The sequence below is a fragment of the Acinetobacter sp. H1(2024) genome, assembly GCF_046557555.1.
Lineage (GTDB): Bacteria > Pseudomonadota > Gammaproteobacteria > Pseudomonadales > Moraxellaceae > Acinetobacter > Acinetobacter seifertii.
Genome location: NZ_JBKGFO010000005.1, coordinates 1 through 230,686, shown reverse-complemented (window position 1 = coordinate 230,686; position 230,686 = coordinate 1). Strand labels below are relative to the sequence as shown.

Below are 230,686 nucleotides of genomic sequence, written 5' to 3'. Positions count from 1 at the left end.
TAAAGCTATTACTTATTATGTTAAACAGTTGGAGTTAAAAAATAATATTCAACCAATTGATATTTTTTATCCTGTTCACTATCAGTGTATAAGTCAGCTTTGTGATCCTGAGCTTACTATAGATGATATTACAACTTCTCGTACTACTTGTATTCATCTATATAATGAGATGTTAAAGGGTATAAAATTAGATGAATTAGATGACTGTACTATTATGTCACGTCTTTTAAAATGTGATATTTAATTATTTATTAAGATAAGTAAAGAAATTTTTAATTATACTTTTTATTGATATATTGAGAGTTTTTAATGAGTGGATCTAATAGACCAATTAGAGTTGGTTTAATTATTGATGAGTTTTTTGGTGGTGCTAATACTGCTTTTGGCGGTTACGGATTTTTAGCGCGAAATCATATAGCTAAATATATTCCAAATGCGGATATCCAAATTGATGTATTATTGGGTAAAGGAAGTAAAAAGCTTTTTGCGGAAGAGTATTCGGTAGATAATGTGAAATTATATCGATTGCCACGTAGGAAATGGTTTGCTCGTCGCTGGCTTAAGAAAAAAAATTATGACATTTATTTAAGTGTCGAATTAACATTTAATTATGTATTAGAAAATGAATTAGATAAAACAAAAAAATTAGTTTTATGGATACAAGATCCAAGGCCAACCTATGAATGGGAAGAAATTAATACAGTTAAATTATTTCCTGAAACTAATTATTATAATCAAAAAATATATGATCTAGTACATAATTGGTATGTTAATGACCGTGTGAAATTTATTTCGCAAGGACATTTTCTTAATCAGAAAGCTATAGATTTATATCAATTAGAAAATAGCGCACCTATAGAATATGTGCCTAATCCTATTGATATTGACTTCAATTTTGATGTTAGTACTTATGTTAAAAAAAATATAATCATTTTTTTAGGTCGTTTAGAATCTGTAAAAAGGGGGTGGTTATTTTGTGAAATCGCAAAAAGAATGCCACAATATGAATTCTATGTATTAGGACAAACATTTAGAGAGGAAAGTAAAAATAATGAAATTATGAAAGGTTATCAAAATATTGCTAACTTACATTTTGCAGGCCATGTTGAAGGTGGTGAAAAAGAAAAATTTTTAAAAGATGCTAAGTTACTTATCAATACTTCTATTCATGAAGCATTGCCTATTTCATTTTTAGAAGCCCTCTCTTTTGGAACTTTATTAGTAAGTAACCGGAATCCTGAAGAATTAACAAGTAAATTTGGAATTCATGTAGGGGATGTATTAGGAGATGGCTTTGAAAAAGTTCATTTATATATTGAGGCTATTGAATCTTTAATGGAAAATGAAGAACAGAGACATCTTTTAGCAATACAAGCTAGAAAATATATTGAGAAATATCATAACGTAGCAGATTTTACTAAAAAATTAAGAAATATTTTGCTCAAAGAAGTAAAGTCTTAAGAATAAGATCCCGTATTTATAAATACGGGTAATTTTCTTACTCTTTATCCGCATTTCCTTTAAGTACCATATAAATTAGTGCAACAAAAATCAGTAAAGCACCAACCAAGCTACTTACACAGAAAAATAAAATACGTTGATTTGTAGTCAAATTAAATAATTCATTTGCAAGAATATAGCGCATGAAAAACCATTGTGCCAGGGAGAATACAATTACGACCAAAGCATGTCGACGTACATCAGGGCGCATAGCCATAAAGCTGACCTCTAAATTAAAAGCTCCTTATTATGCCATTGACCTGCCTATTCGCAAAGCATAGCTTAGGTAAGCCGAATATATAGCTGAAATTTGAAATTAAAAAACCCTGCTTAAGCAGGGTTTTTTATTTAAAAAATCTAAAAATTATTTAGATTCTTCAGCTTTTGGCTTTTCACGTAAACGAATGCCCAAGTCACGAAGCTGGTTAGCTTCAACTGGAGCAGGTGCTTGAGTAAGTGGACATTCAGCAGTTTTCGTTTTAGGGAATGCAATAACGTCACGAATAGACGTCGCGCCAGTCATTAACATTACTAAACGGTCAAGACCAAATGCCAGACCACCGTGAGGAGGAGCACCGTAACGAAGTGCATTAAGCAAGAAGCTGAATTTCTCTTCCGCTTCTTCATCAGAAATACCAAGCGCTTCAAAAATCGCTTTTTGCATTTCTAATGTATAAATACGTAGAGAACCACCACCAACTTCAGTACCGTTCAATACCATGTCATAAGCAACTGAAAGTGCTTCACCTGGATTGTTCTTCACTTCTTCTACGCTTGATTTTGGTAGAGTGAATGGATGGTGAACAGAAGTCCATTTGCCATCGTCAGTTTCTTCAAACATTGGGAAGTCAACAACCCAAAGTGGAGCCCACTCACAAGTTGCAAGATTCAAGTCGTGACCAATCTTGACACGAAGTGCGCCCATTGCATCATTTACAACTTTAGCTTTATCAGCACCGAAGAATACGATATCGCCATCTTGAGCACCAACACGTTCCAACAATTCAAGTACGATTGGTTCAATGAATTTCACGATTGGAGATTGAAGACCTTCAATTCCTTTAGCGAGTTCATTAACTTTGATGTAAGCCAAACCTTTTGCACCATAGATGCCAACGAATTTGGTGTATTCATCAATTGCGCTACGTGGCAATGAAGCTGCACCAGGAACGCGTAAAGCAACAATACGACCTTTAGGATCTTTTGCAGGTCCAGCAAATACTTTGAACTCTACTTCTTGCATTAAGTCTGCAACGTCAACGAGTTTCAACGGAATACGCATATCAGGTTTATCTGATGCATAGTCACGCATTGCATCTGCGTAAGTCATACGTTGGAATTTATCGAATTTAACGCCAAGAAGTTCATCGAACATCTTCACAGTAAGGACTTCCATTAAGTCCATGATCTCATCGTCACTCATGAACGATGTTTCAACGTCGATTTGAGTAAATTCTGGCTGACGGTCAGCACGCAAGTCTTCATCACGGAAACATTTCGCGATTTGGTAGTAACGATCAATACCACCTACCATCAACAATTGTTTGAATAATTGTGGTGATTGTGGAAGTGCATAGAAACTACCATTTTGTACACGACTTGGTACTAAGTAGTCACGTGCACCTTCAGGAGTTGCACGTGTCAAAATAGGTGTTTCAACGTCTAAGAAACCATTATCTTCGAAATAGTTGCGAATAAGGTTAGTCAATTTAGAACGGAAGCGTAAACGATCCAACATTTCAGGACGACGAATATCTAAGAAACGATATTTCAAACGAATTTCTTCAGAAATATTGGTATTTTCATCATTTAAAGGGAATGGAGGTGTTTCTGAAGTGGCAAGAACTTCGATGTCTTTACCCAAAACTTCAATTTGACCACTTACCATGTTGGCATTTTCAGTACCTTCATAACGGCGACGAACACGACCTGTAATTTTTAATACATATTCAGAACGTGCTTTATCTGCTGTTGCAAATGCTTCTGGAGTATCTGGGTCAATAACCACTTGAACGAGACCGTCACGGTCACGCATATCAAGGAAAATAACACCGCCATGGTCACGGCGACGATGTACCCAACCGCATAATGTAACGGTTTGGTCGATTTGGGCTTCAGTTAAAGAGCCGCAGTAATGAGTTCGCATCATGATGAAGATTATCCAAACTATATTGGCTGAAAAGACGGATGCGTAAACCGCGCACCGTCAAAAAAGTAAGTTTTCGATTATGCCCTTTTGAGTGGCATGCGACAAGAACTAGATCAAAAAACAGCTATAATTTAGCTAAAAATGAGCAATTTGGCAGCAAGTTTACCTATTCATCCCATTCTTTGTTGTCTATCTAAAAACAAGAATAATAAGCATCCTAAACTAAAGGTACTTAACCAACCCTGCATGAACTCATTGATGGATCGACCCGTGAAATAATAGGTATCGGTATGCCAAACCTCGTGAGGAATGTAACGGGCATAATCCCAAAGAGAAAATAGGCCTAAAAGTGTAGATAAAGTAAACAGGAACCAAGCAAAAATTTTAACTTTACGGCTTATTTTCCAGTGCTGTTTATATTTGTGATAGTAATGAATACTCATCCAACCTAAAAAAGGTAGTGCCAGTGCAGAAGAACCGAGCTGAAGAAGGCGATGCAAAGGATACGGGCGGCCAAAGAAGTGAACCGTTTGGGATAAAAAATCTTGAAAGATAAACGTTCTAAAGTCAGAGTGGGTAAGACCATCCCAAATGAGATGAGTGGCAATACCGATAATGAGCGCGAATACAACTCCAATAAAAAAGTATATAAAACGTTTAATAGAGTCTAATTTCAAATCATGTTGAATGCCAAAAAAACGGTAAACCGCAGGCCTATATAAAACATACCAAATTGTGCAGAACGATAAACCTAATGCAAGGTTTGGATAGAGTAAACCTTTCCATTGATGCGTCAGCATGCTGGATTGAACTGTAAATAGGCGATAAAGATCAGGTGTCATACTGCCAATCGCTAAGGCGGCAATAGGTAGTGTATTTCTGCTTAATTTGGCAATTGGTGGGGCGATAACAGCATGAGAGATTGTAAAAGGCATTGGAAAAGGAAGCTTCTCACATCATCAAAACAATGAGTCTAACGAAACATAACTTCGACTAATGTTTTTTATTGCAAAACGTTTGGAATGTTATAATATAACAAAAAAATACGGGTCATTCATTATGCAGCTCAAAACACAGCTTTTTGTTCTCTCATTATTATCATTTTCTATTCAGCAAGTGATGGCAGCAGATGAGACAAATACTAAGGAAGAGAAACCTGCCGAATTGGCAACAATTACGGTTAAAGCAGAATCTACAACACCACCTAACAATACGTCTTTGGCAGAAGGAGCAACCAGTATTGGTAATGCCTTAAATGGTCAGGCAGGGGTTTATTCAGCTCAATATACGGGAGGGGCGAGTCGTCCTGTCATTCGTGGTCAAGATGGTACACGCGTCAAGATCGTACAAAATGGTGGCGATGTGATGGATGTTTCATCTGTATCGCCAGACCATGCTGTTACGGTTGATCCAAACTCAGCCCAAGATATTCAGATATTAAATGGCGCTGAAGCATTACTATATGGTGCAGGCTCAGTCGGGGGACTGGTGAATGTTGTTGATGAAAAAATTCCAACCAGCATGCCAGATAAGGGCTATCAAGGAAAAGCCGGTGTTCGCTACAACTCAGGTAGTGATGAGCTACTTTACTCAGGGCAAGCGACAGTCGGTTTAGGTGATCATGTTGCGCTACGTGTTGGTGGTTTAAAGCGCGATGCCAATGACTATATCTTGCCTAAAGATTTACAAACAGATGAGCGTCGTCAGGACAGCACTTTTGCCGAATCTAAAAACTATAATGCTGGACTGTCTTGGATTGGTGACCGTGGGTTTATCGGGGCATCATTTAGCCAGCGCCACGATCAATATGGTATTCCTGCTGATAATGAGCTTTTTGGTTCTTGTGAACGTGATGGTTTGCATCTCGTGTGCGGAGCAGGTGATTCAACCGATCATGAGCATGATCACGAACATGATGCTTCATGGATTAATCTCAAAGAAAAGCGTTATGACTTAAAAGGTGAGTTAAAAGACCCGTTTGCAGGTTTTGCTAAAGTTGCAGCGCAAGCAAGCTATACAGATTATCAACATGAAGAAATGCATAATACTGATGTCGGGACAACCTTTAAAAGCAAAGGGATTGATAGCCGAGTTACATTAGAAAATAATGCTTGGGCTGGTTGGACAGGGCAAATTGGCGCGCAATATACCCAACAAAAACTAAATATTGTTGGTGATGAATCCATTATGGACCCAAGCAAAACCCAGCGTTATAGCGTGTTTGGTTTGCAACAAAAACAAATCAATAACGTCAATCTTGCAGTTTCTTCTCGTGTTGACCATCAAACTATCGACATTGAGTCAGATCAAAAGAATTACACGGGTACAGGATATTCGGTTGCTGGTACAGCAAGCTGGGAATTTATTCCGCAATACAAATTGTCCCTCACAACATCACACCAAGAGCGTTTGCCATTTGCTCAAGAGTTGTATTCGGATGGTATTCATATGGCGACCAATACCTATGAATTGGGTAATGATGACCTCAAGAAAGAGCGCTCAAATAATGTTGAGTTAGGTTTGCATTTTAATAATGACCTCTTGAAATACAATGTAAGTGTCTTCCATAACCGTTTTGATAATTTCATTTATGCCAATACTTTGGATGAGTTCCAAGGCTTCCGTCTTATTCAATATAGTCAAGATGCAGCGAAGTTCTATGGTGTCGATGCTGACCTAAGCTACCAAATTTCACCTGTATATAATTTAGGATTATTTGGCGATTATGTTCGCGGCAAAATTGATAATGAAAATGCACCACGTATTCCTGGTGGACGTTTAGGTACTAAAGTCAAAGCAGATTTTGGTGATGGTTGGGATGGTTCTGCCGAGTATTATCATGTATTTAAACAAGATGATATTGCTAATTATGAAACCAAAGGGCAGAGCTATAACATGCTGAACTTGGGCGTTGGATATAATGGTAAATATAGCAACATTGGTGATTACCGAGTGTTCTTGAATGCCAATAACTTGTTAGATAGTAAAATTTATCAGCATGAGTCTTTCCTCGCAAATGTTCCACAAGTCGGACGTAATTTTACTGTAGGTGTAAACTTTAGTTTCTAATGCTAACACGAAACTAAACTTGAAAAATCAACCTAAAAGACCTAATTTGAAATGATCAAGTTAGGTCTTTTTTATGCGTATTTTTCAGCGAATTCATCAAAAAATAAATTGGTCAGGGCGTCGTTATATGGCGGTATTACTTTGCGTTGTTGCTATTGCATATGTTGCATCGGCAATTTACCACACAGTAAAACCATTACCACAGGGTATTAACTTTAGTGGCAAGCTTAGACATGCCGATGTCAAATTTTTAGCAGATAAAACTTATCTGGATGCCAATGGTCAGCAGAAGCTTGATCAGCATATTTTTGATGAAATCTTAAAAATGATTGATGAGGCAAAGACTACTATTGTGGTCGATATGTTCTTATTCAATTCAGAGGTGGGAGATTCAAAAATAAAGCAAAGACCATTGATGCAAGAGTTAACCGATGCATTAGTGAGTAAGAAAAGACAAAACCGTCAAATTCAAATTGTACTAATTACTGACTCCATTAACTCGGTTTATGGCGGTTTAAGCCCTGAGCATTATCGTCAGTTACGTCAAGCTGGGGTTGATGTTATCGAAACGAATCTGATCCCTTTACGTGCATCTAATCCACTTTGGTCAGGGTTTTGGTATATCTGTTGTCAGAGTGTTGGAAATAACCCTGAAAAGGGCTGGTTACCTAACCCATTTGGTAATGAAAAAATTACGTTACGAAGTTATCTGAACTTATTTAATTTTAAAGCCAATCATCGTAAAACATTAGTTGTTGATACCGATGCTGGCTGGAAATCATTGGTTACGTCAGCAAATCCACACGATGGTAGTTCGAGACATTCTAATGTGGCGTTGGTTGTAACAGGAGCCACTGCTTCTGATGTTCTCCAAACAGAGGCTGCTGTTGCACAAATGTCTGGAAGTAGTTCACCCTCACTGATTTTAGGTGACTTTGAAAAAGATATAACCAAACCTCAAGTTCAAGTGTTAACGGAAGGTGCGATCTATGAATCTGTGCTGAAATTAATTAACTCGGCTAAACCGAAAGAGCATATTGATTTAAGTATGTTTTATTTGTCTGAACGTAAGATTATTCAAGCTCTAAAAAATGCACAAGCACGAGGTGTGATTGTTCGTGTTTTACTTGATCCAAATAAAGATGCATTTGGAAGACAAAAGAATGGTATTCCAAACCGTCAGGTTGCTTCAGAGTTACATGCTGCGGGCATTCCAATCCGTTGGTGTGACACGCATGGTGAGCAGAACCATAGCAAAATGATTGTGAAATATAACGACCAGCAAGCTGAGTTGATTGTAGGTTCTGCCAATTTCACTGCTCGTAATTTAAAAAATTACAACCTTGAAACGGATATGCTGGTTATCGGCAAAGTTCAAGATCAGGTCTTTAAAGATGCTCAGGATTACTTCAATACTTCATGGTCAAACTTGCAGGGGAAACAGATGAGTGTCGATTACGCGAAGTATGCCGACGAGTCTAAAGCGAAATATTGGATTTATCGCTTTATGGAATGGTCAGGGTTATCGACTTTCTAATTCTATTTTTTTATATAAACGTTGAGGTGATATGTTCACCACGGAGTCTTGCTTAGTTTGGTTCTAAACTTGGAATTTATTCGTTGCCGTGATTTTGTACAAAATTGGCAAGGTGATTGGCGACATGGATATCGCCGTTCCACCGTGTTGCAGGGAAGCAACATCAGTGAAACAAAGGTTTTTGTCACTTTTGACCTTTCAAAAGTGAGGCATTAGCCTATACAAAAGATATTAGAACATCACTGTAAGTAAAGGCTGTGCCATAAGTCCGATTTAAGGCGTTGGCGGAATCAATTGATCCAAAGCCTTATCATCTAACTTTTCTATTTCACTCAAATCAGTCTTAATTTTCCACTGCGACTCATCATCTACCGGATTTGGTAAACGCGCTTCAAGCCAATCACAAACCACGTCAGGATTAAACTCAGGGTGATTACACTGAATAATCCACGATAAAAAATCTTTGGCTTCGCCATTCATATAAGGTGGTGGTGACACTGGAAAAAATAGTGTTGGTAGGCGTTCATTTGTCGAGAGATAATTTAAAACATGACCAAGTTCTTGTACGGTTTGCCATGCAAGTGGATGTTCTACATCAATACTGAACTTAAACCACCAAGCGTGTTCGCCATCTGCTCCATGAGCCATAATACGGGCTTCTTGTACACTTGGAACTTTGCAGAAAAATTGATGAAGACGTTCAAAACTGATTTCAGACACAGCAATTGACCTAGCTTGGAAAATGCTAATGGTAGCATAGATACAGATTCTTCATATTTTCTTTATAGTCATTACAAACAATATCAATCAAGCCTGTTTTATTCATGGTTTCTCCTTGACTCTCTTTTAATCTAGCTCCATATCAAGACAAAAGGGATGCACCATGAAAAAGCCAATCGTTCTTGTACTTTCAACTTTAATGTTGGGTATATCTGCTACTGCGATGGCGGATTCAAATAATCGCTGGGATAATTATCACGGCAACGATAATCGACATTATGATCAGCGTTATGACCACCGCGATGAACATAGAGGACCGGGTTGGATCAAAGCAAACCGTGGTGGTGAATATGTCGTAGTCAAGCGAGGGGAGCGTATTCCTGTAGAATACCGTGATCACCGTTACTTTGTTTCAGACTGGCGCGCACATCGTTTATATGAGCCACCACGTGGGTATCACTGGGTGAAAACGCCGAATCAATATTTATTAGTTGATTCACATCACCAAGTTTATCGTGTGCGCTAAGTGTAAAATATAGAATATTAAAAAGGCCTCAGTATCGAGGCCTTTTTTTATGCTAATTCATCATCTTGTGGCTGAGGAGTTTTGAGTGAGACTGGGGTCTTTGAATGCTTTTCTTTCATGACCGATGGATAATTCCATGAAGCAAAACGAACTACTAAAATTGAAATCGCTAAAATTAAAATTGAACCAGTAATAATGACTTGATCGATATTCGCTTTATGGTCATGTTGAATATCGGAAATGAGTAGGCGGGTTAAGGCTGTAATTGCGACATAAATAAGAAAGCGTACAGGCATGTGATTGGTTTTAAAATAAATTCCAACCATTGCGCCAAGTTCTAGGTAGATAAATAATAGTAAAATATCATCAATTGATGCATATTTTTTGATAGTTAAAATTTCAAAAACAGTATGTGCCGCTGACCATGCCACCATACAGCCGATAATGAATAAAGCCAAATAATGAAAAGCTTCAACAGCATAGTGTCCAAATCGATCGAGTGTTCTTTCAAACTTTTTAGGATCAGGCATAGTAAAATCTTTTTTGATATGTGTATGCCTAGAAAATAAACAAATTTTATGCCAATAGAAATAGTAAATACAAAATAAAAAACGCCTGAGTAATCAGGCGTTTTTTATGAAAAATTTAATTATGCTTGGTTGGTAAAGTAATCTTCACTAAAGCCCATAATTAAGTCAGCACCCGCTTTAATTTTAGCAATACGTGCATCAATATCTGGCAAGATACGTTCAACAAAGTATTGAGCCAAAGCAAGTTTGTTTTGGTAGAAATCACCAGACTTATCTTTAGCTGCAGCAGAAATTTTTGCAAACATATAAGCGAAGCTGAGTAAGCCCACTGCATGTAAATAATCAACAGCAGCAGCATTTGGGAAGTCTACGTTTTCAGCAGCTTGCTCAATAATAAACTGAGTAATCGCTTCAATTTCAGTTGCAGCATCTAATGTTGCATCTTTAATGAAATTCAAATCTGTGTCTAGATCATTTGCAAAGTCACGAATCTCAGTGATGTATTCAGCAATGAATGCGCCGCCACATTTAATAGTTTTACGACCAATTAAATCTTGAGATTGAACGCCGTTGGTACCTTCGTAGATTTGAGCAATACGAAGATCACGAATACATTGTTCCATACCCCATTCACGAATATAACCGTGACCACCAAATACCATCTGAGCATCTAAAGTTGCTTGGAATGCTGTATCTGTGAGGTAAGCTTTTGCAATTGGTGTTAAAAGCGCAACGCGATTATTGGCTTTTTTCACCGCTTCTGCATCAGTTGAGAACTTAGTGATATCGAGCTGTTGGCCTACATAAACAGCAAATGCGCGAGAAGCTTCGTTGTTGGCACGTACGTTAAGTAGCATACGACGTACATCACCATGTACTAAAATGCTGTCAGCAGGTTTATTTGGTGATTGAACGCCCGCAGCACTACGACCTTGTAAACGGTCAGTCGCATATTGAGCAGCATTTTGATAAGCAAATTCAGAAGCACCTAAGCCTTGAATACCCATTGATAAACGTTCGTAGTTCATCATCACGAACATTGCAGCAAGGCCTTCGTTTTCTTTACCAACGAGGTAACCTTTTGCGCCATCAAAGTTCATCACACAAGTAGCAGATGCTTTGATACCCATTTTATGTTCAATAGAACCTGGGCCAACATGATTACGGTCGCCTAACGAGCCATCTTCATTTACTAGGTATTTCGGAACAATAAATAGTGAGATACCACGTGAACCCGCAGGAGCATCTGGAGTTTTAGCAAGTACCAAGTGAATGATATTTTCTGCTAAATCGTTGTCACCGCCAGTAATAAAGATTTTAGTACCAGTAATGTTATAAGTGCCGTCTTCATTACGTTCTGCTTTAGTTTTAATAATACCTAAGTCAGTACCGGCATGTGGTTCGGTTAAGCACATGGTACCTGACCATTCACCTGAATAAATCTTAGGTAAATACGTTTCTTTTTGCTCTTGAGATGCATAGCTACTTAAAGCCATACCTGCACCCACTGAAAGAAGCGGGTAGAGCATGAAAGATGGGTTTGTCGCAAATAACATTTCATCGGCAAGAACGGTCAGCATTTTTGGCATGCCTTGACCGCCCCATTCTTCATCTGCGCCTAAGCCAATCCAGCCACCTTCTGCATATTGACGAAATGCATCTTTAAAGCCAGCAGGAGTAAAGACTTCGCCGTTTTCGTAGCGAGCGCCTTCTTCATCACCAGTACGGTTTAATGGATGAGTCACGTTCTGAGCAAATTTAGCCATTTCTTCTAAAATTGCTTCAGCAGTTGCAGCATCTACATGAGCGAGTTTCTCATTAGACTGCCAAAATTGTTCTGCTTTAAATACATCATTTAAGATGAATTTCATATCAGCTAAAGGAGCATTGTAAATTGGCATAATCGTTCACCTTTTTTATGCACATCGACCTGTGCTAGATATCCTGTAAAACGAAATGGATATTGAATTTAAAGTCTAAATTTATCACTGATTTTATAAAAAAAGGACCGTCAAAACTGAGCAGTCCTTTTTTAGTTTTTAACATTGCATATCGCAACTAACTATGGTTAGAAAGCGAAATGTTCAGCATCTAATGACATCAATGGGTCTAGACCACCAGCAATCACGTCTACATGAGAACGTACGCGTGGCAAGATTTTCTTGAAGTAGAAGCGAGCAGTGGTAACTTTCGCGTTGTAGAAATCAACGTCAGTTGTACCTTCTGCCAATTTCTCTTGTGCTACAAGCGCCATACGAGCCCATAGATAACCTAAAGTCACGTAACCAGCGAAGTATAGGTAATCTACAGCAGCAGCACCCACTTCATCCGGATTTTGCATTGCACGCATACCGATTTGCATAGTGAGATCGCCCCATTCTTTGTTAAGCGCAGCAAGTGGCTCAACAAATTCTTTCATGGCAGCATTGTCTTTATTTGCTTCTACAAACTTATGAACAATCTTGGTGAAATCACGAAGCATTGCACCTTGAGTTTGTAAAACTTTACGGCCTAACAAGTCTAGTGCTTGAATTTCAGTTGTCCCTTCATACAAGCAGGCAATACGTGTATCACGTACGATTTGCTCCATGCCATGCTCAGAAATAAAGCCATGACCACCGAAGACTTGAACACCATGCTTAGCAGACTCAGAACCTGTTTCAGTTAAGAAAGCTTTTGCAATTGGAGTTAATAAAGACAAGATGTTGTCAGCAAACTTACGCTCTTCTTCAGTTTCGCCTTTTTCAACGATATCTGCATATTGAGCGAGTAAGTAAACAAGTGCACGACCGCCTTCAGCAAATGCTTTTTGAGTTAAAAGCATGTTGCGAACAGCAGGGTGAACAATAATTGGATCTGCTTCTTTTTCTGGAGCTTTAGGACCAGAAAGTGAACGCATTGCTAAACGTTCTTTCGCGTAAGTTAAGGCACCTTGGAAAGATGACTCAGATGCTGCTAAACCTTGAACAGCAGTACCAATACGTGCTGTGTTCATGAAGGTGAACATACAGTTCAAACCACGGTTTTCAGGTCCAATCAAGTAACCTTTAGCTTGGTCGAAGTTGATGACACAAGTCGCGTTACCATGGATACCCATTTTGTGTTCGATAGAACCACAACGTACCGCATTACGCTCGCCCACAGTTCCATCTGCATTTACATGGAATTTAGGAACGATGAATAACGAAATACCTTTAGTACCTTTAGGTGCACCCGGAAGACGAGCAAGAACGATATGGATGATGTTTTCAGCCATGTCGTGTTCACCAGCAGAGATAAAGATTTTCTCGCCAGAGATTGCATAGCTACCATCTGCATTTGGTTCTGCTTTAGTACGGATAATACCTAAGTCTGAACCTGCATGAGATTCAGTTAAGCACATCGTACCTGTCCAAACACCAGAAACAAGGTTAGGCAAGTAAGTATTTTTTTGTTCATCAGAACCATGATGTTCTAATGTACGTACTGCTCCGTGAGATAAGCCTGGGTACATACCCCATGCCCAGTTAGAGCTACCAACCATTTCTGAAATTGCGATACCTAAAGAGTTAGGTAGGCCTTGACCGCCGTATTGTTCTTCTGCTGATAAAGACGGGAAGCCAAGTTCAATATATTTTTGATAAGCTTCTTTAAATCCTGTTGGAGTAGTGACTACACCATCATTCCAAGTACAACCTTCGCGGTCGCCAACTTGGTTTAAAGGAGAAAGTTCATTTTCACAGAAGTCTGCCGCAGCTTCTAAATATTGATCAACCAATTCACGGCTTACGTTACCTTGGAAATCAGGTAATTTTGCATAGTGCTCTTCTGCATTTAATAATTCATGCAAAACGAATTGCATATCACGTAAGGGCGCTTTGTATTGTGGCATATCGGGTTCCTCAATACTGGTGAAACCAGAGTTATAATCCTAATCTACGATAATGTGCCATAAGAGGCACCTTGAACCATTACATCGTGCAACAACTTGCATAACTGTACAAGCACCTCAGGGCCTTTACTTTGTGACTGCAAAGTCAAGAAAAAAATACTTGAACTATGTAAGTGCTTTGAGTGTAAACACTTTTAGTGAAGTTTAGATGAGACAAAATAGTCAAAATCGTAAGTAGTTATGTACATAAAAAAAGGCGCTTAGAAGCGCCTTTTACTTTATTGCTTTAAGCTTTATTTTGCTTGAACTGCTGCTGGAGCAGGGGCATTAACTGGTGGTTGAGGGCGCTTTGGTTCAAAACGTAAGTTACACGTACCTTCAAGTGTTCTATCTCCAACTTGAACGTTTACAGCTTGACCATTTGCTTTGCCTTCACATGCTTTTTGAATCTGTTCAAAACGAGCTTGACGCTCTGCGCGGTGCTGCTCCCACGCTGCTTTTTGTTCAGGGGTAAATTCACGGTGCTTCATACGGTGATGGCCATCTCGTGGACCATCTTGCATCATGCCATGTTCTGGTTTAGGAGGTTGATTCATTGATTGACACGCAGCCAAACTACCCATAGTTACAATTGCTGCACTGAATAATGCGATTTTAGCAGTCATTTTCATATCTAAAGCCCTTTTAATGTTAGTTTCCACATAACTTAAAGATTAGATAATAAAGATGAAGAAACAATGGAGAGTTTTTCTTTTGGTTGTTAGTTACAATGAAAAATATAGGGTAAAAATGAGAGAGTACTTTTGAACGTACTACGTGTTCCAATTGCATTGCGGCTATTTTTAACAGTCTTACTGACTACATTGTTAATTGCAACCGCAAGTTTGAGTGTTCTGCACTGGACGATGCAAAAGAACTTTGCCAAATATGTGGCCGATGTTGAAATGCAAAAGCTAGATCGGCTCATGACCAATCTTGGTAATGTATATAGCGTTTATCATGATTGGGGAAATGCAATTCAGGCGCAAATCTTACAAATTGAAGGAACCGCAGCGCCAGACGATTATGACCGTCTTTCGCAGTGGTGGTTAAGACGCCAATATGATATTGCGATTCAGCAGCATTCGTTCGATGAACACACGCTCATTAATGTTTCTCCAGATGGAGCGACAGCAAATAAAAATTCTATTTTTAGTGATGAAGAGCTACGTACACTTGAAAAGAATTTACCTTCAGAATATCAACCATTTGAAGGCTTAAAATTTCCATTAAGCGCAAACCAATTCCGTCCGCGTGATGATAAAAAAGGTAACTCAAAAAAAGGAAGTCTTAAAGATATTGAGACACAAAATGGCAAAAAGCGCTTTATTGCCTTACCTGACCGTCTAGGCTTAAGTTCTCGTTTATCTTTATATGATGCCAAACATCAATTTGTAGTTGGTGAACCTCCATCTTCAGATCAAATGTCTTATCGTCCCATTATCGTCAACAATGAGGTGGTCGGTTATTTAGGACTAAAACCAGTTCTAGATAAAGAAGATGCTTTAAGTATTAATTTCTTTAGTAATCAAAAGCGTTATTTACTTTTAATTTATGCTTTAACTTTACTATCGAGTTTAGTTGCAGCACTTTTAATGGCAACTTATTTTAAAAAGCCAATTCAACGTTTATTAAATGCAACAAAGGAGTTAACGAAAGGTAATTACCAACATCAAGTAGTGATTAAACGAAATGATGAACTTGGTGATTTATCAACTCAATTGAACCATTTAGCCGAGATTTTACATCAACATGAAGAATCACGCCGTCAATGGGTTGCAGATACATCTCACGAGTTGAAAACACCGTTGGCTGTATTGCAAGCGCAAATCGAAGCAATGCAAGATGGTATTCGAAAGGCAACTCCTGAACATCTCGATGCTATGATGAGACAAGTTTCAAGCTTAAAGAAACTTACTCAAGACCTAGCAGATCTAGCACAGGCTGATGCTCAGCAACTTAAATGTTACTTAGGTTCAGTGAATCCGTGGGATGTTGTATTACAAGAAGTTGAAAACTTTAGACCTAAACTTGAGCAAGCAAATCTGGAAATTAAGGTTGAAGGTGAAGGGGTATCTTTACTGTTAGATCGTGATCGCTTTAAACAAATTATTGTTAATTTAATTAGTAATAGTATTCGTTACACAGAAACAGGTGGCAAAATTCATATTCATACAAGTCAAACTGCTCAAGAGTGGACTTTGTATGTTGATGATAGCCCGTTTGGTTTAAGTGATGAGCAACTATTACGTTTAGGTGAGCGTTTTTATCGAGTAGATGATTCGCGTACGCGTAGTACAGGTGGAACAGGATTAGGCTTGGCTTTATCTTGTAAAATTGCGCAAGCGCTTGGTGGTACACTAAGTTTTGAACACTCTCCGTTGGGTGGTTTACGTTGTGTACTTACCTTTAAAAAGCAGAGTTAAATAAAAGGAAAAATGGCCCATGAAGCATGTAATGTTGGTTGAGGATGAAGTTGAGTTAGCGCATCTGGTACGTGATTATCTTGAAGCTGCTGGTTTTGAAGTAAGTATGTTTCATGATGGTCAAGATGCTTACACGAGCTTTCAGCAACGGAAACCTAATTTAATGATTCTGGACTTAATGGTTCCAAGAATGGATGGTTTAACGATTTGCCGTAAAGTACGTGAACAGTCAGATTTACCGATTATTATGGTGACTGCACGTACTGAAGAAATTGATCGAGTTTTAGGTCTCAATATGGGTGCTGATGATTACGTTTGTAAGCCATTTAGTCCAAAAGAGTTAGTTGCACGTGTACAGGCCGTTTTACGTCGTTTAGAGCGTAAGGCCGAGCCAGAGCAAAATGATTCGTTCCGTATTGATAAAGCTCAGCAAAGAATTTGGTATCAACAAAAGTCGTTAAGTTTAACGCCGACAGAATTTCGCCTACTTGAGCTATTTTTAGAACATGTCGGACAAGTTTATTCACGTGCTCAATTATTAGACCATATTAATCCAGACAGCTTTGATGTTGCTGACCGAGTTATTGACAGCCATATCAAAAACTTGCGCCGAAAAATTAGTGAAGCAGCTGAAACTGGTAACCGTCATGAATGGATTCAAGCTGTTTATGGCGTTGGTTACCGCTTCGAGTATCCAGAAGAGTAAACTGTTCAGAAAAGTTATTCTGTGGATAACCACAATGTTATCCACAGAAAATGTGGATAGTTTTCAAAGATTATGGATAAATTATAATCTTGGTATGATTAGGGACTAATTGCCAAATTTCATCTATATCTACATTTCTAACTGCGATACATCCTAAAGTCCAATCTTTGTGTGGCATATAACTTGAACTAAAAGGTATCCATAAAAAGGACTTTGGGGCAGATCCATGGATCATGATATTCCCACCTGCCGGCTGATTATGCTGTTTAGCATAGGCAACATCTTGTGTATTAGGATAGGAAATATGCAATGATTTATAGAAAGCGCTTTGTGAGTTGCGCCAATCTATAGAATAAACACCTTCAGGTGTTTTACCGTCATTTTCAAAGTTTTTATGGCCTTCAGGGTTGAAGCCTAAACGAATAGGGTAACGACGAATTACTTCCTGATCACTTTTAAGTAGAAGTATGCGTTGATTTTTAAACACTTCAATTGAGGTTATAGGTTTTGTCTTTATAAGGTGAGATATCTCATTACTTGTGAGTTCTTCATGAGAAGAGACAAAAGTAGGTAAATATTTTTCATACTTATAAAAAGCAATTCCAAGTGGAATGAATAGAAGTGTACAAATAATGATAGGTCTAATTTTCATATATTATTCTTTGATGTTTAAGAAACTCTCTTAAGTGACTTAAGAGAGTTTTAGTTTTTTAATATTAAGACGAACAGCTCACCGCTACATCAGGCACATCACTTGGTAAAGGGCCTAAATCTTCTGGTTTTTCCAAATCTGGCTGTCTTATATAAGGATGATTGAGTAGCTTAAACAAACGGTCTACCTCACTAAAATCATCTCGCTCCGCTGCTTCAATAGCACGCTGTGCCATATGATTACGTAAAATATAAACTGGATTTGCTTGTTGCATGTTTGCATCAAGTTCATCTGTATCTTGATGTTCACGGATATTTTCATATTGGCTAAGGAACTCGTCAAACTGTCGAATATCGAGGCAATCATCACGTAGAGCCTTATACTCTTTATTTTGCAGTCGAATAAAACTTTGAGTGTAATCTAGCTGCTCGGTTTGTAAGATTCTTAAAAAAGCAAAACTACAATCAAGGCTATCTTTATGGAAATGAGGAAGGCCCATTTTTTGACACAATCCAGTGGTGTAGTGCTCAATAAAGGTAGGCTCAAACCCTTCTAAGCAAGTAGCTAACTCTTCTTTGAATTGCTCTTTTTGTTCAGGTTCAGCAAGTGGAACTAGATTATTTAACCAAGTCCATAGGTTCCAGTGTGCAATACTTGGCTGGTTTTGGTAGGTATAGCGCCCTTGATAATCGGAATGGTTGTTAATCCAGTTCGGGCGGAAACGTTCCATAAAACCATATGGACCAAAATCGAGTGTAGAGCCTGTAATATTTAAGTTGTCAGTATTCATTACGCCATGAGCAAAACCGACCAGCTGCCATTTGGCAATCATGATGGCTGTATTTCTAATCACAGCTTTAGCAAAAGCTAAAATAGGTTGTGCTTCTTGCTGGCATTCTGAATAGTGCCATTCAATACATTTTTGAGTGAATTCTGGGAGTAAGTCAGGCGCATATTGATTGATCCATTCAAAATGACCTAGACGAATATGACATTCAGAAGTTCTGAGCAGCATTGCGCCCGGTTCTAGTTTTTCACGCTGTACACCTTGAGCAGAGCTTGTAAAACCTACTGCATGACTCGAAGCGACTCCTAGAGCATTTAATGCATGACCTGCTAAATATTCACGAATAACAGAGCGTAAAACTGCTCGACCATCTCCCATACGTGAATAGGGGGTAGGGCCAGCACCCTTTAAATGTAAATCGATGGTTTGGCCATTTTTATTCAGAATTTGTCCAATGAGTAAACCACGTCCGTCGCCTAGCTGACCTGCCCATTGCCCAAATTGATGGCCTGCATAAACCATTGCTAAAGGTGGAAACTCTGAGAAAGTCCGTTGACCACTGCAAATTTCTACCCATGCCTCTTTTTCTTCATCCGTCCATTGTAGTTCTTCGGCTAAAGCTAAATTGAAGTGTCCAGCTTTCGCACCACGAAGAGGAGTGGGCTGCTGTATATGAAAAAGCTTAGGATTGAGTGATGAATAAAGCGGATTAAAGTGCATAGACTGGACTAAATATTTGAGGCGAACTTCACTATACCATAGTTAAAAACCAGCCAAAAAAATAGCGCCTGCAAAGCATGGCTTTTACAGGCGCTATTTCGAACTAGAGTCGTATTAGTCTGGTACGACGTTTGTGCTCTTTTTAATGTTGCGCATTAAAGTTTCTAAACACTCACGGTGATGACTCAAACGATGTTCAAGCAATTGGAAATCAACCTTTAACTTATGATCCATTTTATGAATCTTTTCAGCCATAGCTGCTTTCTTCGCTTGTAACTCTTGTTCTTTGAGTTTCGCCCAGTCATTTAAAGTGTGGGTAAATGCTTCATATTCTTGAGCAATACGTTGCTTCATTTGGCTCATGTCAGCATTTACATCATGGCCATAAATAGCAAGGTCTTGTTCAGCATATTTAAACTTCATTGCCAATTCTGCTTTTTTAATATTAAAGCTTGGAATACGACGTAAGTTCTTTGCTAAACCGACTTTAGAACATGTCCAAATTAACCATTTAGTTGGGTCATATTGCCACCACTTCACACCATTACGATAATCGTATTGGAAAATATGGTGATAGTTATGATAACCCTCGCCCCATGTTGCAATCGCTAACCAGAAGTTATCGCGTGCTGAGTTTTCATCGGTATAAGGGCGTTTACCAAACATATGGCAAAGTGAGTTAATGAAGAATGTTACTTGATGGCTAATGATTAAACGCAATAAACCACCGAGAAGTACAACTCCCCATAAGTCGCCAGTTGCCCAGCCAACTAAACCTAAAATACCAACATGAACTGCTACAACCATTAGACCGTAGTATTTATGTTGGAACATCACCAGTTTGTCATTGAGCAAATCAGGTGCGTTTTTAAAGTCTGGCTTAGATGGAGAATGATCGCGGATCATCCAACCCATATGGGCATACCAAAAACCACGTTCAATTGAGTATGGATCTTCATCCACATGGTCAACATGACGATGGTGAGTACGGTGACCAGATGCCCAAAACAGAATACTGTTTTGTACAGCAAATGTGCCTGCAATCATTAAAAGAATTTTAAGTGGTAATGACGCTTCATAAGCACGGTGTGCCCAAAGACGATGGTAACCAGCAGTAATCCCCATGCTACTTAAAGCTAAAAGAAAAAATAAGCTTACCCATGCGCTTACACTAAAATCATAATAATACGCATAAATCGGGATTATGATTGCAGCAAGAATTGGTAAACCAATTAAGGTAATGCTAGCGGTCCAGTTAATTGGGGCCTTGAGTGGGGCGGAAGTCATATCCGTCAGCGCTCCTAGAAACCTTGTTAAACAAGGTAAAAAGACAAAACGACATAGCAAAACCAATCATCAAGATTTATTGCTATTTTGAACATTATATTAGCATGTGCTTAGTGAGAATCACTAATATTATTGTACAGATGTACTGAAAGAACCGTAACAGAATTAAACCATGCTTGGCAACATTTCAGATAGGAGAAGTTGTGTAATGAAAATACAGCGATTGAGAAAAATGAATAGCATTGATATTGCAAAGAAATTGCCATTGAAATGTCTTTTCATCACAATCAGCCTTGTATTGGCAGCATGTCAAAGCACGCCGCAACAAAATATTCAAAAAGGCCATGTAAAACCCACACACCATGTACAAACCCAAGTAGTCAAGAAGAAAGTGAGCCCAGAAGGTGTTCAAGACATTGACTGGCAAATTACTCAGATCAACGGGCATAAGGCAAAATTCTTTAACCAATGGCCGACTCTTTCATTGAACTCAGCAGTCAAAACTGTATCTGGTCATACTGGGTGCAATCGCATTTTTGGTCGATATACTTTCGACTTCAACCAAAAGAAACTAGATATGGAAGTTAATGCTGGTCATTCGAGTTGTGATGGCGCTTTGGCTCAAGAAGCAGAATTAGTTGATTCCTTACAACGTATTCAACGCTTCCAGTTGGTAGGTAATACCTTGTATTTACTTGATCAAAACGGACAACGCCTGATTCAGGCAGAGAAAAAATAAAAGGTGGTTAATACCACCTTTTTTCTATTTAAAGTGCTTCGAGTATTGTTGTAGGAATATCCGTAATTAAACCTTGAATATCTAAATCACGGAGCCTTTTCGCTCTTTCTACATCATTTACTGTCCATACACTAATGTTTAAACCTGCTTGATGAGATAGTTGAATCATTTCATCTGTAGCAAGTTGGTCGTGCCAACCAATATGACCGCAACCATATTGATGAGCGAGTTCAATTGCTGCGCCTCCCACTGGAATTTCAACTAACAAGCCGCGTTTAAATTGTGAGTCGATGTCACGTAAGGCAGTTAAAATTTGAAGATCGAAACTTGTGATAGTCACGACTTTTTCATAACCCTGTAACTCAGTCTCAAGCTTTTGAACTAACTTTTCTGCAAATGCCATATCTCTTACTGCTTTAACTTCAACCTCAATATGCTCGAAGTTATTAAGTAAGTTTAAAATACGTGTAAGAGTTGGTGTCGGCTCTGGATGTGGCCAATTGGGCCAGTTTTGACGATGATCAAATGTTAAAGCTTGAGCTAAAGTAGATTGCTCAACAATTTGATCGACTCCAGCTGTACGTAAAAAATTATCGTCATGAATAACGATCAGCTCTTGGTCTTGAAGCTGACGAATATCAAATTCGACACCACGAATACCTAAGTTTTTTATGTGCTGAAAGCCACCTAATGTATTTTCAGGAGCTTCTCGGCGTGCACCACGATGACCAATAATGCGCATAATTTTCTTCTATTCAGTTATTGTTGGTTATGGTCTCTTCAAAAGCAGAGACCATACTTAAATTAGTCTATTTTTAAATAATCTCATTAATATTTTTTTGCCAAAGGACTTCTTGTCCACCTTCGGCACGTTGTAAAGCACGAGATGCGACAAATAACCAGTCAGATAGACGGTTTAAAAGTTGGAGCGCTGTGGCTTGAATATTTTGATCACGAGTTTGTACCGACAGCAGAGATCGTTCTGCACGACGACAAACAGCACGCGCTTGATGAGCGTAACTGCAAGATAAAGAGCCAGATGGCAGAATAAACTCTTTCAGCATAGGCAAATCTTCATTCATACGGTCAATTTCTTTTTCCAGAAAATCAATACAAACGGGTTGAAGTAAATTGTAGTTTGGAATACAAACTTCGCCACCTAAGTCGAAAAGCCAATGTTGGATCAAGCTCAGGCTTTTGTCCCAATCAGCTTTATTAGTCACTTGGCTGGCTGTGATTTGTGCGCGTAGTACACCAATAATGGCATTGAGTTCATCGACATCACCAAGCGCCGCAATTCGTAAATCATCTTTGGCAACACGAGAGCCATCGCCTAAACCTGTTGTACCTGAGTCGCCTGTGCGTGTATAGATTTTACTTAAACGGTGTCCCATGATGGATATCCTGAACATAAAAAAGGGGATAATGTCGGTCAAAACATTACCCCGAAACTGGAGTTAAGAAAATATTTTTATAATAAAGATTTGCTTAGTAGCTTAATGTCACACCAGCTGACGCAAGGCGGCCACCATTTACATAGTAGTATCCTTGGTCTTGATAAGCTGTTTTATAATTCACATCTCCAATATTTTGAATATTAGTAAACAATTTAATATTCGGATTCATATTCCAGTAAGCATTGATATCTACAGTTGCGTAACCCGGATTTTTGTAATTGCTATCCCAGTCTTTTGACTTTGATTTTGCAACGAGCGAAGCACTAATGCCGTAAACTTCATTTTGCAGACCTGTTGATAAGGTTAATCCTTGGCGAGGGCGACGATTTAAATCCTGATGAGTCTCTTCATTTTCAGGTTTAACATAGCTATAAGTTGCTTTTGCAAATAGATCATCTTTCTGCCAACCAACATAAAATTCACCCCCTTGGTAAGTTGCTTTATTAATATTAGTTAATTTACCAAAGTTCACTGAGCCGATAAGATCTTCAACTTCAGTATAGTAAGCAGATAAACCTGTTTTAAAACCTAATGGTAGAGTTTGATCTATACCAATTTCATAAGATGTACTTTCTTCTGGTTTTAAATCTGGGTTGCCGTTCCACGAGTTGTAAAGTTCATTAAGCGTTGGTGATTTAAAAGCAGTACCAATATTTGTATAGATACTTGTTTTATCTAGAAGTTGATAACGTGCAGCAATTTGACCAACAGTATGTGAGCCGTATTTCTCATTATCTTCCACACGAACACCAACTTGAGTATTTAATTTGTCGCCATTGAATTGATGTTGAAGATAATACCCTGTTGAGTCTACGTTCTCATTGTATGGTGTTCCATAAGACAGAATATCTCCATTCAATGTACGATGAGTGGCACCAATTAAGAGCGTTTGCTGCGGAAAAAACTTCCATTTGCTATATAGCTCTACTTCCTGAGTTTTACTATGAACAAAATCAGTAGAATCTTTTTGATTAACGTCATCTTTGAATTGTGATAAACGAGTATTTAATTCTAAGTTATCTGTTACATTTAAACGGCTACGTAAATTGATAATCTCATTTTCAAAATCTTGTTTAAGCAATGCACCATTAAATGTATAAGCATCATAAAGGGTTGAACCTTCATTATGACTATAATCAATAGAAATACCGTAATCTTTCTGCTCAACACCAAACTTTGTACTAAAACCTTTCTGATCAAACGATGCTGTATTCGATGTATTGGTTTTTTGATTAGTTACTTTTGTTGCATCAGATTCTAAGCGTTGTCCACGAATTTGAGCATAAAAACCATCTTCATATAAATCAGCACCAATAACGGACTTATAAGTTTTATTCTCACCGAATTCACCTGTGATAAAAGCTCTATTCTTTTCAGGTGTTTTTGAAACAAGCTGTATTACGCCACCAATTGCATCTGTACCATAAAGGACAGAGGCAGGCCCTTTTAATACTTCAATTTGTTTAATATCTGTTGTATCAATAAATGCGAGATTTGCTGTTCCAGAAGATGCATTATTTAGTCGAATACCATCTCGTAGTACGAGAGTATGATCAGATTCGGTGCCTCGTAAATAAATCTCAGCAAGTTGTCCCATACCTCCACTTTGCACCATATTGATGGACGCATCTGTTTGTAATAATTGTGGTAAAGATGCGATAGGTGATTGTTCAAGGACTTTTGGCTCAATAATATTAATACGCGCCGGAACTTCACTCGCTTTTTCTGCGCTTTTTGAAGCAGTCACTACAATTGGATCGAGCTGAGTTGTGGTAGTTGTATCTTCAGCAAAAATAACAGGTGAACACCCCATCGCAATAGCGATAGCCCCCACCAGACGGGTAGGTTGAAAAGACTTAGACATAACATGCTCCATACATTCACCCCACGTGAATGATCGGGTAGATAGATGAAACAAGCAGGTCTCCGGACTTCAGCGCCATAAATCATTTATGGACATATTCACCTTCCCACATCACTGCAGTGGTGTAAGTCGATCTCGACTTAAAAAATATGCTTTACATTGTTACCGTTGCGGGGGCAGTGCCGGACTTTCACCAGCTTCCCTAAAGCATCAATTGCTTACACTTGCTTCCATTTGAACGCAGTATAAAGTGCTGAATTACTTCCGACAATGTCATTTCGACCAATTCCCAGAGAACTTTTACGCAAGGGACAAAAATTGCATTACAATGGCGTTTATTTTAAAAAATGGTTGTAGTTTAGGCAGATCATGAGCCAATCAAACCAAAAACGTACACGAGCAAAAATCTGTGGAATTACTCGTAAGCAAGATGTTCAAGCAGTAGTTACAGCTGGAGCAGATGCGATAGGTTTTGTTTTTTTCCCGCCAAGTCCAAGAAATGTAACAGTTGAACAAGCACAAGAATTAGCAAAACACGTTCCGCCTTATGTACAAATGGTGGGTTTGTTTGTAAATGCGAGTGCCACTGAAATTCAGGATGTACTTGATTGTGTTCCCCTAGATGTATTACAACTACATGGCGATGAAACTCCAGAACAATGCCAAGATATTGCTCGCCATTGTAAGCGTCGCTGGTATAAGGCGATTCAGGTCAAACCTGATCTGGATGTAGTTGCTGAAATTCAAAAATATCAGGCAGCTGGTGCCAGTGCTGTATTGCTCGATGCGTGGCACCCTGAGCTTAAAGGGGGCACAGGACATCAGTTTGACTGGTCTAAATTCCCGAAACTTGATATTCCATTAATTTTGGCAGGTGGTTTAACCCCTGACAATGTCATTGACGCTATTCATACTACCGGTGCTTTTGCAGTAGATGTGAGCGGAGGCGTAGAGTCCGCAAAAGGTATAAAAGACCAACAACTCATTGAACGATTTATGCAAGGAGTCCAACGTGGATCAGCAAAATAATGTGATTGACTATACCCAATTCCCAGATGCAAATGGGCATTTCGGTATCCATGGCGGACGTTTTGTGTCAGAAACATTAATGGCGGCATTAGAAGATTTAGAAAATCTCTATTCCCGCATGAAAAATGATGAACAGTTTCTGGCAGAATTCGACCGTGACCTCGCCTACTATGTAGGTCGTCCTAGTCCACTTTATTATGCTGAGCGATGGTCAAAAGAGTTAGGTGGTGCGCAAATTTATCTTAAACGTGAAGATTTGAACCATACAGGCTCACACAAGGTAAATAACACGATTGGTCAGGCATTATTAGCAAAGCTTTCTGGCAAAAAACGTATTATTGCTGAGACTGGTGCAGGGCAACATGGTGTAGCAACAGCAACAATTGCAGCACGTTTAGGTCTTGAATGTGTTGTGTATATGGGTGCTGAAGACGTTAAGCGTCAAGCTATGAACGTTTATCGTATGCGTTTGTTGGGTGCTACAGTTGTACCTGTGCAAAGCGGTTCAAAAACATTAAAAGATGCCATGAACGAAGCAATGCGTGACTGGGTAACCAATGTTGATAGTACTTACTATGTGATTGGTACAGTTGCAGGTCCACATCCATACCCTCAATTGGTTCGTGACTTCCAATCTATTATTGGCCGTGAAGCACGTAAACAGATCCTGGAGCAAGCAGGTCGTTTACCAGATGCATTAGTTGCATGTGTGGGTGGTGGTTCAAATGCAATGGGCTTGTTCTATCCATTCTTAAATGATGCCAACGTGAAAATGTATGGCGTTGAAGCTGCTGGTTTTGGCATTGAAACTGGAAAACACTCTGCACCATTAAATGCAGGTCATGTTGGCGTGTTACACGGTAACCGTACTTACCTCATGAGTGATGCACAAGGCCAAATTATCGAGACACATAGTATCTCGGCAGGTTTGGACTATCCGGGTGTTGGTCCTGAACATAGCTTCTTGAAAGATATGAAGCGCGTAGAATACGTGCCAATTAACGATACAGAGGCTCTTCAAGGTTTCCGTGATTTAACCAAGATTGAAGGGATTATTCCTGCGCTTGAAAGCTCACATGCAATGGCGTATGTCTCTAAGCTTGCACCAACCATGTCTAAAGATCAGATTATTATTGCCACTGTTTCAGGCCGTGGTGATAAAGATTTAATGACAGTTGCACGCATTGATGGCGTAGAAATGGTTGAGATGTAAGAGAAAAAAATGCCAAGCTTGTTTATGGTGATGTTAGGTGGCCGTCATGCACGTGCCAATACAGAAGTCCATGACGTTGTTATGGCTGTAGGGGATACTTTGGAAGAAGTTTACCCTCAACTTAAACAGGCTTGGTTTGGTGAGGCTCAAGGGTTACATATCGATGCTTGGGCCAAGCTCTCTGGTGTTAACTCTCAAGGGCAGAACTATCAAATCCAGTTTTCTGATGCAGCGCCGTCAGCTTCAGATCTAAAGTTGTATTTGATTAATCTGGGTGGCTATACACCTAATGCTTTTGGTGAGTTACATAGTTATCATTTGGTAGTTGCACCTAATGCGGTAAGTGCAAAGCAATTAGGTAAACAGTTTATTGATCAAGAGTGGTATAAGCCACATACCGACCGTGTAGTGGATATTGATGATTGCATTCCGATTGACCATATTGCAGGTCGTTATATCCAACTAGTACAAGGTGAGTTCAATCCAACGCGTTGGGAAAACACTTATTTACTTCTCTAAGTGTTCTTAAAAAAGGCTTAAAGGCAAAAATAAAATATAAAAAATTGCCGATCTCATGTATAGCTCTCTCAAATCGCAACTTTTTTGTAGCACTATTTACAATTCATCTGCTTAGACTAGAAGCTCAACATAAGCTCTTTGGAGTAATCAAAATGGGTCTTCTAGATGAAGTAGGTAAAATTGCTGGTGCAATTATCGCAGAACAAGGCGTCGATAAATTAGATCCAGATGCAGGTTTTCTAGAAAAAGCAGCAGGTGCCTTTGCTGGTTATGAAGCAGCAAAAATCGCTGAGAAAAAATTGGAAAATCAGGACAGTAACGAGCAAGAGTCAGAACAAGCAAGTGATGATGACGCTTAACTTTTAGAAATTGAATTGCACTTAAATCATGAGTTGAATTTGATTTTGTTGATGGATTGGGTCATAGCTACTGCAATAGACCCTCAAAGAGTTTAAGTTAACGTATATCGATTTAAGTGAATAATAGAAAAAAGAGCATATTAATATGCTCTTTTTTTATGGCTCAACAAAACTTATTTGAAGATCAAAACAGATAAGTAGCCAATTGGTTAGTGATCAGTCTATTATTAGTCAATAGATGAGCAGGAAATCAACGGATAATAAATAATGGATTTAATTCAAGAAAATGGACAGCCTCGTTATGGGCGTTTTGAATCTGTACCGTCGACCATTCATGTACAACGTTATATTTATAAAACACCTTATGGTAAAGCCTTAAAGGGCTGGCGAAAACAATTAAAGTATAAAAAATTTAAATTCTGCGGCATTCAGCATAAGCACTACAGTATTGGTTTAGCAATTGCAGATATTGGTTGGGTTGGACATGGGTTTTTCTATATCTATGATCATGAAACAAAACAAGTCATTGAGTGGAATGCGATTCAGCCCTTAGGTCATAAAACTCATCTTGATGAACAGCCGTTATTTAATCAAAGCTATTTTTCTAAATCGCCTTATCAGATCGATATTCAGCATGCCAATGGTGTGCGATACATTCGGGTGACTAAATATGGTGAAATTTGTTTGAGTGCCCGTATTTTTTGTGCGGGGACAGATATCTTAAGTTTGTGTACCCCAACAGGTATTAATGGTTGGACGTATACCCAAAAGCAGACCACTTTGGCTGTTGAAGGTATGTTCATGAGTAAACAAAAACAACTTGTGCAATTTGATGAAAAGACATTTGCATCCTTAGATGATACCTGTGGTTTTTTACGTCCTGAAACAGCATGGTTTTGGCTTTCATGTAATTTTTGGGATGAGCAGGGACGACGTATTGGGTTGAATTTGGCTTCTGGGGTTAATGAAAGTTTTGGTAATGAAAACTGTTTATGGGTGAATGGCGTTTTATTTCCACTTACAGATGTTTTATTTGAAAAAATAAATGATGAGACATGGAAAATTAGCTCTTTAGATCAAAAGCTTAATCTGCACGTCCATATTGGTTGGTGTCGATACGAAAATATAAATTTAAGAATGATTGGAAGTCAGTTCAATCAATGGCAAGCTAAAATTAGCGGCAGTATTGAACATGAGGCAATTGATACAATCACTTGCAATGAGCAATACGGTCTATTAGAACAACATTATGCAAAATGGTAACAAGCAGGTTATAAACCTGCTTGCCAAAATGCTTCACCCGCTGCGATTGGGTCATTTGTTTTTTCTAAAGTTTCAATCCAAACAGGATACTGACGAATAACTGGATGTTGGCTTGGATGAAAATCTTTTTTAAACCAGTCCAGATATTGTTTTTTCATGGCGGTTAATGTGCCATTTTTTCCAAAGAACCAAGGTAAACCTTTGAGTGTCATCGATAACCTTTCCTTAGGGCTAAAGCCATCACATTTCAACATAATGTTGGTTCTATAGAGTGTAAAGCCAAACATGAGCACAGTTGTTAAAACAAGTACAAAGCGACGTGTTGACTCTGGAACGTCACCTACTTGTCTCATGACATCAAATGCAACATCTCGATGTTCCATTTCTTCAATGGCATGCCATGCAAATAATGCACGAACATAAGGATGTGCATTTTCTAAAGTTTTTTTATTGCTATAAAAAGTTTCCGCCATTAATGCTGTTAAATGTTCAGCTGCTGCTGTCATGGCAATATTGTATTGCGGTGAACGTTGGGTGAGCTCAAAACGGAAAATCCTTTTAAGTGTGCTTGTGAACTCATCTACAGGCATACCTTGCTCTTTCATGAGATGATTCATTTTGTCATGGGCAATACCATGTTGAGCTTCTTGTTTAATAAAATCGGCAACTCGCTTTTGTAGTTCCGGGTCATCAATTTTGTCACGGAACATTCGTACACATTCTATGAAGTAACGCTCTCCGTCTGGAAAGGTTAAGCTGAGTGCATCAAACATACGAGTCAAAAAGGGATCGTTATTAAACCAAAATCGTGGTGCTTCGTTTAAATGAAAATCTAGATCTTTGCGAACCACTGGCTCGACCTGATAAGAAACATGTGCGTTCATCTTTGTATTTCTCGCAACTAAGCTTTTCCTTAGTATGTCGTGAATGGTCGGCTTTGTTTTGACAGTTATCGCCAATTTTTATACAGTTTGCGACAAGATGGCAGTAAAAAAAGGAAACGCCATGCAAGAATTTACGATCTCTAACGGGTACTTTTATCTTTGGAATACGTATTTAAAAGAAAAGGGAGTCGCTTGGCAGACACTTAATTTAAATGACACTCAAACTCGCCAAGTTCAAAATATTTTGTCTGCCTCTATTGATGCTCAATCTTCTTTGCATCTTTTCATTGAGCTTTTAGAATTGACTGAATCTCGATTACAAGTGACCAATTTGGCTTTAGAAATGGCAGCCTGTATTACACCTGCCAACTTTGGGGTGTTGGGTTACATGGCATCTAGAAGTGATACTTTGGGGCAAGTGGTTCAGTATATTGCTAAGTTTCACCGCTTAGTCATAGATGGCGAGCAAGTTGTACCTATACAAATTGAGCAAGATGCTTCCAAAATTCGATTGTATTGGCCTTTGGTTGATGCCAGTAATATTGTACTTAGTGAGTTAACTTTAGCAGCAATGGTACAGCTCGCTAAAGAGATTGCTCCCTTACATGATTTTCTTTTACAGCATATTGAGTTTGTACATCGACCTCGAGGTGCGCTGGTTCATTATCAACGGTTCTTTCAGTGTAAATTGTCATTTGACCGACCTTACTATGCATTAACTTTTGCAAGTGAAAGTTTAAATGTTCGTCCCCAGCATGCAGACCCAACTTTAGTACAGCTTTTAGTAAAACAAGCCGAAGAAGCTTTGGTTCAAAGAAAAGTACATACCGATTTAGTTCAGCAAATACATTGGATCGTACAAGAATATTTCAAGCATAAACAGCAAGCACCCCAAATAGAAGATATTGCCATCGAGCTCAATGTTTCAGTGAGGAGCTTGCAACGCCAACTACAGGCATTAAACACTTCATTTAAATTAATTTTAGATGCTGAGCGTATGAAGCGCTGCGAGATATTGTTAAGTCAAAATGAAAGTCTTACTGCAATTGCTGACCAGTTGGGTTATTCCGATCAGTCTGCACTTGCAAGAGCACATAAAAACTTAACAGGACAAACGTTACTCACTCGTAAAAAGCAATTGCTACTCGCCCATAAAAATACAGAGCAATAGAGTTTTTGGTGCTTTTTTGCTCAAATTGCAAATAAATAATGACTCAAAAATAGGAAGCTTTGATCATTGAGAAAAGTTTCAAAATATTGATAAATGTACGCCATGGGTTGTATGAATCATACAATCGAATATCGCCATAACGTTAGACCTGTTCAATGAACAAAAAATAGCGTTAAAATGCGATGTTCTTGTATTTCTACAAACAACTCCTCAATTTTAAATAATTCAAGGAAAGCACAACCCTATGTCACGTCTTGCCACCCGTTTTGAAAAGTTGCAGTCCCAACAGCGTAAAGCACTTGTATCTTACGTCATGGCGGGTGATCCACAGCCACAAGTAACGGTACCGTTACTTCATAAAATGGTTGAGGCAGGAGTAGACGTCATTGAGCTTGGTTTACCATTTTCAGATCCAATGGCTGATGGGCCAGTAATTGCGCTTGCGGCTGAACGTGCACTTGCAGCAGGGACTAATACCTTAGATGCATTGAACATGGTAAAAGAGTTTCGTGAACAGGATCAAGAAACACCTGTAGTTTTGATGGGTTATCTCAATCCTGTTGAAGTAATTGGTTATGAAAAATTTGTTTCTTATGCGAAACAATGTGGTGTAGATGGCTTATTACTTGTGGACTTACCACCAGAAGAGTCAAAAGAATTTGGTGCAATCTTAAAACAGCATGATATGGACCAAATCTTCTTACTTGCACCAACTTCAACCGATCAACGTATTCAACACGTAGCGAATCAGGCAAGTGGGTTTATCTACTATGTTTCACTTAAGGGTGTAACAGGTGCAGCGACTTTAGATACTTCTGAAGCGGCTGCGCGTATTGAAAAAATCAAGAGTATGACTAACGTTCCAGTTGGCGTTGGTTTTGGTATTAGTGATGCTGCTTCCGCGAAAGCGATGGGTAGTGCTGCAGATGCTGTGATTGTAGGTAGTGCTTTCGTTAAATCTTTTGCAACGTTGACAGCTGAAGAAGCTGTTGAACAGACGGTGAATAAAGTCAAGGAGCTTCGAGCAGCGCTCGATGAGTTAGTATGAATCAAGAAGTGAAATCAGGGAAAGTTCTTAGCCCTTCGACACCATGGACACAACGACCAGTTCCAGGTATTGAAGTTGCAGATGAGCAACAGACTCTCAAAGCAACATTTACTGAGCCGACTATTGAGTGCCCTGAATGTCATGCTTTAGTGACACGTACAGCTATATCTTTTAACGCGTATGTATGTCCACAGTGTGACGAACACTTAAAAATGAAAGCTCGCGATCGCTTAAACTGGTTCTTCGACAATGTTGTGACTGAATTAGGTCAAGAGTTTAGCGCGAAAGATCCATTAAAGTTTGTTGATAGCAAACCGTATCCAGAACGTATGCGTGAAGCGCAAACTAAAACTGGTGAAACGGAAGCGTTAATTGCCATGCAAGGTAACTTAAATGGCGTAGACATGATTGCATGTGCTTTTGAGTTCGACTTTATGGGCGGCTCAATGGGTACTGTAGTAGGTGACCGTTTCGTTCAGGCGGCTGAGCTTGCAATTGAAAAACGCCAACCATTAATCTGCTTTGCAGCTTCTGGTGGTGCGCGTATGCAAGAAGGTATGTTGTCGCTTATGCAAATGGCGCGTACTTCTGCTGCGATTCAAAAATTAAAAGATGCTGGTTTACCTTATATCGTGGTGTTAACACATCCAGTTTATGGTGGTGTAACAGCTTCTTTAGCAATGTTGGGTGATATCCATATTGCAGAACCTAAAGCAATGATTGGCTTTGCTGGTAAACGTGTAATTGAGCAAACTGTACGTGAAACATTGGAAGAACCGTTCCAACGTGCTGAATATTTGCTTGATCATGGTGTAATCGATCAGATTGTTCATCGTCATGCTTTACGTGATACTGTATCTCGACTTGTATCGAAATTGATGAACTTACCTTGAAACAACAAGCTCCACTTTCAACAGACTCTTTAGATACATGGCTCAATTATTGGAGCCATGTTCACGTTACAGGGATCGATCTTGGTCTGGAACGTGTTATTCCGGTAGCAGAAAAATTAGGAGTGACTAAACCCACTGCTAAAGTTTTTACTGTTGCCGGAACGAACGGGAAAGGTTCAACTACAACAACACTTGCATCTATATTAAAAGCGCAAGGTTACAAAGTTGGGTTGTATCAATCACCGCATATCTATCGTTTTAATGAACGAGTCAAGTTAGGTGGAGTCGAGGTTGATGATCAAAGCCTGATTGATGCTTTTGTGCAAGTTGATCAGGCTCGTCGTGATTGCGATTTAAGCTTATCTTTTTTTGAAGCAACCACTTTGGCTGCTTTTGTCATTTTTAAGCAACAACAATGCGATGTATGGGTGCTTGAAGTCGGTTTAGGCGGGCGTCTTGATGTCGTCAACGTCATTGATCCTAATATTGCTGTAATCACCAATATCGGTCTTGATCATACTGACTGGTTAGGCGATACCATTGAGAAAATTGCTTTTGAAAAAGCAGGTATTATTCGCCCTGATATTCCAGTGATTTTTGCAGGTGAACAATCTTTACCTCAGGCTATTCAAGATAAAGCCAATTCTTCACAAGCGAAACTATACGCGATCAATAGAGACTATTTTTATAAACTCGCAAATGATGGAAAACACTGGTATTTTGCAAGTGAAGGAACTACTTTAAAATTACCACTAGGGTCGCTTGCAATTGAAAATATTGCAGGGGCAGTTGCTACTGTATTAAATAGCGGACTTGAAATCTCGCAACTCGCGCTAGAGCAGGGTATTGAAAATGCACGCTTAGCAGGTCGTTTTGAAGTGCGCCAAGTTAATGGAAAAACCATAATTTTTGATGCCGGACATAATCCACATGGTGTTGAATTTTTGTTAAAGCAATTGCGAAATTTCTTAGAATACAATAAACAGTACACAGAAGTTGTCGCAGTATTTTCAATGCTGGCAGATAAAGATATAAAATCAGTAGTGGATTTATTGAAACCTACTGTTTTACATTGGAAAATTGCTGAGTTGAATGTGCCGCGTGCTGCACCGATTCAGCAGTTGAATGACGCCCTACAAGGCCAGACAATACAACAATTTGGCAATATCAAAGAGGCTTTTAAATCAGCGCTTGAGCAAACAAATAACAATCAGCTGATTTTAGCCTGTGGTTCGTTTCATACTTTAGAAGCGATTTGGGAGTATTTGGAAGAATGTCAATGAATAACAAACAACGCTGGATGGGTGGCGTTGTTTTATTAGGTGGTGGTGTTTTATTGGCAGCATTACTTCTAAAAGGAAATGAAGAAATAAAACATGTGGGCGCTGAACCACAGACCTCAACATCACCGAAATTACACGCTAAACCAAAGCCATCAGCACAAGAAGGACAGATGGTACAGCTACAACCGCTTGCAGTGGATGTAGAAACAGAAAAACGTCTTCTTGAAGAACAACGCCGTTCTCGTGAAAAAGCGGTTGCTGAGCAAGAGGCTCGTGCTGCCGAATTCTTGGCAATGCAACAACAGGCCGAAGCAGATGCAGCCCGTAAAGCTGCTGCCGAATATGCTGCAATTAATGCTCGCCGAGCTGCTGCTCAAGAAAGCTCAGATAACATTCCTCCTGAAGTTGCAGGTTCTGATGGAAAGACAAAAGGACAGCAAACTGATACAAAAAAGTCAGTAGATACAGCTAAAGCAGAAGCCGATAAAAAAGCGGCTGAAGCCAAGAAGCAAGCAGAAGCCGACAAAAAAGCCGCTGAGGCAAAGCGTCAGGTAGAAGCAGATAAAAAAGCTGCAGAAGCCAAGAAGCAAGCAGAAGCTGATAAGAAAGCTGCTGAAGCTAAGCATAAAGCTGAAGCCGAGAAAAAAGCGGCAGAAGCTAAACATCAAGCCGAGGCAGACAAAAAAGCTGAAGCTAAGAAGCATGCTGAAGCAGAAAAGAAAACAGCAGAAGCTAAGCACAAAGCTGACGCTGAGAAAAAAGCTGAAGCAGAGAAAGCGCGTGAGCTGCTTGAAAATGGCGATAAAAAGTGGATGGTACAAGTTGCATTGGCTGCCAATCAGGCAAATGCAGATGCTGTTGTCTCTAAACTACGTGCTAAAGGTTATAAGGTCACGACAAGTCCGACCAGTAAAGGTATCCGTATTATGGTTGGACCTGCGAAAGACCGTGATACCGCAGATGCAGCTCGTAAGAAAATTACCTCTGACTCCAGTTTAAACATGAAGTCAGCTTGGGTCATTGATTGGGTGCCATTAGATCAGCGCTAATCTGATCTAAGGTTTATTCAAGATCTAGTTAAGATGGGTTCGACAATTGTTGTTGAATCCATTTTACATTTTCAGGGGTAAATAAACGGTCAATATTTTTCCAAATAATATGATAACCATATCCGCCTTCCTTCATTTCTTTAACTGCATCATCAATTGCCCAATGCTCAAAAATAATTCGATACATCGCTACGCTAGCACCAGTACGGTCTGAACCGTGGTAGCAGTGTAATAAAACACGTTGATTATTTTGTTTAGCAATTTTAATTTGCTGCATGACTTCTAACAGGTCTTGTCTGTTAATTGCCCATGTATCGATAGGAATGTGAACAAGATTAAAATTCTCATTTTTAAATACTAATTCGTCTGAGTCTTTTGCTCTTAAATTAATGATAGTTCCGATTTCATGACGTTTTAATTCGGGAATCATTGCAGCATTTGGTTGTTCGCTACGAAAAACATCATTGCTCACTTGATAGAAATTATGTGTTTGAGAAACTAAAGTTCCCCAATCTTTGGGTCTATGCTCATGTGCAATGCTTTCATGTTGCATACATCCCTGTAGGTTTAGACACAGAACAAGGGCGATGAGGGAGATTTTTTTCATGTTTGATACCGTCGAAGCTCATGAGGGTCATGGGCACAAATAATTTCAATCGTTGGCTCATGTTGAGCCAAATGCTGTAATTTTTTAAGGTTAATAAGACGCTTTTCATTATCTTCTGCAAACGTTTTTTCCAGAAGGGTTAGCGATCTTAATTTATTTGCTGGATTTAACTCTAGATGTGAGTAATAAGCATCTCCGCAGAACAACAACCACTGATTTTGTTGTTTGATGGCAATACCACAATGTCCAGCGGAGTGGCCTAATAATGGCACCATTAAAATTTCATCTTGGAATAACGGAAAACCTTTTACTTTTTCAAGATTAAACCATTTTTCACCTTGCTGATATTCAACGAAATTCCAGTATCGATGCTGATTATATTGATTGGTTCTATAGCGAAGTTTACCTTTAAAATTAGGTAATTGCGCAGCATTATATTCAGTGGCTAAGACATGAACTGTGGCATGAGGAAAGTCAGAAATGCCACCTGCATGGTCAAAGTCGAGGTGAGTCACAAAGATGTGCTGTACATCTTTAGGATGAAAACCTAGTTTTTGTATTTGCTGGATTGCACTGAATTCAAGATTCGTCTCAATTTTCCCCAAACGTTTAACTAACGAGCCAAGGCGTTGTTGCATGTGTAAATAGTCTTGTAGACCAAATCCTGTATCAATGAGTACAAGCCCACGGTCCGTCTCTACTAAAAGACAATGGCATACCACTTCAGCTTTCCAGCCTTTCTGCCCAAATAAAGGCGCGCAGACAGGACACATACTGCCGCATTTTAAATGATGAATTTTATGGATCATGATTGTTGTTTTTTGAACAAACTCCTTGGAAGTTATAACTGATCTCGACACTAAAAACCATGTGTATTCAATAATGAAAAAAAGCCATCGGGTGAGATGGCTTGGAGATGGAAACATTTGGTTCTATGTTTGGGCTAGTTTTCTTTATGCTTTTTTTATAATTGGTTACGCAGTTTGCTTGTCTTGAAAATAAGCATTTCAGATGCTTGCCTACGCACTACGTTTGTCTTGCGCTTCGATTAAAGCCTTTTTAAAGGCTTTAATCTAACTCACAGCATAGCTGCTCGTCTTGCGTTCAGAGCGAGCGATGCTCGCTTTATCCTCACTCATCAGGTTGGGGTGTGAGGCGCAAATAAGGTTTTACTGCGGTATAGCCTTTAGGGAAGCGCTGTTTAATTTCTTCTTCATCTTTTAAAGAAGGAACAATCACAACATCTTCACCTTGTTTCCAGTTCGCAGGCGTAGCCACTTTATGCTTATCTGTTAATTGTAATGAATCCACGACACGTAAGACTTCGTTGAAGTTACGACCAGTTGAAGCAGGGTAGGTAATAATTAAACGAACTTTCTTGTTTGGATCAATAATGACTAAAGAACGAACTGTAAGTGTTTCACTCGCATTTGGATGAATGAAATCGTAAAGTTCAGACACTTTACGGTCTTTGTCAGCAATGATTGGAAAATTAACCGTAGTATTTTGAGTTTCGTTAATGTCGTTAATCCAGCCTTTATGTGATTCAACATCATCTACAGATAGGGCAATCGCTTTAACATTACGTTTTTCAAATTCGTCTTTTAATTTTGCTGTATAACCTAACTCTGTTGTACATACAGGTGTATAGTCAGCGGGATGTGAAAATAAAATGCCCCAACTATCACCTAAAAAATTATAAAAATGAATTGTGCCTTCGCTTGATTCTTGTTGAAAATCAGGGGCAGTGTCTCCTAATCGTAATGTCATGATCTTTCCTCAGTTGCTTAAAATTTGTTATGTGTTGAAATGAATATGACGCAATTTATTTATTATTAAAATTATTGTTTTTTTATTTTATTATGAATTTTTTATATAAGTGTAAATATATATGACTAAAACTCACTAATTTAAGAACTGAATCAATGTAACTTTAAGATAAATTTGCTAAATTAGATTTCTCGGAAGTTGTGTTCAATAGATGAGCGTTAATATTGAGTTTTTAGGTGCCGGACATATTCAGCGGCCTTAGAGAAAGGTTGAAACCGTTTGTCTAACTATCAGATTTTTTTTATGGGTTTTGTGCAAAACCCTTGTACTTCAAATTTCTGGCACCATAATAAACGACTGAGAAAAAATTTATTCATTTGACCAAGCAAGATTTAGAGAGTTTATCCATGTTGGCAAGTCTGATCGGAGGTATCTTCGGTACAAAAAATGAGCGTGAACTCAAACGCATGCGCAAAATTGTTGAGCAAATCAATGCGCTCGAGCCGACGATATCAGCTTTAAGCGATGCAGACTTATCTGCAAAAACTCCAGAATTCAAACAACGTTATAACAATGGCGAAAGTTTAGATAAGTTACTCCCTGAAGCGTTTGCAGTTTGTCGTGAGGCAGCAAAACGTGTAATGGGCATGCGTCACTATGATGTGCAATTGATTGGTGGTATTACTCTACACGAAGGCAAAATTGCCGAAATGCGTACCGGTGAAGGTAAAACCCTTATGGGTACTTTAGCGTGTTATTTAAACGCATTAAGTGGTCAAGGCGTTCATGTGATTACTGTGAACGATTACTTGGCACAACGTGATGCTGAGTTAAACCGTCCATTATTTGAATTTCTAGGTTTAAGCATTGGTACAATTTATTCAATGCAAGAACCGTCAGAAAAAGCAGCTGCTTACCTTGCTGACATTACCTATGGTACCAACAACGAATTTGGTTTTGACTACTTACGTGACAACATGGTGTTTTCTTTAGCAGAAAAGAAACAACGTGGTTTGCACTATGCCATTATCGATGAAGTTGACTCAATCTTAATTGATGAGGCGCGTACGCCATTAATTATTTCTGGTCAAAGTGAAGACTCTTCACACCTCTATACTGCAATCAATACGATTCCACCAAAATTACACCCGCAAAAAGAAGAAAAAGTTGCCGATGGTGGACATTTCTGGATTGATGAAAAGCAGCGTTCAGTTGAAATGACCGAAATTGGTTATGAAACTGTAGAACAAGAACTCATTCAAATGGGCTTGTTGGCTGAAGGCGAAAGCTTATATTCAGCAACAAACTTAAACCTTGTTCACCACGTGTCTGCTGCTATTCGTGCGCACTTCTTATTCCAACGTGATGTTCACTATATTATTCATGATGGTGAAGTGATCATTGTTGATGAGCACACTGGTCGTACAATGCCGGGTCGTCGTTGGTCAGAAGGTTTGCACCAAGCAGTTGAAGCAAAAGAAGGCTTGGAAATTCAGCCTGAAAACCAAACTTTAGCAACAACTACATTCCAGAACTATTTCCGTCTTTATAAAAAGCTTTCAGGTATGACAGGTACTGCTGATACTGAAGCTGCGGAAATGAAAGAGATTTACGGTCTTGATGTTGTCATTATTCCGACTCACCGACCAATGATTCGTAATGACCAAAACGATTTAATTTATTTAAACCGTAATGGTAAATATAATGCGATTATTCAAGAAATTATGAATATTCGTGAACAAGGTGTTGCACCGATTCTAATTGGTACAGCAACCATTGAAGCCAGTGAAATTCTATCTTCTAAGTTGATGCAAGCTGGTATTCACCACGAAGTGTTGAACGCTAAACAGCACGAGCGTGAAGCAGACATTATTGCTCAGGCGGGTAGCCCAAATGCAGTAACAATTGCAACCAACATGGCTGGTCGTGGTACAGATATTATCTTAGGTGGTAACTGGAAGGCGAAACTTACCAAGCTTGAAAACCCGACAGCAGAAGATGAAGCTCATCTGAAAGCACAATGGGAACAAGACCACGAAGATGTATTGCAAGCAGGTGGTTTGCATATTATTGGTTCTGAGCGCCATGAATCACGCCGTATTGACAACCAGTTACGTGGTCGTGCGGGTCGTCAAGGTGACCCTGGTGTTTCTCGCTTCTATTTATCTCTTGAAGATGACCTCATGCGTATTTTCGCAGGTGACCGTGTTGTTGCCATGATGCGTGCAATGGGCTTACAGGAAAATGAAGCGATTGAACACAAAATGGTAAGCCGTTCTATCGAAAATGCACAACGTAAAGTTGAAGCACGTAACTTCGATATTCGTAAGAACCTATTGAAATACGATGACGTGAATAATGAACAACGTAAGATCATTTATTCACAACGTGATGAAGTGTTAGCTGAAAATACTTTACAAGATTACGTTGAAGAAATGCATCGTGAAGTTATGCAAGCTATGATTGCCAACTTTATTCCACCTGAGTCAATTCATGACCAATGGGATATTGAAGGTCTAGAAAATGCTTTACGTATTGATTTAGGTATTGAGCTTCCAGTTCAAGAATGGTTAGAACAAGATCGTCGTCTTGATGAAGAAGGTCTGGTTGAGCGTATTAGTGACGAAGTGCTTGAGCGTTATCGTCAACGCCGTGCGCAAATGGGTGATGAGTCAGCAGCAATGCTTGAGCGTCATTTCGTTCTAAATTCTCTTGATCGCCACTGGAAAGATCATTTGGCTGCAATGGATTATTTGCGTCAAGGTATCCACTTACGTGGCTATGCGCAAAAGAACCCAGAACAGGAATACAAAAAAGAAGCATTTAACTTGTTTGTGAACATGTTAGGCGTCATTAAAACTGATGTTGTGACTGATTTGTCTCGTGTACATATTCCAACACCAGAAGAACTTGCAGAAATGGAAGCTCAACAGCAGCAGCAAGCTGAGTCGATGAAGCTTTCCTTTGAACATGATGATGTGGATGGCTTAACAGGTGCAGTGACTGCCTCTCAAGAAGCTCTCAATGAATCGGTTGATGAACAACAAATGTTCCCAGTACCAGAAAGCCGTAATGCACCATGTCCATGTGGTTCTGGTTTAAAATATAAGCAGTGTCACGGCAAAATTTAATTTGCTTGATAAAAAAAGCAGAACAATTGTTCTGCTTTTTTTATGTTTGTAGTAAGCCTGTGAATAATGTTTGCAGTTTTAAGTATTAAATGCTATTTACTTCTCATCCAGAGTGTATGTTGGAAAGACAATGAAAAAAGTATTACAACCTTTATTTTTAACTGTTCTTGCTGTACCAAGTTTTGTTTTCGCAGCAGAAACAGCTTCAGCCCCTCAAACCACAACGGTTGATAAGGTTCTTGCAGCAAAAGGCCCAACTTCGGCTCAGGCTGTAGTGAAACAAGAGAATACGACGGTAATTAGCCCTCGTACAGGTATTCGTTATACATTGGGTAATACAGGTAATCGCCCAATCATTTTACAAACTGCTGCGATTGCTCCAGCAAACTCTGCAAACATTAATCGTATTGTGGCAACTAACCCAGCTCTATCTGCAAAAAGCCAAGAAAAAGCAAAAATTGCTTTAATTGGTGAAGCAGCAGTTGCGGGTGCAGCAGCTGTAGCAGCAAGTAATGTAACTACTCCAGCGCCAACAAACAGTGTTGTGCCAGCAAACCCTGCATCAATGAATTAATTTTCATATATAAAAAAAGCCGGTCAATTTTGAACCGGCTTTTTTTATATGAGGGTGTTTGAAAATAGTTAAATCTGATTATTCACATCTACGTTCTTTGTTTCACGTATCAATAAAAATGCGACTAATGATAAAAGTGATGCAGCTGTCAGATAATATCCAACCGCATATAAACCATAAGTTTCAGCAAGTTTTGTAGCAATGAGTGGGGCAAACGATGCGCCAAAAATACCAGCCAAGTTAAAGGTTAATGCTGAACCTGTATAGCGCACTGAAGTTGGGAAAATCTCAGAAAGAACTGTACCAATCGGGCCATAGGTTAAACCCATAATTGATAGGCCAGTACATAAGAAAAGAAAGACGATGAGCGTATTTCCAGACTCTAACATGCTAGAGAAGAATAATCCGAAGATCGCAGCAGCGATACATACGCCAACTGATGTTGCTTTACGTCCAAATTTTTCTGCAAAAATAGCAGATAAAGGAATGAAAGCTGCAAAACAAAGTGTCGCAAAAAGTTGAAGTTCTAAAAACTCACCACGCGCATAACCCAGTTTTGTCGTTCCCCAGTTAAGTGCAAACACTGTAGTCAGATAAAACACAACGAAGGTACAGATTGCGGCAATCGTGCCAAGAATAAGTTTACCTGTGTGTTTGGTAACGACTTCTTTAAATGGAATATTAACTTCTTTTTGTTTATCTAAAACTTTCTGGAAAGCTGGAGTTTCATGGAGTTTTAAACGGATATATAAACCCACAATGACCAAAATTGCACTCGCAATAAATGGAATACGCCAGCCCCATTGCATGAATGCTTGTTCAGGAATAGCCGCACTTAAAAGTAAGAATGATCCCGTTGCTAAAATAAAACCAATAGGCGCGCCAAGCTGTGGGAACATGCCATACCATGCACGCTTACCTTCTGGTGCATTTTCGGTTGCAAGTAGTACAGCGCCACTCCATTCACCCCCTAGACCTAAGCCTTGTCCTAGACGGCAGGCTGCTAATAATAATGGAGCCACAATCCCGATTTGAGCATAAGTCGGAAGTAAGCCAATACATACCGTTGATATACCCATAGTCAGCAAAGCTGCCACTAGTGTTGCTTTACGACCGATTCGATCCCCTAAGTGACCAAATAGTGCTGCACCAATAGGGCGGGCAATAAAGGCAATTGCGAATGTTGCGAGTGATTGTAAAACGGCAGCACTGCCACTGCTGGCAGGGAAAAATAGGTGAGGAAAAATAATCACGGCAGCAGTTGCATAGATGTAAAAGTCGAAGAACTCAATGGTTGTACCGACTAAGCTTGCAAATAAAACTCGTGTTTTCGAATTGGTGGCTACTACAGGAGCAGCTGTCGTAGAGGTTGACTCCATATAAGTCCTTATATAAGTTAAAATTTATTTTTAGTTTACTATTCTCTTTAAAGGCATATTTTTCTCAAAAGAATAGTGTGAAAGAACATCATCCATGACTCTTTCAGGATCACTGAATATGAGTGAAAAATGGATTAAACAACGTACCAATAGATTGCAAGAAAGTGTGCACCTGCACCTAAAAGTACAAAAATATGCCATATCGCATGGGTATATCTTACCTTTTTTAATGCGTAAAACAATGCTCCAACAGTGTAAGCTAAACCTCCAGTAATCAATAACATCAAAGCGTCTTTACTTAAATAGGTACGCATATCATCCATTACAAAAACGGCAAGCCACCCCATAAGAACATAAGCAAGTAATGAAATTTTCTGAAAACGGTGAATAAAAACTAACTTGAAAAGTGTACCAATTGCAGCAATGCTCCAGAGTGCAATAAGTAAAACATGGGCTTTTTGTGTAGGTATCGCAATGCTCAAAAATGGGGTATATGTACCAGCAATTAAATAATAAATAGCCGTGTGGTCGAGTTTTTTATACCAGTAACGTAAGTTTTGGGTCTGGGCAAAATGATAGAGCGTCGAACTGGTAAAAACGAGAATGAGGCTAAATGAATATACCCATAAACCGATCCACTGTCCGGTGGAAAGATAAGATCCTTTCATAATTAAAAGGATAGAGGCAACCACGGCCATAACAACGCCAGCACCATGACTGTAGGCATTAAAAAGTTCTTCTTTTGGATCGTAAGTTTCTAACACCGATTTGCTCATAAGTTTATTTTTTAATTAAAAATACAAATGTATAGAAATACAAAACAGTCGTAAAGTTATTTTATTTTTAATCCTATACCCTTTAAACTTTCAGTTTATATGAGTCACCATTCTTTAGGTATATCTGTGTCGGTTTTCTCCTTTGAGCAAGAACAGCAATTCTTTCATGAAATCAAACAAATGCTTGATGAGCAGAGTTTTGAGCGTTTGATTTTGAGCCAATATAAAGGAGAGTTGGCACAGCTAGAAAAAATTACTTTCCGCATTGTAGAGTTAAATGGGAAAAAGCAGCTTTCAGCTTTATATCATTACACTACTCAAGATGTGACCAAAAACTATACCTTTGAAGAGGGTTTAGAACAGATCACAACACTGATTGTTCAATGCAAACAAGCAAATTTATTTTCAACTCTGCAAGAAATTCAGCTTAAAAAAAATAAGAAAAAAGCCATGCTTAACATGGGTAAAAAGCAAAGTACGAATACAGCTCCAACTGTACAAGCGCATGATCGTGAGAAACAGCGTTATGTACAGCAGAGTAGTGCATTTTTAAAAGAGCTTGGCATTACCGATGAGAAAGCTCAAATCATTCCAAGCATGGCTCGTAAATGGAAGCAGATTAATAAATTTATCGAAATTTTTGCGAGTGCGTATGAGCAGATCGATGCAGAGCAAAAAGAGTTACGCATCGTCGATTTTGGTTCAGGAAAAGGTTATTTAACTTTTGCTTTGTATGATTATTTACAAGAACAACAAAAGATTCCTTTAATTACGGGTGTAGAACTTCGCAGCAATTTGGTGGAGTTTTGCCAGAATGTGGCAGACAAAGTGCATTTTAATCATTTGAACTTTTTTGAAGGCGATGTTCGTAGTTATCAGCCAGAAAAACTGGACGTTATGATTGCTTTGCATGCGTGTGATATTGCGACTGATTTTGCCATTCATACCGGAATTCGTTTGAACGCTTCAATGATTATGTGCGCGCCGTGTTGTCACAAAGAGTTACGCCCACAATTACATAGTCCAGAAGTTTTACAACCAATGCTACAGTTTGGTATTCATGCAGGGCAACAAGCTGAGATGCTGACCGATACTTTGCGTGCGTTACTTTTAAAAGCATATGGTTATGAAACCAAAGTTTTTGAGTTTGTATCGCTTGAGCATACCAGCAAAAATAAAATGATTTTGGCGACAAAACGCAAAGACGTTTCTCAACCTGATGCGAAGATTATGGCTCAAATCCAAGCATTGAAAGAAATGTACGGAATTAAAAAACAGACCTTGGAATTGTTATTACAAGATCAGTTGTCGATCGAAAATATTGGCTGCAAATGCTAGGAAGGTGAGTAGGATGTATGAAGTTATAGCGGGTGGTTGGGAACAGCTTGAGAAAGATGCTAAATACATCCGTGAGCAAGTCTTTATTCAAGAGCAAGGTATTGCATCGGAAGATGAATGGGATGATTTTGATGCCACTGCTGTGCATTTTATGGTGTATGTCAAAGAGCAGCCTATTGCTACAGCACGTTTGTTACCGCAGCATAGTGTAGGACGTGTTGCTGTTTTAATGCCTTATCGAAAGCAGGGTATTGGTAAAATTTTAATGCAGCATATTATCGAATATGCGCGTAACCAAAAACTGCCTTATTTAAAGCTTTCTGCGCAAACCTATGTGACGGCTTTTTACGAAGCTTTAGGCTTTAAAGTGCAGGGTGAGGTTTACCAAGATTGTGGTATTCCCCATATCGATATGACTTTAGCATTAAGTTGAGATTCCTTTTAGAAATCTCAACTTTGAATTACTTCATCGCATTCCAGTTTTCGATGGCTTGTAAGCCAGTCTCCAAACCAACTTCGTAACTATAACGAAGCTTTTTCGGATTTGTGGTTAAGCGGCCAGCCATATTTTTAAGAGGCGGTGGACACACTTCTAAAATTTGCTGGTCTGGGTTTTGACCACGAACAAAATCGATGGAAGCGTTATAGCGGGCGCAGCGATTACGCAAACTACTTGCAAAACCATAGTGGTGTTTAAACGCATATTTCGCGAGGAATTGATCCCCTCGGCTACTGCCCTTAAAGTAATTTTTAGGACGAGTGCGTAAAACTAATAGTTTTTTAACGCCACTTTGCTGTGCTGTCCAGCGAACGGGTAGGGCATCTGCAACGCCACCATCAAAGTATGGTTCACCCATAATATCGACGGGATGACGTGTTAAAACCGGAATTGAGCTAGAAGCACGCAGTGCATTTAGTAAATTATCTTTACCCGCACGAAGATATTCTGCATGACCTGTTTTGGCATGCGTTAATACCATATAAAAATCTGGATTTTTGGCAAAAAGACTCTGTTGATCAAGTGGATGTTCTTTTTCACCAATTTCCCACATCCATTTTAAATCAAGTAAATCGCCACCTTTAAAGAAGCGCTTATAATCGATAAATTCAGGACGTAATGAATGGTCAACATAGAATGTTAAAGTTCGGCCTTGTTGACCTGCCAAGTAGTTAGCCACATTGGTCGAACCAGAAGATACACCAACATATAAGTCAAAAGGATTGAACTGCTGTTGTAGAAAAGCATCAAGTACACCACTGGTAAAGGCACCACGCATGCCTCCACCTTCTACAACCAGTGCGTTGCGGGAAAAATCTGTCATTTGAAAAATATCTGATTACTGATGTGAATGCTGATGTTCTTGCATGTCCATTCCAGGCATGTTGTCATGCTGACTTTGTTGATCTGTCGATTTTTCAGCTTTTTGCTGCATTTCATGCTGTTGAGCTTTGCGCTGAGCACCTGGCATATAGTCAGGTTCGTTACTCATTGCTAAATAGAAAAAGCCAAGGAAAATCGCACTTAAAACACCAACGATCAGAACAAATTTCCAGCCTAAAACTGCTGATTCGGAAGAATTTTTATCGGACATAAGGATTTCTCGAATGTGCTGTAGAAGCACAAAAATGAAGTCTATTTATAGCATATTTAGGCTGTAGGCAGAAATCTTAAAGGTCATAAAGAAAAACCCATATAAATAAAATATATTTATATGGGTAAGGTTTATGCAGTTTTTAAATATTCATTACATCTAAGTTATTGAATATTTTGTTTCTGCTCTGTTTTGTTTTTTAGTAATGCTGGTGGTGTGAATCGCTCACCATATTTGGTAGCTAACTCTTCGGCGCGTTTTTCTGCTTTCTCAATACCATATTGATTGAGGAATTGAATCGCTCCGCCAGTCCAAGGGGCATAACCAATTCCAAAAATAGAACCGACATTAGCATCAATAACCGACTCCAACACACCTTCTTCGTAACAACGTAAGGTATCTAAGGCTTGTACAAACAAAATGCGATCAATCATATCTTGCTCAGAAATATCATGATCTTTCTCCCAACGGTTTAAGCCTTCCCAAAGGTGCTTTTTACCATTTTCAGGATAGTCATAGAAACCTGCGCCAGCAGCTTTACCTTTACGGTTTAATTCATGAATCATGGTATGAATCACTTCATCTACTGGTGTTTTCGGTAACTCTTTGCCTTCAGCTAGTAGGGCTTTACGTGCTTCACTGGCAACGTGCTCGGTTAAGGTTAGAGACACTTCATCTTGAATCGCAAGTGGTCCCACAGGCATGCCTGCTTTCAGTGCTGCCATTTCAATACGTGCTGGGTGGACACCTTCGGCAAGCAAGCGCATACCTTCTTGAATAAAAGTACCAAATACACGACTGGTAAAGAAGCCACGGCTGTCATTGACAACAATTGGTGTTTTTCCAATTTGCTGTACAAAGTCGTAGGCTTTAGCAAGTGTCTCTGCGGAGGTGTTTTTACCTTTAATAATCTCAACCAACTGCATTTTGTCGACAGGGCTAAAGAAATGCAGACCGATAAAAGCTTTATCATCTTTACTTGCTTGAGCTAAACCTGTAATTGGTAGGGTTGATGTATTTGACGCCATTACGCCATTAGACGTTAAGTATTGTTCGGCTTCTTGAGTGACTTTCGCTTTGAGTTCTTGATTTTCAAATACCGCTTCAATAATTAAATCACAGCCTTGTAAGTCTTCAGCAGAAGCTGTAGCCGTAATCAGAGATAAAACTTGATCACGTTTTTCTGCCGTCATGCGGCCTTGTGAAACACGTTTATCTAGAAGTTTTTGTGAGTAAGCTTTGCCTTTCTCAGCATTCTCAACAGATACATCTTTAAGGACAACAGGAATGCCTTTAATGGCTGTTGAATAAGCAATGCCAGCACCCATCATGCCTGCACCCAACACTCCAACTTTAGTGGCTTGCCATTTTGCAACGTCGGCAGGGCGGCTCGCACCAGACTTAATTGCATTTAGAGCATGCCAGAAAGTGCCGATCATATTTTTAGAAATTTGGCCTGTTGTAAGCTGAGTAAAGTAGCGAGACTCGATACGCAGTGCAGTATCTACATCGACTTGAGCGCCTTCAACTGCGGCAGCCATAATCGCTTCAGGGGCAGGGTAGCAACCTTTGGTCTTGTCTCTTAACATGGCTGGTGCAATTGCAAGAACTTGTGCAACTGCTGGCGTTTTTGGATCACCACCCGGGATTTTGTAGCCTTTTACATCAAAAGGTTGTTGAGATTTCGGATTTGCCTTTATCCAAGCAATTGCTTTATCTAAAAGTTCTTGTTCATTTTCAGCTGTGTCATGAATTAAACCTAAAGATTTGGCTTTATCGACACCGAACTGTTTGCCTTCCATTAAAAATGGAAATGCATTTTGAAGCCCAAGCATACGTACCATGCGCACAATTCCACCGCCGCCCGGTAATAAACCTAAAGTAACTTCTGGTAGGCCAAATTTGCTTTTCGAGTCATTGATTGCAATACGGTGATGGCAACTTAATGCAATTTCCCATCCACCGCCCAGTGCCGTTCCATTCAATGCTGCAACGACTGGAATGCCTAGCGTTTCAATTGTGCGTAAATGACCTTTTAGCTTTTCAACCATATTAAAAAAGTCAGTCGCATGTTCCGGCTGAACTTGAATTAGCTCATCTAAATCACCGCCTGCAAAGAACGTTTTCTTAGCCGAACGGAAAATAACGCCTGAAAGTTCTGTTTCTGCTTTAAGTTTCTGAGTCGCTTCATCGAGCGAGTCACGAAACTCAGCATTCATGGTGTTCGCAGATTGACCTGTTGAATCAAGCGTTAAAATGACAATATTGTCGGCATTTTTTTCGTATTGAATTGCACTCATTTTTTATATCCCTAATTTTTATACGCGTTCAATAATGGTGGCAATACCCATACCACCGCCAACACAGAGCGTCGCTAAACCACGCTTTTTATCTTGTCGTTCAAGCTCATCAAGTAGTGTGCCCAAAATCATGGCACCTGTTGCGCCTAAAGGATGGCCTAAAGCAATCGCACCGCCATTTACGTTGACTTTTTCAGCGGGGACGTTGAGCTCATTAATAAAACGCATAACAACTGCCGCGAATGCTTCATTGACTTCAAATAGGTCAATATCATCAATTGTTAGACCAGCTTTTTCCAAGGCTTTACGTGCGGCTGGCGCAGGGCCAGTCAGCATAATGGTTGGGTCAGTACCAACTAATGCAGTCGCCAAAACTTTAGCGCGTGGTTTTAAATTTTGTTCTTTTACTGCTTTTTCTGAAGCTAATAAAACGACAGCTGCTCCATCGACAATACCTGATGAGTTACCTGCGTGATGAACATGATTGATTTTTTGTGCTTCTGGATATTTTTGTAAAGCGACTGCATCAAAGCCCATTTGCCCCATCATTTCAAAACTTGGGTTGAGCTTTGCAATACCTTCTAGTGTGGTATGGCCTTTAATAAATTCATCTTTTTCTAAAATCACTACACCTGAATGATCTTTGACTGGCACAACTGATTGGTCAAAATAACCATTTGCTTGAGCTGCCGCTGCTTTTTGTTGTGACTTCACTGCAAAGTTATCGACATCTTCACGGTTATAGCCATCTAAAGTTGCAATAAGGTCGGCCCCAATACCTTGTGGAACAAATGATGACTTAAGATTTGTTTCTGGGTCTAAAGCCCAAGGTCCACCATCAGAACCCATTGGAATGCGTGACATTGATTCAACACCGCCAGCAACCACTAAATCTTCCCAACCAGAGCGGACTTTCATGGCTGCCATGTTGACTGCTTCTAAACCTGATGCACAAAAACGATTGATTTGAACTCCAGCAACATCATCATTCCAACCTGCTGCAATTGCTGCTGTTTTGGCAATGTCCCCACCTTGATCACCAATTGGTGTTACACAGCCCAAAACAATGTCATCCACTTTTGATGTATCAAGCTGATGGCGCTGCTGTAATTCATTTAATAAAGTGGTGAGTAAGGTAATTGGTTTTACTTCATAAAGAGAGCCGTCTTTTTTTCCTTTTCCGCGTGGGGTGCGAATGGCATCAATAATATAAGCCTCGCTCATAACAGTTCCTTTTTTATTGCTTAAAATTTATTTGTGTTTTGAGTGTACTGGTTTTAAGAGCGAGTGCAATGACGATAAGCGCACCAGTCAGGTGATGATTTTTGCCAATAGAGATATAAAAAAAGCCCAAGTTGAACTTGGGCTAGATGTGAATACAAAGAGATTTAAGAATTAGTGGTAACCGTGTAGTTGGCGATATAAGCCAGGCGTTACACCAGTCCACTTTTTAAATGCACGGTGGAATGTACTGGTTTCACTAAAGCCTACCTGTTGAGCAACATCTTCAAGTGTTAATTCAGGGTTGAGCAACAAGTGAATCGCAGCATCTCGACGTAGAGCATCTTTTACGCCTTGATAGCTTTTACCTTCAGCAGCTAAGCGGCGGCGTAAAGTTTGCGGAGATAAATACAGCATTGATGCAACGTCGTTAAGCGTTGGCATTTCTTCACCAATTTGACTCTTAAGTACGTCACGAATACGAGAAGTCAACGAGTTGGTGTTTTTGAATTTTACTAAAAGCTGAGCAGGAGCTGCTTTTAGGAACTCTTCTAGCGTTTTTTCATCTTGGCGGATTGGTAAATCAAGATAATCAGCTGCAAAAGTTATTTCGGTGCGAGGTGCATCAAACTGCATGACTGGCGCAAAGAATAACGCATCATATTCATCTGCATGCGCAGGACGTGGGTAGCTAAAATGAACACGCTCTAATGGCAAACGACGTTCAATGAGCCATGATGCTAGACCGTGCCAAATCATAAGCATACTTTCAGTAATGAAATGATCTGGATCTAATGTTTTTGGAATGAGAGGTACTAAACGCGCTTCGTGTTTGTCACGTTCAAGTGTTACCGACCATTCATCACCAAATAACTTGTAAAATTGAGATGAAAGTTCGAGAGCTTGTCCCAAAGTTTTTGCATGAATAATCAACTGACACATAATGGCAAAAGTGCCCAAACGACGCGGTTGTACATCAAAACCGACGTGTTCGTCTTGGGTGACCATCCATAGCATTTTTATAAAACGGGTATATTGTTCTGGTGAGATTCGAGCTTTAGGTTGACGTAATAGTTCCGCTTCGATACCCACATGTGAAAGTAACGTCTCGACATCCATGCCAAGGCGTTTTACGCCTGTCAAAGCCGCATTCACGAAGTGGATGCTAATCGTATCGCGACTCATATTGAATCCTTCAGTCTCTTTGATGTTCACTTTAAATTGACCTAAATGACCGTCTAAAAAAATAAATTGGCGATTTACAACAGTGTAAAAGCACTTTTTACATGTTAAATTGCCGAAATGATCAAGGTAAATGGCTGAACATGACATTGTTTTAGAATATTTGCTTAACTAATATAAAAGAAAATTCAAATAATAGTGGTTAAAAATACGATGACGACAGCATTAAACGGACTTAAAGTTCTCGATTTCTCGACGCTCTTACCTGGACCTTTTGCCACAATGTACTTAGCCGATATGGGCGCAGAAGTTATCCATATCGAATCTCCATCACGTCCAGATCTCATTCGGATAATGCCGCCATATGCGAATGGACAGGCGACTGCACATAGTTATCTAAACCGAAATAAACAGTCGATTGTTCTCGACTTAAAAGATGCTGCCAGTATTGATCTGATAAAAGCCAAGATTTCCGAGTTTGATATTGTCATAGAACAATTTCGACCAGATGTTATGCGCCGTTTAGGATTGGACTATGCAACGCTTGCAGAAATTAACCCACGTTTAATTTATTGCTCAATTACAGGTTATGGACAAACAGGAAACTACAAAGATCGAGCTGGACACGACATTAATTACTTAGCTTTAGCAGGTATTGCTGGATATAGTGGCCGACAAGATAGTGGTCCACCACCGCTTGGCATTCAGGTTGCCGATATTGCAGGCGGATCATTACATGCAGTTATTGCGATTTTGGCTGCGGTCGTCGAACGCAGTCGTAGTGGTATGGGACAATATATTGATATTTCCATGACCGATTGTGTGGCGAGTTTAAATAGCATGGCAGCATCAGCTACGCTTGCAGGACAAGTTGAACAGGCACCAGAGCAGGGTATGCTCAATGGCGGTATTTTCTATGACTATTATATGACTCAAGATGGTCGTTATCTTTCTATTGGTAGTCTTGAGCCACAATTTATGGCTGGGTTGTCTGCTGCATTAGATTTACCCGTGCTGTTGCAAAAAGGCGCGTCATTAGATGTCCAAGATCGACAGGACGTTAAGCAAGCTATTCAAGAAAAAATTAAAGCCAAAACGTTTAAAGAATGGCATGAAATTTTTGCAAATTTGGATGTTTGTGTAGAGCCAGTATTGAGTTTGAGTGAGGCTTTAAACTCGCCATTAGCACAACAACGTGGATGGATTGTGGATGTTCCTTTGCAAAATAATACGACAGATACAGAACCACAGATCGCATGCCCAATTAAGTTTTCACGTTCACAAATGCGATATTCCTTTGTAGGTCAAAAGCTTGGCGAGGGACAGTGGTAATGTCTTAGGGCTATTTCTTATACAGTATGTATTAAGATTATTATCTGATTAATCAATTGATTAACATTTTGAATAATTTCTTTACATAAAATTAGCGTAACCTTTATAAACAAAGACATAAAAGGTACGTAAACATGAAAACGCATAAATCTTTGATGGTTTCCTGTTTATCCGTTTTATCAATTACTCTTTTTGTTCAGCATGCACAAGCTGCTGCTGCATTTGACCCAAATGGTTCTTGGATGTTGGGTGATTGGAACGGGCAACGCACAGCGTTACAAGCACAAGGTTATGATTTTTCTTTTGGATATACCGGTGAATATGCCGGTATTTTAGATTCAAAGAATACTTCTTCGCATGGCAGTGCTTATACAGGGCAACTCGCTTTAGGTTCGCATTTGGACCTAGGTAAAATTTTAGGGTGGCAAGATACAGAAGCTCAAATCACGTTAACTTATCGTGATGGGCAATCACTTTCTGAACATTCTCCTGCTTTAGCTGGACACATTAGTTCTGCACAAGAAGTGTGGGGGCGTGAGCAAACTTGGCGTTTAACTGATTTATGGATTAAGAAAAAATTCCTTGATCAAAAGTTAGATGTGAAAGTTGGTCGTTTTGGTGAAGGCGAAGACTTTAATAGTTTTGACTGTGACTTCCAGAACTTGGCACTTTGTGGTTCACAAGTGGGTAACTGGGTTGGCGACCAATGGTATAACTGGCCAGTGAGCCAATGGGCAATGCGTGTTAAATATAACGTGCAACCTGATCTATATACGCAAGTCGGTGTATATGAATATAACCCAGAGAACTTGGAACGAGGCAAAGGCTTTAACCTGAGCACAGATGGTTCTCATGGTGCAATTATTCCAGCAGAGGTCGTTTGGTCACCTAAATTAGGTGTGCAAAGCATGCCTGGTGAATACCGTTTAGGTTATTACTACAGCACTGCTGATGCAGAGGAAATTACCAATCCAACCAAAACATCGCATAAACAAGGTGTTTGGGTAACTGCAAAACAAAAACTATTCCAGCCAGCTGACCAAACTGATCGTGGTTTAACAGGTTTTGTGAATCTGACTTTCCATGACTCAGATACCAATAAAGTCGACAACATGCAAAATGTAGGTCTGGTCTACAAAGGTTTACTCAATCAACGTCCTCAAGATGAATTAGCACTTGGTGTTGCTCGTATTCATATCAATGATGACTGGAGCGATATTCAAGCCAAAGAATATGACACTGAATACAATACCGAGCTTTATTACGGTATTCATGCCACTAATTGGCTAACTATTCGTCCAAATGTGCAATATGTTCGTCATGTTGGTGCATTAAAAAATGGTGATAACACTTGGGTAGGCGGTATTAAATTCTCAACCGTATTCTAAGTAACTATTCCGAAAAACGGATTGTCGATGGCTAAATCATTAATTGAAGTATCCAGACCTTCCGTTTTTTTCTTTATGCCTGAATTTTGTTTTAGATGTATTGGTGATGTCATTTCTCTCTAAGATTTTTGACACATCTTTCCGATAAAAATGATGATTAATAAGAGGTGGTTTATGAATCAACCTTCTTCAAGATCAGGTTTAACGACTTTTACCGTAATTATTATTGGGTTATTGGCGTTATTCCTGCTAATTGGAGGTATTTGGCTCGCTACACTAGGCGGTTCAATTTACTACATTGTAGCTGGAGTCTTACTTCTCATTGTTACATGGCAACTCTACAAGCGTGCTTCAACTGCTTTGTGGGTTTATGCCGCATTAATGCTAGGTACCATTATCTGGAGTGTCTGGGAAGTTGGAACAGACTTTTGGGCGCTTGCACCACGTTTAGATATTTTAGGTATTCTTGGTTTATGGTTATTGGTTCCGGCTGTGACTCGTGGAATCAACAACCTTGGATCAAGTAAAGTTGCCTTATCTTCAACTTTAGCGATTGCAATCGTATTGATGGTTTATTCTATCTTTAACGATCCGCAAGAAATTAATGGTGAGATTAAAACACCACAACCAGAAACTGCTCAAGCCGTTCCAGGTGTAGCAGAGAGTGACTGGCCGGCTTATGGCCGTACTCAAGCTGGTGAGCGTTATTCTCCACTCAAACAGATTAATGACCAAAATGTCAAAGATTTGAAAGTGGCTTGGACACTACGTACTGGCGATTTCAAGACAGATAATGATTCGGGTGAAACAACCAATCAGGTTACGCCAATTAAAATTGGCAATAACATGTTTATCTGTACAGCTCACCAACAGTTAATTGCGATTGATCCAGCGACTGGTAAAGAAAAATGGCGTTTTGATCCGAAGCTTAAAACGGATAAATCGTTCCAGCATTTAACTTGCCGTGGTGTAATGTACTACGATGCAAACAACACAACTGAGTTTGCGACAAGCTTGCAAACTAAGAAGTCGACTTCAACTCAATGTCCTCGTAAAGTCTTTGTTCCAGTCAATGATGGACGTTTAGTTGCTGTAAATGCTGATACTGGTAAAGCATGTACTGACTTTGGTCAAAATGGTGAAGTGAACTTACAAGAGTTTATGCCATATGCTTATCCGGGTGGTTATAACCCAACATCTCCGGGTGTTGTGACAGGTTCAACTGTCGTAATTGCGGGTTCTGTAACAGATAACTACTCAAATAAAGAGCCATCAGGTGTTATTCGTGGTTATGACGTAAATACTGGTAAGCTTCTTTGGGTATTTGACACTGGTGCAGCAGATCCAAATGCTATGCCTGGACAAGGTACAACATTTGTTCATAACTCTCCAAATGCTTGGGCACCTTTAGCATACGATGCCAAACTTGATATCGTTTATGTTCCAACAGGCGTAGGTACTCCAGATATCTGGGGTGGTGACCGTACTGAGTTGAAAGAACGTTATGCGAACTCAATGTTAGCGATTAATGCTTCAACTGGTAAATTGATATGGAACTTCCAGACCACTCATCATGACTTGTGGGATATGGACGTGCCATCTCAGCCATCTTTGGCAGATATTAAAGACAAAGCAGGTAAAACTGTTCCAGCAATCTATGTATTGACTAAAACAGGTAATGCTTTTGTTCTTGACCGTCGTAATGGACAGCCGATTGTTCCTGTAACTGAAAAACCAGTTCCACAAACAGTTAAGCGCGGTCCACAAACCAAAGGCGAGCACTATTCAAAAACTCAGCCATTCTCTGACTTGAACTTGGCACCACAAGACAAATTGACTGATAAAGATATGTGGGGTGCCACAATGCTTGATCAGCTTATGTGTCGTGTATCTTTCAAACGTCTAAATTACGATGGTATTTATACACCACCATCAGAAAACGGTACTTTAGTTTTCCCTGGTAACCTAGGCGTGTTTGAATGGGGCGGTATGTCAGTTAACCCTGATCGTCAGGTTGCTGTAATGAACCCGATTGGTCTGCCATTCGTAAGCCGTTTAATTCCTGAAGATCCAAACCGTGCACAAACTGCAAAAGGTGCAGGAACTGAGCAGGGTATTCAGCCAATGTATGGCGTACCTTATGGTGTCGAAATCAGCGCATTCTTATCTCCACTTGGTTTACCTTGTAAACAACCAGCTTGGGGTTATGTAGCTGGTGTAGACTTGAAAACGCATCAGGTTGTATGGAAAAAACGTATTGGTACTATCCGAGATAGCTTGCCAAAACTATTCCAATTACCAGCTGTGAAAATTGGTGTTCCTGGTTTAGGTGGTTCAATTTCTACCGCAGGTAATGTCATGTTCGTTGGTGCAACTCAAGATAACTACATCCGTGCCTTTAACGTTACGAATGGTAAGAAACTTTGGGAAGCGCGTTTACCAGCAGGTGGACAAGCAACACCAATGACTTACGAAATTAATGGTAAGCAATATGTTGTGATCATGGCCGGTGGTCATGGTTCATTTGGTACAAAAATGGGCGACTATTTAGTAGCTTATGCATTGCCAGATAACAAATAAACCTTTGCTCTAAAAAAAGCCCAGATTGATCTGGGCTTTTTTTATATTGATTTATATTAAAGCTTATCAATAAAACCGTTATTAAATATGCAAAAAAAGCATTTTATTGATGAATAAAAGCTCGCTATGCTATCCGCCTTAATAATGAATCTACTAGCCATACGCCATGTATTTATATACCGATTTCGACCAGCAGCTGGTTAATGAACGAGTTGCTCAGTTCCGTGATCAGACTGAACGCTATTTAGCTGGCAAACTTTCTGAAGATGAATATCGTCCATTACGTTTGCAAAATGGTTTATATGTGCAACGTTATGCGCCTATGCTGCGTATTGCTGTGCCGTATGGCTTAATGAATTCTAAACAATTACGTAAAGTTGCTGAAGTTTCAACTGCTTATGACCGTGGCTATGCGCATGTATCTACGCGTCAAAACATTCAGTTAAACTGGCCTGCACTTGAAGACGTACCAGATATTTTGGCTGAACTTGCAACTGTACAAATGCATGCCATTCAAACGAGTGGTAACTGTATTCGTAACACAACAACTGACCAATATGCTGGTGTGGTTGCTGGTGAAATTGCAGACCCACGTCCAACATGTGAATTGATTCGTCAGTGGAGTACATTCCACCCTGAATTTGCATTCTTGCCACGTAAGTTCAAAATTGCCGTTTCTGCACTTGAAGAAAAAGATCGTGCAGCAACGGCATTCCACGATATTGGTGTTTACATCGTGCGTAATGAAGTGGGTGAAATTGGCTATAAAATTATGGCTGGTGGTGGTTTAGGCCGTACTCCAATTATTGGTAGCGTTATTCGCGAGTTTTTACCACGTGAAGATTTAATTGCTTACTTAGAAGCAGTTCTACGTGTTTATAACTTGCATGGCCGTCGTGATAATAAATATAAAGCACGTATTAAAATTCTAGTTAAGGCATTAACGCCTGAAGTATTTGCTCAGAAAGTTGAAGCTGAATTTGAACATACACGTGAAGCATTGAAAATTCAGCCAGAAATTTTGAAAAAACTGGATGAAGAATTCACCCCGTTTGATTATCAAGATTTGGCAGATGAAGACTTTACCGCTTTATTTGCTGAGCATCCAAAATTCAAACAGTGGTTCAACATCAACACGCATGCGCATAAAGTGAAGGGCTATCGTATTGTTACGATTTCTCTAAAACGTGCAGGTATTGCACCGGGCGATATGACTACTGAAGAAATGAACTTTATTGCAGATCTTGCTGATAAATATACTTTCGGTGAACTTCGCACCACTCACGAACAAAATATTGCTTTGGCAGATGTACCTCAAAAAGACTTGTTCGATGTATGGCAAGCGCTTGAACAACAAAATATGGCACGTGCACATATTGGCTTTATTACCGATATTATTAGTTGCCCGGGCGGTGATTTCTGTTCACTTGCAAATGCGAAATCAATTCCAATTGCTGAAGCAATTACACGTCGTTTTGATGACTTAGACAAAGTTTATGATCTTGGTCATTTAGATCTAAATATTTCTGGTTGTATGAATGCTTGTGGTCACCACCACGTTGGTAACATCGGTATTTTAGGTGTAGATAAAAAAGGTGCTGAGTTCTATCAAATTACATTAGGTGGTAATTCGGACCATGATGCCTCAATCGGTGACATCTTAGGGCCATCATTTGCAGCAGATGCTGTGCCTGACGTAATTGAAGAAGTACTAAATACATATCTTGATTTACGTACAGAAGGTGAGCGTTTTGTAGATACATATCGCCGTGTAGGAATTCAACCATTTAAGGAGCGTGCATATGCTTAATACAGCTCTACCAGTGCTTTCTAAAGATGGCACGATTGCAGACAATACTTATCAAATCATTGCTGAAGATAGTGTCGTTCCTCAAGGTGATGTAGTTGTAACAACAGCTCAACTAGACCAGTTAGCTAACGTTCAAGGTAAAAAAGCTTTGTATGTAACGGTAAGTGATTCACCTGAAGATCATACATTTCCATTAAATGAACTTGATGCAATCTTTATTGAGTTTGCTGGCTTTGGTGATGGTCGTGGATATTCATTTGCAGCGCTATTACGTCGTCAAGGTTTCCAAGGTGAACTGCGCGCAACTGGCGATGTGTTTAAGGATGTCTTAAACTACTTAAAGCGCTCAGGTTTTGATAGTTTTGTAATTAAGGAAGGTAAAGATGTGCAAGAGGCGGCAGCTGGTTTGCAAGACTTTACCAACCCGTACCAAGCTTCAACAGCCGTACCGCAAGCAAGTTATCAAACTGGTGCTTAAATAATTTTAAATGAAGAAGCTGAACTTAGGTTCAGCTTTTTTTATAATTACTTTTTAATAAATGAATGAAGAATAAGAATGTTAGGCTTAATTTCAAAAATAAATCCCGGTGCTTGGTGGTTAATATTTGCTATTGCGACAGATGTGCTCTCAACATTTTATTCGGCTAAAGGCAATGGATTAGTTAATAAAACTGCTCAAGGAATTGCTCTAGTTTTATATATTGGGTCTTTTGCATGTGCAGCTATTGCTTTGAAATATATGCAGGCGGGAATTTTATATGTGCTTTGGTCTGGAATAGGTGTATTAGCAACTGCTTTTCTTGCAAAGATTTTTCTTGGGCAGAATATTGATGTAGCTGGATGGGTAGGTATAGGTTTTATTACCGTTGGTTTAATGATTATTGCGCAGTATTCTAATATTAATGTTTAAGACCCTTATAGAAATAGTAAGTGTCTCTATAAGGGGCTGATCTTAAAAAATATTATGTATCAAGCTGACAGTTAACCATCCACTTTATGCCAAACTGATCGGTAAATGCACCGTATAATGCACCCCAGAAAGTTTTTTCTAATGGCATTTCAACTTGTCCATTTACAGATAGAGCATCGAACAGCTGTTTTGCTTTTTCTTGCTCATCTTTTTCAAGGTTGATTGCGATGTAATGATTATTACCTTTAGTAAATACACTATTCGGGGTACAGAATTGATCGATAGTGTCTGATGCCATGAGTACTGTGTACTCATTAATCGGTAGAGAAACGTGCAGCACTAAATTTTTTTCGGCTTCAGATAATGTTACACCCTCGTTAGGTGGCATATCGCTATAACGGCTCAGCATAGCAAATTCACCACCAAAGACCGATTTATAAAAATTAAAGGCTTGTTCTGCTTGACCTTGGAAATTGAGATAGTGATTGAGTTGCATTGTTATTGTCCATTGTTGTTTTCGTTTAAAGGAATAAGTTAAAACTTAAAAGTGATTTTGTGGGTCTTTTTTTGTAAATTTTTCATAAAAAATCCCACCGAAGTGGGATTTTAAACAGATTTTAATTAAAGAATTTCGATGGCAACAGCTGTTGCTTCACCACCACCAATACAAAGTGCGGCAATACCTTTTTTACCGCCAGTGCGTTTAAGCGCATGAATAAGTGTAAGAATAATGCGAGAACCTGTAGAACCCACCGGATGACCTAGGGCACAAGCCCCCCCATTGATATTTACTTTCTCTGCATCAAGTTTGAAATCATCAATTGGGCACATGGTAACCATAGCAAATGCTTCATTAATTTCCCAAAGGTCAACGTCCTGAGCATTCCACCCAGCTTTTTTAAGAACTTTCTCGATAGCACCCACAGGAGCGATGGTAAATTCTGAAGGATGCTGAGAATTTGAAGCCGTTGCAATAATTTTTGCCAGTGGCTGTAAACCACGTTGAGTAGCAACCTCACCTGAAGTTAATACTAATGCAGATGCGCCATCCGAAATAGAGCTTGCGTTTGCTGCGGTAATTGTACCGTCTTTTGCAAAAGCTGGTTTAAGAGAAGGAATTTTGTCAATCTTTGCATTTAAAGGTTGTTCATCTTGATCAACAACGACATCACCTTTGCGGCTAGATACGGTAACAGGAACGATTTCATCTTTGAAATAGCCTTCAGTAATTGCAGTTTGAGCACGTTTTAATGAGCGAATTGCAAAGTCATCCATTTGCTCACGTGTATAGCCACGAGTATTTGCCATATCTTGAGCAAAAGAACCCATTAAACGACCTGTTTCAGCATCTTCTAAACCATCAAAGAACATATGGTCTTTAATTTCGCCATGACCCATACGGTAGCCAGCTCGTGCTTTAGGTAAAACATAAGGGGCATTTGTCATCGACTCCATACCACCAGCAACCACAATTTCAGCACTGCCTGCTTTGATCATATCGGCTGCTTGCATTACGGCTTTCATGCCTGAACCACAAAGTTTATTAATCGTCACTGCACCTGTAGAGTCTGGTAAACCAGCTTTACGCATCGCTTGACGAGCAGGGCCTTGTTTTAAACCAGCAGGAAGAACACATCCCATAATGACTTCTTCAACATCAGTAGGCTGCAAACCTGCTCGTGCGATTGCTTCTTTAATTGTTACTGCACCTAGTTCGGGAGCAGTTAGACCAGACAGTGATCCTTGAAAACCACCCATAGCAGTACGAGCACCATTAACAATTACGATGTCAGTCATTGTTGTAATCTCCGATTGTTCTTTATCTCAAATTAAGAAAACATTAAAACTTAAGCAGTATATTGCAAAATGGGGATGCTATTGGGTTCTGCATTAGACTGTAGAGTTCTAACAATTTTGAGATTCTTCTAAGCGGACGTGCCCCATTTTACTGAGAATTAACTTAAAATTTTTAAGCTGATCATAAGAACAATAAATAAAACTGCCATTAGACTCGATTGGAAGTCCGGAATTGCCCTGAAAAACAATACTATTTTGTTTTTTTCCAAAACGTTGTAATTTCATAGAACCATAATGATGGTTAAGATCTACGGAAGTTAATAACTCTTCATTTAAATCATGTTGTAGATTACGATTATTGTCTACAAAGCTAATGAGTTGACTATTCCAGTTCGTATTACAAATGAATTGATCGGAACTGGGACACAGAACAATGTTTGTATGCCTAACAATCGCGTCATATTTGGCTTTTTGTATATGAATTGTGAGTACACGAGGAGTATTTTTTAATTCTGCAGATGCCATAAATTGATGGTATAAAGGAATGGCTATAACTGACATAATTACAATAATTACGAGGGTTATAGAGAGCTCAACTATAGTAAAACCGGGAGATTTAAACATTAAGAAACCTTAATATATGTATAAATAGAGCAATTTTATGTTTTCTGACAATGATTTATATTATTTTTTATAATAAGGAAACACAAAATTAAATAAGGGTTATCAGTTGACTAGAATACTGGTAAAATCACCGCAAGCGAAACAAAGAAGTTATTCATTTTTGCTAGTTGAGTAAAAAATTACCGAATTACAACGGAAATTGTAAGTAATTTTGTCAATAATTTACTTGATTAAAATTATCAAGCACTTGGAAAGTTTATCAAGTGTTTGTATGATTCAAATGTGAATAGCTTAAAAATAATACTGGGGTAAAAATATCTCAGGGGCCAATAAATTTAGGCTGAGCTTGAACAACAATTGTTATCTCTGGAGGATATCCATGAAATTGAGTCGTATTGCACTTGCTACTATGCTTGTTGCTGCTCCATTAGCTGCTGCTAATGCTGGCGTAACAGTTACTCCATTATTGCTTGGTTACACATTCCAAGACAGCCAACACAATAACGGTGGTGACAAAGGTAGTTTAACAAATGGTCCTGAGTTACAGGACGATTTATTCGTTGGTGCAGCTCTTGGTGTTGAATTAACACCATGGTTAGGTTTTGAAGCTGAATATAACCAAGTTAAAGGTGATGTAAACGGCGCTTCTGCTGGTGCTGAATACAAACAAAAGCAAATCAACGGTAACTTCTATGCTACTTCTGATTTAATCACTAAAAACTACGACAGCAAATTTAAGCCGTATGTATTGTTAGGTGCTGGTCACTACAAATACGACTTTGATGGCGTAGATCGTGGTGCACGTGGTAACTCTGAAGAAGGTACTTTAGGTAATGCAGGTATCGGTGCGTTCTATCGCATCAACGATGCTTTATCTCTTCGTACAGAAGCTCGTGGTACTTATAACTTTGACGAACAATTCTGGAACTATACAGCTCTTGCTGGTTTAAACGTAGTTCTTGGTGGTCACTTGAAGCCTGCTGCTCCTGTAGTAGAAGTTGCTCCAGTTGAACCAACTCCAGTTGCTCCACAACCACAAGAGTTAACTGAAGACCTTAACATGGAACTTCGTGTGTTCTTTGATACTAACAAGTCAAACATCAAAGACCAATACAAGCCAGAAATCGCTAAAGTTGCTGAGAAGTTAACTGAATACCCTAACGCTACTGCACGTATCGAAGGTCACACAGATAACACTGGTCCACGTAAGTTGAACGAACGTTTATCTTTAGCTCGTGCTAACTCTGTTAAATCAGCTCTTGTAAACGAATACAATGTTGACGCTTCTCGTTTGTCTACTCAAGGTTTCGCTTGGGATCAACCGATTGCTGACAACAAAACTAAAGAAGGTCGTGCTATGAACCGTCGTGTATTCGCGACAATCACTGGTAGCCGTACTGTAGTAGTTCAACCTGGTCAACAAGCTCAATAATTTGAGTTTCTGAACAGTAAAAAAGCGACTCGTTAGAGTCGCTTTTTTTATTGCGATTTTTAAAATATTTTTTCATTTTATATCTCCTCAATAATACCTATTCAGTTAATTGTTTATAGATAAGTTTTTACCAAACACCTTTTTTTAATTGCTGTTTAGTATCTTGTCTATCTCGACGATGCTGTGCACGAGGTTTTTCTGTCTCATGCATACCACCTTTTTGAAGTAAAGGGGACAGAGCTACGTGGTTACGGACCTTAATTTTTGGCATTTCTTTAATTTTCATGTTTTAACCTTTAATACATAAAACTTGTTTAAGTGTATGAACCACTTCAATAAGATCTGATTGGTTCGCCATGACTTCATCAATATCCTTGTAAGCACTTGGGATCTCATCGACAACGCCACTATCTTTACGGCACTCAATACCTTTAGTTTGCTCAATTAAGTCTTGTTGATTAAAAAGAATTTTTGCCTTGCTACGACTCATTTTACGCCCAGCGCCGTGAGAACATGAACAAAAAGACTCAGGATTAGCTTTTCCTCTAACAATATAAGAGCGTGCTCCCATAGAGCCAGGAATAATTCCTAACTCATCTAAACCTGCTCTAATCGCCCCTTTCCTGGTAACTAAAAGATTTTCACCAAAATGGGTTTCTCGACTTACATAATTATGATGACAATTAATTGCTTCTTTTGTCATTTGAAACGAGGGTAGAATAGGTCGGATTGCTTCTAAGACTAATCGCATCATTTCTTTACGATTTTCAAAAGCATATTCTTGGGCCCACTCCACAGCTTCTACATAATCATTAAAACTGTTTGAACCTTCAGCAAAATAACTTAAGTCTTTATCAGGTACGTGTCCAAAGCGATGTTGTGCTTCTTTCTTGGCGAGCTCAATAAAATAAGTACCAATGACGTTACCAAGTCCTCGGCTACCTGAATGTAGCATTACCCATACATCTTGATTTTCATCAATACATAACTCTATAAAGTGATTGCCACCACCTAATGTGCCTAATTGTTTTTGCCAAGTCGCATCGAACTGCCGAAGCATTCGAATTAAACCAGGATGCTTTTTTACAATTGGTTGTAAACGCTTTTCGAGTGGAATAATACTCGATGCTTTAGCTTTGATCTGCTTGTGTAAAGCAAATCCAACTGGTACTTTACGTTCAATTGCATCACGCAATCGACTCAAGTTATCAGGAAGCTGTGAAGCCTTTAGACTTAAACGAATTGCATTCATTCCACAGCCAATATCTACACCGACTGCAGCTGGGATAATGGCATGTTTGGTTGGAATAACACTGCCTACAGTCGCGCCTTTTCCTACGTGAACATCTGGCATAACTGCAATATGTGAATAGATAAATTGCAGTTGAGCCATTTTCTTGAGTTGTTCGATACTTTCACTATCTATATCTTGAGTGAAAATTTTAACGGGAACACCGAAAAGTGCTTCCTCATTTAATATTTTTTGTATGCCCATAATTTTTCTCTTATTTTTCTGTCCGAATAGGCGTAAAAAAACCTAGCGAATGCTAGGTCTTAAATTTGAGCATTCGGACAAGTGAAGTGAATTTGTACACTTGTCCGTGAGCTGACATCGTGCCAAATTATTTAATCTGTTTTACCTTGTAGTGTTGGCATGATGTCCTCCTTATTTAAAAGCGCCGTTGAAAATCTGAACGGCATTTTACCTGTTTTTAACTAAAGATCAAGCTTTGGATCTTCAGCTTACTTTAATTAACGACTTAAACTTACTGTTAATCTTGCTCTGGCTTTACATTCATTTTGTCGTAACTAATTAATTTAGTTTTATATTTCCATTTATATCCGAGCCAAATTACTAAGAATAAAGGCAAACTAATATAAGTAGAAAGTAAGCCGATCCAATCAATTTTTCCACCCAAAATAGCTTGATAATTTTGGCCTAAGATAATGATTGAACACAGAATGAATGCGAACCAAGGTGCAAATGGGAAAAACTTGGCACGATATGCTAAATCTTCAAGTTTATACCCTTGAGCAATATAACCTTTGCGGAAACGATAGTGTGAAATTGCAATACCTAACCAGACAATAAAACCACACATCCCTGACATGTTAAGTAACCAGTTAAAGACTTGTTTTTCACCAATAAAAGTCGTTAAGAAACAGAATGCAGCAATAAATGTCGTTGCATATAGCGCATTCATTGGAACACCGCGATTATCTAGTTTTGCAAACCATTTTGGTGCACGGCCTTGTTGAGCCATATCAAATAACATACGGGTAGAAGAATACATGCCCGAGTTACCTGCCGACAAAATAGCAGTCAAAATAACCGCGTTCATTAAGCTCGCAGCGAAAGCAAAGCCTACCTTTTCATAAAGCAAGGTAAAAGGAGAAAGGGCAACATTTTCTGTTGTTGCAGCTTGTAATAAATTTGGATCATCATAGGCGATAAGTGTGCCGATAATGAAAATACACAAGATATAGAATAATAAAATTCGCCAGAAAATCTGTTTAATTGCAAGTGGAATAGTTTTCTTTGGATCTTTCGATTCACCCGCAGCAACACCCACCATCTCGGTTCCCTGAAATGAGAACCCTGCAATCATGGCAACCCCAATCATAGCCTGCAAACCACCCACAAAAGGTGCGTCTTTGTAAGTCCAGTTGCCAAAAGTAGCTACGCCCGGTGTCAACATGAGCTTAATTATCATGGCGATACCGATGATAATGAAGGCAATAATTGCAATAACTTTAACCATTGAGAACCAGAATTCGCTTTCACCGAAACCTTTTACACTCATTGCGTTAATCATGAAAATGATAACGAGGAAAAGGGCACTCCAGTAAAATCCGGGAATATCTGGAAACCAGAATTTCATAATAAACTGTACAGCAACAAGTTCAAATGCAACCGTAATTGCCCAGTTGTACCAATAATTCCAGCCTAGAGCGAAACCAAAGCCATCTTCAACATAGCGACTGCCATAGGTAAAAAATGCACCAGATGTTGGGGTATGAGTCGCAAGCTCACCTAAACTGGTCATTAAGAAGTAAATCATAATACCAATAAGAGAGTAAGCGAGTAGAGCCCCACCAGGGCCTGCGTTTGCAATGGTTGATCCAGAAGCAAGGAAGAGACCTGTACCAATGGAACCACCAATGGCGATCATATTCAGATGACGAGCTCCAAGCTTTCGCTGGAGTTTTTCAGGAGCATGTGTTTCGCTCATGGAGATTCCTTACATAGTTTGTTATGCACAGGCATATAACACCTTAAAGCCTTGAAGATCAGTTTTAATCTCACACTGACCAAAGTGCTTCTCAATTAAGATCGGATAGTTTAAAAAACGGTTTGCTACAATCCATAGCTCACCCGATGCCTTTAAATGTTTTTTAGCGTTCTGGCAGAGTCCTTCACTTGCATCATAGTTGGTATGAATACCTTGATGGAAGGGAGGGTTACTGACAATGGCATCAAGTTCTGTTGGGGCGTCTGCAATTCCTATAACAGGTTGCAATCTCAACTGGTCTGAACCTATTCCATTTCGACTAAAAGTCATTTCCGTTGACCGTAAAGCGAAAGCATCAATATCTAAGGCATGAATAATATTACTTGAATTTATTTTTGCCAAATAACAACTGATAATTCCTGCACCACACCCGAAGTCGGCAATTCTACCTGATTTCACGTCATTAAGATAAGGGAGTAAAACAGCAGTTCCCACATCTAGATGATTTTGACTGAAAACGCCAGGGAGGGCACAAATGGTAAGTTCATGTCCATTTGCTTGAACAGTATAAGTTTTTAACCAGCTTTCAAGAGGTTTGAGCTTTTCAGTTTTCTCAATTTTTAAATGCCATAACTGACAATGTCGAGCGCTATCAAGTTTAAGAATTTTGCCAAAACTTTGTAGTTGTTTAGCAGCTCTTTCAACACCACCTTTTTTTTCACCTACTAAAAAAACTGATTGGTCAGTTTTTAGATGGCTCATCACCACATGCAATATATAGTTTAAAAGCTCTTTTGATTTTGGAACAAAAATTATAGCCTGATCAAATTCTTGTGATGGAAACTCAACCGAGAAATGTGCTGTCGTGCCTGCATTAACAAAGCCTTGATAATCCGCATAATTCCATGTCCAGATTGATGCATCAACCTCAGTAGGTAATTGACTTACCAAAGCGTCATTGGGTGCATTAATCAACAAGAGTCTACCTTTTAAATAGTCTTGTTGTCTTAATACCACTTCACTTCTAGGATCCATGTACATCTCTCATGAAGAAGAATGCCCAGTGGAAACTGGGCAGTAATCAAAAAATTAAAAAAGGGTTATTTATGTATTTCAGGCAGCACAACATTTAAAATTAATGCTGCAATACCGCCTGTTGCTACACCAGAACTAAAAATATTTTTAAATAACTCTGGTAAGTGTTCCAAAATTTGTGGAACTTGAGCAACACCTAAACCTAGTGCAAGTGAAATCGCGATAATTAAAAGGGCACGACGGTCTAAGTGAATAGATGAAAGAATATTAATGCCTGAGGCAGCAACCGCACCAAACATTACCATAACTGCTCCGCCTAATACCGCCTGTGGTACAGCTTGTATCACACCCGCTACCGCAGGGAATAGACCTAATAGAATGAGTAAAGCAGCAATCCAGATCCCTACGTAACGACTCGCCACACCAGTGAGTTGAATAACACCATTATTTTGGGCAAAAACAGAACTAGGGAAAGTATTAAATAATCCTGCAAGTAAGGAGTTTGCGCCATTCACTAACACGCCACCTTTAATGCGTTGCATCCACTGAGGACCATCTACAGGTTGGTTTGAAAGTTTACTGGTTGCTGTGACATCACCAATTGCTTCTAATGAGGTCACCAAATAAATGAATGCCATTGGAATAAATAAGCCCCATGAGAAGCTTAAGCCAAAGTGCATTGGTGTTGGAATTTGAATAACTGGCGCATCTTTTAGACCAGAAAAATCTAAATAGCCCATGAAGCCGGCAAGAATGTAGCCAATGACCAAAGCAATTAAAATAGCTGAGCTTTTAATCCACACTACGCGTATGCGATTTAAAACAATAATAATAGCTAGAACTGTACAAGACATTATAAGGTTATCAGAACTTGCAAAAGTATGATCTTGCATAGCTTGGTAACCACCACCCATACTAATGAGGCCTTCTTTAATAAGCGTTAAACCAATCAGCAGTACAACTATACCTGTCACAAGCGGAGTAATAAGTCTTTTTACCCATGGCAGGATTTGTGACACACCCATTTCAATAAATGAACCAGCGATCACCACTCCAAAAATAGCAGCCATAACCTGATTTACTGGTGTACCTGCGGCAACCATTGCACTCCCAATACCAATAATTGGGCCAATAAAGTTAAAACTAGTACCCTGAACAATGAGTAGACCTGCACCGAAAGGACCAACTTTTTTGCATTGTAAGAAAGTTGCAATTCCTGAAATGACCAAAGACATGGATAAAATCATGTTGGTTTCGGTACGTGAAACACCCAAAGCTAAACAAATAAGAAGCCCAGGTGTAATAATTGGGACAATAATTGCAAGCAAATGTTGAAAAGCAGCTAGAAAAGCCACGAAGGGTTTTGGTCGGTCATCTAGTCCATAAACAAGGTCAAGATGGTCTGGTGATGGTTGATTGGACATGGGAGTAAATACGCCACAATTTCGCAAATTGGCGCTATTCTAATCGAGATACCTATCTTTACAAAACGAAATACAGGCTATTGGGAAATTTTTTTGTCAATGTCAATAAACTGTCACTACTCAAGAGTAGTGTTTTTCTGTATAATTTGCCCTCAAATTTCAGGCGTTTCTAATTTTCATGTCAGATATCAAAAATCTCCGTAATATCGCAATTATTGCGCACGTCGACCACGGGAAAACCACACTTGTCGATAAACTACTTCAGCAATCAGGTGCTCTCGGTGACCGAGCAGGCGAGATTGAGCGTGTCATGGACTCGAATGCGCTTGAAAGTGAACGTGGTATTACCATTTTAGCGAAAAATACTTCTATTACTTGGTTGGATAAGCGTACTGATACAACTTACCGTATCAACATCGTGGACACCCCGGGACACGCCGACTTCGGTGGTGAAGTAGAACGTGTTATGTCGATGGTTGACTGCGTATTACTTCTTGTTGACTCTCAAGAAGGCCCAATGCCACAAACTCGTTTTGTAACGCAAAAAGCCTTTGCTCGTGGTTTGAAGCCAATCGTTATTATCAACAAAGTTGATAAACCAAGTGCACGTCCAGACTGGGTAATCGATCAAGTATTTGATTTATTTGATAACCTTGGTGCAACTGATGAGCAATTAGATTTCCCAATCGTGTATGCATCAGGTTTACGTGGTGTAGCGGGTCCAGCTCCTGAAGAACTTGCAGAAGACATGACTCCGTTGTTCGAAACGATTGTAGACATCGTTGAGCCACCAGCAGTTGACGTTGATGGTCCATTCCAAATGCAGATTTCATCACTTGACTATAACAGCTTCGTAGGCGTTATCGGTGTTGGTCGTATTCAACGTGGTTCAGTAAAATTAAACACTCCTGTTACTGTAATTGACAAAGATGGCAATACACGTAACGGTCGTATTTTAAAAATCATGGGTTACCACGGTTTAGAACGTATTGATGTAGATTCAGCATCTGCTGGTGACATCGTATGTATTACTGGTATTGATGCACTTAACATTTCTGACACGATCTGTGATCCGAAAAATGTTGAAGCATTACCAGCTTTATCTGTAGATGAACCTACAGTATCTATGACTTTCCAAGTAAATAACTCTCCGTTTGCTGGTAAAGAAGGTAAATTCGTAACTTCACGTAATATCCGTGAACGTCTTGATCGCGAATTAATCCATAACGTAGCTTTACGTGTTGAAGACACTGACAGTCCAGACCGCTTCAAAGTATCTGGTCGTGGTGAACTTCACCTTTCAGTTTTAATTGAAAACATGCGTCGTGAAGGCTTCGAAATGGGCGTATCACGTCCACAAGTAATCATCAAAGAAATTGATGGTGAAAGACAAGAGCCTTACGAAAACGTAACGTTTGACGTTGAAGAACAGCATCAAGGTGCTGTAATGGAACAAATGGGTCACCGTAAAGGCGAAATGACTAATATGGAAGTTGACGGTAAAGGCCGTATCCGTATTGAAGCGACTGTGCCTTCACGTGGTCTAATCGGTTTCCGTTCTGAATTCTTGACCATGACTTCTGGTACAGGGATCATGACTTCAAGCTTCTCGCATTATGGTCCTGTTAAACAAGGTACTGTTGCGAAGCGTCAAAATGGTGTGTTGATTTCTATGGTTCAAGGTACTTGCTTGGGCTATGCATTGTTCAGCTTACAAGACCGTGGTCGTTTATTTGCTAAGCCACAGTTAGAAGTTTACGAAGGTATGATCGTGGGTATTAACTCTCGTTCAGACGATATGGTTGTAAACCCAACTAAAGCGAAACAATTAACTAACGTTCGTGCATCTGGTACAGATGATGCTTTAACTTTAGTACCTGCAATTGAATATACGCTTGAACAAGCGCTTGAATTCATTGAAGATGACGAGTTAGTAGAAGTAACACCTAAATCAATCCGTATCCGTAAACGTTACTTGACTGAAAACGAACGTAAACGTAACCGTGATAAATAATTTTTCTTAATTGAAAAAGAAAAAACCGCTAAATTAATTTAGCGGTTTTTTTAATTGTTATATTTGAAATTAAATTAACCTTAAATTCATATTTTTCTTATAAACGAATATGTTGTTAAAGTGTGAGATAGTTTTCTTTTTTTTGATAAAAATATTAAATTATCAATATCATGGCGAGTACTATCTAATTCGATAAGATGCCAATGAAAAAGAAAAATATGACGTGTTTCGGCCCCCGACATCTGGAGATGTTTAGATGAGTATTATTCAAGAATTTAAAGAATTTGCTATTAAAGGCAATATGATGGATTTAGCCATTGGTGTGATTATTGGTGGTGCTTTTGGCAAAATCGTGGACTCTTTGGTGAAAGATATTATTATGCCAATTATCAGTGTAATTACTGGTGGTGGCGTTGATTTTACACAAAAATTCATTGTGTTAGGTGCAAACCCTAACAATTTACAATCTTTGGATGCCTTACAAAAGGCAGGTGTCAATGTATTAACTTATGGTAACTTCCTGACCATTTTAATTAACTTCCTTATTTTGGCTTGGGTTGTATTCTTAATGGTGAAATTATTAAATAGACTTCGCCGTGATAAGAATGAGCCAGAAGCTCCAGCTGCAACGCCTGAAGACGTGCAATTACTGCGCGAAATTCGTGATGAGTTGAAAAAGAAAGCTTAAGCAGATTTAAAATAAAAAACGGTACCTAGTGTACCGTTTTTTATAGTTATTTTAGCGAACTTCTCCAATTAAGAATCTTTCAGTAATTTCATAGCAATTAGAAATAATATCTTGAGTAGTTTGATTATCTGTACAATTCTGTAAGTAATATTCAATTAGAATAGAATTAGAAGGCTCATCGTTATGATATTTAGAAACATTTATGCCAAGTTTTGAAAAATCTTTTTGAGCCTGAAACTCTAAAATTCTGTGTACTCGATCAGACTGTTGTTCAGTTACTGTAGGGATATAAATTTTAAGGGTTTTATCATTTTGTTTAATAATTAAATTTTCTTTAATTTCTTTAATATTATTAAAGAGAGTAAAATTTTTGTTAAATAAATCTTCGACATAATAGTCAAAATCAATGAAATCTAATAAATAAAAATATTGATCGTATTGGTAACTATTACCTTGGAAGTAAGTATTAAAATTATAACTACCTTCAAACTCTCCAGTTCCTTCCTCTTGTACAATAAAACTGTATTCAGGATATTTCTGGCTAAAATTAAGCATATCTTTTTCAAGGCTATACCATTTTACTTCATTTTCAGAGTTACCATCTAAATTAAAGGCATATTCAGCTTCATGATGTGAATTTGATTGTGCATCATCATATAACGCTTGAATGATCTTACGTGTTTCATCACGATTAGCTGGGCGTTTTTCTTCATGCACCCAAACTCGTAAAGATACATATGTGTACATCCCCATTTAAAATTCCTTAGATAAGTAAAATATTTATTAAAGTTAAAAATAAATTCATTAAACTAAAACTACTTATAATTCATTTTATTAGCTTGTAAAATACAATTTATTTTATGCTTAAAGAATACCAAAATGAGAGTATTCTTAATAGTCTTTTTGCATTTAAGTTATCTTAGAAGACTAATTTTTAAAGGATATTAAACTTATATTAGTAAAGGTAAGTTATTATGAATCAGCTATTTGTATATGGCACTTTATGTCCGAATCAAGTTAATGCTCATATTTTAGAACAAATCGATGGTCACTGGATAAAAGCCAGTGTAAGAGGCGTGATTCATATTTTAGATTGGGGTCCAGACAAGGGTTTAAAAGCACTTGAGTTAGATTCGCAAGCCGATTGGATAGATGGTTATGTGTTTAGCACAGAAAAACTTGCTGAAAACTGGCAGATGCTGGATGATTTTGAAGGTTTTCAATACCAGCGTGTCATCGCAGATGTAAAACTAGAGTCGGGTGAATATATTAAAGCCTGGACATATCAAATGAATGCACAGGCTCAATCTACTGAAAACCATAATTAAATTAATGGAATCAGCGTAAGCTGCCCATTCGGAATTTAACTTCTAAAAGATGATAGCCAAACTGGCTCTTAATAGGACCTTGCAACACGCGTTCAGCAGCTGTAAAGACAACTTTGTCGATAACAGGTACTAATTGACCTTTTTTAACTTCGCCAAGTTCACCGCCACGTTTAGCTGAATTGCAGGTGGAATATTGCTTGGCAACTTTGGCAAAGTCTGCACCACTTTGTAGCTTCTTTTTTAGCTGTTCAGCTAAGTCTTTATCTTTGACTAAAATATGTCGGACAATTGCTGTTTGCATGTTGTCTTCCTCCAAAAAATTAAGGCTTTCTCAGCTTTTTAAGTGGTTGGCACTGTGGGCAAAATACACTGGCACGCTGACCGAGTTTTAAATTTTCTAATGGGGTTTCACAGTTAACACACATTTCTCCAGCACGACCATAAGCAAGAAGTGTTTGCTGGAAATAACCATTTTCACCCATAGCATTACTGTAATCGCGTAAAGTTGAGCCACCTAAATCAATTGCCGATTTCAAAATTCGTTTAATCTCGACAACGAGTTTTTCAATTTGTTGTATAGTCAAATCGCCAGCAGGCTGAGCTGGGTGAATGCCTACATTAAATAAGCTTTCAGTTGCATAGATATTGCCTACACCAACCACTACATGATTATCCATGAGTGCAATTTTTATGCCGACAGATTTATTCTTTAGCTTAGAAGCTAAATATTCTGCATGAAAGTCAGTACTTAAAGGCTCTGGCCCCAAAGTATCTATGAGTTTGCCTTGAGTTTCCGAATTAAGCCAAAGGATGCAACCGAAACGGCGTGGGTCATGGTAACGTAACTGCTGATCTTCAAATTGAATAATCAGGTGGTCATGTTTTCTTAGTTCATCATTTGGTTCGGTGAGACGAAAACTTCCTGACATGCCTAAATGCCAGAGCATTTGATCTTGTTCAAACTCTGCCAAAATATATTTTGAACGTCGATTTAACCCAATGAGACGTTGACCAACAAGTTTTTGAATATCATCTGGTATAGGCCAGCGTAAGCTAGAGTTGCGGACTTCTACACTTTGAACTTTTTGATTCAATAAGGGAAATAAACTGGTTTTGGTGGTTTCGACTTCGGGTAACTCAGGCATGCCAACTCGCAGAATTAACAGATATACTGGATTAATCAAGTATAACGTGTGGTATGTAATATTTCAGAGAATACTATGTCAGATATTTTACCATTAAGCTGGTTTCAACGAGAAACTTCAGAAGTGGCTTATGATTTGATTGGCTGTGTATTATGTAAGCGACAGCCCGATGGTCAAATCATCCGTTGCACAATTAGTGAAACAGAAGCTTATTTGGGCGTTCGAGATAAAGCTTGCCATAGTTACAATGATAAACGAACAGCTCGAACTGAGGTAATGTATGGCCATGGTGGTAGTATTTACGTCTACCTAATTTATGGCATGTATGAAATGCTTAATATTATTACTCAAACAGAAGGTGTGCCTGAAGGAGTAATGATTCGGGCTGTATTTTTAAGTAATGCTTCAACCAAAAAAGAATATAAGCTTTTAGCTGGGCCGGGCAAACTGACGCGTTATTTGGGCATTGACCGTAGTTTAAAAGGTCAGACTTTAGGTGAAGAATCTGGACTATGGATTGAAGCAGCCACTAAACAACCAGAAGTTGTTTTAACACCACGTATTGGAATTGACTATGCTGAAGAGGCAAAAGACTGGCCTGAACGGTATTGCTGGAAAGATCATCCATCTTTGAGCCGATAATCCAAATTTAGAAATTAATTTTTAAATAACGATATAGTGTTCTAGATTTACAACAATGCAGATTGAATTCAATATCCAGACAAGACACTGCTTTTTGTTATCATAACTACAATATAAATAAAGGAAATAAGCATGTCCTTATTACGCTTAGACCGACTTCATTACTGTATTTTGATGAGTATGGGCTGTATTTCTAGTCCAATTGTATGGGCAGAAGACCTAAATTCAGACGTTGCCAAATTGCCTACTTTACATGTGGAAGCAACGCGTACCGATACCACTTACTTACAAACACCTGCTTCAGTTTTTCGAATAGATGCACCTCAAGCTGATAGCTCTTCACAAGTGAATTTAACTGAAGTTGTGAAAGGTATACCGAGCTTACAGATTCGTAATCGTGAAAATTATGCGCAAGATTTGCAGCTATCTATGCGTGGTTTTGGTGCACGTTCTACTTTTGGTGTCCGAGGTATTCGTTTATATGTGGATGGTATTCCCGCAACAATGCCAGATGGGCAAGGCCAAACGTCTAATATTGATTTAACTAGTCTCGATCATGTTGAAGTTCTAACAGGTCCTTTTTCCTCGCTATATGGAAACTCATCGGGCGGGACAATTTTAACGTCTACTAAAGAAGGGCAAGGGAAAGATTCAATTGAGCTGAGCTATTCGGGTGGTAGTCACGATAAAAGCCGAGCAGGATTAGTGCTACAAGGTGGAGCAAAGGGTGCTAATGAGCCAAGTTATATTATTAGTTCATCGTACTTCGATACTGATGGTTATCGAGAACATAGCGGTGCAGATAAAATCTTAAATAACGCCAAGCTCAGTTGGAACCTTGATGATGGTAGCAAAATCAACTGGGTGACTAACTATGTCAAAATCAATGCAGATGATCCACAGGGTTTAACACATGACCAGTGGAATGCGAACCCAAAGCAACAAGTGCCTTTTTTAAAGCAATTTAATGTCCGTAAAGACATTGAGCAAACCCAAACAGGGGTGACATGGTCTAAGCCAATTAATGATAAAAATGAACTCTATGCCATGGCATATTTAGGTAATCGACAAGTCACTCAGTATCAATCTATACCTAAATCGACACAAGATGCCAGTATCAATCATGCTGGTGGAGTGATTGATTTTGAACGTAATTATTATGGTGCTGATTTCCGTTGGACAGGTAAAGAACTATTGCCAAATACAACGGTGAGTTTGGGGGTTGCACTCGATGCGATGGATGAGGATCGTAAAGGCTTTGAAAACTTTAATTTAGTAAATGGTCAACCTTCTTATGGCGTCAAAGGTAAATTACGCCGTGATGAAGACAATACTTTGTGGAATATCGACCCATATTTACAAGCTTCATGGCAGTTCTTACCAACATGGCGTTTGGATACGGGTGTGCGCTATAGCAATGTGCATTACAAATCTAAAGATAACTATTTAAGTAATGGCGACGATAGTGGGAAGACCGATTACGATAAAGTTTTACCTTCTGCTGCTTTAAGCTGGCAAATTTTACCTGAACTCATGGCCTATGTAAGTTATGCCAAAGGGTTTGAAACACCAACCTTTACTGAAATGGCATATCAAACTGATACGACAAAAGCAGGTTTTAATTTTGACTTAAAACCATCGACCAGTGATACCTATGAAGCTGGTTTAAAATCACAAAACCAATTAGGTGATTTTACTTTGGCAGTTTTTCAAACTAAAACCAAAAATGACATTGTTTCAGCAGGAAGCTCAAACGGACGTTCTACCTTCCGTAACGCAGACAAAACTTTACGTGAAGGGGTAGAGTTTGCGTGGAACAAAAAGTTGTGGCGAGATTTAACAGCGACTGCAAGCTATGCCTATTTAGATGCAACTTTTGATGCTGATATTCCAGCTTTAGGAAATATTGCTCAAATTCCATCAGGAAATGCGATTCCAGGTATTGCTAAAAACCAAGCTTATGCCTCTTTGGCATGGCAGCCATCGCACGGTTTATATGGTGGTGTAGAAGTACAGTATATGGACAAAGTATACGTGAATGATACCAACAGTGACGCAGCACCGAGCTACAGTGTAACTTCAGCAAATATTGGTTATGCATGGGATTTAGGCGATTGGAAAGTCAAAAGCTTTGCTCGTGTAGATAACCTATTTGATAAAAACTATGCGGGTTCAGTGATTGTAAATGATGGTAATGATCGTTACTTTGAGCCTGCGGATGGGCGTAACTGGAGTGCAGGTTTACGTGTAATTAAACAATTCTAGGAATTTAAAATGGCAAAATTATTTGAAACGGTTAATTTTGATTCACTACAACTAATCAATAGAATTGTAATAGCCCCAATGTGCCAATATTCGGCAACCGATGAAGGAGAAATTACTTATTGGCATGAGCAGCAATGGGCAAATTACGCATTGTCAGGAGCTGGGCTATGTATTGTGGAAGCTACGGCTGTACAAGCGGAAGGTCGAATTAGTTATGCAGATCTTGGACTGTGGAATGACCAACAACGTGACCAGATCAAAACTTTATTGGGGAAAGTTAAAACACTTTCTCCTATGCCATTTGGAATTCAGTTAGCGCATGCTGGACGTAAAGCATCGACTGAAAAGCCTTGGTTGGGTAAAGGCCAAATTGCAAAAAATCAGCCACATGGTTGGCAAACGGTTGCCCCAAGTACAAGTACTTTTTCGGTTCATGATGCGGCGCCACATGCATTAACAATCGATGAAATTAAACAAGTTCAACAAGACTTTGCTGCTGCTGCAAAACGTGCAGTAGAAGCCGGCTTTGAGCTAATCGAAGTACATGCAGCACATGGTTACTTATTGCATCAGTTTTTATCGCCTATAGCGAATCAACGCACAGATGAATATGGTGGTTCTTTAGAAAACCGTATGCGTATGGCGCTTGAAGTACTTCAGGCAATTAAACTCGCGGTGCCTGAAGGCTATCCAGTAGGAGTACGTCTATCTGCAACTGACTGGATGGATGGTAATGAGCAGTGGGATATTGAATCTACAGTTGGTTTATCAAAAGCTTTAGAGCAGCTAGGAGCCGCTTATATTCATGTGTCTAGCGGTGGTTTACATGAACATCAAAATATTACCATTGGAGCGGGCTACCAAGTTCCGTTTGCCGAACAGGTTAAGAAGCATGTGTCTATTCCTGTGATTGCAGTAGGACTGATTACCGAGCCAGAACATGCTGAACAAATTTTAGAAACTCAGCAAGCTGATGCAATTGGCCTTGCTCGTGCTATGTTATATGACCCGCGTTGGCCGTGGCATGCAGCAGCTACATTGGGAGCAAAAGTTAAAATTGCACCTCAGTATTTGCGTTGTCAACCACATGGATTAAAACAGCTTTTTGATTCTTTTTAGTTGATCAGCGGGCAAATTAAGATTTGCCCGTTTTTATTTTCAGATGAGTGAGGGAACATTCTGTGGTTTTTCAGGTAATTTTACCAATTTTGATTTTATTGTTGATGGGGTACTGTAGTGTCCTCATTAAATTGGTAACAGCTGAGCAGATTAGGGCCCTGAGCGCATTTGTTATTAAAATTGCTCTTCCTGCATTTTTAATTCAGTCTTTAGCCAATAAAAACTTACAAGAGATTTGGCACCCATCTTATTTTATTGCTTATGGTGGCGGCTCTTTAATCTTGTTTTTTCTTGCTTTTATTATTTATCGAAAGCTTTTTAAAAATAGCCTAACCCATAGTGCAGTCATATCGATGGGTGCTTCTATGTCAAATACAGGATTTATGGGTACCGCTATTTTGACCATGCTCATGGGTAGTCATGCTGCAATCTATATATCTTTAACTTTAATTATTGAAAATTTATTAATCGTCGCTTTAATGCTCATTTTGGCTGAAGCAGGATTACATCAACAGCAACAGCTTTTTCCTTTGCTGAAAAAGACATTTATTAATTTACTTAAAAACCCTGTAATTATTGCAATTTTGGTTGGCATGAGCTGTATTTTACTCGGCATTCATCTGCCTTCAAAACTTGGGCAAGCTTTAGAACTGTTAGGAAAGACAGCCTCACCTTTAGCATTATTTGCTATTGGCGGCAGTTTGGTTGGTATAGGAATTACCGCCGTGAATTTACAAAGTATATTGTTAGCTGGGTTTAATGTCATTCTTATGCCAGCTGTGATTTTTGGATTGTTTCTTTTATTGCCAAATGTAAGTCGTGAAATGCTTTATGCAGGAACATTAATTGCAGCGCTGCCGATGCCAATTGCTTTTGGTATTTTTGGGCAAGCATACGGTTTAAATGAAAGGGCATTAACACCTTTAATGATAAGTACCATTATTGGTTTTATTGGAGTAAGTGGACTTATCGCTTTGTGGTGGTAAAAGAAAAGCCCCATACGGGGCTATTGTTTCTTTGCTATTTTTTAGGTGCAGGCTGTGTAGGGGCGGCTGCAGCTTGTTTATTCTTCTCAGCAATAATCTTTTCGACTGAAGCTAAAGATTCTCTAGCATTAGGAACATTTTGGTTAGCAAGTTCAGTAAAAATCTGTTTTGCTTGAGGCAAGTTCTGAGGAATAATATTGCCATTTGCCATCATAGTCGCTAAAGCCATAGATGCTGGTGCATAACCTTTTTGTGCAATTGCTTGTAAAGCTTCAATGCCTTGGCGTTTCATGAGAGGGTTTTTATTTTCAACTCCTTGGCTAATATCATAAAGTGCTTTGACTTGAATAGCAGGGTAGTTTCCTTTTCGAATTAAAGGCGCTAGCTTTTGTAAAGCAATTTGATGAGATTGTGGCTTTTTCTGAGCAAATAAAATGGTCGCAATTTTTACCGTTGCATCATCAGAGCCTTGAGCTGATGCTTTTTGCACATATTGGCTAAATTTATTACTATCTTTTGCAACTCCTAATTCACCATTTTCATAAATCTGTGCAAGTCTATAACTGGCCTGAGCATAACCTTTGTTTGAAGCGTCTTCATAATATTTTAGAGCTTTGGCATTATCTTTAGGGGTGCCTTGTCCCATTTGCGTCATATAGCCTAAGTTATAGATCGCTTGAGCATTGCCTGTCTGCGCAAGGCGCTGCACTTCTTGGAAAGCAGCAGGATAATTTTTTGCCGCATACAATTGTTCAGCCTGTTTAAAGACATCATTTTTTGCCACAGATGCTGTAGTGTCTGCCGCAAAGATTGATGAACTTGAAATGGCGATTAGGCTGGCGATGAGTAATTTTTTCATTTCTTTTTAACCTTTTACTTCGTAGCTACATCATTCCGTTGATGTATTGAATCAACTCAACTTCTCATCATAAATAGTGATGCATGAAAGTAAACAGCCGATTTGTATATAAAACGATGTCTATAAAGCAAACTGTGGAGAAAAATGATATGCCACTCTAGCTAAGAGAGTGGCATATAGACTTATTTAACTGACTTAAGTAATGCTTCAATTTGTTTTGCATCACTTGGTACACCTGAGATTCTTTGTCCATCTTGCAAGAACAGGGTTGGTGTTCCATCGATATTTAATTTTTGGCCTAAAGCGATATTCTTTTGAATTGGGCTTGAGCAACTTTTGCTATTCGTCGGCAATTTGCGATTAAGCATATAGTTGGTCCAAGCTTCAGACGGATTCTTTGAACACCAGATTTGATTTGCAACTTTCTCAGCATTTGGGTGCAAACTGGTCAGCGGATATAAGAATACATATACCGTTACGTTATCCACCCCAACCATGTTTTGTTCTAAGCGCTGACAGTAAGGGCAATCTGGGTCACTGAAAATATAAAGAGTACGCTCACCTTTACCTTTTACATATTTTATCGCCTGATTTAGGGGGAGGCTTTTGACATCAATTTTACCCAATTCGGCAATTCGTTCTTCTGTCATATTTTTTTGTTGTTTGATATCAACTAAATTGCCTACAAAAAAGTATTTAGCATCTTGATTGGTATAAACAATACGACCGCTTGTATACACTTCATAAATACCTTGCACAGGTGATTGATAAACACCTTTTACAGGTAAGTCTGGATAATTTGTCTTCAGATTTTGTTCAAGTGTTTTCACATCAGCATGAGCAGAACCGAAAAAAGCCAAACTCAACATGAGTGTAGCAAGTTTAGTTTTCATATTTTTTCTCTTAGATTTCAACCTAGATTATGATGGCATAGAAAAATTAAAAAATTGATGCCCTAATTAAATGAATTTATTAGAATTTTGTATCTATAAAAAAGCCCATAGAGTCTCCACGGGCTTTTTATTTACTAAATATAATTACTGTGGTCTAGCAACATCACCACTTAATGCTTCTGGCAAATCGAGGACTTGAAGACCGAGTTCAGCTAGAGCGGCTGGTTTCGCAACTACTAACGCAATATATCCGTCAGTGGTTTGAGTACTATTTACTACTTCAATATCGTTATTTAATTGAGTAGCTGGAGTAGGGGCTTCACCTGTACCTTGAACTAGATGCAACCAGTGTTTGGGTTTTGCTTTAAACCAAAGGCGCGCCACAATTTCTTGACCTAAGTAACAGCCTTTATCGTAATTGACGCCTTCACGTTGATGTAAACGTAATTCTTGTGGTTGGAACTCATGTTCGGTCGCTTGAGCAATCCATGCTTGCCCCGTCATGATGGCTTGTTTTTGCCATTCGGAAACATCAGTTTCTGTAGAGCTGAACTCAGTGTGACCATTTACAACTTTTGGAAACACAGCGCCTTGTTCACTTAAAGTCATTTTTGAAAATGCGCCATATTTTTTAATATGCTTGGCGAACTCTTCAGCTTGATCTTGAGTAACAACAATCTCAAAACTTTCAGCATTCAGCTTTTTCAGCCACAGGCCAAAGTGAATACGGCCTTTAAGATCACAAATGGCTGTATAGCGTGTTTCATTTTCAGCTAAACGCTCAGTATCGACAGTCACTTGACCTTGTAAAAACTTCTGTGCATCTACACCGTTTAATGCATAAGAGGAGAAAGCGAGCAGACTCATGATTAATCTCAAATTCAATATGTTTCATTATGATTGCTGACTATTTTGCTCCATTTTTACTAAAAAATCAGCCTTAGTTTTCGTAATTTAGTTTTTGTTTAAAATAAGCTAACTAGGTTAAAAAAACACCAAAAATATACGTTAAAACATTTTCTAAAGTTTAAGCTAGTAAACATTATTTCTATAACTTAAATGGAATTAAAAATAAGGAGAAGATCATGGCAACAGGTACAGTAAAATTACATCGCGTATTTAAAGCACCCGCTGAACGTGTTTATCGTGCATTTCTAGACCCAGATGCTTTAGTTAAGTGGATGGCTCCTCACGGTTTTACTGCGAAAGTTCATAGTTTTGATTCAAATGTAGGTGGATCATACAAAATGAGTTTTACTAACTTTTCGACAGGATCAACACATTCATTTGGCGGAACTTATGTTGAACTCATTCCAAATGAATTAATTCGTTATAACGACCAATTTGATGATGCAAATTTACCTGGTACGATGCAGGTGACTATTACATTAAAAAGTGTATTAGTAGGTACAGAGGTGCATATTACCCAAGAAGGAATACCGGAAGTTATTCCTGTAGAGGCATGTTATTTAGGATGGCAGGAGTCTTTGTCGTTATTAACACTGTTAGTAGAAGCCGAAATCCCAGATCAGTAATCGTCTTTTTAAATTTGGGCACCCTAAAGAAAAAAGTGAGTAGAGAACTACTCACTTTTTTCTTTTTAATTACGATTAAAAGAGAACAAAATATTAAATGTGTTGATGAGGCCTAAACAATAAGGCTGTCTAGTGAGAAAAAGAGATGGAAATACACATTAAAAGAATTTATGAACATGTAAGTGCCAATGATGGAAAACGAATATTAGTTGATCGGCTATGGAGTCGAGGGATAAGTAAAGAAAATGCCCATTTAGATTTATGGTTAAAAGAAATAGCCCCCTCAACTGAACTGCGTAAGTGGTTTCATGTAGAGTCCTTAGAGCATTGGAGTGAGTTCAAACAGCGCTATTTAAAAGAACTAGAATCAAACCCAGCAGTTAAAGAGTTACAAGACATTGTGTCCAAGCATAAAGTTACTCTTTTATATTCGGCAAAAGATGTGGAGCATAACCATGCGATTATTTTAAGAGACTATTTATTAGAGGAAGAGAAGAAATGAATATATAAATTTTTTTTTGGTAAAAGCCTTTTATTTAAAACTTTAAAAAATGAATCATATCTCGCATAATATACTTTTTGAGATTTTTTATGTCTTTACCAAATTGCCCAAAATGCCAATCAGAATATACCTATCAAGACGGCGACTTATTAATTTGTCCTGAATGCTCACATGAGTGGAAGGAAGGGGAAGCTTCAATTGCTGATGAACAAGAAGTGATTAAAGATGCAAATGGTAATGTCTTGGCAGATGGTGATAGTGTCACTGTGATTAAAGATTTAAAAATTAAAGGTTCATCTTCGGTTGTAAAAGTAGGAACAAAAGTAAAAACAATTCGTTTAGTTCCAGATGCAAGTGATGGCCATAATATTGATTGCAAAATTGATGGTATTGGTCAGATGAAATTAAAATCTGAATTTGTAAAAAAAGCTTAATTTGTTAATTTTAATTACATTTTGGTAGAGGTACTCATGTAGCCTCTACCATTTTAACTTTCAACATCCTTATAATTTTATTACGATAATGTATAAAAAGTAGTCTATTCAAAGTTACACACCTCATTTATATTGTCATCAATAACAAATAACTTTCGTCCAGAATAATAACGAAAGTCATACCCACATCAACAAAAAAACGAGGTTCATATGGCAGGATGGTACAAGATTTCTCAAGCGAGTGATGGACAATATCGCTTTGTACTTAAGGCTGGTAATGGCGAAATTATTTTAAATAGTGAGCTATATAAAGCAAAAGCGTCGGCAGTCAATGGTATTGAGTCAGTTCAAAAAAATAGTGGTGACGATGGGCGATATGACCGTTTAACTGCAAAAAATGGAAAACCTTACTTCAATTTAAAAGCAGCCAATCATCAAATTATTGGTACGAGTCAGTTCTACGCGAGCGAAGCATCACGCGACAAAGGGATTGAATCGGTTAAAACCAATGGATCTTCGACAACCATTAAAGATTTAACAGTTTAAATTAGACGTAAATTTTATAAGATAATAAAAAAACTGCTTCTTTTTAGAAGCAGTTTTTTTATTTGAGGAAGATAGTACAAAATTTAATATTATGGGGACGGCATGGATACCGCCCGTATGGCTGCGGTAACATGGACGTACCGTCAGTCACACAAATGGTTTTGTTACTTTTGCCGAAACAAAAGTAAGGTATTGCCTATATAAATAACATTTGTATGCCACTACCATTGGAGGCAATGACATACATGTAATTAACGCGCTAACTTAGCTACAAGTTCTTCTTTAGTTAAATTGCTCGCTTCAGCATCGCGGCGACCTTTATATTCAAACGTACCAGCATCAAGACCTTTTTCACCGATCACGATACGGTGTGGAATACCCATTAACTCAAGGTCAGAGAATTTAACGCCTGGACGTTCGTTACGGTCATCAAGTAATACATCAAAACCTTGAGCTTGAAGTTCTGCATAAAGTGCTTCAGCTGCTTCAAGAGTACGAGGTGATTTGTGTGCATTCATTGGAACAATTGCGATTTCAAAAGGAGCAATCGCTTGTGGCCAAATAATACCTTTGTCATCGTAGTTTTGTTCAATTGCAGCTGCAACTACACGTGTCACACCAATACCGTAACAACCCATTGTTACTGTAAATGGCTTACCATCTTCACCTAAAACTTTACAACCTAAAGCTTCAGAATACTTAGTACCAAGCTGGAAAATATGACCTACTTCAATACCGCGTTTAATTTGGATCGTGCCTTTACCATCTGGAGATGGGTCGCCTTCAACCACATTACGTAAATCAAAGACTTCAGTGATTTGCGCATCACGTTCCCAGTTTACGCCCACAGCGTGTTTGTCAGCTTCATTTGCACCAGCAACGAAGTCAGAAAGAACAGATGCAGCGCGATCAACAATAACAGTTAAGCCTTTTTCAACTAAACCTTGTGGACCTGTAAAGCCAGCTGTTAAACCAAATGCTTGAAGTTGCTCTTCAGTTGCAAATGTAAGAGGGGCAGCAACTAAAGGATGTTTCTCAGCTTTAATTTCATTCAGTTCGTGATCGCCACGTAAGAATAGGGCAACCACAGGAACATTGCCTTTTTCATCAGCAATACCTTGAACCAATAATGCTTTTACTGATTGTTTAGGATCAGCATTTAAGAACTGGCAAACATCATCAATTGTTTTTTGGTTTGGTGTTTCAACCAATTTAAATTCTTGTGCAGGTGCTGCACGCTCACCAACTAAAACTGCCTCAGCCATTTCAACGTTTGCTGCATAATCAGATTCAGTTGAAAATGCGATGTCATCTTCACCACTTGAAGCCAATACATGGAATTCATGTGAAGCTGAACCACCAATCGAGCCTGTGTCAGCTTGAACTGGACGGAAGTCTAAACCTAAGCGAGTAAAGATACGGCTATAAGTGTCGTACATCACGTCATAAGTTTCTTGTAATGATTCTTGAGTTGCATGGAAAGAATAAGCATCTTTCATAATGAACTCGCGTGAACGCATTACACCAAAACGTGGACGAATTTCATCACGGAATTTGGTTTGAATTTGATAGAAATTTACAGGAAGTTGTTTATAACTTTTTAGCTCGTTACGTGCTAAATCGGTAATTACTTCTTCATGTGTAGGACCAAGCACAAACGGGTTGTCGTGACGATCTTTGAAGCGTAATAATTCAGGGCCGTATTGTTCATAACGACCTGATTCTTCCCACAAGCTTGCGGGTTGGGTCACGGGCATGAACACTTCCATAGCACCTGAACGATTCATTTCTTCACGAACAATCGCATCAACTTTTTTAAGCACACGTGTTCCCATCGGCAGCCATGTATATAAACCAGATGCCAATTTACGAATCATCCCCGCACGTAACATGAGCTGATGTGAAATCACTTCAGCATCGTTTGGGGTTTCTCTCAACGTTGCAAATAAAAAGCGGCTTGCGCGCATGGAAAAAGTCCTAAAAAGTTAAGCGTTATAAAAACGCAGATTATACGATAGTCGCTGCATTATGACATGAATCGTCGAGTTTGACGCAGCAGAAAGTTTTTCAAGTCATCCAGATAAGTGAAAATGACGGGTACAACTACTAGTGTCAACAGGGTAGAGGTGATTACTCCACCAATAACAGCATGAGCCATTGGTGCACTTTGCTCTCCACCTTCACCCAAGCCTAGAGCTAATGGAACCATACCCATGACCATAGCACTTGTAGTCATTAAGATTGGGCGTAAACGGGTTTTACCCGCTTGTAAAATAGCATCATAACGACTTTCCCCATGTTCCATGGACTTTTTAATAAAGTCGATAAGTAAAATCGCGTTTTTGGTTACCAGCCCCATAAGCATAATGATGCCAATAATCGAAAATAGATTTAGGGTACTTCTAAACAAGAAGAGGGCAAGAAATACCCCAATCAATGACAGCGGCAAAGATGCCATAATCGCAGCTGGGTGAATAAAACTATTAAACTGAGAACCCAAAACAATATAAATAAATACAATGGAAAGCGTAATAGCAGTTAATGCATAACCTGCAGACTCGGCCATGTCGGCATTAGCTCCTTGGGTATTGAAGATATAACCAGCAGGCAACTTAAATGCTTTTTGCATTTTATCAATATCTTTACCGATATCTCCACTTGGGCGTCCAGATGTATTAGCTTGAATGAGTACTTCACGTTCAAGATCGCGTCGATTAATTTGTGACGCGCCGAGTTTTTCCTCAGTTGTTGCTACCGCACTCAATGGAACTAATATTGGTTGTCCATTTGCACCAGTTTTGTTTGAGTTGAGATATAGATTTTGGACGTCCTGAGGAAGCATGCGTTTGTCTTCATTTAACCGAATATTAACGTCATAGGTTTCGCCGTCACGGTCTTCCCACGTTGTGACATTATCGCCCGCAATTAAGGGACGAATCGCATTGGCAACTTGGGAAACAGACAAGCCTAAGTCACTTGCCAGTACACGATTAATATGAACACCTAAAGTTGGTTTTGGTTCTTTTAAAGAGCTTTCTAAATCGACTACACCTTTAATTTTGCCCATTTCAGTCATAAACCGATTTGAAATTTTTTGCAGCTCATTCAGGTCAGTTCCCTTAATGGAAATCATGATAGGTTTTTGACCACCAGAAACTGAATCTTGAGCAGCAGCAACGGAAGTAACATGAATGCCCGCTACGGTTTGCAAACGATCGCGGAACTCATTGTTGAGCGTTATTAAGTCTGAACTACGTTCTTGTTTTGGTTTTAAAGTCACTCCTAAGCCAGCATGGTTTTTCCCAGAGTTTATTGTGCTATTTGCAACCCCGTAAGTAGAAACAACATCGGGGAATTGCCTAATAATTTGATCGACTTGATGTAGTTTGGCTTGGGTATATTCCAAAGAGGAATCGACAGGAGTCTCGAACTGAATACGAATTTCGCCTTTATCAGGGACTGGTACAAATTCGGTTCCAATAAGCTTTGATAAACCTAAGGCCGCGACCAGTGAAGCAATCGCAATAATGATTGTAATAAAACGAAAGCGCAGAGCAAGCTTCAAAAGCTTTTCATAAATATGGGTAAGGCCATCTAATAATTTAGAAATACGATTAAAAAAACGTTGTAGTCGACTTTCTTTTTTCTTTACTGGGTCTTTCCAATGTGCTGAAAGCATTGGGTCGAGTGTAAAACTGATAAACATGGAAATAAGAACAGCTGTACTTACAGTTACCCCAAACTGGTAAAAGAAACGGCCAATTAAACCGCCCATGAAGGCAACAGGTAAAAATACTGCCACAATGGTAAGTGTGGTTGCGAGTACGGCTAAACCAATTTCTTTGGTGCCATCTAAAGCCGCGGTAACATGGTCTTTGCCAAGCTCTGTATGTCTAACTATGTTTTCTCGAACTACAATCGCGTCATCAATTAACAGACCAATACTCAGTGACAGGGCTAACAGCGTCATCATGTTAATACTGAAACCAAAAGCCCAAATGAAGGTTAATGTTCCCAGCAGGGTAATCGGTAAAGTTAAACCTGTAATGACTGTAGAACGGAAAGAACCTAAAAAGAGTAAAACAATTAAAACTGCTAAGCCTGCCCCTTCAAGAATGGTACGAACAACGTCTTTAATTGAAGCGCGAATACCTTTGGAGCTGTCTGCCACGACTTTATAATTTAAACCCGCAGGCATTTGAGCTTTTAGCTTCTCTAACGTTTGGTAAGTTTTATCGACGACTTGAATTACATTGGCATCTGAACTTTTTAAAATGTCGACTGAGACAGCCGTTCTTCCATTATAAAAAGCACTGGATTGCAGTTCGGCTTGAGTATCTTCAACAGTTGCTACTTGTTTTAAAAAAATAGGGGAACCATTTTTATTGGCAATAACCAAATCACCAAAACCAAAAGGATGAATAACTTTTGATTGAATCTGTACAACGAGTTCAGAATTCTTTTGCTGTAAAGTTCCCGCAGGGACTTCTATATTTTCATTTTTCAGTGTGTTAATAACCTGATCAATGCCAATACCGTAGCTTTGCAATTGTTCAGGATGGATTTTTATACGAATTTGACGTTTAGCATCGCCAAGTAGATTGACATTACCTACACCAGAAACGGTTTTAAGCTGAGGCACAATTTTTTTGTCTACGTATGAACTTAATTGAGCCAAGCTCATCGTATTCGACTCAAACAACACCGACATAATTGGGCTAGATGAAGGATCGTATCGTTGCACAATCGGCGTATCAATTTCATCACGAAATTGAGCGATAACTGGAGCAATTTTGTCGCGCACATCTTGTGCTGCAATTGCAGAAGAGGTATCAAGATTAAACTCGGCAATCACCATCGAAGACCCTTCACTTGAACGTGAAGTAATTTGTTTAATGCCTGAAATCGTGTTGATTTGGTCTTCGAGTTTTTTGGTAATATCTGACTCAACCGCTTCAGGTGAGGCACCAGCATATTGCGTGGTAACGACTACGAATGGGAAATCTATATTAGGAAACTCTTCAACCGTCATGCGTTTCCAAGAGGCTAACCCGAGTACCATTAAGCACAGCATCATCATAATGGTAAAAACGGGGTACTTCACACTGATTCGGGTAAACCACATAAGCTATTTGCTACCTTATTTATTTTTTTCGGCTGTAAGCGTTACTTTTTTATTAATGTCTGAGTCTTCAAACTGGATACGACTTACCTGATCTGTACTTTGTAAACCTTGTACCAACGCGATGTTTTCGTTGTAACGTTGCTCAACTACTCGAATTTTGACCTTTTGAATGGTTTGATTACGTATTACCCATACAAAAGGATCTTGTTGCAGATTTTGAATACTATCTAAAGGAATGGTTTGTCCTTGATTGCGATCATTTTGCAAAATAATGCCATTAATAAATGCGCCGATACTGAGTGAATCAATCGCTTCTTTAGGAGCTGCAAAGAATTCAATTTGTCGACTATCTTGGTCTGCTACAGGTGAGACCCGAGTCAGTATGGCATGTAATTGTTTTGAATTTCCCTGAATCTGATATTGAATAGAGCTACCCACTTTTAGTGCAGATTGTTGCTCAATAGGTAGCTTCGCTTGTATTTCTAATTCATCAGGATTAACGATTTCAAATAATGTTTGTCCAACCGATACAGTTTGTCCCGGTTCAACTTGTCGTTTAGTAATAACACCTGAAATAGGGCTCGTAATAATGCCATCTCGGTTAGCTTTTTTAGCAATATCAACATTCGCTTGCTGGGCTCTAACACTTTCAAGTTGACCCTTATAATCTACTTGACTCTGTTCAAACTCTACACGGGCAATAAAGCCTTGATTGAGTAATCTTTGTTTTCGATTCATCAAATTACGTGCAAGCTCTGCTTGTGCCTGAGCAGAAGCAAGATTAGCCTCAGCTTGAGCTAAACGTGCAGCATTATCTTGATTATTTAATCTGACTAATACTTGGCCTTTTTGTACTTTTTGACCTACATTTGCATTAACGGATGTTGCTGTCGCACTGACTTGAGCTTGAATAGAACTTTGTTGTACTGCACGAATAGTTCCTGTAAAAGAGGTCTGAGTAGCTACGGAGCCTTCTTTTATGGAAATTAAATCTTGAGGGATAAGTTCAATTTTTTTAGGTTCAGATGCTGTTGTTTTTGGTGCTTCTTGCTGATGACATGCAGCTAAAATCAAACTCAGGCTAATTAAGCTTAATTTAAAAAAAGTAGAAGGGGTAAGATGCGTTGTGCGCATACAGCATCATCCTGTAGTTCAAATTTTATTTTGCCCCTATTCTTGATAAAGCTGTGCGCTTATTCAAGCTTTTTTAAACGTTCGATAATATTTTCATACTCATTGTTGGTGTGATTATAATTTTTTGAAAGTAATTCAAGTGTTTGTTTAACCTTGAGAATATTGGTTAGATTGTTTTCAATCAATGCTTTAAGCCTCTCAGGAACTTTTTCACCTTTACGAAAATATTCCATTTCCTGACGTTTAAATAAAATTTTATCTTGTTGCAAGTGGTTGAGTTGTTCTTGCTGATAATTCATTTGTTTTTTAATTGCTAATAGAGCTTGGTCCCTTTTAATCACAGCAGTTTTACTATTGCTATATGCCTTTTTTAATTTGTTATCTTCTTCTCTGTATCGGGCTGATAATGCGCGTTGTGACGATTGATTTAGATCAGTCTCTGAATTATAGGGATGACTTCTTTTTATCACCTGCATATTTTGGTCGAGTGCTTCATAACCATGACGGATATGTGCAGGCGTTACGGATGTACTGATATTAGCAATCCCATGTTGGTCATAATAGCGATACCAAACAGCTTTAGGGGCATCATTTGCGGCAAACGTTGGGGAAGAGAAAAACAGTGCTCCACAAGAAGCAATGCCTATAAATATAGACAAGCAGTTCCTATAAAAGGCGTATTTCACCCGCTTATTCATAAAATTCCCCAAAAAAAGAAAGCTAAGCCACTTATTTTTAAATAGTTAATCTTAAATATATTAGTTATTATTTAACTGAATAAAAATATTAATATTATAAAAAAAATGATAATTTTTTCGAAAGTGTGATGAGGTTAAAAGTTATTGTTTATAAATGAGAAAGTAGACAAAAACCTTTCATTGAAAATAGAAGTATAGATATGTTAAAAATGCGTATAAATCTGTAAAAACAAATTTAAGTTAAATTGCATTTATATTTTATGTTATGGGGATGGAAGATTAAATGGAAGATGCGTTCCAAAATCTGAAAGTAATGGTTATTGATGACTCAAAAACTATTCGCCGTACAGCAGAAACATTATTGCAACGAGAAGGTTGTGAAGTGATTACTGCTGTCGATGGATTTGAAGCTTTATCTAAAATTGCTGAAGCGAATCCGGATATCGTTTTTGTAGATATCATGATGCCTCGTTTAGACGGTTATCAAACTTGTGCTCTGATTAAGAACTCTCAAAATTATCAGAACATTCCCGTTATCATGCTCTCAAGTAAAGATGGTCTATTTGATCAGGCAAAAGGGCGTGTGGTAGGTTCAGATGAATACTTGACGAAACCATTTAGCAAAGATGAATTGCTAAATGCGATTCGTAATCATGTAAGTTCATAATTAAGTAATTTAAGGGCAAAGAAATGGCACGTATTCTTATTGTTGATGACTCACCAACAGAAACTTATCGTTTTAGAGAGATCTTAACCAAGCATGGTTATGATGTACTTGAAGCATCTAATGGTGCGGATGGTGTAACTTTGGCAAAAGCAGAACAGCCTGATTTAGTGTTAATGGATGTTGTAATGCCTGGTGTAAATGGCTTTCAAGCAACACGTCAGATTACTCGTGATGAAGACACTAAGCATATTCCGGTGGTTATTGTGAGTACTAAAGATCAGGCAACTGACCGAGTATGGGGCAAACGTCAAGGCGCGCTTGATTACTTAATTAAGCCGATTGAAGAAAAGCAATTGATTGATGTAATTAAACAATTTCTAAATTAACTCATCCATCCATAAAAACATAAACGGCGGGTCTAAGCCCGTCTTATAGGATCGAGTATGGCCGCGAACGGATTTATCGAGTTACTTCGTTTATCTAAACGAGGTAATAAGAATTACGCTTCAGTCCAAAATGAAGCAGAGCGATGGTCAGGAATTGCTTTTGAAATGAGAGGGCAATACTTCGTCGCACCACTTGGGGAAGTGTCAGAAGTTATCTATCCACCAAAATATACACCTGTTCCAAATACCCAAAGTTGGGTAAAAGGATTGGCAAACATTCGGGGAAGGTTACTTTCGGTTTCAGACTTGGCACATTTTATTTCAGGGCAACGAAGTGCATTTTCGGCTGCCCAAAAAGTGTTATGTATTAGCCATCAAGATCAGTATGTGGGGCTGGTTGTTGATCAGGTTTTGGGGATCCAACACTTTAATAAAAAAAGCTTTTTTTCTCAAAGTTTAAACTTGGAGGAAAATTTAAAAGAATATTGTCAGGGGTATTTTCACCAGCATAATCAGCACTGGCACGTCTTTTTATTTAGTCGACTATTGCAAAACCCACATTACATGAATGCATCGACAAAATTTATAAACTAATTTTTATGCTGTTAATAAACAGTATATTTTTCTGGGGAGAAGCTGTATGGGCTTTAAACTTAAAAAGAAAAGTGGCAATCGTAGTGTAAACGAAAAATCGAATGTCAACTTTGTTGCGAAAATCCAGTCACAAATTGAGCAATATGCCAGTTTATTTGGGGAAAGTAAAAAGTCCAAGCCTATCCTTTATGTAGCATCTGTATGTTTAGTAGTAGCTTCAACTTCGCTTGCTTATTTATTCTATAGTGTACCTCGCCATAACGAATTAACACGTAGTATGGGTGAGCTGCGCTTATTATCACAAACCATTTCTAGACAGGCTACGGAAGCAACAGCTTCTGGATCACCTGAAGCGATGAAAGAGTTGGTTGCATCGCGTCAACTTTTTGCCAAAAATATAAAAAATGTCGAAGACATTTATGGTACATCTTCAAAAGAATACAAAAAAGTAGCTAGCCTGTGGAAATCTTTGGCTTATGACATTGATTTGATCTCGTCACAACAGGACGTAATTAACCAGTTATATAATATGAATATCTCGATTAGTGACTCTATTCCTGAGATTCAAGCTGAATATAACTTGATGGTTGATAAGATGGTTCGTGAAAAAGTATCAAGTAATCAGGTCGTGGTTGCTAAAAACCAGGTATTTATTGCGGAACGTATTCTACGATCTATTAACTCCGTTTTCGTTGGTACAGAGAACTCTGAGAACTCAGCGCATGACTTTAGTGTCGATATCGAGACTTTTGGTGTGTACTTAGATGCGCAGCTAAACGGAAATGCTGAATTAGGCGTAGCTAAAGTTGATTCTCCTGAAGTGCGTGAATCTTTGGAAGGTATTAAAACTGAGTACGATAAAGTTTTAAAATCTGCCGCGACATCAGTTCTTAAACATACCAACCAGATCGTAAACGTTCGTCAATCATCTAGTGAGATCTTCTCTCAATCTGATGCAATGTTAAACGCATTAGGCGATCTTTCAGATCAAACACAATACGGTTGGCAGGCTTTTGCATTAGTTGCATTGCTTACATTATCGCTTCTTGGCTTAATTGGTTCTGTCTTAAAACTTTTATCACTTCGTAGTAAAGCAGATAAGCAGCGTGTAGCGACATTACAAGAAGAATATGATCGTAACCAGAATGCGATTTTACGTTTACTCGATGAAATTGCCGATCTTGCAGATGGTGACTTGCGTTCATATGCAACGGTATCTGAAGACTTTACTGGTGCGATTGCCGATTCGATTAACTTTGCGATTGACCAATTACGTGACCTCGTATCTCGAATTCACGAAACTTCTCAAGAAGTTGCTCGTTATACACAAGATACTCAGAGCATTACTAACCAGTTAGCAGAAGCATCTGAGCACCAAGCACAAGAAATTGCGGGTGCATCAACTGCAATGAACGAAATGGCATTGTCTATTGACCAAGTATCTGCCAACGCTTCTGAATCTGCCAATGTAGCACAACGTTCGGTATCTATTGCATCTAATGGTGCACAAGTCGTAAACCGTTCTATTGAGGGTATGGATACCATTCGTGAACAGATTCAGGAAACTTCAAAACGTATTAAACGTTTGGGTGAGTCTTCACAAGAAATTGGTAACATCGTATCGCTTATTAACGATATTGCAGACCAAACAAACATTCTTGCATTAAATGCAGCAATTCAAGCATCTATGGCTGGTGAAGCAGGTCGTGGTTTCGCCGTGGTTGCCGATGAAGTCCAACGTCTTGCAGAACGTTCTGCTTCAGCAACTAAACAGATTGAAACGCTTGTTAAAACGATTCAAACGGATACCAACGAAGCCGTAATCTCGATGGAACAAACGACAACTGAGGTTGTACGTGGTGCTAACTTGGCGAAAGATGCGGGTATTGCACTTGATGAAATTCAAAAAGTATCGGGTGACTTGGCAAACTTAATTGCTAGCATTTCTGATGCTGCAAAACTTCAGTCAGCATCTGCGAGTCATATTGCCGCAACCATGACAGTCGTACAAGAAATTACTTCACAAACAACAACAGCAACCTTCGATACTGCTCGTTCTGTATCTGAATTGGCGAACATGTCAGAGTCATTACGTGAGTCAGTAACGGACTTTAAATTACCTGACTAAATTGGGGGATGAGAATAGCTATTCTTATAATAGCTATTCTTTTAAAAGTATGAGCAGCGCCAGACAAATATTGGGGAAATAGCTATTTTTCTGGTGTTGACTCTGTAGTTTTCCCCACTCAGGGGGTAAGCAAAAGAAGCCTTTGCTATGAAAGAAATATTAAAAACTTTAACTGAAGCAATGATGCTACCTGAAGATAGCTATTCTGAACAAGATGCTGAGTTTCTTGAGATTTTTGTCGAAGAAATTGATGAAATTTTTGTTGATTTGCAGCCATTGTTGAATGAATGGATGCAGTCTGCAAATACTGCTACGCTCACTGAAATTCGCCGCCATTTTCATACCTTAAAAGGTTCTGGAAGAATGATTGGTGCTAAATCTTCAGCTGAGCTTGCTTGGACAGTTGAAGATACGCTCAATCGAGTAATCAATCAAAGCCTTAAGCTGACTCCAGCTATTCAGGGCTATGTTCAGTTAGTGTTTAAGTTCTATTTCCTTAAATTAGTAGATAACTTTAAGCAAAAACGAGCACATGCAGTAGATTTTAGACCGCTTATTTTATTAGGCCAACAACTACAACAACAGCAAAGTTTAGAACCTGCTTTAGAAGAGCTTTTACAACTTTCAAATACGCTTACTGCCGAAACAATCACTGGGCTTGAGCTAGACTATATTGAGCAAGATTTATTGGCTGAGCCAATTGTTGAAGATGTACATACTGAAATTGAAATAAATCTAAATGAAACTTTAGCCTTGTTTATGGAAGAGGCGGAAGAGCATTTAGCTACAATTCACCAGTTCTTAGATCAAGAGCTACACCAGTATGAGAGCTATAATGCTTTAATACGCGCGCTGCATACTTTACGTGGTAGTTCTGCAATGGCACAGGTCGAAACAATTTTTGACGCCAGTACCAAAGTTGAGCACTTATTTAAAATACTATTGCAAGAAGAGCTTTCTTCTAACTCAGATGAGATTTTATTATTACAAGAATATCGTGAGTTTATTGGCGAGAGCTTAGAACTGCTATCTAGCAATAGTTCAAGTGAACAGCTTGAAGCGAGATTGGCGCAGTTTAATCAGTCATGGGATGTCTACGTGGAGCAACATGGTGATCGAACTGATCCATTAATGCCTTCACATGGTTTGGTGTCGCAATTATTGCTGCTAGATGTTTCTGAGTTACTAGATGCAGAATTAGATTTTGAGAAAGGAATTCGTAACGAGTTTCCTGGTTATCTTGAACGTCTAAGTGAACAGGCTGATCTGTTGCTACAGCATACTCACTCTCAAGCAATGCTTGGTTTGCATGAATATACGAGCCAATTGAAAGACAGCTATAATGTATTGCTTGATAAACCTGTCTTGTTGCAATCAGACTATATTTTTGAAATTTATCAGAAAGCGCATCAACAACTTATTCAATTGTTCGATGCTTTAGCTGCTGGTCAGCGAGTCGGTATTGTTAAGCAACATCAAAGTATTCTAGAAGAATTAAAACTTTATACGTTACATACGCCGAGTATTCAAAACGATTTACCTCAGCAGAATTTTACTTTTGATGAGCCACTATTCAATACTGAACTAGAACCAGAAGTTATTACGGTAGAGAATTTATCAGATTCCGCCGACTGGACCGTATTAAGCCAGAGTGTACAGCAAGATCGTCAGTATATTTCATCTGTACAGGTAAATCGAAACTTTGATCCTGACCTTTTGGACATTTTCCTTGAAGAAGCTGATGAGCTACTTGAGGGGATTGATACTGATCTCAATATATGGGTAGGTGAGCAAGAAAACTTTGCAGCTTTGAACAACTTAATGCGCTATTTGCATACCTTGAAAGGGGGAGCAAATATGGTTCAGGCGACTTATATCGGTTCGATTACCCATGAATTAGAAAGCATATATGAACGTTTAATTCAAAAGCAGTTAATTGCAACCTCACCTCTAATTGATTTTATTCGTTTGATTCAAGATGACTTGGCCGATCGTCTACAAATCATGCGTGAAAAACAGCTAGATTATGCGGCTCCTTACACAATTAATGCGTTAAAACAAGCGGGTAAAAACTCTAACTTCCAACCTGTGCCTGAGGTTGAAGTATTTGATACTGAAAGTGAGATATTCTCTGAACAAGAGGTGGTGTCTCAAGTATTAATAAATGAGATACCAGCGGAAACAGAAGTTGTTGTTGACGAATTAGAAGCTCATCACGATCAAGTATTTGATACCGTTGTTACTGAATTGGCTACGCCAGTTGAACTAATAACATCAGTTGAATCTTTGCAACAGAATGAAGCTGTAGTTGACGAAGAAGATATTACCGTTGTTGTTGAGCAGACATTCCTCGAAGAAGCTGCTGAATTGTTAGAAATGGCTGATGTGCTATTGAAACAATGGTTTGATCAGCGTACGAACCGTAGTATCTTGCTTCAGTTACAAAGAGCCGTGCACAGTTTGAAGGGGGGTGCACGCATGGTCGGTTTAGAGGCCGTGTATGCAATTGCTTATCAACTGGAAAATACTTTTGAACAGTTTGCACTGCATCACTTCAACTCGAATATTTATGACCATCTGCTCGAAAGTGCAATTGCATGGCTAAAAGATGCAATTTTCAAGCACAACTATCAGCATTTCGATGGACTACAACAAAGTTTAGAAAATATTCAATTCTTTGAAACGAATATCCAAATTCCAGCGAAGTTAACGAAAGCTGATTTGTTTAGCTCAGAACCTGTGATGACCTTTATACAAGGTGATGGTACCGAACCACCACCAATGATGGGAGTATGGGAGCAGACAGAACGTCTGGATCAAAATAATGAAATGATCCGAGTTTCAGCAGACTTAATCGAGAAGATGATTGATTTATCTGGTGAAAATTCGATTAACCGTTCGCGAATTGAAATGGATCTAAGTCAGTTTGGTCATACATTGGTTGAAATGGAATTGGCTATTCAACGACTTGCCGATCAGTTACGTCGAATGGAAGGCGAATTAGAAACACAAATTATTGCCAAACATGGTATTGAGCATTCTCGTTATACCGACTTTGACCCTTTAGAGATGGACCAATATTCATCTTTAAATCAGTTATCGAAATCTCTTGCTGAATCTGCATCGGACTTAGTCGACTTTAAAAATACGTTGTCTCACAAGATCAGAGATACAGAAAGTCTGCTTTTACAACAGTCACGAATTCAGGCAGAAATTCAAGAAGGTTTGATGCGAACACGATTAGTTCCATTTTCACGGTTACTACCACGTTTACAGCGAATTGTTCGTCAGACCTCTACTGCATTAAACAGACCTGCTGAGCTTTTTGTAAATAATACTGAAGGTGAACTAGACCGTAATATTTTAGAGCGCTTGGTAACACCGCTTGAGCATATGCTCAGAAACGCAATTGACCATGGCTTAGAAGACAGAACACAACGTCAGCAAGCTAATAAACCTGAAGCTGGACGTATTGAACTCAATATTCAACGTCAAGGTACAGATGTGGTCGTTGTCTTTAGCGATGATGGACAAGGTATTGATGTAGAAAAAGTACGTCAAAAAGCACTGCTTGCGGGTCTGATCAAACCGGAACAGCACTTGGAACACCAAGATATTTTACAACTGATTTTCCATCCAGGTTTAAGTACCGCAGATCAGATTACTCAAATCTCTGGGCGTGGTGTTGGACTCGATGTTGTACAAAGCGACATTAAGGCTCTAGGTGGACATGTTAGCGTAGACTCTGTTTATGGTAAGGGAACGACATTTACTATTCGTGTACCGACTACGGTAGCTGTAAGTGATGCCTTAATGGTGAAAGTGGCAGATCAGCAATTTGCGATTCCACTTGCTCAAATCGATCGAATTGTTCGAGTTTCGCCAGCTTCTTTAGAGCAGTATTTTGAAAGCCCTAAAGAACTATTCGAGTATGAAAATAAACGTTATCCATTACGTTATCTTTCAGAATTTGTGGGTAATCAACCAATGCCGCGTCTAAATGGCATGATGTATTCATTACCTGTCTTAATGATTAAAGCCAACAACGGTCAAACTGTAGCTTTACTTGTTGACCAGTTAATTGGTTCTCGAGCACAAATTGTAGTGAAACCAATTGGCCAACAGTTCGCTAGCATTGGAGCAATTGCAGGTGCGACTATTTTAGGTGATGGACAAGTTTGCTTAATTTTAGACGGACAAAATATTGCGCGACAAATTCAGTCTACTCCGCGTCACAAACAGCTTAGTGAAGCAGTATATAGACAACGAGAATCTGACGAGCGCCGTCTCGTTATGATTGTCGATGACTCGGTAACTGTACGTAAGGTAACGTCTCGATTACTTGAACGCCAAGGCTACGATGTTGTTACGGCTAAAGATGGTGTGGATGCCATAGAGCAGCTAGAAAATATTAAGCCAGATCTAATGCTACTTGATATTGAAATGCCGCGTATGGATGGTTTCGAAGTACTGAATCTTGTACGACATCATGATATGCATCAATACATGCCAATTATTATGATTACGTCCCGAACAGGTGAAAAACATCGAGAACGAGCATTCTCATTAGGCGTAAGTCAATATATGGGTAAACCTTTCCAAGAGGAAGAATTACTAGAGAATATCGATGCTTTACTTGTAGCGTTTGAAAGTGAGGTCAAATCATGAAAGGTAGTGTAAATACATCTCTGATTGGTAATATGGACCAGCAAGAGCTACAGCATCTTATTACGGTTTCAACTGGTTTTATTGATGCCTATATCATTGAATGTAATGATCAGGTACCTATGCTGTTGCCACAAAATATTGTCTTATCGGCCATGGACGTAAGAAATGGCGTAAAACATATTGAGTGGCATGATGTAAAGCTACCTATCTACTCAGTTCATAACACAACCGATCAATATGCTGTAGCCTTGGTAATTGAAGGGGAAGATATCAGCCAACGGTTTGCATTAATGTGTAAAACTATGCCTCTTTCTGTTCGTTTACGTATTTCAGAAATTGTCGATGAAATAGATGAACACCAAGAAGCTAAACAGCATCCAACAGTATTTAAATATGTGCGAATGCAAGATCGACGCTACCATATTCCGAACCTAGAATATATTGAAAAAACTTTAGGTTTATAAAGTAAAAAGGAACTCAAATGAGTTCCTTTTTTTATGATGACTCAGTTAGCTTGTAAGTTCATAAAATACAGCTAAAGATTTTAAGCTTTAACTAACTTTGCAAATAAGTGATGAATGTAAAAAATAAGCTAAATCAATTGCATGAAATATTATATTTAAATACAATATATTTTTTAATATAAAATGATAAATATATTGACTATGGATATTGCTGCAATTAAAACCTTCATACAAAAAAATAAAGTACGACATCTATCAAATAAGGTTCTACATACTCATCCTTCACCTAAAATGTGGAAAACAGATTTAAATGAAGAAGAAAATAATCACTTACTACTACATACAGATGCTCAATATAAGTCCATAAATTTATACTTAGGTATTCCATATTGTATTCCTACTGATCCTCCCCATTGTGGATTTTGTCTTTTCCCTACACAAGATTATAAAGGTAAGAGGGAGATGGACTATTATCTGGATTTTTTAAGCAAGGAAGCGCATTTATATAAAGAGTTTTATCAGGGAGCTAAGCTTGAAAGTTTATATGTAGGAGGAGGCACACCTAATTTACTTCAGCCTAATGATTATATGAAACTGACTAAAGTTGTATCTTCTCTTTTTCCAGATGTTGGAATAACTAAACCTATAGAAATGACATTAGAAGGTATTCCTCAACTTTTCAATGAAGATAAAATAAGAGCAATTAAGGATGCTGGTTTTAATCGTGTCAGTATGGGAGTGCAACAGGTTAATGATGAACTAATTGCTACAAGTGGCAGAAAACAAACAAGAAAACAGGTTTTTGATGCAATTGAGCTATTTCATAAATACTCTTTATCTTGTAACGTCGATTTGACCTATGGTTGGCCAAATCAAACAGTTGAGGCAATGCTAGGAGACTTGGAAAGTATTGTTCAATCAGGAATAAAACATATTACTCATTATGAGCTTAATATCGCTGGCCGTTCTGACTTTGCGACAAAACAAAAGCAAAATACGCCATCTATTGAGAAGAAAATTGAAATGTATAACATTGCAAAACAATTTTTAATTAGCAGAGGCTATAAACAAAAAACAGTATATGATTGGGAAAAAGAAGATAATAACCTATTAATTTCAGAGAAATATTTATATGAAGATAATCTCAGAGATTGTTTAGATGCAAACGGCCAAAGTAAAATGACCACAATGAGTGGGATAGGTTATGCAGCCGTTAATATGAGATTGCAACCAAACTCATCAAGCATTAAATCTGTCTCAGCAATGAACCATCGAAATCTAACCGAATACTACAATGCAATATCATTGAATAAACTTCCTGTTGAACGCATGTTTATTCATGATACTGAAGACGTAAAGTTAATTTGGATATTTCAAGCATTGCAAGAAATGAAAATTAGCACTAAAAAGTACGAGAAAATTTTTAACAGTGATATTAAACTTGATTATAAGCTTATTTGGGATGCATTAGTTGAAGAAGGCTGGGTAGAGTACGGTGATGAATATATTAAACTGATTAATGAGGGAGAGTTTTATACTCCGCTTATTCAGTCATTATTAAGTCAACCGAGAATAAAATCATTGCAACAGTAGAAAAATAAATGTCAATTCATAAAGAGCTGCATATTTTAAAAACGGATGATGATTGTGAATTTGCCTTATGGGAAATTTATAAAAAAGATAATCCTATGTTGAAGAAGCAAGCCATTTTTTTATCTCATGGGGCATTTTCAGATAAAACTGTTTGTATGGGTATTGCAGATTATTTGGCAAGAGAAGGCTATATCTGCTTTATTTTAGAATGGCGGGGGCATGGTACTAGTCCCAAAACAGATCTTCCCTTCAATTTTGAAACCGTTGCATTATATGAATACAAGGCAGCATTTCACTATATTCATGATCATTTTAATATAACTTCTTTACACTGCGTAACGCATAGTGGTGGAGGTTTATGCTTAACAATGTTCTTGATTAACTATCCAGAATATTTGAAAAATATTAAAAGTATTACTTTGGTTGCTTGCCAAGCATTTGGCGCTATAAATAACTCATTTGATTTTATTAGATTGTTTTCTGCAAAACTAGTAACTAAAGGTCTAGGTCAGATTCCTGCTAATAAATTTAAGCTAGGTCGTTTAAATGAAACCTATTATACGATGCGGCCTTGGTTTAATTGGAATTTAAAGCAAAATTTTATTAGTGAATTTAAAAATATTGATTATAAAGAATTTATGAGTTCTATTAGAGTTCCAATATACTCTATCTCTGGGAGTGGTGATAAATTTATTGCCCCTGTTAAAGGTTGTTATAAATATTTAAAAGCCTTTGAAAATGAAAACAATGTATTCTGTGAGTTTGGCTATGCTAATAATAACTTGGAAAATTATTCTCATAGTCGAATTGCACTGAGTCAAAATGCGGCTAAGGAGGTTTGGCCAACTATATTGCAGTGGATAGATAAGCATTCAAAAGAGGTTCTATAACAATTCTAAAATCATCTCTCTGATTTAACAAATAAAAATCTTATTTCATTATCTTTCAAACAGAATAATGAAAACTGCAAATAATAAAAAGCACCCTAATATAGGTGCTTTTTATATAGATCACTTTTTTAATATTTTAAGCTAGTAAATTTTCTAAAATTTGCTCATAAATATCTGTTAAAGGATCAAGATCGTGTACATCTACATGTTCATTAATTTGATGAATAGTAGCGTTAAGAACACCCAGTTCTAAAACTTGTGCGCCTGTTGGAGCAATGAAACGCCCGTCAGATGTACCACCACTAGTAGATAGCTCAGTCTCAGTACCAGTTACATTTAAAATAGCAGTTTGAGCAGCGTTAACTAATTCACCTACTGGAGTTAAAAATGGTAGGCCAGATAAATTCCAGTCAATCTCATATTGCAAACCATGCTTATCTAAAATTTCATGCACACGTTGCTTAAGCTGTTCAGCTGTAACTTCTGTTGAGTAACGGAAGTTGAAAGTCACTTCTAAAGTACCCGGAATAACGTTAGTTGCACCAGTGCCTGAGTGAATATTTGAAATTTGGAATGAAGTTGCAGGAAAGTATTCATTTCCATTGTCCCAAACAGTTTGGCATAACTCTGCTAAGGGCGCTGAAGCTTCATGAATTGGGTTACGCGCTAGGTGAGGATACGCCACATGACCTTGTTTACCATGAACGTGCAATACGCCATTTAAGGAACCTCGGCGGCCGTTCTTAACAATATCACCTAATTTACTTGTACTTGATGGCTCACCAACCAAACACCAAGTAATTTTTTCATCGCGCTTTTCAAGCGTTTCAATAACTTTAACTGTACCGTTAACAGCAGGGCCTTCTTCATCTGAAGTAATTAAAAAAGCAATTGAACCTTTATGGTCTGGATGCTTTGCTACAAACCGTTCAGATGCAACCACCATTGCAGCCAAGGCAGTTTTCATATCAGCTGAACCACGGCCATATAATTTGCCATCACGAATTTCTGGTGCAAATGGGTCTGAATTCCATGCTTCTAAACGACCTGTTGGAACAACATCGGTATGTCCAGCAAAACAAAATACAGGGCCTTCAGTTCCACGACGAGCCCATAAATTATCAACATCCCCAAAACGCATTGGTTCAATATGAAAGCCAGCTTTCGCTAGGCGATCAGCCATAATGGTTTGGCAAGTATGGTCAATAGGAGTAACAGAAGGCTGTTGTAAAAGTTCTAAGCTAAGCGAGAGAGTGTCTGAGTGGTTCATACCGGAAATTGCATGCTGAGTAGGGGAAATATAGTCCGATATAATAGGCGAATCTCTGAAGGTTGGGTATTTAAAAATAAAAAAACCTTATCGAAGCGATAAGGTTTTTCGAAGCTGTGCATAACTTACATTTTATTCTCAGTTTTTTGTGCGGTATTACTTACAGCATCACCAGCTTTAGAGACATCTTTACCAAAACCCTTGAACGTATTACAGCCAGTTAATACAAATGCAATCATTACAGACGCGACTAAAACTTTTTTCATCATTTTCTCCGTTTAAATTTAATAATGAAGTAAATTTAGATTAAAAAACAAACGTAAAAAGAAACATGACTATTTAATAGTAAAAACGTTATAAATTGTTTCTAGAAGTCTATACCTACTTGTAAAGTGGCATTTTTTCGTTGCCAACATGGCCTAGGCTTAATAGTGAAGGATGTCTGAACATATAAAACTGGGTGACTTCGTTATTTTTGCAATATAAGCCATCAGTCCACCAATAAGCCGTATTTGAGCTTACCTGTTTATTAGGGCAAAGCCATTCATGTCTTTCTAGACGATAAAATTTAGAGTCAGGAATATTTGTGCCCCAATATCCGAGACGACGGTTTGAATTGATCCAGTCCGGAATAGGTTGCTCTTGAGCTAAATTTAGGGGTAGATAAAGCTGACCTTTAAGAACAGCAAACCGTTGTTGAATGTTAAAATCTAAAGCTTCTGAAAATTGAAATTGCTTATCAGTGAAGTGATAAAGCTTTGTACTCAAAGTATCTTCTCTATTTAGGCCAATCCATTGTTCCAAATTTAATTGTCCTTCGCCCAAATAATATTTTAGAGCAACTTCCCAATGCTCAATTTGTTGAGTTTCTTTATTTAAAACCAAAAAATCGAGTTCACCTAACGTCTTAGCCCCCTCAATTTTTTGAATACTATGGCCTAATAATTGATAGGAATGATATTGGTCTTCCTGTAACCAAAACCAAAGTAAGTTCTCAAAACGTAAACCTAAACGCGTGCTTTTAAGGCGAGACATAAACAGGAGTAAAGGTTCAGGAGACTCATCTAGTTGTTGCAAACGTGGTAGATAGTTTTGAAAATGCTGTCTCCAAGTCAGATCAGAATGAAGTTGAAAGCTATGCTGAATAGCGAGACTTTGAGGAAGATGGCAAAGTAAATTAGGGCTAGCAATGGTAAATGCTAATTGTCTTACCATTGGGTGATTAAACTGTAACCATGGTTCAAAATAGGATGTTTTAACTGAGGCAATATTCATACGTTGAGTACTCGAAATAATTCATCCCAATTTCATGGTTGATCAACAAAACAATACCAGAAAAACACTTTATACTACGATCAACAATAGCTTAAGGTTTATATATGCGAACATTGTTTTGGCGAACTCTGGTCGTGATTTTTATCACGCTTGGTATTATTGGAGCAATTTTACCGGGCATGCCGACAACAGTGTTTCTTATTCTGGCTGCTTGGGCTGCCTCAAAAGGATGGCCTCAAATGGATGTATGGTTGTTAAATCACCCGAAATATGGGCCAACTCTACGTGACTGGCGAGCAAATGGCACAGTACCACGTAAAGCGAAATGGATTGCCAGTATTATGATGACCTTAAGCGGTATTTTAATGCTGTTTACCACTGCACCATTTTGGGTGAAAGTTTTCACTGATACTACCATGCTCGTTGTTGCAATTTGGTTATGGCTACGCCCTGAGCCAAAATTAAAAGATTGATAATCTTTTAATTTTGGCGCAAGACAAGCAGTGAAACTGCGCGTAGATAAAAGAAGATTGATAATCTTTTAATTTTGGCTCAAGACAAGCAGTGAAACTGCGCGTAGATAAAAGAAGATTGATAATCTTTTATTCATGACACCCGACAAATTTCCCATTTCATTTTATTAAAGCTCAAAATAGAGTTGAGTTCACATAAGAGAAGAAATTCCATGCCCCAATTTAAACTTGAAGATGCAGATATTCTTATCGATTTAGCAAACCAAACCTTAAACCTTCCTAAGCATAATAAGTTTTATATAGTTTCTACAGGTAAGAATGGAATAGGGGAACAAGAAAATACTGGGAAAACTCCACGTGGATGGCATCGGGTTGCCAAAAAATTTGGTATGCAAGCGCCTAAGAATGCAGTTTTTATTGCACGTAACCCAACAGGTGAAGTTTATAGCAGTGAACTTGCCGCACAATTCCCAGAGCGAGATTGGATACTGTCACGTATTCTTTGGTTAGATGGTTTAGAAGAAGGCTTTAATAAAGGGGAAGGCCACGACACCATGCAACGTTATATTTATATTCATGGGACACCGGATAAAGAACCAATGGGTATTCCAATGTCGCATGGATGTATTCGAATGCGTAATGAAGAAATCATTGAATTGTTTGATTTAGTCCCTGAAGATGCTCTTGTTTATTTGTCTGAACAATCTTTAACCTAAATTATGATTTTAAATATTCGTGTTTTATTCGTCGAATGATCAAAATATTAAAATAAGTGCTTAAATAAAATACAAAAAATTGTTTTTTACTTAATAATGACTTATTTTTAATCATTCATTCGCATTTTTTTGAAAAGTTGTCGAAAAGCGTTTGACACCTGTTAAAGATTCTCTATAATGCACCTCACAAACGATGAAGACGTTAAGGGCGCTTAGCTCAGTTGGTAGAGCGTCTGCCTTACAAGCAGAATGTCGGCGGTTCGATCCCGTCAGCGCCCACCAAGCCTTTACGTTAAGCTCTCAAGTGCAGCGGTAGTTCAGTTGGTTAGAATACCGGCCTGTCACGCCGGGGGTCGCGGGTTCGAGCCCCGTCCGCTGCGCCACTTAAGACTTAACATCGTTTACCCCACAATTGCGATATTGTGAAAGTGCAGCGGTAGTTCAGTTGGTTAGAATACCGGCCTGTCACGCCGGGGGTCGCGGGTTCGAGCCCCGTCCGCTGCGCCACTTTTATAAAACGCTTTTGCAGGGCGCTTAGCTCAGTTGGTAGAGCGTCTGCCTTACAAGCAGAATGTCGGCGGTTCGATCCCGTCAGCGCCCACCATAATTTGTGACCATACTTTATTTATTTAAAGTATTGCAAGTGCAGCGGTAGTTCAGTTGGTTAGAATACCGGCCTGTCACGCCGGGGGTCGCGGGTTCGAGCCCCGTCCGCTGCGCCATTCTCTTGATTCCCTGATCTAGAGGATGTAATCTAAAAAGGCTACATTGGTTGTCTTTTTAATCAGGGCGCTTAGCTCAGTTGGTAGAGCGTCTGCCTTACAAGCAGAATGTCGGCGGTTCGATCCCGTCAGCGCCCACCATATTTTTTTAAAGTTAAAAAATATATACACTAATTTATTTAGTGTTTTTTTGTTTTTATTATTCTAGTTTTTATTTCCCTACTTTATTTTTAGTCAAATTTCTCCTTTCTAAGCTCTGAATTTAACCATTAAATCAAAATAGTATCTTTAATTTGTTTAAAGCTGCTATATCTTAAAGAACTAGCAGCTTTTTTTTTCAATATTAATACTCGTTTAGAATCCAACCACTCGCATACGCAAAGTATTCACGTAGCCAAGCATTATAGCGAGTGACCAACGGAGTTTCGGCAGCAACTGTATAAACATGGGTGTAGCCTTGTTTCTTTGCAATAGCTGCAGCTCGTGGGGTGTGGAAGTCACTTGTAACAATGGCAATTGGTTGATCAATACTAATATGAGCTTGCTCAAGTAGTGGTTTGCTGTTTCTAAGGTTAAGCTCAGTACTTGTACTTTTGTCTTCAAGAATCATTCGTTCTTTTGCTATATGAAAACGTTGTTCCAAGTAGCGAGACATGACTAATGCTTCGGTTTCTTTTTCTGAAAAATCTAAACCACCTGTTAAAACAACTTTTGCTTGAGGTTGTGAAAGGGCGACAGGGGCTGCTGTATCGAGGCGTTTTGCAAGTATGGCAGAAGGCTGTCCATTTTCGACACCACTTCCTAAAACAATAATTGCTTTCACCGCTGGAATGTTTTGGCCTGTATCTTTATTGTTTTTAATAAAATTAAAGAAATAGCCTAAGCCAATGAGCCAGATCCAGAAGCATAACCACCCAAAACGCCAAACTGAATGCAGGCGATAGTGGTAAAAGAAAAAACGTTCCAGATGATAATAAAATAATGCATAGAGGCAAAAAAATGCCCCTAAGACTAAAGGAACAATGGTGCCTACATGAATTTTATTTAGAAAAGCTAGAAATAAGCCGTCTAAAAATAAAATCGAACCAATGATGGCTAAGAAAATTCGAATCCACTTACTGACTTGCATTGTGTTTAAAGCTGCAATTTAAATTGCAGACAGTGTATGCAAAATCATTCTGAATTCAATGCTGATTGCAATAAAAAGCCGAGTAAAGCATTTTAGCTATTACTCGGCTTTATTATTTATCAATATTTAATAAACATCGCGGCGATAACGCCCTTGTTGTCTTAGCTCATCGACTTTTTCTTCACCCAAAATATCAATAAGTGCTTGATCGACTCCGCTAGCCATTCCTTCAATACTTCCGCATACATAAAGAACGGCACCTCGTTGAACCCAGTTGACCAATTCTTCTGCATTTTGTCTTATTAAGTCTTGAACGTACACACGTTGTTCTTGATCACGTGAAAAGGCTAAATCAAGTCGTTTTAACATACCCATTGTTTGCCAAGCTTCAATGGTTGATGCGTAGAAGAAATCATGAGCACGTTGGCGTTCACCGAAAATTAGCCAGTTTTCAGTATAGTTATGACGAGTTCGCGTATGAAGTAAACTCATTAAACCTGCGATTCCTGTTCCATTACCAATACAGATAATTGGACGGTTGTCATCAATTAAATGGAAAGATTCATTGGTACGAATACGCAGTGCAATACTCTGATTAATTTCTGTGTGTCGAGTTAGCCAGCCAGATCCTAAGCCTAAATCGCCAGATTCATCGGACTGCTGGCGAACAACTAAACGAAGGACTTGTTGAGAAGGAATGCTAGCAATCGAGTACTCTCGCGTTGGTAGAGTAGGGAGCTGTTCTAATAAATGCTCCAGATTAGCAAATGGTTCAATTTCACCGGTTAAGTCTTTATTCCAAAGTGCTTTCTCAATAGAGATTTGTAGTGAGTCTACAAGTACATTTTTAAGTATATGATGCTCCTGTAAGAATGCATTAATACGTTCAGGACTATTTCCCGGTTGTATTTCAGCAATATCTCCTGCTTGCCATACAGCTTCATGTTTGGCAGTAAGCTCAATATTATAAGCAGGCTGCCCCACACTATTTGGATTAAGCAAGTCACGTTGCTGTAATGTCCAACTATCAAATACTTTTTCAAGATTAACAGCATGCAAATCTAGTTTAGTTGCTTTTGCAAGAGCCTGATTCCAGTTTTGAATATGTGTAGGATTTGCATTATCTACTTCGATCGTCTCAAAATAGGCTTTTGCTCCACTATTTTTAAGCCATATAGCTACTGTGTGACCAAAACTACAATAAGTGTCGGGGTATTCTTTCGAGCCTAAAGCTAAAACGGCATAGTTAAGATGTTGAAGTTCTAATTTTGTTTTTAATAGCTTTTTAGCAAAACTAGAAGCTAAGTCTGGTGCTTCTCCAGTACCATAAGTGCTAATCACAAAAAGAATCTGTTCATACTGTTGTAAATCAGCTTCAGTTAACTCTTGTATAGATTTAACCTGCACAGGTTGATGTGCTTCTTGTAAGCTAGTTGCGGTACTCCACGCGAGTTGTTCTGCCACACCAGTTTGGCTAGCATAAGTAATTAACCAAGGTTTAGCATTTTGGTCGATGTAATGGCCAGCTAATGATTGGCGCGCTGCTTGGGTTAGTTTTTTCTGTTTACGGCGCTTTAGATAAAGCATCCATCCAGTAATAAAGAACAAAGGCATTGCTAAAGACGCAAGCATTACTACAAATTGATAAACTGGCCCAAAGAAGCTGCCACGATGTACAGGTAACATGCTGCTCATGATTTTTTGATTAAGCTTTTTATCTTCATAAAGCTCCATCTTTTCAATATTGGCAGTTTTATAGTTATAGACAGCTTGGTTGCGTGCACGCTCGTGTTGTGGTGTTGCATCTACAAAACTTAATTCAACTTTTCCATCGTCTTTTTTCGGTAGGTTCAGTGTTAGAGTTGAATAGTCGCGCCCAATTTTATTATTAAAACCGCTCCAGGTCTGGTTGAGGGCAGTAATCAGTTGAGCGTTATCTAATTTAGCTTCAGAAGAGGATTTGTCTTTATTGCGTCCAGCTCCACCATGTCCTTGCATTTTTGGTTGTTCTACACCTAATACTTTGAACATACCGCTACGCCACCAGTCATATGACCAATATAAACCTGTACAAGCAAAAAGAAGATAAAAAACAATTACCCATGTGCCTACAACAGCATGTAAATCCCAAATAAAATTTCGACCTTTAAGTTTGGGTTTAACAGCAAGCCATTGACGTGCAGAGTGTTTCTTTGGCCAACGTAAATATAATCCGCTCAAGACAAAATAAATGAGCATGAGGGCACAAGCACCGGTAATTTGTTTACCGAATTCTCCAGCAGTTAAGTTGCGGTGAATTTGTTGTATGAATAAAAGTAACTCACGACCTTTAACATCAGGCAGTACTTGTGCTGTGTAAGGGTTGACCATCATATTATAGCCACGACGTTCGCCTTCTTTTTCAATGTTTACAACAGATGAGGCGGTAGGGTCTTTGGCTATGGTAATGCTATTAATTTTAATTTCAGGCTGAGTTGTATTGAAATGTTGATATAGCTGAGCCGGGGTTAACTTTGGAGTGTTTTCAGCTTGAACAACATAACTATCAGAATTCACCCATTTTAAAATTTGTTGATCATAAGAATAAATTGCGCCTGTAACCCCCATAATTGATAAGATGAGGCCAGCACTAATACCCAGAAACCAATGAATTTGAAATAAAAACTTTTTAAACATGGTCGAAAAATGTAAACATGATGGAGATCTTGTAACCAATTATAGCCGAAGATTGAGTAGATAATATGGATTTTCTAGGTAATATTAATTTTCATTATCATTTATTTTTCGAATAATAAAAAAGCCTCCGAGGTAGGAGGCTTCTTATTGAGAAGAAATTAGAGAGTTTTTGGCTCACCTACAGTTTCTTTCAAATGCTTACGAATTGTATTAAAAGAAAAGTTTTTAGTATCCATACGTTTAGGCAAGATATATGCACCTTGTTGTTCTTGGCCTTTAGGATCTTTCACTTTAAAGTTAACTAAAATGAAGTCAGGAGTGTTGTACCATTCATAGATGTTTTTCCATCCAATCGTTCCAACACCTTCTTGTAAGCCCATTTGCTGGCGCATTACGATACCGTGCGGTTGTACACCTAAACGAATGCCCTTGATTTCCTGTACAGGAAACTCATTCATCTTACGCTTAACATACCATTCCAAGCCATATTTACGGCCAAGGTAATAAAGTACTACACCAACAATGGCAACCCAGCAAATCACTGTAGAGTAGTTCTTAATAAAAATAAGACCTAAAATCGCAAGGGCTAAAATTACGCCCATAATTGCCCAGATTTTTGTGCTGATTTTATTGGTGCTGCGCCAGATAAGAAGCTGTGCATTACGTTGTTCAGCTTCTGTTACCTCGTAAGGAACTGGCTGAAGCGTATAAGCATATAAAGTTTTCGCGGTCATAGTGCAAATAACAAATTGTAAACTGTTTTAAGTTTAGCATTAATTGGCATAAGTCAGGAAAGGATATTATGCCAATTTCATACTAAATTCCGACTCAAATTTATAATGAGGCAAGTTCGCTGGCATCATTATCTTGATCATGACTTAGTCGTTGTTTCAACATACTAAATCGATTTAAAACACTGAGCATCAGTGATAACTGCTGTAAAATAATGAGTGATTTCTGGTCATCTTCATCATTTTGGCTTAGACGCTGACGTATTGTTTTAAGCATATTCTGTGCTGTTAGGTCAGGCATTTCATCTCTTAATAGCGCACCTTGTATGTCGTCTAACGCTTGATCTAGAACTTTAAGAACCGCTTGATCTTGAATCTTTTCCCGATGTGCTCCAAGTGCTGCGATATAACTTAAAAATGTATGATTGAGACATAGAAATTCAAATATATCTGACTTGCGGGTAGGGTCAAAATCTGGCTCAGTGGCTAAAGTTGAAATGAGTGAAGCGACCTCAGCATCGGTGTTATGGGCGGCACGGCGAACAATACGATAATTAAGCGCATGGTTATGTCCTTCATGGTATTGCTTTACCACTTCCGCTAAATAATTACATTGTGCTTGTAAGGAGCGTCGAATACTGCGCGGTAGGCGGCGGAACTTCCAGTCAGGCCAAATAAAGGTGACACCAAACCATGCTAAAGCGCATCCAATTAAGGTATCTACAAATCTAGGAATAGCCGCAGCGACTGCCGAGCCATCTAAGTTGAAGTTAATTAATGCCAAAATTGTGATGAAAGCAGTTGCTTGGGCATATTGCTTACTACGTAACTCAAAAAATAGTACGCCGCTTAAGATCAGCATAACTAATTGCCCTTCCACAGAAGGGACTAGAAACACCACACTAAGACCGACAATAATGCCGACTAATGTGCCAACTATACGCAAACGTAAGCGGCGCTTGGTCGCGTTAAAGTTAGGTTGGCTAACAAATAGTGCAGTCAGCATAATCCAGTAGCCATATTCGATTCGAGTGGTTTGAATAAATACATATCCAATGAAAAGAACAATCGATACTCGAATGGCATGACGAAACAGCACAGATTCAGGTGTTAGATTTTGTTTAATTCGAACAACAATATCATTCCAACCTTTTAAATCATCATCTTTGAGTTGATTCTCAGCCTGCTTCACTTTGTCAGACTGAATATGTTGTTCCGTTTCTAAGTTCAGTAGTTGTGAGTCAATTGACTTTAAATTTCGGTATAAGGCAAAAAGTGCGTTGACCCAGAGTAAGTCATATTGTTGATCATTTCTTAGTTTTACTAAAGATAAGCGTAAGTTCTCAAAACTCTGCTTAAAGCGTTTGTTATGAATATATGGTTTACGTTGTAAAATACATTCATTTAATTCTTGGCAAGCTTTACCCTGAATTGCCAAAATGCGCTGAAATCTAAATAAAATATCACTGTGCTCAAAAATCTTTGCTAACTTTTGATAGTCGATATGGGCAGAGTCCGCTCGTTCATGAATGTCTTGTGCGACAAAGTAATAATGTAGGCTACGACGAGTATCTTTTTGTCCACGGTCACCCTTTAAACGGGTTAAAAGGGCAGTTTTGAGATCATTAAAAATTGTTATCAATTTGCCATTTTCTAATGACAGATCAATCATGCTCTGCTGATAACTCGCAGGAGTCATATCAACATCAAACAAATTGGACTTAGCAAATAGAAAATCGCCTAGTGAGCCATAAGAGGCTGCCAGTTTGTCTTGAAGCTGTCGCACTGGAAACAATAAAAAGCTAATTGTTGCAATAAGACCGTACCATGCTGCACCTACGACCAAAAGCGCTGGCTGTATATACCACTGGTCAAATAAATGGACTCCTAGCATGGTATAAACCGAAACAACCAGACATCCGTAAGAAATTGTTGCGTAGCGACGGCCTAATGAGCCAAGTAAAATCCAGCCAATACAAGAGGCAATCAGTCCTAATGCAAAAAGCATTGGATAAGGGAAAAGTAATTGTACGGAAGCTGCGGTAATGAAGAAACCAATATAGGTATAAATCAAATTCATGATACGCACTGAAAAGCGATCATCAATATCGCTTAAACCAGCTGCGACCACACCTAATGTGAGAGGAATAGTTGCTAGTTGATGGCCTAGAAAATAAGGCACGAACGCAGTTCCTGAAAAGGCAATCAGCATCCGCACGTTATACATAAATGATGTGTTATAAGTCGCTCTTTTTAGGCGTTTAAACCAAGATTTCAAATGAAGTCCTTGCTGATCAACCTGAGTGATAAAGGATTTGTGTATTTCTACATCAATGTTGCACAAATCATACGATAGACAGTGTAAGCTTGTCTGTATGCAAATGAGTGAAAAATGAAATATCGTTATGTCTGAACAAACAGCCCAGCGTCAATATTCTATTGGCTGGATTATGTTGCTCGCGTTACTTACGGCCTTAGGGCCTTTATCTATTGATATGTACTTACCTGCGTTGCCTCAAATGGCTCACGACTTTGGAGTAAGTACGCAAATGGTGGCAAATACACTACCAGCTTATTTTTTTGGTCTAGCCATTGGACAGCTGGTGTATGGTCCATTAAGCGACCGTATTGGAAGAAAGAAGCCGCTTTATTTTGGTCTCGCACTTTATGCTGTTGCAAGTTTATTGTGCGTGCTTGCTAAAAATGAATGGGGTCTGATTGCAGCGCGTATTTTACAAGCTTTAGGTGGTTGTGTTGGTGTGGTCATGGCTCGCGCCGCTATACGTGATAGATTGGATGTTCAAGGCTCGGCTCAAGCTTTTTCTAGCATGATGATCGTGATGGGTTTAGCACCTATTTTGGCACCTATGATTGGAGCTTGGATTTTAATCTGGTTTCCGTGGCAAGCGATTTTCATTACGCTTTCAATTGTGGGCGCGATATGTTGGCTATGTGTACATTTCTTTTTCAAAGAAACTTTGGCAATTGATAAAAGACTTAAACTATCTTTATATCAAGTGGCTACCTTATATGGTGCTATTTTCAAAGATGCGAGTTTCCGTTTACCTATGTTCGCAGGATGCTTAACAGGTGCAGCGTTATTCTGTTATATCAGTTCTGCTCCAGCTGTTTTTATGGACCAATATGGCCTAAATCAGCAAGAGTTTGCTTATGTATTTGGTCTCAATGCTTTTGGTATTATGCTGATGTCATCGTTAAACAAGCATTTAACAACACGTGTTGAAATTACCAAGCGTTTAAAAGCAGGTTCAATGGTACAAGTAACTGGGGCAAGCATTGTATTAATTTCTGGTTTAATCCCTATGGCACCTTTATGGCTTGTAATGTTAGGACTATTTTTAGCGATTTCAGGAATTGGATTAACAGGTCCAAATGCTATGGCACTTGCAATGTCTAAGCAAGGTGCTCGTGCTGGAACAGCAAGTGCAATTATGGGCAGTATGCAATTTGCTTGTGGATTATTAGGTGGCTTACTTCTTAACTTTCTTGTTTGGTCTGCATCACTCAATATGGGGATAATGATGGTGCTATTTACTTTAAGTGGCTTCATTGTTGTTTTAAAAGCGACGCAGCAGGCAAAAAGCAAACCTCTCTCATAATTTAAGAGAGGTTTACATAAACTTTTAATCTAGAAAGACTGCGAAATTCTCTACAGGTTCTCTGGGAGTAATAAAGGTATTTACAATATGTGCGGGATCTGCATGACCTAATGCAATCGCACATACTAGATCTTCATCATCTGCTGCCCCTAAAATATCTAAAACTATCGGGTGGAAATGGTTCCAAGCTGCCTGTGGACATGTATCTAAACCGCGGGCCTTAGCAGCCACCATGACATTCTGGATCATCATTGCGATATCCATTTTTGAACCAATTCCCATAGCTTTATTGACTGTAAAGAAAAGTCCAACTGGTGCATCAAACAGTTTGAAATTACGTAACTGTTGAGCCGCCATTTTTTCTCTTTCTCCCTTTTTAATGTCCAATAGACCGTAGAGTCCCCAACCATTTTCACGGCGACGGTCAATAAAAGGTGAAACCCATTTTTCAGGGTAATAGGCAAAAGTTTCTTTATATTGTTCTGCAAGTTCAGGATTTTTAGAAACCTCAATCTGTGCTGCACAGATACGCTCTACCATTTCATCACGTTTTTGCCCCGTCACAACATAGACTTTCCACGGTTGAGTATTTGTTCCGGAAGGAGCACGACTTGCGACTCTTAAAATATCTTTAATGATTTGCTGTGGTACTGGAGTGTCTAAAAAGGCACGTACAGAATGTCGAGAGGTGATAGCCTCGTCAACAAGATGGACTTGTTCCAAACTCATGATTACTCCTGATCTTATTCTCTAAAATCCAATACGTTTTGATGCTTCATTTCACATCTTGAAGTTGCTGCATTTATAAGCAAAAAATATTAGAAAAGAGATATCCTTACATGTATGATGATGCGATTCGTTTAGACATAATGGCTGATTAATTATAATTCGAATATGCCACTTTTGACTTAAATGCACAAAATAGTGCGAGTTTGTCGATTATAAAAAAACAAAGATTAAGCTTGGGTGAGCGAAAAATATTCAATTAGAAAAAAGGTAGAATATGTTTAAAAACAGTACAAAACGGATGACTTTATATAAAAAATAACCAATTTTCATATAAAGTTTTAATGAAAAACATACACAAAAGTTTAAATTTCTGCATAATACCGACTTTTTTACGCAGGTATGATTTCTCCATACTCACGTTAGGAAAAGTAGTGGCTGCATAATAAATACTTTTACAAAAAGATTTTTATGCAGAAGTGGAGAAATACACGAGGTATAAGGAGCTTTACATGAGTTTACCGCTCATCAACAAGCAGTTCATGAAACAAGGATTGGCGATTACCATTGCGACCATGAAAATGAACTTAACTCACGCAACGACTAGGCTAAAAAAAATACAACAGCTTGGTACGCATCTCAACGCACGCTTCTTGAGTAGCAAGGATCGGGGCGCAGATAGTCGCGTTATAGCGCTGGCTTGTTACAGTCTTTGAAATTTATATGCAGTTTAGACATTCGCTCAAAAGTATATGTAAATATGCTTATGGCTTAAATCCAGATTTTTTATAACTCGATTAATTGATGTGAATCATTAAGCGAGCTGATTTAGCGGTGGTCATTTGTTAGTTTCCAAGTTTGTAGCCGAGTCGATGCATGCTGTTCATCCCAATGGGAGTATGTTCAGTAATGCGATGAATTCATTTTATTTGAAGAGTGCTTTCTCTCATGCAACCTTCAAAGGCTTAGTGCTGGGCATCATGTTGCTTAAACTTGTGACGATAATTGCTATTCAATTGACATTAAAAGTTTTTTCTTAAATGTACTGAAAAAGTCCCAATTTTGAGGGGCTTTTTTGTTTATTGCAGTATTTTGGCTTGTGCTAATAGCGCATTAGCAAGAACGTAAGCGGACCGAGTATGAATGAACAACTCAATGCGACATTGATGTCGTGGGTAAAATTTTTTAATGACCCTTTATGGGATTTCCTAGTTATTTTCTTGCTGGCTGTCGGTATTTTTTATACGGTCTTAACTGGAGCAGTGCAAATTCGCATGTTCTTGCAAAGTATTCGTGTTATGAAAAGCAGTCGTACTGAAGGCGAAGACGAGCATGGTCTTACACCCTTTCAGGCATTTGTAACAGGTCTTGCGAGCCGTGTTGGGGTAGGTAACATTGCTGGTGTAGCAATCGCGATCGCAATTGGTGGTCCTGGTGCAGTGTTCTGGATGTGGGTAACAGCTGTTCTTGGTATGAGCTCGGCTTTTATTGAGTCTACACTTGCTCAGTTATTTAAAGTTCGAGATAGCAAGAGCAAACAGTTCCGTGGTGGACCGGCTTACTATATTACTCAAGGTTTACGTAGTAAAACCTTCGGTGTAGTTTTCGCACTGGCATTAATCTTTACTTACGGTTTCGTATTTAACTCAGTTCAAATCAATGCAATTGCTAATGCATCTTCACATGCATGGGGTTGGGACAAGGCCAATCTTATTGCTCATTTAGGTGGTGTTGATTTAGAAATCTCTTGGGTTGGTATTGCGCTTGTCGTTATGGTTGCATTGGCAATTTTTGGTGGTATCAAACGTATCGCTAAATTTGCAGAAATGTTCGTACCTTTAAAAGCAGGTCTTTACCTATCTGTTGCGTTATATATTGCATTAAGCAACTATGCAATTTTGCCTGATATTTTAAAGCTGATTGTGACTGAGGCTTTCCATTTTAAGTCTGCAGCAGGTGGTTTCTTTGGTGCTGCCGTGTCAATGGCAATGATGCAAGGTATTAAGCGTGGTTTGTTCTCAAACGAAGCGGGTATGGGTTCTGCACCGAATGCTGCTGCTGCGTCTGATGTAAAACATCCTGTAAACCAAGGCTTAGTACAAATGCTTGGTGTATTTGTAGATACTTTCATTGTATGTACAAGTACTGCAATTATCATTTTGGTTTCTGGTGTTTACCATGACGCGGGCTTCGTTGGTGTTGAATTAACTCAACGTGCTTTAGAAACTCAAGTTGGGCATTGGGGATCGGACTTCCTTGCTGTTCTATTATTCTTGTTCTGTTATTCAGCTGTACTAGGTAACTATGCCTACGCTGAAGGTAATGTGCAGTTTATTAATAACAATCCGAAAGTTATGTTCATCTTCCGTATTTTTGTATTGGTAATGGTGTATTTCGGTGCAATTGGTAGTGTTCCATTAGTTTGGTCAATGGCTGACTTGTTTATGGGTATCATGGCGACGATTAACTTAATCGCAATTTTACTATTAACACCAGTGGCACGTACTTTGTTGAAAGACTACCGTGAGCAATTAAAACAAGGTATTAAAGAACCAGAGTTTAAAATTAATAAATATCCAGAGCTGAAGAAAAAAGTCGATTCAGATATTTGGTAATTTTCAAAAAAGCCTCTTAGAAATAAGGGGCTTTTTTTTATACACCATAAAAACACTTGAGTATAAATTTTAAACATGACAAATTAAATAAATTCAATACAGCTTTTCACAGAACGAGCAACTAAACTTGCAGTTCAAAATTTAACGTCATAGTGCAAAGATGGGTCATGAAACAGCTTAAATTGTGGATTATCGGACTTTCTATGGTGTTGGCTGGCTGCCAGACCACCTCACACTTATCTGCCTTAAAACCACAGACGGCAGAGGCATACTCTCGTTTTGTTGACCAGCCCTTTGCAAAAATTAAGAAACAGCAGAAAAAGCCAGTTGTCGCGCTAGTGTTAGGTAGTGGTGGTGCACGTGGATATGCGCACATTGGCGTGATTGAAGTTTTAGAACAGCATGGTATTCGTCCTGATTTTATTGTAGGAACCAGTGCAGGCAGTATTGTTGGGGCAATTTATGCTAGTGGAAAAACACCTGATGAATTGCGTGATACTGCATTGAAAATGAAAGCAGGCGACGTGCGTGATATTAGTATCGGTTTAAAAGGTTTTTTTGACGGTAAAAAAGTTGAAGACTACGTAAATCAACAAGTAAATAACTTACCGCTCGAAAAAATGAAAATACCGATGTATGTGGTTGCAACAGAGCTCAAGCATGGCACAAAAACCGTATTTAACTATGGCAATACTGGGCAAGCTGTTAGAGCATCTGCTTCAATTCCAAGTATGTTTATACCCACTAAAATTGGTAAATCTGAATATGTAGATGGCGGTTTAGTCAGTCCGGTACCTGTTGAAGTAGCCCGTGACTTAGGTGCTGATGTGATTATTGCTGTCGATATTTTGGCCCAACCGATTTATACGGAAACTTCGAATGTATGGGGGCTCTTTAACCAGAATATTAATATTATGCAAGGGCGTTTAGCTGCTGAAGAACTTCAATATGCAGATGTCGTGATTCAACCAGATTTAAGAGAAAAAGCACATATTTTTGATGTGAAAGGCCGTGAAGCTACCATGAAAGCAGGTATAGATGCGGCAAATGCAAAACTGTCTGATATTCAGTTTGCAATTGATGAAAAAATAGCTGAACAGAATCTTTCCACTGACGGTTTAAGTGCCCAGTCCAAATAAATCAAAAGCAAGTATATGAAAATTAAATAAAAGCCCTTCTCGGGCTTTTTTGTTGAAAAATAAAAGATTTGTATGTGCTGATAAAAATTTTTGTATAGTGGAGCTATGCTGAAAACTCCTCATGACACATATGAGAAATTCATGCTATTTTTCAAAAAAATAATTGATTTGTAACATATTGAGGCCGACTAATTAGATGATTCAGCAACAGGTAAAACAAGAGTTTCCAACATTAGAAGATATACATGCCGCTGCAGAGCGTTTAGATGGTTTAGTGGTTAAAACACCCTTTGTTTTTTCAGAAACCATTTCTAAAACCCTAGGGGCAGAAATGTGGCTGAAATTTGAAAATCTACAATTTACGGCTTCTTTTAAAGAAAGAGGCGCATTGAATAAACTTTTGAGTTTATCCGAACAAGAAAAGCAACATGGTGTAATCGCTGCTTCAGCAGGTAATCATGCACAAGGGGTTGCTTATCATGCTCAGCGTACAGGTGTAACAGCAACTATTGTCATGCCTAAATCGACGCCTAATGTGAAGGTACAACGAGTACGTGAATACGGCGCACGCGTTATTTTGCATGGACAAGACTTTTCTGAAGCTGCTGCTGAAATGCACCGTGTTGCTCAAGAAGAATCTTTAACCATCATTCATCCTTTTGACGATGCTGAAATTATTGCTGGTCAGGGAACCATTGCGCTCGAAATGCTTGCAGCTGTTCCTGAACTAGACATTTTAGTAGTGCCAATTGGCGGTGGTGGTCTCATTTCTGGTATTGCGATTGCAGCAAAATCGATAAACCCTAAAATTAAGGTCATCGGGGTTCAATCGGTTGTATACCCAAGCATGGCGAAATTGCTTTGTAACTATCAAATTGCAGTTTCCTTAGGTTCAACCGTAGCTGAGGGTATTGCGGTTAAAACTCCGGGTGAGCTTACGACCCAAGTCGCTAAAGAATACGTTGATGACATTGTTGTTGTCACTGAAGACATGATTGAAGAAGCAATTGCGCTGTTACTTAACATTGAGAAAACAGTATGTGAAGGAGCAGGGGCGACAGGTATCGCTGCAATTATGTCTCGACCAGATCTATTTTTAGGTCATAAAGTCGGGGTTGTTTTATCTGGAGGCAATATTGATACACGAGTGATGGTTTCCGTATTACAGCGTCACTTGACGCGTACGGGGCGTATGGTTCGTATTCGTGTCGAATTACCAGATAATCCAGGTGCTTTAGCACGTTTAACAGCAATTATTGCTGAGCAAGGCGGTAACATTTACGAACTGCGCCATGAACGCTTTGCTGCTACAAGTCGTGCCAAAGAAAGTGCGGTTAGTGTTGATGTCGAGTTAAAAAGTGCTCCAGATCTGGAACCTTTAATTCAGGCTATGCAGCTTGAAGGTTATATTGTTCGTAAAGAAGAGATTTAAACACAGATATCACTATGATATAAAAGCCGTATATGGCTCTCAAGGGAGTCATATACGAAGCAATTTAAATGGATTAAATTGCAAAAAGGATGAATTTACAAAAAAACGATCAAATCCTTCAATGAAATGGGAAAAACTGACAATTCTCTAAACTTTGCCCTTCACAATTTTAAGGTTTAGGTTTTAGTATTCTCTTCATTGCAAATTTGAAGAAATATAGGGATAACAACACTCAATGTTCAAATCATTTTTTCCGTCTCCACGGTATTTTTTTATATCTGTAGTTATTTGGCTCGCGCTAAATATGGTGCTCTGGTATACAGGGGGAGAACACTGGGGACAGTATGTAGGCTTTCCCCATGGTTATGCAGATGCTGAATTGCCTGTTGGTGTAAGTCGCTTCTGGTCACCTGCTTTCTTATGGTTTTATCTCTGGTTTTTAGTCTCCACAGCAATTTTTGCCGGTTTTTGGAAAATTGTTTCTAATAATCCGTGGCAGCGTTGGTCTATCTGGGGATCAGCATTTATTCTATTTAATATCTGGTTTGCTGTTCAGTCCAGTGTTGCGATTAATGCATGGTATGTACCATTTTGGGACTTAATTCAAAAAATGCTTTCTAGTGGAGGGGGGGATCTCTCTGCACTATATAGTGAAACCCTAGTTTTTCTTTATATTGCAATGGTCGCTGTGACTTTAGCTGTCATTAATGCTTTTTTCACAAGTCATTATGTATTCCGTTGGCGTACGGCAATGAATGAATATTATACGGAACATTGGGAAAAGCTTCGCCATATTGAAGGTGCTTCGCAGCGTGTACAAGAAGATACCATGCGTTTTGCAACCATTTTGGAAGATTTAGGGGTAGAGTTGGTAAAAGCTGTTATTACATTGATTGCTTTCTTACCTATTTTATTTCAACTTTCTAAACACGTTACTGTTTTACCAATTGTTGGTGAGTTAGATCACTCTTTGGTATGGGCTGCAATAGTATGGTCAATTTTTGGTACCATTTTATTAATGGTTGTTGGTATTAAATTACCTGGTTTACAATTTAACAATCAAAAAGTAGAAGCAGCTTACCGTAAAGAATTGGTTTATGGTGAAGATCATGCTGATCGTGCAAAACCTGCTACTTTACGTGAGTTATTTAGTAATGTACGTAAAAATTATTTTAGACTTTACTTTCATTATGCCTATTTCAATATGACGGCGATTTGGTATGGACAACTTGATATTTTGTATAACTTGGTTGTTCTTTTCCCATCTATAGCTGCTGGTAAACTCACATTAGGTTTAATTCAACAAATTGCAAATGTGTTTGGTCGCGTAAGAGATTCATTCCAATATTTAATTAGTTCATGGAAAACCATTATTGAGTTACTTTCGATTTACAAGCGTTTAAAAGCTTTTGAATCGATATTGCATAAATAAATAAAAACCCGCGAAAGCGGGTTTTTTTATAGGTACAAATATTTAATGAGTTGCATTATAAAAATTAAGAATAGGACCAACTAATGATTGCTGAGATTTATCTAAGGTGACTTGAATCTCTTTGTAGTTGAACGTGTCCTCATCATCATATTTGGCAATACCATGCGTTTTATTGTTCACTTGTGGAATTTGATAACTAAAAAAAGCCACTTTTTTAGAGGGATGAACGATGGTAATGAGTTTTTTGGGGTCTTTTAATCCGCCAAAATCATCTTCAACACTTTCTTTTAACAGTTCAGGAAAATAAAGCGTTGCATTTGGTAATCCACACCCAACGCAAAAAGAAGAGTCATAAAGCTCTATCGCTTGTTTTTGATCTGGACTCATTGCTAAAGCAAAACCAGTTCCATTCGCACCTGCATTTGCTTGTACATCTTGCCAGTTACGTGGAACAAGCACCAATCCTGTTTCAGGTAATGCAAGAAGCTTGAGTTGTTTTGCATGTTGAGCATCGAGTTTAAAATTAAAATGGCAGCTTTTAGGCGTACAGGTTTCAAAACTTTTAAGTAAACCATCTTCTATAGGGTTTTGTGCCGTTACTCCATAAAAAGGGACTGTAACGCCGTTTAAAAAATTTGCTTCTCCAAGCTTATAGAACTGATTATCTGCTTTGCGTGTTGCAGCAGAGCTATAAAACTTTGGAAAATGAGGAGTAAAGCTTTTTACTTCTGCATAAGCAGTTGAAGTGAGACTTACCAATACTGTGCATAATAAAAAATTTAATTTTTTCATTTTTAGAAAGTAATCAATTTAAAATCTTATATAAATCTAACATATTCTTTTAAACTATAAGGTAATTCAAAATTGAAAACTGTTTTTAATTTCATAATAAAAACAGATTTATAGAGATATGGAAAAATGAAAAATATACTTTCAATTTGCTGTTTAGCAGCAATAAGTTCTTATAGTTTTGCTCAAGACATTAAAGGCATTTCATTTTCTCATCAAGAGTGGGAAATCTATTGTAGTAATACCGGTACTTGTAAGGCTGCTGGCTATCAAAATGAAGACAATGGTGATAATCCAGCTTCAATTTTAATAACGCGTAAAGCAGGGCCAAAACAACCTGTGCAAGTTGAGTTTGCATTGTCTGACTATGAACAAAGCATGCCTGCAAATCAGCTTAAAAATATCCATTTTTATATCAATGACAAAGATTTAGGGCTTGTGGCTGTAGATGGCACTGAGCTGCCAATTATGGGTAAACTAAGTAGCTTACAAACCAATGCTCTACTACAGCAATCTAAGCAAAAAACTGAAATTACATTTAAAAATGCGCAACATGAATGGAAAATTTCCGATGAAGGAATGACTGCTGTGTTATTAAAAATGGATGATATTCAGAAGCGTATTGGGACTGTTGGTGCTTTAGTCAAAAAGGGGAGTGCCAATGAAAATCAAGTGCTGATGCCTGAACCAAAACTAGTTGTAAAACGTATTAAGACGGCAACCAAACCTTACTTAACTTTACAGCCAAAAAATAAACAGTACCAAGCAATATACCGTAGTCTGATGGCAGCTAAACCGAATCCGAAAGAAGACGGCTTTTGTGAAGGCGTTTATGGCGGTAATAGTGATGGAGCTGAACCACAAGAAATTGACCTATATAAATTAACCAATCAAAAAGTTCTAGCGACTACATTGTGTTGGAGAGGGGCTTATAACGAAGGGTATGGGGCTTGGGTGTTAGATGAGTCTTTAAATGGTAAGGCAACGTTTGTGACCGAGTCTGCTTCAGATTTCGATAGCGGTATGATCAGCAGTTCTCAAAAGGGACGAGGCATAGGAGACTGCTGGGCAAGTGAAGAATGGGTGTGGGATGGCAAGAGCTTTGTGCATACTAAGGATATGTGGACAGGGATGTGTAAAGGCTTGGCAGCAGGTGGGGTGTGGGAGCTTGATCGAATAGAGTCTGTGGTGAAATAACTACTTTGCGGTTACAGAGTCATAACAGGTAACTTTGGTGACTCTGTGATAAAAAGAACAGATTGTTTATTGGAGCTAGACCTATGTCACGTCATCTTTACGCTATTGCTCGCCATAAGTTTTCACATCTGAGTCGTTCAATATGTGTGGCGGCGGCTGTACTAGGCACAACACAAATTGCAATGGCTGGCCCAACGGTCAATCAGCTTAGTGATTGTTTAGTTAAAGCAACCACAGCCTCGGATAAAACCACGGTGCTTCAATGGACATTTACGGCTTTAGCGGCTCATCCAGATTTAAAAGCATTTAGTAATGTAACTCCTGAGCAAAAAGACCAGTTAGACCAAAAACTGGCTCAGGTTTTACAACGTGTGATTGTAGAGCAATGTTCTACCCAAACTAAAGCTGTAATTCAGGCAGAAGGCATAAAAGCTGTAGGGGAAAGTTTCCAGCAGTTAGGCCAAAGTGCTGGTGAAGATATTATTAACGATCCCTCAGTTAAACAGCAGTTGCAAGGTACATTGCGCTATATCGATTTAAATAAATTGGTAACGACGTTTTTAACCCCAGAGATTTGGAATAAGTTGGGAATTACAAGATAAAAATCTAGTTTTCTACCTTAGAAATAAAGCCTGCTATTTAATAGCAGGCTTTATTTTAATTGGTATGAATAGATCTATTTAGATAGTAATCTTAGCACCTAAGACTTTTACAAACTGAGCTAACCAAGCAGGATGTGCAGGCCAAGCAGGTGCAGTTACTAAATGCCCATCTGTAATAGCATCAGTTACAGCAATATCAGCATATTGACCACCTGCGAGTTTTACTTCGGCGGCACATGCTGGATAAGCCGAGCAGAGGCGGCCTTTTAAAATGTCAGCCGCTGCGAGTAACTGAGCGCCATGGCATACGGCTGCAATTGGTTTTTTCAATCGATCGAACTCACGTACAATTTCGACAACGCGATCATTCATACGTAAATATTCTGGTGCACGACCACCCGGAATGACTAGGCCTACATAGTCTTCGGTATTAACGGCTTTAAAATCATAGTTAATAGCAAAGTTGTGACCACGTTTTTCGCTATATGTTTGCTCACCTTCAAAATCATGAATAGCAGTTGCAATATGGTCACCGTTCTTTTTATTTGGACATACTGCATGTACGGTATAACCTAAACCAGTTAAGAACTGAAAAGGAACCATAGTTTCATAATCTTCAGCATAGTCACCGACTAACATTAAAATCTTTTTAGACATGTTTATCCCTCTTTTTAAAATGTAAGTGATTTCAATTTTTAATTTAAATTAGCATAATGAAAGTATGATTTTTAGAAAATAGCACTTTCTTTAGTCGAAGGATATTTCGTAAGGGGTGTAAAAAAGCCTCGATTGATCGAGGCTTTTAAATTTATGGGGTCTGCTTTTTATAATTCACAAGCTTTACCTTCATATTCACGACGGTTAACGATGTATTCCTTACCATTCCATCGATAAATAGGAAAACAGAAGCCTGGCCCACCATTTTCAATATCAGGCCAGCCATCTTTGCCTTTAGTTTTCAAAAAGGTGGGAATGCCAGAGTCGCTAAATAGTTTTTTCCATTGACCATCTTTTTGCTGTGAAACTATATAATAGCCAACACCCGTATTGCCATAACACATAGTGCTACTATCTTGAATAACCGCATCTTTATAGCCATCGCCATTTAAATCTTTATAAATGATAATTTCACCAGTATCACAGTTACCTTTCCAGCCATGTTTTGTTTTTTTGAAATTTGCAGCTTTAAAAATAGATGTTACTTCACTCTTTGGGACTTGAACCGTTTGAGCAAAAAGTGTCGAGTTTATTAACAATAAAGAGGTCGTAATAAGTAATTTATTTATCATGAGTAACCTGTTCAGCATAGTTTTAGCTTAAAAATTATTGTGGATTTATTGCACTTTAAAATAGATAAAAACCCGCTCTAAAGCGGGTTTTTCTAAAAAATAGATTAGTTTAACCAATCAATTTTTTCATTAATTCATTTACTTGAGCAGGGTTAGCTTTACCCTTAGAAGCTTTCATGACTTGACCTACAAGACCGTTAAAGGCTTTCTCTTTACCAGACTTGTACTCTTCAACCATTTTTTCATTGGCTGCAAGTACTTCTTTAATGATTGCTTCAATTGCACCAGTGTCAGTTTCTTGCTTTAAACCTTTTTCCGCAATAATGTCATCGGCAGATTTACCTTCCGATTCCCACATAAAGCCAAAGACTTGTTTAGCAATCTTACCGCTAATGGTGTTGTCAATAATGCGTGCAATCATGCCGCCAAGTTGTTCAGCAGAAACAGGAGAGTCTGCTAAGTCTAGGCCTGCTTTGTTTAAAGCACCTGAGAATTCGCCCATTACCCAGTTTGCAGATACTTTACCTTGCTTCGCACCGCCAGCAGCAGCCACAACAGCTTCATAGAAGTCTGCCATTTCGCGTGAGAGCGTAAGTACATGTGCATCGTACTCAGTTACACCAAAGTCTGCGATAAAGCGTGCACGGCGTGCAGCAGGAAGCTCTGGAAGCGCAGCACGAGCAGCTTCGATTTGCTCATCTGCAATAATCACGGGTAACAAATCTGGATCTGGGAAGTAGCGGTAATCGTTCGCTTCTTCTTTAGAACGCATTGAACGCGTTTCCATTTTGTTTGGATCGAACAAACGAGTTTCTTGGTCGATACTTCCGCCGTATTCCAAAATTTCCATTTGGCGTTCAATTTCAACATTGATCGCTTGCTCAATGAAACGGAATGAGTTGAGGTTTTTAAGCTCACAGCGCGTACCAAAAGGTTGGCCCGGACGGCGTAAAGACACGTTACAGTCCGCACGGAATGAACCTTCTGCCATGTTGCCGTCAGAAATACCTAACCAACGTACTAATGTGTGAATTGCTTTGATATAAGCAACCGCTTCTTCAACTGAACGCATGTCTGGTTCAGAAACGATTTCAAGCAAAGGTGTACCAGCACGGTTTAAGTCAATGCCAGACATACCTTCAAATTGATCATGAACAGATTTACCAGCATCTTCTTCAAGGTGGGCACGAGTTACGCCAATACGTTTAGTCGTACCATCTTCAAGTTGAATGTCGATGTGACCCAAGCCCACAATCGGATTGTCCATCTGGCTAATTTGATAGCCTTTTGGTGAGTCAGGGTAGAAGTAGTTCTTACGTGCAAACACAGATGCTTGGTCGATGTAAGCATCGATACCCAAACCAAAGCGAATTGCAAGATCAACTACTTTTTCATTTAAAACAGGCAATACACCCGGCATAGCCAAGTCTACCAGGCTCGCTTGAGTATTTGGGTCTTGACCAAATTCAGTCGATGAACCTGAGAAAATTTTAGAATTGGTTGCAAGCTGAGTGTGAATCTCGATACCAATAACGACTTCCCAACCGTCAATCAGTTTCAACTTTTGAGCTTCAGCCATTATGCATTCTCCTCAGCAATTGCCGCACGTTGAGTATGGAAATCGGTGTTTTGTTGGTATTGATGAACAATCGACAACAATTGTGATTCTGACCAGTAGTTACCAATTAATTGTAAGCCTACAGGTAAGCTGTCTTTATCAAAACCAACAGGGGCATTAATCGCTGGTAAGCCTGCTAAGTTCACTGCAAGTGTATAGATATCGCCTAAATACATTTCAGTTGGACTTAAGTTCGCACCAATTTTATAAGCAGTTGTTGGAGCAGCAGGGGCCGCAATCACATCTACATTTTCAAATGCTTTTAAGAAGTCTTGTTGAATTAAACGACGTACTTTTTGTGCTTTTACATAGTAAGCATCGTAATAACCCGCAGAAAGCGCGTATGTACCAATCAAAATACGACGTTGTACTTCTGGACCAAAGCCTTCTGAACGAGAGCGTTTGTAAAGATCCATCAGGTCTGCTGGGTTTTCACAGCGGTAGCCGTAACGAACGCCATCGTAACGAGATAAGTTAGATGATGCTTCTGCTGGCGCAATCAGGTAATACGTTGGTACATAAGCTTCAGTCATGTTGAGATCGATCTCAACAAGCGTAGCACCCATTTCTTCAAGCTTTTTCAAAGACTCTTCTACACGTGCTTTTACGTCTGCATCTAAGCCTGCAACGTTAAAGTACTGTTTAGGAATACCAATGCGTAAACCTTTTACAGATGTGTCATTTAAATTTGCAACGTAGTCATCAACTTCCTTTTTAACCGAAGTTGAGTCTTTTGCATCGTGACCTGCCATTACGTTCATCAAGTAAGCACAGTCTTCAGCAGAGCGTGCCATTGGACCCGCTTGGTCTAAAGATGATGCATAAGCAATGATCCCGAAACGAGATACACGACCATAGGTCGGTTTTAAGCCTGTTAAACCACAGAAAGAGGCAGGTTGACGAATTGAGCCACCTGTATCAGTACCTGTAGCAAAAGGTGCTAAATCAGCTGCTACAGCCGCAGCAGAGCCACCTGATGAGCCACCAGGAACGTGGTCAAGCGCCCATGGGTTACTTGTTGCACCAACATATGAGCTTTCAGAGGTTGAACCCATCGCAAACTCATCCATGTTCACTTTACCTAAAGTGACAAGACCAGCTGCTTTAGTTTTTTCAACAACAGTTGCATCGTAAGGAGAGATGAAGTTGTCTAATATTTTTGAACCAGCAGTGGTTTTAATGCCTTTGGTACAAAAGATATCTTTATGAGCAAGTGGAATACCCGTTAAAGCAGTTGCATTACCCGCTTTTAAAGCTGCATCGGCTGCATCGGCTTCAGCAAGCGCTTGCTCAGGCGTAACTGTCACATAGCTTTTTACCAGTGGGTCAATTTTAGCAATACGTTTTAAATAGTGTTCAGTCAATTCGCGAGATGAAAACTTCGCTTGGCTTAAGCCTTCAGCAAGTTCACGAATTGATAAGCGATGTAAATCAGTCATGAGTAAAATTTCTTTACATTCAAAATTGGGAAGATGGATTAATTGACTAAAAGTTATTCAATCACGCGAGGAACAAGATACAAACCATCTTGAGTTGCAGGTGCAACAGCTTGGTATTCATCTCGATGATTACTTTCAGTTACCACATCAGCACGTAAAGGTTGAGGATTGTCAAAAGGACTCTTCAAAGGTTCTACGCCTTCCGTATCAATGCCTTTTAAGGTTTCCATCATGCCTAAAATTTTATTTAGACTTTGAGCATATTCAGCAGATTGCGTATCATTGAGCGACAATCGAGCAAGATTGGCGATTGCTGAAACTGTTTGTGCATTTAAATCTGCTGAATGCTGTGCATCCGATGTAGACATAACATCACCTAATCAGTATTAAAAATTTTCAAAATATCGTGCGTTATAATAAGCGATTGACTTGTTCAAATCATCACATTTAGTTTAAAGTTGCCACCTTGCATCCACATGAAAGTTTAACTGAGAACGAACCGTGATTCTAAAACGACTAATTGGCTTGTTTTCGCCGGATCTAGCCATTGATTTAGGTACCGCAAATACACTTATTTATGCACCAGGCCGCGGCATTATATTAAATGAACCAACAGTTGTGGCAATTCGTCACAGTGGTTCACAAAAAATTGTTGCTGCTGTAGGGCTGGATGCGAAACAAATGTTAGGCCGTACGCCTGCAAATATTTCTGCAATTCGTCCAATGAAAGATGGTGTAATTGCAGACTTTGAAGTGACTGAAACCATGCTGAATCAGTTCATTGGTAAAGTTCACGAAAAACGTTTGTTCCCACCTGCACCTCGTGTAGTTGTATGTGTACCATGTAAATCAACTTTGGTCGAGCGTCGTGCGATTCGTGAAGCCGTATTTAATGCGGGTGCCCGTGATGTGCGCTTAATTGAAGAGCCGATGGCGGCTGCAATTGGTGCGGGTATGCCAGTTGAACAAGCATGTGGTTCTATGGTTGTGGATGTTGGTGGTGGTACAACTGAAATTGCAATTATTTCATTGCAAGGTTGTGTCTATGCTGATTCTTTACGTATTGGTGGCGATGTATTTGATGAGCAAATCATTAATTATGTTCGTAAAGCTCACGGTTGCGTAATTGGTGAAACCACAGCTGAAATCATTAAGAAAGAAGTAGGTATGGCTGTTTCTGATGGTACGACATTAGAAATTGAAGTACGTGGTCGTAACCTTGCAGAAGGTGTGCCTCGTGCAATTACCGTAACTTCTGACGAAATTACTCAAGCGATTTCTGACCCATTACAAAGCATTGTAAGCGCGGTGAAATCAGCTCTTGAACAAACTCCTCCTGAACTTTCTTCAGATATCGCTGAGCGCGGTATTGTGTTGACAGGTGGTGGTGCGTTACTTCGTAACCTCGACAAGTTATTAGCTCAAGAAACTGGTTTACCAGTTGTTGTGGCTGAAGATCCTCTTACTTGTGTAACCCGTGGTGGTGGTAAAGTATTAGAATTCTTCGACAACCCGAACCATGACATGCTTTTCGTCGGTTAAGTTTAAGGATTAGGCGGTGCAACCGAATATTTTTTCAAGACAGCCGCCATCTTTCCGCTCGTTCATTATTGCGGTCATTACATGCTTGGTTGTGCTTTTCTTTGATTGGCGTATGCCTTATGTAATTCAGCCAGCAAGGGATGTCTTGTACGCTGCATATAACCCAATTTATGCGCTTGCAAGTTATCCGGTACTGTCGAGAGAATGGCTGAATCAACAAACTAAATCTGAAACACAACTGCGCCGTGAAAACACTGCAATGCAGGCCGAGCTGTTACAAGCTCAGGTTCGTTTGCAGAAGCTGTCAGAACTGTCTGCTGAAAATACCCGATTACGCGGCTTACTTGATACACCATTAATTATTGATGGTCGTATGGAAATTGCTGAAGTAATTGGAACAGATGCCGATCCGCTGCGTCATATCATCATTATTAACCGTGGTTCAATGGATCACCTCAAGGTTGGTCAAACGGTTCTAGATGATAAAGGGATTATGGGGCAAATCATTAATGTGTATCCTCATAGTTCACGTGTGATGTTACTTTCTGATAAAGAGCATTCACTATCTGTTCGTCTAGAGCGTACAGGTATGCGGGCGATTGTTTCTGGTACTGGCGATTTAGGTCGCTTGAAAATGGAATATGTTCCAACCAGTGCAAATATTCAGGTTGGCGATAAAGTATTGAGTTCTGGCTTAGGTGAGCATTTTCCAGCAGGTTACGCAGTGGGTACAGTAGCTAAAATTCGCCGTCATAATTCAGGTGAATTTGCGGAAATTGATATTACTCCAGCTGCTCAGCTCGCAACAGGGCATCATGTTATTGTACTTTTCTCAGACTCATTAGCGAAGGAGCAGCCATATGCCGATCGCTAAATTGAAACGTGAGAAGCGTAATGATCCATTATGGGTAATTATACTCTCTGTAATCGTGGGTTCAGTACTCATGGTTTACCCATTATCCTACGATATTTCTGGCTGGCGACCATTGTTCATGCTTATGATCATGTTGTTTTGGGTCGTTTGCCAACCAACATGGTGTGGAGTATGGTTTGCATTCGGTATGGGGCTTTTTACAGACTTACTACTTGATGCTCCATTAGGACTAAATGCACTGAGCTTTGTTATTGTTACCTTTGTTACCCGGTTTTTAATACGCGAGCGTCGTATTTTGACTTTCGGTAATTTATGGACAATTGCCACTTTGGTTATTATTGCTCATTTAGCCTTTATGTGGGTGACCCAAACCATGGGAGGTACTCACTTCTCAATTGCTCGCCATTGGCAACCATTAATGACCAGTGTTCTAACTTGGCCAGTAGTTTATTATTGTTTAGCAAAATGGCGCATTTAGTTTTAGCTTCCAGTTCTCCGCGTCGGAGAGAGTTGTTGCAGCAGTTGGGTTTAGATTTTGAAATTTATAGCCCTGATATTGATGAATCTGTTCATGACGGTGAGTTGGTTTATCAATATGTTGAGCGTTTAGCTAGAGAAAAAGCCCAAGCCGTATTAAATATTTTTCCAGATGCCGTGGTTATTGCTGCCGATACAAGTCTTGGGCTTGATGGTCAGATTATTGGTAAACCTGACTCAAAACAGCATGCCTTTGAAATTTGGAAACAATTATCTGGCCGTTGGCATGATGTGTTTTCCGGAATTTGTATTGCGACACAGCAGCAAATCTTGAGTCAGGTGGTGCAAACACAAGTTGAATTTGCGGCCTTAAGTACACAAGATATGGAAGACTATTGGGCCACAGGAGAACCTGTAGGGAAGGCCGGTGCGTATGCAATTCAAGGAATTGCTTCGCAATATATTCCCAAAATTCAAGGAAGTTATAGTAATGTGGTAGGACTTCCTTTGTACGAATTTTCACAGTTATTCAAAAGAGTGAAGACATAAGGGGTTGTTGATAATTCTTGATTGAATTGCATTGTCGATGAATAGTGGACAAAGCTACGTTAACAGTCGCTCTGACTCTTTAATAAAAATTTTATAATGCTTTGAGTTTATGTATGTCAGAAGAACTACTTATTAATGTCACACCTATGGAGTGTCGGGTGGCATTAATCGAAAATGGAACTGTTAATGAGCTGTATGTTGAACGTACAGTGAAGCGAGGACTTGTCGGCAATATCTACAAAGGTAAAGTTGTCCGCGTGCTTCCGGGCATGCAAGCGGCTTTTGTTGATATCGGATTATCTAGAACAGCCTTTTTGCATATTAATGATATGGTTTGGCCTCGTTCACAGCCAACTCCCAATGTTTTTGAATTACTTCATCCAGGGCAAATTCTGACCGTTCAGGTGATGAAAGACATGCTCGGTACTAAAGGTGCTCGTCTAAGTACAGATCTTTCTATTCCTTCTCGCTATTTAGTTCTTATGCCGTATGGTAATCATATTGGTGTTTCACAGCGTATTGAATCAGAAGAAGAGCGCGAACGCTTACGTAATATCATCGAAGGTATTCAGGCAGAGCATAATCTACCCGGTAGTGTGATTGTCCGTACTGCTGCTGAAGGCGTAGATGATGCTGAGATTGCGCAAGATATGTGTTACCTCAGCAAGCTATGGGAATATATCCAGCGTAAACAAGTGGATGTTGCAGTTCCTTCTTTAATTTTTGAAGAACTACCACTACCACAACGAATTATTCGTGATTTGGCAAGCGAAGAAACAGCAAAGATTTATGTCGATTCGAGAGAAATTCACGGCAAACTGCGTGAGTTTGTAGATGAATTTGTGCCGAATATGCAAAGTCGCCTGATTCATTATCCGGGTGAACGTCCATTATTCGACCTCTATAACGTCGAAGAAGATATTCAAAAAGCTCTACAAACACGCGTTGCTCTAAAGTCTGGTGGTTATCTAATGATTGACCAGACAGAAGCCATGACTACCATTGATGTCAATACAGGGTCATATGTCGGTGGTCGTAGTCTCGAAGACACAGTCTTTAAGACCAATATGGAAGCGACTCAGGTGATCGCACGTCAGCTCAGACTAAGAAATCTGGGCGGTATTATCATTATTGATTTTATTGACATGCAAGAAGCCATTCATCGTGAAGAGGTGATGCGTCAATTTGAAAAAATGCTTGAACGTGATCACGCCAAAACAAAAATCACACAGGTGTCTGAACTTGGCTTAGTCGAAATGACACGTAAAAGAACACGTGAATCATTAGAACACTTGTTATGTGAGTCTTGTCCAACGTGTCAGGGGCGTGGTTTTGTCAAAACGGCAGAGACAGTGTGTTACGAAATATTTCGAGAGATATTACGATATACGCGTGCATTTGAGTCTACGAGTGGCTTTACTGTCGTTGCTCATCCTTCTGTAATTGACCGATTATTAACGGCAGAAGCCCCTGCAGTGGCTGATTTAGAGCACTTTATCAACAGAGTTATTAAATTTCAGGTCGAAAATTTATATACGCAAGAGCAATACGATATCATTTTAAGTTAAAGTTGTAACAAGATATCGCTTAATCCTTGTTACAACTGAAATTTTACTTTCATTCATGAATTTTAAATACTACTTGCATACAGTAGCCGTAGACGTTCTCCCTGTTTAAAACGTCTTAGCAAACAATAAGAGGTATAACCCATGAATGTAAGTGAAAACCTAATTAGCAACGGTCTTAAACATGTTTTAGAAAGCACGCCAGTAAATAGCTGCTATATGTTGAATGACCAAGGTAAAGAAGTACCGATTACAACTGCGATGATCCGTTCAGTATGTCATCAGTTGCTTAACCAGTGCCGCGCAATTAAAAAATAAGGGGCCATTTCAACGCCCCTTAATTTTTCTCAACTTGCTGAATGATGTTTCAGCTGTTTTTCCTCAATAATTTCTTCAAACCGTTGAATCTCATCTTCAAGATGGGTTAAAAGGTTTTGCATCTTAGGTAAAGCATTTCGACATGCTGTTAAACCTACTTCAAGCTTATCCAGATAGCTTGTCATCGTAATATTAAGCGCTTGCCCATCCATTACTATAGAAGCAGGGTAGAGCGCATCTAATTTCGCGCCATTCCAATAAAGTGGCTCACGTGGGCCAGGTACATTAGAAATGACTAAATTGAATGCCTGACGCTTAGGAAGCATTCCAGACATGATGTTTAGACCTGCTGGGCCATAAACTACAGCGCTATAGTTTAAAATCTCATTTGCAGTCATTCGGCTAAAGCGTTGCTTTGAATTTTGCATACTACGACGAATAATTTCGAGTCGTTCTAGAGGCTGATCTTTATGGGTACCCAAATTCGCTAGAATCATCGTAATGCGATTACTTACGTCAGAGTCATCTGTACGCAGTGAAGCGGGCACCATCGCAATAAGAGGCTTTTTAGGCAAGCTATTATGGCTAATCAGGTATTCACGTAATGCCCCAGAACATACAGCAAGTACGACGTCATTAATGGTCACACCAAGCGCTTTAGAAATCTTTCTAAGGCGACTTAATTCAAAAGATTGGGCTGCAAAACGACGTGAAGCGCTTACGCGTTGATTCAAAATTGAAACTGGCGCCTGAAAAGTCGATACATAGTCAGGATTTTTCCCCATTTCTTTAAAGATGGTTTGTGATAACTCATGCATGACCTTTGGAGTAACTTCAAGCTGTGACTTGATGCCTCCTAAAATACTTTTGATTTTACTAGTACTTGGTTTTGGTACTTTTAAGCGTTTTGTTCTTTTACTTTCTACACACCAAAGTGGAACCACATGTTTTTCTTGTGGTGTTTTTGATAGAGACTTCTCAATTAAGCGCATACCCGCAACGCCATCTACCATGGCATGATGAATCTTAAAGTACATCGCGAAACGATTACCTTCGATTCCTTCAATAATGTCGCACGTCCAAAGCGGTTTTGCTCGGTCAATTAAAGAACTATGCTGCTGCGAAATATAAACCAGTAACTCACGGATTCGACCAGGATGAGGCAGAGCAATATGACGGAAATGGTGATCAATATCGAACTCTTCGTCTTCATCCCAAAATAAACCATTTAAACGGTTATTGAAGGGAGGGACAGGAATACTTTTTGATTGGCGAATTTCTTCTACTAAATCACGAACAAAAGTTTCAGGGGCATTTTCAGGAATTTCAAATAAAAACAATCCGCCAACATGCATCGGTTGTTGTCTTTTTTCTAGTGATAGAAAAATAAAATCAATAGGGTGTAATGGACGCATAACTTGTTGTGCCTCATGCTTTTTTCTAAGAAGCCCTTAACTGAGCTCTTATTAGAATTATAGAACCGTAAAATTTAGTATATAGCGTTTATTACAGATTAAATATGACTTTGTGTACGAGATATAACTGTAAAAAAAACCACTGATTCATCAGTGGTTTTTTTATACCAGACTATTTTTTTAAGTTGCCTGCGTGTAAGCCACATTCTTTTTGCGTTGCTTCTTCCCACCACCAGCGGCCTTCGCGTTCATGCTGGTTTGGAAGTACTGCACGAGTACATGGTTCACAACCAATAGAAACGAAACCACGCTCATGTAAAGGATTATATGGAATTTCCATCATACGGATGTAACTCCATACTTCGGCGCTAGACCAGTTCGCAAGCGGATTATATTTAATGAGTTGTTTGTCTGGACCAGAGAAACCTGCGTCAGCTTGTACGACAGGAATTTCGGTACGTGTACCCGGACTTTGATCTTTACGTTGGCCTGTAATCCAGCCATCTAAGGTTGCAAGTTTTTTACGCAAAGGCTGAACTTTTCGAATACCACAGCATTCTTGGTGCCCATCTTTAAAAAAGCTAAATAAGCCTTTTTCATTCACCATGTTTTGCACAGCTTCAGATTCAGGAAAGCAAATTTCGATATTAATATTGTAATGCTTACGAACAGTTTCAATAAATTGGTAAGTTTCAGCATGCAAGCGTCCGGTATCAAGGCTAAAAACACGGAAAGGTTTGCCTAAACGTGAAGCCATATCAATTAAGACGACGTCTTCTGCACCTGAGAATGAAATTGCGATTTCACCTTGTTGGCTTAATGCAAGTTCTAAGATCTCGCGTGGGCTTTTAGCTGCATATTCAGCTGCGAGAGCATCAACAATATCAATAGTCGGAATAACGGTCATGGGTGTTCCTGGCAAAAGGCTTGGGCGCATTGAGTTATGAAAAATATTCTAAAGGATAGTAAATAAATTGCTTAGCACTTTAATTTCGATCCTTATGAATAAAATTGATTTGATCAATAACAACGCAAAACTGAAAATCTTAATGGTATGATACAGCAATTTTTAACCAACGTTGGAAGCATTCATGGAAATCGTATGCCTAGATCTTGAAGGGGTTTTAGTTCCTGAAATCTGGATCAATTTCGCAAAAAAAACAGGGATTAAAGAACTAGAAGCAACAACTCGTGATATTCCGGATTATGATGTTTTAATGACTCAGCGTCTGAATATTTTAAAACAACATGGTTTAGGCCTAAATGACATCCAAGAAGTGATTGCTGAGATGGGGCCATTACCAGGTGCCAAAGAGTTTGTTGAATGGGTAAGTACTCATTTCCAACTTGTGATCTTGTCAGATACCTTCTATGAGTTTGCTCATCCTCTAATGAAACAATTAGGGTGGCCAACAATTTTCTGTCATAAGTTAGAGACAGATGAAGAAGGAATGATTACCGCTTATAAACTACGTCAACCAGATCAAAAACGTGAGTCAGTTAAAGCACTTCACGGTTTAAATTTCCGTGTAATCGCGGCAGGGGATTCATATAACGACACAACCATGCTTGGTGAAGCTGATCATGGCTTCTTATTTGATGCACCTGCAAATGTCATTGCTGAGTTCCCTCAGTTCCCAGCAATTCATGGCTATGATGCATTAAAAGAAGCAATCCGTTCAGTTTCGCAGCGTAATATTCCAGCTTAAGAATGAACAATAAAAAAGGCGCTTTTAGCGCCTTTTTTATATGTGATAATTTTAAAACTTAGAATTTATAACCAAGTTTTAAGCCATAAGCGATCGCGTTGTTGTCTGAGAACTCTGCAACATATTGATCGGTACCAGCTTGTGCACCAGTTTGTGCTTTAGCATCACCCAACCAGAAGTATTTTACACCACCAGCAATGAAGGTTTGTGGAGTAGGGCTATATTGAACACCTAAACCTACGTTCCAGTAACCTTCTGTTGGGCCTAATGTGGTTACAGGGTTACCTGCACCAGAGTCCCAACCTACAGAGACATTACCTGCCCATTTGTCATTAAGCTTACGACCTACACCTGCATTGACTGTCCATTGATCGTCTGAATATTCCACTAAGTTAAAACCATTTGGACGACCGATAAGATTACCTACAGCTTCTGAAACTTTGCCAAATTTATATGGACGAATTGAGAAATCTTTCCAGTTCACCCAACGTACGTTAGCAAATGCAACAGTGTTCGCCATGATACCTGTTTGGAAATCAAGGTTAACAGACTGAGGTGTCGTAATTTTTGTTTGGCCTTCTAATTGGTTAGCAGCAATTGCTTTGCCAATTGTCTGTTGAATTGCACCAGCTTGTGCAGGACTTAACTGTCCAGCAGCAACTAATTGAGAGATAGTAGTTCCTAACACTCCCGCATTTGCTGTAATTGCATCAGCAAGGGCAATATTTTCGTCAGCGTCGACTTTGTGAGTGACTTCAGAGCGATATGTTAAAGAGGCTTTAAGAGCAATTTCAGGAATTTGGAATGCTGCACCTGCTAACCAGCCAGCTCCACCAGTTTCTTTGATATTTGCATCATAGCCATTATATAAACTATAAGCTGAACCACGTAAATGTACATCGCCTTTAATTGTTTGGTATACACCACCACCATAAAAATTGAAGTTTTCAGTAGGTTGGAAGCCAAAAATCATTGAAATATTTTGGCTATCAACTTTAACAGAAGTACCACCTTGAGTTCCTCCTAATGCACCTGTTGTAATTGGTAAACCACTAAGAACAGGATCGGAAGGACTTGCTACAAATGCATTCTTACCTGAATATTCTGCATCTGCTCCAAATGGTTGGTCATAGAGTAAACCAAAAGAAAATTTATCGTTGAGTTGTAGTTTTAATGCAGCACTTGGGAAGTAGTAATCATTACCCATGTCATCAATATGACGACGTGTTGCGCTTGATCCTGCTTCTTTACCCTCTACAGTTGGGTCTAAAACAGAAATACCTGCTTCAAAGTAATTACCTGGTTGTAAGAATGCAGACATTGACTGTCCAGAGCGATCCAAAGCTGCTGCGAAAACCCCAGTTGCAGGCAGCGTTGCCAAAATCATTGCAGTGCTCAGATGTTTTAATTTCATTTTAATCTTTCCTTGAACTTCAAGACATTTTTTTAAAAGTAACAGAGTTAAACCGTTTAAACTGTGTTGCCTTCAAAGCTTTTAATTACAAGTTTCAAAGCTTTGATAACTCCATGTAACAAAAATAGCATAATTACACTAAGAGTAAATCTGTTATATGAACTGGTGAGTACTCATTTTTTATACAAAAAAAGTCAATAAAGAATGAAATGTGGAGAAATTTTTACATTATTAAACTATTTTAAATAATTGATATTTATATTTTTAATCTATTAGTAATAAGCCATGTATTTATGACATTTTTGTCAAAAATCCAAGAAAAATGGTCAAAGATTTTTTTGTAAAAATATGAGTTGATTGATCATGAAGTGAGTATTGGTTATCATTTTTACTGGATAAGTCTAGTTTCTCTACATGTGTATATTATTGATTCCATTTTATATTATTTAGAATAGAGCATAAATCAGTATTTATTTTTTACCATTTGATCAATTTTTGGGTGTTTTCATCAGATAAATTTAACCGTCTAAAATACAAAGAATGAATCAAATTAAGAGTATGAATACAATTATTCCGTTTTAGAGTTAAAACAAACCGTTAAAGGGGATATAACTTTTCATCAAATTCTTCAAGTTTGGGAAACTTTAAAGGTTCAAGCTGGTCGAGGTGAGTAAGATAAGTTATATAGTCCTCAAGAATGGTTTTTCGTGCTTCTTGGCTAATATAGGGTACATGATAGGCAATAAAAGGTGGAAAAACTTCAAAACCGCTATAGGCCAAGGTACCGCGTTGAATAGGTGAAAGATAATGCTCTATTGGTCCGTGAATAGAGTTCTCGCCAAACATATGCGTTCTACCGCCCAATGTTAAACAGAGCATCGCTTTTTTACCCGCCATACCACCGTGGTTATAAAAGCGTTTTCCGCCATAAAAAAGTCCTGAAACGAATACGCGATCAATCCATCCTTTTAAAATTGCTGGGACAGAGGTCCAGTAAAGTGGGAAGTTCAAAATAATCAAATCTGCTCGTTTTACTTTTTCAATTTCCGCTTGAATATCAGGTGCTAAAAGGTTTTGCTTGGCGGCATTACGTTGTTCTAATGCGTAATTGAAATAGTCGGGTTGATTGAGTTCTAAAAAATCCTCTTTGGAAGCTACAGGGTTGAATTGCATTGCATACAAGTCAGAAACTTCTACACGATGACCCAACTTTTTAAATGTTTGCTGAGCTGTCGTTTTCAGTGATGTTGTAAAAGACTGTGGCTCTGGATGAGCATGAACGATCAAAATATTCATAAGGTGACCTGTATTCTTTTCAGAAATTGTGCTGTCTAGTGCGAATCACTGGATTCCATTTTGAACAACTATGCATCAATTTAAAAACGTGCCATAGTTCATGAACTGACAGTTTTTACCATTTGACGCCACAATTATGATTGCTAATGGATCACGCATGAATCCAGAATTACCTGGAACTTATATTAATTTATTAGTCGATATAGTTAAGCGCTGGAATATCTCGGGTGATCAGCTTCTAGATGGAAGTGGCGTAACATTAGAACAATTAACCAAACCCTATTGGTATGTTGAGTTTCATACTTTAAACAAACTTCTTGAACATGCTATTGAACTCACTCATGAGCCAGCATTAGCGGGTTATTTGGCTTTGGAAATGAAAGCATCTTGTTATGGTTCGGTAGGTATGGCGGCCATGGTCTGTGCAAATTTAGAAGAAGCCCTTAAAACACTTGAACAATTTATTGGATCACGTTGTGATGCATTTAAGCCCGAGTTAAAACAAGAACAAGATTATATTTACTGGTCTATACGCCAGCCTTTGAAAGCTTTTCGGTTGAGTCCAAATGCTACTATTTTTTTATTATTAGGTTTTGTTCAAATCGCGAAGCATCTAACAGGATTATCTTCTTTAGGTACCGTTAAGTTAAATATGTCTGAACCCGTCGGTTTTTCAAAACTAAAAGATGAATTGGGTGTAGATTGTTTATTTAATGAAAAACAGAATGTCTGGATTTTTCCAAAAGAATATTTATCGCAGCCTATCCTAACGGCCGACCCGATGCTTGCACCTTTACTAAAAGCACAGTGTAAAAAAGATATAGATAAATTGAAGTTACGCAGCGGATGGAAAGTAGAAATTAGCCACGTAATTAAAAAATTATTGATCAATAATCAGGGAGAAATATTAAAAGTTAAACAAGTCGCGTACATGATAAATATGTCAGAGCGGAGCCTACAGCGGTATTTGGCAACCGAAAATACAAGTTTTTCAGTATTAGTTGATCTAACTCGAAAGCAGCAGGCACAAGATCTTTTAGAAAATAGTGCAATATCAATTGAAGCTGTGGCTTTAAGTTTAGGTTATGCAGATACATCCCATTTCACTCGCGCATTTAAACGCTGGATGGGAATGACACCGAAATATTATCAAACTCAGTTAAAACTAAAAAAATTAGATATACGTGAATAATAAAGAAGACCACAAATTTGAAAGTGGTCTTCTAAATAAGCATTAAGTTGATGATTCTTGTTTTGATGAAAGTGAATGAATCACTTCAAAATAGCTAGGCGGGACTGGAACATGACCACGTTCTCTTAGTACTTTGTGCATACGCGGTAATTTAAAATATGGCACTGAAGCCATTAAATGATGTTCCATATGGTAGTTTACGTGGATTGGTGCAACAAAACTTCTCGCAATCCATCCAGCTCGTGTTGTTCGAGTGTTGGTTAAAGCAGAATTACTGGTTTGCATACCAGCATGTTCTGCCATAGAACGAATACGTAAAAAAAGTGGAAATGGGGTTAAATAAGCCAGAGGCCATAACCAATAAAAACGTTGCTGACCAAATGCTTTTAGAACACCATAAAGTGCCAGATTGGTTGCAATAGCGCCCGTACTGTTTTTTGCAATACTCTTTGCATAGTCGGTGAAATTTTTATGACTGCGGTCTAACCAAATTTGGTCATTGGCAACAGTCCATTTCATGACATCCAGATCCATTAAAACTCGACCTAAGCTAAACTTTAAGCCAGTCATACCTGTTAAGTCGCGTAAGAATTTACGAGTTAGAGATTTTTTACTGACTGGAAAACCAGCAACTAAAGAAAGATCTGGGTCATCTGGAGTAGATGTTTTTGCATGGTGACGAACATGGTGTACACGATATTTTTGAAAATCATTCCAGATGGGGCGGGCGCATAGCCATTCACCGACGAAATCATTTATTTTCTTATTTTTGAATAGACTTTTGTGAGACGCGTCGTGCATTAAAATTGCGAGACATAACTGACGACCCGCCAAGATTGCTAAGGCAAGCATACATGCTAATAATTTACCCCAACTCGGTAAGTAGTCCCACATCATTATTAAGCTGGCGAATGTTCCACCAATAACAGCCCATGTGCTGGCAACAGCCCAAGCACCATAGGTATCTGAAGGTTCGGTAAGCTCTTGTATTTCTTCTCTGCTAAATAGATCCGTAACACTCACCTGTGTATTCATTTTTATTCTCCCAAATTAGAGTTTGGTATCTGTATTTTATATTACAAATATAGTTATAAAAATTTAAAAAGTGAAATATTTGTTTGTAAAAAAATAAATCAGATGACTATAGATTTAATTCTTGTTCATATATTTTTTTCCAAAGTTTTTGGCCGATCGCGTCTAGCTGCTGTACATCTTGAGCAAATTGATTACGCGCAGACTCATTTACAAATGGTGCTGGTAATAGGGGATCATTCATGAGTAAAGCAATCGTTTCTCTACCTAAAAGAAGGGCTTTAACTGCTGCATCATTTAAGGAGAGGTGAGTATAGTTCTCAAGCCAGTGTGTGATATCTCGACTATACATTTCATAATTTTTTTCGAGTTGTTTGGTATCCCATAAAGAAAAAATTTGCTTAAGCGTTGAGGGTTCGAAGTGCTGAATAATACAAATTTTTGCTTCTTTCTCTAGTCCCGCTAGAACAAGCTCCTCACAGGTTTTTTCAAAACTATAAGCTAAATTGTCTGGGCGGATATAAATACCCGTTTCTAATTCTTTAAAACCAAATTGACGCAGCACACGTTCACGCTTTTTAAGAGCAGTTCGGTCTATACGACCCAATGTGCCTGTAAACACAGCAAGATAATGTTGCTGCCATTCTTTAGTTTGTTTAATACCATTTTTACGATTGAGTATTACTTTTGCCCAATCTTTCGTAGAAGGTGAAAGTTGATAAATTCCGCGTTCTACACTTTCGATCATGCCTTCATTTAATAAACGGGTGGTCGCAACTCGAATACCGTTTTCACTTAAGTTAAACAGTTTGGCGGCCACCAAAATTTGTTTAATCGTAAGCTGAGGGTACGCAGAGGAAAGAAAGAGATCGATAATCAGATGACGTGCGTTGATTTTAGTATTTTTCATTTTGTTTAAATTTTAAATATAAATGACATATGCTTGAAATAATATCATGTTTATTTGATGTTTTAAGATGGTTTCTTGGCTTGCTTGAGTATAAGAGCTTTTATTTATAACTAGAAGACGATTTGTTTTTGATTAGATTTTATCTTTTTACGATAGTTAACCTAAGTTTGTCATAATGATGTGATACATTATTGCACTTTAAATAATCGGCCTTTAATTAAAGGCAATAACCAAAATGCTAGAAATGATCTGATATTGAACATGAATTAGGCCAAAGTATTGGTTTATCCATGATATAAAACAACTTTTTAGACCTTTCTAGTGATTAACTTTTTGAGCAAGTGATGGAAAATTTTGAAGTTATAAAAGCACTATTTCTAGGATTTGTTGAAGGTTTAACTGAATTTTTACCAATTTCCAGTACTGGCCATTTGATTTTATTTGGTCATATTATCGATTTCCATTCAGATGGTGGTCGTGTATTCGAAGTAGTGATCCAGTTAGGTGCTATTTTGGCAGTGTGCTGGTTATATCGACAAAAAATTATTAACTTGATTAAAGGCTTCTTTAGTGGCGATGTAGAGTCGCGTCATTTTGCTTTTAGTGTATTAATTGCTTTTTTCCCAGCAGTGATTATTGGCGTTTTAGCTGTCGATTTTATTAAAAGTGTTTTGTTTAGCCCAATTGTGGTTGCGATTGCCCTCATTGTCGGTGCACTAATTATTTTCTGGGTTGAATCTAAACAGTTTGAGCATAAAACATTAGACGCAACAAAAATCACGTTTAAGCAGGCACTGTTAGTTGGTCTTGCTCAATGTGTTGCGATGATTCCGGGAACTTCTCGTTCAGGTGCGACAATTGTAGGCGGGATGTTTGCAGGTTTATCACGTAAAGCTGCAACAGAGTTTTCGTTCTTCCTTGCAATGCCGACCATGTTAGGTGCAGCGACATTTGACTTAATTAAAAATGCTGATGTATTGACCTCAGACAATATGATTAATATTGGTGTTGGTTTCGTTGCAGCATTTATTGCAGCTTTATTTGTAGTAAAGGCACTGGTACTTTTTGTTGAACGCCATACGCTACGCGTATTTGCTTGGTACCGTATTGTGCTCGGTGTAATTATTCTGATTGCATCAATGTTCTTTAACTTATCTGCTTAATAGTCAGACTAAGTGAAAAAACCTAGAATCTTCTAGGTTTTTTTTATGCCTAAAAATAGCTTTAACTTGCTTATTTATACAAAGTACTACCAAGAAATACTTTTCCCTTTTAGTTTGATTGATATAGTAAATCTTAAATAGCCCGTAAAAAATAAAGCAATGCAACAGAATGATTTGATGAAAAGATTGGTCGAGGCTTTTTTATATTTGGCTCCTCAAGAAGGTCTATATCCTACCTATATTTCAAATATCACTCTTATGAGGGTAGATCATTCCACACAACCTGTTGCTGTATTACAAGAGCCTTCAATTGTTTTAGTCATACAAGGTGTAAAGCGTGGTTATATCGGGAAAGATACTTTTCAGTTTCAACAAGGCCAGTGTTTGCTGATCTCGATCGCTATCCCTTTTGATTGCGATACGTTGGTTGAAAATGAACCAATGCTGGCAATTGCGATTAAGTTTGAAGCACAAATGATGGCTGATTTAGCCACTAAAATGGATAAAGAGCAGCAGCCATCTATAGATGAGCTTGAAAAAAGAGATATAAAGCTCAGTTGTGGTTTAAATATTATAGACATGAACACGGTAATATCTGAGGTTGCTTTACGCTTGTTGAATTTACTTCGTTCTAAACAAGATACTGCGATATTGGGAGAACAGATAAAACGAGAACTCATTTATCGGGTTTTGCAGGCAGGTAGTCGTGATTTAATCGAAAATCTTTCGGCTATGATAAGTCGAAATAGTGTGATTTATACAATTTGTGAAATTATTCAAAGAGATTATTATCACAATTTAACGGTTCAGGAACTTGCTAAACAAGCGGGAATGAGCGTCTCTCTTTTTCATCAAGCGTTTAAGAAAGTCACCAACTATTCTCCATTACAGTACATTAAGATTACTCGATTACATAAGGCACGTGATTTAATCTTAAATAATCAAATGGGTGTTGCGGAAGCTGCCTATCAGGTAGGGTATGTAAGTGCCTCACAGTTTAGTCGAGAGTTCAAACGGCTGTTTGGAGTTCCACCTAAATCTTCAATGAATTAAAGTAAATCAATACATTTAAAATATAAACCAAACATGGAGCATATCAATGAGTCTTCCAACAACTATGAAAATTGTTGAAATTACGGTTCCTGGCGGACCTGAGGTCTTAAAACTTCAAGATTCAGATGTTCCAGTACCTCAAGCAGATGAAGTGTTAATTGAGGTAAAAGCTGCTGGAATTAACCGTCCAGACGTATTGCAGCGTATGGGTTTATACCCAATGCCAAAAGGTGTTACGCAAATTCCGGGACTGGAAATCGCTGGGGTGGTGGTTGCTGTAGGTGACCAAGTGCAACAGTTCAAAGTTGGAGACAAGGTTTGTGCTTTAACCAACGGTGGTGGTTATGCTGAATACTGTGCTGTCACTGCAACGCAGGTACTACCGATACCTGAAAATCTAACATTTATCCAAGCTGCTGCAATTCCGGAAACATTCTTTACAGTTTGGGCAAATCTGTTTGATATTGGCCGTTTAAAAGAAAATGAAACAGCACTGATTCATGGTGGTGCAAGTGGTATTGGGACCACAGCTTTAACGATTTGCCATGCTTTAGGGATTAAAACTTTTGCTACAGTTGGAAGTGAAGATAAAGTTGCAGCACTCTCTAACTTAACGACTGCAATTAACTATAAAACCCAAGATTTTGAGCAAGAAATTTTGAAACACACCCAAGACCAAGGTGTTGATGTGATTTTAGATATTGTGGGTGGTTCGTATTTCTCGAAAAACTTAAATCTATTAAAACGCGATGGCCGACTTGTGATTATTGGTTTTATGGGCGGTCGAATTGCAAAAGAATTCGACTTACAAAAACTGATTTTAAAACGTGCAACCATTACTGGCTCAACCATGCGAGCACGTAATAGCCAAGAAAAAGCCCAGATTGCTCAGTCCTTATATGAACATGTGTGGCCGCTCTTAGCGCAAGGCAAGTGCTTGCCGCAAATCTATAAAACCTATGATTTTTCAGATGTACAAAGTGCCCATGCATGTATGGAACAAGGTGACCATATTGGAAAGATCGTTTTAGAGATCAATACCTAATTTAATCTGTGACAGTTTAGGTGAACGACATGTTTGCCTAAACTAAAATTTATAATTATTAATTGTGCCTATTTCTATATAAAAATTGCCAAATTCTATTGGCGTGTTGCACCAGTTTCTTGATCTAAATATACATGTACTAAGAAATAATAACTGGCTTAAAGCTGTTATTTCGTTCTTCAATTCTAAAGGATGGTAACAATGAATACCCCAGCATCAAATGATAAAAATCCGACTCCAGATTTGGCAGAAGATAATGCATTCTTCCCATCACCATACTCACTGAGCCAATATACTTCTCCTAAAACAGATTACGACGGTACGACCTACCCAACGCCGTATACAGGTAATAAAAAGGTCTTAATGATTGCAACTGATGAGCGTTATATCCAGATGCAAAACGGTAAGTTCTTTTCTACCGGAAACCATCCAGTAGAAATGCTTTTGCCAATGTTCCATTTAGATAATGCTGGTTTTGAAATTGATGTTGCGACACTTTCAGGTAATCCAGCCAAGCTTGAAATGTGGGCAATGCCAAAGCAAGAACAAGTGGTATTAGATACTTTTCATAAATATGCAGATAAATTAAAAAAACCGCTAAAACTTGCCGATATTTTAGAAAATGCAGTGGGGAAAAACTCATCATACGCAGCTGTATTTATTCCGGGTGGGCATGGTGTTTTAGCTAAGATTCCACATAGCTTGGATGTCAAAAAAGTTCTGAAATGGGCAGTTGAACAAGACAAATTTATTATTACTTTATGTCATGGTCCAGCTTCGCTGCTTGCTGCGGCAGTAGATGAACAACCTGAGAATTATATTTTTAAAGATTATCAAATTTGTGTATTCCCTGATTCATTAGATAAGGGGGCAAATATTGATATCGGTTATATGCCAGGAGCTTTACCATGGCTAGTCGGTGAGAACCTTGAAAAACTCGGTGTGAAGATTTTGAACACTGGCATTACAGGACAATGTCATAGAGATCGTAAATTATTAACAGGCGATAGTCCGCTTGCTTCTAATAATTTAGGAAAACTTGCAGCTGAAACGTTGCTGGCTGAAGTGAAGGATTAAGTGATTCAATATGTGCGCCCTGCGGGACTCGAACCCACGTCGGTCGCTTAGGAGGCAACTGCTCTATCCAGTTAAGCTAAGGGCGCATAATTTTATGATTATAAACAAAAAAGCTATTGCCAAGGCAATGGCTTTTTTCATGTTTTAGGTATTAAAAATTTTGTCATAGTGGTTAATAAAAAGTTAGATCATTCAAAGGTTTTAGAACTGTTTATGTCTTATATAAAAAATAGAGTTTATAAAGCAAAAAAATCACAAAAAATTCATGTTTGCCTTTCTATGATCTGAAGCAAAACACGAAAACATTCAAGGCAAGCAATCGAGTAAGTGAAGCTATTTCAGAAAGGTTGTTTGTTAAAGAATCAGATTTGGTTACAGCATAATTTAAAAGGGCATAACATGAAAAAAATTGATGAACAGGACCTATCTAGAATTATTGAAATGGCATGGGAAGATCGAACCCCATTTGAAGCAATTGAGCGAGAGTATGGCTTGCGTGAAAGTGAAGTTATTCGTTTAATGAGATACAACTTAAAATCGAGCAGTTTTAAACTCTGGCGCAAGCGTATGGCAGGGCGTAAAACCAAGCATCAGCAATTACGTTCACCAGAAGTTGAAAGAGCTTACTGTTCTCGTCAGTATAAATATGCTTAAGACCATCAAATATAATCAATTGAAAGACAACTGATTCAACAATGAAGAGTAGTGTTGAATCAGTTAAAACAATCGCGTGAAATATTTACTTATTTGAGCGGGCTTGTCGTTTACATCTTTCAGAGCAATATTTTACTTCTTCCCAGCAACGCTCCCATTTCTTTCGCCAGTCAAAAGGGCGTTGACAATAGACACATATTTTCTGGGGTAGATGCTGTTTTTTCATGATCTTAAAGCTCATCAAGTTGATGAATAAGTAACTTTGCATGCTGCATGACAGAAGCTTTATCTTTCATACGATCAAGGTTTTTATAGACCATCGCCATTCTGGGATTTTGACGAAATATGGCCTCATGCTGGCTCATAAAATACCAATACAAGCTGTTAAATGGGCAACTGTCTGGTTCAGTTTTGGTTTTGACGTTATATGTACAGTGCTGACAGTAATTTGACATTTTATGTATGTAATTACCTGATGCAGCATAGGGTTTACTTGCCATGATGCCACCATCTGCATACATGGCCATGCCTAATGTATTCGGTAATTCGACCCATTCATAAGCATCTACATAGACTGCTAAATACCATTCGCAAATTTCTGATGGATTTACACCTGCTAAAAGCGCAAAGTTGCCTGTAATCATTAAACGCTGAATATGGTGGGCATAGCCATGTTGAAAGGTATTTCTGAAACACTCGGCCATACATGCCATTTTTGTATCACCCGTCCAGTAAAATTGTGGCAGCGGCGTGGTGGCATAAAGGGTATTTTGATCGCTATAGTCAGGCATAGACAACCAATAGATTCCACGCACATATTCCCGCCATCCTAATATCTGACGAATAAATCCTTCTACTGCATTTAAGGGGGCCTGTCCGTTGTAATAGGCTGTTTGAGCAGCGTCACACACTTCTTGTGGCAATAACAATCCACAATTTAAATAAGGCGAGAGCAGGCTATGAAACATAAAGTCTGAACCATAAACCATAGCATCTTGATAATCGCCAAAGTGGGGTAAGCTGTTAGAAATAAAATGGTCTAAAGCAAGTAAGGCATTTTGACGGGTTGTTGCCCATTGAAAGGAATCGATATTGCCGATATGTTGAGAAAATTCTTTCTTGACTAGTTGAATAACATCTATATCAATTTGATCATGCTCAAAGGTTAATTTTGGTGGCAAAGGTGGATTGCCTGACCACGCTTTTCGATTGGCTTGATCAAAGTTCCATTGCCCGCCTACGGGTTGTTGGTCATGCATTAAATAGTGAGTTTGCTTGCGCATTTCTCGGTAAAAGTATTCCATCCTTAGCGTTTTATATTTGTTCGTCCATTGCTTGAATTGTTCTACGCTACAAAAGAAACGATCATCTTCTAAACAAATAACAGGTAGTTTTAGTGAGTTAGACCATGAAGTATCGATTTCATGCTGTAAGCGATACTCACCACATTGGGTAATGATGAGAGTATTTGCCGAGAAGTGTTGCTGCTGCAAAGCAATAAAGTCGACTAACTTTTTTATATGACTTTCGCGCTTAAATGTGTGATAACGAATTTTCCAGCCCTGTGCTTTTAATTCTTTTGCAAAGTGCCGCATTGCACTAAAAATCAGCGCTATTTTTTGTGGATGATGAGCAACATAAGATGTTTCCTCAAGTACTTCAGCCATCAAAATAATGTCTTCATTTCGGTTTAAATACTTGAGCGTTGCGAGTTGGTGATTTAATTGATCACCCAGAATTAAACCAAATCGCATATTTTTGCTTCATGAGATGGAACTAAAACTAGTCTAAATGTTTAGAGATCAATTTTATGTGAAGCAGTGCTTCTAAGTTCATCAGTGGTCAGTTAGCTATAAAGTCATAGATATAACTTAAAAGCATAGCATGCGTGAATAAAATGTGATTTTAATCAAAAAGATACAAATTAAATAAATTGAAGATGTTTGCCAGTATGCGTAAGATTTTTGAAAAATATGTTTTAAGTCTGATCCTTTTGAAGGAGCTATAGAGGCCGTCGAAAGGTTCTTCACTCGAGTATATAAATGGATACCAACAACCTTCCTATTGCTTATATTTTTCAGCAGCAACAACTTTTGGTTGATGCGAATTTTAATTTGCCTTGCCTTCAACAGCAGGAACATGATTTACATATACAAGCAGACCCTCAAGTAATAGCAAGAGATTTCCAAGAAGGTGAACCTATACCAAATGGATATCAGTTCATACCTATTCGCCAACTCTTGCAGTATTGGACTAAATCGCAGTTTGAACAGGCGAGTCGTGCTTTTCAGTTACTAGAGTGGCGTCGTAATCATCAGTTTTGTAGTCGTTGCGGACATAAAACCCAGCAGCATAAGACTGAATATTCTATGACTTGTCCTGCATGTAATTTTAGTCAATATCCTAGAGTTAACCCTTGTGTGATTACTATTATTACACGTGGAGAGAACGAGATTTTGCTGGCTAAAAATGCCAGAAATACAACCCAGATGTATAGTTTAATCGCTGGCTTTGTCGAGGTAGGGGAAACACTAGAAGATGCCGTTCGACGTGAAACATTAGAAGAAGTTGGATTGCACATTAAGAATATTCAGTATTTGGCGAGTCAACCATGGCCATTTCCGAGTAACTTAATGTTGGCTTTTAAAGCTGAATATGAAGCGGGCGAAATTGAAATTCAGGAGAAAGAGCTCAGTGATGCTCAGTTTTTCAAATTTGATCAGTTACCTGAAATTCCATTTAAAGGCAGTATTGCGCATGCAATGATTATGCATGTTATTCATGGCACACCTGTCGCTGATGATACGAAACAGTGGCTCTAAATAGACATTCAAATATGGTTTTAATCTTATCGTCTTAAATAAAAAAGCCATTGTCGAGACAATGGCTTTTTTCATGTTTTAAATACAAATGTTCAGATTATTGTTCTTTAGCATTGAGTACTTTAAACAAAATAAACATAAGAACAATCCAGATCGGAATCATCATTACTGACTCTTTGAAGCCTTGAGTCCACATAATATAGAGAACCACAGCAATAAACGCTAAAACTAAGTAATTACTAAAAGGTGACCATAACGCTGGAAAAGATGTCTTAATATTCGCGTGCTTAACAAAGCGTCTATACTTCAAATGTGTAATTGATATCATTGCCCAGTTTAGAACAAGTGCGCCAACCACAACGTACATGAGATGTCCAAGAGCATCTTCAGGTACAAAGTAATTCAAAAGAACACAACCAAAGATTAATAAAGCAGAAAGCAGAACAGCGGGAATAGGAACCCCCTGTTTATTGGTTTTTGCAAAAACTTTTGGTGCATTACCTTGTTGAGCGAGACTGTATAGCATACGACTATTTGCAAACATCCCACTGTTATAAACAGATAGAGCAGCAGTTAAAATAATAAAGTTCAGTAAGTGTGCAGCCCAACCAATTCCCATTTGGCTAAAAATCATAACAAATGGACTTTTATCGAGACCGCCAAGATCTAATTGGTTCCATGGCACTAATGAAAGTAAGATCGCTAGTGAACCGATATAGAAAATCAAAATACGGAAAACGACTTGGTTAATTGCTTTTGGAATCGTTTTTTTTGGATCTTTTGCTTCTGCTGCGGCCATACCAATCAGTTCAATACCACCAAAGGCGAACATCAAGAAAGCCAACATATAGAAGAGGCCGCTAAAGCCATTTGGAAAAAATCCACCATGAGACCAAAGGTTACTAAATGAAATATTTGAGCCTACATCTGCTGTAAATAGCAAATAGAGTCCAAAAACAATCATAGAGATGACCGCAGCAACTTTGATAATAGCGAGCCAAAATTCGGACTCACCATAAAATTTGACGTTTGTTAGGTTAATTGCCGTAATCACGACAAAGAAAAATAAGACAGACGTCCACGCTGGAATATGAGGCCACCAATAATTAATATATTTGGCTACTGCGGTGAGTTCGCTCATCGCAACCAGAACGTAGAGTATCCAATAATTCCATCCAGTTAAAAATCCAGGAAATTTCCCCCAGTATTTATACGCAAAATGGCTGAACGATCCTGCAACAGGTTCTTCAACAATCATTTCTCCCAGGTGGCGCATAATTAAAAAAGCAATTAAGCCACCAATGGCATATCCTAAAATAATGGATGGTCCCGCAGATTGAATCACTTGCGCCGAGCCTAAAAATAATCCGGTACCAATTGCTCCACCCATAGCAATTAATTGGATATGTCGATTTTTTAGTCCTCGTTGAAGTGTAGAAGATTCGTTGGTCAAAGGTCTTCACTCACTATGAATAAGTAAATTATTCTAATAGATGGAGTTATTTTAGCCTAGACTACAAATTAATAAGGCGTGACTGAAAAGTAATTGTAAAAACTATTTAAAATCATAATGTTGCTTTTAATATTTCTATTTCGAGTGAAAACTACTCTAAAAAATATAATTTCAGATAGACTTTTTTTCTTAGATTTTGCTTAGATTAAGTCATTGCAAGAGCATTGTTAAATTCACAAAATATGCTCGCGTCAATACGATTGATGTATAAAGCAGATCGCTATCTCTTGACCTTAAAACAATTTAAGATGAAGAGAAGGGTAAACAAGAATGCTTGTTTTGATATAGAAGAACATAATAGTAAGGATAACAGTTGATATGAGCTCAGTACCGCAAATTAAAATTCCAGCAACTTATATGCGTGGTGGAACTAGTAAAGGTGTCTTTTTTAAGCTTGATGATTTGCCCGAAAAAGCCCAAGTTGCAGGTCAAGCAAGAGATCAGCTGTTACTACGTGTAATTGGTAGTCCAGATCCTTATGGAAAACAAATTGATGGGATGGGAGGAGCCACTTCGAGTACCAGCAAAACTGTTATTCTCGCTAAAAGCACTCAGCCAGATCATGATGTTGATTATTTGTTTGGTCAGGTTTCAATTGATCAAGCTTTTGTAGATTGGAGTGGTAACTGCGGTAATTTGACTGCTGCTGTTGGTTCTTTTGCGATTTCAAATGGCTTAGTTGATGCCAATCGTATTCCAGAAAATGGCCTCTGTACTGTTCGAATTTGGCAAAAAAATATTCAAAAAACGATTATTGCACATGTGCCTATTACCAATGGACAAGTTCAAGAAACTGGAGATTTTGAACTGGATGGGGTGACATTTCCTGCCGCTGAAGTTCAAATTGAGTTTTTAGACCCAGCCGATGATGGTGAAGACGGCGGCGATATGTTCCCGACAGGAAATATCGTTGATGAATTAGATGTTCCTGATATTGGCCGTTTCCAAGCGACATTCATTAATGCTGGTATTCCAACTATTTTCTTAAATGCAGAAGATTTAGCTTACCAAGGTACAGAATTACAAGATCATATTAATAGTGATGCAACTGCACTAGCACGTTTTGAAAAAATTCGTGCCTATGGTGCGGTACAGATGGGTTTGATTAAAGATATTTCAGAAGCGGCTGCGCGTCAGCACACACCCAAAATTGCTTTTGTTTCTAAACCGAAGAGCTATACGGCATCAAGCGGTAAAAACGTTTCAGAGAGTGATGTCGACTTACTCGTTCGAGCTTTGTCGATGGGTAAACTTCACCATGCCATGATGGGCACAGCAGCTGTAGCAATTGGTACGGCCGCTGCTATTCCGGGCACATTGGTAAATTTAGCAGCTGGTGGTGGAGAACGTGAAGCAGTGCGTTTTGGACATCCATCTGGAACATTACGTGTTGGTGCTCAAGCCGAGCTTACAAATGGCCAATGGGTTGTGAAAAAAGCGATTATGAGCCGTAGTGCACGTGTCTTAATGGAAGGCTGGGTTCGAGTTCCGGGCGACAGTTTCTAAAAGTTATTTAAATGAAAGAGCCTCTCTACTATAGAGAGGCTCTTTTGCATGTGGCATCCATAACACATCACGCACTTTTTACAGCGAATCGTGTATGATGTAGTACACGAATGTTTCATAACATTTAATAAAATTTCTCTACTGATTTTACGAGGCGACTGTGTCATCACTCTCTCAAGTTAATGCGGATGTTTTAAAACAAGCTCAACAACGTATTCAACAAGATTTATTGACAACACTCGCTGCATTTTCAATTCCTGAACCTTTAAAAAACGCAGTACACCATGCCGTTATGCTAGGTGGAAAACGTGTTCGTCCGGCTTTGTGTTACGCCACAGCTTCTTTACAAGATAATCCAAATTTTGCTGCTGCTCGCCGTGCTGCAGTTGCAGTTGAACTTATTCATTGTTATTCGCTAGCGCATGATGACTTGCCTTGTATGGACAATGACTTGCTTCGTCGTGGTCAGCCAACGTGTCATGTAGCATTTGGTGAAGATACCGCTTTACTTGCAGGCGATATTTTACAGTCCATGGCTTTTGAGGTTTTAGGGAGTCGTTTGTTTGATGAGCAAGGGCAGGGAACTGATGCTGCAATTGTATTAAAGCAAATTCAAATTTTAGCAACAGCCAGCTCTAAAATGGTTTGTGGACAGGTTTTAGACCTACAAGCTGAAGCTAAACAAATTTCTCAAGATGAACTAGAAAATATCCATCGTAATAAAACGGGGGCGCTTATTCAGGCGGCTATTATGATGGGGGCAGTGACACTTTTCTCTGGAACAGATCAGGCAATTCCAAAATTGCGCCAATACGGACAAGCAATTGGACTGGCTTTTCAGGTGCAAGATGATATTTTAGACATTACCTCAAGCACTGAAACTTTAGGTAAAACTGCGGGTAAGGATGAACAAGTACAAAAGTCGACTTATCCTGCTTTAATGGGACTTGAGCAAGCACAGGTGTATGCAAAAGAGTTGCATGACCAAGCTTTTGAGGCTTTAGCGCATTTTGGTGAAAATGCAAAAGAGTTAGTTGAGATTTCACAGTTCCTTTTGGCCCGTACCAACTAATATAAAATCAAATTTATAATCCTGCTTGTATTCATATTTAATGAATAAAGGAGATAAGAATGAATGGTGATCAGCTCCATCAAGTTGCAATAGAGATTGCGTGTAATCTTCCTTTTAGTGAGCAAAGCCAGCCCTTTGGTCCTGAATGCGACGTCTTTAAAATTTTAGAAAAGGTGTTTTTATTAGTAGGGGAAGGAACGGGCACAAAAATGATTACTGTTAAATGTGATCCATATAAAAGTCAGGAATATCAGGAGCTTTATTCATTTATTATTCCGGGGTATCACATGAATAAAAAACACTGGATCTCTATTACTCCGCATAAAAACTTAACTCGTGATTTACTTCAAGATTTGCTTCAAGATTCTTATGACTTAGTCGTAAAAAAGCTACCTTTGAAAGATCAAAAAAGATTAAACAACCAATAATACTCAATATGAAAACGGCGACCATCAGGTCGCCGTTTTTATTTCAATGACTTATTGAAAGCAGTTAAATTAATTATGCTTTCCCATAATGCCACGGATTGTATTTAAAACATCGGCAGGTAATACAACAGTTTTAGCATTGCTCGATTTCGCCATGTCTTGCATTGCTTTAACGTACTGTTCACCTAATAGATAAGCGACAGGTGTTTCTTTGTCACCGACTGCGCTTGTTACCATTTCAATCGCTTTTTGAGATGCTTCTGCTAAGACAACTTGTGCTTCTGCATCACGGCGAGATGCTTCTAAACGACCATCTGCTTCTAAAATTGCAGCTTGCTTTTCACCGTCAGCTCTAGTCACTGTAGCACGACGTTGACGTTCAGCAGCGGCTTGAGCTTCCATAGCAGCTTGCATGGTTGAAGATGGCTGAATATCTTGAATTTCTACAGTTTTTAAAGTGATACCCCAATCCGAAATATCATCAGAGATTGCAGCTTTGAGCTTCGCTTTAATGTGATCTCGTGAAGACAGTGCATCATCTAGATCCATTTCACCCACAATAGAACGTAATGAAGTCTGTACAAGGTTTTGAATGGCCCATGTATAGTTTTCAATACCGTACACTGCTTTTTCAGGGGTTGTTAAATTGATATAGGCTACTGCATTCATAAGCAATACAGCATTGTCACGGGTAATCACTTCTTGAGATGGAATATCCAGCACAATATCCTTAGTGGTGACTTTATAAGCTACGTCATCAATATAAGGAATAACAAAGTTCAACCCCGGATTAAGCGTGGAATGATATTTCCCTAAACGCTGAACAATCCATTTATAACCTTGAGGAACAATACGTACCCCTTTAAAAATAGTAACTGCTACAAAAGCCAAAAAGGCTAAAACAATAATGGTACCAACTGGCATGAAAATAACCTCTCTTTATCTTTAATGTTTATGAAGTACTGTGGGGCTGGACAATTAAGTCATTGCCCGAAATATCAATGACACGGACTCGATCACCGACTTTCACAGGGCTAGTGCTGCGACAGTTCCATTCATCGGCCCCTAAAATAGGCATAGGGAAACGGACAATAATTTGGTCATGAGTAAGTCCGGTTTGAATCACCATACCAATTTGTCCAATGGTGGCCTCACGAGGTAAACCTGCTTTAGTTCTATCAATTGATAAGGGTTTAATAAATTTGAACCAGAGAAGCGTGCATAGCACCGATAAAATAATCCACAATACAATTTGGGTTGTAAGGCTAATATCTGGAAATAACCAATAGAGAAAGCAAACCATAATGGCTGCAATACCAAACCAGAGAGCGGCAAAAGCAGGGATAATCAGCTCAGAAAGAATAAGTAAGATACCCAATACAAACCAGTGCCAAGGTTCTACAACAAACTCCATAGATCTGCTCTTTTATATATCTTTATGATGGGTAAAAGTGATCTCATATCACTTTTACCACTGTAGCAGATGATGGTAGGTGTGGATAGAAAAAAACCACCTCAATTAAAATTTAGGACGTGGTGCTGGCTTAAATGCGGCTGGAGATTTTTTGAAATTCGCAATGGCAGTTTCAATTTGACGAATTTGACCTTGAGCAGCTTTCTCACCCTCTAAAATAGCTTCATTGCTTGATTTTAAATCGAGTGTACCTAGGTGTCCGACTTTAGGTTGGATGACTACGTTTGCTAGCTTTAACTCTTCATTAATACTTTGTTGACCCATAATATTAATGGTTTGATCAAGCAATCCCCACATATTCGCTGGGCGATTCCCTGCTGGACGTGCTGAAATATCAACCGCAATCACAATATCTGCACCCATATCACGTGCTGTTTTTACAGGAATTGGGCTAACTAATCCGCCATCTACATATTTTTGATTACCAATAGTAGCAGGTACAAATACGTTTGGAATACTACAAGACGCACGTACGGCTTGACCTGCATTACCTTTAATGAAGTCAGCTTTTTGACCATTATCAAGGCGAGTTGCTACCGCGGCAAAACGAATTGGGAATTTCTCAATCGGCTTGTTGCCCACGTTACGGTTCACATAGTCTTGTAGCTTTTGCCCAAGAATAATACCTTGGCGATTAAGCGTTAAATCACGAATATCAGATTCTTGCAGTTTAAGTGCAAGATTTTGGAGCTGATAAGGTGTTTGTCCGCTGGCATAGATACTTCCTACAAAACTGCCGGCACTTGTACCCGTAACAATTTTAGGCTTAATACCATGTGATTCTAAAACCTTGATAACACCAATATGTGAAAATCCTTTTGCTCCACCGCCACCTAAGGCAAGTGCGATTACTGGTTCGCGTGCTTTAACTGAAGTGGTCAGTGTTGGTGTTTTGCTGAACTTATCACAGCCGAATAGGGCTAAAGAGATAAATCCGATACTGGCAAATTGAGCAATTTTCATCTTTAAAAAACAATCTATGGCAAGATAAATTAAGATGGCTCATCAGACCAGATTCGTTCAATTTTTGCTAGGTTTTTTTCACAAGATTTTGTAAAGGCTCCGCAAGCCAATTACGATTTTTCGGTGATATTTTTCCTTTATAACGCTCAAAAATCTTTTGTAGATCTTCATCATAGTTGCCACTTGGATTTAAGTGTCCTAAGCAGTGAATAGTTTTACGATCATAATCAAAAGAAAACATCACAATCGGAATATTGGCTTTTGCAGCAATATGATAAAAACCACTCTTCATTTTTTTTGCTTTCTTACGTGTGCCTTCAGGTGCCATGCCAATCCAAATTTTGTCATAGTCTTGAATCGTGGCAACAACTTGTTTCGTCAGACCATTAGCAGAGTCACGTTTTACAGGAATAACACCAGCCCAATCTAGAGCGCGTTTAAACGGTGGCTTAAATAGACTGTCTTTGCCCAGTACCGTGATTTGAATACCCAATCCAAAAATGGCAAGAAAACCATACCAGCCATCAATATTAGATGTATGGGGAGAAATAATAGCTACTGCTTTAGGAAAGTTGGGTACTTCACCTTCTATGGTCCAGCCTTGAGCCAAAAAAAGTTTTTTAAATAATGCCCGACTTAAAGCATTACCACGTTGAGGTACCTCTGGAGGGAGGGTAGGGAAATGTTGTTCCATATTTTTAAGTTTTAAATCATCCTTTGTTTTATCTTAATCTTTTGAAATCTGTGCTTCATTGGCAAAATGTAAGACCGCACATGGTATTTCATGTGATTACCGCATAAAGAAATAAAAGTAGGTATATATGTTTCGACAGCAAAATCTTTATTTTTTGCTATTTTCCCTTTATTGGGCACAAGGCTTACCTGTGGGGTTTATGACCCATGCCTTGCCTGTCATATTAAGAGCCCAAGGTGTTTCACTAGCACATATTGGTGGTTTTGGGCTGCTCATGCTGCCTTGGTCAATCAAAATATTTTGGGCACCGTGGGTAGACCGTCATGCGATTTCACGCTTAGGACATTATCGGAGCTGGATTTTACCTACTCAGCTTTTGACGGTGGCCGTACTTTGTGTTTTATCTTTCTTTCCCATTCAAGCCTTAGATCAGCCGCTGTACTTATTTATATTTTTTATTGCACTGTTATTTATGAACTTGACGGGCGCAACACAAGATATTGCAACCGATGCTTTAGCTGTTAATTTATTGCAACACGATCAGCAGCATTGGGGAAATACTTTTCAAGTTGTAGGTTCTCGGCTTGGTTTTATCGTGGGTGGGGGAGCTGTGCTGTGGTGTTTAGACTGGTTGTCATGGCAGCCGACATTTTTATTACTAGCTGCTTTAGTCTTCGTCAATACGCTACCAGTTTTACTATTTAAAGAACCTGTTCATAGTTCTCATTCTACTAATGAACCTAGCCAGCTAAATTTAGTCACAAAAATTAAGGCTTATTTGAGTTATTTTTCTCAAAATAAAGAACTTCGATCTTGGTTAATGGTACTTATCACTTTTAAAGTGGCCGATGGCTTAGCTGGGCCGTTACTCAAACCCTTAATGGTTGATATGGGATTAAGTTTTACCCAAATTGGTGTTTACATCACTATGCTAGGCGCTGTAGCTGCTTTAGTGGGGGCATTTATTGCGGGTTGGGTGTTAAAGCACTTTTCTAGACCAACTACATTAATTAGTTTTTCAATATTAAAAATTATGAGTTTAGGTGCCTATGTTTATTTGGCTTATGCTTACGAGCAAAAGATAAAAATAAATGCATCGCTTATCTATATTATAAATGCTTTAGAAGATGCCTTTGCCGCTATGTTACTCGTTGTAATGTTAACCTTAGTCATGCATTACAGTCGAAAGAACTATGCAGGCACTGATTTTACTTTCCAAGTTTCGGTCATGGCGACAGTAAGTGGTGGTCTTTATACTTTGAGTGGTGTTATTGGAGATGTATTTGGTTATTTCCATTATTTGATAGCTATTGTCACTATTGCTGTACTATTTTTAATTCCTATTTACGTATGGAAAGCAACAAAAACTGTATAAAAAATGATATTAAGTCGATGAAATAAAGAGACTTAAATCAGCTTAAGTTATGTTAAAAAATGGTGGTTATGTATTTAGTCATTCTTTTAAAAATGTATATTTTTAGCTATTCAAATAGCTTATTAATTGTGCCATCTTGTTTGAATAGCAAATGGAGGCTAGATGGAGAAAAGGGATGCGGATAACAAGAAAAATCATGTGAATCAATCGATTTGGATAAAAGAATATTCAATTAGACTGTATATTAGCCTAAAGTCTAAAAAAGAATAATGAAATAATGATTTAATCATTCTATAAGATAAGAGAGTTGTGTAGGATTCGTTACAACATGAAGTTAAGGTAAAAGTTCTGTAAACAAAAAGCTGTTTTGATTTTTTTGATTTGGAATTTTTAATCTTACCCAGCGTTAAAATTGGTTTTGATTGCGGTAATAAAATTAATGCAATCAAATTTGGAGAAGAGTTGATTTTTTAGTGCTCAATGGTCACACGAATCAACTTGGCATGGATAAGCGACATAAAATATATTTTTAGGAGTTTTTGATGGATCTATTCCTTAATCGTAAATCGTTTGTTGTTAAAAGTTTAGCTATTACAGTAACAGCTTTAATGATGAGTGGGGCAAATGCGGCAACCTCTGAAAAAGAGGAAATTCAAAAACTTCGTCAAGAAGTTGAAGCATTAAAAGCATTAGTTAAAGAACAGCGTCAAGTACAACAGCAGCAGCAACAAGTCCAGCAACAACAGCAAGTACAGTTAGCTGAAGTTAAAGCACAGCCACAACCAGTTGCTGCGTCAGCTTCGCCATTAGCTGGATTTAAATCTAAAGCTGGTGCCGATGTAAACCTTTATGGTTTTGTTCGTGGTGATGCTAACTATATTATCGAAGGTGCGGATAACGACTTTGGTGATGTTAGTAAGACTGATGGTAAAACAAAAGATAAATTACGTGCGACTGCCAAAACTACACGCCTTGGTTTAGATTTTAATACCCCTGTTGGCGATGCTAAAGTTGGCGGTAAACTCGAAGTCGATTTTGCAAGTAGTGACAATAGTAAATCTGAAAACTTACGTATTCGTCATGCTTACTTAACGTATAACGACTGGTTATTTGGTCAAACGACATCTAACTTCTTATCAAGTCATGCACCAGAAATGATCGACTTCTCGACAAATATTGGTGGTGGTACCACACGTGTTCCACAAGTACGTTATAGCTACAAATTAGCGCCTGCAACTCAATTGTTTGTTTCTGCTGAAAAAGGTGATAGCAGTTCAGCGGCAGCAGGTGACACTATTAAATATAGCTTACCTGTATTAACTGCTAAAATCACTCAAGGTTATGCAGAAGGTAAAGGTTCTGCATCAGCTCGTGCTTTAGTTGAAAACTATAAGTCATCACTTGGTGGTGATAATAAAACTGGTTGGGGGATTGCGGCAGGTACAGACTTTAAAGTTTCTGATCCTTTAAAGTTATTTGCTGATGCATCTTATGTAGTAGGTAATAGTAACTATTTATACGGTAGTAACAAGGCTTATACACTAGTAAATGGTGATATTGAACAAAATAAATTTGTTGCCGTACAAGTAGGCGGTACTTATAAAATTTTACCTAACTTACGTTCAACTTTAGCGTACGGTGCACAGTTTGCAGATGATGGCACTGATTATGCAGCAGCATATAAAAAAGATGGTAATGAAAAAGTTCAACAAGCATGGATCAACTTTATCTATACGCCTGTTAAACCAATTGATTTAGGTCTTGAATATATCAATGGTAAGCGTGAAACGTTTGAAGGTAAGTCTTACAAAGATAACCGTATTGGTTTAATGGCTAAATATAGCTTCTAATTTTTCAAAGATTTAAGTATGAAAAAGTCGAGGTTCTAGTTAACCTCGACTTTTTATTTGTAGTTGAGTTAAATAACACTAAGCGCTTAAAAATGGTTTATACCGATCATTCTAGTATTTAAGTCATTTTTAAGTTTCAATTTTTACATTAGAAGATCATAAAAAAGGTCGTAGTAACCAGAGATGCTGAGTTTTTTTTCTAAATTAAGAAATAAGCAGATTTCCCTGTTTATGTTCAACGTCATTATAGCCATTTGGTTAGGAGCAATTCTAAATATTGGTTTTTATAAGAAAGTTCACCTGTTAACACCATATTTAGGTATAAAAGCAACCTTATTTTTAGCGGCTACCGTAGTGATTGTTGTGGCTACCTATTATGCAGCTTTACAAATTTTAAACTGGAAATGGACAGCCAAATTTTTTGCCATTTTGTTGATATTTATTGGTGGATTTAGCTCATATTTTGTAAATACTTTGGGTGTGATTGTTTCACCTGACCAAATTCAAAATATCGTGCAAACAGATGTCTCTGAAGCTACAGATTTACTTTCTTTGCGTTTTGGACTTTGGACCATCTTCTTTGTGGTTTTACCTATTTTTTTGATTACTCAGGTCAAACTCAAATCAGAAAAAATACTTCCGCTTTTACTTAAAAAAGTACTTTCAATTGCTCTTGCATTTGCGGTCGTAGGTGGCTTGCTGTTTACTTATTATGTCGATTTTGCAGCAATATTTAGAGAGCATCGTGACTTAAAAGGAATGATATCACCTCAAAATACCATTTCTTCGGTCATGTCTTATTACCGTAAAAAAGCACCTAAGAAAAATCTTCCACTTGTGAAATATGGTGAAGATGCTCATCAAGTGCAACAAACTCAGAAAGATTTACCTAAGCTTATGGTGCTTGTAGTGGGTGAAACCGCGCGTGCTGAAAGCTTCTCGCTTAATGGTTATGCCAAAAATACAAATCCAGAGCTTTCCAAACAAGATATTTTAAACTTTTCACAAGTGACATCCTGTGGTACGGCAACAGCAGTTTCTGTGCCATGTATGTTCTCTGGTATGTCACGTGCTGATTATGATGAGCAATTAGCGGGTCACCGCGAAGGATTACTGGATATTGCTAAACGTGCAGGCTATCAAGTGACTTGGATTGATAATAACTCAGGTTGTAAAGGCGCATGCGATCGCGTTGAACAATATCAAATTCCAGAAGAGTTAAAGCAAAAGTGGTGTAAAGATGATGAATGTCTTGATGGCATTCTGGTTGATAGCTTAAAACAGTATTTGGCTTCTATTCCAAAAGATGATAAGCGTCCACGTTTAGTTGTATTACATCAGATGGGTAGCCACGGGCCAGCATATTACAAGCGTGCACCTGATGGGTTCCAACCATTTAAACCAACTTGTGATACCAATGCGATACAGGGTTGCTCGCCAGCTGAACTCGTAAATACTTATGATAATACAATCGTATATACAGACCATGTATTGAACCAAATGATTAATACTTTAAAAGAAGTATCGAATTATCAAACAGGTTTCTGGTATTTATCTGATCATGGTGAGTCGACAGGTGAACATGGTATGTATTTACATGGTTCACCATATTCAATCGCACCGAGCCAACAAACGCATATTCCAATGATTATGTGGTTCTCTGATGGTTGGAAACAACATAATCTTGCTCAAGTAAATTGTTTAAACAAACAAACCAAACAAAAGTTAAGTCAGGATAATTTATTCCCAAGTTTGTTAAGTTTGTTGGATGTAAAAACTCAGGTCATCAACCCTCAACTCGACATGTTGCACTCTTGTGCCAATGTAAACTAAAGCGAGCCTAGAACATGACAAAAATCTTGATGATTGAAGATGATTTTATGATTGCAGAGTCAACGACTACGTTGCTGCAATATCATCAATTCGAGGTGGAATGGGTCAATAACGGTTTAGATGGTTTGGCCCAACTGGCAAAGAATAAGTTTGATCTCATTCTTTTAGACTTAGGCTTGCCAATGATGGATGGTATGCAGGTGTTAAAGCAGATCCGTCAAAGAGCAGCAACACCAGTCTTGATTATCTCTGCACGTGACCAGTTGCAAAACCGTGTTGATGGTTTAAATCTGGGAGCAGATGATTATTTAATTAAGCCTTATGAGTTCGATGAGTTACTCGCTCGCATTCATGCATTATTACGCCGTACAGGGGTAGAAGCTCAACTTGCGAGCCAAGATCAACTCTTAGAAAGTGGTGATCTGGTTTTAAATGTTGAACAGCATATTGCAACATTTAAAGGGCAACGTATTGATTTATCAAACCGCGAGTGGGCAATTCTGATTCCGCTTATGAGTCATCCAAATAAAATTTTCTCGAAAGCTAATTTGGAAGATAAGTTATATGATTTTGATAGTGATGTGACTAGCAACACGATTGAAGTATATGTCCATCATTTAAGAGCAAAGTTGGGTAAAGACTTTATTCGAACGATCCGAGGGTTGGGTTACCGTTTAGGTCAATCATAATTTAAGATTTCGGGACTTCATGAACGTGCATTATTCACTAAAAAAGCGACTGATTTGGGGCACCTCAATCTTCAGTGTGATCTTAGGTTGTATTTTGATTTTTAGTGCATATAAGGTTGCACTTCAAGAAGTCGATGAAATTTTAGATACTCAAATGCAGTACTTAGCCGAAAGAACGGCTGAGTACCCCTTAAAAGCAGTAAGTAGCAAGTTTGATTTACATCGAACTTACCACGAAGAAGATTTATTTTTAGATATCTGGGCTTATAAAGATCAGGCTAATTTATCTCATCGTCTTCACTTACTGGTTCCTCCTGTCGAGCAAGCTGGTTTTTATTCACATAAAACCGCTGAGGGTGTAGTCCGAACATATGTTCTACCGTTAAAAGACTATCAAATTCAGGTGAGTCAACAAGAACGTGTTCGTGAAGCTTTCGCATGGGAGCTTGCAGGCAGCATGTTCATCCCTTATTTAATTATTTTACCTTTTGCGATATTTGCCTTGGCCGCTATTATTAGTCGTGGTTTAAAACCAATAGATGATTTTAAAAATGAGTTAATGGAACGAGATTCTGAGGAATTGACACCAATTGAGGTGCATAATTATCCTCAGGAGCTTTTGCCTACCATTGATGAAATGAATCGTCTGTTCGACCGTATTTCTAAAGCACAAAATGAACAGAAGCAATTCATTGCAGATGCTGCCCATGAACTACGAACACCTGTTACTGCATTAAACTTACAAACCAAGATTTTGCTAAGTCAGTTCCCTGAACATGAGTCGTTGCACAACTTAAGCAAGGGGTTGGCACGTATTCAGCATCTAGTTACACAGCTTTTGGCACTGGCAAAGCAAGACGTAACGCTTAGTATGGTTGAACCTACAGGCTATTTTCAGCTTAATGATGTGGCTTTAAATTGCGTTGAGCAGTTAGTTAATTTAGCCATGCAAAAAGAAATCGATTTAGGCTTTGTGAGAAATGATCCTGTTGAGATGCATAGTATTGAACCTACTGTGCATTCGATTATTTTTAACTTAATTGATAATGCGATTAAATACACACCGCATCAAGGCGTTATTAACATTTCAGTTTATACCGACCCAGATAACTACGCATGTATTCAAATTGAAGATAGTGGTGCAGGTATAGACCCTGAAAATTACGATAAGGTACTTAAACGTTTTTATCGAGTACACCATCATCTAGAAGTAGGAAGTGGTTTAGGTTTATCAATTGTAGACCGTGCAACTCAAAGACTTGGTGGAACTTTAAGTCTCGACAAGAGTTTAGAGCTTGGTGGTCTTTCTGTTTTAGTGAAGTTACCTAAAGTACTACATGTAAATGAAACAAGAGCTTAACTAAGCTCTTGTTTTAATTGTTTTTCGAACTCAAAGCGATGAATACAAATCGCATAAAATAAAATATTGACTGCCCAAACGACCCAACCAGTCCATAAGTTATGACTTAAGAAATGTGCTCCTCGCATCATTTGTGCCCAGCCCATCATAAAACCCAATAAAATGCCTGCAATTAAATAAAAGTAAGCACGTTTAGGTTGTTCAAGGCGATAAACAAAATAACCAGTCATGATAATAAAACCAGCACTAGCGTGGCCACCCGGGAAACAATGACCGTGTTTCGCCGTAAAGTCCCAAATATAACCACCTAAACTGTTAGGATGAACCATATTCCAAGGGCAGGCATGAGCAGATTGTGACTTGAGTAGACCAACAACACCGCTACCGATCATACTGACAAAAAACATATAACCATATTGCCAGCGATATATTTTTAGCTTTTCTACTTTAAATGAAGCAAGCCAGAGGCCAAAAAACATAATATAAACCGCAGTAATAATATCTTTTACGATTTGATGATTAAGTCTTTCAAGATACCAATTTTCCCGATTAAAAAATTGACCAGTTGAATCAATCCAAGGTTGGATAAGATACATATCAATTTTTCCACCCACTGGAAATACAAATAAAAGTATAAAAAAAGTGATGGTAAGAAAAATAAGCTGAAGCTGAAAAAAATGTTTTTGTTGATTCATTGTGTTGTAACATCAATTTAAGCGTGAATTGAAGGCATTACATAAAATAAAACTTAAATTGTTCTTAAACTATTTAATATTTCATCTATAAATCTTAAGATAATATTAAAATTAATATATTTTTCAATATTCTAAATTGATTAAATAAAGACTTAAAAGAATATTTTTTAATCAATAATTAGTGTTTTTATTTAAGAAGTTTTACTTATATAGCGCAGTATGAAGCAGGATATTTAAATCCTGCTTCATAATCGCTGAATTAAAACATACCTTCTTCAGAGTTGGCAGAGATTTTATGAATAGATAAATCTGCACCTCTAAACTCATCTTCTTGAGATAAACGAATACCAATAGTTGCTTTAAGTAAGCCATAAACAATAAAGCCACCAGCGAGTGCAATGGCAATAGCGAGTGCTGTTCCAATCAATTGAGAAATGAAAGATACGCCGCCTAAACCACCCAGCCATTTTTGACCAAACAGGCCCACTGCAATACCACCGAATGCGCCGCAAACACCATGTAATGGCCATACACCTAGTACATCATCCACCTTGAGTTTATTTTGAGTATAGGTAAATAGGTATACGAACATTGCACCAGCTGCACCACCAATAACAAGCGCACTGACTGGATGAACAATGTCAGATCCTGCACAGATTGCAACTAAGCCAGCAAGTGGACCGTTATGTAAGAAACCAGGGTCATTTCTTCCAATTGCATTTGCGGTAATGGTTCCGCCCACCATTGCCATGAGTGAATTAATAGCGACTAGGCCCGAAATGGCATCAAGACGTTGAGCGCTCATTACATTAAAGCCAAACCAACCTACAATTAATATCCATGAACCAAGTGCCAAAAATGGAATTGAAGAAGGAGGGTGAGCACTTACACGACCATCTTTCTTATAACGACCAGAACGTGCACCCAATAAAATAACTGCAGCAAGTGCAATCCAACCGCCCATAGCATGCACTACAACTGAACCAGCAAAGTCGTGAAAAGCTGCACCAAAAGTTGTTTCTAACCACTTTTGTAGACCGTAGTTTCCATTCCAGACCATACCTTCAAAAAAAGGATAAACCAAACCAACTAAAGCGAGCGTTGCAATTGCTTGCGAACGCATTTTTGCGCGTTCAGCAATACCACCTGAAATAATCGCAGGAATTGCCGCAGCAAAAGTAAGTAAAAAGAAACAACGCATGAGGTTGTAGCCATGATCACTTGCTAGGGCTGTGCCGTCATGGAAGAAATGCTGGCCATACGAAATGTAATAGCCAACAAAGAAATAGGCGATGGCAGAAAGGGCAAAGTCAGTCAGAATTTTACTAAGCGCGTTCACCTGATTTTTGTGGCGAACTGTACCAAGTTCCAAGAATGCAAAACCTGCGTGCATGGCTAGAACCAAAACTGCACCAAGTAATAAGAAAAATAGATCTACATTTTGCATAGCATGCTCGAAAAAAGTGCTAAATTCCATTTTGGAACAAATCTGGGTCTGTAAATTGCACCAAAATAGATTTAAGGAATCTAAAAACCTAAGTTTGTCGAAACAAACTCAATTGCATAAAAGTGAATATGCAATAAGCGCACCAATTTGGATTGTAAAATTAATTTATGGCGATAAATGGTGCGTTAATTTGCTTAAAATACGCTGTTATGGCACATTTTTATGATAAAAGTCATCTAATTTGCTTATAAAATGACCTAAATGAGTTCGTTATTAAAATACAAAACGAATTAAATTCTGACTAAATTATTGATTAGACCAAACCTCTTGAGCAACCTCTATGAATGCTTTTACGGCTGGACTGATGTGTTTTTTGTTTTTTACTGCAAGGCCAATAGAGCGTTTAAGGTTCGGTTTAAAAGGCCGTTTAATTACATTTGGATAAAGTGAGAGTAACTCTTTGGTGATGACCATATCAGACACAATGGACACCCCCAACTGGTTGTGAACCATGCTCACAATACTCAAAATTTGTGAAACATAAAATTTAATGTCTGGCTTCACATTAAAGTTTTTTAAAATTAATTCGACCTGATGTCGACTACCCGCCATTGTCATAATAAAAGGGCAGTTTTCTAGCTGTGCTGGATCAATATAGAGTTGCTGTGCGAGCGAGTAACCATTCGGAATTAAAGCAACAAAACGGTCTTCAATTAAAGGGAATGTATCGAATCGCTCATCTGGCATAATTAAAAAACCAACCTCTATGCGCCGTTCCAATAACCACTGAGCAACTTCTTTATCTTCACCTTCATCGATATAAATTTCGATTTTGGGGTAACGCTGCCGAAAAGTTTCTAAAATTTCAGGTAATAGATAAATAGATGATGATGCCCCAAAAGAGCCAATACGTAATGTACCTTCGTTCAAACCGTGGATAGCAGCCACTTCTTTTTCTAATGTATCGGAAATACTCAATAGCTCTTTTACATGAGTCAATAACTGCTGACCTGTCGTGGTCAGTTCAATATCGCTTTGAGTTCTTGAAATTAGGTTAATGCCCCATTGTTGTTCTAATGATTTAAGCGCATGAGAAACTGCTGACTGAGAAATTCCCAGCTTTTCTGCGGTAGCTGTAAAGCTTTTTAGTTCAGCAATGAGTGCGAAAATTTCAAGTTGGGTAAAGGTCATGTTGTATTTGTTATGAGTAAAAACTCATTTTATCATGAGTTTTCATTATCTTTAATATATGAGTAAGCCAAGGTTATTGCCAAACAGCAAGCCTCAACAAAACTCGAGTAAAGAAATGAATAGCATTGTTTTATCTCTATTTCCCTTAGTTGCATTAATTGCATCGGGATACTTATTTAAAAAATATCGTTTTTTTAGCGATGAGTTTTGGGCTGGGGCAGAGAAGCTTAATTACTATATTTTATTTCCCGCTTTGCTTTTCAGTACGTTATCGACCGCGAAAATTGACTTACAAAGCTTGAGTACAGCGATTATTGCGATGTTGATTGTGGTCTTAGCTGTGACCGCATTTTTATACATACTCCGAATGTTTTGGCATATACCGCCTGCACGTTTTGGTGTGCATGTACAAAGTATGGTTCGCTTTAATACTTATATTGGTTTGGCCTTAGTGACTTCACTTTTTAAAAGTGAAGGAATGGCAATACTGGCAATTTTATTGGCACTTTGCATTCCACTTGTGAACGTTATTTCGGTGCTCGCTTTAACTTCTAAAGAACACATGGCAATTAAACCTGTTTTGATTGCACTTCTTAAAAATCCTTTAATTGCATCGTGTGTGGTTGGGGCAGTAGTCAATGCACTTCATATCCCAATTTGGGAAGGCTTTACTCAGTTTATTAAGCTTTTTTCAGTGTCGAGTTTGCCACTAGGTTTGTTATGTGTTGGCGCAGCTTTACAGTTTATGCAAATTAAAAAAGACATTGTGGTATTGGCAGCAGACACATTTGCTCGACTTTTAGCAGTACCTGCCTTGGCTTACGCGGTCTGTACGTGGTTTGGTTTACCAAGTTTGCAAACACAAATTTTAGTTATTTTCTTTGCGCTACCGACTGCTTCTGCTTCATACATTTTAACTAAAGTTTTGGGTGGTGATAGTCAGCTCATGGCAGCCGTGATTAGCTTTCAAACCTTATGTGCTGCCGTGACTTTGCCATTAGTGATTTGGTGGATTTCTTAAGATATAAATCTTTAGTTTGACTCGTATTTAAAGAATGCTTGGCTACCTTCCACATCTGATTATTGCTACACTTTTTCTTTTTCGGGTGGATGAGTATGTCCTTTGATCTCAAAGTGAGCTTGCAGCAAAGGTCTGAACCGTCTGCACAGCAGAAAAAACTGAATCGCCTGATTGATAAAATAGAACAGCAAAAAGTTAGCCTGAGCACTTGGCAAAATGCGCAAGCCGAGATTCAACAGCATATTCGGCAAAAATTGATGCCTGTGTACAGCGATTTGCATGAAGTGTTATTTCAGCAGTTAGAGCAACTTTGGAATATGCTGCATAGCCATGAGTTTTCCAAAGCAGATATACAACAACTCGATGAAAAAATTGCTCAGCTTGCACAAATGTTGCAGCGTTCAAAAATGCTATCTGCTGAACAGTTAGAGTTAGTGAGGCAGATCGATACCTTTTATCAGCAACATACACAAGAGTCGGTAAAAAAGAATAAAAAAGCTCAGTCAATAAAATCTGAATATGAAGAAAGCGTTGATCAAGGTTCAGAGTTTGAAGAAGACTTTGAACAGTATGCTGCCGAGCAACAACAAGCGCGAGAACAAGCCAAACAGCAAAGACAGCAACAAAAACTTGAACAAGCCGAGCAAATGGCAGCGCAGTCACTCAAAACAGTCTATTTAAAAATTGCCGCGATGATTCACCCAGACCGTGAGCAAGATGAAACAAGGAAACAGGAAAAAACTGAGTTGTTCCAACAGGCAAGTCAGGCCTATGAAAAGCAGGATTTGTTTTATTTACTCAAACTCCAGTTACAGCTTGAACAGAATAAAGGGCTAGATGCTAAAGAGTTATCTACCGAGCAGTTGCGGTTTTATAAACTTGCTTTGGATGCACAAAGTCAGCAGCTTGAAAGCCAAATTGCAGATATTTTGGATTCTTTTCAGTTAGCGAAGAATGTGAAAGCAGAGCATGTACATATTAGTGACGTTTATAAAGCTGTAGATGCTGATTGTGCTGAGTTAAAGCAGCAGTTGAAATGGGAAAAGGAACGTTTAAAGCATATGAAAAAGGTGAGTGGGGTAGAGATGTTGTTGGGGCATGGGGTTTTGTAAAACCTAATCTGATCTTCACATAAAAGAAGAGAAAATAATGAAATCAAATGAGGAATTAGTTAAATATATTGTCCTATTGTGATAGAAATGAAGAGTTGAAGTTAGATTTATAAAAAGTATTTTTTATAATAGAGTTTTTAAAAAGAGCTTAGATCAATAAATTAAGGGATTATTATGAATTCAAAAGTTGAGATTAAAAATAAAGAAGACCATGGACTTTGGTATGACAATAATATTGATCCCTACAAAGGACTAGCAGAAATTATTGCTGTAACCTTAAAAAATTCACTAATTTCCCAAAAAATTAGTTTCGTTGATGTACCTTATCGTCCAAAAACTAAAAAAAGTTTTTTGAAGAAAATTGAAGATAAGTTAACTGAAAAAGATTATAGCCCTGAATCTATGACTGATTTAGCTGGTATCCGCGTTATCACATTAATTGAATCCGATGTTCAAAAAGTATGTGATTTAGTTAGTAAAATGTTTAACGTACATCAGGCTGATAGTGTTAATAAATCTGAAAAATTAGGTGAAGAAAAAGTTGGTTATCGTTCAGTTCATTTTGTTTGTGATGTAGGAGAAGATAGGGAAAAACTACCTGAGTTTTCCGCTTATAAGGGGCTATGCTTTGAAATTCAAGTTCGAACAGCGTTGGAGCATGCATGGGCTGAAATTGAACATGATCGTGGTTATAAATTAGGTGGAAAGTTGCCATCCCATCTTAATAGACGCTTTAAACTTCTTTCAGGCTTATTGGAATCAGCTGATTTAGAGTTTAATCGACTAACAGTTGAAATTGAGGAATATGCAAAAAAATTAAATGAACAAATTAAAAAGAATAATTTGGATTATGAATTAACAAACGTAGGTCTATTAGTACTTTTATCTGACAAATTTGGTAAATATATAAAATATAAAAACAAAAATAATAAGAATCCATATTCTATTGATTTGGGAATTACAGAATTATATAAGTTTGGAATAAATAATTTAAAAGAGTTTGATAAGGTGGCAAGTGCTTATACAAGTCAATATGATTTTGGGGAGGAAAATAGTGCAGTAGGATTTATTAGGCTGTTATTAATGTTTGTTGATATTAATAAGTATTTTGATGAAGTATATGTTGCATCTGATAAAAAATGGTCTGTTATATTGAATGATAATATTCAGATATTAGAGCAAAAATACTCTAGAGAAGAAATCGAAACAATATTGAAAAGACATAGTATTAAGATAATACATTTGTAAAAAATCCCCTCAAATGAGGGGATTTTTGAATCAAATTACTACATTAAAGCGCAGCAATCTGCTCCATATTCGCTTTAACTTTCTCTAACTGAGCAGCAAATTCAGCAAGCTTCGCTTTTTCACCTTCAACAACCGCTGCTGGTGCTTTAGATACAAAGCCTTCATTTGCAAGTTTGCCCGCGATTTGGTCGTGTTGCTTTTGGATTTTATCCAAGTCTTTTTGCAAACGAGTAAGCTCAGCTTTAGGGTCGATTAAGCCTTTCATTGGTACAAATACCGATGCATGGCTAACAACGCTAGAGCAAGATAAAGGTGGTTCTTGGTCTTTATTCAAGAATTCAATGCTTTCAACTTTAGCCAATGCTTTGAACAATCCTTCAATACGAATGATTTGTTCACGTTCAGCGTCAGATGTGTTTTGAAGTAATACTGGCAATAAGCGTGCATTACCTAAGCCTAACTCACCACGAATGTTACGCACTGCACCAATCAAACCTTGAAGCCATTGCATGTCTGCTTCAGCTTGTTCATTGATTTTTGCTTGCTCAGGAATAGGGTATTGAGCAGTCATAATCGTTGGGCCGCCTTGACCAAGCATTGGTGCAAGAGTTTGCCAGATTTCTTCTGTTAAATACGGCATAAGCGGATGAGCCAAACGTAATGAAGCTTCCATCACAGCAAGCAATACACGGCGTACTTCAGCTTTACGCTCTTCTGACACTTCTGCATCATTCAGAACTGGCTTGGTTAACTCAACGTACCAGTCACAGTATTCATTCCAGATAAAGTCGTAAATCGCTTGAGCAGCGAGGTCTAAACGATACGTTGCAAACGCTTGATGTACAGCAGCTTCAGCTTTTTGCAGACGGCTCATAATCCATTGTTCTGGAAGTTCCCAAAGGTCAGGGCGAGCGTCAGTACCAACAGTTTGACCTTCAACATTCATCAGAACGAAACGAGTCGCGTTCCAGATTTTGTTACAGAAGTTACGGTAGCCTTCAACACGTTTTAAGTCGAACTTGATGTCACGACCAGTGTTTGCAAGCGCACAGAACGTGAAACGAACTGCGTCAGTACCATAAGCATTGATACCTTCTGGGAACTCTTTACGCGTTGATTTTTCAATCTTCGTTGCATCTTTCGGGTTCATTAAGCCAGTTGTACGTTTTGCAACTAAGCTTTCTAAATCAATACCGTCAATCAAGTCTAATGGGTCAAGTACGTTACCTTTAGACTTCGACATTTTTTGACCTTCACCATCACGTACCAAGCCGTGAACGTAAACAGTCTTAAATGGAACTTGAGATGAACCATCTTCATTTTTCATGAAGTGCAGGGTCATCATGATCATGCGGGCAACCCAGAAGAAAATGATGTCAAAACCAGTCACCAACACATCTGTTGGGTGGAAGGTTTTTAAGAAATCATTCGCTGCATCTTTTTGCGCATCGCCAGTCCAACCTAAAGTTGAGAATGTCCAAAGTGCAGATGAGAACCATGTATCAAGAACGTCTTCGTCTTGTTTAAGTTCAACGTCAGCAGCGATGTTATTTTTCGTGCGTACTTCTTCTTCGTTACGACCTACATAGATGTTGCCATTTGCATCGTACCAAGCTGGAATACGGTGACCCCACCAAAGCTGACGTGAAATACACCAGTCTTGAATGTCACGCATCCACGCCATATACATGTTGCTGTACTGCTCTGGAACAAACTTAATGCGACCATCTTGAACTGCTTCAATTGCAGGCTCAGCAAGCGGAGCAATTTTTACGTACCATTGGTCAGTCAGTAACGGCTCAATGATCACGCCTGAACGGTCGCCACGTGGCGCTTTTAAATCATACGGTTGGATTTGATCTAACCAGCCTTCCGCTTCCGCTTGAGCAACTAATTTTTTACGTGCTTCAAAACGCTCTAAACCAGCATATTCCGCAGGTGCAGTAATGGTTTTAGAAATTTGTTCACCAGCTTTGGCAATATATTCAAACTCACCTAAAACTTCGGCGTTTTTGTTGAAGATATTAATGATAGGCAAGCTATTGCGTTTACCTAGGTCATAGTCATTGAAGTCATGAGCAGGGGTAATTTTTACACAGCCAGTACCGAAGTCTTTTTCAACATAGTCGTCAGCAACGATCGGAATTAAACGACCTGTAATTGGTAATACAATGTTTTTACCAACAAGGTGTGCATAGCGCTCATCTTCTGGGTGAACGGCAACAGCAGTATCACCGAGTAAAGTTTCAGGACGAGTCGTTGCAACGACTAAATAGTCTTTGCCATCTTGAGTTTTAACTGATTTGTCTTCAAAGAAATATTTAAAGTGCCAAAGTGAGCCTTTTTCTTCTTTGCTTTCTACTTCAAGGTCAGAAAGGGCGGTTTGAAGTTTAGGGTCCCAGTTTACAAGGCGCTTACCGCGGTAAATTAAACCGTCTTCGTGCAAACGAACGAATACTTCTTTAACTGCGTTTGATAAACCCTCATCCATCGTGAAGCGTTCACGTGACCAGTCTACAGATGAACCTAAACGACGAATTTGTTTGGTAATTGTGCCGCCAGATTGTTCTTTCCATTCCCAAACTTTTTCGATGAACTTTTCACGGCCTAAGTCGTGACGAGTTACACCTTGTAAGCCAAGTTGACGCTCAACAACCATTTGAGTTGCAATACCAGCATGGTCTGTACCTGGTTGCCACAACGTGTTTTTACCCATCATACGGTTATAACGGGTGAGGGCATCCATAATAGCATTGTTAAAACCATGGCCCATGTGCAAACTACCAGTGACGTTTGGTGGCGGAATCATGATACAGAATGATTCACCGTGACCAGAAGGTTTGAAGTAACCTTGTTCTTCCCACGTTTTGTACCACTTCTTTTCGATCTCGGTTGGATCGTATGTGGTGGCAATATTTTGAGCGGTTTGAGCGTCAGACATAGTAGCTTAGATCGAATATGCATAAAAAATTGCATCTATTGTAGCAAAAAAATGCCTCGAAATTAATGTGCTGAAAACAGATAAACGGTTTTGTATTTTTTTCAAAAAACGGTAGATTTATGAAGCATGGAATACAATTTAATCGTGTAGCGACACGGCAGAAAAATTACAAAAGAATTGATAAGGGATGCAACTCATGAGCTATAAAGTTTTCTTAAAAATTTCCGACTCGACTTATACGCAATTTGCTGCGATTCGAGAGAAATTGCACGCTGGGGTAAAAGAAAGCCAATCCAAAGTACTGGGTAGCGTTCTTTCTGATTTATCTTGTGAAATTATTGAGCAGGTGTTCTCTGTATTGTTACAGGCAGAGCAAGGCAACTCGGCTATGACTGAGAAACAGCGTCATGAGTCCGAGAAAGTTCTTCAACAAATTTTAGATACTTTCCGAAAGTATATGCCTTGGTCAGTCTCTTTTTTTGGTAATGAACGACTTTTACCTTTGGTTGATTATATGACCTCACTCATGAAAGAACGTGAGCAAGATGTTTATATTACATACCCCATAACCCAACAACTTGTGCAACAAGCTCAAACACTGACCGAGCAAATACGCGCGGGCAATATGCAAAGCGTAGAAGAAGCTTTTCAAACCTTGATTCAAATTGTGGATTTAGGCGTAACAAGCCTAGTACGTGAACCTAAAAAACGTTTAAAATTTAATTTGGTTGTCGATAAAACCCTAAATGGGGTCATTAATATGACAACGCATTTGGGCTATAAACGTTTGGAAAAACTGGGAACGCAGGTTGATCAGACCACAGCAACTCATTATATCAACCACTTTTTGGCCTTCATGCATCAAGCAGCATAATTTAAAAAGATAATAGGAAGTTAAAATGGCCAAACTTGATACTTTGCAAAATAAAGTGGTGTGGATTACGGGAGCATCTTCCGGTTTAGGGAAAGCTTTAGCTGGTGAGTTTGCTCTGCAAGGTGCTCAAGTGATTTTAACTTCACGTCGCTTCGAAGAGTTAGAGGAAGTCCGTGTTGGTTTACTGCATCCAGACCAACATCTGTCTGTAGTTGCAGACATTACCAAGCAAGAGCAAGTTCAAGAAGCGTATGAGCAGATTTTAAAAGCCAAAGGCCGAATTGATTGGCTTATTAATAATGCGGGTTTAAGTCAACGTGCTTTGATTCAGGACACCACAATGGAAACTGAAAGAGCCATTATGGAAGTCGATTATTTCTCGCAAGTGGCATTAACCAAAACTGTGCTGCCGACGATGCTCAAACAAAAGTCTGGCCGAGTTGTATTTGTCTCTAGTGTAGCAGGGCTATTAGGTACGCAGTATCGTGCAAGTTATTCGGCTGCTAAAGCTGCAATTCACATGTGGGCTAACAGTTTACGTGCTGAAGTTTCAGATCAGGGCGTTGAAGTTTCTGTGATTTTCCCGGGCTTTGTAAAAACCAATGTTTCATTTAATGCACTAAATGGTGCAGGGCAGCCTCAAGGCCATCAAGACGAAGCAATTGAAAATGGATTAGAAGCAGATGTTTTTGCAGAACAGTCAGTTAAGGCGTTAATGCAAGGGCAAGAGTATATAGTAGTGGGCGGAACGAAAGAAAAATTAGGTGTAATGGTTTCCCGTATGTCCCCGAAATTACTTTATAAAATGATACGAAAAACAAAAGTGAAATAAAAAAGAGATTTCGCCGTGCTAAATTGATGGAAAAACCCACATAGAAGGTTCACCATGGATCAAGACTACCATCGTATCTTAGACGTTGTAACGCGTTTTCAATTGGTCTTTGACCAGAAAAATTGGGATGCGTTTGATGAGTTATTGGCAGATCAACTTGAGGTGGACTATTTCCAGTTTAGAGGAGAACCTTTATGTGTGGTGTCTTGTCATGAATTTAAAGGTTCTCGGCAACAAGCTTTGTCGCATTTACGACTACAGCACAATTTGAGTAATCCTCTTATTCGGATTGAACAAGACCGAGCATGGCTAGAGTGTAATTATCAAATTTACCGTTTTTCGGAAAATGATTATTTTCATTCTTTTGGTCGCTATTATTTTACTTTGGCAAAACAACAGGATAAATGGAAAATTACCGGAATTTGCCAACACTTAACTAAAAATATTGGCAATCCACGTATTCACTTTTCTGCTATGGGGCAGTGCTAGTCTTTGACTGCTGTACCATAAGCAAAAACCTCAACCATTCCGCCTTGCATACCGAGTTCGGTTGTACTCAGCCGAACTCCCATAATATGGTTCGCACCTACACTATGTGCTTGTTGTTTTAAACGAATAATAGCTTCGCGGCGAGCACGCTCAACAATACTTTCATAACTGCTAAGACGTCCACCTAAAACGTTTTTTATAGAAGCCAATACATATTTAAAATAGTCATGTGAAATGACTACATTACTGCTAATAAAATGCCCCAACTGATCACTTGTTGCAAAACGGTTGGTATCAATTCTGATATGGGCAAATTGTTGCTCTTTTTCTAGAAGTTCATTCAAATGCTTTCGCTCAATATGGCGACCAAAAGCCCATCCAATGCTAAAAAGAATGAGAAAAACAACAAGCTGAAAAATAAGATTGTCCATTTTCTACCTATACTTTAAATGGATCTGGTAGATGTGGAGTTTGAGGTTGCACAACGACTGCTGTGCCATATACAAATAGCTCGGAAGCGCCTTGAGCAATGTTTGACGTTGAAAAACGAATACCAACAATTGCATTTGCGCCAAGCTGTTGGGCTTTGGCAATCATACGATCCATGGCTTCTTGGCGGGATTCTTCTAAAAGTTCGGTGTAGCCTGTAAGTTCACCACCCACAATGTTTTTTAAACTTGCCATGAGGTCACGGCCTACATGTTTGCTACGAACAGTGCTTCCATACACAACATCGAGTTGTTTTAAAATTTGATGGCCTGGAACGCTTTCTAAATTACTTAATAACATTGTTTTTTTCAATCGACATTTCTTGAAAATTCAAGATAGAAAATATTCAGATGAGTTGCAATAAAAAAGCCCACCGAAGTGAGCTTTTATGAAAATCAGATTTAAAGCTTATTGCTTTTTCAGTTCAGCACTTGATGGTTGATGTACCACTGTATCTGAAGAGTTTGATTTTAAACCACCACCTAGAGTTTTATATAACTCGATTTGGTTGTTTAAGTTTGCTTGTTGAAGCAATAACAAACCTTGTTCTGCTGAATAAGATGAACGCTGTGCATCAAGAACAGTCAGGTAACTATCAATACCAGCACGGAAGCGAGCATTTGAAAGTGTGTAGTTGCGGTTAGTTGCTTCTACCAAACGTTGTTGTGCTGTTAAACGGTCACCAATGTTGGCACGTGTAGCAAGTGCATCATTCACTTCGCGGAACGCAGATTGAACTGATTTTTCATAATTAGACAATGCAATTTTCTGATCAGTTTCAGAAATTTTTACATTGGCACGACGAGTGCCCCAGTCAAAGATTGGTAAATCTAAACTTGGGCCAATTGACCATGCAAAACCACCAGACTTAAATAGATCACTTAAGTCAGTTGATGCATAACCAGCTGAACCCGTTAAGCTAATGGTTGGGAATAAACGTGCTTTTGCAGCACCAATATTCGCACCCGCAGCGCTTAAGTTATATTCAGCCGCTTTTACATCTGGACGGTTGTTTAACAAGTCACTTGGTAAACCAGCAGTGAATACATTTTGCTGAGCAACACGTTTTACTGGTTGTGTAGGCAACAAGTTTTGTGCAACTGGTTGACCCACAAGTAAGTTCAACAAGTTTTGTGCTTGGGCAATTTGAGTTTTGTAGTTCGCTACGTCATTACGCGCAGTTTCTACAGAAATCTGTGCCTGACGTAATGGAACTTCACTGTCGATACCTACATCAAAACGTTTTTTGTTGAGATTGTAAGAGTCTTGCTGTGCTTTAAGTGTTTGCTCTGCAAGTCGTAAGTTTGCTGTTGCAAACGAATAATTTAACCATGCTTGAGCAACTTCGCTGATAAGACTGATTTGAGTCGAATCGCGAGCACTTTGAGTTGAAAGATAACTATCTAAAGCAGCATCTTTTAGACTACGAACACGACCCCAAAAATCAAGCTCGTAAGCAGTTACACCCAGACCTACTTGATAAGTAGAGTAGGGGTTATTTGGATTACTGCTTGGAGTAACTTGACGAATCGCACTAGCGCTTGCACCAATAGTTGGAAGCTGATTGTTCTTTGTAATCTGATATTGCTCTTGAGCACGTTCAATATTGAGCGTTGCTGTACGCAAGTCACGGTTGTTGGCAAGAGCCAAATCAATCACTTCGAGCAAACGAGGATCAGCAAAGAACTGCTTATAACCTTGTTCAGCAATAGACGTACCAGAAGCGCTGTTATATGCATAGCTTTGTGGTATATCGGTTTTCACGACTGGTTCTGGGCCGCGCATGCTTTGACAAGCTGCCAAAGCAAGCGCAAGTGCAGATACCGCAATGCTACGACCTGAAATAGACCATACTTTTTGCATCACGATTTATGCTCCTGAGTGTTTATGGTTTTTGGTTTGTACTTAAAGATACTACGAATCCACACATAGAATACAGGGATAAAGAAGATACCTAAGAACGTTGCACTGAGTACGCCACCAAGTACACCAAAGCCTACCGAGTGTTGACTTCCTGCACCAGCACCTGTTGAAAGAGCAAGTGGAAGTACACCGAAACCGAAGGCAAGGGTCGTCATGATAATTGGGCGTAAACGCATTTTTGCAGCATGTAAAGTTGCATCAAGCAAGTCTTCACCTTTCTCTTGCAGCTCTTTTGCGAATTCGACAATCAAGATCGCATTTTTTGCAGAAAGGCCGATCACCGCAATAATTGCTACTTGGAAGTAAATGTTATTTGAGAGATTTGGATCTCCTTTAATAATCATACCCAAGTAAGTCAATACGATTGCACCAATGACACCAAGTGGTACCACAAGTAAAACCGAGAATGGAATTGACCAGCTTTCATACAATGCTGCTAAGCAAAGGAATACGATTAACAATGAAAGCGCATATAAGAATGGAGCTTGAGCACCAGACTCACGTTCTTCAAGTGATAAACCTGTCCATTCATAGTCGAAACCTTGTAAGCCCATAGATGGTAACTTACCAATAATTTCTTCCATTGCTTTCATGGCATCACCAGAGCTCACGCCAGTTGCAGGAGTACCTTGAATGTTAACCGATGATACGCCGTTATAACGTTCAAGACGAGGAGAACCATAAGTCCATTCACCAGTAGCAAATGCAGAGAATGGAACCATTTCACCTTTGTTATTACGTACATACCACTTGTTTAAGTCTTCAGGCATCATACGGCTACCCGCATCACCTTGAACATAAACTTTTTTCACACGACCACGGTCAACGAAGTCGTTAATGTATGAACCACCCCATGCAATACGCATTGTATTGTTGATGTCAGCAATGCTCACACCCATTGCGCCAGCTTGAGCCTGATCTACATTAATTTGATACTGAGGTGTATCTTCCTGACCATTTGGACGTACACCCATAAGGCGTTTATCTTGTGATGCTAGACCTAAAATCGTGTTACGAGCGGCAATCAGTTTCTCATGGCCTTGACCACTTGAATCTTTAAGCTGTAAGTTAAATCCAGCAGTTACACCCAATTCAGGCATCGCTGGTAGTTGTAATGGCATGATATAAGATGCGTCTTTAACGATCATATTTAATGCCATACCACGTTTAATTAATGCACCGATTTGAGTTTCTGGTGATGTACGCTTGCTCCAGTCTTTTAACTTAATAAATCCAATACCAGCATTTTGACCCACACCTGTGAATGAGAAACCAGAAACGGCAAAGACAGACTCAACAGTGTCTTTTTCATTCATGAAGAAGTTTGTCATGGTATCAATCACTTTACCTGTGCGGTCAAGCGTTGCATTTGGAGGGAGTTGAACAAGTGTCATTACAACGCCCTGATCTTCTTCTGGTAAGAATGAAGATGGGAGTTTTTGGAACAAGAATACTAAAAGGGCAACTACAACAGCATAAAGAACGCCAGAGAAGATTTTGCCTTTAAGCATGCGGCTAACACCATTTTGGTAGCTATGCGACATGCGGTCAAAACCATTGTTAAAGCTTCTAAAGAAACGAGCAAAGATATTATTGCTTGGTTCTTTGTTCGGATCATGCTGTTTTAAAATAGTTGCACAAAGTGCAGGGGTGAATGTTAACGCTACAATTAGCGATAGAACCATTGCTGTTACAAGAGTAATCGAGAATTGACGGTAAATTACACCCGTTGTACCACCAAAGAAGGCCATTGGTACGAATACCGCTGTCAATACACTGGTAATACCCACTAACGCACCAGAAATCTGCTGCATTGAACGAGAAGTTGCCGTAACCGGATCGGTATGGTCTTCGCTCATTACACGTTCAACGTTTTCGACTACAACAATGGCGTCATCGACCAGAAGACCGATTGCCAATACCATAGCAAACATGGTTAAAGTGTTAATCGAGAAACCGAAAATATTAATAACAGCAAATGTACCTAATACAACTACTGGAACTGCAAGCGTTGGAATAATCGTTGCGCGCCAGTTTTGTAAAAATAGGAACATGACAATGAATACCAAAATCACAGCTTCAATTAATGTGTGTACTACACTTTCAATTGAAAGACGGATGAATGGAGTCGTGTCATAAGCCAATTTATCAGCAAGACCTGCTGGATAGTTCTTACGTAATTCAGATAAACGTTGTTCAACAGCAGCAGCTGTATCTAGTGCGTTTGCACCTGTTGCAATTTTAATTGCAAGACCGCCTGCTGGTTTACCATTAAATTTTGAGTCGAACTGGTAGTTATCAGAACCTAACTCTACGCGAGCAACATCTTTTAAACGAACTTCAGCACCAGATGCTGTGTTCTTTAAGAAGATATTTTTAAACTGTTCCGGAGTCTGTAACAAGCTTTGTGCGTTTACTGTTGCGTTAAGTACTTGACCTTGTACGGCAGGTGCGCCACCTAACTGACCTACAGCAACTTGCGAGTTTTGTGCTTGTAATGCAGTCGCAATATCACTTGGAGTGAGTTGATAACTTGTTAGTTTGGCCGGATCAAGCCAAATACGCATTGCGTATGAACCACCAAATACTTGTACTTCACCAACACCAGCAACACGGCTAAGCGGTTCTTTAATTGTCGAGTTTACATAGTCTTTAATGTCTGAGTCTGACAGGCTGTTATCTGGTGAGTAAAATGCAATAACTTGCAAGAAGCTTGCACCAGATTTAGTAACAGTTACACCTTGACGTTGTACATCTTCAGGTAGAAGAGCAGTTGCAGATTGCAATTTGTTTTGAACCTGAACTTGTGCAATATCAGGGTCAACCCCTTGCTCAAAGTTTAACTGAATAGATGCCTGACCATTACCAGCACTGTTAGATGAAATATAGCGTAAGCCATCAAGACCATTCATTTGTTGTTCAATGATCTGGGTTACGGTATTTTCAACGGTTTCAGCCGATGCACCAGGGTAAGTCGCAGCAATTGTGACTGTTGGTGGTGCAATCGTTGGATACTGTGCAATAGGCATTTTTGTTAGCGTGAGAATACCCGCCAACATAATGACTAATGCAATCACCCACGCAAAGATGGGGCGATGAATAAAAAATTGTGCCATTCAATCTACCCCTTATGCATTTGAAGCTGCTTTCTGTTCTGCTTGAGGTTTACCTGATTGAGCCGGTTTAGCAGCATTTGGTGCTGCACCTTGAGGATTTGCTGGTTGAGCTTGATAAGGTTTTGCCGATACTTCTTGCCCTTCTTTAACTTTGGCAACACCATCAACAATGACTTTATCACCGGCTTTTAAGCCGTTTGTCACAATCCAGTTTTGTCCTTGAACACCTGAGGTTTCAACAGGACGACTCTCAACAGCCCCTTTAGCATTAACAAGCATTGCTACAGCTTGACCTGTAGGTAGACGTGTAATGGCTGCTTGTGGGATCAGATAAGCATTTGGAACAACACCCTGAACAATTTGTGCAGTGGTATACATACCCGGAAGCAATAAATGATTCGGGTTAGAGAATACGGCACGTAATGTAATTGTTCCTGTATCTTGGTTTACAGAAGCATCAGAGAAAGCAAGCTGGCCTTCGATTGGGTAGGTAGAACCATCTTCAAGCTTTAATTTTACTTTCGTGTTGTTACTATTATTTAGACTGCCTTTACTCAATTGTTGACGTAAACGCAATAATTCAGCACTAGACTGATTAATATCAACATAGATTGGATCTAACTGTTGAATTGTCACTAACGGATCAGTCTGATTTGCAGTAACCAAAGCACCAGCCGTTACTGTCGAACGTCCAGATTGCCCAGAAATAGGAGAGCGAATTGTAGAATAACCAAGATCTACATTTGCATTTGTTACTTGAGCCTTAGCTGCAGCAACTTGTGCTTCTGCAACATTAACTTGACCAAGTAAATCATCATATTCCTGTTTAGACACAGCATTACTAGAAACAAGTTGTTTGTAACGATTTAACTTGGTACGTAGTGAAGCTAGATTTGCCTGTTGTTGTAGGAGAGATGCTTTTGCATTTTCTAACGTTGCGCGGTTCGTTCTAGAGTCAAGCTCATAAAGTGCCTGACCTTCACGAACGTAGCTTCCTTCAGCAAATAAACGTTTTAAAATCACGCCACTTGTTTGAGGGCGAACTTCAGAAATTTGATATGCTGAAGTACGGCCTGAAAGCTCAACGCTTTGTTCAACACTTTGTGGTTGAGCAACAATAACACCTACTTCTGCAGGCGGCATTTTCTGAGCAGCAGCAGCTTGCTGTTTCTCATCGGAGCCTTTGCTACAACCAACAAGTGCGATACTTGTTGCTAATGCGCAAGCAGTAAGGGCTGGTGCCCAAAGCTTAGCCGACATCATTGTTCCACCTCGTTTAGATAAAATCTAAAAATATATTTGTTTTCTACTTAACCTACTTTGTGTTTGTAATAACCAGAGCCAAAGCAGTGCAATCCAAATAAAACCAATGCCCCAACCAGCGAGTACATCTGTTGGGAAATGAACTCCTGCATATATTCTTGAAAGCCCCATACACACAAACCAAAGACAGGAGATCAAAACAATATAAGGAGAGTTAGTGTTGTGCTTATGGCATAACATAATCATTGCCAGACAAGCCAGTGTTGATGCATAAACACTGTGTGCACTTGGGAACGATGCACCGTAACTTTCAACAATATGATATGCCGCAGGAGGTCTAGGCCGGTTAACACACCATTTGAGCAGCCAACCAATGGTGATACTGCCGATAACTCCCAAGCTAATGAAAATAACAGTAATAAATTTTTTATACCATGCTAAATATACACATACTAGAAAGGATAAAAAACATACAAAAGGCATGCCGCCTACGCGTGCAAGAAAGGTAGTTATACTATTAAGATAATCTAAACGATGATGACTCAATGTTTGAACGGTGAGCAAGTCCAAAGATTGAAGACTTGGTACAAAAAGACCAAGAACACCTAATCCTAAAAAAACACAACCAATACAAAGCAATAGATAGGGCATAAACACACCTTTGCTCATTCATATAGTTTTTTCACTATTGAACGCCGTTGAAAGTGTACTTGCCAGTACACTTTTTTTCAAGCCTGATAGATCATCGTAAATTCATTTTGAAATTTTTTTAACATTTGGAAAAACAATCACAACAAAATTGACGAAATTCACATTTTATGTACAAAGCAAAACTCAGTGTTCTGCTTTTTTTCCGCTACTAGCTTGTGTATTTTCTTCGAGTTCTAGTGGCTGTTTGGGTGGCCAAAAGAAATCGCTTGGACGTGTAAGAAAATGGGTCATTACCAGTTTGGCTAAAGGTTTCCATTGTTCAAAGCGAACTCGGCGTGCGCGTAGGGCTACAATAATCGTTAAGGTGAAACTTACGAATAAGTTGGTGAGGCCGATACAGAGTACGCCTAAAAACGAAACTATAATCAAACCAATATCAGGGCTACCATTAATGGTCATTAAACCTTGTATGAAGTTCGCTGAGGCAAAGGCAATATGTCGAATATCAAGAGGTAGACCAAGGATGAAACCTATGGTTCCCATACTTCCTAGCATGACACCAAATAGAAAGTTACCCGCAAGTGCACCTAAGTTACGTTCAATATATTCAGCAAAACGATTAAGACGTTCTTGTCCAAATAAACTGCGTAGTCGGCGATGAGCTTTTAAACGTGGTCCAACTTTTCTATAAACAGCCATATTATCGAAATAGCCTGCAATCAGACCCGACAAGAACAAACACACACCTGCAATTGCTGCATGTGGAACTGCTAACGACGTAAAAGGATTTAAGCTATGTAATAAATAGGTTGCTTTGGTATGGGTTAATAAAGGCTCATCTAGGTAAAACTGCCAAGCAAAAGTAATGAGCGCGGCAGTAGGAATCGCAATTGAGATGTTACCCAAAATAGCAATAAACTGAGTTCGAATAATATTGATAATAAGTGCTGCTAATTCTGCAATTTGTGCAGTTTTAGAGCCTTTACGCTGCTGTACAGTTGCAGCCAGTGCAGCAGCAGTCATCGCAGGTTGTTTTGTTGCAACGGTAAAATGCAGTACGTGAATCAGAATAAAACCAAGTGAATAGTTCATACTGAACGTAAAGGCTTGCATGAGCGGTGCCATTGTCATTCGTGCAGCAAGAATCTTTAATGTTGCCATGCAGGCAATAATGACACCTGCACCAGCAGCAGCTTTGTACATTCCCCAAAAGCCTTTAGTGTCTGTACTTACATAATGTTCACCGGTACGGCTCGCATTTTCTGTAACCTGAAATGCGATGAGTTCACTGGTGGTGCTTAATAAAGAGCGAACACTTTTTTCACTATAATGGGCTTTAGTTAAGTCCGAAATTAGGTTTCCTAAAGAAACGTAGCGTCCTTCACTGTCGTCTACAACTAGATAAAGTAATAATTCAATTCGGTCTAAACATTGTTCAAGCAAAGACAACAAATAAGTCAAACTTAAACTAACACCGATTCTTTTGGTGGCTCGACGTATTTTTAAAACAACATCTCGACATTGTTCTAACATTACAAAGGCCTGAGAAGCATCTGGAGGTACTGTTACGACAGTGTCATGTTGAGAAATATCTTGTTTTTTATATTTTTCGATAAACTCAATGATTTCGCGGTTTTGTACCAAAAAAGGTGATTCGTATTCAGTTAACTCAGGTTGAGCATTAATAAACTCGGGATAAAGACCAATACCGCTAATCCGATAAGACAAGACGGTAATAGCCTTAATCATCTCTCGTTGAATAGCATGCTTTTCATCGACATTACTATTACTTTGTCCAATAAGTCCGAATAACGTTGCCCAATTTTTATCATCAATATGATTCAACCAGATTGAATCACTTTCTAAATAGAAAATTTTCCCAATCAAAATTTTGAGTTGACTTGAATCTTCAATAAGTGGCAGGAAATGGCCACCGAGTCTTTGCCCAAGCTGATTCCAGAAACCATCTAAAGACAGAATGCCGCTATCTGCATATAAGCTCACTTGCTTATACTGATTAATTAAACGTAATAAAAAGGATTGTAAGAGAGCTGAAGCGGTAGGGGTAAGTAAAAGGCTGTCAATAAATGCTTGTATTTTTTGTTGTATCTCCTCCGTATCGTGAGGATCGGATGGCCGTAAAGCATTGACTAAATCAATAAGTATACTTTCATCAATAACAGCTTGAGGATTTTCAAGCTGTTTCTGGATTTTTAAAAAATGATCTGAAAAATTTATATGCATAGGCAAAATAGTATCTACTGTATTCGATGTAATGCAAGCTGAGTTAAATTCATCAATGCCTGACGATAAGGTGTATCAGGCAAGATAGATAAGGCTTGCAGTGCTGCTTCTGTTTCTTCTTGGGCACGACGCTGGCAATAATCTAAAGCACCAGACTTTTGTACAATTTCAATGACTTTTGATAGTTGGTCAACCCCACCAGTCGCAATACTACGACGAATAATGGCGTGTTCTTCACCTGCTGAATGTGCTAATGCTGAAATTAACGGTAAAGTCGGTTTACCTTCCATCAAATCATCACCAATATTTTTACCTAATGTTTCAGCATCCGACGTGTAGTCTAAAATATCGTCAATAATTTGGAAGGCATTTCCAAAATGACCTGCAAATAATCTTAAAGGTTCACGATAGGCTTCTTGGCCCGCCAAAATAGCAGCACCTTCAGTTGCAAGTTCAAATAAACGAGAAGTTTTACCGTGAATAATTTTTAAATATGTTTCTTCGGTTGTATCTGGTTGATGCTGAGATTGAAGCTGTAGTACTTCACCTTCTGCAATTTCACATGTACCTGTTGAGAAGTCTTTTAATAAGGTCATGTTGTTTAAATCGACCAATAGGTCAAAAGCGCGAGCAATAAGGAAGTCACCCACTAACACGGCAGTTTGGTTGTTCCAAGTCGCATTGGCAGTAGGGCGGCCACGGCGAAGCCCCGATTCATCGACCACATCATCATGCACTAAAGTTGCGGTATGGAGCATTTCAATAATGGCTGCCAGACGCTGTGCATTTGCCATGTTCTCTAAACCACAAGCACGTGCTGCAAGTAAACACATGATTGGGCGCATACGTTTGCCGCCAGCTTCAACAACATGTTTACTTACCGACATGACCAAGCCGACTTTTGAGCTAATTCCTTCATTAATCAAGTGATCCATCGCAGCAAAGTCTGTAGCAACAGGAGCGAGAATGTCTTGCTTAAAATCGATGACCATATGAAGAAAAACCCCGTATAGGTAATAATTGGCGTTAGTGTATCAATTAAAAGTGCATTAAACAGGGAAACAAGCAATTGATATTCATCATTGTATATTCATGAAGAGTTCTTTGTTCTTTATTTCGGCAAAACGATGTGTTTCCGACAAAACAATAAATTTTAATAACGTCAACATGAATACAGCTTGTTCTTGTTGCAAGTTGTGATTGGAACTTTATTTTAAATTCTATTCAGAATCAATGAAAAGTACCAAATTCGAATCGAAGCTGTTTTTATTGTGTAAGAATAACCCCTTCTAGTTGTATAGATAAAGATAAAGCACTTGTCGTTTGATCAAATTTCACTTAAAATCTGTCGCCTTGTATAACCCCAGTGGCGTTCGTTTTAAGATCGATATATCCCTTTATCGACACGACGACACGGGCTGATTGGAGTACATTATGTACGCAGTAATCCAAAGCGGTGGTAAACAGCACCGTGTAGTTGAGGGTGAAACCCTTAAAGTTGAATTATTGAAAGCTGAGTCTGGCGCGACTATTACATTTGATGATGTATTAATGGTTGTAAATGGTGACAGCATTCAAATCGGTGCTCCAGTTGTAGCTGGCGCTAAAGTAACTGCAGAAGTGATTGGTCATGGTCGTCACGACAAAATCCGCATTATCAAAATGCGTCGTCGTAAACACTACCGTAAGCAACAAGGTCACCGTCAATGGTTCACTGAGTTGAAAATTACTGGTATTTCAGGCTAATCACGAGGAGTAAGAGACATGGCAACTAAAAAAGCCGGTGGATCGACGAAGAACGGTCGTGATTCAAACCCAAAAATGTTAGGTGTTAAAGTTTACGGTGGTCAAACTGTAACTGCTGGTAACATCATCGTTCGTCAACGTGGTACTGAATTCCACGCTGGTGCAAATGTTGGTATGGGCCGTGACCATACTTTATTTGCTACTGCTGACGGCGTAGTAAAATTCGAAGTGAAAGGTCAATTTGGCCGTCGCTACGTAAAAGTTGAAGCTGTTTAAGTTTTAGCTTTAAAAAAAGCCCACATTTTGTGGGCTTTTTTTATGGAACTTCATTAATTTTATCTTCATCATGATGAATGAAATTCTACAAACAATATGAATAACATAACAAAATATCTTATTTTCTCAATGATTAGCACTGAGTTTGTCGGTTAATATGGGTCATGAAATGAAGAGCTTATTCTGCTTGTTCTAATCAAAGCTTAATAGGTTATCTTACAGCAACTAAAAAGGTGATGACATGAATATGCTTCGTAAAACCATGTGTGCTATTACACTCAGCGCGTCAGTGCTTGCTCCTGTAATGAGTACTACAGCGTTCGCTGCACCAGTAGCAGCACCGGAGCAACAGGCAATTGGGAACTTGGTAAATCAGTTGTCAGGATTACAACGTTTAACTGCCGATTTTGAGCAAACAACGAAATCTAATACAAAAACTGTGGTACAGAAAAAAGGTTTAGGTGCTCAGCATATGAACCAGACGTTTAAGGGGTCTATGAAGGTTGAACGTCCAGGGAAATTTTATTGGGAAACTGTGAGCCCGTCTAAACAGACTATTGTAACTAGTGGTAAAACAGTCTGGATTTATGATCCTGATTTACAACAAGCCGTACGTCAAAGCTTAGATTCACAAGTAGCCGATACACCAGCTTTATTGCTCTCAGGTAATACCAATCAAATCATGAAGTCTTATCGAGTGACTCAGCCAGATAAGTCTAAGTTATACTTCACTTTATTTCCTAAAAAAGAAGATGGCGCTTTTCAAAGTTTAACGATTAGTTTTGGTGCAAACAAAGCACCTACATTAATGGTGCTACAAGATTCTTTAGGTCAAACCACTTACGTGAAATTTAATAATGTGAAAGTGAATGCTTCAATTCCAGCTTCTACTTTTAATTTTACGCCTCCTAAAGGCACCGATATTATTGATCAATAATTATTCTGACTCTTTAAGAAAGCCACCATTTCAGGTGGCTTTCTTTTTATATATCAACCCTAGATACATTTTTTAACCCCGTCTTATTCTTACGCTTTGTATAGTGATAAAAGAGAATATACGGGGATTAACATGCGACTTTACGACAAGAAAATTATTTTCATTCTTCCTATGGTAGCTACCATGGTGGCAGTAAGTGGCTGTCAGCCAAAATCTGCAGCTAAAGATGAGCAACCCGCATCTAGTGCTTCAGTAAAAGAGCAAAAACAAGCAGAAGTTCCTGTTATTCAGGCAAAAGTAATTCCAGTAAAATTACCAAAGTCTAAAGTTTGCCTTGAAGATGGCTGTACTGAATATGATTTCCAGACAGTACAAACGAATGAAAAATGGATTAATGATTATTTTACGAACCGTATAAAAAAGGCAGACCCGAATGCTTTTGCAAACTTGGCTGATAAACCTGTTGAAGTACCAGAGGGAGAGCCTCGTTCAAGTCAAAGTGCAATTTATGTTCGTTATTTAGGACAAAATTATAATCTTGCAACCTTTGCCTTACAGACATACTCATACTCCGCAGGTGCAGCACATGGCATGTCACATCAAGAATTTGTAAATTTCGATTTATTAAATAAAAAGCACATTACTGTTGCTGAGCTTATTAAGCCAGATGTAGAAAAACAACTTGTTGATGCACTTTTTGATGCGAATACCAACTGGCTTCAAGACCACAATATTACCCGTGAAAAACTGCAGTTAAGTGATAATTACTACTATGGTGCCAATGGGATTGTTTTTGTTTATCCAGTTTATGAATTGGCTTCTTATGCAGAGGGTATGACTGAATTAACACTGCCGTATTTTGAGGCAGCTAAGTTCATTAAACCTGAGTATTTACCAAGTGTGCCAAGCTACAACATGTAAAATATGTGGTCTCTTCTTAGAATTGTGTGAAAGCTATTCGATATGAAGATGATCACTATATTTTTTAGTGCTAAGGGCTTACACTATAGCCAGTTTTTTACCCATATTATGATTAATTATGATCGACCCTAAGTTACTCAGAAATAATATTGAAGTCGTTAATGCAGCTTTGGCAAAACGTGGTGTTCAGCTAGATGTCCAAGAATGGGCATCTTTAGAAACTCGCCGTAAAGACTTGCAATCAAAAACTGAAAAGTTACAGGCAGAGCGAAATGCCGGTGCTAAACAAGTGGGTCAGATTAAAAAATCCGGTGGCGATGCTTCTGAAATCATGGCACGTATGCAGGCCATTGGTGATGAGATTAAAGCTGCAGAAGTTGCTTTATCAGAACTACAAAATGAGATTGAGCAAAAAGCACTAAGCATTCCAAACTTACCAGATGAATCTGTTCCAGTTGGTAAGGATGAAAGTGATAACGTTGAAATCTCAAAATGGGGTACACCTCGTCAGTTCGATTTTGAAATCAAAGATCATACTGATTTAGGCGAGTGGATGGGCGGCCTAGAGTTTGAAACTGCGACCAAACTTACCGGTTCACGTTTCAGCGTGTTGAAGGGGCCTTTAGCGCGTCTACAACGTGCTTTAACTCAGTTCATGCTTGATACCCATACTTTAAAGAATGGCTATACTGAAGCTTACGTACCTTATTTGGTTAATGCTGACTCACTTCGTGGGACAGGACAATTACCAAAATTTGAAGAAGATTTATTTAAACTTCAAGGCGAAAAAGAATACTACCTTATTCCTACAGCTGAAGTTCCTGTCACAAACTTTGTTCGCGACGAAATCATTGATGCAGACCGTTTACCATTAAAATATGCAGCGCATACACCATGTTTCCGTAGTGAAGCTGGTTCTTATGGACGTGATACACGTGGCTTAATCCGTCAACACCAATTTGATAAAGTTGAAATGGTGCAAATCGTTAAACCTGAAACATCTATGCAGGCACTTGAAGAACTCACTGCACATGCTGAGGGCATTTTGCAGGCACTTGGTTTGCCATACCGCAAAATTTTGCTCTGTGGTGGTGATATGGGCTTTGGTGCGATGAAAACTTACGATTTAGAAGTATGGGTTCCAAGCCAAAATACATATCGTGAGATTTCAAGCTGCTCTAATATGGGTGATTTCCAAGCACGTCGTATGAAAGCGCGTTTCCGTATGGATCAGAAGAAGACTGAATTAGTGCATACGTTAAATGGCTCAGGTCTTGCAGTAGGACGTACTTTGCTTGCGGTAATGGAAAATTACCAACGTGAAGACGGCTCAATTGAGATTCCAGAAGTATTACGCCCATATATGGGTGGTTTAACCTTTATTGACTAAGATTTGCATCTAAATTGTGCACGTTTTTTGCTTAAACATAATCAGATGATTGATGTAGAGGTTTAAGGTGGATATTTTTCCAATCTCTTTGAAGTTGCAGCAGCAACGTTGTCTGATTGTGGGCGGAGGGCATATTGCTTTACGCAAGGCAACTTTATTAGCTAAGGCGGGGGCAATAATTGATATTGTTGCTCCTGAAATTGAAGAACAGCTTCTGCAATTAGTGGCAACAACAAATGGTCAGCATTTTGTTGAAGTCTTCTCTGAGAAATTTTTAAGTACACCATATCGACTCGTCATTGCTGCGACCAATGATCCGCAAGTCAATAAAACAGTTTTCGAGCAATGCGAAGTACGTCATTTACTCGTAAACAGTGTTGACGATATTCCACATTGTCGTTTTATGGTTCCTGCGATTATTGACCGTTCACCTTTAGTGATTTCGGTTGCTTCAAATGGGACATCTCCTGTTTTATCTCGACAAATCCGTACACAGTTAGAGACATCCATTCCGCATGGAATGGGAAAGTTAGCTGAGTTTTCAGGAAAATGGCGAAATCAGGTTAAAGAAAAAATTTCTAATCCCGATGAACGCCGTATTTTTTGGGAAAACTTGTATGCAAGTCCTTTAAAAGAGCAGGTTTTTAACGATAGTCTAGATGTTGCAAATAGCATGCTTGAACAAGCATTGCAGGAGTGGAAAGCACCTAAAGGTGAAGTTTATTTAGTGGGCGCAGGTCCTGGTGATCCTGAACTGCTTACCTTAAAAGCTTTACGTTTAATGCAGCAAGCTGATGTGGTCATTTATGATCGTTTGGTATCTCAACCTATTTTAGAGTTATGCCGTCGAGACGCGACAAAAATATATGTCGGAAAAGCTCGCTCAAATCATTCGGTTCCCCAAGATGGGATCAATGCTTTACTCGTTGAATATGCTCAACAAGGAAAGCGTGTCTGTCGTTTAAAAGGCGGTGATCCGTTTATTTTTGGGCGGGGTGGTGAAGAGATCCAAGAATTATTCCAAGCTGGTGTGCCATTTCAGGTGGTTCCGGGTATTACAGCAGCATCTGGCTGTTCAGCTTATGCGGGTATTCCGCTCACTCATCGTGATTATGCGCAGAGTGTACGTTTTTTAACTGGACATTTAAAAGAAGGCTCTCCTGAGCTTCCTTGGAATGAGCTGGTATATGAGAACCAGACTTTAGTTCTTTATATGGGCCTAGTAGGCTTGGAACGTATTTGTGAGCAATTAATCGCTCACGGACAGCGCCCAGATATGCCAGTTGCATTAATTTCAAAGGGTACAACCCCTGAACAAAAGGTTGTGGTGGGGTCACTTGCTGATATCGCATCTAAAGTGACAGAACATCAAATTCATGCGCCGACTCTCACGATTATTGGTGAGGTCGTACGTCTGCGTGAACAGTTACAGTGGATCTAGTGGGCTAATAATTATCTTCGATCAAGTTAATGATTGCCTGAGCTAACCAACAAGTAATTTAAGTGAGTAATTAAGTGATTCATGTTGTTCTATACGAGCCTGAGATTCCTGCAAACACAGGAAATATTATTCGACTATGTGCGAATACAGGGGCTCAATTGCATTTGGTTAAGCCTTTAGGTTTTGAGCTTGATGATAAAAAGCTTAAACGTGCAGGGCTTGATTATCATGAATGGGCAAGAATGCAGATTTGGGATAATATTGAAGCATGCCTCGCAGACTTAAAGTCAAAAGGTGTTGAGCATGTCTTTCCTCTAACGACGAAGGGTTCTGCAACTCCGCATACAGTTGATTTGAATCGACCTGTGGCTTTACTGATGGGGCCAGAAACACGCGGCTTGCCTGAGCATGTTCGTTTGATGTTCCCTCAAGAGCAGTGGATTCGCTTGCCAATGGCTGAAAACTCTAGAAGTTTGAATTTGTCTAACGCAACGGCTGTAATTGTTTACGAAGCATGGCGTCAGCAAGGTTTTAAAAATTTAGGTTAGTTTCCTAAATACAAAAAAATAAGGCCCTTGGTGGCCTTATTTTTTTGATCTAATTTTAATTTAAGCTTGTTCTAGTACTTTTTCATCATAGGTGATTTGTGCTGCTAAAACTTGCTCAATGTTTGTTTCAGCCCATTCCTTTAATTGGAATGCCATTGAAGCTACATTTTGCCCTAAAGCAGTAAGTGAGTAATCAACACGGATAGGTGAGGTGTCTTGAATTTTACGTTCGATAAAGCCATCTCTTTCTAGCATTTTTAACTTTTGTGACAAGACTTTAGGTGAAATACCCTGAATATTCTTTTTGAGTAAATTGAAGTGCTGCGTTTCTTCCTCAAGAATATTTAAGATGAGTAAAACCCACTTATCTGCAATTTTTTCAAAAAATAAACGAGCAGGGCAATGTTGTTGAAAAATATTGTATTTTAGACATTCATTCATACCATTTACCTACTTATTTCTAAAAAAATATACTAGTTACCAAGTGGTAACTAATTGACACCTAGTTTCTAAAATATATCATAAAATGGAATTTAATAAAACACAGGTTTCTCCCATGTCTAATTCTAATATTGCGGTTGTATATTTCTCTGGTTATGGCCACACGAAAGTAGTTGCTGAAACTTTTGCTAATGAAATTAATGCTCAACTTATCCAGATTGATCAGGAAGGTAATATTACTGAGCAAGATTGGGAAACATTAAACAATGCAAAAGGTATTGTTTTTGGTGCTCCGACTTATATGGGTACAGCACCATGGCAATTTAAAAAATTTGCTGATGCAACTTCAAAAGTTTGGTTTACACGTGGTTGGGAAGATAAAGTATTTGCAGGCTTTACCAACAGTGCAAGTCTAAATGGTGATAAGCAAGTTACGCTTATTCAATTACAAACTTTAGCATCACAACATGGTGGTATTTGGGTGAGTCTTGGATTGCCGCCATCAAATACAAAAAGTGCAACACGTGAAGATGTAAATAATCTAGGCGGTTCAGTAGGTCTACTTGTTCAGTCGCCATCAGATGCAAGCGTTGATGAGATTCCAACAGGGGACTTGGAAACAGCAAAACTTTATGCAAAACGCGTACAAGGTATTGTAAATAAAATATTTGGATAATAAGTCCATAAAAAAGGCGCTTTAAGCGCCTTTTTTATTATTCATGCTCGTTGTGTTGAGGAGCATTGTATTTAAAGCCTTTGGTCTTGTAAGCAAGATAACCTACACCAACCACTGCCCAAGCCAAGCCAATTTGTAAAGCAAGCTTGTCAATTTCTAACCACATTAGGAACACACTGGCAAAGCCAAGCGTCGGTACAATAATGTAATTAATAATATCTTTAACAGATTTGTTTTTACCATCTCTAAGCGCATAGCGCGAAATTACTGAGAAGTTCACAAAACTAAAAGCAGTTAAGGCCCCGAAACTAATTAAGTTAACAATATGTTCAAGGTCTAAAAAGCCAGCAGACAGCGCAACTACACCAACAATAAGAATGTTGTAAGTTGGAGTATGTAGTCTTGGGCTAATATGACCAAACAACTTTTTATTGATAACGCCATCACGTCCCATAACATACATTAAGCGAGATACACCAGCATGTGCTGAAATACCCGATGCCATTACTGCAACCACGGCAAAGTATAAAACTAATGTTTTAAATGCAATGCTACCAATTGCTGCAACCATCACAGGTTGTGATTCATCTAAAGGCTTAAAGTACGTATTAGGGTTGCTCGGGAAATACAGCTGGATAAAGTAAGTGCTTATGATAAAAATGACACCAGCAAGAAGTGCTGTTGAAAAAATCGCTTTTGGAAGCGTTTTTTCTGCATCTTTTGTTTCTTCAGCAAGTGAAGATAAAGCATCAAAACCTGTAAAAGAAAAGCACAGTACTGTTGCACCACCAATCAAAGCACTAATAGAGGTCATATCATTCCAAAAAGGAGTGAGTGACCATAATTCAGCTTTATCCGGATTTAACGTACCGTCAGCATATACACCTTGGGTCAGCAAGGTATACACTTGATAAACAAAGTAAAAGATTACACCAAGTTGAATAACTACAATTGTGCTGTTAAAGCGAGCAACAAAACGTGCGCCGAATAAGTTAATAACAGTCATTAGTGCAGTTAAGCCAATAACCCATAACCAATTATTTACTTCTGGAAACAATGCTCTTAAATAAATATCGGCCAAAATGATATTGACGAGTGGTGAAAGTAAATAGTCTAGCCAAGATGACCAACCCACCATAAAACCAACATTAGGATGAATTGACTTTTGGGCGTAGGTATATGCTGATCCTGAAGAAGGATAGCGTTTGATCATGTGTCCATAACTGATTGACGTCAATAAAATCGCAACTAACGCAAAAATATAAGAAGTAGGTACATGACCACCACTTCGTTCTGATACTAAACCAAAAGTATCAAATAAAGTTAATGGTTGAATATAAGCTAAACCAATAATAATGATGTGCCATAGCACAAGATTCTTTTGGAGCTTAGCTGTTGGTTTAGTCCCAGATAAGTTTGTCAACGGCGTTATCCTCATAATCGTTGATCAAGGATCAGCTTGGTGTTAAGGATCGTTTGAGACGAACGATCCCCCCTACATAAAAGATAAAGTGCGCCAATCTATCCTAAATTGATGCAAATTGTCAGTACTTTCGTGGAATTTTTAGCAAATTTTTTGCCATATTTCCAAAGAAAATGATGAATAAAAATTCATAGATATAAAAAAGGTCTGATTTATCATAAAAATCAGACCTTTAAGTTTTACTTTAAATATCTAAAACTTAAGTTACCAAGCTTTTTGTAAGATCTCACGTATGTCTTTTAAGCTTGCTTCCTTAGGATTATAAATAATAGAGCCATCATTTAGTGCTTTTTCAGCAACTTCATCAAGTTGAGCTTCAGTAACCTTACCAGTTTCGCGCAAGGTACGTGGTAACTTGGTTAGGCTAAACAAGCGATCACGCATTGCTAAAATAGTCGTAATTGCTCTATCTGCACGTTGGGTTGCTGGAGTTTGAGCATAAATATCTGCACCAGCTAGAGGCAATAGTAACTCACCAATTTTTTGACCATTTACTTGTTTGTTGTATTCAAGCACATAAGGTAAGAATAGGTTCATACATAAACCGTGGGGTAGGTGAGCGACCGCACCTAATGCGTGTCCTAAAGAGTGTACAAGACCTACCATCGAATTGGAAAATGCGATACCTGCCATTGTGGAAGCTTGTGCAAGCTCTAAACGACCTTGTGAGTCATTTGGATTTTCTAAAACGTTAAATAAATTTTCACTAATCTTTTTGATACCTGCACTTGCATAAGCATCGCTGAGTGGATTGGCTGCCATACAGGTATAAGCTTCCACACAGTGTGTTAACGCATCCATACCAGTCATTGCGGTTAAGTGAGGCGGCAAAGTTAATGTCATGCGTGGATCCAAGATCGCAGCATGTGGCATTAAGTAATAAGAAGCAAAGGCCAATTTCACATTCTTTTGTGTGTCGGAAACCACAGCAACCATAGTCACTTCTGAACCAGTACCTGAAGTGGTCGGAATCACAAAAAATGGCTTTAATGGTTTTGGTAGGTTGTGAGCGCCAGAATATTGAAGAAGGTCATTTCCACCTTCTGAGACTAAAATATTGGTTGCTTTGGAGGTGTCAATAACAGAGCCACCACCAACAGCAATAATCGCATCACATTTATTTGTGCGATAAGCTTCAGCAGCAAGACGAACTACTTCAAGACTTGAGTCTGGTGGAACATCATCAAAAACATAACCAATCACCGCATCAGTCGTGCTAAATGCAGCTTCAATAGGGTTGAGTAAGCCATTTGCACGGACCCCTTTATCTGTAATGATAAGTGGCCGCTTTGCACCTAAAGTTGCAAGTTCAAACGGAATATGTTCTAAAGCAGCATTACCGGCAATGACTTTTACAGGACAAAAGAATTCGTAATATGGTTTAGCCATGTTATGCGCTCCGCTTGAAGTAAGACTTAGCTACTTTTAAGTAAATATTTGCAGCTTCGTTGAATTTTTCTTTTAGGGTGAGTTCGGTTGGATATTCTTTAACTGCAAGTGACGCTACCAATTTCGGTAAAATGAGAGATTCCATTTTATTTAGGCAGCGCACTAAACGAATTGCTGCGGATACATCGCCATCAGCAATCATGCGGTCATTTGCAAATGCTTGAGCGGTACTTTCCTGAAAAGAGAACACCAAAAAAGCATGAGTTACATGCTTAAACGTAATGGTTAAATCAGGCTTTTTTTCCGCTCTTTTCAGCAGTTCTAATTGTTTATTTTCTGTCACTCGTGCAAAAAATGCTGGTCCATTTGGGAAAACATTCATTGAAAGTACAAAGTGAACAGGAAATTTAGACACTTCCTCTTGTATTTCACTATCAACCTGACTTGCCATGACTAAGCCTCGACCAACAACGTCCATCATGAGCTTAACGTAGGCAAGTTGCAGAGTGGGCTTTACAGCTTTTGTCGAAATCACTTGCTATCCCTTCTTAAAATTATGCAAAAGCAAATTTAGAGTAATTACTCTAATATATTTTTATTCCATCTCAAAATCATTTATTCAATTTTGACTTCAGGGTCATTAAAGTGACCAGATGTCTTAATATACTCAATAAAGTCCTGACAAAGTTGTTCAAATGATGGATATGGAGTCACCAAATCTTGTATGCGAACCATTTCTAAACCAGCATAACCGCATGGGTTAATTGTTTGAAAACCAGTTAATGCGCAGTCTAGGTTTAAGGCTAGACCATGATAACTACGACCACGACGAATTTTGAAACCTAAGGAACCTATTTTTCTGTCATTTACATATACACCTGGAGCATCAGGTTTTGCATATGCTTCAATATTATATTTCTTTAAAACATCTATCATAAATTGTTCAGCAAAACTGACTAATGTACGCACATTCCACTTCAGACGATTAAGATCAAACATGAAGTAAGCAACGAGTTGACCAGGTCCATGCCATGTCACTTGCCCACCACGGTCAGTTTGAACCACAGGAATGTTAGATGGAATTAGAATATGCTCAGGTTTTCCTGCCTGACCTTGAGTTAGAACTTCATGATGCTGGAGTAACCACAGCTCGTCGGGTGTATTTTCATCACGTTGATTGGTCAGGTTTTTCATCAATTCGAATTTGCTTTGATAATCTTGTAAATCGTTCCACTGACGAATAATCAAAGTGGGTTTATCAAGGCTCATTAAACATTTTCCTGTGCGATGTACTTAACAGAAGAGCAACTTCACTTTTAGGTTGTGAAAATATGCTCTTGATGAGTTTAAAGTATTTTGCTTAAACGATTCTAAATATTTGTAATTATTTATAATAAGCTTGATAGAAATAAAAATGCCATGACACGAAATTTGTCATGGCATCTTAAAATTAAAGTGCAGTTCTGATCTGCGGGCAAGCAGCCAAGTCTGCATACAAAGCATGAACTTGTTCCAATTCATCAAAACGTAATTGTGCGGTTAATGAATGGTATTTGCCTGTACGAGATTCTTGTACTTTTAACGTTGATTGGTCAAAGTCAGGAAAATGTTTCACTAGAATATCAACTACAGCTATACGTAATTCTTCACCCGCATCGCCAATCAGTTTAATTGGATAGTCCATTGGAAATACCCAAAGGTCTTCACGGAGTTCGCGAGATGGAGTGCGGTCTAACATAAGTAACCTCATCATGTGAAACGCCTGCATCATCGCAGGCGTTTGTAGCTCTTTCTATTAAATGGGGACTAGTGCCGAAATTTCAAGATTTCAGAACTTAGTCATTCTCTAAGAAAGAACGCAAGTGTTCAGAACGAGAAGGGTGACGTAATTTACGTAATGCTTTCGCCTCGATTTGACGAATACGTTCACGCGTTACATCAAACTGTTTACCAACTTCTTCTAAAGTATGGTCAGTTGGCATATCGATACCAAAACGCATTTTCAATACTTTAGCTTCACGTTCAGTTAAGTTTTCTAGAACTTCACGAGTTGCTTCTTTTAAGCCTTCTGAAGTCGCAGCATCAATTGGAGAGGTGATGTTCTGGTCTTCAATAAAGTCCCCAAGATGCGAATCTTCATCATCACCGATTGGAGTTTCCATTGAAATAGGTTCTTTAGCAATTTTAAGAACTTTACGAACTTTAACTTCATCCATTTCCAAACGTTCACCTAACTCTTCTGGAGTAGGTTCACGGCCCATTTCCTGCAATAACTGACGAGAAACACGGTTAATCTTGTTAATCGTTTCAATCATATGTACAGGAATACGAATTGTACGTGCTTGGTCTGCGATAGAGCGGGTAATTGCCTGACGAATCCACCAAGTTGCATAAGTCGAGAATTTATAACCGCGACGGTATTCAAACTTGTCTACAGCTTTCATCAAACCAATGTTCCCTTCTTGAATCAAGTCAAGGAACTGTAGACCACGGTTGGTGTATTTCTTCGCAATCGAAATTACCAAACGAAGGTTAGCTTCTACCATTTCTTTTTTAGCACGACGAGCTTTGGCTTCACCAATCGCCATACGTTTAGAAATATCTTTAATTTCAGCAACGCTTAAATTAAGTTCTTTCTCAATATCTGCAATCTTTTGCTGGAATGCTAGAACATCTGGGCGAACTTTTTCTAAATGGGCCTTAATTTCAGCAGGAGCTTTAGCAATTTGTTCATCTAACCAAGCTGGATTAGATTCTTGTTTTGGGAAAGATGTACGGAATTGAGTACGATCCATACGACCACGACGTACTGCATAACGCATAATTTCACGTTCATTAGCACGGATTTGTTCGTGAGTTCCACGAATCATTTCTGAAATGATGTCAAATAAACGTGGAGTAAATTTAAACATCATGAATACAGTTGCCAAAGACTCAAGTGCTTCATTTGCTTCACGGCTATTACGGCCATGTTTTTCAATAATAGCTTTTGTTTGAGTCCATGCTGCTTCTAATTCAGTAAAACGAACTTTTGCAACTTCTGGGTCTGGACCTGAATCACCTTCAGAGTCATCATCACCTTCAGATTCTTCTTCCTCATCGTCATCATCAAGCTTAACTTCTTTTGTTGATTTTGAAGATGATTCGTCTTCTTCCTCAAGTTCCTCAACGTCTTCCAAAACTTCAGGAATATCTTCATCAGTTTCAGGATCGAGGTAACCAGATAAAATATCTGCAAGACGACGTTCGCCAGTTAAAAAATCATTATATTCTTTTAATACAACTTCAACCGCATTTGGCCAGTAAGCAATTGAATTCAGGACATCACGAATCCCTTCTTCAATACGTTTGGCAATGCTGATTTCACCTTCACGGGTTAATAGTTCTACTGTACCCATTTCACGCATGTACATACGTACAGGGTCTGTCGTACGTCCAGGCTCATTTTCAACCGATGCAAGTACGGCAGCAGCTTCTTCTTCAGCAACTTCATCTGCTGTGTCAGTTGACTCACCGAACATAGTATCGTCAGATTCAGGTGCACGCTCGTGTACAGGAATACCAACGTCTTGAAGCATCTGAATAATGTCTTCAATCTGTTCGCTTTCAGTAATCGAGTCCGGCAGATGATCGTTAACCTCAGCGTAAGTTAAGTAACCTTGTTCTTTGCCTCGGCTAATCAGAGCCGCTACTTGAGAAGTAGGGGAATGCATATCGCTCATCTTTGCTTACTCTTTGTTGAATCTGTGGCAGTGAAAAACCGTGCATGATAGCACAATTTGCTTGAAATGTTTTGGCTTTGATCGATGACCGTTAAATAAAAAATATCTTTGAATTCACGACTATTTTTTGAATATTGGGCTAAAATCATTTTTTTCAAGTTTAAATCGTAGAAAAATTTGTATAAATCTTCGCTTATCGAAAGATTATGGTGTTTTATAAATACACAATTTTTTGGGTGAAAAACAGTACAAATGAGCAATTAAATGAAAAAAATATAAATAAAACTTGACAAGGAAAAGTAAGAAAGATAAATAGCGGCTAGACCCATTCACATTTTTTCATTATGAGGTAGTTTTAGTGTCTTCTACAGATTTTGAACTAGATGATAACTACGGCGATGATGATGATGTCGGTTTTGATGAGTCATCAGGCAAAATCAGTGCAAAAGAATCGTTGGAAAAACGTAGATTAATTGATGATCTATTGGCACAGCGTCGTTTAGAGCGTGAGTTAAAAGATTTCGATTATGATTTAGACGATGATGATCTTGATGATGAAGACTGATCAAAACTAAATAGGGCATCGTCGGCTTAAGTGCTATGCTATCGTCAATTTCTTTTAAAGTCAGGTAACACAATGAGTGCATTAGATTTAGACCAGTTAAGTGAATATCTAGATGGAGACCACAATGAGTATGGTCTAGACTTTGCTGCAACTCATGGTTTTTTGTGTGCAATTGCAGTAGGTCCTCAATTTGACCGTTGGTTAGATGAATTATTTGATAGTAACCATAAAAAGGTTCCTGCAGAGATCATTCAGCAAATCAAACTTTGGTTAGAGTCGATTCGTCAAGATTTAGCAAATGAAAATGGAATTGAATTTCCATTTGAAGTTGAGGAAGCGGATGTTGAGTCAAGTCTAGGCGATTGGAGTGTTGGGTTTGTTGATGCAATGTTCTTAAACGAAGAAGCATGGTTTGCTCCTGAGTATGAAGAACAATTGGTTGATTTAACTTTACCGATCATGGTTTTTAGCGGAATTGATGAAGAAGATCCACAGATGGAATCTTTCCGTCGCAATGGACAGTTAATGGATGAACTGGCAGAAGAAATTCCAGATAATTTGAATGAATTATATTTGATGTATCACACTCCAAATTAATTTATTAGAAGAAATAATAAATAACGTCCTTTCTAGGGCGTTTTTTATGTTTTAATTATTTTTAATACACAATAAAATATAATATTTTGACATTAATTTTATTTCTATATAATCACGTGCAAATTTTTTGATATCAATTTCTTAATCAAAAAATTAATTTATTTCGCCATGAATATTTTTATTGGTGATATGAAAATCTTTAATGCTTTAATAACGTGATTTAATATGAAAATAATTTTTAAAATTACTGGCGTACTCTCAGTAATATTACTTGTAGCCTGTGGTAATGAAAATAGCAAAAGTGTCAGTGAAGAAAAAATTGCACAATCGACCCAAAATCAAGTTGCTTATAAAGTAATCTCTGGTACTGCATTTTCAACTTCTGCTTTAAATGGGGCAAATGTAACAGCAATTTGTAAAGATGGGTTTGGTTTTAAAGATAATGTAATTGTTAATGCACAAGGACAATGGCAAGGGGAAATAGACACCAGTAAATTTCCTTGTCGTTTAGAGGTGAAAGCTAATGGGCAAACTTATCATAGTTATATCGACCATGAGGGAAGTGTAAATATTAACCCGCTTACGGATATGGTTGTTGCTTATGCAAGTAACCAGGTTCCTGTAACGTGGTATCAATCTGGAAGTATAACTAAAGAAAAGTTAAATTCGGCAAATTCTGCTTTGGTAGCTGAACTTATTAAAAAGGGATACGGTATTAATAATGATATAGATCTATTTAATACTGAGATGAAAGCAAATAAGCCTATTCCTCAAGCTATTCAAGAGTTGTTGGAAACTATTAAGAATAATGGAAATATTAAAGACTATGATGCACTGTTAATGTTAATTAAAGATGGAAATTTATCTCAAATACCTGAGAAAATAGAATTTCTAAATAATAGTGTAGCAAAAGTTTTTGGCTTTAATAAAGATGCTTGCCAAGCACTTCCGAAAACAGAAAATATGGAACAATATAATAAATGCTCTGAGAAGGTTATTGATGATTTTTCAGAAAGTAATTTAGTTGCTACTGATTCTGATGAAAAATGTATTTTAGTTAAACAAGGCAATAAAGTAAGTTTAACTAAAGGGAATCAAACAGTATCAGCATTATTAGATAAAGAACAAGAGGATGGCATGGACTTCACTTTTGATGAAGGTGAACTAGAAATTGTAGATCTTATAATTAATACAGGGCCTTACACAGATATAAATACTTATAGTCAGATTGGATTAGACTTTTCTGGTGATGGGAAGTTGAGGGGTGTTGTTGGAAAGTCTCCAACAGTGCCTTCAATGAATTGTGCTAGCCCAGAGTTTAAAAAGCTAATGGAGCTTTATAAGTAAATTAAAAAAAAAGGGCATCATTTGATGCCCTTTTTTAATTATAAGCGTTTGCGTTTAGCTGCGGCAATTTGTGATTGGCGCATACGGAAGCCAGCTTTTTGTTTTTCAGTTGTTTTGTCGATGCAATACACGCATGAAACACCATGTTCATAGCTTGGTAGAGCAGACTCTTCTGGAGTTAAAGGCCAGCCACAAGCATGACATTTAATGTTTGCACCTTCTTCAACACCATGAGTTACAGCAGTACGTCCATCAAATACGAAACATTCACCTTCCCAAAGGCTTTCATCTGCTGGAGTTTCTTCTAAGTATTTAAGAATACCGCCTTTTAAGTGGTAAACCTCTGTAAATCCTTCTTGAAGAAGTAAAGATGTTGATTTCTCACAACGAATACCGCCAGTACAGAACATCGCAATTTTTTTGTCTTTGTGCTGTTCTAACTCTTTTTTAACATACTCTGGAAACTCACGGAATGTTTCTGTTTTAGGATCGATCGCACCTTTAAAGGTACCAGCCTTATATTCATAATCATTACGTGTATCGATTAGAATAACATCATCACGTGCAATTAAATCATTCCATTCTTTAGGATCAAGATAGTGACCAACTAAATCGCGAGGTTTTACTTCTACGCCTAAAGTTACAATTTCTTTTTTAAGTTTAATTTTCATTTTACGGAACGGTTTGTCGGAGCTATGGGACTCTTTATATTCCATCGCTTTAAAACCTTCGTTTAACAAAAATTGATGGATTTTATCAATTGCCTCACGGTCCCCAGCCACGGTACCATTAATTCCTTCGCCTGCTACAATTAGAGTTCCACAAAGGTTGATTGTTTTCACTAAGTCTAAAAGACGTTGTTGAAGATCAGCAGGATCTTGAACTTCTTTAAATTGATATAGTGCTGCAACAACCCAACCAGCGGTCGCTTGCTGTTCTACAGGTGCAAGCTGTTCTACAGTAGCGTTCATGGAAAACTCCAAATGTATTAAGATAGAAATTTAAGGCGCATATTTTAGCGCGAAAATGAGTAATAAGCGAGAAAACCATAAAAAGTATATGGTTTATTTAAGGAGTCTGTTTTGAGTAATGATCATCGAACGCTCTCTCTCACCCCATGTGCAGGGCGTTGTTCAACAGTTTTTGGTGATCAGGTATGTCGTGGTTGTCGCCGTTTTAACCATGAAGTCATTCAATGGAATACTTATACAGCAGAGCAGCGTTTGGCTGTCTGGAAGCGCTTAGATGATCAATTGAACCAAATCTTGGTACCTATGCTGCCTCATGCAAATCTCCAGCATGTCGAGGGTTTTATTCTAAGTAAGCGTGTTCGTTTGATGGAAGGGGCGAGTAAAGGCCGTAAGCTTTATCATGCCTTAAAAATCTGTGAGAAAAATAAACATCTTGCCTCAGAAAGTGGTTTGGGTATTTTAGATTCTCAAGTTAAAACAATTTGGGATGAATTTGAAAGACGCGTCTTGGCTTTGGCTAAAGCAAGTTATGAATTGGCTTGGTTAAGAGCTGATGGTATTAGTCATCATTTGTTAAATATGTTTGAAGAAGAATAATTTTTTAAAAAACTTATTTATAAAAAAGCTGCCAAGAGGCAGCTTTTTTACATTAATGTTCTTTCGAATATTAACGCTTGATGTCACGTTGAACTTCACCAGTGTAAAGCTGACGTGGACGACCAATTTTGTAAGGGCCGCTGTGCATTTCTAACCAGTGGCTGATCCAACCAACTGTACGTGCAAGAGCGAAGATTACAGTAAACATTTCTGTTGGAATACCAATCGCTTTAAGGATGATACCAGAGTAGAAGTCTACGTTAGGGTAAAGTTTACGCTCAACAAAGTACGGGTCATTTAGTGCAATGCGCTCAAGTTCCATAGCAAGTGCTAATTGAGGATCATTGATACCTAAAGCTTCAAGTACTTCGTCACAAGTTTGTTTCATGACTTTAGCACGTGGGTCGAAGTTTTTGTAAACGCGGTGACCGAAGCCCATAAGTTTAACTTCTTTGCGCTTAACTTTTTCCATGAATTCTGCAACGTTTTCAACGCTACCGATTTCATCAAGCATCTTAAGAACTGCTTCGTTAGCACCACCGTGAGCAGGTCCCCAAAGAGCAGAGATACCAGCAGAGATACATGCATACGGGTTTGCACCAGTAGAACCAGCAAGACGAACTGTAGAAGTAGACGCGTTTTGTTCATGGTCAGCATGAAGCGTGAAAATACGATCCATTGCACGAGCAAGAACAGGATTAACTTTGTAATCACGGTCAGCAGGAGTAGCAAACATCATGTGTAAGAAGTTTTCCGCATAACTTAAATCGTTACGTGGATAGATGAATGGTTGACCTACTGTGTATTTATAACTCCAAGCAGCAAGTGTTGGAATTTTTGCAATTAAACGAATTGCAGTGATTTCACGGTGGTTAATGTCTTCGATGTCAAGATTGTTGTGATAGAACGCAGATAATGCACCAACAACACCAACCATGATTGCCATAGGGTGAGCATCACGACGGAAACCATTGAAGAAACGGCTAACTTGATCGTGAACCATAGTGTGAGCACGAACTTTCGTATCAAACTCAACTTTTTGTTCAGCAGTTGGGAGCTCGCCATTTAATAATAAATAACAAGTTTCAAGATAGTCTGCTTGAGTTGCTAGTTGGTCAATCGGGTAACCACGGTGTAATAAAATACCTTTGTCACCATCAATGAAAGTAATTTTAGATTCGCATGCGGCTGTCGCCATAAAACCAGGATCGAAAGTAAAATGACCTTCTTTCAGTATGCTGCTCACATCAATTACATCTGGACCTAAAGTGCCACTGTAGATTGGTAATCCAATTTCTTTGCCATCAAGATGTAATACGGCTTTTTTGCCATTTGCTTCAGACATTCAATAGATCTCCTGTCCTGGTGAATGATTATCTGACTCGAAATCCTAATTTTCTCATGTGCGAATCAGACGGTGTCAAAATTTGCTATAAGATTAGTGAGTACTGAAATTTTGTCAATTATACTTATGGATAAAAAATGACGTTCCCACAGAGAGTTAGTCATTAAGACCCGAGCAAAAAAGTCAGTAAAATCACTGCATCGGGATGGTATCATAAGTCAATTCAATAAGAACGTGCAGAAAAAAAATGAAGGGTGAGTACAATTGTAAGCAAATTTATAAATAAAAAATTAGACTCAGAACTGGTTATAAAATGCCAATTTGCTTAAAAAAATCATAAAACTCAGTCTGTAATTTTAAATTGTGATTCAAAAATAACCTAATTATCACCATTTGATAATTCCAAAAGTTGTACTTTTTTTAAGTTTAATTGTTTAAAAAATAGCTTGTTGATCATGTTGGATAAATTAAAACTCACTTTTTGTAAAAATAGTGCTCATTGTTAAGAGTCAAGTGGCTCTTTATTGCTTTTAATATAAAAAGGGTGTTAATTATTTTTAAAATAAAGTCATTAAAATTAGGGTGTAAGCGCAATTTTGGTTTATCCTTTTGATTAGACTTGATGAATTATTAACTTTATCTTTAGTCTAAAACGCACTTATTTTAAATAAAGCAGTAGAAAAGATTTTTTTTATAAAAGATGAGATTAAACAAGCACATGTTTTGTTTAATTTTAACTTTTGTACAGGGAGGATTGCTGTTTAGTTGTGTGAATGATTCTTATTTAATGAGTTTTTGCGGAAAAGGCAAAGTGGATTGTTTGTATTTTGATATTTCGCGTTTTATAATTCAGTGTCGTTTATAGGTTAGGCATGAGCTGTGCTTGCCTAACAATGCCAGCTTTCCTTGGAATTAATTCAACAAACTCCGGTCGGAGTTTCTACCTACAGGATGCCCGCTGTGAAAAGCAACAGACCTGTCAATTTGTCCATGGGTCAGGTGTTAGCGGTAAATTTACGCTCACCCGTGGCTATTGCATCAATTTTACACCGTTTATCAGGTGTCATCGTTTTCTTATTAGTACCAGTTCTATTATGGATTTTAGATAAATCATTATCTTCGCCAGAAGGATTTGACTACGTTAAAAATGTCGTTTTCGGAAATATCCTTGTACGTTTTGTCGTGTGGGTATTTGTAGCCGGCTTAATTTTCCACTTTATTGCTGGGGTTAAGCATTTGCTTGCAGATCTAGGTTTTGCTGAAGAACTGCAAAGCGGTCGTATTGCAGCGACAATTTCATTGATCTTATCTGTGGTAGCCATTATCGCAGCCTTTGTATGGATTATGTTCTAATGAAAAGTGCTACAGGTTTAACAGGTTCAGGTTCTCGTGATTGGTTTATCCAGCGTGTAAGTGCTGTAGTATTGGCAGCTTATACTGTTGTTCTTTTGGGTTGGATTCTCTGCAAAGGCGGATTTGACTATCAACAATGGGCTGGCTTCATGATGACATTACCGATGAAGATTTTTTCTTTATTGGCAATTTTGTCGCTTATCGCACACGCATGGATTGGTATGTGGCAGGTTTTCACTGACTACGTCACTACTCGTCAAATGGGTCCTTCAGCGAAAGGTTTACGCCTTGTACTGACTACGGCTGTCATTATTGCAGTGTTTGTGTACGCAATCTGGGGTATCCAGATTTTCTGGGCGAATTGATAGGAAGATATCATGGGCGCGATAACCCCTAAAGAAGATTATTCAAATATTCAAAACCTTACTTTCGATGCTGTTATCGTTGGTGGTGGTGGTTCTGGTATGCGTGCATCTTACCAACTTGCTCAAGCAGGTTTGAAAGTTGCAGTACTTACTAAAGTTTTCCCAACACGTTCACATACAGTTGCTGCTCAAGGCGGTATCGGTGCGTCGTTAGGTAACATGCAAGAAGATAACTGGCATTTCCACTTTTACGACACAGTAAAAGGTTCTGACTGGTTAGGTGACCAAGACGCAATTGAGTTTATGTGTCGTGAAGCGCCAAAAGTTGTATATGAACTAGAACACATGGGTATGCCGTTTGACCGTAACGCCGATGGTACAATTTACCAACGTCCGTTCGGTGGTCACTCTGCGAACTATGGTGATAAACCAGTTCCACGTGCTTGTGCTGCTGCTGACCGTACTGGTCACGCATTATTACACACGCTTTATCAAAGCAACGTGAAAATGGGTACTCAATTCTTCGTTGAATGGATCGCTCTTGATTTGATCCGTAACGAAGCAGGTGATGTACTCGGTGTAACTGCAATTGACCAAGAAACTGGCAACATCGCAGTATTCCAAGCTAAAGCAACATTGTTTGCAACTGGTGGTGCTGGTCGTGTTTACCGTGCATCAACAAACGCTTATATCAACACTGGTGACGGTCTTGGTATGGCTGCTCGTGCTGGTATTCCATTACAAGATATGGAATTCTGGCAGTTCCACCCTACAGGTGTTGCGGGCGCAGGCGTATTGTTAACTGAAGGTTGTCGTGGTGAAGGTGCAATCCTTCGTAACAAAGACGGCGAACCGTTCATGGAACGTTATGCACCGACTTTAAAAGACTTGGCTCCACGTGACTTCGTATCACGCTCTATGGACCAAGAAATTAAAGAAGGTCGTGGTTGTGGTCCAAAAGGTGATTATATCTTGCTTGATATGACTCACTTGGGTGCTGACACAATCATGAAGCGTTTACCATCTGTATTTGAGATTGGTAAAAAATTCGCAAACGTAGACATTACTAAAGAACCAATTCCAGTAGTACCAACAATCCATTACCAAATGGGTGGTATTCCTACGAATATGCATGGTCAAGTGTGCTTACCAGAACCTGGTACAGATAACTACACTAAACCTGTAAAAGGTTTCTATGCAATTGGTGAATGTTCTTGCGTATCAGTTCATGGTGCAAACCGTTTAGGTACTAACTCACTTCTTGACTTGGTTGTATTTGGTAAAGCTGCTGGTGAGCACATTATCGACTACGTAACTAAGCACCATGGTGATGAATATGCACCGCTTCCAACAAACGTATTAGAGCAAACTTTAGAGCGCGTGCGTAAGTTGGATGACTCAACTACTGGTGAAAATGCTCAAGAAGTTGCTGATGCAATTCGTGATATCGTTCAAGATCACGCGGGTGTATTCCGTACTCAAGCTTTACTTGATAAAGGTGTTAAAGAGATTCTTGCTCTTGAACCACGTGTACGTAACATTCACTTGAAAGATAAATCTAAAGTATTTAACACTGCGCGTGTTGAAGCGCTTGAAGTTGAAAACTTATATGAAGTTGCAAAAGCTACATTAATTTCAGCTGCTGCGCGTAAAGAATGTCGTGGTGCGCATACGGTAGTTGATTATGAATTACCAGCTGATCACCCAACTTATTCATACGGTCGCCGTGATGATGAGTGGATGAAACATACTTTATGGTATTCATCAGATAACCGTTTGGAATATAAGCCAGTGCGCTTCAAGCCGTTAACTGTTGATGCAATTCCACCAGCACCACGTACATTCTAATCAGGAGTATAAAGATGAGTAGAGGTACTCGTACATTCGAAATCTACCGCTATGATCCTGATAAGGATAAAGCGCCGTACATGCAAACTTTCAAACTTGAATTGACTGATAAGCACCGTATGTTGCTTGATGCATTGCTTGCTTTGAAAGTTCAAGACGAAACGTTAACATTCCGTCGTTCATGCCGTGAAGGTATTTGTGGTTCGGATGGTGTGAACATCAATGGTAAAAATGGTTTGGCTTGTTTATGGAATTTAAACGACCTACCTGAGAAAATTGTAATTCGTCCATTGCCAGGTTTGCCAGTTATTAAAGATTTGGTTGTTGATATGAACCAATTCTATGATCAATATGACAAAATTCAGCCATTCTTGATCAATAACCAACCAGCTCCACCTAAAGAGCGTTTACAGTCTCCTGAAGAGCGTGAACACTTAAATGGTTTGTATGAATGTATTCTTTGTGCATGTTGTTCAACTTCATGCCCATCATTCTGGTGGAACCCTGATAAATTCTTGGGTCCTTCAGCATTGTTGAATGCATACCGTTTTATTATCGACTCTCGTGATACTGCAACAGCAGATCGTTTGGCTCGTCTTGACGATCCATTCAGCTTATTCCGCTGTAAAGGTATTATGAACTGTGTGTCAGTATGTCCTAAAGGTTTGAATCCAACAAAAGCAATCGGTCATATCCGTAACATGTTGTTAGATCAAGCGGGTTAATTCTGCGCAAATAGGAAACGCACATCCTTGATGTGCGTTTTTTTTTAACTTTATAATACGCACCTTATACTTTAGTCGGTAAAATAGGGGTTTTTATATAAAGCACCATATATTAATAGATAAAATTGGATATGTATTTCGCCAATTTATAGATGGTATGTGTCAAAAAAATCAATCGTTCGTTAAGAACATGATACGATTTGCCACAAAGTTATAGGTGAAAAAAGCGTATACTAGTGAAATTAAATTAAGTGGCACGATCTTAGATCAGTGCTTAATTTTTATGGTCAAAGTCATTTTAGAAAAGTTAATTGTATAGTTAATTTTTCTAAAAAGATTTGCAAAAAATTGCTCGGTTTTAATCGAGTATAAGGTGAGTGATGATGCCATTGAGGGCGTTGTGATTCATTAATTACCTATGGAGTTTTCTCTCTAGGTAGTATGACGCCCCATGGTCGTAAAGACCTGTTGGGTAAGTAGTGTCATTTTTACCGATTTGACATTATGCATCATGGGTGTGCTTAAAAGGCAGCCTGTAATATTTTTTGCAATAGGAAATGGGTCCACAAATGCAAGAAGTTGCTGACGCATTGCGTCTTGACACTGAACTTTCCGCTGATAGTGCAGCGTATATTGAAGAACTTTACGAGCAGTACCTGACTTCCCCAACCTCTGTAGCTGAGGACTGGCGCCAATATTTCGATAAATATCCAAAAGGTGACCAACCACACAGCGCTGTGCGTGAGCAATTCCTATTACTAGGACGTAATGCTAACCGTGTTCAACCTGTTGTACAAAGTACTGTAAGTACTGAGCATGAGCGTCGTCAAATTGGCGTTTTACAACTTATTGCTGCTTATCGCAATCGCGGACATCAAAAAGCTAAATTAGATCCATTAGGTCTTGCTAAGCGAGAAGATATTCCTGATTTAGATCTTTCAGCACATGGTTTAACCAAATCAGATTTAGACACAGTATTCAACACAGGCAATCTTGAGATTGGTAAGAGTGAAGCAACTCTTGCTGAAATGATTGAAGCAATGGAAGCGATCTATTGTGGTTCAATCGGTGTTGAATACATGCATATCGTGGACACAAAAGAGAAGCGTTGGATTCAACAACGTCTTGAAAGTGCCCGTGGTAAGTTCAATTACTCAAATGATCAAAAGAAAGGCTTCTTAGAGCGTTTAACTGCTGCTGAAGGTCTAGAAAAATATCTTGGTAATAAATACGTCGGCGCTAAACGCTTTGGTGTTGAAGGCGGCGAATCTTTTATTCCTATGGTAAACGAGATTATCCAGCGTGCTGGTGCTGTAGGTTGTAAAGAAGTTGTTATCGGTATGCCACACCGTGGCCGTTTGAACCTTCTTGTTAATATTATGGGTAAAAACCCTGCGGACTTATTTGGTGAGTTCGAAGGTAAATCAATTCATAAAAAAGGTTCTGGTGACGTTAAATACCACCAAGGTTTCTCAAGTAATGTAATGACTCCAGGTGGCGAAGTTCACTTGGCATTGGCATTTAACCCATCTCACTTGGAAATTGTTGGTCCTGTAGTTGAAGGTTCTGTACGTGCACGTCAAGTACGTCGTAGAGACATCGGCGGTGATGACGTATTACCAGTTATTGTTCATGGTGATGCTGCATTTGCAGGTCAAGGCGTGAACATGGAAACCTTCCAAATGTCACAAACTCGTGGCTATACGGTTGGTGGTACGGTTCATATCATTGTGAACAACCAAGTTGGTTTCACAACTTCTGATCCGCGTGATGCGCGTTCTACAGAGTACTGTACAGACGTTGCTAAAATGATTCAGGCGCCGATTTTCCATGTAAATGGCGATGATCCTGAAGCAGTTATCTTTGCTACTCAATTAGCACATGATTTCCGTCACGAATTCCGTAAAGATGTTGTTATCGATTTGTTCTGTTATCGCCGTCGCGGCCATAACGAAGCAGATGAGCCATCTGGTACACAACCATTGATGTATCAAGTAATTGCGAAGAAAGCAACTACTCGTACACTTTATGCTGATCAACTTGTACAACAGAAAGTACTTGATCGTGCTGAAGCGGATCAAATGGTTGAAGATTACCGTTCTGATTTAGAAGCGGGTAATCATGTAGCAAACGCATTGATTCTTGAACCAAATACCAAAATGTTTGTTGATTGGACTCCATATTTGGGCCATGACTACACAGACGATTGGGATACTTCATTCGACTTGAACCGCCTTAAAGAATTGGGCGAGGGCATGAGCAAACTTCCTGAAGGGTTTGTAATGCAGCGTCAAGTTCAAAAAGTAATTGAAGATCGCGTGAAAATGCAAACTGGTGAAACTCCTTTGAACTGGGGTGCAGCAGAAACTTTAGCTTATGCAACTTTATTAGATGAAGACTATCTAGTTCGTATTACTGGTGAAGACGTGGGTCGTGGTACCTTCTCACACCGTCATGCGAAATTGCATAACCAAGCTGATGGTTCAACTTACATTCCACTTTGTCATGTTAAAGAGAACCAACCACGTTTTGCGATTTACGATTCTTTATTATCTGAAGAAGCAGTTCTTGCATTCGAATATGGTTACGCGACTACAATTCCTAAGAGCTTGATTATTTGGGAAGCACAATTTGGTGACTTCGTAAACTGTGCTCAAGTTGTGATTGACCAGTTTATTGCTTCTGGTGAGACTAAGTGGGAACGTGTTTGTGGTTTAACAATGTTGTTACCACATGGTTTCGAAGGTCAAGGTCCAGAGCATTCTTCAGCTCGTTTAGAACGTTTCTTACAGTTATGTGCTGAAGATAACATGCAAGTGATCACTCCAACGACACCTGCACAGATTTTCCATGCATTACGTCGTCAAGCTGTACGCCCAATTCGTAAGCCATTGATCGTAATGTCACCAAAATCTTTACTTCGTCATAAACTTGCAACTTCTACTTTAGAAGAACTTGCAAATGGCTCATTCCAAACTGTAATTGACGAAATCGATCAAATTAACAAGTCAGATGTAACTCGTCTTGTACTTTGTGGCGGTAAAGTTTATTACGACTTACTCGAAAAACGTCGTGAACAAAACTTAACTAATGTTGCAATCGTACGTATCGAACAGTTGTATCCATACCCAGAGCAACGTCTTGCGGAAATCTTGGCTGCTTATCCAAATGTGAAAGAACTCGTTTGGGCACAAGAAGAGCCGAAGAACCAAGGCGCATGGTTATTTATTGCACCGCGTTTATATGACGATATCTTAAAATCTGGCAAACAAATCCGTATCAGTTTTGCAGGTCGTGAAGCTTCTGCTGCACCAGCTTGTGGCTCACCGTACTTGCATGCAAAACAACAAGCTCAGCTAATTAATGATGCATTGGCAATCGAAGCTGAACAATCAGGAGATTCTCAATAATGGCAACCGAAATTAAAGCACCGGTATTCCCAGAGTCTGTTGCAGATGGCACCATCGCAACTTGGCATAAAAAGGTGGGTGAACCTGTATCACGTGATGAAGTAATCTGTGATATTGAAACCGACAAAGTTGTTTTAGAAGTTGTTGCTCCTGCAGATGGTAGCTTGGTTGCAATCATTAAAGGTGAAGGCGATACAGTTCTTTCTGACGAAGTTATTGCTCAATTCGAAGCTGGTGCTGGTGCAGCGGCTGCTGCTCCTGCGGCAGTAGAACAAGCAGTTGCTCAAACTCAAGCTGGTGCAGCTCCTGTTGTTGAACGTACAGAAACTGTATCTGATCAAGCTCCTGCGGTTCGTAAAGCTTTAACTGAATCTGGTATTGCTGCTGCTGACGTACAAGGTACTGGCCGTGGTGGTCGTATCACTAAAGAAGATGTTGCAAACCATCAAACTAAACCAGCTGCTAACGTTACTCCGTTAAGTGTTGCTGTTGGTGAGCGTATCGAAAAACGTGTTCCAATGACTCGTTTACGTAAGCGTGTTGCTGAGCGTCTTCTTGCTGCAACTCAAGAAACTGCAATGTTAACTACATTTAACGAAGTTAACATGAAGCCAATCATGGAATTGCGTAAGCAATATAAAGATGCTTTCGAAAAGCGTCATGGCGCTCGTTTAGGCTTCATGTCATTCTTCGTTAAAGCAGCAACTGAAGCGCTTAAACGCTACCCAGCTGTAAATGCTTCAATTGATGGCGACGATATCGTTTATCACGGTTACTATGACATCGGTGTTGCAGTATCTTCTGATCGTGGTCTTGTTGTTCCAGTATTACGTGATACTGACCGTATGAGCTATGCAGAAGTTGAAGCAGGTATTGCTGCTTATGCTGGTAAAGCACGTGACGGTAAATTATCTATCGAAGAAATGACTGGTGGTACTTTCACAATCACTAACGGTGGTACTTTCGGTTCATTGCTTTCAACTCCTATTTTGAACCAACCGCAAACTGGTATCTTGGGTATGCACAAAATCCAAGAGCGTCCTATGGCGGTAAATGGTCAAGTTGAAATCTTGCCAATGATGTACTTAGCGCTTTCTTATGACCACCGTATGATCGATGGTAAAGAAGCTGTAGGTTTCTTAGTAGCAATCAAAGAATTGTTAGAAGAGCCAGCTAAACTCATCCTTGATCTTTAATTTCTTCGAATAAATACCTACCAGGGTAGAGCGATCCTCTATCCTGGTTTATGGAGATAAAAATGTCTCAACAATTTGATCTTGTTGTCATCGGCGGTGGTCCTGGTGGTTATGAAGCTGCGATTCGTGCTGCTCAACTAGGTTTCAAAGTCGCTTGTATTGAAAAACGTATTCACAACGGTAAGCCTTCTTTAGGTGGTACTTGCTTAAACGTAGGTTGTATCCCTTCTAAAGCTTTGCTTGATTCTTCTCATCGTTATGAAGATACAGTGCATCACTTAGCTGATCACGGTATTACAACTGGTGAAGTGAATTTCGATCTTGCAAAACTTCTTGCTCGTAAAGACAAAATTGTTGACCAATTAACTGGCGGTATCGATCAATTGCTTAAAGGCAACGGTATTGAGTGGTTAAAAGGTACAGGTAAATTACTTGCTGGTAAAAAAGTTGAGTTCGTTTCTCATGAAGGTGAAACTCAAGTTTTAGAACCTAAATACGTAATTCTTGCGTCTGGTTCTGTGCCTGTAAATATTCCTGTAGCTCCTGTAGATCAAGACATTATTGTTGATTCAACTGGCGCATTAAACTTCCCAGAAGTGCCTAAGCGTTTAGGTGTGATCGGTGCTGGTGTAATCGGTTTAGAGCTTGGTTCAGTATGGCGTCGTCTTGGTGCTGAAGTTGTTGTATTTGAAGCAATGGATGCATTCTTACCAATGGCTGATAAAGCTTTGGCAAAAGAGTACCAAAAGCTTTTAACTAAGCAAGGTCTTGATATTCGCGTTGGTGCTAAAGTTTCTGGCACTGAAGTTAATGGTCGTGAAGTGACTGTTAAATACACTCAAGGTGGCGAAGAAAAAACTCAAACTTTTGACAAATTAATCGTTTGTGTTGGCCGTAAAGCATATGCAGAAGGTTTATTGGCTGAAGATTCAGGCATTAAATTAACTGAACGTGGTTTAGTTGAAGTAAATGATCACTGTGCAACTTCTGTAGAAGGTGTATACGCGATTGGTGACTTGGTTCGCGGTCCAATGCTTGCTCATAAAGCAATGGAAGAAGGTGTAATGGCTGTTGAGCGTATTCACGGTCACGCAGCTCAAGTGAACTATGACACAATTATTTCTGTTATCTATACACACCCTGAAGCGGCGTGGGTAGGTTTAACTGAAGAGCAAGCTAAAGAAAAAGGTCATGAAGTAAAAACTGGTCAATTCGGTTTTGCTGTAAATGGTCGTGCTTTAGCGGCTGGTGAAGGCGCAGGTTTTGTTAAGTTCGTTGCTGATGCAAAAACTGACCGTTTATTAGGTATGCATGTCATTGGACCTGCAGCATCTGATATCGTTCACCAAGGTATGATCGCTCTTGAATTTGTATCTTCAGTTGAAGATCTTCAGTTGATGACTTTTGGTCACCCAACATTCTCTGAAGTTGTTCATGAAGCTGCACTTGCTGTAGATGGTCGTGCAATTCACGCGATTCAACGTAAGCGTAAATAAAATTAAAGAGCGGTTCTCCGCTCTTTTTCACATTCGATGGTGTGATTAAAAAATCATCAAGTTGATAGACGTAGACAGCAATTTGCATATACAACATGAGAATGTTGCGCAAATTGAAGACAACAAACAAAGTTAAGTAGGTAACTAAATGAACTTACATGAGTATCAAGCTAAAGCGTTATTGAAAGAATATGGTATGCCGGTACAAGAAGGTATCTTGGCAACCAATGCAGACGAAGCAGTTGCTGCATTTGAACAGCTTGGTGGTAAATTCGCTGTAATGAAGGCGCAAGTTCATGCTGGTGGTCGTGGTAAGGCTGGTGGCGTTAAAGTTGCAAAATCTAAAGAAGATGTTATCGAATTTGCAAACAATATCATTGGTACTCGTCTTGTAACGTATCAAACTGATGCAAATGGTCAGCCAGTAAACAGCATCATTGTTGCTGAAGACGTATATCCAGTTGAGCGTGAGCTTTACTTGGGCGCGGTTGTAGACCGTTCTAGCCGTCGTATTACTTTCATGGCTTCTACAGAAGGTGGTGTAGAAATCGAGAAAGTTGCTGAAGAAACTCCAGAAAAAATTATCAAAGTTGAAGTTGATCCATTAGTTGGCTTACAACCATTCCAAGCACGTGAAGTTGCGTTTGCTTTAGGTTTGAAAGACAAACAAATCGGTCAATTCGTAAAAATCATGACAGCTGCTTACCAAGCATTTGTTGAAAACGATTTTGCTTTATTTGAAATTAACCCACTTTCAGTTCGTGAAAATGGCGAAATTTTATGTGTAGACGCGAAAGTAGGTATCGACTCTAACGCGCTTTACCGTTTACCTAAAGTTGCTGCTTTACGTGACAAATCTCAAGAGAATGAGCGTGAATTAAAAGCATCTGAATTTGATCTTAACTATGTTGCTTTAGAAGGTAACATTGGTTGTATGGTTAACGGTGCTGGTCTTGCAATGGCAACTATGGACATCATTAAACTTTATGGTGGTCAGCCTGCAAACTTCCTTGACGTTGGTGGCGGTGCAACTAAAGAGCGCGTAATCGAAGCGTTCAAAATCATCCTTGCTGATACATCTGTACAAGGTGTTTTAATCAACATCTTCGGTGGTATCGTACGTTGTGACATGATTGCTGAAGCAATTATTGCAGCGGTTCAAGAAGTAAACGTAACTGTTCCAGTTGTTGTTCGTTTAGAAGGTAACAACGCTGAGTTAGGTGCTAAATTACTTGATGAATCTGGTTTGAAATTAATTTCTGCGAACGGTTTGTCTGATGCCGCAGAAAAAGTTGTAGCTGCAGTTAAAGCGTAAGGGGAGTATCAATCATGAGCGTATTAATTAATAAAGACACTAAAGTATTGGTACAAGGTTTTACTGGTAAAAACGGTACTTTCCACTCTGCACAAGCTTTAGACTACGGTACAAAAGTTGTTGGTGGTGTTACTCCAGGTAAAGGTGGTACAACTCACCTTGACTTACCAGTATTCAACACAATGAAAGAAGCTGTACGTGAAACAAATGCAGATGCATCTGTAATCTATGTACCAGCTCCATTCGTTTTAGACTCAATCGTTGAAGCGGTTGATTCAGGTGTTGGCCTAATCGTTGTGATCACTGAAGGTGTTCCAACAATCGACATGCTTAAAGCAAAACGTTATTTAGAAACTAACGGTAACGGTACTCGTTTAGTTGGTCCTAACTGCCCAGGCGTGATCACTCCAGGTGAATGTAAGATCGGTATTATGCCTGGTCACATCCACCAACCAGGTCGTATTGGTATTATCTCACGTTCAGGTACATTGACTTATGAAGCGGTTGCTCAAACAACTAAGCTTGGTTTAGGTCAGTCTACTTGTATCGGTATTGGTGGTGACCCAATCCCAGGTATGAACCAAATTGAAGCTCTTCAATTGTTCCAAGACGATCCAGATACTGATGCAATCATCATGATCGGTGAAATTGGTGGTACAGCGGAAGAAGAAGCTGCTGAATTCATCAAATCTAACGTGACTAAGCCTGTAGTAGGTTACATCGCTGGTGTAACTGCTCCTAAAGGTAAGCGTATGGGTCACGCTGGTGCGATCATTTCTGGTGGTCAAGGTACTGCTGAAGAGAAATTTGCTGCATTTGAAAAAGCAGGTATGGCTTACACTCGTAGCCCAGCTGAGCTTGGTTCAACTATGTTGCAAGTATTAAAAGAGAAAGGTTTAGCTTAATAGCTTCCTTGAATCTTTAAAAAATACCGCATCTGAAAAATGATGCGGTATTTTTTTTGCATCATTGAAAAGTAGCATAAAATGAAATAAGAAATAATAAGGCTAAAAAAAGACAAAAAAATACGCAATGATTGGGGTGATCACTGCGTAGAACAACGAATCTGTTAAAAACAGTTTCGGCTTAAGGAGAAATGTCGTGAGGTTCATATCAACCTACTTGAGCTATATTAGTTAAGGTTTAATATTTCTTCATTAAGGTTCGCGTTAATTAGTGTTACTTCACGTTAAAAGGGTAAGTGCATGTGAATCATTATAAATATATTAACAATGTAAATTTTTAAACTATTGAATCTTAATGTAATTATAAAAAAAAGCCCCGTAGGGCTTTTTACTTATATGTTTACTCTAGAGTTAAAACTTAAATAAGCCTAAGCCATCTTTAACTTCATCTAAAGTTTGTTGAGTAATGATTCTGCATTTGTCAGTACCTTGACGTAAAACATCCATAATGTAATCAGGATCTTTAGCAAGTTCTTCGCGACGTTCACGAATAGGTGTAATTAATTCTTTTAACACACCTTCAAGACGTTTTTTAACAGTACCATCACCAAGACCACCGCGGCGGTAGTGAGCTTTTAATTCTTCAACTTCTTCTTTATTTGGATCAAATGCATCTAAATAAGTAAATACAATGTTTCCTTCAACTTGACCTGGATCTTCAATACGAAGGTGATTTGGGTCTGTGTACATTGCATTTACAGCTTTTTTAATGTCTTTGTCAGAAGCATTTAAAACAATAGTATTGCCTAATGATTTAGACATTTTTGCTTTACCATCAAAACCTGGTAAACGAGCCATATTAGAAAGTAAGGCTTTACATTCAGGTAAAAGGTCTTGACCAATTTGGCGATTCACACGACGGACCACTTCATTGGTTTGTTCAATCATTGGAATCTGATCTTCACCCACTGGTACTACAGTTGCTTTAAAAGCCGTAATATCAGCAGCCTGTGCAACAGGGTAGCAAAGGAAACCAGCAGGAATGTCACGCTCAAAACCACGCATTTGAATTTCAGATTTGATGGTCGGGTTACGTTCTAAACGAGCTACCGTTACAAAGTTAAGATATAACATTGTAAGCTCATTCAATGCTGGTAAACATGACTGTACGCAAATCGTGGTCTTAGTTGGATCAATACCAACTGCTAAATAATCTAGAGCAACTTCCAAAATATTGCGACGTACTTTATCTGGGTTATCTGCATTGTCAGTTAGGGCTTGTGCATCTGCTAATAAGAGATGTTGATGATGGCTATCCTGTAAACCTACACGTGAACGCAAAGAACCGACAAAATGCCCAAGATGAAGTTGTCCGGTTGGGCGGTCGCCTGTCAAAATAATTGGACGCTGATCGACATTACTCATTATTTATTCCACTATCGTATTGGCTTAATCAGGGATAGTAAGCCCTGTAATATAAAGATTGGCATTATTGTACGGGAAATAAAATTTTTTCGTCAGCGATTGGTTAAACTTTCTTAAAATAATATTGTGAATTTATTCAGTAAAATTACAGAAATTAGAATATTTCATCTTACAATAGCCAGATAAATACAAACTTGGATAAGAAATGGCAAGTGGCTTACTTTTATTACTAGATGATATTGCAACAATTTTAGATGATGTCGCTTTAATGAGCAAAATGGCAGCAAAGAAAACTGCTGGTGTTTTGGGAGATGATTTGGCTTTAAATGCACAACAGGTAACAGGTGTGCGGGCTGATCGTGAACTGCCTATTGTGTGGAAAGTCGCTAAAGGTTCATTAGTAAATAAGCTTATTTTAGTACCTTTGGCTTTATTAATTAGTGTGATTGCTCCTTGGCTGATTAACCCGCTATTGATGCTAGGTGGCTTATTTTTATGTTATGAAGGTGTTGAAAAGGTCCTTCATACCATCATGCATAAAAAAGCATCGACCTCTGAAGAAGCAGAAAAAGAGTATAATAATGAAGAGTTGGATTTAGAAGCTTTTGAAAAAGAGAAAGTAAAAGGAGCTATTCGAACTGACTTTATTTTATCTGCTGAAATTGTTGTTATTTCTTTAGGTACGGTTGCTACTGCTGCTTTAATGACAAAAATAAGTGTGCTTAGCATTATTGCTGTTGTGATGACGCTAGGTGTTTATGGCTTGGTTGGTGTGATTGTTAAAATTGATGATTTAGGATTATATTTAACAAAACAAGCTGCTTCTTTCAAACAGACATTAGGCCGTGGGTTACTTGCTTTTGCTCCTCTTTTGATGAAGTTACTTTCTATTGTTGGAACGATTGCAATGTTTTTAGTAGGTGGAGGGATTATTAACCATACGATTCCTTTACTTCATCATATTACTGAAGATACGGTTGATCATTTAGAAACTATACCTGCGGTCGGAAATATTATTGGTGCTTTAACACCAACATTGATGAACTTTGCGACAGGAATGATTGCTGGTGCAGTTGTATTACTTATCGTAAGTTTAATACAAAAAATTTGGCCTAAAAAAGCATCGAACTCTTGATGCCATTCTAAAATAAGAGGGAAATTATGCGTTGGAGAGATCGTAGAGTCAGTACCAATGTTGAGGACCGTCGAGGTGGGGGCGGTGTTAAAGCAGGTGGTATTAGTATTATTGGTTTGGTCGTAGCATTTGTTGCATGGAAATTTTTTGGCGTTGATCCACAAATGGCCTATCAGGCAACGCAGCAGGTTACTGCTTCACAACAATCAAATGAAACTGCACCGCAAACTTTAACACCTGAGCAAAAAGAAGCTTCAGATTTTGTTGGAACAGTATTAGCTGATACAGAAGATACCTGGACACCTATATTTAAACAGTTAGGTAAAACTTATACGCCACCAAAGTTAGTTTTATTTAGTGGAATGACTCGTTCAGGTTGTGGCACTGCTCAATCTGCAATGGGACCCTTTTATTGTCCGGCTGACCAGAAAGTTTATATTGATACTGAATTTTTTAAAGATATGCGTGAGCAAATGGGTATCTCGGGTGAGCAAAATAAATCAGAGCTCTCTCGCCAAGATCAGGCAGGTGATTTTGCACAAGCCTATGTTGTTGCGCATGAAGTGGGCCATCATGTTCAAACCTTGCTTGGTATTTCTTCGCAAGTGCAACAAGCTCGTTCGCAAGTCAGTCAGAAAGAAGGTAATCAGTTATCTGTTCGTCAAGAGTTACAAGCTGACTGTTTAGCAGGTATATGGGCAAATCATAATCAACAGCGTACTCAGTTTTTAGAGGCAGGCGATGTTGAAGAAGCAATGGATGCTGCTCAAAAAATTGGTGATGACTATTTACAAAAACGTGCAACAGGTCAAGTTGTGCCTGATAGTTTTACCCATGGCACTAGTGAGCAAAGGATGCACTGGTTTCAAGTGGGCTTAAAGTCAGGTGATATTAATCAATGCGATACTTTTAATAACTCTATTTGAACTACAAAGATGAGTTTGCCATAGGTTCATGTGAGCTCATCTTTTCATAATCTCTCTGATTCATAATTAATGTTAAGAAATTTAACTGATTGCTATAGTGCTTAGCGTAATTCGTTAAACTTATATTCTATTTTTAATTGTTTGGGCGCACATGAAGTGCCCATTTTCTCGCTCTGTTCAGTTTAGCTGTCTAGGTTTTTATTTGGTCATTGACCCAGAAGAAGGGTGTTCATGGGTAATTTTTTCTTATTACAAGCATTTACGGTTGTATTTGCCTTATCAATTGCAACCACTATATTCAATAAGCGTATTTTAGGCTTTCCTCAAGCGATTGGCGTACCTCTTGTTTCTGCAATTTTTGTCTTCATTTTGCAATGGGGCGCCAGTCTGTTAAATGGTAATCAGTTCATTAGCATTAATATTCATAATATTGAAAATGCAGTTCGAAATATTGATTTCTATGATTTTTTAATTAATGGTGTTATTTGTTTTATTCTGACATCTTCAGCACTTAAATTTAAAATTTCAGATTTAAGAAGTTATTGGAAACAGATTAGTATTTTAGCAACGATTGCACTCGTTATCTGCGCAGTATTGTTTGGTGGTTTACTTTATGGTTTCCAATTATTGATTGGCCATCATGTACCAATATTGGTTCTTCTATTGTTAGGTGCTGCCTTGGGTGCAACAGACCCCATTGGTATTAAAGGCGTTTTAAGTTCGATTCGGGCACCTCATCATCTTATTGTGAAATTAGAAGGCGAGTCTTTATTTAATGATGCGATGTGTATTGCATTATTTATGACACTACTTAATGTTTTACAGGGTGAACATTTTTCATTAGTTGCAACGTTGGAAGCTTTACTTTATGAAATTGTGGTCGCCATTGGTATTGGATGGGCATTTGGTATAGGAACATTACGTCTATTACGTGGTAAGCACGAAATGGAATCCTTGATTTTAACGACGGCATTGCTGGCCAGTGGCGCATATCTGGTGGCTTTATTCGCCCATGCATCTGCACCAATTGCTTGTGTGATTGGGGGATTAATTGTTGGTAATAAATGGAAAGAAATTCGTGAAGAACGTGAGATTAGAGAAGTTAACCATTTTTGGCATACAGTAGAAGGAATTATCAATTCATTCTTATTTACTTTAATTGGTCTTGAATTATTTATTCTAGATTTAAACTTTAGTCTGATTTTGGGTGGAATTGTTGCTTTCCTTATTCTGCATATTTCGCGTTTTGCGGCAAACTTTATGTCTTTTGCCTTCTTCCCAACAATGCGAAAGACCAAAAGTTACAATGGTAGTTTAACCATTTTATCTTGGGGAGGGGTTAGGGGTGGCATTTCACTTGCTTTAATTTTAGCAGTTGCAAATATTCCCGCGCTTAGCCCTTATAGTAGTATTCTCATTGGATACACCTTTATTAGTGTATTGTTATCTGGTGTAGTGTGTGGTCTGGGCTTACCAGCGGTAATGAATGCCTTTTATTACAATCCAAATGAAGAAAAGGAAGGGCTTAAAGGTTTTTACCAAAAACTATGTCATAAAATGAACCGCCGTGGTTTTCAATATGTAGTTGGAGAAGATGCTTTGGGGAGAGAAACAATTACAATCTTTAATCCAGACGTTATTGTTGATCAAAAAACTGAAGATGGTATTGCAACTATGCATGATCCAAATAAGTTACAAGAAGTAAAACGCTTTGAAAGCCCTGATAATTTTTAGAACAACTTAAAAGTATATTTAATTATATTTAAAAAGTATGGCTTTAGTGTAATAGTAAAATATTCACTAGGGCCATTTTTTTTCTATATGTATCATTAATAATATATTTTATTTCATTGAGATATTAAAAGTTATTAAATAAAGATTCGAATTAAGATAATTTTCAATAATTAAAAGCTAAATTTGTTTTATATATAAAACATTTAATTTATGTTTATTTAAAATTATAAGAATAAGAACGAGAATTTTATTTATATAAAATTTGTATTAATTGCTTTTTTTTCTTTGAGGACTTTAGTATTTGTTTTTTTTATTTTAAAGTGGTTAATGTAAAAATGATCACATTACTTAATGTTTTTAAGTTGTAGGTCAAAAACTCAAAAGCATTAAGTAAAAAAATATACATAAAATCATTCAAATCAATAATATAAAAGGAATATAGATATGCCTGAAATACAAATTATTGCCAAGGAAAGTCATGATACCTTGTCAACAATAAAAGGGACTTCAGCCAAACTCTCAGAAGCTTCGGTTGTAGTGGTAAAGGTAGCTGCTAGTGATGTATTAGTAGTGAATAGGGAGGGTACCAATGCAGTAATTCGTCTTAAAAATGGCGAAACTATTGTTATTGAAGGTTTCTTTAGTGGTACAGCTGAACCTGCGGACAATAGTCTTGTTTTTCAAGACCAAAATGGACAGTTGATTTGGGCAAAATTTAAAGATGCTGAAAATGATGCAGATGCAGATAGTGATGCAGATGCAGATGCTGATAGTGATGTGGCACCACAAGCACTTTTAGGTGAAGATTTACCAGCAGCATTGCCAGCAGAAGCTCCACAAGGATTAGTATCTGATGTTATTTATCAGCCTATTTCTTCAATTCAACCATTACTTTATCACGATGCTGGCTTGAACCCATGGTTGTTAGCAGCGATACCTTTGGTTGCTGGTGGTATTATTGCTGCTGCATCAAATAGTAGCAATGACTCTTCAACACCTTCAGATACTACGCCTCCAAACACAAATGGCGTTACTTTCTCAGTTGATCCTATTACTTCTGATAATGTTATTAATGGAACAGAGGCTGCTGGTAATATTACAATTACAGGCAGCTTAAAGAATATCCCAGCAGATGCAGTAAATACAGTCGTTACAGTAGTTGTTAACGGGGTAACATATACTGCAATTATCGATAAAGTAGCAGGTACATGGAGTGCAGTTGTACCAGGCAGTGGATTAATTGCAGATAGTGACAAAACGATTGATGCAAAAGTTACATTTACTGATGCAGCGGGTAATAGTAGCAATATCAATGAGTCAAAATCTTATACTGTAGATACTACAGCACCAGATGCACCAGTGATTGATCCGATCAATGCAAGTAATCCTGTCACAGGTACGGCAGAACCAGGTTCAACAGTGAAGGTAACTTTCCCGGATGGCAGTACAGCAACAGTTGTTGCAGGCCCTGATGGGAAATGGACAGTACCAAATCCAGGTGATCTCAAAGATGGTGATAAAATTACAGCAGTGGCAACTGACCCTGCAGGCAACCCATCAAATCCTTCAACTGGTACTGTAGATGCAGTTGCACCAACAGTAACTGTAACGACAGCATTGACTAATGACAGTACACCTGCATTAACAGGTACAGTAAACGATCCAACTGCGAAAGTTGTGGTGACTGTCGATGGTGTGAACTATCCAGCGACGAACAATGGTAATGGTACCTGGACGCTTGCAGACAATACGCTTCCTACATTGACAGATGGTCCACATACGATCACTGTGACTGCAACAGATCCTGCAGGTAATGTGGGAACAACAAATGCGGTGGTGACAGTAGATACCACAGCACCAAATGCACCAGTGATTGATCCGATCAATGCAAGTAATCCTGTCACAGGTACGGCAGAACCAGGTTCAACAGTGAAGGTGACTTTCCCGGATGGCAGTACAGCAACAGTTGTTGCAGGCCCTGATGGTAAATGGACAGTACCAAATCCAGGTGATCTTAAAGATGGTGATAAAATTACAGCAGTGGCAACTGACCCTGCAGGCAACCCATCAAATCCTTCAACTGGTACTGTAGATGCAGTTGCACCAACAGTCGCTGTAACGACAGCATTGACCAATGACAGTACACCTGCATTAACAGGTACGGTAAACGATCCAACTGCAAAAGTTGTGGTGACTGTTGATGGTGTGAACTATCCAGCGACGAACAATGGTAATGGTACCTGGACGCTTGCAGACAATACGCTTCCTACATTGACAGATGGTTCACATACGATCACTGTGACTGCAACAGATCCTGCAGGTAATGTGGGAACAACAAATGCGGTGGTGACAGTAGATACCACAGCACCAAATGCACCAGTGATTGATCCGATCAATGCAAGTAATCCTGTCACAGGTACGGCAGAACCAGGTTCAACAGTGAAGGTGACTTTCCCGGATGGTAGTACAGCAACAGTTGTTGCAGGCCCTGATGGTAAATGGACAGTACCAAATCCAGGTGACTTGACTGATGGTCAAACAGTGACTGCAACAGCGACTGATCCAGCAGGCAACCCGTCATTACCTGGTTCAGCAGTAGTAGATACAGTTGCACCAACAGTCGCTGTAACGACAGCATTGACCAATGACAGTACACCTGCATTAACAGGTACAGTAAACGATCCAACTGCGAAAGTTGTGGTGACTGTCGATGGTGTGAACTATCCAGCGATGAACAATGGTGATGGTACCTGGACACTTGCAGACAATACGCTTCCTGCATTGACAGATGGTCCACATACCGTGACTGTGACAGCGACAGACCCTGCGGGTAATGTGGGCACAATAAATGCGGTAGTAACTGTTGATACCACTGCACCAAGTGCACCGGTGATTGATCCAATCAATGCAACTAACCCGATTGCAGGTACAGCAGAACCAGGTGCGACTGTAAAAGTCAGCTTCCCGGATGGCAGCACTGCAACTGTAGTTGCAGGTCCTGATGGTAAATGGACAGTGCCAAACCCAGGTGATCTTAAAGATGGTGACAAAGTTACAGCGATCGCAACAGATCCTGCGGGTAACCCATCAGCTCCGTCAACAGGCACAGTCGATGCAGTTGCGCCAACAGTAACTGTAACTACTACCTTAACCAATGACAATACACCGCCATTAGCGGGTACGGTGAACGATCCGACTGCGAAAGTGGTGGTAACTGTGGATGGTGTAAGCTATCCAGCGGTGAACCATGGTGATGGTACTTGGACACTTGCAGACAATACACTGCCAGTGTTGACGGATGGTCCACATACGGTGACTGTGACCGCGACAGACCCTGCGGGCAATGTCGGTACAGGCACTGGCGTATTGACGATTGATACTGTAGCGCCGACTGTTACTTTAAGTGATGTATTAACGAATGACAGCACACCGCCATTAATAGGTACTGTGAACGATCCGACTGCGAAAGTGGTAGTGACCGTCGATGGTGTGAACTATCAGGCAATCAATAATGGCAACGGCACCTGGACGCTTGCAGACAACACGCTTCCCGTGTTGACGGATGGTCCACATAACGTGACTGTGACTGCGACAGATCCTGCAGGTAATGTCGGAACAACAACTGGGGTGTTGACTGTAGATACTACAGCAGCGCACTTACTTGGCCCGATTACAGTACCAGATGATCTAAATGGTGATGGATTCATTAATGCAGCAGAACTTGGCACAGACGGTAGCTTTAATGTCCGTGTAGCGTTGGGCCCTGATGCAGCAGTGGGTACTGTTGTAACTGTTAACGGCATTAATCACACAGTGAATGCCACTGATCTAAGCAATGGCTATATCACAGCAGCAATTCCTGTGACAGCTGATGGTCCAATCACTATCCATGCACAAGCAGTGGATTCTCAAGGCCATATCAGCAGCCCAGCAAATGTCATAGTAACTGTCGATACCACTGCACCAAGTGCACCGGTGATTGATCCAATCAATGCAACTAACCCGATTGCAGGTACAGCAGAACCAGGTGCGACTGTAAAAGTCAGCTTCCCGGATGGTACAACAGCAACTGTGGTTGCAGGTCCTGATGGTAAATGGACTGTGCCAAACCCAGGCGACTTGACCAATGGTCAAACAGTGACAGCAACTGCGACAGATCCTGCAGGCAATACTTCATTACCAGGTAGTGCTGTGGTAGATACAGTTGCACCAACCGTGACTGTGACAGCTGAGTTAACCAATGACAATACACCGCCATTAGCGGGTACGGTGAACGATCCGACTGCGAAAGTGGTGGTAACGGTGGATGGTGTAAGCTATCCAGCGGTGAACCATGGTGATGGTACTTGGACACTTGCAGACAATACACTGCCAGTGTTGACCGATGGTCCACATACGGTGACTGTGACCGCGACAGACCCTGCGGGCAATGTCGGTACAGGCACCGGGGTATTGACGATTGATACCACTGCACCAAGTGCACCAGTGATTGATCCAATCAATGCAACTAACCCGATTGCAGGTACAGCAGAACCAGGTGCGACTGTAAAAGTCAGCTTCCCGGATGGTACAACAGCAACTGTGGTTGCAGGTCCTGATGGTAAGTGGACTGTGCCAAACCCAGGCGACTTGACCAATGGTCAAACAGTGACAGCAACTGCGACAGATCCTGCAGGCAATACTTCATTACCAGGTAGTGCTGTGGTAGATACAGTTGCACCAACAGTGACTGTGACAGCTGAGTTAACCAATGACAATACACCGCCATTAGCGGGTACGGTGAACGATCCGACTGCGAAAGTGGTGGTAACGGTGGATGGTGTAAGCTATCCAGCGGTGAACCATGGTGATGGCACCTGGACACTTGCAGACAATACACTGCCAGTGTTGACCGATGGTCCACATACGGTGACTGTGACCGCGACAGACCCTGCGGGCAATGTCGGTACAGGCACTGGGGTATTGACGATTGATACCACTGCACCAAGTGCACCAGTGATTGATCCAATCAATGCGACTAACCCGATTGCAGGTACAGCAGAACCAGGTACGACTGTAAAAGTCAGCTTCCCGGATAGTACAACAGCAACTGTGGTTGCAGGTCCTGATGGTAAGTGGACTGTGCCAAACCCAGGCGACTTGA

At 38.8% G+C, this 230,686-nt stretch carries 204 protein-coding genes, 7 tRNA genes, 3 pseudogenes and 1 riboswitch (1 of these 215 cut by a window edge); of the genes and pseudogenes, 120 read left to right on the top strand and 94 right to left on the bottom strand.

All coding sequences use genetic code 11. From position 1 onward, the window contains the following. Both ACLCEG_RS14815 and ACLCEG_RS14810 read left to right on the top strand, forming a co-directional pair. Positions 1-244: the end of a glycosyltransferase gene (locus ACLCEG_RS14815; protein WP_410568084.1), read on the top strand. The gene continues 545 nt to the left of window position 1, outside the view; only the last 244 of its 789 coding nucleotides appear in the window; its start codon lies beyond the left edge, outside the window; the stop codon is at positions 242-244. A gap of 65 nt (positions 245-309) precedes the next feature. Next, entirely contained in the window at positions 310-1,461 is a 1,152-nt protein-coding gene (locus ACLCEG_RS14810; RefSeq protein ID WP_151740948.1) for a glycosyltransferase family 4 protein, read from the top strand. 37 nt (positions 1,462-1,498) lie between these two features. Here ACLCEG_RS14810 and ACLCEG_RS14805 read toward each other — a convergent pair whose 3' ends face one another. From ACLCEG_RS14805 to ACLCEG_RS14795, 3 genes are all read right to left on the bottom strand, one after another. After that, entirely contained in the window at positions 1,499-1,717 is a 219-nt protein-coding gene (locus tag ACLCEG_RS14805; RefSeq protein ID WP_039253095.1) for a hypothetical protein, read from the bottom strand. Positions 1,718-1,864: 147 nt separating this feature from the next. Further along, complete coding sequence (gene aspS / locus ACLCEG_RS14800) at positions 1,865-3,649, bottom strand: aspartate--tRNA ligase (RefSeq protein ID WP_004705679.1); 1,785 nt, start codon at positions 3,647-3,649, stop codon at positions 1,865-1,867. Positions 3,650-3,819: 170 nt separating this feature from the next. Beyond that, the gene (locus ACLCEG_RS14795; protein WP_348884942.1) at positions 3,820-4,584 is read right to left on the bottom strand and encodes a DUF4184 family protein; all 765 of its coding nucleotides are present in this window, start codon (positions 4,582-4,584) and stop codon (positions 3,820-3,822) included. A 124-nt stretch (positions 4,585-4,708) separates the two neighbouring features. Between ACLCEG_RS14795 and znuD the strand changes: the two genes are divergently transcribed. Further along, positions 4,709-6,718, top strand: coding sequence for a zinc piracy TonB-dependent receptor ZnuD (znuD, locus tag ACLCEG_RS14790; RefSeq protein WP_191001117.1), 2,010 nt, complete (start codon positions 4,709-4,711; stop codon positions 6,716-6,718). A gap of 73 nt (positions 6,719-6,791) precedes the next feature. Next, positions 6,792-8,255 carry a phospholipase D family protein gene (locus ACLCEG_RS14785; protein ID WP_410568082.1) on the top strand — a complete coding sequence of 488 codons (1,464 nt, stop codon included), beginning with the start codon at positions 6,792-6,794 and terminating at the stop codon, positions 8,253-8,255. Positions 8,256-8,528: 273 nt separating this feature from the next. Here ACLCEG_RS14785 and ACLCEG_RS14780 read toward each other — a convergent pair whose 3' ends face one another. Further along, complete coding sequence (locus ACLCEG_RS14780; RefSeq protein ID WP_170248337.1) at positions 8,529-8,975, bottom strand: hypothetical protein; 447 nt, start codon at positions 8,973-8,975, stop codon at positions 8,529-8,531. Between the two features lie 163 nt (positions 8,976-9,138). Here ACLCEG_RS14780 and ACLCEG_RS14775 point away from each other — a divergent pair, with 163 nt between their 5' ends. After that, positions 9,139-9,501 (top strand): RcnB family protein, encoded by a 363-nt coding sequence (locus tag ACLCEG_RS14775; RefSeq protein WP_151684089.1) that lies wholly within the window; start codon positions 9,139-9,141, stop codon positions 9,499-9,501. Positions 9,502-9,548: 47 nt separating this feature from the next. On the opposite strand, the gene ACLCEG_RS14770 is transcribed toward ACLCEG_RS14775, so the two are convergent. The 4 genes from ACLCEG_RS14770 to ACLCEG_RS14755 all read right to left on the bottom strand — a co-directional run bounded on the left by ACLCEG_RS14770 (position 9,549) and on the right by ACLCEG_RS14755 (position 14,573). Further along, positions 9,549-10,031, bottom strand: coding sequence for a phosphate-starvation-inducible protein PsiE (locus tag ACLCEG_RS14770; protein ID WP_410568080.1), 483 nt, complete (start codon positions 10,029-10,031; stop codon positions 9,549-9,551). Positions 10,032-10,150: 119 nt separating this feature from the next. Continuing rightward, complete coding sequence (locus ACLCEG_RS14765) at positions 10,151-11,932, bottom strand: acyl-CoA dehydrogenase C-terminal domain-containing protein (protein ID WP_004705686.1); 1,782 nt, start codon at positions 11,930-11,932, stop codon at positions 10,151-10,153. A 167-nt stretch (positions 11,933-12,099) separates the two neighbouring features. Then, entirely contained in the window at positions 12,100-13,902 is a 1,803-nt protein-coding gene (locus ACLCEG_RS14760; RefSeq protein WP_410568078.1) for an acyl-CoA dehydrogenase C-terminal domain-containing protein, read from the bottom strand. Positions 13,903-14,195: 293 nt separating this feature from the next. Next, on the bottom strand, positions 14,196-14,573 hold the full coding sequence (locus tag ACLCEG_RS14755; protein ID WP_049063286.1) for a hypothetical protein: 378 nt from the start codon (positions 14,571-14,573) through the stop codon (positions 14,196-14,198). 132 nt (positions 14,574-14,705) lie between these two features. On the opposite strand from ACLCEG_RS14755, the gene baeS reads away from it, so the two are divergent. Next, the gene (gene baeS / locus ACLCEG_RS14750; protein ID WP_308965790.1) at positions 14,706-16,367 is read left to right on the top strand and encodes a sensor histidine kinase efflux regulator BaeS; all 1,662 of its coding nucleotides are present in this window, start codon (positions 14,706-14,708) and stop codon (positions 16,365-16,367) included. 19 nt (positions 16,368-16,386) lie between these two features. Then, on the top strand, positions 16,387-17,073 hold the full coding sequence (locus ACLCEG_RS14745; RefSeq protein ID WP_019457495.1) for a response regulator: 687 nt from the start codon (positions 16,387-16,389) through the stop codon (positions 17,071-17,073). Between the two features lie 70 nt (positions 17,074-17,143). Here ACLCEG_RS14745 and ACLCEG_RS14740 read toward each other — a convergent pair whose 3' ends face one another. From ACLCEG_RS14740 to ACLCEG_RS14730, 3 genes are all read right to left on the bottom strand, one after another. Beyond that, on the bottom strand, positions 17,144-17,725 hold the full coding sequence (locus ACLCEG_RS14740) for a murein L,D-transpeptidase family protein (RefSeq protein ID WP_151819252.1): 582 nt from the start codon (positions 17,723-17,725) through the stop codon (positions 17,144-17,146). A 64-nt stretch (positions 17,726-17,789) separates the two neighbouring features. Further along, positions 17,790-19,232, bottom strand: coding sequence for a protein adenylyltransferase SelO (locus ACLCEG_RS14735; protein ID WP_410568075.1), 1,443 nt, complete (start codon positions 19,230-19,232; stop codon positions 17,790-17,792). Positions 19,233-19,346: 114 nt separating this feature from the next. Beyond that, entirely contained in the window at positions 19,347-20,519 is a 1,173-nt protein-coding gene (locus ACLCEG_RS14730) for an acyl-CoA desaturase (protein ID WP_077162392.1), read from the bottom strand. Between the two features lie 208 nt (positions 20,520-20,727). Here ACLCEG_RS14730 and ACLCEG_RS14725 point away from each other — a divergent pair, with 208 nt between their 5' ends. Further along, a complete protein-coding gene (locus ACLCEG_RS14725) occupies positions 20,728-21,258 on the top strand; it encodes an META domain-containing protein (RefSeq protein WP_004705696.1) in 531 nt (176 codons plus the stop codon). Positions 21,259-21,286: 28 nt separating this feature from the next. Here the strand turns inward: ACLCEG_RS14725 and ACLCEG_RS14720 are convergent, their stop codons facing one another. From ACLCEG_RS14720 to ACLCEG_RS14710, 3 genes are all read right to left on the bottom strand, one after another. After that, a complete protein-coding gene (locus ACLCEG_RS14720; protein ID WP_410568072.1) occupies positions 21,287-22,000 on the bottom strand; it encodes a glycerophosphodiester phosphodiesterase in 714 nt (237 codons plus the stop codon). Between the two features lie 73 nt (positions 22,001-22,073). Beyond that, complete coding sequence (locus ACLCEG_RS14715) at positions 22,074-22,652, bottom strand: cob(I)yrinic acid a,c-diamide adenosyltransferase (protein ID WP_410568070.1); 579 nt, start codon at positions 22,650-22,652, stop codon at positions 22,074-22,076. A 94-nt stretch (positions 22,653-22,746) separates the two neighbouring features. Then, complete coding sequence (locus ACLCEG_RS14710; protein ID WP_410568068.1) at positions 22,747-24,579, bottom strand: TonB-dependent receptor plug domain-containing protein; 1,833 nt, start codon at positions 24,577-24,579, stop codon at positions 22,747-22,749. A 35-nt stretch (positions 24,580-24,614) separates the two neighbouring features. Then, a riboswitch (cobalamin riboswitch) is annotated at positions 24,615-24,822 on the bottom strand. Between the two features lie 126 nt (positions 24,823-24,948). Between ACLCEG_RS14710 and ACLCEG_RS14705 the strand changes: the two genes are divergently transcribed. From ACLCEG_RS14705 to ACLCEG_RS14685, 5 genes are all read left to right on the top strand, one after another. Then, positions 24,949-25,608 (top strand): phosphoribosylanthranilate isomerase, encoded by a 660-nt coding sequence (locus ACLCEG_RS14705; protein WP_410568066.1) that lies wholly within the window; start codon positions 24,949-24,951, stop codon positions 25,606-25,608. Further along, positions 25,592-26,821: a tryptophan synthase subunit beta gene (gene trpB / locus ACLCEG_RS14700; RefSeq protein WP_004705701.1), complete on the top strand. Its 1,230-nt coding sequence runs from the start codon at positions 25,592-25,594 to the stop codon at positions 26,819-26,821. Before ACLCEG_RS14705 ends, trpB begins: the two co-directional genes overlap by 17 nt. 9 nt (positions 26,822-26,830) lie before the next feature. Beyond that, the gene (locus ACLCEG_RS14695; RefSeq protein ID WP_151740937.1) at positions 26,831-27,340 is read left to right on the top strand and encodes a DUF1543 domain-containing protein; all 510 of its coding nucleotides are present in this window, start codon (positions 26,831-26,833) and stop codon (positions 27,338-27,340) included. Positions 27,341-27,492: 152 nt separating this feature from the next. Further along, on the top strand, positions 27,493-27,699 hold the full coding sequence (locus ACLCEG_RS14690) for a hypothetical protein (RefSeq protein WP_077168741.1): 207 nt from the start codon (positions 27,493-27,495) through the stop codon (positions 27,697-27,699). A gap of 267 nt (positions 27,700-27,966) precedes the next feature. Further along, a complete protein-coding gene (locus ACLCEG_RS14685; RefSeq protein ID WP_100191816.1) occupies positions 27,967-28,962 on the top strand; it encodes a DUF2804 domain-containing protein in 996 nt (331 codons plus the stop codon). An 8-nt stretch (positions 28,963-28,970) separates the two neighbouring features. Here the strand turns inward: ACLCEG_RS14685 and ACLCEG_RS14680 are convergent, their stop codons facing one another. Continuing rightward, positions 28,971-29,846, bottom strand: a complete 876-nt coding sequence (locus tag ACLCEG_RS14680; RefSeq protein ID WP_410568064.1) for a metal-dependent hydrolase — start codon at positions 29,844-29,846, stop codon at positions 28,971-28,973. A 121-nt stretch (positions 29,847-29,967) separates the two neighbouring features. Here ACLCEG_RS14680 and ACLCEG_RS14675 point away from each other — a divergent pair, with 121 nt between their 5' ends. From ACLCEG_RS14675 to ACLCEG_RS14655, 5 genes are all read left to right on the top strand, one after another. Then, on the top strand, positions 29,968-31,017 hold the full coding sequence (locus tag ACLCEG_RS14675) for an AraC family transcriptional regulator ligand-binding domain-containing protein (protein WP_410568062.1): 1,050 nt from the start codon (positions 29,968-29,970) through the stop codon (positions 31,015-31,017). Between the two features lie 244 nt (positions 31,018-31,261). Then, positions 31,262-32,065, top strand: a complete 804-nt coding sequence (gene trpA / locus ACLCEG_RS14670) for a tryptophan synthase subunit alpha (RefSeq protein WP_004705707.1) — start codon at positions 31,262-31,264, stop codon at positions 32,063-32,065. Then, positions 32,062-32,958, top strand: a complete 897-nt coding sequence (accD, locus tag ACLCEG_RS14665; RefSeq protein ID WP_004705709.1) for an acetyl-CoA carboxylase, carboxyltransferase subunit beta — start codon at positions 32,062-32,064, stop codon at positions 32,956-32,958. The genes trpA and accD overlap by 4 nt, the downstream gene beginning before the upstream one ends. Further along, positions 32,955-34,241, top strand: a complete 1,287-nt coding sequence (folC, locus tag ACLCEG_RS14660) for a bifunctional tetrahydrofolate synthase/dihydrofolate synthase (protein ID WP_410568060.1) — start codon at positions 32,955-32,957, stop codon at positions 34,239-34,241. The genes accD and folC overlap by 4 nt, the downstream gene beginning before the upstream one ends. Beyond that, entirely contained in the window at positions 34,232-35,290 is a 1,059-nt protein-coding gene (locus ACLCEG_RS14655) for an SPOR domain-containing protein (RefSeq protein WP_081410023.1), read from the top strand. The genes folC and ACLCEG_RS14655 overlap by 10 nt, the downstream gene beginning before the upstream one ends. A 28-nt stretch (positions 35,291-35,318) precedes the next feature. Here ACLCEG_RS14655 and ACLCEG_RS14650 read toward each other — a convergent pair whose 3' ends face one another. The 3 genes from ACLCEG_RS14650 to ACLCEG_RS14640 all read right to left on the bottom strand — a co-directional run bounded on the left by ACLCEG_RS14650 (position 35,319) and on the right by ACLCEG_RS14640 (position 37,667). Next, the gene (locus ACLCEG_RS14650; protein WP_174735363.1) at positions 35,319-35,897 is read right to left on the bottom strand and encodes a dual specificity protein phosphatase family protein; all 579 of its coding nucleotides are present in this window, start codon (positions 35,895-35,897) and stop codon (positions 35,319-35,321) included. Continuing rightward, the gene (locus tag ACLCEG_RS14645) at positions 35,894-36,706 is read right to left on the bottom strand and encodes an MBL fold metallo-hydrolase (RefSeq protein ID WP_004705713.1); all 813 of its coding nucleotides are present in this window, start codon (positions 36,704-36,706) and stop codon (positions 35,894-35,896) included. The genes ACLCEG_RS14650 and ACLCEG_RS14645 overlap by 4 nt, the downstream gene beginning before the upstream one ends. Positions 36,707-37,028: 322 nt before the next feature. Next, positions 37,029-37,667: a peroxiredoxin gene (locus tag ACLCEG_RS14640; protein WP_410568057.1), complete on the bottom strand. Its 639-nt coding sequence runs from the start codon at positions 37,665-37,667 to the stop codon at positions 37,029-37,031. Positions 37,668-38,074: 407 nt separating this feature from the next. Between ACLCEG_RS14640 and secA the strand changes: the two genes are divergently transcribed. Beyond that, positions 38,075-40,798: a preprotein translocase subunit SecA gene (gene secA / locus ACLCEG_RS14635; protein WP_410568055.1), complete on the top strand. Its 2,724-nt coding sequence runs from the start codon at positions 38,075-38,077 to the stop codon at positions 40,796-40,798. A 130-nt stretch (positions 40,799-40,928) separates the two neighbouring features. After that, positions 40,929-41,372 carry a hypothetical protein gene (locus ACLCEG_RS14630; protein WP_410568053.1) on the top strand — a complete coding sequence of 148 codons (444 nt, stop codon included), beginning with the start codon at positions 40,929-40,931 and terminating at the stop codon, positions 41,370-41,372. A gap of 68 nt (positions 41,373-41,440) precedes the next feature. Here the strand turns inward: ACLCEG_RS14630 and ACLCEG_RS14625 are convergent, their stop codons facing one another. Both ACLCEG_RS14625 and trhA read right to left on the bottom strand, forming a co-directional pair. Beyond that, a complete protein-coding gene (locus ACLCEG_RS14625; protein WP_410568051.1) occupies positions 41,441-42,751 on the bottom strand; it encodes an MFS transporter in 1,311 nt (436 codons plus the stop codon). A 134-nt stretch (positions 42,752-42,885) separates the two neighbouring features. Further along, positions 42,886-43,527, bottom strand: a complete 642-nt coding sequence (gene trhA / locus ACLCEG_RS14620) for a PAQR family membrane homeostasis protein TrhA (protein ID WP_263614548.1) — start codon at positions 43,525-43,527, stop codon at positions 42,886-42,888. A gap of 126 nt (positions 43,528-43,653) precedes the next feature. Here trhA and ACLCEG_RS14615 point away from each other — a divergent pair, with 126 nt between their 5' ends. Together ACLCEG_RS14615 and ACLCEG_RS14610 are read left to right on the top strand one after the other, a co-directional pair. Then, entirely contained in the window at positions 43,654-44,865 is a 1,212-nt protein-coding gene (locus ACLCEG_RS14615; protein WP_410568049.1) for a class I SAM-dependent methyltransferase, read from the top strand. A 13-nt stretch (positions 44,866-44,878) separates the two neighbouring features. Continuing rightward, the gene (locus tag ACLCEG_RS14610) at positions 44,879-45,298 is read left to right on the top strand and encodes a GNAT family N-acetyltransferase (protein ID WP_410568047.1); all 420 of its coding nucleotides are present in this window, start codon (positions 44,879-44,881) and stop codon (positions 45,296-45,298) included. Between the two features lie 28 nt (positions 45,299-45,326). Here the strand turns inward: ACLCEG_RS14610 and ACLCEG_RS14605 are convergent, their stop codons facing one another. From ACLCEG_RS14605 to ACLCEG_RS14585, 5 genes are all read right to left on the bottom strand, one after another. Continuing rightward, positions 45,327-46,187: a patatin family protein gene (locus ACLCEG_RS14605; RefSeq protein WP_410568045.1), complete on the bottom strand. Its 861-nt coding sequence runs from the start codon at positions 46,185-46,187 to the stop codon at positions 45,327-45,329. Positions 46,188-46,202: 15 nt separating this feature from the next. After that, positions 46,203-46,457, bottom strand: coding sequence for a hypothetical protein (locus ACLCEG_RS14600; RefSeq protein WP_019457519.1), 255 nt, complete (start codon positions 46,455-46,457; stop codon positions 46,203-46,205). 164 nt (positions 46,458-46,621) lie between these two features. Continuing rightward, positions 46,622-48,757, bottom strand: a complete 2,136-nt coding sequence (locus ACLCEG_RS14595; protein ID WP_410568043.1) for a 3-hydroxyacyl-CoA dehydrogenase NAD-binding domain-containing protein — start codon at positions 48,755-48,757, stop codon at positions 46,622-46,624. A gap of 18 nt (positions 48,758-48,775) precedes the next feature. Further along, positions 48,776-49,981, bottom strand: coding sequence for an acetyl-CoA C-acetyltransferase (locus tag ACLCEG_RS14590; RefSeq protein WP_410568041.1), 1,206 nt, complete (start codon positions 49,979-49,981; stop codon positions 48,776-48,778). A gap of 171 nt (positions 49,982-50,152) precedes the next feature. Beyond that, complete coding sequence (locus ACLCEG_RS14585; RefSeq protein ID WP_002051267.1) at positions 50,153-51,163, bottom strand: AraC family transcriptional regulator; 1,011 nt, start codon at positions 51,161-51,163, stop codon at positions 50,153-50,155. Between the two features lie 210 nt (positions 51,164-51,373). Between ACLCEG_RS14585 and ACLCEG_RS14580 the strand changes: the two genes are divergently transcribed. From ACLCEG_RS14580 to ACLCEG_RS14555, 6 genes are all read left to right on the top strand, one after another. Next, entirely contained in the window at positions 51,374-52,492 is a 1,119-nt protein-coding gene (locus ACLCEG_RS14580; protein WP_410568039.1) for a CaiB/BaiF CoA transferase family protein, read from the top strand. A 155-nt stretch (positions 52,493-52,647) separates the two neighbouring features. Further along, the gene (locus ACLCEG_RS14575) at positions 52,648-53,880 is read left to right on the top strand and encodes a carbohydrate porin (protein WP_077168775.1); all 1,233 of its coding nucleotides are present in this window, start codon (positions 52,648-52,650) and stop codon (positions 53,878-53,880) included. A 174-nt stretch (positions 53,881-54,054) separates the two neighbouring features. After that, positions 54,055-56,460: a glucose/quinate/shikimate family membrane-bound PQQ-dependent dehydrogenase gene (locus ACLCEG_RS14570; protein ID WP_019457525.1), complete on the top strand. Its 2,406-nt coding sequence runs from the start codon at positions 54,055-54,057 to the stop codon at positions 56,458-56,460. Positions 56,461-56,626: 166 nt separating this feature from the next. After that, positions 56,627-58,270 carry a nitrite/sulfite reductase gene (locus ACLCEG_RS14565; RefSeq protein ID WP_004705730.1) on the top strand — a complete coding sequence of 548 codons (1,644 nt, stop codon included), beginning with the start codon at positions 56,627-56,629 and terminating at the stop codon, positions 58,268-58,270. Continuing rightward, on the top strand, positions 58,263-58,748 hold the full coding sequence (locus ACLCEG_RS14560; protein WP_410568037.1) for a DUF934 domain-containing protein: 486 nt from the start codon (positions 58,263-58,265) through the stop codon (positions 58,746-58,748). Before ACLCEG_RS14565 ends, ACLCEG_RS14560 begins: the two co-directional genes overlap by 8 nt. Before the next feature lie 78 nt (positions 58,749-58,826). Next, complete coding sequence (locus ACLCEG_RS14555; protein ID WP_002051463.1) at positions 58,827-59,180, top strand: DMT family transporter; 354 nt, start codon at positions 58,827-58,829, stop codon at positions 59,178-59,180. 52 nt (positions 59,181-59,232) lie between these two features. Here the strand turns inward: ACLCEG_RS14555 and ACLCEG_RS14550 are convergent, their stop codons facing one another. The 3 genes from ACLCEG_RS14550 to ACLCEG_RS14540 form a co-directional block, all read right to left on the bottom strand. Further along, positions 59,233-59,676 (bottom strand): VOC family protein, encoded by a 444-nt coding sequence (locus ACLCEG_RS14550; protein ID WP_002051396.1) that lies wholly within the window; start codon positions 59,674-59,676, stop codon positions 59,233-59,235. Between the two features lie 125 nt (positions 59,677-59,801). Next, on the bottom strand, positions 59,802-60,977 hold the full coding sequence (locus ACLCEG_RS14545) for a thiolase family protein (RefSeq protein WP_410568035.1): 1,176 nt from the start codon (positions 60,975-60,977) through the stop codon (positions 59,802-59,804). Between the two features lie 108 nt (positions 60,978-61,085). After that, positions 61,086-61,601 (bottom strand): GspH/FimT family pseudopilin, encoded by a 516-nt coding sequence (locus ACLCEG_RS14540; protein ID WP_049064613.1) that lies wholly within the window; start codon positions 61,599-61,601, stop codon positions 61,086-61,088. Between the two features lie 379 nt (positions 61,602-61,980). Here ACLCEG_RS14540 and omp38 point away from each other — a divergent pair, with 379 nt between their 5' ends. Further along, the gene (gene omp38, locus ACLCEG_RS14535) at positions 61,981-63,033 is read left to right on the top strand and encodes an outer membrane protein Omp38 (RefSeq protein ID WP_151740921.1); all 1,053 of its coding nucleotides are present in this window, start codon (positions 61,981-61,983) and stop codon (positions 63,031-63,033) included. Positions 63,034-63,160: 127 nt separating this feature from the next. Here omp38 and ACLCEG_RS14530 read toward each other — a convergent pair whose 3' ends face one another. From ACLCEG_RS14530 to ACLCEG_RS14510, 5 genes are all read right to left on the bottom strand, one after another. After that, positions 63,161-63,319, bottom strand: a complete 159-nt coding sequence (locus ACLCEG_RS14530) for a hypothetical protein (RefSeq protein WP_004705737.1) — start codon at positions 63,317-63,319, stop codon at positions 63,161-63,163. Between the two features lie 3 nt (positions 63,320-63,322). Then, on the bottom strand, positions 63,323-64,528 hold the full coding sequence (locus tag ACLCEG_RS14525) for an RtcB family protein (protein WP_410568033.1): 1,206 nt from the start codon (positions 64,526-64,528) through the stop codon (positions 63,323-63,325). 277 nt (positions 64,529-64,805) lie between these two features. After that, complete coding sequence (locus tag ACLCEG_RS14520) at positions 64,806-66,266, bottom strand: amino acid permease (RefSeq protein ID WP_004705739.1); 1,461 nt, start codon at positions 66,264-66,266, stop codon at positions 64,806-64,808. Positions 66,267-66,287: 21 nt separating this feature from the next. Continuing rightward, complete coding sequence (locus tag ACLCEG_RS14515; RefSeq protein WP_077162416.1) at positions 66,288-67,301, bottom strand: class I SAM-dependent methyltransferase; 1,014 nt, start codon at positions 67,299-67,301, stop codon at positions 66,288-66,290. Positions 67,302-67,366: 65 nt separating this feature from the next. Further along, entirely contained in the window at positions 67,367-68,725 is a 1,359-nt protein-coding gene (locus tag ACLCEG_RS14510; RefSeq protein ID WP_410568030.1) for a uracil-xanthine permease family protein, read from the bottom strand. 178 nt (positions 68,726-68,903) lie between these two features. Between ACLCEG_RS14510 and typA the strand changes: the two genes are divergently transcribed. Continuing rightward, positions 68,904-70,739 carry a translational GTPase TypA gene (gene typA, locus ACLCEG_RS14505; protein ID WP_004705742.1) on the top strand — a complete coding sequence of 612 codons (1,836 nt, stop codon included), beginning with the start codon at positions 68,904-68,906 and terminating at the stop codon, positions 70,737-70,739. 256 nt (positions 70,740-70,995) lie between these two features. Further along, positions 70,996-71,427, top strand: coding sequence for a large conductance mechanosensitive channel protein MscL (gene mscL, locus ACLCEG_RS14500; protein ID WP_004705743.1), 432 nt, complete (start codon positions 70,996-70,998; stop codon positions 71,425-71,427). Positions 71,428-71,478: 51 nt separating this feature from the next. Here the strand turns inward: mscL and ACLCEG_RS14495 are convergent, their stop codons facing one another. Further along, a complete protein-coding gene (locus tag ACLCEG_RS14495; RefSeq protein WP_004705745.1) occupies positions 71,479-72,180 on the bottom strand; it encodes a hypothetical protein in 702 nt (233 codons plus the stop codon). Positions 72,181-72,401: 221 nt separating this feature from the next. On the opposite strand from ACLCEG_RS14495, the gene ACLCEG_RS14490 reads away from it, so the two are divergent. Then, complete coding sequence (locus ACLCEG_RS14490) at positions 72,402-72,755, top strand: gamma-glutamylcyclotransferase family protein (protein ID WP_039253185.1); 354 nt, start codon at positions 72,402-72,404, stop codon at positions 72,753-72,755. 10 nt (positions 72,756-72,765) lie between these two features. Here the strand turns inward: ACLCEG_RS14490 and ACLCEG_RS14485 are convergent, their stop codons facing one another. Together ACLCEG_RS14485 and mutM are read right to left on the bottom strand one after the other, a co-directional pair. Then, the gene (locus tag ACLCEG_RS14485; RefSeq protein WP_410568028.1) at positions 72,766-73,056 is read right to left on the bottom strand and encodes a peptidylprolyl isomerase; all 291 of its coding nucleotides are present in this window, start codon (positions 73,054-73,056) and stop codon (positions 72,766-72,768) included. 19 nt (positions 73,057-73,075) lie between these two features. After that, entirely contained in the window at positions 73,076-73,900 is an 825-nt protein-coding gene (gene mutM, locus ACLCEG_RS14480) for a bifunctional DNA-formamidopyrimidine glycosylase/DNA-(apurinic or apyrimidinic site) lyase (protein ID WP_410568026.1), read from the bottom strand. 75 nt (positions 73,901-73,975) lie between these two features. Here mutM and ACLCEG_RS14475 point away from each other — a divergent pair, with 75 nt between their 5' ends. From ACLCEG_RS14475 to ACLCEG_RS14460, 4 genes are all read left to right on the top strand, one after another. Continuing rightward, positions 73,976-74,542, top strand: a complete 567-nt coding sequence (locus ACLCEG_RS14475) for a DNA-3-methyladenine glycosylase (protein WP_004705748.1) — start codon at positions 73,976-73,978, stop codon at positions 74,540-74,542. Positions 74,543-74,674: 132 nt separating this feature from the next. Continuing rightward, on the top strand, positions 74,675-76,807 hold the full coding sequence (locus ACLCEG_RS14470; protein WP_410568024.1) for a TonB-dependent receptor family protein: 2,133 nt from the start codon (positions 74,675-74,677) through the stop codon (positions 76,805-76,807). 9 nt (positions 76,808-76,816) lie between these two features. After that, the gene (locus tag ACLCEG_RS14465; RefSeq protein ID WP_086497375.1) at positions 76,817-77,926 is read left to right on the top strand and encodes an NADH:flavin oxidoreductase/NADH oxidase; all 1,110 of its coding nucleotides are present in this window, start codon (positions 76,817-76,819) and stop codon (positions 77,924-77,926) included. 62 nt (positions 77,927-77,988) lie between these two features. Next, a complete protein-coding gene (locus ACLCEG_RS14460) occupies positions 77,989-78,912 on the top strand; it encodes an AEC family transporter (RefSeq protein WP_410568022.1) in 924 nt (307 codons plus the stop codon). A 34-nt stretch (positions 78,913-78,946) separates the two neighbouring features. On the opposite strand, the gene ACLCEG_RS14455 is transcribed toward ACLCEG_RS14460, so the two are convergent. The 3 genes from ACLCEG_RS14455 to ACLCEG_RS14445 all read right to left on the bottom strand — a co-directional run bounded on the left by ACLCEG_RS14455 (position 78,947) and on the right by ACLCEG_RS14445 (position 81,531). Then, on the bottom strand, positions 78,947-79,771 hold the full coding sequence (locus ACLCEG_RS14455) for a tetratricopeptide repeat protein (protein WP_304401302.1): 825 nt from the start codon (positions 79,769-79,771) through the stop codon (positions 78,947-78,949). Positions 79,772-79,953: 182 nt separating this feature from the next. Then, the gene (locus ACLCEG_RS14450) at positions 79,954-80,664 is read right to left on the bottom strand and encodes a DsbC family protein (RefSeq protein WP_004705753.1); all 711 of its coding nucleotides are present in this window, start codon (positions 80,662-80,664) and stop codon (positions 79,954-79,956) included. A 144-nt stretch (positions 80,665-80,808) separates the two neighbouring features. Then, the gene (locus tag ACLCEG_RS14445; RefSeq protein ID WP_200027387.1) at positions 80,809-81,531 is read right to left on the bottom strand and encodes a YgfZ/GcvT domain-containing protein; all 723 of its coding nucleotides are present in this window, start codon (positions 81,529-81,531) and stop codon (positions 80,809-80,811) included. A gap of 215 nt (positions 81,532-81,746) precedes the next feature. Here ACLCEG_RS14445 and ACLCEG_RS14440 point away from each other — a divergent pair, with 215 nt between their 5' ends. The 4 genes from ACLCEG_RS14440 (at position 81,747) to ACLCEG_RS14425 (ending at position 83,681) form a co-directional block, all read left to right on the top strand. After that, positions 81,747-82,199, top strand: a complete 453-nt coding sequence (locus tag ACLCEG_RS14440; protein ID WP_107972440.1) for an SRPBCC family protein — start codon at positions 81,747-81,749, stop codon at positions 82,197-82,199. A gap of 145 nt (positions 82,200-82,344) precedes the next feature. Next, positions 82,345-82,701 (top strand): DUF488 domain-containing protein, encoded by a 357-nt coding sequence (locus tag ACLCEG_RS14435; protein ID WP_347914059.1) that lies wholly within the window; start codon positions 82,345-82,347, stop codon positions 82,699-82,701. 89 nt (positions 82,702-82,790) lie between these two features. Then, complete coding sequence (locus ACLCEG_RS14430; RefSeq protein WP_019457546.1) at positions 82,791-83,135, top strand: zinc ribbon domain-containing protein YjdM; 345 nt, start codon at positions 82,791-82,793, stop codon at positions 83,133-83,135. A gap of 210 nt (positions 83,136-83,345) precedes the next feature. Beyond that, positions 83,346-83,681, top strand: coding sequence for a YegP family protein (locus tag ACLCEG_RS14425; protein WP_410568018.1), 336 nt, complete (start codon positions 83,346-83,348; stop codon positions 83,679-83,681). 251 nt (positions 83,682-83,932) lie between these two features. Here ACLCEG_RS14425 and ACLCEG_RS14420 read toward each other — a convergent pair whose 3' ends face one another. From ACLCEG_RS14420 to ACLCEG_RS14405, 4 genes are read right to left on the bottom strand one after another with little or no spacing between them, the layout of a single operon-like run. Continuing rightward, positions 83,933-85,648 carry a proline--tRNA ligase gene (locus ACLCEG_RS14420; protein ID WP_212510941.1) on the bottom strand — a complete coding sequence of 572 codons (1,716 nt, stop codon included), beginning with the start codon at positions 85,646-85,648 and terminating at the stop codon, positions 83,933-83,935. A gap of 59 nt (positions 85,649-85,707) precedes the next feature. Next, positions 85,708-88,806, bottom strand: a complete 3,099-nt coding sequence (locus tag ACLCEG_RS14415) for an efflux RND transporter permease subunit (RefSeq protein ID WP_410568016.1) — start codon at positions 88,804-88,806, stop codon at positions 85,708-85,710. 15 nt (positions 88,807-88,821) lie between these two features. After that, on the bottom strand, positions 88,822-89,940 hold the full coding sequence (locus ACLCEG_RS14410) for an efflux RND transporter periplasmic adaptor subunit (protein ID WP_410568014.1): 1,119 nt from the start codon (positions 89,938-89,940) through the stop codon (positions 88,822-88,824). Between the two features lie 59 nt (positions 89,941-89,999). After that, a complete protein-coding gene (locus tag ACLCEG_RS14405; RefSeq protein WP_213074401.1) occupies positions 90,000-90,638 on the bottom strand; it encodes a hypothetical protein in 639 nt (212 codons plus the stop codon). Between the two features lie 283 nt (positions 90,639-90,921). Between ACLCEG_RS14405 and pilG the strand changes: the two genes are divergently transcribed. The 8 genes from pilG (at position 90,922) to ACLCEG_RS14365 (ending at position 102,028) form a co-directional block, all read left to right on the top strand. After that, the gene (gene pilG / locus ACLCEG_RS14400) at positions 90,922-91,305 is read left to right on the top strand and encodes a twitching motility response regulator PilG (RefSeq protein WP_000389061.1); all 384 of its coding nucleotides are present in this window, start codon (positions 90,922-90,924) and stop codon (positions 91,303-91,305) included. 23 nt (positions 91,306-91,328) lie between these two features. After that, a complete protein-coding gene (locus ACLCEG_RS14395; RefSeq protein ID WP_004705774.1) occupies positions 91,329-91,691 on the top strand; it encodes a PleD family two-component system response regulator in 363 nt (120 codons plus the stop codon). Between the two features lie 57 nt (positions 91,692-91,748). Further along, positions 91,749-92,285, top strand: coding sequence for a chemotaxis protein CheW (locus tag ACLCEG_RS14390; RefSeq protein ID WP_004705775.1), 537 nt, complete (start codon positions 91,749-91,751; stop codon positions 92,283-92,285). Positions 92,286-92,331: 46 nt separating this feature from the next. Continuing rightward, positions 92,332-94,413, top strand: a complete 2,082-nt coding sequence (locus ACLCEG_RS14385) for a methyl-accepting chemotaxis protein (RefSeq protein WP_151750186.1) — start codon at positions 92,332-92,334, stop codon at positions 94,411-94,413. 147 nt (positions 94,414-94,560) lie between these two features. Continuing rightward, the gene (locus ACLCEG_RS14380) at positions 94,561-99,081 is read left to right on the top strand and encodes an Hpt domain-containing protein (protein WP_410568011.1); all 4,521 of its coding nucleotides are present in this window, start codon (positions 94,561-94,563) and stop codon (positions 99,079-99,081) included. Continuing rightward, positions 99,078-99,545: a hypothetical protein gene (locus ACLCEG_RS14375; protein ID WP_191010413.1), complete on the top strand. Its 468-nt coding sequence runs from the start codon at positions 99,078-99,080 to the stop codon at positions 99,543-99,545. The genes ACLCEG_RS14380 and ACLCEG_RS14375 overlap by 4 nt, the downstream gene beginning before the upstream one ends. 201 nt (positions 99,546-99,746) lie before the next feature. After that, complete coding sequence (locus tag ACLCEG_RS14370; RefSeq protein ID WP_410568009.1) at positions 99,747-101,138, top strand: coproporphyrinogen-III oxidase family protein; 1,392 nt, start codon at positions 99,747-99,749, stop codon at positions 101,136-101,138. 8 nt (positions 101,139-101,146) lie between these two features. Continuing rightward, the gene (locus tag ACLCEG_RS14365; RefSeq protein ID WP_151789150.1) at positions 101,147-102,028 is read left to right on the top strand and encodes an alpha/beta fold hydrolase; all 882 of its coding nucleotides are present in this window, start codon (positions 101,147-101,149) and stop codon (positions 102,026-102,028) included. Positions 102,029-102,164: 136 nt separating this feature from the next. Here the strand turns inward: ACLCEG_RS14365 and dapE are convergent, their stop codons facing one another. The 3 genes from dapE to ACLCEG_RS14350 form a co-directional block, all read right to left on the bottom strand. Next, complete coding sequence (gene dapE / locus ACLCEG_RS14360) at positions 102,165-103,298, bottom strand: succinyl-diaminopimelate desuccinylase (protein ID WP_004705781.1); 1,134 nt, start codon at positions 103,296-103,298, stop codon at positions 102,165-102,167. Positions 103,299-103,423: 125 nt separating this feature from the next. Further along, positions 103,424-103,567, bottom strand: coding sequence for an entericidin A/B family lipoprotein (locus ACLCEG_RS14355; RefSeq protein WP_002051109.1), 144 nt, complete (start codon positions 103,565-103,567; stop codon positions 103,424-103,426). A gap of 112 nt (positions 103,568-103,679) precedes the next feature. Then, positions 103,680-104,573 carry a DUF1853 family protein gene (locus ACLCEG_RS14350; protein WP_191105959.1) on the bottom strand — a complete coding sequence of 298 codons (894 nt, stop codon included), beginning with the start codon at positions 104,571-104,573 and terminating at the stop codon, positions 103,680-103,682. Positions 104,574-104,677: 104 nt separating this feature from the next. Here ACLCEG_RS14350 and ACLCEG_RS14345 point away from each other — a divergent pair, with 104 nt between their 5' ends. The 8 genes from ACLCEG_RS14345 (at position 104,678) to ACLCEG_RS14310 (ending at position 106,625) form a co-directional block, all read left to right on the top strand. After that, complete coding sequence (locus ACLCEG_RS14345; protein ID WP_410568007.1) at positions 104,678-105,046, top strand: YbaN family protein; 369 nt, start codon at positions 104,678-104,680, stop codon at positions 105,044-105,046. 212 nt (positions 105,047-105,258) lie between these two features. Then, positions 105,259-105,762 (top strand): cell wall-recycling L,D-carboxypeptidase ElsL, encoded by a 504-nt coding sequence (elsL, locus tag ACLCEG_RS14340; protein WP_410568005.1) that lies wholly within the window; start codon positions 105,259-105,261, stop codon positions 105,760-105,762. A 206-nt stretch (positions 105,763-105,968) separates the two neighbouring features. After that, positions 105,969-106,044: transfer RNA gene (locus ACLCEG_RS14335), tRNA-Val, on the top strand. Positions 106,045-106,068: 24 nt separating this feature from the next. Then, positions 106,069-106,145, top strand: a tRNA-Asp gene (locus tag ACLCEG_RS14330). A 47-nt stretch (positions 106,146-106,192) separates the two neighbouring features. Beyond that, positions 106,193-106,269, top strand: a tRNA-Asp gene (locus ACLCEG_RS14325). A 21-nt stretch (positions 106,270-106,290) separates the two neighbouring features. Beyond that, a tRNA-Val gene (locus ACLCEG_RS14320) sits at positions 106,291-106,366 on the top strand. 41 nt (positions 106,367-106,407) lie between these two features. Beyond that, positions 106,408-106,484: transfer RNA gene (locus ACLCEG_RS14315), tRNA-Asp, on the top strand. Positions 106,485-106,549: 65 nt separating this feature from the next. Then, a tRNA-Val gene (locus ACLCEG_RS14310) sits at positions 106,550-106,625 on the top strand. A gap of 202 nt (positions 106,626-106,827) precedes the next feature. On the opposite strand, the gene ACLCEG_RS14305 is transcribed toward ACLCEG_RS14310, so the two are convergent. The 4 genes from ACLCEG_RS14305 to yccS all read right to left on the bottom strand — a co-directional run bounded on the left by ACLCEG_RS14305 (position 106,828) and on the right by yccS (position 113,298). After that, positions 106,828-107,613 (bottom strand): YdcF family protein, encoded by a 786-nt coding sequence (locus ACLCEG_RS14305; protein WP_077162444.1) that lies wholly within the window; start codon positions 107,611-107,613, stop codon positions 106,828-106,830. A gap of 126 nt (positions 107,614-107,739) precedes the next feature. Further along, a complete protein-coding gene (locus ACLCEG_RS14300; protein ID WP_410568003.1) occupies positions 107,740-110,289 on the bottom strand; it encodes a PepSY domain-containing protein in 2,550 nt (849 codons plus the stop codon). A 158-nt stretch (positions 110,290-110,447) separates the two neighbouring features. Next, on the bottom strand, positions 110,448-111,023 hold the full coding sequence (locus ACLCEG_RS14295) for an SdpI family protein (RefSeq protein WP_004705789.1): 576 nt from the start codon (positions 111,021-111,023) through the stop codon (positions 110,448-110,450). 100 nt (positions 111,024-111,123) lie between these two features. Further along, positions 111,124-113,298, bottom strand: a complete 2,175-nt coding sequence (gene yccS, locus ACLCEG_RS14290; protein ID WP_410568001.1) for a YccS family putative transporter — start codon at positions 113,296-113,298, stop codon at positions 111,124-111,126. Positions 113,299-113,425: 127 nt separating this feature from the next. Here yccS and ACLCEG_RS14285 point away from each other — a divergent pair, with 127 nt between their 5' ends. Continuing rightward, positions 113,426-114,640, top strand: coding sequence for a multidrug effflux MFS transporter (locus tag ACLCEG_RS14285; RefSeq protein ID WP_410567999.1), 1,215 nt, complete (start codon positions 113,426-113,428; stop codon positions 114,638-114,640). 24 nt (positions 114,641-114,664) lie between these two features. Here the strand turns inward: ACLCEG_RS14285 and ACLCEG_RS14280 are convergent, their stop codons facing one another. Continuing rightward, on the bottom strand, positions 114,665-115,369 hold the full coding sequence (locus ACLCEG_RS14280; RefSeq protein ID WP_410567997.1) for a nitroreductase: 705 nt from the start codon (positions 115,367-115,369) through the stop codon (positions 114,665-114,667). Between the two features lie 509 nt (positions 115,370-115,878). Here ACLCEG_RS14280 and ACLCEG_RS14275 point away from each other — a divergent pair. The 6 genes from ACLCEG_RS14275 (at position 115,879) to sbmA (ending at position 121,984) form a co-directional block, all read left to right on the top strand. Beyond that, positions 115,879-116,082, top strand: coding sequence for a hypothetical protein (locus ACLCEG_RS14275; RefSeq protein WP_004705793.1), 204 nt, complete (start codon positions 115,879-115,881; stop codon positions 116,080-116,082). Positions 116,083-116,265: 183 nt separating this feature from the next. Further along, the gene (locus ACLCEG_RS14270; RefSeq protein WP_077162500.1) at positions 116,266-116,406 is read left to right on the top strand and encodes a hypothetical protein; all 141 of its coding nucleotides are present in this window, start codon (positions 116,266-116,268) and stop codon (positions 116,404-116,406) included. A gap of 99 nt (positions 116,407-116,505) precedes the next feature. Next, positions 116,506-117,981, top strand: a complete 1,476-nt coding sequence (locus tag ACLCEG_RS14265) for an alanine/glycine:cation symporter family protein (protein ID WP_004705795.1) — start codon at positions 116,506-116,508, stop codon at positions 117,979-117,981. Positions 117,982-118,148: 167 nt separating this feature from the next. Continuing rightward, complete coding sequence (locus ACLCEG_RS14260) at positions 118,149-119,120, top strand: patatin-like phospholipase family protein (protein WP_039249965.1); 972 nt, start codon at positions 118,149-118,151, stop codon at positions 119,118-119,120. Positions 119,121-119,316: 196 nt separating this feature from the next. Next, the gene (locus tag ACLCEG_RS14255) at positions 119,317-120,552 is read left to right on the top strand and encodes a threonine ammonia-lyase (RefSeq protein ID WP_019457234.1); all 1,236 of its coding nucleotides are present in this window, start codon (positions 119,317-119,319) and stop codon (positions 120,550-120,552) included. 235 nt (positions 120,553-120,787) lie between these two features. Continuing rightward, positions 120,788-121,984: a peptide antibiotic transporter SbmA gene (sbmA, locus tag ACLCEG_RS14250; protein WP_199999268.1), complete on the top strand. Its 1,197-nt coding sequence runs from the start codon at positions 120,788-120,790 to the stop codon at positions 121,982-121,984. Between the two features lie 42 nt (positions 121,985-122,026). Here the strand turns inward: sbmA and ACLCEG_RS14245 are convergent, their stop codons facing one another. Further along, positions 122,027-122,776, bottom strand: a complete 750-nt coding sequence (locus tag ACLCEG_RS14245) for a DUF4850 domain-containing protein (protein ID WP_410567995.1) — start codon at positions 122,774-122,776, stop codon at positions 122,027-122,029. Between the two features lie 126 nt (positions 122,777-122,902). Between ACLCEG_RS14245 and ACLCEG_RS14240 the strand changes: the two genes are divergently transcribed. Continuing rightward, a complete protein-coding gene (locus ACLCEG_RS14240) occupies positions 122,903-123,970 on the top strand; it encodes a DUF1176 domain-containing protein (RefSeq protein WP_410567993.1) in 1,068 nt (355 codons plus the stop codon). 83 nt (positions 123,971-124,053) lie between these two features. Next, positions 124,054-124,572, top strand: coding sequence for a hypothetical protein (locus ACLCEG_RS14235; protein WP_410567991.1), 519 nt, complete (start codon positions 124,054-124,056; stop codon positions 124,570-124,572). Positions 124,573-124,650: 78 nt separating this feature from the next. Here ACLCEG_RS14235 and ACLCEG_RS14230 read toward each other — a convergent pair whose 3' ends face one another. From ACLCEG_RS14230 to gatC, 5 genes are all read right to left on the bottom strand, one after another. Continuing rightward, positions 124,651-125,229, bottom strand: a complete 579-nt coding sequence (locus ACLCEG_RS14230; protein WP_410567989.1) for a DJ-1/PfpI family protein — start codon at positions 125,227-125,229, stop codon at positions 124,651-124,653. 167 nt (positions 125,230-125,396) lie between these two features. Next, the gene (locus ACLCEG_RS14225; protein ID WP_410567987.1) at positions 125,397-125,861 is read right to left on the bottom strand and encodes a hypothetical protein; all 465 of its coding nucleotides are present in this window, start codon (positions 125,859-125,861) and stop codon (positions 125,397-125,399) included. A gap of 109 nt (positions 125,862-125,970) precedes the next feature. Then, positions 125,971-127,440 (bottom strand): Asp-tRNA(Asn)/Glu-tRNA(Gln) amidotransferase subunit GatB, encoded by a 1,470-nt coding sequence (gene gatB, locus ACLCEG_RS14220; protein ID WP_002116348.1) that lies wholly within the window; start codon positions 127,438-127,440, stop codon positions 125,971-125,973. Then, on the bottom strand, positions 127,440-128,918 hold the full coding sequence (gene gatA, locus ACLCEG_RS14215) for an Asp-tRNA(Asn)/Glu-tRNA(Gln) amidotransferase subunit GatA (RefSeq protein WP_198072134.1): 1,479 nt from the start codon (positions 128,916-128,918) through the stop codon (positions 127,440-127,442). Before gatA ends, gatB begins: the two co-directional genes overlap by 1 nt. Positions 128,919-128,971: 53 nt before the next feature. Further along, complete coding sequence (gatC, locus tag ACLCEG_RS14210; protein WP_000107699.1) at positions 128,972-129,286, bottom strand: Asp-tRNA(Asn)/Glu-tRNA(Gln) amidotransferase subunit GatC; 315 nt, start codon at positions 129,284-129,286, stop codon at positions 128,972-128,974. A gap of 133 nt (positions 129,287-129,419) precedes the next feature. On the opposite strand from gatC, the gene ACLCEG_RS14205 reads away from it, so the two are divergent. The 6 genes from ACLCEG_RS14205 (at position 129,420) to ACLCEG_RS14180 (ending at position 134,243) form a co-directional block, all read left to right on the top strand. Further along, positions 129,420-130,460: a rod shape-determining protein gene (locus ACLCEG_RS14205; RefSeq protein WP_000601379.1), complete on the top strand. Its 1,041-nt coding sequence runs from the start codon at positions 129,420-129,422 to the stop codon at positions 130,458-130,460. Positions 130,461-130,476: 16 nt separating this feature from the next. Further along, a complete protein-coding gene (mreC, locus tag ACLCEG_RS14200; RefSeq protein ID WP_004705808.1) occupies positions 130,477-131,334 on the top strand; it encodes a rod shape-determining protein MreC in 858 nt (285 codons plus the stop codon). Further along, positions 131,321-131,812, top strand: a complete 492-nt coding sequence (gene mreD, locus ACLCEG_RS14195) for a rod shape-determining protein MreD (RefSeq protein WP_004705810.1) — start codon at positions 131,321-131,323, stop codon at positions 131,810-131,812. Before mreC ends, mreD begins: the two co-directional genes overlap by 14 nt. Beyond that, positions 131,800-132,360 carry a Maf-like protein gene (locus ACLCEG_RS14190; protein ID WP_410567985.1) on the top strand — a complete coding sequence of 187 codons (561 nt, stop codon included), beginning with the start codon at positions 131,800-131,802 and terminating at the stop codon, positions 132,358-132,360. The genes mreD and ACLCEG_RS14190 overlap by 13 nt, the downstream gene beginning before the upstream one ends. Positions 132,361-132,473: 113 nt before the next feature. Beyond that, positions 132,474-133,928, top strand: a complete 1,455-nt coding sequence (gene rng / locus ACLCEG_RS14185) for a ribonuclease G (protein WP_004712131.1) — start codon at positions 132,474-132,476, stop codon at positions 133,926-133,928. 141 nt (positions 133,929-134,069) lie between these two features. Next, entirely contained in the window at positions 134,070-134,243 is a 174-nt protein-coding gene (locus tag ACLCEG_RS14180) for a PA1571 family protein (RefSeq protein ID WP_001103036.1), read from the top strand. 29 nt (positions 134,244-134,272) lie between these two features. Here ACLCEG_RS14180 and ACLCEG_RS14175 read toward each other — a convergent pair whose 3' ends face one another. Both ACLCEG_RS14175 and ACLCEG_RS14170 read right to left on the bottom strand, forming a co-directional pair. After that, complete coding sequence (locus ACLCEG_RS14175; protein WP_022575720.1) at positions 134,273-135,658, bottom strand: WS/DGAT/MGAT family O-acyltransferase; 1,386 nt, start codon at positions 135,656-135,658, stop codon at positions 134,273-134,275. A 172-nt stretch (positions 135,659-135,830) separates the two neighbouring features. Further along, a complete protein-coding gene (locus ACLCEG_RS14170) occupies positions 135,831-136,565 on the bottom strand; it encodes a phosphoadenylyl-sulfate reductase (RefSeq protein WP_410567983.1) in 735 nt (244 codons plus the stop codon). A gap of 184 nt (positions 136,566-136,749) precedes the next feature. Between ACLCEG_RS14170 and thrH the strand changes: the two genes are divergently transcribed. After that, complete coding sequence (gene thrH / locus ACLCEG_RS14165) at positions 136,750-137,367, top strand: bifunctional phosphoserine phosphatase/homoserine phosphotransferase ThrH (protein WP_017400224.1); 618 nt, start codon at positions 136,750-136,752, stop codon at positions 137,365-137,367. A 58-nt stretch (positions 137,368-137,425) separates the two neighbouring features. Here the strand turns inward: thrH and ACLCEG_RS14160 are convergent, their stop codons facing one another. Both ACLCEG_RS14160 and ACLCEG_RS14155 read right to left on the bottom strand, forming a co-directional pair. Continuing rightward, complete coding sequence (locus tag ACLCEG_RS14160) at positions 137,426-138,781, bottom strand: outer membrane protein transport protein (RefSeq protein WP_410567981.1); 1,356 nt, start codon at positions 138,779-138,781, stop codon at positions 137,426-137,428. A gap of 597 nt (positions 138,782-139,378) precedes the next feature. Next, the gene (locus tag ACLCEG_RS14155; protein WP_410567979.1) at positions 139,379-140,077 is read right to left on the bottom strand and encodes an NAD(P)H-dependent oxidoreductase; all 699 of its coding nucleotides are present in this window, start codon (positions 140,075-140,077) and stop codon (positions 139,379-139,381) included. A 157-nt stretch (positions 140,078-140,234) separates the two neighbouring features. Between ACLCEG_RS14155 and ACLCEG_RS14150 the strand changes: the two genes are divergently transcribed. Then, complete coding sequence (locus ACLCEG_RS14150; protein WP_410567977.1) at positions 140,235-141,269, top strand: AraC family transcriptional regulator ligand-binding domain-containing protein; 1,035 nt, start codon at positions 140,235-140,237, stop codon at positions 141,267-141,269. A gap of 42 nt (positions 141,270-141,311) precedes the next feature. Here the strand turns inward: ACLCEG_RS14150 and ACLCEG_RS14145 are convergent, their stop codons facing one another. Both ACLCEG_RS14145 and ACLCEG_RS14140 read right to left on the bottom strand, forming a co-directional pair. Continuing rightward, a complete protein-coding gene (locus tag ACLCEG_RS14145) occupies positions 141,312-142,304 on the bottom strand; it encodes a fatty acid desaturase family protein (RefSeq protein ID WP_410567975.1) in 993 nt (330 codons plus the stop codon). A 106-nt stretch (positions 142,305-142,410) separates the two neighbouring features. Continuing rightward, on the bottom strand, positions 142,411-143,211 hold the full coding sequence (locus tag ACLCEG_RS14140) for a PaaX family transcriptional regulator C-terminal domain-containing protein (RefSeq protein WP_004885424.1): 801 nt from the start codon (positions 143,209-143,211) through the stop codon (positions 142,411-142,413). 344 nt (positions 143,212-143,555) lie between these two features. Here ACLCEG_RS14140 and ACLCEG_RS14135 point away from each other — a divergent pair, with 344 nt between their 5' ends. From ACLCEG_RS14135 to hchA, 4 genes are all read left to right on the top strand, one after another. After that, on the top strand, positions 143,556-144,374 hold the full coding sequence (locus tag ACLCEG_RS14135) for an undecaprenyl-diphosphate phosphatase (protein WP_049065376.1): 819 nt from the start codon (positions 143,556-143,558) through the stop codon (positions 144,372-144,374). Between the two features lie 159 nt (positions 144,375-144,533). Further along, positions 144,534-145,427 (top strand): AraC family transcriptional regulator N-terminal domain-containing protein, encoded by an 894-nt coding sequence (locus tag ACLCEG_RS14130; protein ID WP_410567973.1) that lies wholly within the window; start codon positions 144,534-144,536, stop codon positions 145,425-145,427. A gap of 46 nt (positions 145,428-145,473) precedes the next feature. After that, positions 145,474-146,472 (top strand): NAD(P)H-quinone oxidoreductase, encoded by a 999-nt coding sequence (locus tag ACLCEG_RS14125; protein ID WP_410567971.1) that lies wholly within the window; start codon positions 145,474-145,476, stop codon positions 146,470-146,472. Between the two features lie 201 nt (positions 146,473-146,673). After that, positions 146,674-147,549, top strand: coding sequence for a glyoxalase III HchA (gene hchA / locus ACLCEG_RS14120; RefSeq protein WP_410567969.1), 876 nt, complete (start codon positions 146,674-146,676; stop codon positions 147,547-147,549). 13 nt (positions 147,550-147,562) lie between these two features. On the opposite strand, the gene ACLCEG_RS14115 is transcribed toward hchA, so the two are convergent. Next, positions 147,563-147,635, bottom strand: a tRNA-Arg gene (locus ACLCEG_RS14115). A 313-nt stretch (positions 147,636-147,948) separates the two neighbouring features. On the opposite strand from ACLCEG_RS14115, the gene ACLCEG_RS14110 reads away from it, so the two are divergent. Then, complete coding sequence (locus tag ACLCEG_RS14110) at positions 147,949-148,203, top strand: TIGR03643 family protein (RefSeq protein WP_004705831.1); 255 nt, start codon at positions 147,949-147,951, stop codon at positions 148,201-148,203. 85 nt (positions 148,204-148,288) lie between these two features. Here the strand turns inward: ACLCEG_RS14110 and ACLCEG_RS14105 are convergent, their stop codons facing one another. Both ACLCEG_RS14105 and ACLCEG_RS14100 read right to left on the bottom strand, forming a co-directional pair. Continuing rightward, the gene (locus tag ACLCEG_RS14105; RefSeq protein ID WP_077162469.1) at positions 148,289-148,429 is read right to left on the bottom strand and encodes a DUF2256 domain-containing protein; all 141 of its coding nucleotides are present in this window, start codon (positions 148,427-148,429) and stop codon (positions 148,289-148,291) included. A 4-nt stretch (positions 148,430-148,433) separates the two neighbouring features. After that, positions 148,434-149,957, bottom strand: a complete 1,524-nt coding sequence (locus ACLCEG_RS14100) for a cryptochrome/photolyase family protein (protein WP_410567967.1) — start codon at positions 149,955-149,957, stop codon at positions 148,434-148,436. A gap of 288 nt (positions 149,958-150,245) precedes the next feature. Here ACLCEG_RS14100 and nudC point away from each other — a divergent pair, with 288 nt between their 5' ends. Then, the gene (nudC, locus tag ACLCEG_RS14095) at positions 150,246-151,025 is read left to right on the top strand and encodes an NAD(+) diphosphatase (protein ID WP_049066176.1); all 780 of its coding nucleotides are present in this window, start codon (positions 150,246-150,248) and stop codon (positions 151,023-151,025) included. A gap of 97 nt (positions 151,026-151,122) precedes the next feature. Here nudC and ACLCEG_RS14090 read toward each other — a convergent pair whose 3' ends face one another. After that, complete coding sequence (locus ACLCEG_RS14090) at positions 151,123-152,478, bottom strand: amino acid permease (protein WP_410567965.1); 1,356 nt, start codon at positions 152,476-152,478, stop codon at positions 151,123-151,125. A gap of 378 nt (positions 152,479-152,856) precedes the next feature. Between ACLCEG_RS14090 and prpF the strand changes: the two genes are divergently transcribed. The 3 genes from prpF (at position 152,857) to ACLCEG_RS14075 (ending at position 155,544) form a co-directional block, all read left to right on the top strand. Continuing rightward, a complete protein-coding gene (prpF, locus tag ACLCEG_RS14085; protein ID WP_410567963.1) occupies positions 152,857-154,044 on the top strand; it encodes a 2-methylaconitate cis-trans isomerase PrpF in 1,188 nt (395 codons plus the stop codon). Between the two features lie 160 nt (positions 154,045-154,204). Further along, positions 154,205-155,116 (top strand): polyprenyl synthetase family protein, encoded by a 912-nt coding sequence (locus ACLCEG_RS14080; protein ID WP_410567961.1) that lies wholly within the window; start codon positions 154,205-154,207, stop codon positions 155,114-155,116. A gap of 59 nt (positions 155,117-155,175) precedes the next feature. Further along, positions 155,176-155,544, top strand: a complete 369-nt coding sequence (locus ACLCEG_RS14075) for an MmcQ/YjbR family DNA-binding protein (RefSeq protein WP_410567959.1) — start codon at positions 155,176-155,178, stop codon at positions 155,542-155,544. A 69-nt stretch (positions 155,545-155,613) separates the two neighbouring features. Here the strand turns inward: ACLCEG_RS14075 and ACLCEG_RS14070 are convergent, their stop codons facing one another. From ACLCEG_RS14070 to ACLCEG_RS14055, 4 genes are all read right to left on the bottom strand, one after another. Continuing rightward, on the bottom strand, positions 155,614-156,468 hold the full coding sequence (locus tag ACLCEG_RS14070) for an SPFH domain-containing protein (protein ID WP_002051299.1): 855 nt from the start codon (positions 156,466-156,468) through the stop codon (positions 155,614-155,616). 28 nt (positions 156,469-156,496) lie between these two features. Next, the gene (locus ACLCEG_RS14065) at positions 156,497-156,958 is read right to left on the bottom strand and encodes an NfeD family protein (RefSeq protein WP_207692767.1); all 462 of its coding nucleotides are present in this window, start codon (positions 156,956-156,958) and stop codon (positions 156,497-156,499) included. 105 nt (positions 156,959-157,063) lie between these two features. Continuing rightward, entirely contained in the window at positions 157,064-157,981 is a 918-nt protein-coding gene (locus ACLCEG_RS14060) for a patatin-like phospholipase family protein (protein ID WP_410567958.1), read from the bottom strand. A gap of 67 nt (positions 157,982-158,048) precedes the next feature. After that, positions 158,049-158,675: a lysophospholipid acyltransferase family protein gene (locus tag ACLCEG_RS14055; protein WP_410567956.1), complete on the bottom strand. Its 627-nt coding sequence runs from the start codon at positions 158,673-158,675 to the stop codon at positions 158,049-158,051. A gap of 127 nt (positions 158,676-158,802) precedes the next feature. On the opposite strand from ACLCEG_RS14055, the gene ACLCEG_RS14050 reads away from it, so the two are divergent. The 6 genes and pseudogenes from ACLCEG_RS14050 (at position 158,803) to ACLCEG_RS14025 (ending at position 165,782) form a co-directional block, all read left to right on the top strand. Continuing rightward, positions 158,803-160,050, top strand: a complete 1,248-nt coding sequence (locus ACLCEG_RS14050; protein WP_410567954.1) for an MFS transporter — start codon at positions 158,803-158,805, stop codon at positions 160,048-160,050. A gap of 80 nt (positions 160,051-160,130) precedes the next feature. Continuing rightward, positions 160,131-160,320, top strand: a pseudogene (locus ACLCEG_RS14045) (hypothetical protein). Positions 160,321-160,592: 272 nt separating this feature from the next. Continuing rightward, positions 160,593-161,900, top strand: coding sequence for a DcaP family trimeric outer membrane transporter (locus ACLCEG_RS14040; RefSeq protein ID WP_410567952.1), 1,308 nt, complete (start codon positions 160,593-160,595; stop codon positions 161,898-161,900). Positions 161,901-162,083: 183 nt separating this feature from the next. Next, positions 162,084-163,733 carry a phosphoethanolamine transferase gene (locus ACLCEG_RS14035; protein WP_410567950.1) on the top strand — a complete coding sequence of 550 codons (1,650 nt, stop codon included), beginning with the start codon at positions 162,084-162,086 and terminating at the stop codon, positions 163,731-163,733. Between the two features lie 14 nt (positions 163,734-163,747). Further along, on the top strand, positions 163,748-164,422 hold the full coding sequence (locus ACLCEG_RS14030; RefSeq protein ID WP_004705846.1) for a DNA-binding response regulator PmrA: 675 nt from the start codon (positions 163,748-163,750) through the stop codon (positions 164,420-164,422). A gap of 25 nt (positions 164,423-164,447) precedes the next feature. Further along, positions 164,448-165,782 (top strand): ATP-binding protein, encoded by a 1,335-nt coding sequence (locus tag ACLCEG_RS14025; protein ID WP_151741553.1) that lies wholly within the window; start codon positions 164,448-164,450, stop codon positions 165,780-165,782. Here the strand turns inward: ACLCEG_RS14025 and ACLCEG_RS14020 are convergent. From ACLCEG_RS14020 to ACLCEG_RS14010, 3 genes are all read right to left on the bottom strand, one after another. Further along, complete coding sequence (locus ACLCEG_RS14020; protein ID WP_410567948.1) at positions 165,779-166,477, bottom strand: phosphatase PAP2 family protein; 699 nt, start codon at positions 166,475-166,477, stop codon at positions 165,779-165,781. The genes ACLCEG_RS14025 and ACLCEG_RS14020 overlap by 4 nt on opposite strands. A 259-nt stretch (positions 166,478-166,736) precedes the next feature. After that, a complete protein-coding gene (locus ACLCEG_RS14015; RefSeq protein ID WP_039250071.1) occupies positions 166,737-167,924 on the bottom strand; it encodes an ammonium transporter in 1,188 nt (395 codons plus the stop codon). Between the two features lie 306 nt (positions 167,925-168,230). Beyond that, the gene (locus ACLCEG_RS14010) at positions 168,231-169,115 is read right to left on the bottom strand and encodes a LysR family transcriptional regulator (RefSeq protein ID WP_410567946.1); all 885 of its coding nucleotides are present in this window, start codon (positions 169,113-169,115) and stop codon (positions 168,231-168,233) included. A 115-nt stretch (positions 169,116-169,230) separates the two neighbouring features. On the opposite strand from ACLCEG_RS14010, the gene ACLCEG_RS14005 reads away from it, so the two are divergent. The 3 genes from ACLCEG_RS14005 (at position 169,231) to ACLCEG_RS13995 (ending at position 172,496) form a co-directional block, all read left to right on the top strand. Next, positions 169,231-170,136: an AEC family transporter gene (locus tag ACLCEG_RS14005; RefSeq protein WP_410567944.1), complete on the top strand. Its 906-nt coding sequence runs from the start codon at positions 169,231-169,233 to the stop codon at positions 170,134-170,136. A 95-nt stretch (positions 170,137-170,231) separates the two neighbouring features. After that, positions 170,232-171,248, top strand: coding sequence for a molecular chaperone DnaJ (locus ACLCEG_RS14000; RefSeq protein ID WP_410567942.1), 1,017 nt, complete (start codon positions 170,232-170,234; stop codon positions 171,246-171,248). A 174-nt stretch (positions 171,249-171,422) separates the two neighbouring features. Next, the gene (locus ACLCEG_RS13995; protein ID WP_410567940.1) at positions 171,423-172,496 is read left to right on the top strand and encodes a GTP pyrophosphokinase family protein; all 1,074 of its coding nucleotides are present in this window, start codon (positions 171,423-171,425) and stop codon (positions 172,494-172,496) included. A gap of 43 nt (positions 172,497-172,539) precedes the next feature. Here ACLCEG_RS13995 and ACLCEG_RS13990 read toward each other — a convergent pair whose 3' ends face one another. Continuing rightward, the gene (locus ACLCEG_RS13990) at positions 172,540-175,437 is read right to left on the bottom strand and encodes a valine--tRNA ligase (RefSeq protein ID WP_410567938.1); all 2,898 of its coding nucleotides are present in this window, start codon (positions 175,435-175,437) and stop codon (positions 172,540-172,542) included. A 196-nt stretch (positions 175,438-175,633) separates the two neighbouring features. Between ACLCEG_RS13990 and ACLCEG_RS13985 the strand changes: the two genes are divergently transcribed. From ACLCEG_RS13985 to ACLCEG_RS13975, 3 genes are read left to right on the top strand one after another with little or no spacing between them, the layout of a single operon-like run. Then, positions 175,634-176,311: a hypothetical protein gene (locus ACLCEG_RS13985; protein WP_240062085.1), complete on the top strand. Its 678-nt coding sequence runs from the start codon at positions 175,634-175,636 to the stop codon at positions 176,309-176,311. A 25-nt stretch (positions 176,312-176,336) separates the two neighbouring features. Then, on the top strand, positions 176,337-177,143 hold the full coding sequence (locus tag ACLCEG_RS13980; protein ID WP_100192996.1) for an SDR family NAD(P)-dependent oxidoreductase: 807 nt from the start codon (positions 176,337-176,339) through the stop codon (positions 177,141-177,143). Positions 177,144-177,197: 54 nt separating this feature from the next. Beyond that, on the top strand, positions 177,198-177,632 hold the full coding sequence (locus ACLCEG_RS13975; protein ID WP_004705860.1) for a nuclear transport factor 2 family protein: 435 nt from the start codon (positions 177,198-177,200) through the stop codon (positions 177,630-177,632). Here the strand turns inward: ACLCEG_RS13975 and ACLCEG_RS13970 are convergent. From ACLCEG_RS13970 to ACLCEG_RS13930, 9 genes and pseudogenes are all read right to left on the bottom strand, one after another. Further along, on the bottom strand, positions 177,629-178,063 hold the full coding sequence (locus ACLCEG_RS13970; RefSeq protein ID WP_068936337.1) for a YbjQ family protein: 435 nt from the start codon (positions 178,061-178,063) through the stop codon (positions 177,629-177,631). The genes ACLCEG_RS13975 and ACLCEG_RS13970 overlap by 4 nt on opposite strands. A 7-nt stretch (positions 178,064-178,070) precedes the next feature. Next, positions 178,071-178,421 carry a YbjQ family protein gene (locus ACLCEG_RS13965; RefSeq protein WP_019457194.1) on the bottom strand — a complete coding sequence of 117 codons (351 nt, stop codon included), beginning with the start codon at positions 178,419-178,421 and terminating at the stop codon, positions 178,071-178,073. A 108-nt stretch (positions 178,422-178,529) separates the two neighbouring features. After that, positions 178,530-179,984 carry a multidrug efflux RND transporter outer membrane channel subunit AdeK gene (gene adeK, locus ACLCEG_RS13960; RefSeq protein WP_004705863.1) on the bottom strand — a complete coding sequence of 485 codons (1,455 nt, stop codon included), beginning with the start codon at positions 179,982-179,984 and terminating at the stop codon, positions 178,530-178,532. Continuing rightward, on the bottom strand, positions 179,984-183,160 hold the full coding sequence (gene adeJ, locus ACLCEG_RS13955; RefSeq protein WP_019457193.1) for a multidrug efflux RND transporter permease subunit AdeJ: 3,177 nt from the start codon (positions 183,158-183,160) through the stop codon (positions 179,984-179,986). Before adeJ ends, adeK begins: the two co-directional genes overlap by 1 nt. Positions 183,161-183,172: 12 nt before the next feature. Further along, a complete protein-coding gene (adeI, locus tag ACLCEG_RS13950; RefSeq protein ID WP_004705865.1) occupies positions 183,173-184,423 on the bottom strand; it encodes a multidrug efflux RND transporter periplasmic adaptor subunit AdeI in 1,251 nt (416 codons plus the stop codon). A 24-nt stretch (positions 184,424-184,447) separates the two neighbouring features. Then, on the bottom strand, positions 184,448-185,074 hold the full coding sequence (locus tag ACLCEG_RS13945) for a phosphatase PAP2 family protein (RefSeq protein ID WP_004705866.1): 627 nt from the start codon (positions 185,072-185,074) through the stop codon (positions 184,448-184,450). A gap of 183 nt (positions 185,075-185,257) precedes the next feature. Further along, positions 185,258-187,318 (bottom strand): site-specific recombinase, encoded by a 2,061-nt coding sequence (locus tag ACLCEG_RS13940; protein ID WP_410567935.1) that lies wholly within the window; start codon positions 187,316-187,318, stop codon positions 185,258-185,260. Positions 187,319-187,332: 14 nt separating this feature from the next. Continuing rightward, complete coding sequence (gene sdsA, locus ACLCEG_RS13935) at positions 187,333-188,310, bottom strand: All-trans-nonaprenyl-diphosphate synthase (RefSeq protein WP_410567933.1); 978 nt, start codon at positions 188,308-188,310, stop codon at positions 187,333-187,335. A 46-nt stretch (positions 188,311-188,356) separates the two neighbouring features. Continuing rightward, positions 188,357-188,656: pseudogene (locus ACLCEG_RS13930) on the bottom strand (hypothetical protein). A gap of 96 nt (positions 188,657-188,752) precedes the next feature. Here ACLCEG_RS13930 and rplU point away from each other — a divergent pair. The 7 genes from rplU (at position 188,753) to ACLCEG_RS13895 (ending at position 194,577) form a co-directional block, all read left to right on the top strand. Then, positions 188,753-189,064 carry a 50S ribosomal protein L21 gene (gene rplU, locus ACLCEG_RS13925; RefSeq protein ID WP_004705870.1) on the top strand — a complete coding sequence of 104 codons (312 nt, stop codon included), beginning with the start codon at positions 188,753-188,755 and terminating at the stop codon, positions 189,062-189,064. An 18-nt stretch (positions 189,065-189,082) separates the two neighbouring features. Beyond that, the gene (rpmA, locus tag ACLCEG_RS13920; protein WP_004705871.1) at positions 189,083-189,340 is read left to right on the top strand and encodes a 50S ribosomal protein L27; all 258 of its coding nucleotides are present in this window, start codon (positions 189,083-189,085) and stop codon (positions 189,338-189,340) included. Positions 189,341-189,581: 241 nt separating this feature from the next. Then, positions 189,582-190,277 (top strand): outer membrane lipoprotein chaperone LolA, encoded by a 696-nt coding sequence (gene lolA / locus ACLCEG_RS13915; RefSeq protein ID WP_039250044.1) that lies wholly within the window; start codon positions 189,582-189,584, stop codon positions 190,275-190,277. Between the two features lie 132 nt (positions 190,278-190,409). Next, positions 190,410-191,198 carry an RsiV family protein gene (locus ACLCEG_RS13910; RefSeq protein ID WP_410567931.1) on the top strand — a complete coding sequence of 263 codons (789 nt, stop codon included), beginning with the start codon at positions 190,410-190,412 and terminating at the stop codon, positions 191,196-191,198. 118 nt (positions 191,199-191,316) lie between these two features. Beyond that, on the top strand, positions 191,317-192,588 hold the full coding sequence (gene serS, locus ACLCEG_RS13905) for a serine--tRNA ligase (protein ID WP_174722535.1): 1,272 nt from the start codon (positions 191,317-191,319) through the stop codon (positions 192,586-192,588). Between the two features lie 67 nt (positions 192,589-192,655). Continuing rightward, positions 192,656-194,029: a siroheme synthase CysG gene (gene cysG / locus ACLCEG_RS13900; RefSeq protein ID WP_410567929.1), complete on the top strand. Its 1,374-nt coding sequence runs from the start codon at positions 192,656-192,658 to the stop codon at positions 194,027-194,029. Between the two features lie 74 nt (positions 194,030-194,103). Beyond that, positions 194,104-194,577, top strand: coding sequence for a tRNA (cytidine(34)-2'-O)-methyltransferase (locus ACLCEG_RS13895; protein WP_002051239.1), 474 nt, complete (start codon positions 194,104-194,106; stop codon positions 194,575-194,577). A 60-nt stretch (positions 194,578-194,637) separates the two neighbouring features. On the opposite strand, the gene ACLCEG_RS13890 is transcribed toward ACLCEG_RS13895, so the two are convergent. Then, positions 194,638-195,018 (bottom strand): winged helix-turn-helix transcriptional regulator, encoded by a 381-nt coding sequence (locus tag ACLCEG_RS13890; RefSeq protein ID WP_019457186.1) that lies wholly within the window; start codon positions 195,016-195,018, stop codon positions 194,638-194,640. Between the two features lie 115 nt (positions 195,019-195,133). On the opposite strand from ACLCEG_RS13890, the gene ACLCEG_RS13885 reads away from it, so the two are divergent. Beyond that, complete coding sequence (locus ACLCEG_RS13885) at positions 195,134-195,694, top strand: flavodoxin family protein (RefSeq protein ID WP_019457185.1); 561 nt, start codon at positions 195,134-195,136, stop codon at positions 195,692-195,694. Positions 195,695-195,731: 37 nt separating this feature from the next. Here ACLCEG_RS13885 and ACLCEG_RS13880 read toward each other — a convergent pair whose 3' ends face one another. From ACLCEG_RS13880 to rpoD, 6 genes are all read right to left on the bottom strand, one after another. Next, the gene (locus ACLCEG_RS13880; protein ID WP_019457184.1) at positions 195,732-197,117 is read right to left on the bottom strand and encodes an APC family permease; all 1,386 of its coding nucleotides are present in this window, start codon (positions 197,115-197,117) and stop codon (positions 195,732-195,734) included. 264 nt (positions 197,118-197,381) lie between these two features. Then, the gene (locus tag ACLCEG_RS13875) at positions 197,382-198,566 is read right to left on the bottom strand and encodes an iron-containing alcohol dehydrogenase (RefSeq protein ID WP_134263117.1); all 1,185 of its coding nucleotides are present in this window, start codon (positions 198,564-198,566) and stop codon (positions 197,382-197,384) included. Between the two features lies 1 nt (position 198,567). Beyond that, a complete protein-coding gene (locus ACLCEG_RS13870) occupies positions 198,568-199,101 on the bottom strand; it encodes a hypothetical protein (RefSeq protein ID WP_002051257.1) in 534 nt (177 codons plus the stop codon). Positions 199,102-199,181: 80 nt separating this feature from the next. After that, positions 199,182-199,835, bottom strand: a complete 654-nt coding sequence (gene lipB, locus ACLCEG_RS13865; protein ID WP_004705883.1) for a lipoyl(octanoyl) transferase LipB — start codon at positions 199,833-199,835, stop codon at positions 199,182-199,184. Between the two features lie 181 nt (positions 199,836-200,016). Then, the gene (locus ACLCEG_RS13860; protein ID WP_002051390.1) at positions 200,017-200,304 is read right to left on the bottom strand and encodes a YbeD family protein; all 288 of its coding nucleotides are present in this window, start codon (positions 200,302-200,304) and stop codon (positions 200,017-200,019) included. A 97-nt stretch (positions 200,305-200,401) separates the two neighbouring features. Next, the gene (rpoD, locus tag ACLCEG_RS13855) at positions 200,402-202,288 is read right to left on the bottom strand and encodes an RNA polymerase sigma factor RpoD (RefSeq protein WP_004705884.1); all 1,887 of its coding nucleotides are present in this window, start codon (positions 202,286-202,288) and stop codon (positions 200,402-200,404) included. 358 nt (positions 202,289-202,646) lie between these two features. On the opposite strand from rpoD, the gene ACLCEG_RS13850 reads away from it, so the two are divergent. From ACLCEG_RS13850 to ACLCEG_RS13840, 3 genes are all read left to right on the top strand, one after another. Further along, positions 202,647-202,853 carry a PA3496 family putative envelope integrity protein gene (locus ACLCEG_RS13850; RefSeq protein ID WP_000099358.1) on the top strand — a complete coding sequence of 69 codons (207 nt, stop codon included), beginning with the start codon at positions 202,647-202,649 and terminating at the stop codon, positions 202,851-202,853. 72 nt (positions 202,854-202,925) lie between these two features. Next, complete coding sequence (locus ACLCEG_RS13845; RefSeq protein WP_019457182.1) at positions 202,926-203,450, top strand: YecA family protein; 525 nt, start codon at positions 202,926-202,928, stop codon at positions 203,448-203,450. A 225-nt stretch (positions 203,451-203,675) separates the two neighbouring features. Beyond that, the gene (locus ACLCEG_RS13840; protein WP_410567927.1) at positions 203,676-204,797 is read left to right on the top strand and encodes a hypothetical protein; all 1,122 of its coding nucleotides are present in this window, start codon (positions 203,676-203,678) and stop codon (positions 204,795-204,797) included. A 38-nt stretch (positions 204,798-204,835) separates the two neighbouring features. Here the strand turns inward: ACLCEG_RS13840 and ACLCEG_RS13835 are convergent, their stop codons facing one another. Then, positions 204,836-205,768 (bottom strand): rhodanese-related sulfurtransferase, encoded by a 933-nt coding sequence (locus ACLCEG_RS13835; RefSeq protein WP_004705888.1) that lies wholly within the window; start codon positions 205,766-205,768, stop codon positions 204,836-204,838. A gap of 111 nt (positions 205,769-205,879) precedes the next feature. On the opposite strand from ACLCEG_RS13835, the gene ACLCEG_RS13830 reads away from it, so the two are divergent. Further along, complete coding sequence (locus ACLCEG_RS13830) at positions 205,880-206,365, top strand: DUF1289 domain-containing protein (protein WP_004705889.1); 486 nt, start codon at positions 205,880-205,882, stop codon at positions 206,363-206,365. Between the two features lie 70 nt (positions 206,366-206,435). On the opposite strand, the gene gltA is transcribed toward ACLCEG_RS13830, so the two are convergent. Next, positions 206,436-207,710, bottom strand: coding sequence for a citrate synthase (gltA, locus tag ACLCEG_RS13825; protein WP_004705890.1), 1,275 nt, complete (start codon positions 207,708-207,710; stop codon positions 206,436-206,438). Between the two features lie 951 nt (positions 207,711-208,661). Here gltA and sdhC point away from each other — a divergent pair. The 10 genes and pseudogenes from sdhC (at position 208,662) to sucD (ending at position 220,323) form a co-directional block, all read left to right on the top strand. After that, the gene (gene sdhC, locus ACLCEG_RS13820; RefSeq protein ID WP_001984863.1) at positions 208,662-209,063 is read left to right on the top strand and encodes a succinate dehydrogenase, cytochrome b556 subunit; all 402 of its coding nucleotides are present in this window, start codon (positions 208,662-208,664) and stop codon (positions 209,061-209,063) included. After that, the gene (gene sdhD, locus ACLCEG_RS13815) at positions 209,063-209,428 is read left to right on the top strand and encodes a succinate dehydrogenase, hydrophobic membrane anchor protein (RefSeq protein WP_003655454.1); all 366 of its coding nucleotides are present in this window, start codon (positions 209,063-209,065) and stop codon (positions 209,426-209,428) included. Before sdhC ends, sdhD begins: the two co-directional genes overlap by 1 nt. 12 nt (positions 209,429-209,440) lie before the next feature. After that, on the top strand, positions 209,441-211,276 hold the full coding sequence (gene sdhA, locus ACLCEG_RS13810) for a succinate dehydrogenase flavoprotein subunit (protein WP_039250058.1): 1,836 nt from the start codon (positions 209,441-209,443) through the stop codon (positions 211,274-211,276). A gap of 14 nt (positions 211,277-211,290) precedes the next feature. Beyond that, complete coding sequence (locus ACLCEG_RS13805) at positions 211,291-212,001, top strand: succinate dehydrogenase iron-sulfur subunit (protein ID WP_004705893.1); 711 nt, start codon at positions 211,291-211,293, stop codon at positions 211,999-212,001. 283 nt (positions 212,002-212,284) lie between these two features. Continuing rightward, positions 212,285-212,413: pseudogene (locus ACLCEG_RS13800) on the top strand (hypothetical protein). Positions 212,414-212,570: 157 nt separating this feature from the next. Next, complete coding sequence (locus ACLCEG_RS13795; protein WP_068936437.1) at positions 212,571-215,411, top strand: 2-oxoglutarate dehydrogenase E1 component; 2,841 nt, start codon at positions 212,571-212,573, stop codon at positions 215,409-215,411. Further along, positions 215,411-216,607 (top strand): 2-oxoglutarate dehydrogenase complex dihydrolipoyllysine-residue succinyltransferase, encoded by a 1,197-nt coding sequence (gene odhB, locus ACLCEG_RS13790; RefSeq protein WP_004705895.1) that lies wholly within the window; start codon positions 215,411-215,413, stop codon positions 216,605-216,607. The genes ACLCEG_RS13795 and odhB overlap by 1 nt, the downstream gene beginning before the upstream one ends. Positions 216,608-216,669: 62 nt before the next feature. After that, positions 216,670-218,103, top strand: coding sequence for a dihydrolipoyl dehydrogenase (gene lpdA, locus ACLCEG_RS13785; RefSeq protein WP_002051272.1), 1,434 nt, complete (start codon positions 216,670-216,672; stop codon positions 218,101-218,103). Positions 218,104-218,251: 148 nt separating this feature from the next. Next, positions 218,252-219,418, top strand: a complete 1,167-nt coding sequence (sucC, locus tag ACLCEG_RS13780; RefSeq protein WP_001048573.1) for an ADP-forming succinate--CoA ligase subunit beta — start codon at positions 218,252-218,254, stop codon at positions 219,416-219,418. A gap of 14 nt (positions 219,419-219,432) precedes the next feature. Further along, complete coding sequence (gene sucD, locus ACLCEG_RS13775) at positions 219,433-220,323, top strand: succinate--CoA ligase subunit alpha (protein WP_000114637.1); 891 nt, start codon at positions 219,433-219,435, stop codon at positions 220,321-220,323. A 411-nt stretch (positions 220,324-220,734) separates the two neighbouring features. On the opposite strand, the gene trpS is transcribed toward sucD, so the two are convergent. Beyond that, positions 220,735-221,748 (bottom strand): tryptophan--tRNA ligase, encoded by a 1,014-nt coding sequence (trpS, locus tag ACLCEG_RS13770; RefSeq protein ID WP_004705897.1) that lies wholly within the window; start codon positions 221,746-221,748, stop codon positions 220,735-220,737. Positions 221,749-221,953: 205 nt separating this feature from the next. Between trpS and ACLCEG_RS13765 the strand changes: the two genes are divergently transcribed. The 4 genes from ACLCEG_RS13765 to ACLCEG_RS13750 all read left to right on the top strand — a co-directional run. Then, positions 221,954-222,883 carry a DUF808 domain-containing protein gene (locus ACLCEG_RS13765; RefSeq protein ID WP_348916362.1) on the top strand — a complete coding sequence of 310 codons (930 nt, stop codon included), beginning with the start codon at positions 221,954-221,956 and terminating at the stop codon, positions 222,881-222,883. A 26-nt stretch (positions 222,884-222,909) separates the two neighbouring features. Beyond that, positions 222,910-223,809: a neutral zinc metallopeptidase gene (locus tag ACLCEG_RS13760; protein WP_191001196.1), complete on the top strand. Its 900-nt coding sequence runs from the start codon at positions 222,910-222,912 to the stop codon at positions 223,807-223,809. A gap of 231 nt (positions 223,810-224,040) precedes the next feature. Then, positions 224,041-225,543 carry a cation:proton antiporter gene (locus tag ACLCEG_RS13755; RefSeq protein ID WP_004705905.1) on the top strand — a complete coding sequence of 501 codons (1,503 nt, stop codon included), beginning with the start codon at positions 224,041-224,043 and terminating at the stop codon, positions 225,541-225,543. A gap of 444 nt (positions 225,544-225,987) precedes the next feature. Beyond that, positions 225,988-230,686: Ig-like domain-containing protein (locus tag ACLCEG_RS13750; protein ID WP_410567925.1), on the top strand; the 4,699-nt coding region annotated here is incomplete at its 3' end.

Coding starts and splice junctions, on each gene's coding strand:
- ACLCEG_RS14810 (WP_151740948.1), top strand. CDS start 310: ATGAGTGGATCTAATAGACCAATTAGAGTTGGTTTAATTATTGATGAG.
- ACLCEG_RS14805 (WP_039253095.1), bottom strand. CDS start 1,717: ATGGCTATGCGCCCTGATGTACGTCGACATGCTTTGGTCGTAATTGTA.
- aspS (WP_004705679.1), bottom strand. CDS start 3,649: ATGATGCGAACTCATTACTGCGGCTCTTTAACTGAAGCCCAAATCGAC.
- ACLCEG_RS14795 (WP_348884942.1), bottom strand. CDS start 4,584: ATGCCTTTTACAATCTCTCATGCTGTTATCGCCCCACCAATTGCCAAA.
- znuD (WP_191001117.1), top strand. CDS start 4,709: ATGCAGCTCAAAACACAGCTTTTTGTTCTCTCATTATTATCATTTTCT.
- ACLCEG_RS14785 (WP_410568082.1), top strand. CDS start 6,792: ATGCGTATTTTTCAGCGAATTCATCAAAAAATAAATTGGTCAGGGCGT.
- ACLCEG_RS14775 (WP_151684089.1), top strand. CDS start 9,139: ATGAAAAAGCCAATCGTTCTTGTACTTTCAACTTTAATGTTGGGTATA.
- ACLCEG_RS14770 (WP_410568080.1), bottom strand. CDS start 10,031: ATGCCTGATCCTAAAAAGTTTGAAAGAACACTCGATCGATTTGGACAC.
- ACLCEG_RS14765 (WP_004705686.1), bottom strand. CDS start 11,932: ATGCCAATTTACAATGCTCCTTTAGCTGATATGAAATTCATCTTAAAT.
- ACLCEG_RS14760 (WP_410568078.1), bottom strand. CDS start 13,902: ATGCCACAATACAAAGCGCCCTTACGTGATATGCAATTCGTTTTGCAT.
- ACLCEG_RS14755 (WP_049063286.1), bottom strand. CDS start 14,573: ATGAAAATGACTGCTAAAATCGCATTATTCAGTGCAGCAATTGTAACT.
- ACLCEG_RS14745 (WP_019457495.1), top strand. CDS start 16,387: ATGAAGCATGTAATGTTGGTTGAGGATGAAGTTGAGTTAGCGCATCTG.
- ACLCEG_RS14740 (WP_151819252.1), bottom strand. CDS start 17,725: ATGAAAATTAGACCTATCATTATTTGTACACTTCTATTCATTCCACTT.
- ACLCEG_RS14735 (WP_410568075.1), bottom strand. CDS start 19,232: ATGCACTTTAATCCGCTTTATTCATCACTCAATCCTAAGCTTTTTCAT.
- ACLCEG_RS14730 (WP_077162392.1), bottom strand. CDS start 20,519: ATGACTTCCGCCCCACTCAAGGCCCCAATTAACTGGACCGCTAGCATT.
- ACLCEG_RS14725 (WP_004705696.1), top strand. CDS start 20,728: ATGAAAATACAGCGATTGAGAAAAATGAATAGCATTGATATTGCAAAG.
- ACLCEG_RS14720 (WP_410568072.1), bottom strand. CDS start 22,000: ATGCGCATTATTGGTCATCGTGGTGCACGCCGAGAAGCTCCTGAAAAT.
- ACLCEG_RS14715 (WP_410568070.1), bottom strand. CDS start 22,652: ATGGGACACCGTTTAAGTAAAATCTATACACGCACAGGCGACTCAGGT.
- ACLCEG_RS14710 (WP_410568068.1), bottom strand. CDS start 24,579: ATGTCTAAGTCTTTTCAACCTACCCGTCTGGTGGGGGCTATCGCTATT.
- ACLCEG_RS14705 (WP_410568066.1), top strand. CDS start 24,949: ATGAGCCAATCAAACCAAAAACGTACACGAGCAAAAATCTGTGGAATT.
- ACLCEG_RS14695 (WP_151740937.1), top strand. CDS start 26,831: ATGCCAAGCTTGTTTATGGTGATGTTAGGTGGCCGTCATGCACGTGCC.
- ACLCEG_RS14690 (WP_077168741.1), top strand. CDS start 27,493: ATGGGTCTTCTAGATGAAGTAGGTAAAATTGCTGGTGCAATTATCGCA.
- ACLCEG_RS14685 (WP_100191816.1), top strand. CDS start 27,967: ATGGATTTAATTCAAGAAAATGGACAGCCTCGTTATGGGCGTTTTGAA.
- ACLCEG_RS14680 (WP_410568064.1), bottom strand. CDS start 29,846: ATGAACGCACATGTTTCTTATCAGGTCGAGCCAGTGGTTCGCAAAGAT.
- ACLCEG_RS14675 (WP_410568062.1), top strand. CDS start 29,968: ATGCAAGAATTTACGATCTCTAACGGGTACTTTTATCTTTGGAATACG.
- trpA (WP_004705707.1), top strand. CDS start 31,262: ATGTCACGTCTTGCCACCCGTTTTGAAAAGTTGCAGTCCCAACAGCGT.
- accD (WP_004705709.1), top strand. CDS start 32,062: ATGAATCAAGAAGTGAAATCAGGGAAAGTTCTTAGCCCTTCGACACCA.
- ACLCEG_RS14655 (WP_081410023.1), top strand. CDS start 34,232: ATGTCAATGAATAACAAACAACGCTGGATGGGTGGCGTTGTTTTATTA.
- ACLCEG_RS14650 (WP_174735363.1), bottom strand. CDS start 35,897: ATGAAAAAAATCTCCCTCATCGCCCTTGTTCTGTGTCTAAACCTACAG.
- ACLCEG_RS14645 (WP_004705713.1), bottom strand. CDS start 36,706: ATGATCCATAAAATTCATCATTTAAAATGCGGCAGTATGTGTCCTGTC.
- ACLCEG_RS14640 (WP_410568057.1), bottom strand. CDS start 37,667: ATGACATTACGATTAGGAGACACTGCCCCTGATTTTCAACAAGAATCA.
- secA (WP_410568055.1), top strand. CDS start 38,075: ATGTTGGCAAGTCTGATCGGAGGTATCTTCGGTACAAAAAATGAGCGT.
- ACLCEG_RS14630 (WP_410568053.1), top strand. CDS start 40,929: ATGAAAAAAGTATTACAACCTTTATTTTTAACTGTTCTTGCTGTACCA.
- ACLCEG_RS14625 (WP_410568051.1), bottom strand. CDS start 42,751: ATGGAGTCAACCTCTACGACAGCTGCTCCTGTAGTAGCCACCAATTCG.
- trhA (WP_263614548.1), bottom strand. CDS start 43,527: ATGAGCAAATCGGTGTTAGAAACTTACGATCCAAAAGAAGAACTTTTT.
- ACLCEG_RS14610 (WP_410568047.1), top strand. CDS start 44,879: ATGTATGAAGTTATAGCGGGTGGTTGGGAACAGCTTGAGAAAGATGCT.
- ACLCEG_RS14605 (WP_410568045.1), bottom strand. CDS start 46,187: ATGACAGATTTTTCCCGCAACGCACTGGTTGTAGAAGGTGGAGGCATG.
- ACLCEG_RS14600 (WP_019457519.1), bottom strand. CDS start 46,457: ATGTCCGATAAAAATTCTTCCGAATCAGCAGTTTTAGGCTGGAAATTT.
- ACLCEG_RS14595 (WP_410568043.1), bottom strand. CDS start 48,757: ATGAGTGCAATTCAATACGAAAAAAATGCCGACAATATTGTCATTTTA.
- ACLCEG_RS14590 (WP_410568041.1), bottom strand. CDS start 49,981: ATGAGCGAGGCTTATATTATTGATGCCATTCGCACCCCACGCGGAAAA.
- ACLCEG_RS14585 (WP_002051267.1), bottom strand. CDS start 51,163: ATGAGTCGCGATACGATTAGCATCCACTTCGTGAATGCGGCTTTGACA.
- ACLCEG_RS14580 (WP_410568039.1), top strand. CDS start 51,374: ATGACGACAGCATTAAACGGACTTAAAGTTCTCGATTTCTCGACGCTC.
- ACLCEG_RS14575 (WP_077168775.1), top strand. CDS start 52,648: ATGGTTTCCTGTTTATCCGTTTTATCAATTACTCTTTTTGTTCAGCAT.
- ACLCEG_RS14570 (WP_019457525.1), top strand. CDS start 54,055: ATGAATCAACCTTCTTCAAGATCAGGTTTAACGACTTTTACCGTAATT.
- ACLCEG_RS14565 (WP_004705730.1), top strand. CDS start 56,627: ATGTATTTATATACCGATTTCGACCAGCAGCTGGTTAATGAACGAGTT.
- ACLCEG_RS14560 (WP_410568037.1), top strand. CDS start 58,263: ATGCTTAATACAGCTCTACCAGTGCTTTCTAAAGATGGCACGATTGCA.
- ACLCEG_RS14555 (WP_002051463.1), top strand. CDS start 58,827: ATGTTAGGCTTAATTTCAAAAATAAATCCCGGTGCTTGGTGGTTAATA.
- ACLCEG_RS14550 (WP_002051396.1), bottom strand. CDS start 59,676: ATGCAACTCAATCACTATCTCAATTTCCAAGGTCAAGCAGAACAAGCC.
- ACLCEG_RS14545 (WP_410568035.1), bottom strand. CDS start 60,977: ATGACTGACATCGTAATTGTTAATGGTGCTCGTACTGCTATGGGTGGT.
- ACLCEG_RS14540 (WP_049064613.1), bottom strand. CDS start 61,601: ATGTTTAAATCTCCCGGTTTTACTATAGTTGAGCTCTCTATAACCCTC.
- omp38 (WP_151740921.1), top strand. CDS start 61,981: ATGAAATTGAGTCGTATTGCACTTGCTACTATGCTTGTTGCTGCTCCA.
- ACLCEG_RS14530 (WP_004705737.1), bottom strand. CDS start 63,319: ATGAAAATTAAAGAAATGCCAAAAATTAAGGTCCGTAACCACGTAGCT.
- ACLCEG_RS14525 (WP_410568033.1), bottom strand. CDS start 64,528: ATGGGCATACAAAAAATATTAAATGAGGAAGCACTTTTCGGTGTTCCC.
- ACLCEG_RS14520 (WP_004705739.1), bottom strand. CDS start 66,266: ATGAGCGAAACACATGCTCCTGAAAAACTCCAGCGAAAGCTTGGAGCT.
- ACLCEG_RS14515 (WP_077162416.1), bottom strand. CDS start 67,301: ATGGATCCTAGAAGTGAAGTGGTATTAAGACAACAAGACTATTTAAAA.
- ACLCEG_RS14510 (WP_410568030.1), bottom strand. CDS start 68,725: ATGTCCAATCAACCATCACCAGACCATCTTGACCTTGTTTATGGACTA.
- typA (WP_004705742.1), top strand. CDS start 68,904: ATGTCAGATATCAAAAATCTCCGTAATATCGCAATTATTGCGCACGTC.
- mscL (WP_004705743.1), top strand. CDS start 70,996: ATGAGTATTATTCAAGAATTTAAAGAATTTGCTATTAAAGGCAATATG.
- ACLCEG_RS14495 (WP_004705745.1), bottom strand. CDS start 72,180: ATGGGGATGTACACATATGTATCTTTACGAGTTTGGGTGCATGAAGAA.
- ACLCEG_RS14490 (WP_039253185.1), top strand. CDS start 72,402: ATGAATCAGCTATTTGTATATGGCACTTTATGTCCGAATCAAGTTAAT.
- ACLCEG_RS14485 (WP_410568028.1), bottom strand. CDS start 73,056: ATGCAAACAGCAATTGTCCGACATATTTTAGTCAAAGATAAAGACTTA.
- mutM (WP_410568026.1), bottom strand. CDS start 73,900: ATGCCTGAGTTACCCGAAGTCGAAACCACCAAAACCAGTTTATTTCCC.
- ACLCEG_RS14475 (WP_004705748.1), top strand. CDS start 73,976: ATGTCAGATATTTTACCATTAAGCTGGTTTCAACGAGAAACTTCAGAA.
- ACLCEG_RS14470 (WP_410568024.1), top strand. CDS start 74,675: ATGTCCTTATTACGCTTAGACCGACTTCATTACTGTATTTTGATGAGT.
- ACLCEG_RS14465 (WP_086497375.1), top strand. CDS start 76,817: ATGGCAAAATTATTTGAAACGGTTAATTTTGATTCACTACAACTAATC.
- ACLCEG_RS14455 (WP_304401302.1), bottom strand. CDS start 79,771: ATGAAAAAATTACTCATCGCCAGCCTAATCGCCATTTCAAGTTCATCA.
- ACLCEG_RS14450 (WP_004705753.1), bottom strand. CDS start 80,664: ATGAAAACTAAACTTGCTACACTCATGTTGAGTTTGGCTTTTTTCGGT.
- ACLCEG_RS14445 (WP_200027387.1), bottom strand. CDS start 81,531: ATGAGTCTGCTCGCTTTCTCCTCTTATGCATTAAACGGTGTAGATGCA.
- ACLCEG_RS14435 (WP_347914059.1), top strand. CDS start 82,345: ATGGAAATACACATTAAAAGAATTTATGAACATGTAAGTGCCAATGAT.
- ACLCEG_RS14430 (WP_019457546.1), top strand. CDS start 82,791: ATGTCTTTACCAAATTGCCCAAAATGCCAATCAGAATATACCTATCAA.
- ACLCEG_RS14425 (WP_410568018.1), top strand. CDS start 83,346: ATGGCAGGATGGTACAAGATTTCTCAAGCGAGTGATGGACAATATCGC.
- ACLCEG_RS14420 (WP_212510941.1), bottom strand. CDS start 85,648: ATGCGCGCAAGCCGCTTTTTATTTGCAACGTTGAGAGAAACCCCAAAC.
- ACLCEG_RS14415 (WP_410568016.1), bottom strand. CDS start 88,806: ATGTGGTTTACCCGAATCAGTGTGAAGTACCCCGTTTTTACCATTATG.
- ACLCEG_RS14410 (WP_410568014.1), bottom strand. CDS start 89,940: ATGCGCACAACGCATCTTACCCCTTCTACTTTTTTTAAATTAAGCTTA.
- ACLCEG_RS14405 (WP_213074401.1), bottom strand. CDS start 90,638: ATGAATAAGCGGGTGAAATACGCCTTTTATAGGAACTGCTTGTCTATA.
- pilG (WP_000389061.1), top strand. CDS start 90,922: ATGGAAGATGCGTTCCAAAATCTGAAAGTAATGGTTATTGATGACTCA.
- ACLCEG_RS14395 (WP_004705774.1), top strand. CDS start 91,329: ATGGCACGTATTCTTATTGTTGATGACTCACCAACAGAAACTTATCGT.
- ACLCEG_RS14390 (WP_004705775.1), top strand. CDS start 91,749: ATGGCCGCGAACGGATTTATCGAGTTACTTCGTTTATCTAAACGAGGT.
- ACLCEG_RS14385 (WP_151750186.1), top strand. CDS start 92,332: ATGGGCTTTAAACTTAAAAAGAAAAGTGGCAATCGTAGTGTAAACGAA.
- ACLCEG_RS14380 (WP_410568011.1), top strand. CDS start 94,561: ATGAAAGAAATATTAAAAACTTTAACTGAAGCAATGATGCTACCTGAA.
- ACLCEG_RS14375 (WP_191010413.1), top strand. CDS start 99,078: ATGAAAGGTAGTGTAAATACATCTCTGATTGGTAATATGGACCAGCAA.
- ACLCEG_RS14370 (WP_410568009.1), top strand. CDS start 99,747: ATGGATATTGCTGCAATTAAAACCTTCATACAAAAAAATAAAGTACGA.
- ACLCEG_RS14365 (WP_151789150.1), top strand. CDS start 101,147: ATGTCAATTCATAAAGAGCTGCATATTTTAAAAACGGATGATGATTGT.
- dapE (WP_004705781.1), bottom strand. CDS start 103,298: ATGAACCACTCAGACACTCTCTCGCTTAGCTTAGAACTTTTACAACAG.
- ACLCEG_RS14355 (WP_002051109.1), bottom strand. CDS start 103,567: ATGATGAAAAAAGTTTTAGTCGCGTCTGTAATGATTGCATTTGTATTA.
- ACLCEG_RS14350 (WP_191105959.1), bottom strand. CDS start 104,573: ATGAATATTGCCTCAGTTAAAACATCCTATTTTGAACCATGGTTACAG.
- ACLCEG_RS14345 (WP_410568007.1), top strand. CDS start 104,678: ATGCGAACATTGTTTTGGCGAACTCTGGTCGTGATTTTTATCACGCTT.
- elsL (WP_410568005.1), top strand. CDS start 105,259: ATGCCCCAATTTAAACTTGAAGATGCAGATATTCTTATCGATTTAGCA.
- ACLCEG_RS14305 (WP_077162444.1), bottom strand. CDS start 107,613: ATGCAAGTCAGTAAGTGGATTCGAATTTTCTTAGCCATCATTGGTTCG.
- ACLCEG_RS14300 (WP_410568003.1), bottom strand. CDS start 110,289: ATGTTTAAAAAGTTTTTATTTCAAATTCATTGGTTTCTGGGTATTAGT.
- ACLCEG_RS14295 (WP_004705789.1), bottom strand. CDS start 111,023: ATGACCGCGAAAACTTTATATGCTTATACGCTTCAGCCAGTTCCTTAC.
- ACLCEG_RS14285 (WP_410567999.1), top strand. CDS start 113,426: ATGTCTGAACAAACAGCCCAGCGTCAATATTCTATTGGCTGGATTATG.
- ACLCEG_RS14280 (WP_410567997.1), bottom strand. CDS start 115,369: ATGAGTTTGGAACAAGTCCATCTTGTTGACGAGGCTATCACCTCTCGA.
- ACLCEG_RS14275 (WP_004705793.1), top strand. CDS start 115,879: ATGAGTTTACCGCTCATCAACAAGCAGTTCATGAAACAAGGATTGGCG.
- ACLCEG_RS14270 (WP_077162500.1), top strand. CDS start 116,266: ATGTTCAGTAATGCGATGAATTCATTTTATTTGAAGAGTGCTTTCTCT.
- ACLCEG_RS14265 (WP_004705795.1), top strand. CDS start 116,506: ATGAATGAACAACTCAATGCGACATTGATGTCGTGGGTAAAATTTTTT.
- ACLCEG_RS14260 (WP_039249965.1), top strand. CDS start 118,149: ATGAAACAGCTTAAATTGTGGATTATCGGACTTTCTATGGTGTTGGCT.
- ACLCEG_RS14255 (WP_019457234.1), top strand. CDS start 119,317: ATGATTCAGCAACAGGTAAAACAAGAGTTTCCAACATTAGAAGATATA.
- sbmA (WP_199999268.1), top strand. CDS start 120,788: ATGTTCAAATCATTTTTTCCGTCTCCACGGTATTTTTTTATATCTGTA.
- ACLCEG_RS14245 (WP_410567995.1), bottom strand. CDS start 122,776: ATGAAAAAATTAAATTTTTTATTATGCACAGTATTGGTAAGTCTCACT.
- ACLCEG_RS14240 (WP_410567993.1), top strand. CDS start 122,903: ATGAAAAATATACTTTCAATTTGCTGTTTAGCAGCAATAAGTTCTTAT.
- ACLCEG_RS14235 (WP_410567991.1), top strand. CDS start 124,054: ATGTCACGTCATCTTTACGCTATTGCTCGCCATAAGTTTTCACATCTG.
- ACLCEG_RS14230 (WP_410567989.1), bottom strand. CDS start 125,229: ATGTCTAAAAAGATTTTAATGTTAGTCGGTGACTATGCTGAAGATTAT.
- ACLCEG_RS14225 (WP_410567987.1), bottom strand. CDS start 125,861: ATGATAAATAAATTACTTATTACGACCTCTTTATTGTTAATAAACTCG.
- gatB (WP_002116348.1), bottom strand. CDS start 127,440: ATGGCTGAAGCTCAAAAGTTGAAACTGATTGACGGTTGGGAAGTCGTT.
- gatA (WP_198072134.1), bottom strand. CDS start 128,918: ATGACTGATTTACATCGCTTATCAATTCGTGAACTTGCTGAAGGCTTA.
- gatC (WP_000107699.1), bottom strand. CDS start 129,286: ATGTCTACATCGGATGCACAGCATTCAGCAGATTTAAATGCACAAACA.
- mreD (WP_004705810.1), top strand. CDS start 131,321: ATGCCGATCGCTAAATTGAAACGTGAGAAGCGTAATGATCCATTATGG.
- ACLCEG_RS14190 (WP_410567985.1), top strand. CDS start 131,800: ATGGCGCATTTAGTTTTAGCTTCCAGTTCTCCGCGTCGGAGAGAGTTG.
- rng (WP_004712131.1), top strand. CDS start 132,474: ATGTCAGAAGAACTACTTATTAATGTCACACCTATGGAGTGTCGGGTG.
- ACLCEG_RS14180 (WP_001103036.1), top strand. CDS start 134,070: ATGAATGTAAGTGAAAACCTAATTAGCAACGGTCTTAAACATGTTTTA.
- ACLCEG_RS14175 (WP_022575720.1), bottom strand. CDS start 135,658: ATGCGTCCATTACACCCTATTGATTTTATTTTTCTATCACTAGAAAAA.
- ACLCEG_RS14170 (WP_410567983.1), bottom strand. CDS start 136,565: ATGACCGTTATTCCGACTATTGATATTGTTGATGCTCTCGCAGCTGAA.
- thrH (WP_017400224.1), top strand. CDS start 136,750: ATGGAAATCGTATGCCTAGATCTTGAAGGGGTTTTAGTTCCTGAAATC.
- ACLCEG_RS14160 (WP_410567981.1), bottom strand. CDS start 138,781: ATGAAATTAAAACATCTGAGCACTGCAATGATTTTGGCAACGCTGCCT.
- ACLCEG_RS14155 (WP_410567979.1), bottom strand. CDS start 140,077: ATGAATATTTTGATCGTTCATGCTCATCCAGAGCCACAGTCTTTTACA.
- ACLCEG_RS14150 (WP_410567977.1), top strand. CDS start 140,235: ATGAATCCAGAATTACCTGGAACTTATATTAATTTATTAGTCGATATA.
- ACLCEG_RS14145 (WP_410567975.1), bottom strand. CDS start 142,304: ATGAATACACAGGTGAGTGTTACGGATCTATTTAGCAGAGAAGAAATA.
- ACLCEG_RS14140 (WP_004885424.1), bottom strand. CDS start 143,211: ATGAAAAATACTAAAATCAACGCACGTCATCTGATTATCGATCTCTTT.
- ACLCEG_RS14135 (WP_049065376.1), top strand. CDS start 143,556: ATGGAAAATTTTGAAGTTATAAAAGCACTATTTCTAGGATTTGTTGAA.
- ACLCEG_RS14130 (WP_410567973.1), top strand. CDS start 144,534: ATGCAACAGAATGATTTGATGAAAAGATTGGTCGAGGCTTTTTTATAT.
- ACLCEG_RS14125 (WP_410567971.1), top strand. CDS start 145,474: ATGAGTCTTCCAACAACTATGAAAATTGTTGAAATTACGGTTCCTGGC.
- hchA (WP_410567969.1), top strand. CDS start 146,674: ATGAATACCCCAGCATCAAATGATAAAAATCCGACTCCAGATTTGGCA.
- ACLCEG_RS14110 (WP_004705831.1), top strand. CDS start 147,949: ATGAAAAAAATTGATGAACAGGACCTATCTAGAATTATTGAAATGGCA.
- ACLCEG_RS14105 (WP_077162469.1), bottom strand. CDS start 148,429: ATGAAAAAACAGCATCTACCCCAGAAAATATGTGTCTATTGTCAACGC.
- ACLCEG_RS14100 (WP_410567967.1), bottom strand. CDS start 149,957: ATGCGATTTGGTTTAATTCTGGGTGATCAATTAAATCACCAACTCGCA.
- nudC (WP_049066176.1), top strand. CDS start 150,246: ATGGATACCAACAACCTTCCTATTGCTTATATTTTTCAGCAGCAACAA.
- prpF (WP_410567963.1), top strand. CDS start 152,857: ATGAGCTCAGTACCGCAAATTAAAATTCCAGCAACTTATATGCGTGGT.
- ACLCEG_RS14075 (WP_410567959.1), top strand. CDS start 155,176: ATGAATGGTGATCAGCTCCATCAAGTTGCAATAGAGATTGCGTGTAAT.
- ACLCEG_RS14070 (WP_002051299.1), bottom strand. CDS start 156,468: ATGCCAGTTGGTACCATTATTGTTTTAGCCTTTTTGGCTTTTGTAGCA.
- ACLCEG_RS14065 (WP_207692767.1), bottom strand. CDS start 156,958: ATGGAGTTTGTTGTAGAACCTTGGCACTGGTTTGTATTGGGTATCTTA.
- ACLCEG_RS14060 (WP_410567958.1), bottom strand. CDS start 157,981: ATGAAAATTGCTCAATTTGCCAGTATCGGATTTATCTCTTTAGCCCTA.
- ACLCEG_RS14055 (WP_410567956.1), bottom strand. CDS start 158,675: ATGGAACAACATTTCCCTACCCTCCCTCCAGAGGTACCTCAACGTGGT.
- ACLCEG_RS14050 (WP_410567954.1), top strand. CDS start 158,803: ATGTTTCGACAGCAAAATCTTTATTTTTTGCTATTTTCCCTTTATTGG.
- ACLCEG_RS14040 (WP_410567952.1), top strand. CDS start 160,593: ATGGATCTATTCCTTAATCGTAAATCGTTTGTTGTTAAAAGTTTAGCT.
- ACLCEG_RS14035 (WP_410567950.1), top strand. CDS start 162,084: ATGCTGAGTTTTTTTTCTAAATTAAGAAATAAGCAGATTTCCCTGTTT.
- ACLCEG_RS14030 (WP_004705846.1), top strand. CDS start 163,748: ATGACAAAAATCTTGATGATTGAAGATGATTTTATGATTGCAGAGTCA.
- ACLCEG_RS14020 (WP_410567948.1), bottom strand. CDS start 166,477: ATGAATCAACAAAAACATTTTTTTCAGCTTCAGCTTATTTTTCTTACC.
- ACLCEG_RS14015 (WP_039250071.1), bottom strand. CDS start 167,924: ATGCAAAATGTAGATCTATTTTTCTTATTACTTGGTGCAGTTTTGGTT.
- ACLCEG_RS14010 (WP_410567946.1), bottom strand. CDS start 169,115: ATGACCTTTACCCAACTTGAAATTTTCGCACTCATTGCTGAACTAAAA.
- ACLCEG_RS14005 (WP_410567944.1), top strand. CDS start 169,231: ATGAATAGCATTGTTTTATCTCTATTTCCCTTAGTTGCATTAATTGCA.
- ACLCEG_RS14000 (WP_410567942.1), top strand. CDS start 170,232: ATGTCCTTTGATCTCAAAGTGAGCTTGCAGCAAAGGTCTGAACCGTCT.
- ACLCEG_RS13995 (WP_410567940.1), top strand. CDS start 171,423: ATGAATTCAAAAGTTGAGATTAAAAATAAAGAAGACCATGGACTTTGG.
- ACLCEG_RS13990 (WP_410567938.1), bottom strand. CDS start 175,437: ATGTCTGACGCTCAAACCGCTCAAAATATTGCCACCACATACGATCCA.
- ACLCEG_RS13985 (WP_240062085.1), top strand. CDS start 175,634: ATGAGCTATAAAGTTTTCTTAAAAATTTCCGACTCGACTTATACGCAA.
- ACLCEG_RS13980 (WP_100192996.1), top strand. CDS start 176,337: ATGGCCAAACTTGATACTTTGCAAAATAAAGTGGTGTGGATTACGGGA.
- ACLCEG_RS13975 (WP_004705860.1), top strand. CDS start 177,198: ATGGATCAAGACTACCATCGTATCTTAGACGTTGTAACGCGTTTTCAA.
- ACLCEG_RS13970 (WP_068936337.1), bottom strand. CDS start 178,063: ATGGACAATCTTATTTTTCAGCTTGTTGTTTTTCTCATTCTTTTTAGC.
- ACLCEG_RS13965 (WP_019457194.1), bottom strand. CDS start 178,421: ATGTTATTAAGTAATTTAGAAAGCGTTCCAGGCCATCAAATTTTAAAA.
- adeK (WP_004705863.1), bottom strand. CDS start 179,984: ATGCAAAAAGTATGGTCTATTTCAGGTCGTAGCATTGCGGTATCTGCA.
- adeJ (WP_019457193.1), bottom strand. CDS start 183,160: ATGGCACAATTTTTTATTCATCGCCCCATCTTTGCGTGGGTGATTGCA.
- adeI (WP_004705865.1), bottom strand. CDS start 184,423: ATGATGTCGGCTAAGCTTTGGGCACCAGCCCTTACTGCTTGCGCATTA.
- ACLCEG_RS13945 (WP_004705866.1), bottom strand. CDS start 185,074: ATGCCCTATCTATTGCTTTGTATTGGTTGTGTTTTTTTAGGATTAGGT.
- ACLCEG_RS13940 (WP_410567935.1), bottom strand. CDS start 187,318: ATGCATATAAATTTTTCAGATCATTTTTTAAAAATCCAGAAACAGCTT.
- sdsA (WP_410567933.1), bottom strand. CDS start 188,310: ATGGTCATCGATTTTAAGCAAGACATTCTCGCTCCTGTTGCTACAGAC.
- rplU (WP_004705870.1), top strand. CDS start 188,753: ATGTACGCAGTAATCCAAAGCGGTGGTAAACAGCACCGTGTAGTTGAG.
- rpmA (WP_004705871.1), top strand. CDS start 189,083: ATGGCAACTAAAAAAGCCGGTGGATCGACGAAGAACGGTCGTGATTCA.
- lolA (WP_039250044.1), top strand. CDS start 189,582: ATGAATATGCTTCGTAAAACCATGTGTGCTATTACACTCAGCGCGTCA.
- ACLCEG_RS13910 (WP_410567931.1), top strand. CDS start 190,410: ATGCGACTTTACGACAAGAAAATTATTTTCATTCTTCCTATGGTAGCT.
- serS (WP_174722535.1), top strand. CDS start 191,317: ATGATCGACCCTAAGTTACTCAGAAATAATATTGAAGTCGTTAATGCA.
- ACLCEG_RS13890 (WP_019457186.1), bottom strand. CDS start 195,018: ATGAATGAATGTCTAAAATACAATATTTTTCAACAACATTGCCCTGCT.
- ACLCEG_RS13885 (WP_019457185.1), top strand. CDS start 195,134: ATGTCTAATTCTAATATTGCGGTTGTATATTTCTCTGGTTATGGCCAC.
- ACLCEG_RS13875 (WP_134263117.1), bottom strand. CDS start 198,566: ATGGCTAAACCATATTACGAATTCTTTTGTCCTGTAAAAGTCATTGCC.
- lipB (WP_004705883.1), bottom strand. CDS start 199,835: ATGAGCCTTGATAAACCCACTTTGATTATTCGTCAGTGGAACGATTTA.
- ACLCEG_RS13860 (WP_002051390.1), bottom strand. CDS start 200,304: ATGTTAGACCGCACTCCATCTCGCGAACTCCGTGAAGACCTTTGGGTA.
- rpoD (WP_004705884.1), bottom strand. CDS start 202,288: ATGAGCGATATGCATTCCCCTACTTCTCAAGTAGCGGCTCTGATTAGC.
- ACLCEG_RS13845 (WP_019457182.1), top strand. CDS start 202,926: ATGAGTGCATTAGATTTAGACCAGTTAAGTGAATATCTAGATGGAGAC.
- ACLCEG_RS13840 (WP_410567927.1), top strand. CDS start 203,676: ATGAAAATAATTTTTAAAATTACTGGCGTACTCTCAGTAATATTACTT.
- ACLCEG_RS13835 (WP_004705888.1), bottom strand. CDS start 205,768: ATGAACGCTACTGTAGAACAGCTTGCACCTGTAGAACAGCAAGCGACC.
- gltA (WP_004705890.1), bottom strand. CDS start 207,710: ATGTCTGAAGCAAATGGCAAAAAAGCCGTATTACATCTTGATGGCAAA.
- sdhC (WP_001984863.1), top strand. CDS start 208,662: ATGCCCGCTGTGAAAAGCAACAGACCTGTCAATTTGTCCATGGGTCAG.
- sdhD (WP_003655454.1), top strand. CDS start 209,063: ATGAAAAGTGCTACAGGTTTAACAGGTTCAGGTTCTCGTGATTGGTTT.
- sdhA (WP_039250058.1), top strand. CDS start 209,441: ATGGGCGCGATAACCCCTAAAGAAGATTATTCAAATATTCAAAACCTT.
- ACLCEG_RS13805 (WP_004705893.1), top strand. CDS start 211,291: ATGAGTAGAGGTACTCGTACATTCGAAATCTACCGCTATGATCCTGAT.
- ACLCEG_RS13795 (WP_068936437.1), top strand. CDS start 212,571: ATGCAAGAAGTTGCTGACGCATTGCGTCTTGACACTGAACTTTCCGCT.
- odhB (WP_004705895.1), top strand. CDS start 215,411: ATGGCAACCGAAATTAAAGCACCGGTATTCCCAGAGTCTGTTGCAGAT.
- lpdA (WP_002051272.1), top strand. CDS start 216,670: ATGTCTCAACAATTTGATCTTGTTGTCATCGGCGGTGGTCCTGGTGGT.
- sucC (WP_001048573.1), top strand. CDS start 218,252: ATGAACTTACATGAGTATCAAGCTAAAGCGTTATTGAAAGAATATGGT.
- sucD (WP_000114637.1), top strand. CDS start 219,433: ATGAGCGTATTAATTAATAAAGACACTAAAGTATTGGTACAAGGTTTT.
- trpS (WP_004705897.1), bottom strand. CDS start 221,748: ATGAGTAATGTCGATCAGCGTCCAATTATTTTGACAGGCGACCGCCCA.
- ACLCEG_RS13765 (WP_348916362.1), top strand. CDS start 221,954: ATGGCAAGTGGCTTACTTTTATTACTAGATGATATTGCAACAATTTTA.
- ACLCEG_RS13760 (WP_191001196.1), top strand. CDS start 222,910: ATGCGTTGGAGAGATCGTAGAGTCAGTACCAATGTTGAGGACCGTCGA.
- ACLCEG_RS13755 (WP_004705905.1), top strand. CDS start 224,041: ATGGGTAATTTTTTCTTATTACAAGCATTTACGGTTGTATTTGCCTTA.